The organism is Ehrlichia ruminantium str. Welgevonden (assembly GCF_000026005.1).
In the GTDB taxonomy this organism is placed as follows: domain Bacteria; phylum Pseudomonadota; class Alphaproteobacteria; order Rickettsiales; family Anaplasmataceae; genus Ehrlichia; species Ehrlichia ruminantium.
In genome coordinates, this window is record NC_005295.2 from 1 (window position 1) to 230,686 (window position 230,686).

Below are 230,686 nucleotides of genomic sequence, written 5' to 3' on the forward strand. Positions count from 1 at the left end.
GTATTTTAATATTTTTTTGATATATCTAAAAAATATAATACATTAATTAATTAAACGATACTTAATTTGCTATAATAATGGAAAAATTATGAAAATAGGAATAAATGGATTAGGACGTATAGGAAGGTGTTTAATAAGATGCATATATGAAAACAATTCTATATACAAAGATTCTTTAGAATTATCTGCATTAAATGGATCAACATCACCAGAAATACATGCACATCTTATTCAATATGATTCAGTTCATGGAAAATTTCCACATGATGTAACTTATGGAAAAGATTACATCGCTATAAATAATAAAGAAATTCCATTATCTATAGAAAAAGAGCCTAATAATATTCCATGGGAAAAACATAACGTTGATATAGTATTAGAATGTACAGGGAAGTTCAATAAGAAGCCTTTAGCAAAAGGACATATTAACTCAAAAGTAAAAAAAGTTGTGGTCTCAGCTCCTATGGAGGACCCTGACGTAACAATTGTATATGGTGTAAACAATGAAATACTCAAAAAGGAACATCAAGTAATTTCTGCTGGATCATGTACAACAAACTGTATAGCACCTATACTAAAAATTATGAATGATACCATAGGAATAAAAAATGGATTTATAACAACTATACACTCATACACAAACGATCAAAATCTAGTTGACAACAATCATAAAGACTTAAGAAGAGCAAGAGCATCTGCTATGTCTATGATACCAACAACAACAGGCGCTACAAAAACTATCAACTCAATAATACCAGAATTAAAAGGAAAACTCAATGGAACAGCAATACGCGTACCAACACCAAATGTTTCCATGATAGACTTAGTTTTTAACTCAATAAAATCAACTAATTCCACTGAGATAAACAACATAATAAAAGAATTATCACAAAACTCACAAGTAATTAACATAACAGATAAAAAACTAGTTTCTATAGACTTTTGTCATAGCATATATAGCGCAATAGTAGATGCTGAAGAAACATACGTCACAGATAATAATCTATGCAGAATAGCTGCATGGTACGATAATGAATGGGCATTTGCTATGAGAATGCTGGATATAGTGTGCTTATTATCACAGCATATTAATTAAAAAATAAATTATTCAAACACAAAGTTACTATAATACTAAACTTATATATTGGTATGTTAATTACTTTAGTTGAATTTACCTATACTTATAAAATGTATTTTATATTATAAAATGAATAGTATTAACAATTTTAACTATTTAATAAAAAATTATATAAAGAAATAAAACTTTACAACTATTGTTATTAATTCTTATCATTTACTAATAATGATTAAACATTTTTACAATGATTTATATATAACCCTATACAACAGTTTCAAAATACTAAATTAAGAACAATAAACCACTAATATATACTTTATTTATTTTTAATAATAATTGTTATTCATAAATATCTATTATACAACCTATAACTTACAATTTTCATATTAGATGTAACTTCTACATAACTAACATATAATCTAAACACAAAATAATATAAAACTTATTAAATAAAGATTTACAAAAAACAAATAATTAACAGAAAAGTAACACCTAATAACAATGCATAAAATATATAAAAAAATATACTACAATAATATTCAAAAATTTATCTATATCAAAATTAAAACAATAAAAAAATTATAAGAAAAACACTATTTATAGTATTGTAATAACTACTAATAAGACTTTATACATTATTGTTTATAGAAAATTTATCTTATTTATAATCATGTTCACATAAAACAAGTTTATAAACTACATTATAACAACTGACATAACATTAATATGTATACTAAAATAATCATCACAAGAGTAAAAATTACGAAATTTATATATAATGTAATTCCAATAAAAAACACAAATTATCAATAATTAACCATATTTATACGTAAAAATACTCATTTGTTTATTAGAAAAATTCACATTTCTACAGTAAAACTCAGTACAGATTTACTTTCATTCTTACCAATACTTAAATATTAATGCGCAATAACATATAATTAATTGTGAAATATTTCTTATACATAAAAGACAGAGAAAAATATATGTATTATATACATTTTTATGTAATACACTCATTATACCTAAGTAGGAAATATCAATTTATTACTTTTACAGAGTACTATGACCAAAATTAAGTTAATATCGAAAACATATATAAGGATATCATATCTTAAAAAATACCAAATAATAGAATTTTTAATGGTATAATTGTTATATATCCTTAAAAATAAATATATAGAAAATAAATTAATAACTAAATAAAGTACTAGTTTTTTTATAAAATTATTATAATTTATGATACTATGTGTTATATCCACCAAAAAACTAAGAATATAGTATTAACATCAAACTAATTATGAACCATATATATTATACATAAAATCTATCTATAAAAATATATTACATAACATTTGCTATATAATTAACTACAATACCCAACAAACATACTTATAATTTTATAGAATACCATAATACAACAGTGGTAAGTTATTATATTAAAAATCCACAAAGATATTATTTCTAATAACACAAACACCTATACTATAAAGTACCTACTAAAAGCCAATTATTTTTACTAGATAAATCATCACAAATTAATTTTTAAACATGATTATCAAAAACAATAGTACTTTCTTCACAAAACAGTATCACTGATAAATTAAGTTATAAAATGGATAAATATAAATAACCATACTAGTTCTTTAATGAATTTACCATAGATGATATCATATCTTGTATTCCTAAATATACATTATAAATACTATCATTTCTCATGTATGCAGAACAGGAGAATATTTTATTAGTCTCATCCCGTACAGATTTTATGGTTGGACAATCAATATGAATTCCTCCTAACTTATCTATTAAGTTATCAGAATCCTCACCTATAGTTACCTTGATTTTTGCAACATCTTTTAATGATGCAACTAATACTGCAGGTGATATACAAACTGCTCCTATAGGTTTATTAGAATTAAAAAATTTTAAAACAGCATTTTTAAATTTGGGTAATATAGAATCATTATATTCATCACCATCAAATAAATTAGAAAAGTTTTTTGCTACACCATAACCACCAGGAATCACTAACATATCAAATTCTTCATGATTTATTTCTTCTATATCATATATAGAACCTCTAGCTATTCTAGCAGATTCTACCAAAATATTCCTAATTTCCCCCGTAGTTTTTTTATTATAATGATCCATAACATACTTTTGATCATTATTTGGAGCAAAACATTTAAATTTTACATTATGTCTATCAAGTTCAAGCATAACTAACACAGCTTCTCTAATTTCTGAACCATCCATATGACCACATCCAGCCAAAATTATAGCAGAATTTAACACCATAAAATTCTCCAAATTTCAAAATTCAATTTGCAGTATTGTATACTAATTAATCTATGTTTCACAAACTTATTTAATCATTATATACTCATGTACACTTTATATAATGTTGTAGCATATAAAACAATGAACATACTGTTAATAGGATGTGGTAATTTAGGAAGTATACTGTTAAACAAGTGGTCACTAAATGATCAAATATCAGATATAGTAGTGGTACAACCAAGTTTATCAAAAAAAAATATTTTTAATACCATAAATAAAATTACATTTGTAAGAGATCATAAGGAAATAAATAAAAGCTTTATGCCTCAAATTGTAGTTATAGCTATAAAACCTCAACAGGTTGCCAATGCTATACCAGATTATAAAGCTTATAATAAGTCCGCATCTTTTATATCACTATGTGCCGGTATTGATATAGAATTTTTAAAAAAACATTTAGATTCTACAACTATAATTCGTGTAATGCCTAATATTGCTATGTCACTAGGTGAAAGCGTTAACCTTGCCTATATGGAAGAAGAAATAGACCAAGAAAAACAAAAAGTACATACAGTATTTAATGGCACAGGATTGCTTTACTGGTTACAAAAAGAAGATGTATTTGATAAACTATCTCCTATAACAGGTTCTGGACCAGCATATTTCTTTTCTTTAGCTGAAGAACTAGTAAAAAATACAATGAAAGCAGGTATAAGAGAAGAAGATGCAATAACACTCATTTCTCAAACATTTATAGGAAGTGCTAAACTTTTAGAAACAAGAAAAGATAGTATTAGTAATCTTATATCATCAATAACAAGTCGTGGTGGAATAACACAGGCAGCATTGGAAATTTTAAACTCACATTTACCAAATATAATGAGTTTATCATTAAAATCTGCCACGGAAAGGCTAGTACATCTTAAAAATTCAGATGATAACAAGAAAAATACATAATTAAAGTACATAAAAATAGCTAAATAACATCAACTATAGTATTTTTACAAAAGAAATAAAATGGCTATTTTATTAGCAATATGGAATAACACAGGAATCAAAGCAATATTGTATATTTTAAACCTATACCTATCAAACACGATAAATTCATCATTAAAAAGCTACTGAAAAATTTAACATATCTAAAAGACTAAGATAATAACAATGAAGAATACACAAATAAAAATAGCAAAACAACATTACTAATAACGTAGTTTTTTAAAAAGAAAGTTATTTTATAGGAGCAGTAATATAAAATAACACAAGCAGCATTGTAAATACTAAACTTACGTTTATCAAACACGATAAATTCATCATAAAAAGCTACTGAAAAAATTTAACATATCTAAAAGACTAAGATAATAATAATGAAGAATACACAAATAAAAATAGCAAAACAACATTACTAATAACGTAGTTTTTTAAAAAGAAAGTTATTTTATAGGAGCAGTAATATAAAATAACACAAGCAGCATTGCAAATACTAAACTTACGTTTATCAAATACAATAAACTTATCATAAAAAGCTACTGAAAAAATTTAGATAATAACAGGAAGAATAAACTAATATTATAGTATAAAATATGGTATTTTTCTAATTAAGAGAAAAATAAAAAAAAAAAAGATTATTCCATCAATTTTTATTTGATATTTCTTTAAGTTAAACTATAATAGCATGGGTAACATGAGCAAAGCACTTGTGAAGCCGGTCAGGTTAGAAATAAAGCAGCCGTAGCATTGTTTCTTTGGGTTATGTTGCCCATTTTTTGTTTTCTTATTGCAACATGAGTTTTGCATTAAAATATAGACCAAGCAGCTTTAATGACCTCATAGGACAAGATGTCTTGGTACGTATACTGCGTAATGCATTTCATTTAAATAAAGTACCACAGTCTATACTTTTAACTGGAAGTAGCGGGATAGGCAAGACTACTGCTGCAAGAATAATATCAATGTGTTTAAATTGTATTTCAGGACCAACATCTAATCCATGTAATACATGTAATAACTGTATTTCTATAAAAAATTTTAATCATCCAGATGTAATAGAAATAGATGCAGCAAGTAACACTAGTATAGAAGATGTAAAAATTATATTAGAAAATTCTCACTATGTACCTATTACTTCAAAATTTAAAGTATATATAATAGATGAAGTACATATGCTATCTAATAGTGCATTTAATGCACTATTAAAAGTGTTAGAAGAACCAGCACCTTATGTAAAATTTATCTTAGCAACTACAGAAGTAAAAAAAATACCTGTAACTATAATATCAAGATGTCAAAGATTTGATTTACAGAGAATACCTACAGAAAGTATAGTGAATCATTTAAGAATAATAGCAAAAGAAGAAAACATTTTATTTGATGAAGAAAGTATAAAATTAATAGCATACAATTCTGATGGTTCTATGCGTAATGCATTATCCTTATTAGAACAATCTGCAATATATAGTAATAAAAATCTTTCAGAAGAAAGTACAAAAAAAATGTTAGGTTATGTTAATAGGCATGTGTTGCTAAAAATAATAGAATCGATAACAAATGGTAATATTACAGAAGCTTTAAATAAATTTGAAGAAGTCTGTAATATGTATTCTCCTGTAATTGTACTAGACAATATTCTACAGATGATTTATGAGATATGTTACTTTTCTATTACGAAAAAAAATGACTTTTTACCTGACAGTGATATCATAACAAGTACACAAAATAATAAAATTCAATCTCCTATCTTCTTGTCAAGATTATGGCAAATTCTTTCAAAAGGAATACAAGAAGTTAAATCATCAGCATGTGTCAAGCAAGCTGCTAATATGTTAATTATAAGGTTATGTTATTTATCAGATTTACCATCACCAAAACAAATAATAGAAAAACTTCAAAATAATGTAAAAGCTAATGAGAATGGTTTAGAAATTAATCGTAAAATGCTACTCGCATTATTAAAAACTAATAATATGGAAGATTTATATAATCAACTATCTAAATCCCTTTTAGAAATTACATACAATAATGATTGTACATCAAATATAATATTAAATACAATGCTTCCTAATAATTCACAAAAAGAACTGTTAAATTTCTTAAGTAATTTAACTAGTAAAAAATGGAATATATGTATTAAAAAAAACAATGACCCATGTTATAATTCACAGCTTAATTCTACTATTTCTGATATACTACAAGAGTTTGATGGAGCAAAAGTTATAAACATAGAAACTATAAAAAAAGAACAACAATAAGGAGAACACCATGTATTCTAGTGATCAATTATCTAACTTACAAGATTTTATAAAAAAGAAGTTTTCTGATTTTCAAGAACATAATAAAACTCAAATTTTCGAAGGTTCATCACTTGGTGGAAAAGTATTAGTAAAGATAAGTATATCCAATATGGTAAATTATCAAGTTTTAGAAGTAAAATTAGATCCATCATTGTTACAAGAAAAGTCTATATTCATAGAAGATCTAATAAAAGCAGCATTTAATGATGCTTTAAAAAAGTCATCTGAGCATAACAAAAATTTTGTCAGTTCTCTACTATCTTTTGGTATGTAAAAAATTATGAGTTATAAAATAGCAGTAGTAGGTGCTACAGGAAATGTAGGGAGAGTTATTCTTAATGTTTTATCAGATAGTAAAGTATTCTCGAACAGTAATGTTGTAGCATTAGCGTCAAAAAAATCTGTAGGAAAGAAACTAAGCTATGGAGACACTATATTAGAAGCTCAAGACTTAGGAAGTTATGATTTTTATGGAACAGATATAGCAATTTTCTCAGCTGGATCTTCAATATCTCAACAATATGCAAAAATAGCTGCAAATAAAGGGTGTATAGTCATAGATAATACTTCTTTTTTTCGTATGGAAAAAGATATTCCATTAGTAATACCAGAAATTAATCCAGAAGATATAGCAAACTATAACAAACATAATATCATTGCTAATCCAAATTGTTCAACAATACAAATGCTCTTGGTTTTAAAACCATTACATAACATATCAAAAATAAAGAGAGTAGTTGTATCAACATATCAATCAGTTTCTGGTGCAGGAAAATCTGCTATGGATGAGCTTTTTTTACAAACTAAAGGTACATTCATAAACCAAAATATTACTCCTAAAAAATTCACAAAAAGGATTGCTTTTAATTGTATACCACATATAGATACGTTTATGGAAGATGGTTCAACAAAAGAAGAATGGAAAATGTCTGTAGAAACGAAAAAAATATTAGATAAAAATATAGAAGTAACTGCAACTTGTGTCAGAGTACCAGTTTTTGTATCTCACTCTGAATCACTAAATGTTGAATTTTTATCTGATATCTCTGAAGAACAAGCTTACGAAGCGTTAGAAAATGCACCAGGAGTACTAGTACTAGATAGAAGAGAAGATGCGGGATATGCAACACCTTTAGATTGTGTACATGAAAATGAAGTTTATGTCTCAAGACTAAGAAAAGATAATACAATTAAGTATGGATTAAATATGTGGTTAGTTAGTGATAATCTAAGGAAAGGCGCTGCATTAAATGCTGTACAAATAGCTGAATTATTAGTTAGAGATTATATTTAACTATGTATATATATTATTTTTAATAAATAAAAAATAAATAATAACATATCCAACTAATTTTTACTAATATAGCAGCACTTTGTATAATTAAGTTACACAAAAAGATAAATATATTATACACTGTTAAGTCATATTTATTATTAATTGAGTTATAAAGTATTATTATTTCTGCAAACAATATAATTATATAATAAAATGTTTTTATTTAAGTGTTTTAAGAAAAATGTTTCACATGAAACATAACATTCAATTCCCTATATTGTTAAATAATATTTTATTAATATAAAGTTATCGTATACTAGCAACAAAAATAAGTATTCTTATTTTTACAATTACTATATTCAATATACTAAAAACAAAATGTGTAGTGATAATACTATACTTTAAAAAATATATATTATATCAATGGCCAATAATTATAATTTAATTACAATTGTAGTAACAAATAACTTCCATATAAGTAAATTTTTATAAAAAAAATCTATCACATACATCATTAGTACTTTTATTCACTATAAGATCAAAATCAAAAAACCTAACTAATAAATAATTACATTTATATTATTATAAATATAATTCAAATCTCATAAAAATTGATAAAGTTACAGTAATGTAATATCTGTATAAATAAACTTAATGCAATATTATTTAAATAAAACTTTTTTTAAATAACACGGTTTATTTTAATAATTTTTTATTAATTAAAATTCATTCTACTATACATAAATAATTGTTCTCATTTCCTGTATCAGTATTAAATAACATAAGTTTAATAAAACTTTTTTTTTCGGTAACTATTTATCTTTTATTCAATATATTTTTCAGATCATTTATTATCTTTTACCTTACTTAAGTACCTAATTTAGCAATCTGTATTATGCTACTATAATATTTACCAGATTCACCTAGTATTATTTAACTAAAATTATTTTCTTTCAATATAATACAACCTTTATTATAAATATATTAGGTCAATACAATGTATATTAACAATTTAGTATCACTCCAACAAAAGTACGATAAAAACACTAATAAATACAAAACTTAAATTTTGATATTACCTTAAGGACAATAAAATTAAAAATAAATCCATAATTAAATATTTATAAATTTACAATCAACACAATATGCTGCATTACATAAAATTTGTAAACTTTATAAGTATGTTTATACCATATAATAAATACTATATTATCAAAATAATAATATAATGTATTATACATTTACAAATTTATCACTCATACAATACTTATATAGTATAAAAAAATTACAAATTATTTACATACATACAATAAAAGCATCAAAACAGCACATTGCAATTAATCTTTAAGATGTTGATATAAAGCTATTGACTACCTTAACTAATAACTACATATTTAATAGTTAATTAACAATCGTAATATCTATTATTATAAGATCCAATTTTGAAAACAACATTAATAAATATTATACAAATAACCCATACTGTTTTTTAATAAAAGAAAACCACAATTTTAAAATATTTAAAAACTATATTATTTGCTATTTACAGATAATTAATCTGATAAACTATTTCAAAAATTCTATATTAGAAAATAAGGTCAACACATATAATATCTATTACAAAACTACTTTAAATATAGTTTGTAAGACAACCAACATTTAAAATACAGCATTTTACCTTTTTCTATATAAAGAAAGCTAACTCTAAAATAATAACAATACCAATAATTATATACTTACAAAAAATAAGCTATATATAAGCATGAGATATATTTTTATTAAAATGAAATTTGCGATTTATTTGCAAAGCAAGATCTTCTTTTTCCCATGAAAAACTTCCATTTAAACTAGGAACTCTACCAAAATGCCCATAAGAAGATGTAATCTTATAAATAGGATTAAATAATAATAAATGCTTACATATTCCATAGGGAGATAAATCTATGTTATCCATTATAAATTTCTGAATCTCATTATCATCAATTACACCTGTACCAAAAGTATTCACATAAAAAGAAGTAGGAGATGAAATTCCAATAGCATATGATATTTGCACTAAACATTTAGTAGCTAACTTAGCAGAAACTATGTTTTTAGCTAAATAACGAGCCATATAAGCAGCAGATCTATCTACTTTACTTGGATCTTTTCCAGAAAATGCCCCTCCACCATGAGGTACATGTCCACCATAAGTATCTATCATAATCTTACGACCTGTTAAACCACAATCTCCTACTGGACCACCTATTACAAATCTCCCTGTTGTATTAACTAAAAAATTACTATCAGAACACATCCATCCCTTAGGTAAGGATTTACTGACATAAGGATATACAATTTCCCTAATTTGATTTTGAGTAATATATTCAGGATGCTGTATAGAAAGTATAACATTAGATACTTTAACTGGTATATTATTTTCATATACTAACGTAATTTGTGTTTTGGCATCTGGTCCAAGCTTTGGTATTTCACAACTTTTTACTGCATCCATAATATTTCTTAAAATCAGATGAGAATAAAAAATTGAAGCAGGCATAAGAGTTTCTGTCTCATTTATAGCATATCCATAAACTATACCTTGATCACCAGCACCTTGATTTTCACCAGAATTAACTCCAACAATTATGTCAGGAGATTGTTCATGTATTAATATTTCAATATCAACATTCTCCCAATGAAAACCATCTTGCTCATAACCTATTTCCTTTATAACACTCCTAGCTATAGATTGAATAATAGAATTATCAACATTAACTCCACAAATTTCACCAGCAATAAAAACCTTATTTTTTGTAACTAAAGTTTCAATAGCAGTATGTACAAACGGATTTAACGATATATAATAATCTAGTATTGCATCAGATATTTGATCAGCAATTTTATCAGGATGCCCACTAGAAACAGACTCACTAGTTATAATGTAACTAGATGGACAGTTTTTATAATAAAACATGTTAAAAACATAAACCTAAAGACTTTTATAGTACCAAATATGAAATTAATAAACAATATATAATCAATCACTTAATAATATCAAACTTACTATAAAAGATATAAATATTTCATTATATCAGTTATCCTACATAAATAAAAACATATAGTTATTATAAAATTAACATTAATACAATAAATACACTGACTTTTTTCATTATTATATTAAACTATATTTATCATAATTCTGTTAGATACGACATAATGATTATTCTTATAGTAATTTTACATATAAAAATATCACTAAATAATAAAAATATTATCAATATAATTAAATCAGCTAATTAAAGTACATAAATATATTTAACATGTAAATTATATTAAGAAAATATCAGGATTATCCATTATTAGTGTCTATATTCAACTTTATTGAGTTATGATTAGTAATTCTACATAATGTTGAAATATGCAATTATTGCTAACTAATAAATGTATTATCATTAATTATATATTTATCTCTAGATTATTTAATTAGAATATTAACTAGAATATTAACTAATCTATTTACACTAAGTATTTACATTACATAAATACATTAAAATCAATACCAACACAATAAACTTACAAACTTGACAAATATGTCAATTAAAGTACCATCATACTAACGTATTGTGTCCGTAGCTCAGCTGGATAGAGCATCAGCCTTCTAAGTTGTTGGTCAGGGGTTCGAATCCCTTCGGACACACCATAACCTAAGATAGGTACCTATTTTTTTAATATTTTTATACATTACAGTACCTCCATGAATCACAGTAAATATTATGATGTAGTTATTTTAGGTGCAGGAATTAATGGGATAATTACATCGATAGCGTTACATCAACTTTCTCTTTCCGTAGCATTAATAGATAAAAATGAAATTCTATTATCAATACCAAATGACAGAGTATTTGCTTTATCAAAAAAATCTCAGGAAATATTAGATAAATTCAATATATGGGATAATATAAAAAAATTTTGTCCTATATTAGATATTTTGATTAAAGATGGAAACAGTTCAACATTTGCTCATTTTGGACATAATCAGGTATCTGATAATCCAATGGGCTATACAGTAGAAACTGAATTTTTATGTAAAGCTTTAAAAAAACATCTAAAAAAAATAGATTTATATTCTCAATGTACATACAAATCATTAGATATCACTTATGACTTAGTAAATATAGAATTAATAAATAACACAAAATTATCAACTCCTCTTTTAATATGTGCCGAAGGTAAGCACTCAAATCTTAAAAAGATACTTAATATACCATACATTAGCTATGATTACTCTCAAAGTTGTATTGTTTGTAACGTAACACATACAAACAACCATAACAATATAGCTGTTGAACACTTTTTTCCTGGAGGACCATTTGCAATACTTCCTATGTATGGTCAATATAAATCTTCTATAGTTTGGACTAATAAAACATATATAAGTAATATGCTTATGAAATTAAGTAAAAATGATTTCATGTTAGAGTTAGAAAAAAAGTGTAAACCTTACTTAGGTAACATAAAACTAGATAGTAACATAATGTGCTTTCCTTTACATTTAGTTTTTACTAAGCATTTATATAAGAACAGAGTTGCATTAATAGGTGATGCTGCCCATGCTATACATCCTATAGCAGGTCAGGGATTAAATCTAGGTATAAGAGATATAGATAAATTAGTAAGCAACATAAAATCAGCAAAACAATACGGTATAGATATAGGAAGTAATTATGTTTTAAAAAACTTTTCTTATGATAGATATTTTGATAATTTTTCTATGGCATTATTTACAACATGTATTAATGGCATATTTTCAACAAAAAACTGTATAACAAAATCTATAAGATTTGCTGGATTATCACTAGTACAAAGTTCAAAAACTATAAAAAACATGATGATCAAACATGCTATGGGAATAGGAAAACTAAACTAATCACTATCTATCTTATATTAATTTTTTTAATGCATTACTTATAAGATTTTATACATAAAATTTCAAAAAGACTTGATGGATTATCACTAGTACAAAGTTCAAAAACTATAAAAAACATGATGATCAAACATGTTATAGGAATAGAAAAACTAAACTAATCACTATCTATCTTATATTAATTTTTTTAATACATTACTTATAAGATTTTATATATAAAATTTCAAAAAGACTTGATGGATTATCACTAACTCAAAATTCAAAAACTATAAAAAACATGATGATTAAACATGTTATAGGAATAGAAAAGCTAAACTAATCACTATCTATCTTATATTAATTTTTTAATACATTACTTATAAGATTTCAAAAACGTACCAATAATTATAAGTTTGATACTAACTTGATTATATAAGACAATAGATTTTTTTATAAATCTACTATCTTTTATTTTATATGATTTTTATATACTAATATGTTCCCTATAATAAGTTATTATAAAATTTCATTCATAACATCCTATGAAAAGTTTTTAACTATAATAAAACCCAACAATATAAGTTATATTTAAATATAATAATTGAAATTAGTAAGTTTAAATTATGTAAGATACATAATATTTTACTGAATATAATTATGGACTTCCTTAAAATAGGTTAATTAACTTATGTAACTTACTTACACATACTTTTGATATACCACATACAATATAAATATATATATACTTAACATCTATTTCATAAATAAAAAAAACATAATTACAAAACACAAACAGAAATACAAAATTTCTGCTTCCTTAAATTTATCTACTTTTATTTATAGTATAAACTAATATCTTCAAGTTCCAAAAATTATAAAAACATGTTATGGTAATAAAAAGATATAAGCTATCTACCATTAATTATATCATTTTTCTTATCAGATTCTTCTTCAGCTTTTTTATTTTTTAAGCATAAGATTTCAGAAATCATCCTATCAATAGATCCTTCAATATTGATCATTGCTTTCTTTTTTATATTATACATTTCATTACGATAGTTATTGCGTATAGATCTACCATCATTAACAAGATTATCGTTACCAAGTTTTACGCCAATATTAATATTACTTCCATTTCTTTTAAACAAAGAACATATGTACTCATATAGAGAGCGAAAGAATTTTTTCCAGTTTATTTTAGAAATTTTTAAATACAACAAAAAAGGAACAATCAATGACACACCCATTTTAAAAAATGTTGAATAAGTTAGTGAATTATAATTATAATAACACCACTTCAAATATGTGTATGCATAAACAACAATATCCTTAGGGTTTTTGTACGAAAAAGCTACAGAAATACCATCTTTCATGGTAATAAATATAAAAGAAACACAATAAGAAAATATTGCTAAATAAACTAACTTAGTAAAAATACTTTTTATATTCCTGAGAATAAAGGAAAATAACATGAATCTGTAAAAAAACATAAGGCTACTATATAAATATACAAAATGGCTGGGATGGAAGGATTCGAACCTTCGAATGACGGTATCAAAAACCGCTGCCTTACCACTTGGCTACATCCCATCTATTCTATTACAAAGAATACTACTATAGTAATTATTAAACCTTACTCTATGATTAATAAAGATTATACTGATAGAGTAAAAATGCAAGAAAATTTCAAAACATTTATATCAACAAATAAAAATCCATTTTCTAAATTAATTAATCAAAATTTTCATAAAGTATGATAAAAAATTAATAATACAAAAAAAATAAACCTTGTATAACTTTAATTTATTCCCCTATAATAGGACTATGCTAGAACTGGTTATATATTATTTGTGAATTTTCAGAGTATAATAAAAAACTTACAAAGTTATTGGGAAGATTATGGGTGTACAATATTTCAGCCGTATACTTCTGAATTAGGTGCAGCAACTTTACATCCAGCAACTTCAATGACAGCTATTTCAAAAAAACCATCAAAATTAGCATATGTTCAACCTGTAATAAGACCATGTGATGGGAGATATGGTGATAATCCTAACCGTTTATATCAGCATCACCAATATCAAGTACTAATTAAACCTTCTAATACAGATCTACAATCAGATTATCTAAAAAGTCTAGAAAAAATAGGAATATCTATAGAAACTCATGATATTAAGTTCATAGAGGATGATTGGGAAAATCCAAGCATTGGTGCTTGGGGATTAGGATGGGAAGTTACATGTAATGGAATGGAAATAACTCAATTCACATATATGCAACAAGTAGGAGGTATTGAATGTTCTTTAGTACCTGGAGAAATCGCTTATGGTTTAGAAAGAATAGCAATGATTGTTCAAAATATTGATAATGTCTATAAGATAACATGGGATGATTCTGGAACAACATACGGAGATATATTTAAACAACGTGAATATGAGTTTTCAAAATTATCTCTAGATTACTATGATGTAGATACCCTTTTTAAACAGTTTAATGAAACTGAACAAATATGCATTTCTTTAATAGAAAAAAAATTCCCACTGGCAGCATATGATTTTTGTACAAAAGCAAGTCATATTCTTAATCTACTTGAATCACGTGGAGTAATTGGAGTTAATGAGCGTGCAGCATACATATTACGTGTGCGTAAACTTGCAAATTTATGTTGTAGCTTATATACTCAGTGTCATTAAGTAAGTGGAACAACATGCCTTTAGAATTGTTATTTGAATGCCTATCAGAAGAAGTACCTGCTGAAATGCAAAGTAGTGCTTATTTTTATGTAGATAGCTACATAAAAAAGGAACTCAATAAGAATAATATTAGCTTCAGTTCAGTAAAGGTTTTTGTTACATCAAACAGAATATCAGTATGCGTAAGCGATATAATAAACAATTCTTTAAAAAATGCACAAAGAGTAAAAGGACCAAGAGTGTCATCAGATAAAAGTGCAGTAGATGGATTTTTAAAAAAAGTAGGTAAAAATTTCAATGATCTTATAATTTGTAAAGTTGGTAATGATGATTTTTATTACGCTGATATAAGTAATAAAAATGAAACTCTTATAGAGACTGTACTTTCATCAATAATAGAAAATATGTTACATAATTTCCCTTGGAACAAAAAAATGAGATGGGGAAATGGTAAAACATATTGGATACGTCCAATATTGAATTTATTGTGTATATTAGATGGGAAAGTATTACCGGTAAAATTTGCTGATATAGAAGCAAATAATAAATCACGTGGTAATAAATATACACATAAAGAGTTTTTTGAAGTTAAAAATTTTGACTCATATGTATCACAATTACAAAATAGTAATGTAATTTTATGTCAAGAAGAAAGATTAAATTTTATATTCAATCAGATACGTAACCTAACTGAAGCTAATAATTTAGTGTGTGAAAACAATATAAAATTAATCAATGAACTTAACGGAATTTTAGAATATCCATTAGTTATAATGGGACATGTTGATAAACAATTTTCTGAATTACCAAAAGAACTTATATTAAGTGTAATGCACAATTACCAAAAATATTTAGCAGTTTTTACAAGTGATAAAATAACAAACTTTATTACAATATCTAGTATATCAAATGACAGTATATTGCAAGGCCATAACAATGTTTTAAATGCTAGATTAGTAGATGCAAGTTTCTTAATAAAAAAGGATAAAGAATATAGCATAGATTACTATATTGAAAAATTAAAACATATAGTATTTCATGCAAAACTTGGATCTATTTTTGAAAAAGTAAATCGTATTGTTGCTTTATCAAAATATATTTCTATGTGGATACCACATTCATCACTAATAAAGGTTGAAAGAGCAGCAGAATTATCAAAATTTGATTTAGCAACATTAGCTGTAAAAGAATTTCCTGAGTTACAAGGAATTATGGGAGGTTATTATGCTTCTCATTTTGGTGAAATACCTGAAATATCAGAATCTATAGTAAGTTATTATGAACCAACTAATTCAAGTAAGAAAACTCCATCCTCTCCAATTGCAATAACTTTGTCTATATCAGATAAATTAGATACATTAGTTGGAATGGTAGTTGCAGGAGAACAAGTTACTGGTTCTCGAGATCCTTTTTCTATGAGAAGAATGGCAATATCAATAATTAGAGTAATTATAGAAAATAATATAAATATACCAATAAGGCTATTAATAGAGAAGTCTGTATCTTTATATTCTAATAGATTAGTAGAAGGAAAAACGATAAGAAAGATAAAAGATGTTATATCAAGAACAAATAAAAAAAAGAGTATTGTTTCCTATGTATTAGAGTTTTGTTCAAACAGATTTAAAATAATGCTCAAAGATTATGGTATAAGAGAAGATGTTATTAGAGCAGTACTTGATAACGATAAGAAATTTAATAATCTTTTAATGATAAAAAAAGAAGCTATAGTTCTTAATAGTTACATAGATACTGAAAATGGTAAGGAAATAATTAAAGCTTATAAAAGGTTACATAATATAATAAGTAAAGACAATGTTATTAATAGCATAATAAAATGCAATAAAAAGTTATTTTCAACAAATGAAGAAATTAATTTATGTAAAGAAACTATATACCAAAAGGGCAACATAAAAAAGCTATTAAAAAATAAAAAATTTAACGAGTCATTAGACAACCTGTATAATCTGAGTTGTTATGTTAACAATTTTATGGATAATATAAAAGTAAACGATGTAACAAATAAAGCGTTATATAAAAATAGGCTTTCTCTTATTAAAACTACATTTTATATTTTCAATTTAGTAACAGATTTTAATAAGATTAAAAATACACATAAGTAAGTCTTGAATTTTTATGAAATCATATATAAATACTTTACCTATACTCATTAATCAATGAATTAGCATGAGCAAAAGTGACTATTACGATCTATTAGGTTTAAGTAAAAATGCAACACCTGAAGAAATAAAAAAAGCATACAGAAAAATGGCACTTAAGTATCATCCTGATAAAAATCCAGGTGATAAAGCTGCAGAAGAAAAATTTAAAGAATTATCAGAAGCTTATGATGTACTGATAGATAAGGATAAAAGAGCAGCATATGATAGATATGGACACAGTGCATTTAGTGATGGAAGTGGAAGAGGAGGATTTGATTTTAATAGTGGATTTTCTACAGATTTTTCTGATATATTTAATGATCTTTTTGGAGGAGGATTTAGGGGAGGAAGAAGTTCATCTAAAAGACAAGATGGTGGTACTGTAGGATCAGATCTAAGACTTGATATAGAAATAACATTGGAGGATTCTTTTAACGGTACAAAAGTTCCTATAAATTACGTTACACATGTTAAGTGTTCTAGCTGCAGTGGATCAGGAAGTGAAGGATCTGTAAAATCTGTGCAATGTAATACATGTCATGGTGCTGGTAACATTAGGACACAACAGGGTTTCTTTACAATAGAAAGGACTTGTCATGTATGTAACGGAGAAGGAGAGATAATTAAGAATAAGTGTAAGAAATGTAGTGGAAGTGGTCGCGTAAGAGATGAAGTTAATTTATTAGTTACAGTTCCAAAGGGAATAGAGAGTGGCGACAAAATTAGATTAAATGGCAAGGGAGAAGCAGGATATAGAGGAGCACAAAGTGGTGACTTGTATGTATACCCTAACATAAAAAAACACAAGTTTTTCACACGTAATGGAGCAGATCTTTATTGTAATGTTCCAATAAAGATGATTCTTGCTACGTTAGGAGGACATATAGAAATGCCTTCTATAGATGGAACATGGACAAAAGTTAAGGTTCCTGAAGGATCACAAAATGGGGATAAATTGAGACTAAAAGAAAAAGGAATGCCAGTTATTAATTCCTCAAGAAGAGGAGATATGTATATCCAAATAACGGTAGAAACTCCTATAAACTTAACAAAACAACAAAAAGAACTTCTTAAAAAGTTTGATGAGGAACCCAATACTGTGGAATGTAACCCGCAATCTACAGGTTTTTTTCAAAAAGTAAAGAGTTTCTGGAATGATATTAGATCAAGCTAGAAGTTTTTATAATAATGAAAACTAAGTGTATTAAACATTATGCACAATATCTAGGCCTATGTCTTTGTTTTTAAATGAATGGGTTATGCATCCAATAGAAATGTAGTCCACACCTGTCATTGCAATACTCCTCACATTTCTTATATCTATACAACCAGAAGCTTCTAAGATTGATTTTCCATTCACTATAGATACTGCTTGTTCTATTTCTGTTATACTCATATTATCTAGTAGAATCATATTTACATTATTAAGTAACGACTCCTCAACTTGAGAAATATTATCACATTCAACAGCAATGTACTCATCTTTTAAATTTTCCTTAATCCGTTGTATAGCTAAAGTTATGCTACCACAACTAGCTATATGATTATCCTTTATAAGGATACCATCATATAGACTATTTCTATAATTTTCCCCACCCCCTATGTGTACTGAGTATTTGTCTAGTATTCTCAATCCCGGAGTAGTCTTTCTGGTACTACGAATTTTTGCTTTTGTTCCAGTTATCTCATCGACAAATTGCTTAGTAATAGATGCTATACCAGAAGCATGCTGAATGAGATTCAGCATTACTCTTTCAATTGGCAATAGGCACTTTGCTAGTCCTTTACCACTAACTAATATACTATTTTCTCCTATAAATTCCCCATCACTTCTGTGTATTTCATAACAAATAGAACCTTTATTCATACCAAATATCTCTTCCAATATTGGCATTCCACACACCACTAGATCTTCTCTTGCACTAATAGTGAAATCAACTTGTTCATTAGTTAGTGTATTATTGGTTGTTATATCACCAATTTTACCTAGATCTTCTTTTAAAGCATTGTGTATAATTTCTGAGAATAAACCATTCATATTTGATACTTTTTTACATACTGTAAAATATTATAACGGATGTTGAAGTAATATAAAAATCTTATATCATTTATTATTCAAGTGTAAATTTATTTAGATGAAATAATATGGATTTTCAGGTAGTAATTTTTATATTGTGTTATTTAATAGGATCAATACCATTTGGTTTTATATTATCTTATGTTATAGGCATAGGTGATATCAGAAAAACAGGTTCTGGTAACATAGGAGCAACAAACGTTTTTAGAAAAAATAAAAAGTTAGCTTTATTAACATTGTTGTTAGATGCATTAAAAAGTTTTATATGTGTTGCTATAGCACAGAAATATAATATTGATAACACAATTCTCTTCTTAGCTGCTTTGTTTGCCATTATAGGACATATGTTTCCAGTATATTTGTTTTTTAAAGGAGGAAAAGGTGTAGCACCTTTATTGGGATCTCTTATATTTATTGATTACAGAGTTGCTGTATGTTTCTTAACTTTTTGGATTATTTGTTTTTTACTATGTAAGTATGCATCTTTATCATCCATTGTATCAACTCTGATTGCATTATTATTTATTTGCACTTGTTATACAATAGTACAATCTGTCATCTTTACAATCACAGCATTACTAATAATAACACAGCATACTGATAACATTATACGAATGTTAAACAAAAGTGAAAATAAAATAAATTTAAAGCTATGATATTTTTTCAAAATGCTTTTATGGAATAGATGTGACATATAGCTACTGCTATAGCATCAGATATATCATAGGTACCATGGCATTTAATATTTAATATATTTTCGATCATAAAGCATACTTGTTCCTTTTTGGCATGTCCATTTCCTGTAATAGATTTCTTTACACGATTTGCTGAGTATTCAAATAATGGTATACAAGCAACATTTAAAGTTAGTAGTAGTACACCTCTGGCATAGCATAGCAATGTTGAAGATTTTGGATTTTTATTTATAAAGATTTCTTCCATAGATGCAGTATCTACTTTGTAAGAGTTAAGTATGTTCAATAATTCACTGTATATTTTGTTTAGCCTTTCACCAATGGTTTTCTTGTTGCTTGTTAATATAGAACCGTTATCAACCAAACGAATTTCATTATAGTTGTTATCATGTACAGACAGTATGGCCCATCCTGTGGAATTTAAGCTTGGATCAATACCTATTATGTTCATAGTATTTTCAATGCTAATTATTGCTTTTGCTATGGTATATTTTTCTAATTTATAGAATACTTGTGTGTAAAAACAAGAGTGGCTTTTTATTTTTTATAGCCATAATTACTATTATAGATAAATAGCAAATCAAAAAAATGCGAATCCTCATTAATAAATAATTGAGATAACATGTTATATATGTAAAATTATGAGCTTATCCAATATAGAAAGACAAATAACAATAGCCATATTACGTCAACAAAATGCCAATACCATACTGCACATTCAAATCCTATGTGATCTTCTGGGGATAATTGATTTTTCCTGGCTCTGAACCAACATATGATTAAAAATATAGTACCAATTATAACGTGTGCTCCGTGAAACCCTGTTATCATATAAAAGTTTGAAGCATATATAGCTTTTTCTCCAGTTTCATGAAAAGCAAAATCTGTATGTGTATACTCTATAGCTTGAAATATTGAAAATATTATACCTAATACTATGGTTGCTCCTAGCATTTTTAGTACTGAACCAATATCCTTATTAATTAAGGAGTAATGAGACCATGTTAGTGTACAGCCAGATAATAGTAGTATTATAGTATTTAAAAAAGGTAAAGACCATGGATCTAATGGTGTAATGTTACGTGGAGGCCAAGTAATCAGATCACCAGGAATAAAATTATCAAATGTATATACAGGAAAAAGCCAAGCTTTGAAAAATGACCAAAAGAATACGAAAAAGAACATAGATTCTGAAAGTATAAATGCAGCCATTGCCAATCTTAGTCCTTTTTTTACAATTTCTGTATGACATTTATCTCTTATTGCTTCCGTTATTACATCTTTCCACCACTTATAAAGTGTGATACTGACAGAAGTTAGTCCAACTAGCAGAAGTAGTTTACCCATGTAAAAATTTCTGATTGTTCCAACTGCACCTAAAGCTGTCACTATAATTGTTATTGAGAAAAGCAAGGGCCATGGACTAGGATTTACTAAATGATAATCATGTAGTTTTCCTTTCATTCCAAATCCCTAGCAAATTAGTGTTATAAAGTTTTTATAGTTAAGGCAGTGCGTTGTCAAGTTTATATTTTATCATTAAGATATTAATAGTATATTAAGTTATAGATTTGACGAATTCTACTAAAGCCTGTACATTTTCTACAGGAGTGCTTGGAATGATTCCATGTCCTAAGTTGAATATAAGTGGTTCTTCTTTCATTATGTTAATTATTTTTTTTGCTTGAGAAATAGCACCTTCTTTATCATATGCTAGTAAGTATGGATCTATATTTCCTTGTATTATTGAGGGTATGTTTTCTTTTGCCCAAAACATTGGAACACTGTAATCTATACTTGTAACTGATACATTTGTTTCTTGTGTAAACTTTTTATATAATACTCCTGCTCCTTTGGGAAAGCCTATAAACGGAAAATCTGGATATGTTTTTCGTACACTTGATATTATTTCCTTTGTAGGGTTTATTATCCATCTTTCAAACTCTTCGCATGATAAAACTCCTGCATTACTGTCAAAGATCTGTAGCACATTTACACCACTTTCTATTTGTTTTATTAGGTATGAAATTGTTACTTCTGTGATCTTATCTATAATTTTTTCTAAGTTTCTATTTTTAATGTAACACATTTCTTTTATTTTTGAGAAATTTTTATCTCTTCCTATCATATAGGTAGCTACAGTCCACGGTCCTCCTGCAAATCCTATTAGTGCTTTATCTTTATGTAGGCACTGTCTTACTTCTTTAATGCTTTGAAAAACATTGCTAAGATGTGAAAGTATTTCGCTGTTTGAAATGTTGTTTATCTCTTGATAGCTTGATATTTCTTTTAGTTCAGGTCCTTTGTCTTTTGTGAAGGTTACTTTGCATCCTAAAGCATCTGGTATTACAAGGATGTCTGAAAATATTATTGCAGCATCTAAGTTGAAACGTTTTATCGGTTGTAGGGTGATTTCTTTGACTATTTCTGGATTGTAGCACATTTCTAAAAAGCTGGGAGCGTTTTTTGCAATTTTTTGATATTCTGGTAGGTATCTTCCTGCTTGTCTCATAAACCATATTGGTATGTTTTTTTGCCTTGTCTTGCTTTCTATTGTTTTTAACATTATGTGCCTCCTGTAGAATTTATATTATAGTATCCTTATAGATAGTTGTTATAGTTGATCCCTGTGAATTATGTTGATAAAACTTGTTTTTGCAAGTACATATGTCAAAATTTTGTATGTGTAATTTTGTGAATAACTCTGTTAATAAAGTATGTATTATACTGATTTTCTAGCATAATGTGTGTTTATAAGTAATATGTTAATTATGTTGATAAGTATAGTTTTGGTGAACATGTTATGTGTCGATTACAGCAATCCTTTTTATCTTCTTAACTTTGTTAATAACTATATGATAGTATGTGAATAACTTTTACTTACATGTTTTGTCTTTGGTTATTAACAGATTTGCTAACATAAACTTTATGTAGAAAATAAAGTTTTGGATAGTATACTTAGGCAATGGTAAAAAATTATAAATGTATATGAGTGATAAACTTTCTGATAATAGTGAGGATGGTTTTTCTTTTTTTGAATCACTATGTGTTAAGTTAGTCTCATTAATATTAAAAAAAATGCCTAGACTAAAAAAAGAGGTAGAAAGTACTCTAATTGCTGATAGTCAGTGTTTTAGTAATTCTCGCATGTTTCATAATCTTGTGAAATTTAATGATTGTTTAGTAAGGGATATAATGATTCCTAGAACTGAAATTTATGCTGTAGATATTGCAGATATACCTGATAGTAAAAGTTTAACTGATAAATTAATTAAGGGACAATATACGAGAATTCCAGCATATGAAAATAATTTAGATAACATAATAGGGTTTATTCATATTAAAGATATAATTTCAAATTTTGATAAAATCTTTAATGTCAAAAATATAATTAGAACAATAATCTGTATTCCTCCATCAATGAAAGCAGTAAATTTATTTATAAAGATGCAATCTTCACATACACATGTCGCAATTGTTATTGATGAGTATGGTGGAACAGAAGGTTTAGTAACTATGGCGGACTTAATTGAAGAGATAGTAGGTAATATAGATGATGAGCATGACACTCCTACTGTTCCGAGTATTGTAAACATTTCTGATAATAAAATTGAAGTAAACGCTAGAGTTCTAGTAAAAACCTTAGAGGAAACTTTTAATATTGATTTCAGAGATTGTAAAGAAGATGATTATGTGACAATAGGTGGTTTGATTTTATCTATGATTGGTAGAGTGCCTATAATCAATGAAGTCTTTGAACATAAAAGTGGTGCTGTATTTTATATTAAAGAAGCAGATGATAGATGTATATATAAGATTGTTATTGATTTGAGTAATGTGGGAAAGATTGATTAAAAGTCGATCATTGATTTTAAGTTATCTAGTACAGATTTAGCTTTTATAAAATATGATGTAATTGGATTCTTCTGAATATTTTTAACGTCGATAACTTTTGATTGTGTATTAGCTGGAAATGTTACTAAACTAATTTCCCATAGGGAGATTTTTTTTAATGTTCTTATTCCTGTTTTAAAGTCTGTGTTATAATCTACTGCTTGATATCCTATAGATAATGCATTAATGATACCGTTTTTGAGCATTAGATATGCTTCTTTTCCTTTTTGTAAGTCTAGTAGTAAATTTGCTTTTACATAAAGTCCTATGTGATCCTCACTCATACTTATAATATTCCCTATAGGTTCTGTAGAATTATGTTGCCATAGCAATTTTATTCTATGGAAATCTTTTATAGTAGAGCTAAATGCTCCTGGTATTATTATATCTTTTTGTCTATCGACAACATTAAATACGCTTGCATAACCTGAAAAAATTCCACAATTTTTTATATTTTTATTAGATAAAAATAAGTTACATGTTTTTTGTTGCATAAAAAGTTTATATTAGTTGAAAAATTTGGAGTTTAAGTAATACATTACTTAATTTTGTAATTTAATTGAGATTTTAGTCAAAGCACTTAGATTTGTTGTTGTGTTATTGATATAGAGTACCAAGTTTTTACTGTTAAAATCTAGATGGAAAATTTAAAATAAAATTAAGTTATGAATATATAAAAGTATTGTGTTGTTTAACTTGTGTATTGAATAATATTAAACTATGTTGATTTGATATAAATTTGGTCTTTTATGTAATTGGGAGCAGGTCTGATTATGTTGTTTGTAAGCTCCTTTATTTTACAATTAAATAGCAAATTCAAAATGATTATTTGAGTAGTATTCTTTGATTTGCACATATTTAGTATGTATTATTTTTGCCTATTATTTATAGTATATTTCCATTATCTAGTGGTGGTAATCCAAAAGCAGCTCTTTTTTCATTTATAGTCATAAAAGTTGCATTCTCTACATATTGCCATAATTGTTTTCTTTTTTCTGTGAGTACAGAAATAGAATCTTTATCATACGATAGGAATATGTTATTTCCAAATTTAGGGGTTAACCAATTATTAAAGTGTGAAATAATGTTATCTAAATGTGGTAGTACTGTTTGTTCCCATAGTGATAGCCTTGCTTCTATAAGATTGCTGTAAGTATTATCTCCTGGTATGCCTAGTAATTGTGGTGGTACTCCAAATGCTAATGCAATATCACGTGCTGAACTATGTTTTGATTCTATGAAATCCATATCTTTGGGGGATAGACTCATCTCTTTCCATTCTAGTCCTCCTTCTAATAATATAGGTCTACCTGCATTTCTTGGTCCTGAATAAAAGTCGTCAACTTGAGCTTTTAAACGATTATATTGTTCTTGAGTTAAACTACCATTATTGGTATTTTTTGCATTCACAATTAAAGCTCCACTTGGTCTTGCTCCATTTTGTAACATTGCTTGATTCCAAGATCCAGCCTGATTATGTTGGTCTATACTATATGAAGCTGCTTCTATAGGAGATAATCCATACCAGTCATTTAATGGATGGAAATTTTTTATATGTAATATTTGTGAGTAATTTGTTAATTTATTAATCTTGTAGTCAAGAGTGTAGTCATTTATTGCATAGCGATAAGAATATGGTCTATTATCTCTTCCTGGAATAATTTCTACTCTATCTGGTCGTAATAAATGTAATTCTTTAGGAACCATGTTATTATTTTCTATCATCAAAATATAAGCATTACCGCTAATTAGTTTATAGGTAAGGATGCCTTCAATAAATTCCGCTTTTGAGATTGTATTATTGGGTTGTGATATTAATTTTAATAGTGGATGATTTTTTATTTGAAATGTATCATTTTTTATGTTCTTATTTAAAATAATAGGAACAGATGCTGCTGCAGAAGCAATCATATGAATTGATCTAAATGCAATTACATTTTTTATGTATCCATTTTCTGCAAAACTTCTATAATCTCTACTTTTCCATATTGCTTCAGCAGTTAATTGTATAGGAATTGAAAAGGTATAAGAATTGTCTAAGATGGATTTTTTCTTTGAAAAGAAGTTCATATTTAAACTCATAGTGTATAATTTTTATTGAGTTGTTTTCATTTCAGCATATACTGATAGTACAAGATTTATGAAGTAGTTAATGATTATCATGCAGGTACTTAGTTGTTAAGTATCCGTAGGTTAATGTTACCCATTAAATGATGTAATCTTTATTTTATATATTTATAATACATTTTACTTGTATAAGTGTGGAAGCTATTTTCTGAATTTCTTGTTAGTTATGTGTTTGCATTTTTTACAAAGTTAAGAATTTTTCATTTTAAGTAACCAGTATATTATGGGTTATATTACTAAAAGAATACAAACAGCATTTGATAGTGCTGCTAGTTCATATGATAAATTTTCTTGGATACAAAGTATAGTTGTGACTAAAATATGTAGTCTTGTGACGTTAGAAAATGAGAGAAGTAAAATATTAGATGTAGGATGTGGTACTGGTAGTGTTGGTAAGCTATTAAATATAGAGGGTCATGATTTTATTCAAATGGATTTATCTTATGAGATGTGTATTTTAGCCAATAACAAAAATAATAATTTATCAGTAAATTGCGATTTTGATCTAATGCCGTTTTGTCAAAATTATTTTGATGTTATTATTGCTTCTATGGTTTTACAATGGTCTTGTGATATTAATTTGTCTTTACTGGAATTAGTAAGGGTTATGAAATCAGATGGTACATTATATATTGCAATTCCAATAAATGGTACTTTGGTGGAGTTAAATAATGTACTTGAAAAAGTTGGAGGAGTTGTTAATAAGTTTTATACAGTGGACGAGTTGATAGGTATTGTTAGTTTAATTGGTCTGAAGATACAATATTTGTTTTGTTTGAGTTATAGACAGTATCATAGATCTTTTCGTGCTTTTCTATCGAATATGAAGCTAACAGGAGTCTATGTAAAAAAATATAGTAATAATGTATCATATAATATATTTAATCTAGGAAAAATGTATAGTGAAATGTATTCATTAGGAGACTGTGTTTTCAACTCATGGAATATTATGTATTTAATTATTAAAAAGTAGGTTTTTATAATAATGTGATGAAAGAACTTGATGTTACACAACTATCTAATGAGATACGTCGTTTAGCTGAGTACAGCAATGCAGTAATTCTTGCTCATTATTATCAAGATCCAGAAATACAAGACATAGCTGATTTTATTGGTGATTCTTTAGAGTTATCTAGAAAAGCTGAAAGTACAACAGCAGATGTTATTGTATTTTGTGGTGTATATTTTATGGCTGAGGTTGCTAAAATTATTAATCCTCTAAAAAAAGTTTTGTTACCAGATTTAAGAGCTGGGTGTTCTTTAGCTGATTCTTGTGATGCTAAAAGCTTCAAAAAATTTCGTGAGTTACATAAAGACTGTGTTTCAATTACATATATAAATTCTTCTGCAGAGGTAAAAGCATATTCTGATATAATTTGTACTTCCTCAAGTGCTGAAAAAATTATAAAGCAAATACCGGAAGATAAAAAAATCCTTTTTGCTCCAGATAAATTTTTAGGAAGTTTTCTTGAGAAGAAAACTAATAGGAAATTTATTTTATGGCCAGGTACATGTATTGTGCATGAGAGTTTTTCTGAGAAGGAATTGATAAATATAATGACTAGACATAGTAAAGCATATGTTTTAGCTCATCCTGAATGTCCAGATCATTTATTAAGACATGCTCATTTTATTGGATCTACAACTCAATTACTAAAATTTTCTGCTGAAAGACCTAATTCGGAATTTATCATATTAACTGAAGAAGGAATCATTCACCAGATGAAAAAGATGTCTTATGGGAGTACTTTCTATACAGTTGGTACTTCTTATGAAGTATGTAGTTCATGTAATAAGTGTCCACATATGAGATTGAATACTTTAGAAAAGTTGTATTTGTGTTTAAAAAATGGTTATCCTGAAGTTAATTTAGACACCAAAATTAGTGTTATGGCTAAGGAATCATTAGATGCTATGTTGAGAATGACTTGTTAGGTAATTATTGTATATAAAAAACGTGAGTGTGATTGTAAAAATATATAATTTTATCTTATCAGTTGTTAATATGCAACATACTTGAGCACACTATGTTACTTATCTTATTAACTGAAAAAAACATTAAGTGTCTTTTTATACATCACAATGTGAGCTTAACTATGTATTCAGATTTTCATTAAAATAAATAAACTTGTCTTTTTTGTACTTATAAGATTCTGCTTCTGGTAGAGGTGATTTACGGGAAGTTATATTTTCCCATTTTTTAGAAAACTCTCTATTTATTTCATAAAACTTTTTGAAACTTTTCTGTTCATCATTTAATACATTGTTGTCAGATTCTAAAATATCCTTTATGGAATCATCTGCTATGATTGCATCAATTGGACATTCAGGTATACATACACCACAGTCTATACACTGATCTGGATCTATAACCAACATATTGGGGCCTTCATAGAAACAATCCACGGGACAAACCTCAACACAATCAGTATATTTGCATTTTATGCACCTATCCGTGATAAAGTGTGTCATAACAGATTTGTTAATAATAAAGTAAGAGTTTACATTGTAATGTTTTTCCTTTCTAAGTTCAATTAATATTTTTATTGATCATAAATTATTGGTTGTGATATAGAATAAAAAATTTAGATCTGTTTTATATCTAACATACTATGTAAGTTTGGTCGTTTGTATAAAATCTGATTTAAATAGAATGTCATTTTAATATTTTAGGGGAATTTTATGGGTATTGATAATTATGATGGTGAAACTTCAAAAAAATTAACTATGCAAGAGTTATATAAAGCTCTTGGTACAATGTTCAAGGAGGCATATAGCCAATTTGCAGGTAAGGATGCTAAAAAAGATTCAACGGTGTTGGATGATCAGGGTGATCTATCTAAAACTACAGTTCCAGTAGCACATGAGCATGAACCAAGTGATGAAAAACCTTATGAAGAAAATCATCAAGTTCTAGGAGAAGGTGCGCATGGAGTACAACATGCAGTTCCAGTAGCATCTGAGCATGAATCAAGTGGTGAAACCTCTCATGAAGAAGACCATAGAGTTTTAGGAGAAGATGAAGCACATGATATAGAACATACAGTTCCAGTAGCATCTGAGCATGAATCAAGTAGTGAAACCTCTCATGAAGAAGAGCATAAAGTTCTAGGAGAAGAAGATGCGCATGAAGTACAACATACAGTTCCAGTAGCATCTGAGCATGAATCAAGTGGTGAAACCTCTCATGAAGAAGACCATAGAGTTTTAGGAGAAGATGAAGCACATGATATCGAACATGCAGTTCCAGTAACATCTGAGCATGAATCAAGTGGTGAAACCTCTCATGAAGAAGACCATAGAGTTTTAGGAGAAGATGAAGCACATGATATAGAACATGCAGTTCCAGTAGCACATGAACATGAATCAAGTGGTGAAACCTCTCATGAAGAAGAGCATAAAGTTCTAGGAGAAGAAGATGCGCATGAAGTACAACATGCAGTTCCAGTAGCACATGAACATGAATCAAGTGGTGAAGCCTCTCATGAAGAAGGACATAAAGTTCTAGGAGAAGAAGATGCGCATGAAGTACAACATACAGTTCCAGTAGCACATAAACATGAATCAAGTGGTGAAACCTCTCATGAAGAAGGACATAAAGTTCTAGGAGAAGAAGATGCGCATGAAGTACAACATACGGTTCCAGTAGCACATGAACATGAATCAAGTGGTGAAAAATTTGATGAGAAAGACCATAAAGTTTCAGAAGAACCTAAGCATATATCAAGTGGTGAATTATTGCAGAAAGAAGAACAACCTACTGTTCCAATAGAACCTGTGTTAGGGAAGACTCCAGTACTTAAAGTACAAGCTAGTCATACACATGAGCCTATTGTGATACAATATTACTTATGTAATGTAGAAAATGGGAAAGCTGTTTGTGGGGTTCAAGAGGTAACATTACTTGGTATAAGTGCTAATCACAATGATGTTATGAAATGTTATGATGTAAATACCTCTTCTTTAAACAACTGTTTGCATCATCATGGTGGACATAGTCATGATATGCACCACACTCATCATTGTCCTTGTAACCATGAAATTACATTTGCTTAAATATTAAAATTATATAACGTAGCTAAAAGTAGGTAATACTTTGAAAAGTATTACCTACTTATGTTGATAAGAATAATTAGGTGCAAGCTATAATGATGTGGTTTTTATTATAAGGTGAAATAAATTAGTTTATATTTTTATGTTTGTATAAAAAGAGTAGTTTGTAATACCTCTGTTGTAACCTTTATAGGTTTTGTATTGTGTTTATTTATTAAGTAGTTTAATGAGAATTTAGAATTAGTTTGAATTTATCTCTAAGACTATAAGGTTCTGTCTATATTTGATTTTCAGTGCTGTAAATAATTATGTTAAAACTAAAGTGATTATATAGAAGTTAAATAAAAAAATAGTAAGTTTGTATTAGATGTAATTGAAGAGTTTTTATAAAATATGTAATAATATCAGTGAGATTCTTTTTTTATGAATAATACAGTAATTATTACCAAATAAATTTTCTATTACATAATAGAACTGTAACAATATAATTTATGTATATAACAAAAAAAAAGGTTTAACATTTTATAATATAAGGAAGATTTTATTGCTTATGGTTAGTTTTTACTTCAGGATAATTGTTGAATAGAATTATAAAGTAAGTCTCTTATTTTCTGTTAGCAAGTTACTTACTTTATAATGTATTAGATATTTTATTTATTGTTTAGCATTTTTCTTCTTACTAGTATTTTTCTTTTTTGGTTTTTTGTTATCAGTTTGCTTTATATCTTCCTCAACGTCATTATTTTCATAAAGATAATCATTTTGACTTATGTGATTATTATTTTCTTCTTCATCCTCATTACTTTCCTTGTTGTCTTCGTCTTCATATTGATGATCTAGGTCATCATAATCATCTGTACCTTCATTTATGTGATCAGTATTTCTGTTGTATTGTTCATGATGTTGGTCTTCACTTTGATCTATATTGTGATCATATTCCATGTTAATTTCGTTTGTATCACTTTCAGTATTGTCTGTATTCTTATGATACTCATTTTGGTAATCATCATATACATCTTCTTCATTACTTTCATCATCTTCTTCGTATTCATTTTCATCTTCATCTTCATCTTCATCAATGTTTTCTTTGTATGTATCTAACTTATGGTCATATATATCATCATGTTGGTCATAATTTTCATCATCGAACTCTTGATTATAATCTTCATCTGTGTATTCATCTAAATCATCAAAATCAAAATCATCATCATAATTATCAGGTTCTTCTTCTATGCTCTCATACATACTATGTTCTTGGTTATCAGTTTTAGCAGGAATATTACCTTCAAGGCTTGGTATAGTATTTTCATTTTCTTTATATGTTGGTTTTATATTATTAGGATCGTAAGGTTCTTGAGTAGGAACAAAAGTACTTTTTAATAATTTTTTTGTAAAGTTTTTGTCTTCGAAATATTTTATCTTTTTCGACTTTATAGGATAAGTAGACTCTATTAACAGTATTTGTTCATCTCTAGGTAACATTATTACTTCTTGTGGTAATAACAGTGCTCTTTGTGTTTCTGATATATGTAATGAACGAGATGCTGGATTGAGATCTAAGAATTTTGGTCTGTTTAAAGATTCTTGATTAACAGTTTTATTTCCTATAAGTTGTGATATTAAGTTTGCAGTTTCAATATTATTTGCTGCAAAAGTAATTCTGTAAGTGGAGTTTGATAAGAATGAATTCATTCCTGCTTCTTCGTATATACCTTTGAGCTGTTCTGTATCTTGAATTATTAAAAATAATCTTACCCTATATCCACGGAAATATGCAATACCAGTTTGAAATTGCTCCATTTTTCCAAGTGTTGGAAACTCGTCCATTAAGAATAATACACCATACGGTTCGTCATCTGATGGTAAATTTCTACATAAAAATTCGGTAGCTTGTTGATAAAAAACTTGCATTAAAGGTCTGAGACGAGTTAGATTATCTGGTGTTAATCCAACATATACTGTAACTTTTTTTCTTTTAAAATCTTGAATATTGAAATCACTAGATGCTGTAGCTGTGTCTATTAATGGATTTGCCCATAGTTCTAGAGATGAGTTCATTGTTGATACTACGCCTGAACGTTCTTTATCAGCTTTTTGTAAGAATGCAGCTATGTTCATGTACGCAACTGGGTGAATTTTTTTTCCTATTGTGTCTAGTACTACTGCTAAGTTATATACAACATCGTCGCTACGCATTGTACGTACAACTTCTCCAAAAGATTTTACTTTTTCTGGTACTGCAAGTAGATATAAAACTACTCCAACAAATAAACTACGTGCTTCATTGTACCAAAAATCTTGTTCTGGCATTATTAAGTTAGCAATTTTTTGTACATCATCTACCATTTGTCCAGGTTTAGAACTTATCCAATCTAAAGGATTATAGCAATGACTTATTCCATCTGGTTGTGCTGGATTCCATACGAAAACTTCTTGTCCTCTTTTCTTTCTCCATCCGCTTGTTAACTCATAGTTCTCTAATTTTATGTCATGTACTACTACAGAATCTTCCCAAAACAATAAGTTGGGTATTACAAATCCTACACCTTTTCCAGAACCTGTTGGTGCAAACAATAATGCATGTTGAAAACCGTCAGCAATTAAGTATCCTCTCTTATCTTTTCCTAATAGTATACCTTTTCTACTACGTAAACCTATTTTACGTATATCTTTTTCTGTTGCCCATCTTGAGTCACCATGTAGAGATTCTTTTTTCTTAAATGGTCTCCAGTCGAATAATATATTCCGTAAGTTCCATAATATAGCACTGAAAATACCTATTGGTATTATTAAAGAAAATGCTAATTTTGATAACAATACTGCATCATATAGTGAAGGATTGTGCCACCAGTGTTCTATATATGTAAAAATTGTAGGCCAAATTCTATCTGGAAAATCATGAAAACTAGGATTTATTGTGTTAAAATCTAAATAATCTGGTCCCCATACCATTAGAATAAATAGTACACCTGATAAATAGAAACAAAATTCTAGTCCAAAGAATGCACCTAGAAATAGAAATAAAATATTGCGAATATGATTTGCGCTTGTACTATCCATAACACTAATAACTTACATATATAAAATTTGTTTATTTAATTTAATCATTTTTCTGTAAAGATTTAGTGAACAGTATTTCTGATACATATCTTACACCAGATGATCCACGTTTTAATTGTATTACAATATCAACTATATTGGTTATATAATTGATAATTTGATCAGGAGGAATACCAAGACCTGCTTGCATAACCATAAGTTTTAATTGTTCAAGAGCCATCATTGGTGTATCAGCATGTAGAGTAGATATTGATCCAGGGTGTCCTGTATTAATTGCTCTTAGGAAACTAAAAGCTTCTGCTCCACGTAGCTCTCCAACTATTATTCTATCTGGACGTAACCTTAAGCATGCTTCTATTAGATCTTGAATACTTACTTTAGCTCTACCTTGCCCTCCTTTGGATGTTATAAGATGTACTCGATTTGGATGATTATTTAAAACAATTTCTCTTGCATCCTCTACTGTAATTAACCTTTCATCCTTTGGTATGGTACGTAATGCCGCATTAGTAAAAGTTGTTTTTCCCGTTGATGTACCACCACTTATTATTATGTTTTTCTTATGTAATATTGCATACTCTAAAAAGTCTTTGATTTTTTTTTGTTTTAATAATTTATTGAGTTCAATATCTACGGTATTCTGTTGATTTTCTGTTATGGCTTGGTCAAATGCTCCCATTTTTTCATAGTCATCTAAGGAAAGCTGCATAGCTGATGGTTTCCTTATTGACATAGCAACTGCAGTTGCTTCACATGCTGGAGGAAAAACTATCTGTATACGATAGCCATTAGGTAATGTTGCTGATAATAGGGGATTTTCCTCACTTATTTTTTGTTCTGTAGCCTGGGCAATTAATCTTCCTAATGCTTTTAGGTGTGATAGATTGAGAACTGGTATAGATTCACAACGTATATTTCCTCGATTTTCTATCCACACCTCACACTCTTGGTTTATAGATATTTCATTTACTCCTTCTTCCTGAAAGATAGCCTGTAATGGTTCAAGATATGTATTTAAAGCTGCATAACTTGTTGTCATATAAACCTTCTAAAAAAACTATATTAATTTACTACATTTATTCCACGTACTGCTTCTTTGGGAAACACAATATCTTTATTAACAAACACTTTTAGTAGAGTACCTTGGTCCACATATACTGTTGGATTATTGTTTGTATACTTTTGTATAATGTCCTTTATAGACTGTGAAAAATCATCTACTGCTTTAGATAGAATTTTTACAGGTAATGTGGTTTTTGTTTTATCTTTATCCTTATCCTTATCTTTGTCTTTATCTTTATCTTTATCCTTATCGTCAGACTTTGACTCTATAATTGGATGATCATTTATTTCAGGAATTTTTGAAGTTACATATGATGTTGCTATCGATACACCTGCAAGTAGTATAGTGGAGGTTAATATGCTGCCAACTTTGGTATCAACAACCCCTGATGCTCCTTGTCTTCCTAGTTCATCTGTTCCAGTAGAATCAAGTGCTATATCTACGCCGTGAGGTAGAATTACTCTGTTCCAGGATATTTGAACTCTAGTTTTTCCTGGGCTGGCATTGAAAGAATAATTACCTATAAGTCTTGATCCTTTTGGTATCATAACTACGTTACCAGCTTCTGAATAAACATCACGTGCTACTATGCCTCTTAATGTACCTTGTAGGTCAGAATTAATTGCAGTTTCTAAAACTACATCAATTATCTTACCTTGTAAGATTGTTAATTCTAAATTGTTAATTTTTGTTGCTACTACATTAGGAGACGATGTGGGTTTGAATGACATTACTGAATCTACAAAATTACCAATTTTGTTATTAGGATCAGTACCTTCTTCATTGTTTTGTCCAGCTGTTAAATCCTGCCCTCCTGATATGGTAAGCATGGATGTTGTTCTTCTCTCTTTATCATATCCTGTTGTTGTTGGTGCAATAGGTGTAACTACTTCTACATTATTTTGAGTAGGTAGGGGTATCTTAACTTCTGGTTCTGATTTAGTTTCAACGGTTGGTAAAGGTGCTGGTATTTTTTTTTCTTTTTGTACAATTTTTGGTACTTCTAATACTTTAGGTTTTTCAATAGTTGGTAGTGATGGTAAAGATGGTGATACTAATGGAGGTAACTCTGGTAATTGAGGTGGAATATTTACCATTGGAGAAACCTCTTGAGCTGGTGGTACAGAATCTTTTAATAATTTTTCTATGTCTACTTCTTGTGATGATTTTGATGTAGTTGTTGAATCATCTGTTTTTTTGTTGTTGAAGAAAAAGTAATAGGTTAATCCTAATACAACTACAAGTGCTCCTACTATTATAGCTTTTTTTCCTTTATGTGTTCCTACAACATTGACACTTTCTTCAAGTTCTATGTTATTGTGGTTATTGTAATTTTCTTCTGACATAGTGTACCATATGAGTTTTATTATAAATGCTTGTTAGTAATGTTTATGAATTCATTCTTATATTGAATATATAAATTTTTATGTACACCCTTTATTATTACATAGTTTTGTAATAATAGCATTTTACAGGGTACCTTTTGACCAGAATTGTTATATGTAAATATTTGTGGAATAATCTTATTATTATTTGCAAACTTAAAGTATGTTAATTTTCCATCATCAAATAATTCTACTGGTGATATTTTATTATCTTCTATTTGATTATCTATAGTATAATTGTGTTTTGTAGAGTTAGGTTTTATAATTACATTATTAGATTTAGGTATAGAAATATCTGGTACCTTTATTTTATTTAATTCAAATTCCTCTTCAGTTTTTGGATAATAGAAACGTACTATATAAGCTAGATCTCTTAGCTCAGAGTATCCAGCGTCATTTTCCTTTTTATCGTTATTGGAATTATTTTCACTACGGCATATGAGATCAAAGGCGTAACTTCTTCCTTTACTAGTTTCTATTAGCATGTTTGTTTTTCCATTTTTTTCCAATGGCATGATGAATAATTTATTTCCTATTGGTCTGACTTTCCAGCTTGCAGTATCACCCATTGCTAGCATTTTTATAGTTTCTCCCTTTGAAAACTCTATATATGAATGATAGCCATAGTTAAATACTACATCGTAAACTTCGTTATTACTGTATATGAAAGTCTTAATCCTACTGTCTATTGCTATTGGATTATTATTTTCATTTACAGCGTATGCACTATTACTTACTGTAACTAGTGCTAATAATATTGTAAAAATCTTATAAAAATTCATCATCTGCCCTATAGTAAGTTATTTGAAATCCTAAAGGATTGACTTGACGTTCTTGCTCATTCATTTCGAGAGTTGCATATTGGAATGACAAAGTAGCTATCCTATCTTTTTTCACTACCCCATTTGGGGTATTGAACTCTAAAGAGAACCTTATTTGTACATTTCCTGGACGTAAGTGTTGTAATGATCTAATTTTTAAAATACCTGAAGTTACATTTGCATATAAGTTTAAAGGACTTGCAGGATTGCTTAATCTTGTCCATCTACGAAATTCTGCATATGTTGTTTGATCAGATAGCAAACGAACCTTTGTATAATAATTATATTGAAAATTATTAGGATCGAAAAGTTCTCTTGATCTTACATACTCTATTATAAAATAATTGTTTAAAACTTCATCTGCTGAGTATTGTTTTACTGAGATTGGATTAACTAATGTAGTAATACCAGATTTTTTTTCTATTTCTACTACAAATGGTTCTATAGTTCTACTTTTACTTATGTTAGAAATTACAAAAACGCTAACTCCTACTGTACACAATGCTAACATAGTAAGAAATAATAGTATATTTCTTTGTATAAGAATGGAACTGTAGCGACTTACATGCCAGCTATGTGCCAAGTTTTCACTCTGTGGTATACTACTACTCTTACTTACCTTATTCTTTTTTCCAAATTTAAACATATGTATAATTAACCTTATAGTTTAAACTGTATCCTGTGATAGAAATAGCAAAAGTTTACTACCCTATCATGGTAGGTCACTAAAGCGTATATATACCCTATTTATTTACATCAGATTAACATTGATATGTAAAAATAGCATAAAAAAGCATTTTCCTAACTTACGTGACCCAGTCTTTTAGCTTTGGTATTGATATAATTAATATTATGTTGGTTTATGTCAACAAAAATAGGTAATATTTTTGTAATATTTATTCCATATTTTTTAATTTCTTCAGCTTTATTGGGATTGTTAGTTAGTAACTGCAATTTTGAGATTCCTAGTTTTTCTAATATTTTTATCGCTGCAATGAATGCTCTTTCGTCATCTTCAAACCCAAAAAATCTATTAGCATCTACAGTATCAAAGTTGTACTTTATTTGTAATTGGTAAGTTCTTATTTTATTTGTTAGTCCAATACCACGGCCATCTTGTGCTAGGTATAGAATTATTCCACCCTTATTTTCTACCATTAGTTTTATAGAAAGATGTAATTGGGAACGGCAATCACAGGATAGACTATCTAATAGATCTCCTGTGTAACATGAGGAATGAATTCTAACAAGTGGGTTACTATAATCTGGTTCTCCTATAATAAGTGCATAATGTTCAGGTTCTCCTATATCTGATCGATAAATATTTATGCTTGAGTTTACATTGGCATTACAGCAATTTTTTAAAAATAAAGGAGAACTACATACTTCATGTAATTCATATTCTTGGTTGTGATTATCGATAATTTCTTGTTTTATAGGAGTAATATTATACTTATTACACCACTGTAATATATCAGGATGTTTTATTTCAGTAACAATTGCTGATGGTAATAATTTTGTTAACTTGATTAAAGAAATAGATGTTATATCTAAAGGATTTGTACTTGTAGTTATGTGATTTGTATCAATATGATCAAATGAACTGTGTGGTTTCTTACCTATTAGTAGATATGAGATATAGTCTATACTGTAAGATTCTTTTAAAGTAATTCTAGAAAGCTGATTTCCTGGAGATTGAAGTATAAAATTCAATCTATTTCCTGTGATCAATATGTAAGCATTATCCGAATATTTCTGGATTTTATGTAATATTTGATTATCTATCATTTCACTTGGAAAGACAAGCAGGTTACTTTTGTGATTGTATAATAGTACTGGTATGCCAGTCCTTAATTCTGCTATGGATTTTTTTATAATATGTTTATTGGAATTAAAGCTATTAAGTAAATTTTCCATATTGTGCTCAAATATTACATGGTGCGGTTGAGAAGACTCGAACTTCCAAGGTCTTTTTTAAACCACAGCGACCTCAACGCTGCGTGTCTACCAATTCCACCACAACCGCGCTACAAGTGCTATGGTTTTTAATTTTAAATAAATTTATCTTATGTGTCAACGCACCTTGTTAATTTAATAACTTTTACCTAAATTTAGAGTATAGCTTTTTATTATAAAAAATAGAAATGTGTAGTTGTCTTGAATCATTATTAAACTTTTTATATTTCTAAACATTTTATGAACTGTCTATTAAAGTAACTTATAGAAAAATAAATTTTTTAAGATTAAAATTGTTTAGTTATGATTATGTTGAATATGTATTTATACAATAAAAAGTTGATTTTATATAGTCATGTTTTTGTTTTAAGTTAGATAATTTTCAAGCATTGACAATTAAGAAATATGAGTTTTGTTGTAGAGATTTCTGATAATGTTATCTAGATAATCATTTGAATCTAGATATAATTTGTTTTTATTAAGTGGGAGCTTCATAATCACGTAATAAAATGTGATTGTTATTTGTTTTAATTTATATGTGTAACTCTTGGGTGAGATTGCAGTGAATATTTAAAGAAATGTAAGTTCTTTTTGGTAAAGATTGATTTATTAACAAATTTTTTTATAGATATATACATTGATGCAATAAATTTACAATTTACTGTAAGATTGAATATCTATAGTATGTAGTTAATTCTGTAAAATTTGAATAGTAGGTTTATGGAATTATATAAACAGAATAAAGACATATTGCTAACTTAAAGTTTTCAATGAATAAAATTCTAAGATTAATATCCTTTTGGAAATGTTGATTGTATTTTAAGTATTCTATAAGCTGATCTAAATATGATTTCCAAAATGGTTATGTTGTCAGAATTATATGTAATTATAATTGCATATAATTAAACAAAAAGTTTCATATAGCATTATTCAGTATTCTGTTGATATAAGGTTACTGTATTTATGAATGTGTTAAATGGCTTATATTGATTTTTAGTAATATGTTTGTCAAGATTGATATCAATATGATGTAATTTGATGGTTTAAATAATTTTTTTAGGATGTATTTATTAAGAAATATAAGTTTATTTTGTTATCAAAATTTTAATTAATTTATTAGTAATTATAGTAATAGCTTCAGCTGATACATTTGATGTTAAATTATGTAATGAGTATTTAATAAGTAAAACTTATAAATTATTTAATTAGTACAAAAGATTTGTGAATATTATAAATAAAATATGAAATGTGTTTCTGTATCAGATTTTTATATATGGTAGATAAAACTTATAAAGTTCAATATTTACATTATTGTGAGCTAATTTTAGGTAATTTCTTAGTAAAATGTAATTTTTTTAGGGTTATTTATTACTTACATTTTTTAAGATTTATCATATTTAATATTTTATTACATAATAGGCATATTTGGTGATGAACTTATATAAAGTAATTTTTTTTATTGAATATTATTCTAAATATATTGTTTATATATTTTAATTTTGAAAATATTTGATAGTTGAAATATATTAAAATTAGTATATAATAGTATATACTTATATACATATACTAAATTTATTAGATAGTTTATATACACATATTTATTTGGTATAGGTATGATTTATATTGGATGTTTTGTACATTATGGTTAGCATGTACATTTATTAATTTCTTTCTTCGATAAAGAAATATAGTACAGTAGTCTTATTTTAGTAGTAAATATATATATGGATGTATTAGTTTAGGTTAATTATGGTTTTTGAAGTTGGGCTACAAATAGTATTCCTTCGACTTGTGAACCGTATATTTTACAGTGGGTGGAATAACTACATTCTAACCCTAGTTCCTTAATAGATAACTTTATATATTCATCGGAGTGGCAAAAAAAGTCACCTTCATTAATAAATTGAAACCCTGACCCTTTTTTTCTGCGTGCAAGCCCAATTATTATCCCATCTGTTTCTAATGCTGTTTTTAGTAATTTAAAGATGTAATGTAAACTGCCAATGTATTGTAATACCTCTGTTAGGATAATGACATCGTATTTTTTTTGACCTTGATTTTTTTTAAGAAAGTTATAAATACTCATATGTATTAATTCATTGTATGCTTGTTTTCCATTGACAAAACATCCTCTTGCTATGTTTATCATTTTATTTGATAAATCTATGCCTGTTATATGATTTCCTATATTTTTCATTTTTAAAAATTGACCACATATACCTGTGCCACATCCAAGATCTAGAATATTTAAATGTGAAGATTTGTCTCCGAAGAAATTTATTATTAAAGATTTTACATATTCATAAGCTCTATACTGTTTAGCTATCAACCAGTATTCTACAAAATGTTCTCCTGTATAGTCAAAGTGTTGTGTTATGATATTTTCAGGGATGCGGATGATATTTTGAGGATTATTTAACTTGTTAAGGTAATATAATGCATCTGCGTAGTTATTATCTAGCTCTATGGCACGCATGAAATTTTGCCTTGCCTTTGTTATTTTTTGTAAAGCAAAGTAACATCTTCCTAGATTATAATATACTAGTGGTAGTCTAGGTTTAAAAAGCCTAATAAGAGAAAATCTGAGCTTTGCATCTGATATGTTACCTTTATAGAAATGATATAGCCCTAGATCAATATTAGTTTGTAATAAATTTTTTAGTTTGTTTTGTAATAAAACCGTTTCTTCTTTCATAAAGATAATTTTATTTTTTATTAAATTTGGAATGCAATGTAACTCTGGTATAACTTTCCTTATGCTGGATATTAAGGATAATATGTTACTTTTTGTGATAAAAAAATTGCTTCTCATGCATTACTCGCCAAATTTTAATTTAATATTAAAGATAGCATAAATATCCTATAATAGATAAACATAAAAATGCTATTAAATTGGTAGAATAAATTTTTCATATAACTTTCTATGATGTTCTATTGATTTAATAATTAAATTTGTCTTAGATGCAAAGTCTTTGTATATTCTAGATTCACTTTCTAGTTCGTTTTTGTGTAATATATTGTCTAAAGATTTTAAATGTATATGCAATGCTATATAATGCATCATGCGTATATCTATTAATCTGGATATTATGTCATTGAAGATATCAAAGTTTTTTCCTGTAACTTTTGATAGTAAAAACAACATCAGTTTAATATTAAAATGCATTAGTATCATAATATACATTATGCAGCATAATACTATACTTAAACATCCAATCATAATGGTACGTAAATAGCTGGATTTTTCAGATTCATCTAGTAAAAATACTTCATCTTGATCAAGTGATTTTATTTTATTATATAAAACCACTAAAGGTAAGCAGCAAAGAATAAAAATTGCGTTTATAATTGCTTCTTTCAATTTCATAAGAACTCATCTGTAATTATAAATTATTGTAACATAACTATACATTGCATAAAAGTGCATTGACTAGAAAAGTGTTAAAGTAAAATTACCTAAATAACACCACTAAATACATATGATACTACTCCTTCCATTAAAATAGTATTATCATCTTTATATAATATTAATAGATTACCGCCTTGTAAATAAATAGTAGCATGATGGTTAGTGTAATTACGTCTTACTGCTGCGACTAATGTTGCGCATGCAGCGCTACCACATGATGCTGTTTCTCCTGTACCACGTTCCCATACTCTAAGCTTGATTTCATTCCTGGAAATAACTTGTGCAATGCTGATATTTGCTTTGTTCGGAAATAAAGTGTGATTTTCTAGTTCTGGTCCTATTTTAGTCAATGGAATATCATCGATTGAATCAACAAAGAATACAGCATGAGGATTACCTATATTTACTCCTACAGGATAACTAAGAAGCTCTGTTTTTATGGGTAAGTATAGAGTATCGCATTCATGGAGTACAGGAATATCTTTCCAGTGAAATTTTGGATATCCCATATTAACCTGTATTTTATCATGTGATGTTCTAACGCATGATAGTATTCGATCTGATAGTTCAATTGTGATATTATCATTTTTTTTTTCATTACTTAATAGATAAGCAACACATCTTGCAGCATTTCCACACATTTCAACCTTGCTACCATCTGGATTGTATATATGTATAAAGCAGTCAGCTTTTTTTGATGATGTAATCACAATTACTTGATCACAACCAATACCTGTTTTTCTATGTGCAATTTTCTTGAAATTAATATTGTGATACATTTTCTCTCTACAATCGATGATGACAAAGTCATTTAGAGTTCCATGCATTTTTATGAAGTTTATCACGTGTGAAAATAAAAAATAGCCTATAATTATTGTGATACATTCTAACACATTTTCAAATATTTATTATTTAATGCATATTAAATATAAATTTTTTTTGTAAATTTTACAGATTAACTGTTTAAAAATGTCTCTATGGATCTATATAGAAGTTAATGATTAATTGAGTTCTTGTAATTATTTTTTAAGCTCAATAGGTAATTTGATAGGTCAATAAACATTGCTGTAATTGTTTATATATTGATAGAGCTTTTTAATAATTGAGCTGCCTCTTTGTGTTCAGCTATAAAACTTTCTTCTATATTTTTTGGTAATTTTACATTGAAGTTAGTACTGAAGAATTGTGATATATCTTGTAGTCTTGCTATGTTATTTTTTTTCTTGCTAATAAATTTATGTGATGAAATACCTTTTAATATTTCAATATTTAATAATTTATTGAGTAATACTGATTCCATGGTTGTGTTAATTCTTAATAATATATTTCCAATCGGATTGTCTAATGGTAAAGATATGTCATAATCTTTTGGATATACTGTTATTATGTATAAACATGATACTTGTAATAAGTATGTCTGTTTATATTTTTGATTTTTTACAATTTCCCATGTTATTTTAGTGCTTTTGACATCATTTTTATTATTGATAAATGGAATCTCTGGCATTTATTTACCTAATCAAATCAATTAGTGGATATTATAGATACTGATGGTTAAAAATATATATAATAGATTGGTTTGTATGTTGAAGTGATGTATAACTATTTGTTATTTGTAAACTTGATATTGTATATTAACTGTTATAACTGTGTTATATAGTTTATTATTGGGCTTATGTTAAATAAAATTGCCGATTTTGTTTTATTGATCTAAATAAAACGAAGATAAGCTGTCATATTATGTGTTTTTAATTCTTATGTTTGTTTCTCGCTTTATTAAGATAAGTATTTATTGTTCATAAAATATGATTATTTCAGTATTCATTGTTAGTTTGGTAACTGAATTTAAGAAGGTCTGAGTAAGTGTTATGTGAATGGTTACTTGTACTATTTTACTTATATGCTGATAGATTATTTACTTAGGTTTTTTAGTTATAAATACATATGAGTGTTATTAACATATTTTCTGTTATAGTGTCACATGATATATATTGTATGCATACTTATTGAATTTCTTTTTTTATATAAAGCAGGAAGATTGTGTTTTTTAATATCGAAAAATGATTATGTCTTTTATTGTTATGAGTGATGTAAATAACATAAGGTTTACTCCTTCCTTTCTTGTATATACAAATTGAAATCAATAGAAATTTAAATTAAATTTCTTAGTTTATCAGTATTGTCTTATATCATTAATCATAATATGCATTGTAGGCTTTAAATGTTTTTTGATTATTCAGTATTTTTTTTAATATTATTATAGCAATGCTTAAAAAAATAGACTTAAAAAGATAACCATAGTATTTTTTATCTGGTATACATAATTAGTATTAAGAGTACTAGTATTTACTTGTAGGGTTATTTAAAAATTAATAAATATAAAGATATTAATATATAGTTATCTACATGTGATTTAATTGTGTAATATGCTATTGTTTATCAAAAAAAGGATGGAAGTTTATATTTTTATGAGAATAAGTTTGATTTTGTAAGAAAAAACACTTAATAAGTTTTCTATAAATTTATGAAAATGTTTAAAATATTTTAGTAGTTTATTAAATTATTAAAAAAGGTAACTTAAATATGTTAGAATCTCATGATTTTACTTTTGCTAATATGAAAAAAATACAAGATTTTAGTTGTCGTGGAAAAACTATATTACTACGTGTAGATTTGAATGTACCAGTTGATGATAATAAGGTGGTTTTGGATGATACTCGTATTGTTAGATTGACAACAACTGTTAAATACTTGTTGAGTAATAATGCAAAAATTGTAATGATATCACATTATGGCAGTCCTAAATCTTATGATAGAGAGTTTTCTTTAAAATTTCTGGTTGAATATCTGAATAAAATTTTTGCAACTAATGTGCTATTTGTAGATGGTGTAATTGGTAGTTATGTAGAACAGGCAGTACAATCTGTCCCTTTAGGGTCTGTGTTATTATTAGAAAACTTAAGGTTTTATGTAGAAGAAGAAAAGAATGATTTAAATTTTGCTAAACAACTTGCACTATTAGCTGATGTATATGTAAATGATGCTTTCTCTTGTATGCACCGTAAACATGCATCTATAGATGCAGTTGCTAGATTGTTACCATCTTTTATTGGGTTTAATTTTCAGGAAGAACTGAAGTATTTAAGTTATGTAGTATCGAATAGTGATAAACCAGTAGGTGTGATAGTAGGAGGTGCAAAAATATCAACGAAAATTCATATGTTAAGAAACTTAACACAAAAGGTTAATTTTCTCATCTTAGGAGGGGCAATTGCTAATAATTTTTTATTGTCACAGGGATTAAAAATAGGAAATTCATTATGTGAAAAGTTAGATGAGGATCCTTTTGTTGATGTTATTAACTTTGCAAAAAAATATGGTTGTGAGATAATAGTTCCAGAAGATTATTTAGTTACTAAGGATTTAGTATCCAATGAAGCTGTAGTAAAAAATAATCAGGAACTGGCACCTGATGATATTATATTAGATATAGGACCACATACTATTAATATAATTACTTCTATAATAGGTAAATGTAGAACAGTACTTTGGAATGGGCCTATGGGTATGTTTGAGAAAGAACCTTTTTCTCATGGAACTTTTAGTATTGCGAGATTATTAGCAGAATTTACTAAAGCAGGAAAACTAAAAAGTATAGTGGGTGGAGGTGACAGTATATGTGCAATAAAATTATCTGGTCTTTTGAGTGAAGATTTTACTTATATTTCTACAGGGGGAGGTGCATTACTACATTTTTTAAGTCTTGCATAGTGTGTTTATATAGTGAGAATTCTAAAATTAGTAATGTGTAACTATTATATAAGTAAATTCGTTATAAACTGTGAGTTAACAAAATAATTATGTTGAATATTTGTTATACTTTGTAGGTATAATTTTATTATATTTTAGTTTAGTTTTTTATAATATATATTTTCTAATATAGATATATATACTGAAAATGTTCTACTGATATAGATTACGAAGAAATGTGTACTAGATATTGTGATACGATACTAAATTTTTACTTTTTGCACTACTGCATATAAGTTGTGCAATATATGAAATATAATGGAATTGTACCAATAGTATAGATATTTGAAACGTACTAGATAATATAGGTCAATGCTTTTTACATTTGTAAGTCATATTATAGTTTCTATGATGTAATGTATTAAAGTGGTTTTTATTTTATTATAAGTTTTAAAAATTAGTAACAGTTACAGTACTGGAAATATAGTGAATTTACTACGTAATCTATGTTTAAAATGTTGTTGTTAAATATCATATACATAAGTTAATGTACCTTTTGGTAACTTAAAGTTATTGAATGAGCTATTTGTATTTTACAGATTATGTAAAATTAGTGATGGCTAGGTATTTTAAATATAGTGAATTTACTATGTAATCTATATTTAAAATGTTGTTGTTAATATCATATACATAAGTTAATGTACCTTTTGGTAGCTTAAAGTTGCTAAATTAGCTATTTGTATTTTACAGATTATTAAAATTAGTGATGGCTAGGTATTTTAAATATAGTGAATTTACTATGTAATCTATATTTAAAATGTTGTTGTTAAATATCATATACATAAGTTAATGTACCTTTTGGTAGCTTAAAGTTGCTAAATTAGCTATTTGTATTTTACAGATCATGTAAAATTAGTGATGGCTAGGTATTTTAAATATAGTGAATTTACTATGTAATCTATGTTTAAAATGTTATTATTAAGTGTCATATACGTAAACAGTATATACTAATATTTTTTTACATTAATAAAATTATGTTAATGTAGTTTTTTTATAACTTAGGTGTTAAAATAGCTGTTTTTGTTTGATAAATGTTGTAAATCAATACGATACTAAGTATTCTATAATGCTGTCAATTTACTATAATACTTATCCTTCGAAATATAGTTTATTCAGATTCTTGTGTCTACATCATGTGTACTTATACTTGTTATAATACCTACAGGTCATCTTTATGTAATTTTGCGGGTAAATTATATTGTGTAATGAACTTATTGATAATAATAACACATGTATTTTAAAGCTTATACATTAGTAATGTTATCTTGTTTCCCTTTTGACATATATAAATAGTACTTACGTTACTTTTATAAGATTGAATTTTTAACTTATCATCTATTCAGTTAATGTTATTAATTACATTGTATTGGGAATTATATAGTGCTTAGAAATATTATGTGGTGTATCCTAAAATTTTATTTATATTAAACCAAGAATATTGAAAAATATAGGAATTTTCTTTTAGTATTCTATGTGTATCAAATCAATTAATATTCGGTAATTTGTTTTATTTGACTATTAATTAAGTATAATAGGATTTATTGCTACTGTACTATTGCCTTTATAAAGCCATCTTGTAATTCAATTGATATTATGTCATTTTTTTGTAGCTTTTTGACACTACTGATATGTTGATGATTTTTATCATATATCACAGCATAGCCTAATTCTAAATTCTTTTCTTTATTATATTTACTTATTTTATAATATAAATCATTTAGGTATTGCCTTTTGTTTAATAATATTACCTTTAATAAAATTTCTACTTTATTTTTGTGTTTGAACAGCTGTAATTTCAGTACTTTTATTTTATGTCTGGTTATTTCTAATTGATTATGAAAATATAATAACTTATTTCTTTTTGTATTCACAGTATAGTGCAATGCTGCTTTTATTTTATTGAACTTGCTGTTTATATATTCTGTTACTTGGATTTTTGTTGGTAAAATAATCTCTACTGCAGCTGTAGGAGTAGGAGCTCTTACATCTGCTGCATAATCGACTAGTGTAAAATCAGTTTCATGCCCAATTGCAGAGACTATGGGAATTCTAGATTTAGCTATTGCTCTTACTATCAGTTCATCATTAAAAATCCATAAATCTTCTACACTGCCTCCTCCTCTGGCAATAATGAGAACATCAGGACAGTCAGTTTCTGTGTTATTTGATTTATGTATTGCATTTACAATTTGTGTTACTGCATCATTACCTTGCACAAGTACTGGGAATATGACTATATGACTTGGAAAACGACTTTTTACTCTGTTTAATATGTCGTTGATAGCAGCACCAGTGGTAGATGTAATCACACCTATAGTTTTTGGTAATAAAGGTAATGTTTTTTTTCGAGACTGATCAAACAGACCTTCCTTTTCTAGTTTTGCTTTTCTTTGCTGAAGCATAATTTCTAAGTTTCCTATACCAGATAATAACATACTTTCTATTATTATTTGATATTTTGACTGGTAAGTTGTGAGAAAACCAATACATATCACCTCTAGTCCATTTTTAAGGTCTATCTCAATTTTGGTATTATTCCAACATACTGCATTAAGTACTGCTTGATGATCTTTTAATGTGAAATACGTATGTCCAGATTTTGGTTGTGATAGGTTACTGATTTCTCCTCTAACTTTTATATGATTAAACGTTTCATGTACTAAATTTTGAAAAATTTTTGTGATTTCACTAACGGTAAATTCTAATATCATAAGAAAACGACTTCAAATTTTATGTTATTCCAGCATACCGCATTAAATACTGCTTGATGATCTTTTAATGTGAAATACGTATGTCCAGATTTTGGTTGTGATAGGTTACTGATTTCTCCTCTAACTTTTATATGATTAAATGTTTCATGTACTAAATTTTGAAAAATTTTTGTGATTTCACTAACGGTAAATTCTAATATCATAAAACAACGACTTCAAATTTTATATTATTCCAGCATACTGCATTAAGTACTGCTTGATGATCTTTTAATGTAAAATATGTATGTCCAGATTTTGGTTGTGATAGGTTACTGATTTCTCCTCTAACTTTTATATGATTAAACGTTTCATGTACTAAATTTTGAAAAATTTTTGTGATTTCACTAACGGTAAATTTTAATTTCATAAGAAAGCAACTTCAAATATATTTCCTATTTTTATTTGAATACTATCTGTATTCTTTGGTGCATAGTATATGATGTGTTCAAACTTATATTGCTGGTTACTTAGAATTATTTCTCTAGATTCATTTAATCTCTCTGACGCAATGACTTTTTTATTTTTATTGTAGAGTACAAAATGTATTCCTGGTACAAATCTTTCTTGATCAGATTCATTTTTAATGATTCCTTCAACTTTTATTGCAATATTATCACCATTATTTTTAATAATTTGAATATGAGAGTCTATTAACTGCATCTGTGTTGTATCATACATTTCTATAATACGATATATCTTCCTTATGTTATATGGCATACTATTTTGAAATGTAGCAGATAAGAAAAATGTTAGTATTAACATCACCAATACGGATGATATTTTTTTTAATAAAGAATGCTGTTTTTTAGAAGATTTATTATTGCTTGCTTTAGCATTACTATTTTGTAAATTAGGGTTTGTAGTAGATCCTATTACTAATTGTTTTTCTTCTTCAGGTATTGCTTTATCTTGAGTTGGTATGTGCATCCATGTAGTATTACAGTTTGTGCATTTAACTTTTTTACCATTAATGGGAATTTTGCTATTGTCTATTCTATAAACTGCTTTGCAATTTTTGCATTCTATTCTCATTAAACACAAACTTATTGACTATACATCTTAACATTATATAGTGCATTATTACAGATATGTCTATAAATGTATGTATCTTAAGGACTTTAAGATTATACATATTAGCATTTAAAGATATGTCATTATGTCTTTAAATAATATAAACTTATGGTTTAGTATCATTATATCATACGTATATTAGATACCAAATTTATCTGATTCATAGTGTGTATCTTGTTATTTATTTAATAGTGTTTATAATAATAAATCTGTGTTGTTAAGTTGAGGTATGTGAATATGGTAAATACTTCTGATTTTAAAGAAATTATTGAAAATGCTTGGTGTGATATAGCTAATATTTCTACTAATACCTCAATTACAGGGGTTATTGATGAGATTATGGATCTTTTGGATCAAGGGAAAGTTCGTGTCTCTGAGAAAATAAATGGACAGTGGATAGTTAATGAATGGATAAAAAAAGCAATATTATTATCTTTTCGTATATATGATATGAAATTTGTATATACAAATTGTCATGATTCAATTATTGGGAATTTTTCCTGGTTTGATAAAATACCTTTGAAATTTGGTCAATGGAATGCTGATAATTTTAAACAAGCGAAAATTAGAGTTGTTCCTGGTGCAATTGTTCGTAAGTCTGCTTATATTGCACCTGGTGCAGTTTTGATGCCTAGTTTTGTTAATGTTGGTGCATATGTAGGTGAAGGTACAATGGTAGATACTTGGGCTTCTGTTGGAAGTTGTGCTCAAGTTGGGAAAAATTGTCATATTTCTGGAGGAGCTGGTATAGGAGGAGTATTAGAACCCTTAACTGCTAGTCCTGTAATAATAGAAGATAACTGTTTTATTGGTGCGCGTAGTGAAATTGTAGAAGGAGTAATAGTAGAAGAGGGGGCAGTAGTTTCTATGGGGGTATATATTGGTGCATCTACTAAAATTATTGATAGAACATCTGGTGAAGTATTCTTTGGAAGAGTTCCTGCCTATTCTGTAGTTGTACCAGGTTCTTATAGTAGTGGTAATGTATCTATTTACTGTGCTATAATTGTGAAAAAAGTTGATCAAAATACTAGAAATAAGGTATCTATAAATGAGCTTTTAAGAGATAATTATGCTGCTACAAGCATTTAATAACGTTTAAAATGTTATATTTGATTATGAATTTCAAAATTTGTAAGGATACTTATGTTGTAACGATTACAACATACCTATAAGGAAAATTTTTAGATAATTGTTATAGATTTATAAACCTTTTTTAATAACATTTTGAGTGTTATTTATAAGTTTATGTATTCTTGATCTGTATAGGTGCTTATTTTATATCAGTTATGATTCATCTATCAAGAGAACTTTTAGTAGTTGTTATGTATTTGCAGCTATAGCATTTAATATTTTGTTTTTATGGATTTAATATATTATCTTTTTTGTATGTAGGATAATGTTAAGTTGATATTAGTAATGTGTTTTTGTCATGGTATTATATAAATAATAACTCAAGAATTTACGTAGGTTTTTGTTGATAATGTAGTTATACTTTCATAATGTAATCTAGTTTTCTAGATAATTGTAAAAGTAAGTTTTTAGATGCTAAATTATGAGTACAATTTTTGCTTTATGTACTCCTTGGGGGAAGTCTGGGGTTGCTGTAATTAGAGTTTCTGGTCAAGATGCTGTAAAAACTTTTATGCATTTTAAAATTAGTAATGCTATTAAGCCAAGGGTTGCTACATTTACTCCATTATATAATGCTGCGCATGAAGTAATAGATGAAGTTATAGTAGTTTATTTTTCTGCTCCTAATAGTTTTACTGGAGAAGATGTTGTTGAATTACATACTCATGGTAGTATTGCTGTTATTAGAATGATTTTGTGTGAACTTGGGAAAATATTTATTCCTGCTGGACCAGGTGAATTTTCATTACGTGCATTTTTAAATAATAAAGTAGATTTAACTAGAGCTGAAGCAATAGTTGATCTTATTAATGCTGAAACAGAAATGCAAGCCAAGCAGGCTATTCGGCAAATGTCTGGGTCTTTGGAAAAATTGTATCAAAGTTGGCGACAACAGTTGATTGATGTATTGTCCAATATGGAGGCCTATATTGATTTTCCAGAAGAAGTGACAAGTTCTGCTGTAGAGAATATAAGTTTTTTATTGGATAAAATTAAAGAATCTTTAGAAAATCATCTTAATGATGGTCGTAAAGGTGAAATATTACGTCAGGGGATTTATGTTGCTATTTTAGGTGAACCTAATTCTGGTAAATCTACATTATTTAACCACTTAGCTAAAAGAGATATTGCAATTGTTTCTGAATATGCTGGTACTACACGAGATGTTTTAGAAACACACATAGATATAGCTGGTTATCCTATTGTGATTATTGATACAGCTGGTATTAGGGATAGTAATGATCCTGTAGAACAAGAAGGAATAAGACGTGCAAAATTAAAAGCTGAAAGTGCTGATTTTAAAATAATTATGTTACCTTATGAGAAAAAAGATGCTTTAAATAATGAAATTATAGATTTAATAGATGATAGATCAATATGTGTTTTGAGTAAGTCTGATAGCATTATTACACAGAATTTGATAAATATTAATAATATAAATTTTATTCCAGTTTCAGTATGTTGCAACTTAGGTATAGAACATCTTTTAAGTGCGATACAAAAAAAAGTAGAAGCAGATTTTAAGTTTTGTAGTACTAGCCCATTTATTACATCTGAAAGGCAAAGAGTGCATATTCAAAATGCTGTGAATATTCTAAAAAATATTAGTTTTGAATTGCCTATGGAATTGATATCGGAAGATTTAAGATTAAGTGTGCGAGAATTGGAAAAGGTAGTAGGAGTAATTAGTAATGAGGAAATATTGGATAATGTATTTGGGAAATTTTGTATAGGGAAATAGCATTTTTTATGAATTATACTGATAAAATTACTAATAATATTAAATACATATAGTTATTTTCAATAGTTGAAAAATAGATAAGTTATATGATATTTTTATTTTCTCTTATAAAAAAAAATGTGTTTATTTTATAATATTGACTTATATGAAATAAAGTATGGAAAACAGATATTCAAAAAACTATTTTGTTTATTAAAAAAGTATATGAATAGTTAGTTAAACTTTATCATATGGTTTTTATACTAGTACATAATCATACGCACTTTCTGTATTGATTAGCAATACAGAAGGCTATGTTGCTTCAAAGTATTAGTATCACAATAATTAAAATTGAATCATAGCAAAACAAATAACTTAAATTTTCCTACCAGAGAATATGTATTTGTGGTGTAAATTACAATAAGATTGAAGTGTACTGTTATGTGATTTCAATAAATTACTTTGGTTATGTAGTCTATGGAACGTTGTGAAAAAGAATAGAACAAATATTATATAGATAAGTTTTAGTGTTTTATAAATACTGCAAGATATTTTGGAATAATGTATTGAGTTATTGTGCATAAGTAATGCGGAATGTGTTGTCGAATGATTGAGATTATAATTTTCTGTTATGTAAAAATAATAAAGACTATTGTAGATGAATATTTGCAATATAGTTCTCAAATTCAATGGTGTTATCATAAGTGAATCTTTTTAAGTATTAATGATCCTGTAGAACAAGAAAGAATAAGATGTGCAAAATTAAAAGCTGAAAGTGCTGATTTTAAAATAATTATGTTACCTTATGAGAAAATTTATTAGTTTATAATAACAATGTTATTGTTGAAACAAGTTATGTGATTAAAATTACTTGTTTTTTTAATATCTAATTTGAGGTTAGTTATTTTAGATGTAGTAGTATAATAGTTAAAATACAAGTTAATTCTAAGTGTTACATTTTTTAGTCAGGCTCGTATATTTTATGAGTGATCTTCTTGAGAATTAAATCATGTAATAAAATTGCTAAGTAAAAAGTAAATCCTTATTGTTACGTTATGTATATGATATGAGAGAAGAAAATTATAATAAATGACTAAGTTCTCACTGATTATAATAGTGTAAAAAACATAAACTGTTTTTATCATGTGTTAAATTATTGGGCATTTAATGCTGACTGTATCAACAATATGATATAATTTTTTTTTTACTTAATTATGTAATAAATAAATCTCTATTGAATATTAAGCATGTCTTTAAAATCAAATTTATGAGTAATCTTAACTTTTTGTGATGTTATATAATAAAATATAAAAGAGTATTATTAATTGTATTTTTTAAAATAATGCCTTGTCATTTTTTGATTTATATACTGAAAATACAACTATTCTTTTCCCAACAAAATAAGATAATTTTACATATTTAACTTTTTTCTAAGAATGGGACATTGGAAGATAAATTAAGAAAAGTTATAAGTGATAATTATTTAATAAGGTTATTTGTGGATTATACGTGTAAGTGTGTATGATTAGTTTGATTATTGTTAATTTAGCGTTTTTGATCAGCAATGTTACATGGTATTTTCAATATTGAGTGTCAGGCAATATATTATCTTATCAAATAATAATTATGATATTTTGAATATGGAAATAAGTACAAAAAATTAAGTTAAATAAGGATAAAAATCACAAGGTAATTTAAAAAAAGCTATAAGTGATGAGTATTTGATAAGGTTATTTGTGGATTATCCGTGTAAGTGTATATGATTAGTTTGATTATTGTTAATTTAGCATTTTTAATCAGCAATGTTACATGGTATTTTCAATATTGGGTGTTAGGCAATATATTCTCTAAATATCAAATAATAATTATGATATTTTGAATATGGAAATAAGTACAAAAAATAAGTTAAATAAGGATAAAAATCACAAGGTAATTTAAAAAAAGCTATAAGTGATGAGTATTTGATAAGGTTATTTGTGGATTATCCGTGTAAGTGTATGTGATTAGTTTGATTATTGTTAATTTAGCGTTTTTAATCAGCAATGTTACATGGTATTTTCAATATTGGGTGTTAGGCAATATATTCTCTAAATATCAAATAGTAATTATGATATTTTGAATATGGAAATAAGTAGAATATAGTCTAGAATTAAATTTATATTTTCTAATTTTTAGTGTTAATTTTTTTAAAATTTTCTATAAATGAAACTATATTTTGAATTTCTGCCATTTTTCCATATCCATATTCATTGCATGCTGCAAACCCTTCTGTTGGTTCTATTATTGTAATATTATCTTCTTTTAGAAGGTTGATATTACGTTGATTTGATTTTGAATTCCACATAGTGGGATTCATAGCAGGTACCATAACTATAGGAATATTGGAAGCAATTAATATAGTTGTAGCTAATTCATCAGCAATTCCACAAGCTGTTTTTGCGATAATGTCTAATGTTGCTGGTGCTACTAGTACTATATCTGAATTTCTTGTGAGTGAGATGTGGTGCATACTATTGTGAATGTTAAAGAAATCTGCATTCGTATATGCATAATTTTGAGATAATGATGCTACTGATAATGGAGTTATAAATTTTTCTCCTGATTTACTGATTACTCCAATAACTGTGTGCTTATTTTCCTGTAATTTTCTAATTAGATCTAGAGATTTATATGCTGCTATGCTTCCTGAAATAACGAGTAGTATTTTCATAATCAAGTTAAGTAAATATTTGTTGTGATATATTTTTGCATATTTAAAGTTTAATGTTTATAGTAATGTTTAGATATTAATAAGTATAGAATTTAATGCAAAATTTGCACCTATTTTCTAGCATATATATGTTGCCAGGAATTAGTAGTGTAATAGGTGGTTTGTTAAAAAAATTGTGTGGTGGTGATAGGATTATAGATTTACTATTACATATTCCACAGAGTTATATAGATAGAAGAACTCAGTTATCTGAAGATTCAGTAGGTAAAATTGTTACGTTTGTTGGTATTGTGAAATGTCATGGTTTTGTTGGTGGACGAAATAAATCGCAATACAAAGTGATATTAGAGACGAATATAGGTGAAATATCTTTAATTTTTTTTAATTATTCACTTAAATATTTGAAGAGCATTTTAAATGTTGGATCAGCTTATGTTATAAGTGGAACTTTGATTAGGTTTTGTGGATGTTTACAAATTATGCATCCAGATTACATTGTAAGGGATATAAAGAAATTTCAAGATATTAGCATAATAGAGCCTGTATACCCATTAGTAAAAGGTTTAACTTCTCGGAAAATTTCAAAATTTGTAAAATTAGGAATAAACCTATTACCTGATTTTCCAGAGTGGATAGATGATGAACTATTGGTAAGTAATCAGTGGTACAGTTTTAAAGAAAGTTTAATAAAAATACATTATCCAGATACACTTGAAACATTATCATTATATAGAACTAGATTAGTATATGATGAATTATTTAGTCATCAAATTGCTATGAAGGTTATAAGACAATCTAGTTGTAAGGAAGGTATCTCTATTGTGAGTAAGCAGATATATTACAATCATGTTTTAAATAAGCTACCTTTTAAATTAACTGCTGGACAGGAAATGGTTATATCTGAAATTACACATAGTCAAAAATCAAAACAACGAATGGTGAAACTATTAATAGGAGATGTTGGTAGTGGGAAAACAGTGGTAGCATTGTTTGCTATTTTAAATGTGGTAGAAAACGGTGGACAAGCTGCTCTTATGGTACCTACTGAGATATTAGCTGAACAACATTATCGTTGGATACAGAGTATATTGTCTGATCTTAAAATTAGTGTTGAATTGTTGACTAGTAAAGTTAAGGGTAAAAAATCTATAAAGAAGAAATTACAACTTGGTGAGTGTCAAGTAGTTATTGGTACTCATGCGTTATTTCAAGATAGTGTTAATTTCTATAATCTTAATTTAATTGTAATTGATGAACAACATAGGTTTGGTGTATTGCAAAGAATGAAATTAATAAAGAAAGGAAATATTGCTGATGTTCTTTTTATGACAGCAACACCTATTCCTAGAACATTGGAACAGGTAGTATATGGTGATATGGATTGTTTGAGGCTTAAAGATAAGCCACATAACAGGTTGTCTATACAAACAAGTCTTGTAAATATTGAAAGGTTATCAGAAGTAGTATCAAAGCTACATATTGCTCTAGAAGAAGGTAATAAAGCGTATTGGATTTGTCCTTATATTGAGGAATCTGAATTGTTAAATATTGCAGCAGCTGAAAAACGGTTTTTTGCTCTAAAAGATATATTTAATGAAAAAGTTGGTTTGATACATAGTCGTTTATCCAAAATTGAAAAAGATGAAATAATGAATTCTTTTTATAATGGAGATATCAAGTTATTGATAGCTACGACTGTAATAGAGGTGGGAGTGGATGTTCCTGATGCTACTATTATAATTATAGAAAATGCTGAACAGTTTGGTTTATCACAACTTCATCAATTGCGTGGTAGAGTAGGTCGTAGCAATAAACCTTCATTTTGTATTTTATTGCATAGTAAAGTTTTAAGTAAGATTGCTTATAAGAAGTTATGTATATTACGCCAGTTTCAAGATGGATTTTATATAGCAGAACAAGATTTACTATTACGTGGTAGTGGAGATATATTAGGGATAAGGCAATCAGGTTTGTCTAACTTTAAATTTGCAGATATTTATAGGGATTATGAACTTATTTCTGTTGCAAATAAGTATGCAGATAAAATTTATTGTGAAGGGGAATTAAGTGAGCACTTAAGACAATTACTTACTATATTTGGTCATAATTCCTCTATGATAAATTACTAATAAATATAGTAATAAACATTAAATGCTATTATCTCTTAGTGAATTTCAGAATTTTCAATAATAAATTCAAAGTAATTGGATGGAAATTTATTACTATAACTCATTTTTGTTATAGATACTTGTTTCTAAAAATATCACAGTGAGAGTTTCTTTGATATGTAATGATAAAAGAAGAGTATAAATATACATTATATCGGATTCTTAAATTAATATAATATAGTTATGATGTACGTATAGTAAAGTTTCTTTATTACTTTTAAATGGTAAAAGATAAAAATTATATCTAAAAATTTTGTAGTAATTCTGTTACCATCTAATGTGAATTATGAGTTAAATATGAGCATAAATATAAATGTATTTAATATGTTATTTTCATCTTAGATAAATTATATGTTACTAGTTAATAAATTTGATCAGCATAAAATAATTTTGATATAAATACTTGCTTAGGTTTGTTTTGCGAATTAGGTCTTTATTACATCTGTAATGTAAGTATTAGTAACAACATCTCCTTTTATTTAAGCGATTAGTTAGTGAGTAGGTAGAGTAGTTTTAGCAAAAAAAACTAGTATTAATACGTGTATTTAGTTTGTTATCTGATGGATTGTTGTGAATATGTATAATGTGGTTATTTCACCCTTAAGTGATATTACTAGTAATAAGTCTTAATAAGATCAAGTAATTTTATATAAATTTTGCTATGGATTTGTTTCTTTAACTAGGTCTTTATTGCAGCTGTAATGTAAGTATTAGTAACAACATCTCCTTTTATTTAAGTGATTAGTTAGTGAATAGGTAGAGTAGTTTTAGCAAAAAAAAACTAGTATTAATACGTGTATTTAGTTTGTTATCTGATGGATTGTTGTGAATATGTATAATGTGGTTATTTCACCCTTAAGTGATATTACTAGTAATAAGTCTTAATAAGATCAAGTAGTTTCATATAAATGTGTGCTTGAATTTGTTTTTCTAGATAGGTCTTTATTATATTTGTAATGTAAAGTACTAATGATAACAATGACTTCTGCTTAAGTGATTAGTGAATAGATAAACTAATTTTAGTGAAAATTGAGCAAAAAATTTATATTGTTTTTTTTATTATCTAATAAGTTATTAGTGAATGTAAACATGTATCATATATTATTCTGATTTCGAATAAATGGTTACTTTTAATAAATTTTAGTAGAATAAAATTATTTTTATTCTAATCAAGTGGATTTTATTTTATACAGAAATAGTAGGTAAGTATTTAAGAGGTTAATATTATTGTAAAATAGAATTTGATTAAAATACTTTAATGAATAAAAATTCAGAATATTATTTAATATTAACTAGTTATATACTTTTGTGATAGATGAAAAAAATTTAAAATAATAGTTTATTAGTATTACAGTTATGATCTCATTGTTGAATGACTTATACTCTTTTTGAATATTAGAATTATCTTTAATAAACAATGCATATGATAGTTGTGACATGAGATATAGCTTATGCTTTAATATAAATAGTGTTTTAAATAGTTTATTTATAATAAATAGAAAAGTGGTCAAAATCATAATTTATTATTATAAAGCCCTTATTAGGTAATTTATATTTACTTTAAATGTTAAAATTTTATTAAATAAATAATTGTGAACAAGAATAGCAAATTGTTGTTGAGGTATTAAATATCTATATAGTAGAGTATTAGAATTAGGTAAAGATTTCATATTATACATGACTGTAGATTTTCTGTGTAAATTATTACTATATACTTGAAAAGGTACGTGCTATTTAATAAATAGTGTTTTGACTAAAATAAAGATGTTTTATATATGTACGTTATTAACTGTCTAATGATTGTATTAGAACTCTTCTATAGTGATTTTAATTGTAAGTATATGTTTGCATATAGTTATCACTCAAATTAGTCATTTAATATAGCTATTGAAATATTAAACTCTGTGATAAATTATTGTATGTATACTCAAATAGGTGTAACTTTATATTCTATTTTAGTATTCTTAAAAATAAAATTTTTTTAGGTATAGCTGATAACAAAAATATTATTACGTGTAAAAGTATCCTATTGATATTTAAAAATGTCTATTTTCAATACATTTATTACATGAGTTTTGGCTATGATGATAAATAATATGTATATTAATGCATAATTGCTAATATGACTAATTTATATATGAATATAAGGTTACTTAATAATACTGTATAGTTAAAGTTATTGATTGTATAATGTTTCTTATAGTGTAATTATCATATTAAAGAAATTTTGAATGGAAGTAAGCTTATTTCAGCCTTATATATGTAATTTTTTGAAGATGGTATGGTTGTTGTTGGTAACACAGCGTTAAAATTGAGGTATTCAAATGTCTATTAGGCGTATTATCATATTTGGAGGAAGTGGTTTTATAGGTAAGTATTTAGTTAGGTATTTTTCTAATGCTGGATATATAATTAAAGTCTTTACCCGATGTCCAGAGAAAGCAAAACAGTTGAGATTATGTGGACTTTTAGGACAAATAGAAATTGTCAGTGGTGATATTAATAATAATAAGGAGCTAGTAGAGCATATATCTGGTTGTTATGGTGTTATTAATTTAATTGGTACTTTATATAATACAAAGAAAACAACTTTTTATAATGTACATGCTCATGTTGCAGAAAATATAGCAAAAATAGCAAAACAGTTAAATGTGGAATTAATGGTGCATTTTTCTGCTATGGGAATTGATAATATATGTAACTCTGATTATGCTAAAAGTAAGTTAATAGGGGAAAGGCTTGTTAAAGAATCTTTTCCTGACGCAGTTATTGTTAGACCAAATCTAGTTTTTGGTCCTGAAGATAAGTTCTTCAATAAATTTGCTAGGTTATTAATGATTTTACCCTTCCTACCTGTTGTAGGTGGTGGGAAATTTGTTTTTCAGCCTGTGTATGTTGATGATGTAGCTAAGTTAGTATTTCATATTATTGATTATAAAATTAAAGATAAATTGTATAATGTGTGTGGTCCTAGTACTTATTCTTTTAAAGAATTATTAAATCTTATTTTAAGTATTACACATAGGAAGAGTAAGCTGTTTAATATTTCTTTTTGTTTAGCAAGTATTTTAGCATTTGTCTTTGAAATTAAAATAATTTCTATTTTTTCTAAACTTATTACTGGAAGTACAGATCCAATATTAACTCGAGATCAGGTGAAGTTTATGATGGGTATGACTCAATTACATGATATGTATCCTATTGATGATTTAAAAGAAATGGGGATAAATTTTGCAACTGTTGAAGATATTGTGCCTCAATATTTAGAAATCTATAAAAAATCTTAGTTTCCTCAACATAGTATATATTATCAATATGAGATAATAATGCAAATAGATTACATGTCCTGTTTCTTTAGAGTAGCATATGACCCATTCTCTATTTTTTGTAGAGCCTTATTTATCTACTATTGTTAATATTTCATTTCTTTGTCTGGTTTTCAAGATTAACTCAGTATTATCTTCTTTATATATTTCTAATAATAAATATGACCTATTAATCGTTGGAATGGGATGAAAATAAATTTTTTAGTTATAACTAGCCTCAATAATATAAAAAACTATAAAAATCTTAGTTTCCTCAACATAGTATATATTATCAATATGAGATAATAATGCGAATAGATTACATGTCCTGTTTCTTTAGAGTAGCATATGACCCATTCTCTATTCTTTGTAGAGCCTTATTTATCTCTATTGTTAATATTTCGTTTTGTCTGATTTTCAAAATTAATTCAGTATTATCTTCTTTATATATTTCTAATAATAAATATGACCTATTAATCGTTGGAATGGGATGAAAATAAATTTTTTAGTTATAACTAGCCTCAATAATATAAAAAACTATAAAAATCTTAGTTTCCTCAACATAGTATATTTATCAATATGAGATAATAATGCAAATAGATTACATGTCCTATTTCTTTGAGTAGCATATGACCCATTCTCTATTCTTTGTAGAGCCTTATTTATCTCTATTGTTAATATTTCGTTTTGTCTGGTTTTCAAGATTAACTCAGTATTATATTCTTTATATATTTCTAATAATAAATATGACCTATTAATCGTTGGAATGGGATGAAAATAAATTTTTTAGTTATAACTAGTCTCAAATATATAAAAAACTATAAAGATCTTAGTTTTCTTAAATATATACTTTATAAATAATTGTATTATCTACATTTGTACTTCAGTACTAATCTAGTTTGAATAGTGTACTTGTATTTTTAATGTGTATTTAAGTATGCCAGATTTTAACAATATCCTAAAAATTAAATATATATTTGATTATAGTATATCAAAAACTTATTAAATTATGATTAAGAATTTACGCAAAATATTATTTTTGATTAGATGATATTTATAGTCTTATTATACATAGTGACAAGATTATGTTAGTATATTGTTCACGATAGCTATTAACAAGAAGTGCTTGTGATTTTATTGTGACAGGCTTCATAGTTATTATTGTATAATAGTGTTATTCTTAGTAGGTATTAAATAGGATAGTCCTAGTGTGTATGTATCACATAATTTTTTCTTAGTTGTAGTAAAAAGTATGTGAAAAATAAGTATTATTATTTTGTTAGTGGTTATTAGTATTGTTTGTAAGATTCAAGATTATTGTGATTATATAACTAACAAATTTATATTATTATTACTATAAATTGCTGTTAATTAAATGTTATATATGTTTGTGTTATGAATTTCTTGTATGATGCAAGAATAATTAATCATACGGTGTAAAACAGACAATGTTATATTTTATTATAGAAAATATAAATAAATCCAGTATGTTGTAATTCTATTGATTTGTAAGTTCTTTATATTAGTTGTACAAAAAATACTATGGTCAGAGCAAATATAATAATGATGAATTTTATATTATTATCTAAATAGGTGTAAGTGTGAAATAGCTTTGTATAGTAGAATATAATTTTTTTATATGCTTATTGCTGTATATTTTTGAACTTATTAATTTTGTGATTTTTATGTATTAATTACAGTCTTGAGATAGGATGTTGACTATACAGTAATGTTGTTTTCTATACAAGTGTAGAATGACCTTATATACATGTTTTGCTTTATAAATAACTATAATAAACCTTATAAATTAGAAATTAACCTATCTAAGCTAATGTTATTGTTAGCTATTGTCTAGTCATGATAAATATTATCTATAATATACAATAGCTATACATCTTGGTTTATATGGTACAATACTCATCAATAATATGTTGTGTAGTTTAATTAATGAACATAGTACCATGGTATATTAATATGCTATATATGTTATCAGTAAATTGACACAATATATGATATTTTGTTTTAGTTGTTATTTAGTAACTTCCAATTATGTGCTATTTATATAGCACATAAAGTGTAAAGTTATTTTTTAATATATGTGTATGTTAGATAGGTTATAAAAAGGTTTTCTTAATTATCATTTAGGAAATTATGATTATCTTCAAGTTCTGTATCATTATAGAGCTGTTGTTGTTTTTCTCTTCTTTCTTGTTCCTCAATGCAGTATAACGTTATTGGGTTTGCTTTGAGTCGTGCTATACCAATTTCCTCTCCTGTTTCTTCACAGTAGCCATATGATCCATTCTCTATTCTTTGTAGAGCCTTATTTATCTCTATTGTTAATATTTCATTTCTTTGTCTGGTTTTCAAGATTAACTCAGTATTATATTCTTTTATTGCCATGTCTGTTAGGTCTGTATCAGCTTGTGGTTGTAAAACCTCAATAGTCTGTTCTTGAGATTCTTTTTGTAAAGCTTCATGCCATTTGATTAGTTTATCCCTAAAATATTCTAATTGTTTGTGGCTCATATAATGACTATCATTTTCTGGTTCATCAGATTTGATAGTATAGTTTTTTTGCAACATTATGTATTTCCTCGTTGTGATACAATCAACTAATAATTTAAATATAGTTAATTAACAATTTGTGTATTATATATGATATAATTGCAGTGTTTTTATCGTTGATGGAATAGAAATGAGCAATGGTAGGGTATTAGTTAATGAATTGAAATTATTACTAAGTGGCGTAGATAATTTATTAAATACACTTATTCTTTTTATTTTAATGATTAGTGTTGCATTATTTACTATAAAGGATACTGAAATGATTAAGATATTACCAACTATTTTATGGATTTGTGGTATATCTACTGTGCATATGTCTATGTGTCATTTATTGGGAAATGATTATGGAAATGGTTCTTTAGAACAGATACTAATACAGAATTGTATTCCAGAATTGGTTATATTTTTTAAAATACTATTGCACTGGGTTTATGTTGGAATACCTGTAAGCCTTATTTCTGTATTTATAGATTTTATAATTTTAGATAATGATCTATATTCTACTCTTGGTTTAGGTTTTTCTTTAGGAATTAGTCTATTAGTAATAAGTTTTATATCTGCTGTAGGTCATGCATTGGCTTTAGGGAAAAATGGTGGTGTAATAATAGCACAGGTTTTAACATTGCCTATAATGATACCAATTTTAATATATTTTAATCTGCTATTTGACCACTTTAAAGGTGGTGTATATGATGAATATATCATGTTATTAGGTATTCTTGTTATTAGTGTGATACCTGTAAGTTTAGTTTTTATATTATATGCTATTAGATTGGCTGTTGAGCATGATTGACTTTAATAAGATATTCCTTATTATGTTTACATAGAAATAGAGGGTGATTAGCTCATTTGGTTAGAGCGCTTGCTTGACGTGCAAGAGGTGACTGGTTCGAATCCAGTATTGCCCACTGTGTTTGGGTATAAAGTTTGGTTATGGTCATGTCGCTTATTCACAAAGATAAGCCTTCCTGTCATGAAAATAAATTAGTATATGCTATTTTTATTATCATAATTACTATGGTGATAGAAGTAATTGGGGGAATAGCGTCAAATTCTCTAGCATTACTTTCAGATGCTGGACATATGTTTACTGACTTTGTTTCCTTATTGTTAAGTTGGTTTGCATATAAAGTTGCTATGAAAAAGTCTGACTCTTGGCGTTCTTATGGTTACCATCGATTTCAAGTTGTTGCTGCTTTTACTAATGGTTTAACTTTATTAGGTATAGCTCTTCTGATTATTCTAGAATCTGTAAAACGTTTTTTTGCTCCAGAACAGGTACGTTGGGAGATTATGATTTCTGTTGCTATTTTGGGGTTAATAGCTAATATTGCATCTTTTTTTCTCTTATATAGAAAAAATGAGAGTAATTTAAATATAAAGAGTGCGGTATTGCATGTTATTGGTGATTTATTAGGGTCAGTTACAGCAATTGCAGCTTCAATTATAATTATGTTTACTTCATGGCAAGTAGTTGATCCTTTATTATCAGTATTAGTGAGTATTATAATACTTGGAAGTGCGTATAAGATTATTAAGAATTCTGGTCATATTTTGCTTGAAGGTACCCCAGATAATATAAATCCGTCTGAAATTAGAGATGTAATATATAAAAACATTCCTGAAATTTTAGATGTTCATCATATTCACATTTGGTCTTTAACTACTGATCATCCAATTATGACAATGCATGTCAAGCTAAGTGAAGTAACAGTTACTGATAGTTCTGAGTATAGTAGAATATTAATATCTGTAAAAAAATTAATAAGTCAGAGGTTTGGAATAATTCATGTTACAATTGAAGCTGAATATGATAGTTGTGCTGATGATAGTGTTATGATAGAAACCGCTCATAATTAAAATGGTTGTCATATTTAATTGTATGATATAGTTATATGTTGTAGGTATTAGAATAATTGGTAAATGTCAGGAATTATATATTTGTTAACGTAACGTAAAGGGTTTATTACAAGAATAGTTAATAAGATCATAGAATATTAATAAATTATTGGTAAGTATTTATCAATTCATTAGAGATAACAGTACTAATAATAAACTACATAATGTAAAATGTTTTATAAATTAATATTAATTAGTAGTAACAACATTATAAGTATGTGTTTTATGTTGTTAATATGTTTACATAGTAATCTTATTTGATATTAGGTATAATTTACTAATTTGTTTATCTATATTGTATATAATAACTTGTTTATTGTAATGATTGTTTATATAAAGTGCATTTAATATTAGTTATTGTTAATGGTTATCAATACTATGGTGATAGTTTTATAATGTAATTATATGTAAGAATTTGAGATAGTGATGATGAATTTTGTTTTGAGATTATTTTTTTTAATATGTACGTTTTTTGTTTTTAATAATGCTTTTGGATATAATAATGTTGAAGCTTGTAGAGAATATATAAAACCTTGCTATTTTTTGGTTACGTTAAAGGATCAAATTGAAATTACTGTAGAAGATGCACAGGATAGGGTAAATGCTTATTCTGGTATTCAGTCAATAGTAGAAAGAGTTCTTGATATCAGAGATATTGCAAAGTTTGTCATGGGATCCTATTGGAATACTATGTCTGATGATGAACATGCAAGATTTGTTGATGAGTATAATAAGTATATCAGGCGAATATATACTAAGCAGTTATATAAATATGCTGTATATGATATGAGTATCCTCTCTGTTAAAAATCCAAGAAAAGATATATATTTAATAAATACCAGGTTGTCTGATACGAGAAATGTTCATAATTTTGTAATAGTAGAATTTAAGTTATTGGTAGTTGATGATAGAGTATTATTATCTGATATAAAGGTCAATAATGCAATTAGCTTTTCTATAAATCAACGTACTGTTATAAGAAATATGGTTAGTAAAAATGGTATTGAAGGTACTATATCTTACTTTAAAGAGCAAAATAATATTGCTAAGTAATTAATTGTTTGTGAAATTTTTAGTTTCTAGAAGGCTTGATTATTATATTTGTCTGTGTATTATATAGCTTTTAAACTACGTAATAGTTGATTTAACGTATTACTATAGACCTACCTATTTGTATGTAAGACTTGTCAAAGTTTTATGTATTAATAAAATTTTAATTGTGATCTTATCAATATTATATAGTCTTTTTGATATGTTAAGTACCATAACAGCTTATGTATGTTTTATAGATAAAGCAGATACAGCTATGTTTTTTTAAATATTAAAGTTATTCTGTTTTAATATACGATAGTAAACCAGCACCACTAGTTTACATATTTGTGAAGCTATGACACTATATCTCTGTAGGAAAATTGTTGAATATTATTTTATATCTAAGATAAACTTTTTAATCTGACAAATGATAAAGTACTGTGACATACTAACAAACTACTATACCTTCCTACGACATGTAAGAATGATACTATCAAAAAATAAACATTATCATATAAATAAGGTATTAGTGTTATTATTCTCTCTAATTGAGTATTACTTATATACTTAAGATATTAACAACATAAACTAGAAAAAAACACTCAACCTTACATGAAATAGACATACTAACAAAACATACACACAGCCTCTTAATATGACTAAGAAGCTTTTTCTTGTTGCTGTAAGTCAAAAGTTTTCAATTTTAAAGCTAAACGACTAATTTTTCTTGCTGCTGTATTTCGATGTATGATTTTCTTATTAACACATCTGTGTAGATTTGATTCAGCTTTTTTAAAGTTCTCAAGCATTAGCTCCTTATTCCCTGCTGCTAAAGCGGCCATAAACTTTTTTATATAATTATGTGCTCTACTCTTTCGCATGCGATTAATCATAGTGCGTTTTTTTATTACTTTTATCATCTTTTTAGCACTTGGATGATTTGCCATATCTTAATAACCTATCTTATCATTCAGCATATAACTGTATAAGTAATTGCTAATCAATGCAAGAGGTTTTGTATGAAGTGTATTTATGTAAGGAATAGTAAGTTATATTTGATTAATGGATATGTGGGGACATATTGGTTATAAATTTTTTTGTGATCAAAAAATGGCAATGTTGTTGAGGGTGTTGTTATACATATGTTGTCTCCAATATTCGTTATAGGATATACTACAATTGCATTTAACACAGACCTTGAAAAACATTGTTTATAAAAAGATATGTAAGTTATTATTACAGGATAAATCTACTTTATATTGTTTTGTTATAGTGAGTTAGTTATTTGGGCTGTAAGTTAACTGTATTGGAAAAATATACTATAAATTCTCTTATACACTTTATTGTTATTTATGAAAATTTGAGGTAATTGATGTGTTATGTAATGATAGTGTATTAATATACTTTCCTTTTTTAACCAAGATTCCAATATATACAAATATTAAAAGAATTTTAGTGTTAGTAACGATAAATAAGAAAAAAAGTAAGAAGTATTTTTTTAATTGGTAATATGAAATATGTTGTGAGGGTAGTTATTTGACTTCTAAATATATGGAATAATAAAATCCTATAGACTTGAAATTTGTTATGTGAGATTGTGATATTTTAGTTATAAGTGCAGTCATAATAAATATATGATATTATTTATTTAGTAATGGTAATAGGGAGAGTAATTATTACTGAGAAATGAAAAAAGTAGTATATGTTTATAAAAAAGCAACGTCTTTATTTTATGTATTTGAATTTACTGTTAGCTTTCTTTAGGTAAACATGTACAGTATGTATATGCTGTTACCATGATAGTCTTGTTTATATTATGCGATTTAAGTGTCAGTTCAAATAATATATTTTTTGCAAATATTTGTTGGTTGGTATTTTTGTTAATTAGTAGATATGCATTTTTTTTATATCTAATGTGTTAGATCAAGATGGTTTAAGAGTATATTTTCACGCACTTAAAACACTATTGACTTCTGTATCCTAATTGATAGTGCATGTATATGTTTTACAATTAATAGTCTTGTATATATGATGTATTAAAAGGTAAATTCAAAAAATAAATATATTATTCACAAATGTTTAAGTTGGTAAGTGCTGTTGTGTTAAGTATAGGATATCTATTTTTCTTAGAATAATTTAATGTACAGATAAGTTATATATGTTTGATTAAAATATGTTACTTAATTTTATATTGTGTATTATATGTAATATTGAGTTAATAAGTGTAACGTGTGTCTTTTATTATTCGATATTCTAAATGTTGTTATATTGATTACTATAAAGTTCTTAAGTTATGTGTATTAATATGGCATTAAATTACCCCAGTTGTCACCTATAGTTATATCTACCTTGAGTAGTCTGATAATTTACAATACCTTCCATAACCTTTTTGATGAGTTTTACTGTATTATCAACGTGATCTTCTGGTACTTCAAATAATAGCTTGTCATGTACTTGTAATATCATATATCCAATGGAGTTCTTAAGTTATGTGTATTAATATGGCACTAAATTACTCCAGTTGTCACCTATAGTGATGTCTACCTTGAGTGGTACTGATAATTTTACAATACCTTCCATAACTTCTTTGATGAGTTTTACTGTATTGTCAACATGATCTTCTGGTACTTCAAATAATAGCTCGTCATGTACTTGTAATATCATATATCCAATGGAGTTCTTAGGTTATATGTATTAATATGGCACTAAATTACCCCAGTTGTCACCTATAGTGATGTCTACCTTGAGTGGTACTGATAATTTTACAATACCTTCCATAACTTCTTTGATGAGTTTTACTGTATTGTCAACATGATCTTCTGGTACTTCAAATAATAGCTCGTCATGTACTTGTAATATCATATATCCAGTTTTTAATCTATCGAATAGGTGTATCATTGACATTTTGATTATGTCAGCGGATGTTCCTTGGAGTGGAGCATTAACTGCTGCTCTTTCAGAAAAATTTCTTAATGCGTGGTTATTACTATTAATATCTTTTATAAAACACTTTCTACCAAATACAGTCCTTGTATACCCATGAGTTCTTGCGTAAACTTTTATGTCTTCTATATAGGATTTTATCTCTGGATAAGACTTAAAATAGTTTTCGATGTGTTTACTTGCTTCTGATCGTGTAATACCAAGTTGTTTAGCCAATCCAAATGGACTGATACCATAGATTATTCCAAAATTAATTGATTTTGCTTTTCTACGTAATTTCTTATCTATATTTTGTGTATTAAAGATCTGTTGTGCTGTAATTAAATGTATATCTTGGTCCAAAGAAAATGCATCTCTGAATGCTTGTACACTAGCAATATGTGCCATTATACGTAACTCTATTTGTGAATAATCAGCGGAAATTAATTTATATCCACTTTTTGCTATAAATGCATTTCTAATAGCATTTCCTTCTTCACTTCTAATAGGAATATTTTGCAGGTTAGGATTACTTGAACTTAACCTACCAGTTACAGTAGATGTCATCGAGTAAAACGTATGTACTCTGCTGGTATTATTATCTATTTGTTTTGCCAAGACATCAGTATAAGTATTTTTCAGTTTTGTAAAGTGACGCCATTTTAGTATCTCATCAGCTATTTCAACCCCATTAAATGCAAGTTCGTGTAACACTTCTGCATCTGTACTATAAGTACCTGAACTTAGCTTTTTACCTTTTTTTATACCCATTTTGTCAAACAATATGGTGCTTAGTTGTCTTGAAGAAGCTATGTTGAATTCTTCTCCTGACAATTTATATATTTTTTCTTCTAACACACTAATCTTATCTGAAAAAGTGGATGATAGCTTATCTAGAATACTACCATCAATCATTATTCCTATTTTTTCCATATTATGTAAAACATTAATTAGTGGTTTTTCTATCCTGTAATAAATAGTACACAACTGGTTTGTAAATAAATTTCTTCTTAATGCTGTGTGTAATGATAATAAAGTAGATGCTGTGATGTTTTCATTAGTAATATCATGTTTGTCAATGTTACGGATAATGATGTTTTTTAATGTATGGTCATGTAATCCTGCATCTAGGCTATATGACATTATTAATATATCATCAAAAGCTGTTATATTGGTGTCTTCTTGAATAATTTTGAATAGAGTTTTTACATCGTACATCACTTTTAGTATATGATCTAAACTGAAGAGTGGCTTAATTAAATCCAAAGCGTGAGTTATATGTTCCTTATTGATGTAGAGTATAGTACCTTCCTTATAGGATAAAGACATACTATTGATTGTGTTATCAGTTATATCAATATATAAGGCTATTGTTCCTTCGTTTTTACAATTCTCAATAAAAGTTTTGAGTTCCTCAGAGGAATATGGTATTACGTTAGTTTTTATACTATTCTCATTATTATATCCCGATTTTTGATATACAGTAAAAGCATCTGTTTTAAAAATCTTACCAATTTTATTAATTAAGGATTGAAGTTCGTACTTTTTTAAGAATTTCACTAACTTTTGCGTATCAGGAATACGAGATCTGTACTTTTCTATGTTATTATCTAAGTTTACTGTATCACATAATGTTAAAAGCTGACGAGATAATATTGCCTGATCTTGATATTTAATAATTGATTCGCGACACTTATTTTTTTCAATGGCATGTGGTTGTGATAGTAAATTATCTAGTGATCCGAAATTGTTCAATAATTTTGCAGCGGTTTTGATACCTATACCAGGTACACCTGGAATATTATCTGATGTGTCACCAGTCAGAGATAAGAAGTCTAGCAATTTACTTGATGATATACCAAACTTATCTTGTACGTCATCTTCTACGATGTATTTATTTTTGACAGGATCGAAAATATGAATATTATGTTCTAAAAGCTGTAGTAAGTCTTTATCTGATGTAACAACTGTGACTTTTATACCATCAAATTTACTATAGTTTTTACTCAAAGTTGCTATTACGTCATCAGCTTCATATCCAGCAACTTCTTCATATGATATATTAAGTGCATTAACAGCTTCTCTAAGTAGTGGAAATTGAGATATCAAATCTTCAGGGAGCTTAATACGATTGCTTTTATATTGTGGGTATATATCATGACGAAAATTTTTACCACCAGTGTCAAATGCGACAACTAGGTAATTTGCAGTATGAACTTCTATATATTTCAGTAACATATTAATAAAGCCATATACTCCACCAATAGGTACACCATTAGATGTACTAAGATGAGGTAAAGCGTAATATGCTCTAAAAAGTAGACCATAAGCATCTATAATTGTAAAAATACTCATTAATGTTAAATGCAATAAATAATCTTATCCTAGTAGATTGTACACTTTTACATATTATTAGTACACTGCATATATAAAAAACTATAGAATATATTCAATAACTTTTGTAGACTTGGGTTGAACGTAGTAATTAGGATAGTATATTACAACTGTTGTATGATTTCTTTTATGTACTCAGCACATATGAAAAATTTGTAGATGTTGGTAGACTTGCTTTGTTTATTCGATTACACGTAATATTATTAATTTTAATGTATGAAAAAAATATCACTGTGAATTATGTAATGTATCCATATGCTGCATAGTATGGAAGATCTTCAGATATTGTATTTGTGTATTTCTTGATTATCATGTTATGAGTTGCTTGATAATATGAAAAAATGTAACGCAGAATCATGTAGTTTATTCAGTACTGTTAGTAGTGCTGGAAACCTGTAATGGTTGAGAATAAGCTTAATTATTATGATATTATTTTTGTGATTCATCCGTCTGAAGGTAGTTTATAATAATTTATTAATTGTGAACATATATAAAAAGCTTGTAAGAGTTAGTAGAATCATTTTTATCTGATTAAATACAATATTATGAATTAGTGAATAACCTTTTAAGAAATATCACAATAAAATTACACTATCTATTAATATATTATGAATGTAATAAATCTTGTAGGTATTAAGAGAAGCTTTATAATATGTGATTAAACAATGTATTGTATGATTTGTTCATAATACATAATATGAAAACTCTGACAATGTTTACAGAATAATTTGTATAAGTTTGGTGAACGCAATTTTGTTGGTGTTAATATACAGAAAATATTACGTAAAATTCTCTGGTTTTTTCAGAATCTATGGAGCTGCACTTGTTATGCACAATCTTTGTTTTTGGTAGTATAAATTTATAATTTATGATGTATGTTTAAACAATAAACGTATTTATCAATTCTCATACATTTTAGTGAATTAAAAGCATATTGTCTCAAATACGTTGTATTTGTAGTAAGATTGCTAGTAGTTTTGTAGATCCTTAATTTTTGTAATGCTATATGATTGGATATTCTTAATTTTCATTCTAGTAAAGCTAGTTTAATATAACATATCAAAGCATGTGTATAGTTATTGATAAAGGGTATGCTTTTTTTGAGCGCTTAAGTTATCTTTTCGTTAATAAAATAACATTAATATTTTTAAATACACACTTATAGGTATACCAATATGGAAAGCATAAAAAAAACTTCGTCAAATGATGAAATATCAAAAAGTGATAAGACTAAGAAAAGTGTAACGAGGAAAAGGAATACCTATAATACATCTACCCAGCGTACAACAGCTAAGGCTAATAAATCTGTTGCAGATGATAAATCACAAGATATCAAAGAGAACATAGAATCAATAAATCTTAAGAGTATAGAATCTAATGATGAAGTAATATATGATACAAAACTCAATAATGAAACATCTGAAACAAAACAGCATGGTTTTCTAAAAGACTTATGGTACTCTCTTAGAGAATATTTTTCATAATCATACTCGGAATGTATAAACAATTGTTTATAAGTAGTTCTAATAAATTCTTATTTTGTATGTAGTATAAATATTGTTACAACTAATAAAGCTTACGTGAGATAAATTTGCATCTTATTAAGTAATAATGCTTGTTGACATTAGATGTATTTTATGGTGAAATACGTAACTGTAGTTATCTATTTTACATAAGTATTTATCAGTGAGCATATCAAAAGGCAAAAGAAATAAGAACTATATCTTATTAATTATGTTAGTAGCGTTAGTAGTTATCTTATTTTTTACGTCAATGATAAGGGTAAAGTTCTAGAGTAGGTTAGTAAGGGTTTCATGTATACGGGGTACAAGAGCATTAATTCTTTTATTGATCTAGATTTGCACACGTATGAAGAGTTGAGAAAAATTTTGGATTATGGGTCTCTAATAAAAAAACATCCTGATAAGTATAATAAGCATCTATCGAATAAAAATGTCGCATTAATATTTATGCAGCCTTCCACTCGTACCAGAATATCATTTGAAGTGGGAGTAAATCAATTGGGAGGAAGTGCTATCGTACTTGATTGGCAGAATTCTCAATTAACAAGAGGTGAATCTATTTACGATACAGCTAAAGTTCTTTCCCGATATGTCAACTTAGTTGTAATTAGAATACTTGATCATAGTTCTTTGCTTGAATTTAGAAAGCATAGTAGTGTTCCAATAATTAATAGTTTAACTCAGTACAGTCATCCATGTCAGGTATTAGCTGATATTATGACTTATGAAGAGAAAATAGGTTCTATAGAACATGCTACTGTTAGTTGGATTGGTGATTTTAATAACATGTTAGTATCATGGATACATGCTGCAACAATGTTAAATTTCAAGTTAAATGTATCAACTTTAGAACATTCAAAAGATCTTGAATTATTACTTGAATCGGCTAAGAAGCAAGGAGCAAATATAGTATACGATAGAAATCCAAATAATATTATTCAAGATGCTAATGTGATTACTACAGATTCTTGGGTTTCAATGGGTGATAAAAATAACATAAAATCTGAGTTTTTTAATTATCAGGTAAATGCTACTCTTCTTAAAAATGCAAGACCTGACTATATGTTTTTACATTGTTTACCTGCACATAGAGGAGAAGAAGTAACATCTGAAATAATAGATGGGCCAAATTCTTATATATTTGATGAAGCAGAAAACAGGTTGCATATTCAGAAATCAATTATGTTGTGGTGCTTGAATTTATTATAAACTATATAATTTTTGTAAGCTCTTTGAGCTTCTTATGAATGTATGTATTTCTTGATTGATTATAAAATATTTTTTAAGATAGCACTTATGAAGTGTTTTTTACAGATAATATGCTAATATAGCCCATATAATCTTTGCAAAAGCTATAATTATAAGGATTAGTTAATTCTCGTAAGAAATTTAAGTTCCTATGGTGTATTTGTTATTAGTTAAGTGGTAGTTTTAACTTACTATTCAAATGTTTCTGTGGCAAATTATGGATATTGTTATTTTTTGTAAATAAATAGGCTTATTATTTGATATGGTGTATTGTATACAACTTATTTATACGTATATCTAATGATTTACTAGTAATATTTATTATATTTCTTAATTAAAATCATGATTTAAACTTATCATGATAATATAACTGGTAAGAATAATTATAAGTCTTTAAAATATTTCTAAAAGAAAAGGTTATGGGTATTTTTGTTTTTTATAATTGTGTACTCTATGGTTTGTATAATATATATTAAATGATTATACAATGTATACAGTTGATAATTCTATCAGGCTATAGATCTAGTATTGATAGTGGGTTTAATCCTTTTAGATAAGTTTTTATGTCTTTAAGATCCAACATACATATTTTGATATTGTATAATAATGTGGTTAAGTTTGACTATTTACGTCTATAGTATTTTGATTTTATTGTTGAGTAAGTGATTGCATAAATGATATGTTAAAACACTATGTGTAAAAAGTTGTTATTTTTTTACATAGTATTGTATATTGTAAGGTTATTAGATTCAAATGTTTCAAATATAAAAGTTATATTTACTATAATGTTAACCTTGGAGAAGAGAGTACTTCTTGCAGAACAAAAGAATATAAGTATACAATCCAATATTATAATAGAAGGGAGCAGTTATTAAATGTTATGTACATATGGATCTTATATACAGAACTTACGTTTAATAAACTTCCGAAACTACTTAAATATTGAGCTAGATACTTCTGGTAAATCAGTTGTATTACTTGGAAAAAATGGAGCAGGGAAAACTAATATCTTAGAAGCTATTTCATTGTTGTCTAAAGGGACAGGCATTAGAGGAGTAAATATGGAAAGTATGCAGAATAGCTCATCAGACTTACCGTGGAGTATTTCATACCATATACATAACCAAAATAGTATTTATCCAATTGTTATTGCAAAAGGGAATAACAAACGTTCTATATTGATTAGCAATAAGAGCCATAATTATATTACTTTACACAAAATTATCAGTGTTGTATGGCTAATTCCACAGCTAGATCATATTTTTTTAAAATCACAAAGCGAACGACTTAAATTTTTTGATAGAGTGGTACATATTTTTGATACAAACTATACTTCATATATTATAAAATATAATAAAGCAAAACAAGACCGAAATAAGCTGTTACGTAGTAATTCTGTAGATAATTTTTGGTTATCCAGCCTAGAAAGTATTATGGCAGAGAATGGAATAAAGATTGCACAGATACGTTTGAATGTTGTTCAGATACTACAAAATGTCTTATCTAAAAATAATTTATCTAATTCTTTTTTTAAGGCGGTTATAGAAATAAAAAGCCAAGTGTTTCCTTTACTGGATAATGAAAATTCTATTGAGAATTATAAAGAAAACTTGCAAAAAAGCAGAGCTAGGGATTCATCAACTAATTTGGTTAATTTTGGTGTTCACAACGACAATGTACAAATATTTCATTTAGAGAAGAATCTAATAGCTAGTTGTTGTTCAACAGGAGAACAAAAAATTTTATTATTGTCATTAGTTTTATCATCCGTATTAGCCAAGCAAGATACTGGGGAATATCCAATACTGTTATTGGATGATATAATGTCTCATTTGGATGTATATCATCAAGAAAAATTATTAGAAACTATAGTAAGTATAAAATGTCAGGTGTGGATCACGGATATTGACCTAAAACAACAGAATTTTACAAAATATAAAGAGCATTTCAAGTTTTTTCATGTTGGAGATAACAACATTAATTCTATATATTAAGTTCTTAGATAAATCATTAGTATATACTGTTAATTAAATAAGTGATGTTTTGTAGTGACATTTATATATTTCTGATAAAGCTAATACTGATGTTATACACTGTTAATAAGTGTTTTCATTGATTAATAATATACTTAATTAGTAATACTCTTATCTATGATTAGGTGTTTATCAATATGTGATACTCAGGGTGATAGTATAATTGTTTGTAATTACTGGTTTTAGATAAATTTATTAACTGATTATTTTGAAGTGTAAGTGTGGTTATAACCTGTCAATACTAGTATAATTTATTATAGCATTCTTTCTTAATATTACTAATGATCAGCAGTGTTATATTGAATATAGGTCTAAAAAGTCATTGTTTAAAATCTACAAAGCTTTTTGTATTTTTCCTTATAAAGGGGGTATCTAATGATTAGTTACTGATAATATTATTATGTGCTACTGCAATATATATTTAAAATAACTGGTTCATAAATTAATTAAAAAGTGACTAACTATATATGAAGGCAATCTAATATGGTCAGCATATCGATGGGTAGAAAGATTGTTATTTATGTGGAGCCTACAAAGTATTAAAGCAATCCCTGATTTGTTTTAGATCTTCCCAGGCAATACGTTTTTGCATAGGTTGTCGTAATAAGTATGATGGATGAAATATAATACCTGTGGTAATGCTATGCTGTAAAAATCTATTATTGTACATATGAAACCTACCTCTGAGCTTAGATATAGGATTTTTAGAGTCAAGTATAGCATAACATGCAGTACTTCCAACTAATACCAGCATTTTAGGCATAACTAAGGCAATATGTTTTTCTACAAAAGGCCTACATACTGCTATTTCAAAATCAGTTGGTCTGCGATTTCCAGGAGGCCTCCAAAATACACTGTTACTAATATATACGGTATTTCTATTGAATCCTATTGCTTCTAACATTTTATTTAATAACATACCGCTAGTGCCACAAAATGGTATTCCGTGTATGTCTTCATTTGCTCCTGGTGCTTCTCCTATTAACATCATTTTTGCATTAGGATTACCATCAGAAAATACGGTATTGGTTGCTAAGTTTTTAATATCACATCCGTCAAAATATTCTATGGCGCTTCTCAGTTCTTCCAAAGTGCTGCACTGTTCAGCAGCACTTTGTGCTTTCAGTAGGTAATAAGCTTCAGCATCTTCTTTTAGACTGCTTCTTTCCATGTTGTATTCTTCCACATCATTATTTCCACCCTTTAAGTTTAAGTATGTATCTTGATTTGATATACTCACTTGATTTTCAGTTTCTAGTATACAATCTACCCCGTTTTCATAAAAAAACTTTAGTGCTTCAAGTAAATCTGAATCTGACACATTTTACCGCTGCTTTTAATTAATTAATTAATTAATAGGCTGTCTCTTTCTAATTTTCTCTACTATAAGATCACGCTTAAACTTAGATAGATATTTCAAAAAGACTATCCCGTTTAAATGGTCAAGCTCATGTTCGAGACATCTGGCAAGCCAGCCTTGAGCTTTTATTATACACTTATTCCCATTATAGTCTAGATACTGCATTGTAACATATTTAGGACGCATTACATATTCTAGACAATCTGGCACAGATAAGCATCCTTCTTGCATTTTTACTTTTTCTTGAGACATGTCCACAATTTTTGGATTAATCATGCAATATGGTCCACCATGTGATTTATAACCATCGGTTTTTATTGTTTCATGATCTTTGTAATCTACTGGTACATCAGCAACAAAAATTCGTTTGTGGATTCCAACTTGTACGGCAGCTAATCCTATTCCGTTATTGGTGTGCATAACTTCAAACATATCATCAACTAATTTCTTAATCTCTTGAGTTACTTCTGTAACTTCTTCAGAGCATAGTGATAATCTGTGATCAGGAATGGTAACAAGTGATAGAGTAGACATTCGATCCCCCGAAATTAAAAACTATTTGTTATTTTGTAATATTAACATATATATAAGGCATTAATATATAACGACTGTAGCAATGTTATTTTACATACTATCACTATTTTTCGCAATACTGTATACAATAACGGTTTTTCCGTTTTGCTTAATATTGCCAATGTCGTTAAAGATAAAATATTCAGTATATGGAATTAAAGTTATACTGTTTATTCAGGAAATTACCAATGGGATAAGTTACGAAATACGTGGTTATGAACATTTACCTAAGGACTCACCCTATATTGTTGCATCTGAACATCAGTCTCCTTTAGAGACTCTTATACTCTTTACTATATTTAAAGATCCTGCATATATTCTAAAAAGAGAATTAATGTATTTTCCAATTTTTGGTATTTATTTTATACTACTTAAGATGATATTTATTGATCGTAATAACGGAGTTCAGGCTCTAAAACATATACTAGCTTTAACAGCATCGCACGTTAAAGCAGGGAGAACAGTAATTATTTTTCCTCAAGGATCTAGAGTGGTACCTGGAACAAAGATTTCTATTAAACCTGGTATTACAGCTATATATAACAAGCTTTCAATACCTGTTGTTCCAATAGCAGTTAATACAGGCCTATTTTGGCCTGCTAATATTTTAGCTTTCAAGAAGACTCCTGGTAAAGCTATAATACAAATATTACCACCGATTTATCCTGGTTTGACAAAGCAAGAATTTACAAATGAGCTAGAAACAAGAATGTCAATAGCAAGTAAATCTCTAATGAAGGAAGCGTTAGAATGTAGTAGTTCTAAATAATGATGTATATGGTATATATAGTACTATCTTTATTAGTATTACTTAGTGTAAACTTATATTATACGAAACAACTACATAGTTTACTATTTAAGAGTATGTTTATTATGGTTATTTTCTTAAAATAATATATCTGGTCTTGTTTCACATAAGCTTATATGAAAAGTATTAGAAAATTTTATTTAATAAGCTAGTACCTTGCTAACATCTTGTGCTATTAGGTAAAACGTTATTTTTTTGAATTGATAATGTTTATATAGCATCATTATTATTTTGTTGTAATAGTATTTATGTATTTGTTTAATACGGACTTTAAATAAATATCAAACTTATATATTTATAATGTTCTGCTGTGACTGGTAAAAAACTACTATAGTTCGGTAATAACAAGCACCACTATTTATTGTTAAATCTATTTATTAGTGATATTTTTTGTATCATGTTGTGCTTGTATTAAGTATATAAAGTACAATAATCTTGTTTTATTTTTAAGGTAAAAATTTATGTGTTTAGTTAGGTAATGTTGTATTTGTTGATACTCATTTTATCGTAAATTCCTAACTATATAAAAAAATAGTGATATAAATATTATATCTTCTATAAAACTAAATAATTTTTTGTTTTAAGTAAATGTTATATTTGTTTATATTGGGGTAATAAATTGTCTGTTATATAGAAAGCCTAATTTGTCATTAGGTTAAGGTTGGTTCTTTTATTATTGTTATAGTATTTAGTTGTTCTATATTGAAAAATATGGGAAATTTAATAGAATTCAAAATATATATTTATTATTAATATACTAAGTTAAAAGATAATTCTAGGTAACAAAAATGGTAGAAATATCTGGTTCTATCTTATCAGCAGATTTTGCCAATTTAGGTAAATCAGTAGAAATGCTTACAGTAGCTGGTGTTGATTATATTCATGTAGATGTAATGGATGGTAGTTTTGTTTCTAATATAACTATAGGTCCAGTTGTTATATCTGCGATTAGACAATATACGAAAATACCATTTGATGTACATTTAATGATTAATGCTTCTAGTAATTATATTGAAAACTTTGTTGATGCTGGGGCAGATATTATTACTATTCATGCAGAATCTGAAGTGCATTTAGATGGTGTGATCAAAAAAATTAAAGCTTACGGTAAGAGTGCTGGGATATCTCTTGTGCCGACATCTCATCATAATATTTTGGAGTATATCATATGTGATCTTGATCTTGTATTAGTAATGACAGTAAACCCTGGTTTTGGAGGGCAGCGGTTTATTACCTCTCAATTGAATAAAATTTCGTCCATTCGTAATATTATACAAAAATATTCCTTAAATACTAAGATAGCGGTAGATGGTGGTGTTAATATTGAAAATGCTAAAGATATAATTGACGCAGGAGCTGATATTTTGGTAATTGGTTCTGCTCTTTTTAAATCAAATAATATGTCAGAATATATTAAGCAGCTAAAGTCTTTGTAGAGTTATAATAAATATCAAGTATATCCTATCAGTGTATCGTAATAATAGATTTTATTATGTATGGTATGAGATATTTAGTTTTATTATGCATATAAAGGAAATTTTTAATGTATATTTAGTAATATGTTGCCAATTGGTACACTAAGTTTTATTATAGTTTTTTCAAAAGTGTCAAATTTACTAAAGCATTGAATTATATTAAGTATATTACATTGTGATGTTGTTTTGTATAGTAAAAAATGATCTACTGTTCTTAATAAGATTTGTATTATTAAGTAAAGTCTAAAAAATAGCTATACAGGTAAATTTCAGGATAGATGATGAGTAGTTTAAATTTTGGACTATTACTTTTTGTGTATATAGTTAACTATAATTGTTATGGTATAGTATTTAATTGATAATTAAAAATACGAAGATTTATGTATTTTGTTGTATGAAATTTAAATAAATTCAAAAGGTAATTTAATAAAAGTTGTGATGTCGTATTAATTGAATATTGGTATGTTAAAGATAAGATGGTTATTGAGTAGTAAGGATATTAATGTAATAGCATAATAATATACTATAAGTTATTTTGTAAATTCAATACTAGTTTTATTATATGGAATTAATTTGAATTATTATTTTTCATTACATGATGTTGCTAAATTAATATACTGATGATTTGATAGTTATTATAATGTAATAACAATTACAGGTTTTTTTGGTAGTGTAATAGTTTTTAAAGAATGTGAAACTTATCTAAAATTGCTATTTTGCTACATAATATCATTAAATACTTATTGATAATCTCGTTATTAATAATGCATGAAAATTTTAAAAGCTTGATAAATCCTGAGAAATTTTAAATTTTGTACTTATATATAGAATAAGATGATAGTCCTATACTTGTATAAAATGTATTTGATTATTTTTATAAATGTATCTAAAAAAACAGGTTTGTTTAGTGTATTGATAATGTTACATGTTATAGTTTATATATTTCATGTTTAAAAATTTTACTTATTTAGATGGTAGTATTGAGTTAGTTTATTAATGTTGGAGATTTTATAAAATGTTAAATTTTTTATATTAACATGTGGTTATGATGTCTATCGTAAAATAATGAAATATTTTTTAAAGTTCTAATGAACTTGGAATTTTTGTTAAGAATTATATGGAATTAATGTGACTATAATTCTAGTATAAAGATATTATATTTGGTTTTAAGATTATAATTATTAAAAAATTGTTGAAAAAATACTATATGTTTATAGTATTTATTGAAGTTTTAAAATATAGTTTTGGCTTTTATCATATATTAATGAATTTTAATGTTTATTATAATAACAAATATTTTATACATAGATAATATGTTTTTAGGCTAGAAACTTTATTATTTAAATAGAATGAATATTTTAATACATTAACTCTATTAATTATTATAAATTGGTTGTAGGTCAAGTTATGTTTATTGTATTAATAGGTGTTTAAATTGGTTATGTTTAATTTAGTGTAAGGTTTATTTTGTATTAGTAATTAAAAGAATTTGGTATAGTATGTGGTTTCTACCTTTATATAATAAGTTATGTTGGTTATTTCAAAGTATTGGTAAATATGCAATTGTTTTGGTATTTAACATTGGAGATGCTTTTATCTTTTTTATAAGGTTTGTTTATCATTGTTTGTGTCCTCCTTATTACTATTGTGTTATATGGAAACAGTTTATAGAAATATTCTTTTTTTCCTTACCTATTGTAGGTGTAACAGCTATATTTACTGGTGCGGTTTTAATCTTGCAAAATGCGTTAATAATTAATACTAATGTGTCTAATGATTTTATTGCTGGTGTAGTGGTAGTTGCTATTGTTAGAGAATTAGGGCCAGTGTTAATTGGTCTTATTATTGCGGGAAGAGTAGGAGCATCTATAGCTGCTGAAATAGGAACGATGCGCATTACTGAACAAATTGACGCCTTATTTACTTTAAACACTAATCCATTTAAATATTTAGTAGTACCTCGTGTTATTGCTGCAATGATTAGCATGCCTATATTAATTTTATGTGCTGATTTAATTGGTTCTTATGGTGGTTATATAGTTGGTTCATTTCAGTTGGGATGTACTCCAGAAATATATATTAGGGGAGTAATGAAATTTTTACATACTAGAGATGTTGTATTAGGATTAATTAAAGCTACTGTATTTGGTTTTATTATATCTTTTATGGGTTGCTATAATGGTTATTATTGTAGTGGAGGAGCTAGAGGTGTAGGGATAGCTACAACTTACGTTGTTGTAATATCATCTATGCTTATTATCTTCTTGAACTATATTGTTACTGTATTTTATTCGTAGTATTAATTTATGTATTGTATTTCTTTATCTGATTTGCATATAGCATTTCATGATCATAAAATTTTAAATGGAATAAATCTTAATGTTGCATATGGGGAATCACTAGTTATTTTGGGTGAATCAGGTAGTGGAAAATCTGTATTGACAAAGACAATTTTAGGGCTGATCAGTCCTGTATCTGGTAAAGTTATTGTTGATGGAATTGATGTTAAACATAATAAGAGTTTAAGTAAGAATTTTGGAGTATTATTTCAAAATTGTGCGTTGTTTGACAGTTTAACAGTATGTGAAAATATTACCTTTAATTTTCATTATAGATTTAATTGTAATAAGAATTCAGCAAGAGAAATTGCTGCTTCTGGGTTAAACTTAGTTGGTTTAAGTAATGATGTGCTTGATAGATACCCCATTGAACTATCAGGTGGTATGAAAAAAAGAATAGCACTAGCTCGTGCTATTGTTAGCGAGCCTAAAATTATAATACTTGATGAACCGACTTCAGGATTGGATCCTATTATGTCAGATATTGTGAATGACATAATTGTTAAATGTCATAAGAAATTTAAATTGACAATAATTACTATTACACATGATATTAGTAGTGCATTTAAAATTGCTAGCAAAATAGCTGTGTTATATGCAGGAAAAATTATTGTTTGCGAATCTGTACAAGAAATTAAGAATACAGATAACCAGTATGTAAGGAATTTTATACATCGTAATTATTAAGGTTAATACCTAGTTTCTAGATTATAATGATCGAATTTAATTTAATAGATTTATATAGCTAGAACAGTATTGTAAGTTGTAGATAAAGCTGTAATCTTTAATCAAGAAATATATTAATCTTAATTAAGAAAATAATAATTGCATATGAAAAATACTTTGGATAAATTAATAAAGGTATTAACATATAAAACTAATAACACATGAGAAATTTAATATAATGCTTATATTCTAAAATTTCTTAATGACATAGTGGTTTATTACTTTTTAGTAGAATTTTTATCCAAAAATGTGATACCTTTGATAGTAAGTGAAGTGTTGTGAAAGAGGTATTATATTCGTATACTCAATTTCTAGTGGTGAAATAAATAGTATTATAATTGGAAAAATTGTATTTTATAAGTCTGTCTAGAAAAAGACAGGTATGTAATGTGTAGTTGCTAATATTACATAGATCAGTTGTTTCTCACATTTTTAGTTAGAGTAATACTACTTCTGTAATTAAATTCTATCTTAGGGTTATTAACATGTTGATAGTGCGTAAGTCTATTTTGGAGAGATATACAAGGCCTTTATTGTTTAGTAAGATAGTAATGTGTGACGTGTCATTTCTTGAGACGATACGATCTTTGGAATGTAATGACATATTGTTAATGAAAGATTCTCTAGGTACGGTATTTTATTACTTGATAATGTCACTATATGATATGTCTGGAGTACATAGTGCTAATTCTCAGCGTGCTATGAAACAACAGCTAAGAAAATTACTATCAGATGCGATTCAATCACCTGTTAAAGAACAACCCACAAGTTTAGTACCTAAACCTCCTGAGGCTAGAGAAACTTTCGGTACGTTAAAATCTAAGTGTAAATCTGTTTCTAATAGATTATTTCAGGCTTTATTAGATGTAATAACTACTGAAGATCCTGCTCAAGAAATAACGAGCAATGAAGAATTGCAACAAAATCAAAAAGAAGACAGATCTAAAATGTTTGTAGCTGTAATACAAGCTATAGAAATATTGTTTAGCAAAATTAATACTGCTGTTAAGCAAGGAGAAGTATCTATTGAAACAGTTTCTGCATTTTTAGCATATTCTGATGAGCCTTGTGATCCTTTAACTCCTGATGCTATTAGTGCTTTAAGTAACTTATATTTTCTAATAGATGATCCAGAGCTTTGTAATCTGTCATATTTATTAGTTAAAACATTTTTACTAAATAGTGCTCAATATACTCTTGATAGTCACGATCGTACTGCTTTACATTATGCTGTTAATATACCAAACCAACTGGATCAGAAAAAATTTTTCACTGATATTATACAGAAAATTATGCAGATGTATCCTCTGATAATTTATAAGCTGGATAAATTTGGCAATAATGTTATGCATTATGTAACTTCTGCTCCATATATGAATACTCAGATTGCAAAGTATTTTTCTGAAAAATTTCCTATTATGAATACACACAAAAATGTGCATGGGGATCTTCCATTGCATGTTATGGTTTCTGTTAATTTTGTTTTTTTTGCAAAAGTGTTTTCATTTTTTAGTTTGGCCCGTGTAAATAATATGAAGCAATTAAGACATTGTTTAGATGGTCAAACTCTTTCTCGTATGAGAATGGGTGTTACATCTTTAAGAGAGAAAAATACTGAATTATCTGTTCAAAGTGATTATTATGTAAGAGAGTGTATTAAATATTTTCAATATTTATTGACTAGTGTACCTTTGTACTATGTGTTTCAAGTAAGAAATAGTGAAGGTTTAACAGTATATGAAATATTAAAAAATAATATTTCATATGTAGATCAGGGTAGGACTGATTTACTATTAAGGGATTTTGCACAAGTAAGTAAGAAACTTCCTGTATATGATAACAGGATTGATTTGCAACATCAAAGATGTGTTAAGCTATTTTTTTCTGGTGGTCATGATAGAATTGTAAGTAAAAAAACATTTGAAAGATCATTATATCTGTATACAAAGTATACATATGAATTGATTACTAAAAAATTCAATAAGGTGTCTCATCATAAGAAAGAGCGTAAAAATTTTATAAATATGAGTAACAAACAAATTAATATATCACTTATAAGTTTTGTGGCTGTGACATTTTTTATATTGGCAGGTGTGAATGAATTTATTGCTTGTATGTATAATAATATTTATAAAAGCGTAATATGTGGAGTTATTTCAATTAATGTTTTTGCGATAGTATGTATATTTTATATTGTATATAACAATTCTATTAATAATGATAATGCTAGATTAGCACAACAAGAGGCACAAGAGATTGAAGATATATTATTATCATGCGTAGATATTAAAGCAATAGCTATTGATAACCAAAGTGTTCGTAGTTAAGAGATATTTGCTTGAATGTTTATATATTGCTAGTGATAGGTGTTAGTTTTTAATAATATTGTTAGATTTCTGTTTGTTGTGAAAGTTTTATTAAATGAACTTGATAATTTTCCTGTGCTTGCACTTTCCTTTTAGTTGATGTTTTATTCCTTAATTTAATAGCTATGTTAAGTTTATTAGTAAGTTAGTGATGTTTTTGGTCTTTTTTACATTTATTATGGTAAAAATTTTATATTAGTTGTATTGGTATTTATTAAAAAATAATAGTGATTTTTTAGCAATGGTATCTGTTATTTGTGTTGATTAAATAACATAAAATTAGTTTTTATAGTACTTCTTGTTGTAATATTCTGCACTTACTGAAACATTAAATTTAAATTAATTGTTTTAGATGTGTATTACATAGTAATTTGAGTTTCTATTTATTATTATGTATCTGTTTTATGTATTGATTTACATGTAATATACTGAAAAATTAGAGATAAGGAATTTTAAGATTTTTTTATCAACCTATTAGTACACTGACTTGTGATTATTTGTATAATGCATAACTAGACTCTATGGTTTATATTTAGGTTGTGTTAATTAGGATATTGTTTAGTTAAAAATTTCTATATAAGATGGAATTAAGTAATTTATCTAATATTTGTTTGTAATCTGAATTTGCAAAAATATTTAAACTGGATTTTGCTTTGTCTATATATGTTGATGCTATGTTGAGTGCTTGTTCAATTGCAGAATGGGATTTTATATAAAACATTGCTTTATTTATATCTGGATTAGTAGATAGTTGAGTCCAAAATTTTTTTTCTTGATGATTTGCATTTTGATATGCGATAATGATTGGTAAAGTAATTTTACCTGTTAATAGATCGTTGCCTAATTTTTTTCCAAACTGTGTTTCTGATGCTGTGTAATCTAAAATATCATCTAAAATTTGGAATGATATACCCAAATTATAGCCAAATTGTTTTAATGCATGTATTTTTTCGTTATTTACTTCAGCTAGATTTGCAGCAGATTCACATGTTGCTTCAAAAAGAGATGCTGTTTTGGCAGAAATGATGTCTATATATTTTTCTTGTGATATGTTTATGTTATAACTAGCGACCATTTGTTCGACTTCTCCTATTATAATTGTGTTGGATGTTTTAGATAATATGGAGAGTATAGTAAGATTTTTACATTGTATGAGCCATTGAAAAGATACAGCAAGTAAGAAATCTCCAACTAGGATGCTTGCTTTATTGCCCCAAAGGAAATTGGATGTCTTTTCTCCTCTTCTTAATTCACTCTCATCTATCACATCATCATGTAACAGTGTTGCATTATGTATGAACTCAATAGCTGCGGCAATGTATACTTTGTCATTTTTATTGTAATTTAACATTTTGCATATAATAAAGAAAATTATAGGACGTATTCTTTTCCCTCCAGATTTGATTAGATGCTGTATAATTTCTGTAATTAAAGTAATATTTTTGTTATCTTGATATAAAATTAAATGTTCCATTTCATCTAAATCTTGTTGTATAAGAGATTTTAGTTCTGTTAGTGTTGTATAAAAATCATTTGCCATATAAGAACCATGTTGTTATTAAATTACTTTAATACCTAGTATCAGTGTGATAATCCTTCTAATCAAGTTTTTCTCAATTTTTGTTACCTGTTGTATATAAATTGATGAATACAAAATCTTCTATAAGTTGGAGAATTTTTATCTTGTTAAAAAACATAAAAACCTTTCTAGAGTGCTAATAATCATCAACTTATTTTTAAAATGTTATTTCTATGATGTCTATGATAGAGTTGAAAGATTTTTTATAGTATGTAATCTCATTATTTGTAGTAATTTTAGTGAAATGTATGCATCATTTGACTATTAGTAAATACATTCCCTTCCACTAAAAACTCTATATTGTTGTCTATCATACCTAAAAATTCTTCTGTGAGAATTTTATCATTAAAATTTAAAATAAGTTTGTATCCAACATATTTTTTGTATATCGAAAGTCTAAGAACTATAATAATTTATGAATTCAATAGGATGTGGATGTAAATGTAAGTCTCTTACTTCTGATGATTTTAATTTAATATATGTGTCAATTTGATCATTTGTAAATACATCTCCTTCTAACAAGAACTCTCTATTATTGTCTAAGGCATCTAAAGATTCTTCTAGAGAATTTGCAACAGAAATAAAACTTTGAAGTTCTTTTTTATCTAATGTATATAAATTTTTATCTATTGAAGGTCCTGGGTGAATTTTGTTTTTTATTCCATATAAACCAGCCATTAATTGTGCGGAAAAGCATAGATATGGATTTGCAAGCGGGTCTGGAAAACGTACTTCTATTCTTTTTGCATTAAGATCAGTATTTGGTACATATGGGATACGAATTGCAGATGACCTATTCTCGTAAGAGTATGTTAGCCAAGTTGGTGCCTCAAAATTAGGAACTAAACGTTTATAGCTATTTGTTGATGGATTTGTGAAGGCATTAATAGCTTTTCCATATTTAATAATCCCACCTATGTAATATAAACATATTTCTGACATACTCCCATCTGAGTTGACAAAAATGTTAATGTTATCTTTCCATAGGGACTGATGACAATGCATTCCACTTCCATTATCTCCTATAACAGGTTTTGGCATAAAAGTTGCAGTTTTTCCATAAGATGATGCTACTCCGTGGATTATATATTTGCACTTTTGTACATTATCTGCACTGCGTATTAACTCATCATGCTGGAATCCAACTTCACATTGTGAAGCTGCAACTTCATGATGATGTATTAAAGGCGTAATACCCACTTCCTTAAGCATTGTTAGTATTTCTGATCTGAGATCATGTAATGAGTCAACAGGAGGTGTTGGCATATAACCACCTTTGATTTTTGGACAGTGACTATTATTAATATGTTCTCTTTTTTGAAATTGAGAAATATGTTCTGAAGATTCTATTTTAAAATAGGAATGATACATTCCATTATAAAATGTTGCATTATCAAACACAAAAAATTCTACTTCTGGTCCAAAGTAACATTTGTCAGCAATTCCAGTAGATAACATATATTGTGATGCTTTATGTGCTGTATAACGTGGATCTTTAGGATATTCAGATTTGTCATATGGGTTTATTACATTACAGATTATTACTAATGTTGGTTGTGCTGTAAATGGGTCAACAAAAGCAGTACTAACATCTGGTAGAAGTATCATATCCGATTTCTCTACTGATTGCCATCCTGGAATTGATGAACTGTCAAAATTAACTCCAGATGATAAAACATATGTATTTATTGTTTCTGCATTACGTGTTATATGATGCCACCTACTAGTAGAATCCGTAAACCTTAAATCAACAAAATTTATTGTATTTTTCTTTATGTAGTTTAGAGTATCCTCTGCTGAAAGGAACATGATTAAATTACCAACTTAAAAACCCTTAGAATATCAAGTTTCTTACTATTTTGCAACATGCAATGTAATAATGGTATCCTTAAAGAGAAGTTCATCTTTTTTACGGTTATTAATAAATGGTTTTGTCTAATTTAATGTGTTTATAAATATAAAAAAATTTTTGATTAATTACAAAAAATAGTGTTATTGTAGAACTGATGAGATGTTATCAGAAAAATCTTTACTTAATTTAGGTAAAATGATAAAAAAAATAGTTATGGTCTTTATTGAGATCCTGTAGCTCAGTCGGTAGAGCAACTGACTTTTAATCAGTAGGTCGCGCGTTCAACCCGCGCCAGGATCACTTTGTTCAACAATATGTTTTCAACATGAAGTTAAAATCTGATTTTTTAGGTTTATTGTATTCCCGTGGTTACTTTAATCAATGTACTGATTTAGCTGAACTAGATCAGTTAATGAGTAAAGAATGTGTTATTGCGTACATAGGATTTGATTGTACTGCTAGGAGTTTGCATATTGGTAGTTTAATGCAAATTATGATCCTAAGATATTTACAGAAGTGTGGTCATAAGCCAATAGTGTTATTGGGGAATGGTACGACAAAAATAGGTGATCCTTCAGGAAAGGATAAGTCTAGAACTCTGTTGTCTAGTAGTGATATTCAGGAAAATACATTAGGCATACGTAAAGTATTAGAAAAATTTATTGTTTGTGGTGGTGGGGTTAGTGATGCATTGCTGGTCTATAATGCAGAATGGTTAGATAAATTGAATTATATAGACTTTTTGAGAAACATAGGTAGACATTTTTCTGTAAATAATATGTTAACTTTTGATAGTGTAAAACTGCGCTTAGAAAGAGAACAAAATCTCAGCTTCCTAGAATTTAATTATATGTTACTACAAGCATATGATTTTATAGAGCTTAATCAACGTTATAATTGTTTATTGCAAATAGGAGGATCTGATCAGTGGGGAAATATTGTTAATGGTGTAGAATTAGGAAGAAAGTTAAAATTACCACAGCTTTTTGGATTGACTACTCATTTATTGCTTACAAGTACTGGTGAGAAGATGGGTAAAACTGCTGATGGAGCAATATGGCTTGATGGGGAAATGTATAGTCCTGCTGATTATTGGCAGTATTTTCGTAATGTGAAAGATGAAGATGTAGGGCGTTTTTTGAGATTATTTACGGAGTTACCTCTTACTGAAATAGAAAAATTAGAAAATTTGAAAGGTTATGAAATTAATGAGGCGAAGAAGATCCTAGCTACTGAAGCTACTAGAATATGTCATGGAGAAAAAATTGCACAGGATATTGCTTATGATGCACTTAAAGTGTTTGAGTGTAATGATCATTCTGGATTGCCGGTGTTTTATGTATGTAAGTCTGAAATAGAGTTAGGTTTGTCTGTGGTAAAATTACTGCAGGTTTCTGGTATGGAAAAAAGTAATAGTAGTGCTAAAAGATTGATTAATGATAAAGGGTGTAAAATAAATGATATAATAATATTGGATGTAAATTATAAATTATCGTTACAAGATTTTTGTGGCATGTCCTATATTAAGCTCAGTTGCGGAAAGAAGCGTCATTTAAAAGTAGTTTTAGAAAGTGATCTTTAATCAAATTATGTATTTATAAAAGTGTATGGTAGAAAAGTCATGATAGATTATGAAGAAATATTTTATGATAAAATTAAGCATATAAAAGAAGAAGGTAGGTATAGAGAGTTTACAGGATTCTCACGTGTTCCAGGCCAATTTCCCTATGCTATCGAATGTTCTATCAATGATAAGGTTACCTTATGGTGTAGTAATGATTATTTAGGTATGGGGCAAAATGAACAAGTGATTCTTGCAATTAAGAATTTTAGTAGCAATATAGGTGCTGGTGGAACTAGAAATATTTCTGGTACTACAAAGGAGATTCTTGAACTTGAAGAATCACTAGCGGATTTGCATAAAAAACCAGCTGCATTAACCTTTGTATGTGGTTATGTTGCTAATCAAACTACAATTAGTACATTACTTACTATTGTACCTAATATTGTTGTGTTTTCAGATGAGAAAAATCATTCTTCTATGATTGAAGGAATAAGAGGAAGTAAAAGAGAAAAATATATATTCAAGCATAATGATGTAAACCATCTTGAGGATTTATTAAAATCCGTTGATAAATCTTTACCTAAAATAATAATATTTGAATCTTTATATTCTATGGATGGTAATATTGCTCCAATTGCAGAGATTTGTTACTTAGCAAATAAGTATGGTGCTATGACTTATCTTGATGAAGTACATGCTGTTGGAATGTATGGAGAACGTGGTGGTGGTATATCAGAGCAAGAAAATTTGTCTGATAAAATTACAATAATTCAAGGTACTCTTTCTAAAGCTTATGGAGTAATGGGTGGGTATATTGCTGGGTCAAAAAGTCTAGTAGATGTTATTAGGAGCTTTGCTCCAGGTTTTATTTTTACTACTGCATTATCTCCTCTAATTGCTTCATCTGCTAGAATAAGCGTTGAGTATTTAAAAAAGAGTTCTTCTGAAAGAGAAAAACAGCGTGAGGTTGTAAATAAAGTAAAATCATCTTTCACCAAGGCTGGTATTAACTTTGTCAAGACAGACACTCATATTATCCCAATAATAATAGGTGATTCTGTAATATGTAAAGATATTTCACGTACATTATTGAGAGATTATAAGATATATATACAGTCTATTAACTATCCTACTGTACCAGTTGGTACTGAGAGACTGAGAATTACTCCTACTCCGTATCATACTGATGAAATGATAGAGATACTAACTCGAGCTTTAGTTGATATTTTGAGAAAATTTAAAATAATGAATTAATATACAGGGTATTGTGTGAAGATTTGTTATTGATGTTTTGTTATAGTTAGTAAATATTTACTCAATTGTATAGAAATATACATTCTGTAATTTTGTAGCTTGTTAAAATTGTTAGTTGGTAGTATGTGTTATATCAGTTTAAAAATATGTATTTTATAATTATGTTCCATGGTTAATATTTTAATATTAAACTTTAAAAAACCTACTTTTTGTAGTCATAGAAATAATTATATTTCTGCACTTGTGAGATTGATTTACCATATATTTGTTAACTCTACTGTACTTGGAGAACTACGTATATATAAATATGTGTCATTTAAATCTAAGATTACTATTTATATACTACTTAAGATTCTTGCCAAGCATTAGGAATATGTATCAGCCCTGTTGAGAGAGAGAAAAAGTATAAATCAAATCTGATGCTATAATTTGCGAATTTTCTATGAAAGGCAATAAAATATTTTGCAGATTTAAGGATAGATTTTTGTTGTTTATATGTTATTGGAATATTTTTATTGAATAGACTGGTTTTTACTTCTACAAAAACTAGTTGTTTATTTTTATGAGCAATTATATCTATTTCACCTAATGGACATCTATATCTGTGTTTTATAATGTGGTATAGCTTGCATTTTAGGAATAGTATTATTAATACTTCTCCTAGATATCCTAAAGTATTATAAGCTGAACGTTTGTAGTTTTTCTTATATGGCATTTGTATGTATATTATATAAAAAATTAATATAACTGTTTTATGGAGAAACTATGTAGACTTAAAAAATATAGTTTAAATGATTTATTCTTAATGAATATATATTTAATGCTTAGCATTTTACATGCATTATAGATATGTGCTTCATACAATATAGTATGTAAAGTTAATATTCTTCTAACATAGAACTTATGTTCATGATGAATACATGTAAACATTCAAGTACTTATTACTTAAGTCTTGGTGTATGTATTGTAAGAGAGATAGTTAAAAATGTATAGGTATCTTATATATAGGTAAGTGTATGTGTAAGGAATTTTTAACGATTTATATAGGTATGTACTTATGATTATTGTTTTAATAATATACTGTTTATTTAAATTTTTATTCTTTTGTAACTTATTAAAAGTAAAAATGAAATATGCAAAGCATGTAATAAACTATGATTAACGAATGCATTTTATATTATTGTATAATGTCAATTTATATGTATGTCTAGATTTATACCGTAATGAATTTTTTTAATTTTTACATAACTTAGTAAAATTAAGGCAGTTTGTTTAGTCTAATGATTCATTCAATATATAAATAGATAGTAAAAGTTCTATAAATTTAGTTATATTGTATGATATTGAAGATTTTTATCATGTGTGTAACTTTTGTATATATTTAATATACTCTTATGTTATAGTGATGATATATAAGTGATATGAAATGTCTATATTTTGTCAAATTAAGATGAAAAGATTTTTTCTTGAATAAGAATCAGAAATAACATAGGCTTAAGTAATTAATTGATCATTTCTTATAGTGACTTTTCTTCGTGGTATAAATGTAGATTTCTTTAGATATAGAGTATATGCTATATCTTGTAGTAGTCTTCTAGTTATTTTATCAGTTTTACTTGTTTTATTTAAGGGTATATGTTTTGGTACAGATTTTGCTGGTGGTATAATTATTGAACTGCGTGTAAATCAAGTAGATATTAAAGATATTAATTTAAAACTACAGGAGAGGGGATTTGTAGGATTTTCTGTGCAGAGTTTTAACAATAATAATAAGGAATTAATGATTCGTTTTAAAAATGAACAAAACTTAGGTAAAACTGATAGCATTGAAAAAATCAAGGAAATATTGAAAGAAATATTAGGTGATGTTACTTATTTAAAAATAGACTATGTTGGTCCACAAGTAGGGTATAAGCAAATATTTGAAGGTATATATGCAATACTTTTTTCTTTATTAGGAATGTTTTTATATTTATGGATAAGATTTCAATGGAGATTTGCTTTAGGAGGTATTATAGCTTTATTACATGATGTTGTGTTAACATTGGGCCTTATTAGCTTGCTTGGTATTGAATTTAATCTTTCTTCAACTGCTGCAATTCTTACAGTTATTGGGTATTCAGTAAATGATTCGGTAGTAATATATGATAGGATTAGGGAATTACTTAGAAAGATGCTCAAAGAGAAAATTACTGAAATTATTAACATTAGTATTAATGCAACGTTATCAAGAACTATATTGACATCTGGTACTACTATGATAGCAGCTATACCTTTAATGTTATTATGTAGTGGTACAGTTCGTGATTTAAGTATAATAATATTTTTTGGTATAGCTGTTGGTACATATTCTTCAATATTTATAGCTACAACATCTTTATCTAAGAATTAGTTTTTGCACCATACAGAATATTGGTAATGTAATAGAGTCTTATTATATTTAGTTTGTAATTATTAAATGGTATAATCGCATATTGTCCAGTTTTGTATTAATTTTAAAGATTTCTTTTTTTAAACATTTAAGAATATTCTTTATAATTGATTTTATAAAAATAATTTTCACTTCTGCTTTTTGCCTTGATTTAGTTTATGATTTCTGTAGTGTTAAGATTAGAAAATGATTGTGTCTAGTTATTAGATCATTTTCTATTTAAATACTATATACATAAGATCTACAATATTCTTAAATTGATATTTAAGAATATTATTTGATATTTGTTGAAGTTTAATAGTTAAATACAACGCATGTAATATCTGGCTGTTTCGTTTATAAAATCATATCTATTTTATTATAAATACAGTGGTTTTTTAATGTATAAGCTACGACACTATTATTCTAGTATGTTAAAAGAAGTATAAAAAGAATTTAACAGTATTTTATGTTGTATTAGAAATTTCTATTTGTTAGGATACAGTATTAGGATATATTATTTATATATTTGAGGCTTTATATGAAAGAACAGTTTGCATATCTATAGTTTTGTTTTGGAATATGGGGCTTATATATCTAGATATGCAAAGTCAAAATGAAATTGTTATATATTATGAGCTATTAAAAATTCTAATATCAGTCAATGTAAATATTGGCAGTATTGTTATATATTTGAAACATGACATAAAATATGCAAGCCTACAATATAAATCTGATGTTTTGGTTTTGATATATAACATTGGATATAAAATACTTTAATAGTCTTTTCTACTGCTAGCAAATTCTAGTTGAGGGTAAGATTAAATATTAAGGAGTTTTGTTATATAATGTAAGGGTTAAAAAAGTTATAATTCTATAATTATGGCTTTGTCATGAATACAGTTGTATATGTTATGTGAATATGAAAGCTAATTTGTATAGCACCTTATGTATGAATGACTAAGTTATATAGATTAAGGTAACACTTAAAAATAGTGTTGTTATATGTTAAGGAGTAATGTAAGAGATACAACATGTATAGGTTATCTCTTAAAGGTGGTTATAATACTCTAAATATAATATAGCAAAAATATCAAAATGGTTTAATAGTTATGTTGGATTATTAGAAGGTTCTAGTCTTGATAAGGTAAACGTTAAATAAACGTTGTGGTATATTTACAAGTTAAAATAGCAGGTATAATCTGTATAATTATAACTTTGTTTTGAACTAAGAATTATTGTTTAGTATGTAAAACTGATTAACATGAAAATAGTATTTTATTAAATCTTAGAAAGTTTTAGTTTGTTAAAATAGTTCTCTTACATGTTTAAACTTAGAATAAGCGACTCAAAATATATTTTAGCTAAAAAAAAGAGGCCGGGACCGGAATTGAACCGGTATAGGGGGATTTGCAGTCCCCTGCATAAAACCACTCTGCCACCCAGCCTTAATTAACTGTTATAAATTTGTGCAATTTTGTCTACCATTGATATAGCATCATTTTTAGATCTTTGGAAGGAATTACGTCCTATAATTGACCCATTTCCTTTACCTAACTTTATTGATTGTATTTCTTGGAATAATTCCTCATCGCTTTTTGATTCACCTCCTGAAAATACAACTATTCTTCTCCCAGCAAAACAAGATAACTTTACGTACTCAACTCTTTGTTCTAAAGATGAGACATCGCAAGGTACTGGATCTTTTTCTATATGACTTGTTGGAAGTTTTACCTTAATTATATGTGCTCCAAGTGATGCTGCAATATGAGCAGCATATGCTACTGTATCTATTGCTGTTTCTCCTTGTTTTGATAGGTCTTCCCCACGTGGGTAGGACCATATTACAACTGCTAAACCAGAAGATTTTGCTTCAGTTATTAAGGATCTAACTTCTCTTACCATAGAGAAGAAATTGTGAGATCCTGGGTATATAGTTAACCCTATGGCTACACATCCCAGCCTCAAAGCATCCTTTATACAAGATGTCACTACTTGATCAGGAAAACTGCTTCTTGGAGAAAGTGCTATAGAACTATTTATTTTGAGTATAAGTGGTATTGAACCAGCATAAGTAGACGCTCCTGCTTCAAGCATCCCAATTGGTGCTGCAAATGCACTAAAACCACCATCTATAGCTAATTGAAAATGATAATGTGGATCATACGAATCAGGATTTCTTGCAAAGCTTCTTGTTGGTCCATGTTCTAAACCTTGATCAACAGGTAGTACCAATAATCTACCAGTTCCGCCAACCTTACCATGTGACAATATTCGTATAAGATTTGTCTTAACGCCTGGATTTTCACTTTCGTAAAACCTTATAATGTCTTTAATATGGTTGCTGATAATCACAAAATTTCTTAATGCTCAAACAAAATTATTTCCTTATATTAGCAAATTTTTTTGTCACTACAAGTACAAAATATTGTATTTATTTTCTTTTGAAATTTAATATCTAGTAAGTGTTTTTCTTATATTTTTTAATATTGTAGAATACAAAATTTATTTTGGTTTGTGTAGGCAATATTGTTCTTTGTTATTAGCTTTTGTTATGAACAATCATTGTTCATTTTGGAATGTATTTTATTGACTTAAAAAATGATAAATCCATATTAATAAATATGAAATTATGGATTTTACTTGTAAAAAAGTTTAATTTTTCTTATCATAATATTAGAACATTAAAAAAGATAGTAAATAAATAATTAATATTAAAAATAATATTAATAAATTGAATATTCATTAATTTTTTGAGTAATACACATGCTAAATCAAAAACTTGATATGGCATACATAGAACGGTTAATTAACCAACAACCTCGATTAAAAGTTGTTAATGCTGAGACTGTTTCATTGTCATATTCTACTGTATGGGATTATATATTTAATATAGGACTTGTTCAATCCATAGGGTATAACGCGTATGTTAAGAATATTAGAGCATACCATCCAGATTACAATGTTTTTCATGGGGTGATACTTTGTAATCCTCAAGTATTTCTTGAAGAAATTAAAATACCTGGGTATGGTGGAATATTAAGTAAAATTCAAAAAGATTATCCTGATTGTGAATCGTTAGAATTGTATATATTAAATGGTTATGTTCTTTCTGTACTAGTTAATGATCCGCTATTTGAGCAATTCAAATCGAAAATTACTAGTATAAAAATGGGAGATATAGATTTATTTCAGCAAGTATATGATGATTTAAAACAGAATCCAAATGGTCATTCTGAAGAGGATATAGATTTTTTGGTAAGGGGTGTTATGACTGACACTCATATTAGAAAATATATAAGCTTATTTCCATCATTAAAAGAGCTTGATTGTGTTATTAGTGAGCCAAAATGTTGTGAAACTTTAGTAGATGTTTTAAATAATGTACCTATATTATCCCAATTAAGTTTAAGATGTGCTAGAACTTCAACATCTGTAGAACATGTTAGTAAAAAAGATATAAAAGTTAGACAACAAGTAGAAAAACTACTTTTAATAAATTGTCCTATGGAAACACTCCTATATTTTCATGGTATAAGGTTTTTATTTATTACTGCACCACAAAATGTGTCTGACAGTAAAGTTATTTTATTGGAAAAATATTGTGATAATCCGAGTTTATTGGAAGTTTTGCTAGTATCTACTAATACTTATCATCAAATGCAAGATGGTAGGATAGACTTTTTAAGTATAGATTATGATATATCAGTTTTCAATAATCTGAAACTATTAATTATAAATCCATGTCAAGATATTAGAGCAATTTTATCTGTAGATGGTTTATTTGATAGTAAAGCAGGTTTAGATTTTTGTAATGAATTAGTAACTCCTAGGAAATATAGTACGTTATTTAATAATGGGAAACCATATCCTAAGTCTATAGAGCAAGTGATGATACTGTCGTCTTCATTACATCAATTTTCATTACTGACAGATTCTGAAAAATTGTTAATTCCTGGATTAACTTCTTTGTTTGTTAGTACTACAGTAATAAGACCATGTTTAGATATTAACACATTAGTTCCTTACCTGATGTATGCTGTAGATTCTATACAAGATGGTATTATTAATCCGCATCTTAATGAGCAAGAGAATGTGCTACTAATTTCATTAATTAATCAGGTGAAAAGAAAAGTAGATGATTTGTTACTTACATTGCTGGAAGATAGCAGATTATGTGATGATCTAGCATCATATTTAAAACGTGTAGAATTTGACAACATGGTGTTGACTAATGCAAGTTCTGTATATTCATTATCCTATGAACCTTCGCTACTTTTTGCAATTAATATAGATATACCTAGGATAAGTATAGAGTTTTTAAAGAAAATTAGTAATATTAATCTTGCTATCTTATGTAAAATTAATTTGTCAGATGATGTTAACTCTTCTACATACCTAGCATTAACTACTTTTAGTGCTATAAGGTCTATTATTCGATACACTGTTGGCATGTCTAAATTTTATGTTGCAACAACAATGAGGGCATGGGATTATTTCATTAATAGCATGGCTATTGGTGATAGAGATTTAGATCTTGCTCGTGTAATATCTGCTATTTTTGTTCAGCCATATGATACAGATTCTGTAAGAAATCTGTGTCGGCAAACTGTTGTTGGTATAAAAGAACATTCTGAAATAACATATAAAAGGTTAGAAGCAGAAAATGTTGATATGTTTTCTCAAGAACAACAAGTTGTTGAATTTATAGCTAGTTCTGTTGTTTTTCATTCTATGTATTTAATAATCACTAATTCTGCAGAGGGACTTGAAACACAAAGCTGTGCCCCTAGTCTTTTTATAGAGACACTACGTGATAATATTGTTAATGTGCGCAATAATTCTTTATTTGATATTCTAGAATTTGATGATTGTCTGCTTCAAATTCATTACATTATTAAAAAGTCATTTAATCATAGGCCTGCTTTAACTAGTAATGAGGTGTACACTTTTGCAAGTCAGTGTATGATAAATGAAGAAATGTTGTTGCAAGATGTAAAGAATCAGGGTTTTAATAAAATAGATATACGAATACTTAAAAGTTCTTTGTTTCTTATTAAAGTACTTGATTATATTGGTCATTGTCCTGATGTTCTCTTCGATCAATTACAGTCTTATCAACTACAAACTCCAATGATGATTTTCAATGTGATATTTAAAGCTGTATGTGATCTTATTAAAATACGTTGTGAATATATGCAAGCGAATGAATATACAATTTTCACTTTGTGTTATATTATTAATAAGGCTATTAGTAATGGAAGTATCTCAGAAAGACAATTACATAAGCTGTTATTTTCTGTAATTGTTGATGCTGTTCCACAGATTGCTTCTGATGTAAGATACATTAAGACAGATATACATGTCTTGATTGGTAATATGATTAAATTATGTTATTTTGATCAAAACTGTATAGAAGATAAAATTTATCAAAAGGTGTTGCTCCATATCGCTTGTTTTATAGTTAATTTCTCTATTACAGCTGCTAGATATGAGGCACAATCTGATTGTTTTATTGATGAGACTTTGTTTCTGGGGTTTCCAGATGATGTAATTGATGAGATAAGATTATTAGGTGGTATACCTCATAGAAGTATACTTCAAGTATTGGCCCGGTTATTATTGAAAAATTACGTTTGGCGGGTTGTGGAAGGTGTGTCAGGACTGAACAATTCTGATTATAGCTGGGTGTGTTTACAAAATATGATGCGATATAAATCACCATATAATATTCAATATATCAGTTTCCTCCCTACTATAAGAGACTTTGAGTTCCTATATTCTGGAATAGTATGTAATACATATTTGCCTTCTAAGATTGAATTTGAATTTGCTATAAAATGTTTATATCCAGTAATTAGTTCTGGGACAAAATATATTTGTGAAAGTATGTCTGTTGTAATGGCAGACTTGTTGTTAAAGAGAATGATATGTTCTTATGCTAATGCGTATACTATAGAAGAGAAAAAATTGATGAGGAAATTGCTCTTGAGAGCTCTCTATAAGTTTCAAGAATATGAGGTCCCTAATTTTATAGAATACATGATAAAGGTCTCTAATGTTTTTGATTATGAAATTGAGCAATTTATTTATGAAGAGCCTCTGCTGCATGACTTAAATTTTGTATGGATATTAAAAAATATTAAACCTTCTGAAATCATTAATGTGATCGATGAAAACATAGCTGAATATAGGGAAACCAATGACCATATGAAGCTATATGATATGATTGAAGTATCTATAAGACAATCGTATAAAGTGCCTAACTTACCTTCTATGTTTACTGATACGCAATTTATTAAATGCTGTGGTAAAATATTGAATGTAATAAGCGAAGTACATTCTCAACAAGATCACTTATCTAATAATCATTTTATAGAAATTATGCAAGTAGTTATGACTACTTATAAAATTTCTATGCAAAAGCCAGGGTATCTTGGTAATTGTATATTGAATGTAAAATATTGCCGTGATAAAGTAGGAGGGGTGTTAGAAGAATGTCAAGATGGGCTTGATAAAGTTGTAAGTTGTTTATCAAATGATAATAAAGTTATTGATATAATTGCAATAAAAGATGATTTGTTAAGTAAATGTCAAGATGTTAAATTTATTAAAACACTAAATTATAGGACTGTTGCTCTTTATCTCAAACCTTATATGGTGCCTCCTGTACAATATTCTAGTGATATAGTAAGTCATATCATATTCTGTGTTGTTGGAGAGATTATAGAGCAACATAATAAACGTGAGATATTTTTTTCACAACTGACTAGTGCTTTGATGTTGAAAAAAAAGTTAAATACTATGCAGAGTGTTAGTGAGGTTGTTTTAGAAGTTTTCATAAAATCTTTAGAGAGTAACGAAGAAGTAACTCAAGGAAAAGAGGTTAGTTCTACAAAACAATCAAAACAGAAGAAAATAAGTTTTGATGCATATATTAATGATTTATTGAATAAATATTTCTGTAAATGGTGGTATACCATATTAGACAATATGTTAGCTGGTGAAAGTTTAAATCATAGTATAGATTTATATACACTAAAATTATTTATATCTGAAGAAAATTTGCCAGTAAAAGTTGAATTAGCATTGCAAAATAAAATAGAAAACGAGGAAACAAATCAGTATTTAGTGCTGATTAATAAATTCAAATCAATCTGTTTTTATCAGGGAAGTGCTACAAGTTATTTTAGTGATTGCTCCTTTCAAAAAAGAGTATTACATAATATTATTACTAAGATTAGATATCCGGCAACATCTTCTGATAAAATTAGTGTATTATCAAACCGTGTTATTGAGCAAGGTAGCATTTTACTTCCAGAAGAATTAGATCATGGAAAATTACAGTTAAGTGGAAAGTTGTATTGTGCTACTGGAACAAATGACTGTCATATCAAGTATATACATTTACTACAAGTACGGTTATTTAGTGAATTCTTTTATCATAATCATAGTACTCTTGATATTGATGTTCTAGATGAAAAAGCATATGAGGTACTTAGTATATCTAATGCTAGTCGTGAGTTTGATTGTAATGATGTGGTGGGTTTTTTTGTTAATATACCATCTTATCTACAAGACGGGCAACTTGATGGATTAGATCCTTGTTCTCCAAAGGTGATCAATGTTTTAGGACTGAGTTTAGTTTGGGAAACAGTGAGTATGTTATTACATGATTTAGTATTTGGAAACTATCTAAATGATATAAGTCGTATTTTGTGTTATGTAGAAGATCGTTTTAGAATTGAAAATCAGATTGATAGTAGTGTGGTATTACTCATAAAATTTCACTATAAAGCGATATTATTCAGATATGAAAAAGGAAATTACAAGGATAATCATCCTATTATTTTTCTTCATAAATTTTTGCAGTCTTTTAATTATGATTTATTAGAGCACTATGCTCCTGGATGTCGTGTTAGTCTCCAACCAGTAAAGAAACAATCAGAAGTAGTAACTACTGAAGCGAGTTCTGAATTGGTGAAAAAGGCAAATAAGAAAAAAAGTCATAGTAAAAAAGGTAAAGATAAAGAAGTGAAACAAGCTGTTCCAGAAACACAAGATGAAAAACTAGTTTCTGGTGAAGATGATAAAAAATCTCAGGCTGTAGTTGAAAAGCAGTTATGTGTTGTACATGAAACAGTTGGTGCTGATGGTGTACATCTTAACCCTAAAGATCAAGATGAATGTTATGAAGGTGTAGTAGGTGATAGTGTAAAGTTAGGTGATACTACAGCTAGATTATTAATAACTACTGTACCAAATAATGAATGTTTGGAACAACAAGATAAACCTAAAGTGAAAAAATCTGTATCACATAATAAGAAGAAGTCTAAGAAAAGTACTGCGGGGTGTAGCACTAAAACTATCACATCACAACAAGATAAGGTGAATAAAAGTGCTGTAGTAGAGGATGTAGCTAGTACTGTGTTATTAACGGGTGATGATATTAAGGTTTCTGAGCCAAGTCAAGAACAGTGTGTTGATGAAAAAGGCAAGGGTAAATTATGTGTTGTTGATACTAGTGGACTTGTGGTTTCTGGGCAGCAAGGTAAAGATGAAGAAAGTTCTATTATCAATAAAGCAGTAAAAGAAGTTGTTCCAGATACAAAAGATGAAAAGCTAGCTTCTAGTGGTAAGAAGTCTAAAGCTGTGTCTACTGAAGGGCAGCTATGTGTTGTACCTGAAACAGCTGATGTTGATCATGTACCTCTTAATCCTAAAGGTCAAGATGAATATTATGAAGGAGTAGTAACTGATAGTGTCAAGTTAGATGATTTTACTGCAGGTCAATTATTAATAACTACTGTATTAAATGATGAGTATTATGAAGCAGTAGAATGTGATGGTATAAAGGTAAATGATTCTACTGTGAGTCGATCATTAGTAGATCCTGTATCAGATGATCAATATGTAAAACAAGGAGCTAAGCCGAAAGTAAAAGGGTCTTTGTCACATAACAAGAGGAAAAAATCTAAGAAAAGTACTGAAATATGTGCTACAAGTACTGTAAAGTCACAAAAAGATGATCTAGACAAAAGTGCTGTAGTGACAACAGAGAAAGTAGATAATACTGCATTGTTGGCAAGTGTAGATGTTGGAGTTTCTGAATTAGAGCAAGAAAAATTTACCTGTGAGAAGGATGAGTATAAATTCCAAATTATGGAAGATACTAATGCACCAGCAGTTCTTGATAAACAGCAAGATAGTGAAGAAAAATATACTATAGATGATACAAGTAAAGTATTATTAGAGAGTAGTCATATTACAGAGCAAGATTATGGTCTTTTCATATCTGAAGAAAGTATCACTCAGTTGTGTACTAGTGATGATACTTTAAATCTAGTTGATGGGAGTAGTCAGTCTTTAGAGGCTTGTAAGGATGAACAGACTGTAGATGATGTTGCTGGTAATATTTTACAAGGGAAAGAGAAGAAACAAAGCCAGTTAACTAAGTCTCAACGTCAGAGGGCAAATAAAAAAGCAAGGAAGATTAAAGAACAAAAGGAGATGGTTGATGTACAGAAAGATAAACCAGAGCTAGTAGAATGTTCTGAATTAAAAACTGAAGAAGAGGATACAATTAACTTGTTATCTTGTTTTGATGCTAGAGTAGAACCTGTTATTGCCTATCATCCAATGAGTTTAGAGTATGTATTAAATAAGTATCGTGTTACTAATGATTCAATGTCTAAGACACGGTTTTCACATTTGTTATATTATTTGAGGCTTACTCGCAGTTTGTTTATGCCTGTTAAGGGACAGGAAACATCAGTTTTAGTGGTAACAGAATCTGCTGAAAAAGTATTACATGATTTTTTCCCTGAAAAAGGAGATTATGATTTTTTCCTTTCTATTATCAAATTATCCATACTAACTAATTTTCTCATGATTATAAGACCACATAGTAAGTTTGAAGCAATGACAGCGCTTTTTAAGCACTGCTATAAGATATTTACTATGGATTTAGACGCTTTTTTGTGTGATCTTATACAAGAAATGTATTGTATTAGTTTTCAAGATGTTTCTTTAGAAAAATTAAGAAATCATGTTTTAAAGGTTTTTGAAAAATATGAAAGCCAATTTTGTTGGAATAGGTCTTCTGCTGTTACAAAATACCCACTTTACTTTTTATCAAGAGTACTAAGTATTTGTCCACTAATTTTTCAAGCGCAACATACTAGCGTATCGGAATTACAACATGTTATTTGTAATGCTGGTATAATTTGTATTGTTACTCATATTGGACATATGGTGCAACAAATTGGACATATGGTAGAACAGTCTGATGGCATATTATATAATAACTTAAAGCTGCTTAGGAGAAGTGGTAGGTCATCTGGTACTGTATTTGATTTTATACAACAATGTTATTATTTTAGAAATGCATCGTGTCACTTATATGATGGTAAGGGTGCTAGTTCAAATTTAAATTTCTTTAGAACAACTTCAATTATTGTGGATCAATTTCAAGTGTTTATACAGAATAACAATGGTAGTTTTATTGATGTGATATATGATTTTTTTAGACAATATGATGATGTCATATCAAAGAAAAGTGAAATCTGTAGTAAGCAACAAAGTAGTATTAGTGTTATAGAAGTAGATGCAACAAAATTAGCGCCTAGAGTAATTAATCATGAGGAATCAACAGAGGGATTGTTTACTGAATTATCTAATAGTGGTTCTAGTTTGCAGATGCAAGAGTGCTTTCCTGAAATTAGCAAATCATTAAGTTTAGGTAGTAATGATGTTATTAGGGATACTAGTGAAGAAGATGTTAGTTCTAAGGGAACAGAACATCAAGGTGATGCTTTGGCGTTGATGGAAACAAGGGGAAGTACTAGTACTGATCAGGTTATTGATAGTGTTGCTGTTCAGGAACAAGAATATCAGTATAGTTATTTATTACAAAATTTAGCTTTACAGGAAAAGAGAGAAGCAAGTTCATCTTATTTAGCTCAGAGTGCTAGTGGTGTGGGTGATAGTTCTGCTGTGCAGTATGAGAGTGTTAGTGGTATGTTTTCACAGTTTTCAGAAGATGATTTGCAAAATATGCGTGTAGTAAATTCAACATCTCAATCAAAGATACCAGCTACTGTAGGTGCTTATTCATGTTGTGATGAAACAGTACCTATAAATCCATCAAGTGAGTTATATGATAACATGTGTATGGGGAGTCAACGCTACTCTAATGATAGTATGGATTCTACTGATCGGTGGTTGGCTGGTCAAGGTAATAACTATAGTATGGGGGCTAATAGTGATTATCGTATTAATCCTGAATCTCAAAAGAGTACTTCTAGTATTATGTCAGCAAGTACAAGTAGTAGTGGGTTCAGTTTGCAGCAAGGTAGTGCAAATGAGGAAAAGAGTGGTGTTGAAAGTTTTGGTCAAGATTTACAACTTCATCATATGGATTCTCAGGGTGAATGTGGGCTGCTTGATTCTGCGTGGTATGGCGGCGGTACTGACTATCTTGCTTCAACAAATAGTGGTGTATTTAATTTTCAAGAAAGTAGTGCTGATGAAGGAAGTAGTGAAATGCTTATGAAACATTATGATCAGAGTTTAGAGCATAGACAGCATAGTGAATATAGATTATTTGATTCTACACATCAAGATAGTGTTGATGATGGTAATATATTTAGTTTGCGACGAAATAATTTTGATGAAATAAGTAATCGAGTTGTAGGAGGTCGTTTTGAGAATTTGCCAGATACTCGTATGGATTTTTCTTATGAAGAGAGATTACGTAATCTCTCATTACATCAAGGAGATGGTTACAATGATGTTGCTTTAGCAAGTAATGATGTGCTAGGTTTACGACAAGAAGGGCCTTATAGAATGGATAGACCTGTTGCAGGAGCTTTTGCTCGAAACTTGTCAGGTACTCAATTAGATCAAAGTAGTGACCGCGATATTGCTTTAGCAAGTAGTAATGTGCGAAGTTTACAACAAGAGCTGCCTCATAGAATGGATAGGCTGGTTGCAGGAGATCGTTCTGAGAATTTACCACATACTCATATGGATTTTTCTTATGAAGAGAGATTACGTAATCTTTCGTTGCATCAAGGAGGTGGTTACAATGATGTTGCTTTAGCAAGTAATGATGTGCCAGGTTTACCACAAGAAGGGCCTTATAGAATGGATAGACCGGTTGCAGGAGCTTTTGCTCGAAACTTGTCAGGTACTCAATTAGATCAAAGTAGTGACCGCGATATTGCTTTAGCAAGTAGTAATGTGCGAAGTTTACAACAAGAGCTGCCTCATAGAATGGATAGGCTGGTTGCAGGAGGTTGTTCTGAGAATTTGCCACATACTCATATGGATTTTTCTTACGAGGAGAGATTACGTAATCTTTCGTTGCATCAAGGAGGTGGTTACAATGATGTTGCTTTAGCAAGTAGTAATGTGCCAGGTTTACGACAAGAAGGGCCTTATAGAATGGATAGACCGGTTGCAGGAGGTTGTTCTGAGAATTTGCCACATACTCATATGGATTTTTCTTACGAGGAGAGATTACGTAATCTTTCGTTGCATCAAGGAGGTGGTTACAATGATGTTGCTTTAGCAAGTAGTAATGTGCCAGGTCTACAACAAGAGCTGTCTCATAGGATGGATAGACCTGTTGCAGGAGCTTTTGCTCGAAACTTGTCAGGTACTCAATTAGATCAAAGTAGTGACCGCGATATTGCTTTAGCAAGTAGTAATGTGCGAAGTTTACAACAAGAGCTGCCTCATAGAATGGATAGGCTGGTTGCAGGAGGTCGTTCTGAGAATTTGCCACATACTCATATGGATTTTTCTTATGAAGAGAGATTACGTGATCTCTCATTACATCGAGGAGATGGTTACAATGATGTTGCTTTAGCAAGTAATGATGTGCGAAGTTTACAACAAGAGCTGCCTCATAGAATGGATAGGCTGGTTGCAGGAGATCGTTCTGAGAATTTGCCAGATACTCGTATGGATTTTTCTTATGAAGAGAGATTACGTAATCTTTCGTTGCATCAAGGAGGTGGTTACAATGATGTTGCTTTAGCAAGTAGTAATGTGCCAGGTTTACAACAAGAGCTGTCTCATAGGATGGATAGACCTGTTGCAGGAGCTTTTGCTCGAAACTTGTCAGGTACTCAATTAGATCAAAGTAGTGACCGTGATGTTGCTTTAGCAAGTAATGATGTGCTAAGTCCTAGTATGGTAAGTGATCTAATTACACAAGTTTTTGCTAGAAACTTGCAACGTAACCGCGTAGATCATTCTTCTCGTGAATACAGAGTACATAGTCCCTTGTTATACCAAAGTGATGATAGCAATGTTGCTTCTGTGAGTGATAATATGTCAAGTTTGCAACAAAATAGTCCTGATAGAGTAAATAATCCAGACTTGCCAAGTAGTTATATGCATTCTTCTCGTGAATACAGAGTACATAGTCCCTTGTTATACCAAAGTGATGATAGCAATGTTGCTTATGTGAGTGATAATATATCAAGTTTGCAACAAAATAGTTCTGATAGAGTAGATAGTTTATTTGTAGAAGGTTGTACTCCAAGTTTAGAGCATGGTCTAGTAGGTGATCATGATGAATTACATAATCCTTCGTTATGTGAAAAAAGAGTGGGTAATAGTTTTTCATCAAGTGTTGGAAGTAGAGGACCTAGATTTTATAAGGAAAGAAGTCATCAATTACCTAGAGGACCTAGATTTTGTAAAGCAAGAAGTCATCTTACAACACATCTTGCTTCTACCGAATTATCTGATGTTGATTATCAAAGTGGTCAGCATCCAGTAACAGGTAATCTAATACAAAATAATCCTAATAACCCTAGTAATAGACGATCTCGTATTCCATTGAGTTTACAAAATACACGTGTTTCTAAGACTTCTTCAAGACGCTATGTATCAAACTGAATGGATATTCTGGTAGTGATGCTAATATAAACAATGGATTGTAAATGCATATTTAGTTATGGATAAGAGGTGTGTATTTATTATAAAATTACTAGTTCAAAGTATTAGTACTTCTGGATTTATGAATATAGCTATATGTGGCATTAGCTAAGATATGAGTTAGCAAGTATAAGATATACTAATATAAGTTATGAGAATGAATTACAAAATAAAATGTTAATAATATTAGTATAGTTCTGTTATTGGCACAGTTAAAAAATGATATATAGTTATTAAGTTTTTGAAAGTTTGTTAGGTTATTAGTTAGGCATAATTAATATCCATAATCACTTAAATTACTTGATGGTTGTTAAAATTATGGTATCTCAAGATATGTATATTAGTGTGTGATATTGAGTTCAGAATTTTAGTTGTGTTTTTCTATCCATGTTATTGATAATATCTGTAGTTTATTGATAAGTTATTTAACCTGTTGTAGGGTAAAGTTGCCTATAATTGGATTGACAATGCATATCTAATACTGTAATGACTTGTGTAGATATTTTTTGTTTTTTTAATTATGTTTATAGAAGTATTGATGCCTGCACTTTCACCGACTATGACCAGTGGGATTATCAGGAAGTGGTATAAATCTGAAGGGGAGGAAATAAAATCAGGTGATATTATAGCTGATATAGAAACTGACAAAGCTGTTATGGAATTTGAGTACACTGATGAAGATGGTATCATGGGAAAGATTATTGTTGCAGAAGGCACAAAGAATGTTTTAGTGAATCAGCTGATAGCATTAATTGTTACTGATAAGCTGGATTTAAAGGAAGTTGATGCGTATGTATCAAGTAGTACTGCTTCTAAAACTGAAAAAGCATCAGTAGTATTGCAAGGTGAAGAAGAAATTAAAAATGATGTAGTTACAATATCTGAACCTAAGCGAATTAAGATAAGCCCGTTAGCAAAAAAAATAGCTTCAGATTTTGCTATTGATATAAATTCCATTCAAGGAACAGGTCCTTATGGAAGAATTGTTAAAGCAGATGTTTTAGATGCAGCAAGTAAGAAAGAGAATAATGTAGAAATTATTCCTACTTCTAATGGAGAGAATACTTTTATTGAAGTTAGTAGTATGAGAAAAGTAATAGCGGAACGTTTGGTATATTCAAAACAAATGATCCCGCATTTTTATGTTTCAGTTGACTGTAAAGTAGATGACTTACTGAAAGTTAGATTGGAAATTAATGCTGAAAATTTTGGTACTAAAATTACTATAAATGATTTTATTATCAAAGCTGTTTCTATGAGTATTAAGAAATTTCCTGAAATTAATGTTTCTTGGGATGATAATGATAAAATTATTGCATTTGCTAATGTTGATATTTCAGTTGCTGTGTCAATTGATGATGGTTTAATTACTCCAATTATTAGGAATGCAGATAAGAAGTCTTTGTTGGAAATCTCGAATGAAGTCAAGATGTTAGCTAGTAAAGCTAAAACTGGAAAGCTTAAGCCTGAAGAATTTCAAGGTGGTGGTTTTACTATTTCTAATCTTGGCATGTTTGGAATTAAAGAGTTTAATGCAATTATTAACCCACCACAGTCTTGTATAATGGCTGTTGGGTGTTCTGATAAAAGAGCCATAATTGTTGATGATCAAATTTGTATTTCAAATGTTATGACAGTTACATTATCTGTAGACCATAGGGTAATAGATGGTGTATTGGCTGCAAAGTTTTTGAATTGTTTTAAATCTTATATTGAAAAACCTTATTTAATGTTAATATAGTTGAAAAAAGTAGCAATTATTGGTTTAGTGTATTTTTTAAAGAGTATCATTAATCAAATCATGCTATTAGTTTTCTGTGCTTATGTTGTTGCAATATTGTAGAATATTTTTACAGTTGATAAATTTTGTTTCTATAAAACGTTATCATGTTATTGTGTAATGAATAAATAACTATATTGTATGGTTATTGTAATATGTAAAAAATATAAATATGTGAAGGTGGAATAGTTAAGTTTGTGTTGGTAGCTTGTTTGCTTGTAATATTAAATATATATATTGTTTAGGATAGATATATAGAAATAGTATTAAAATATAGTACTTATATTGATTTGTGAATTATCTTGATAATATGTTAAACATATAAACTAGTAATTAAGTTTATAAAATGTAGCTAGTTTATTTGTAATATCAAATAAATATATTATCTGAAGTTCAAGTCTATAAAACTTTGTAATGCTGTTTATATAGTGCTGATACTAACTAAGTTATCATGATTAATATGTTAAAAGTATGAAAATATAAATAATAACCTTTATAGGTTTTTCATCTTTTTTATTTGTATATTAAGTAGATATATTATGTGTAGTTTCTATAGGTTACAATAATGAATATACAAGCATTATTTGTAATTTTATTGTATTTATGTTAGTCAAATCAATTGTGTATAACTTATTAGTAGAAAGTAATATGTGATTTTAAAGATTATATAATAATATTATTATTGTTTATATTTATATCTTATTATAAACATATTAGAGATATGGTATCCTTGAATATAGTAAGTACTTATATTATAGCTTTTTATAATCTATGAAAGATAAGCTAAGTGATGGGTTATAATATTAAAATATTTTAGGTATATAAGTAAGTAGATTTTGTAAATGTATATTACTATAATTTATTTACAATAGTAATTTATGTTGTTTGTATTGCTTCTTCTTGCTAATAAATGTGATCTTAACTAATTCTAATGTGGTGATGTTACAATAAAGATTGAAATCTTTGTATTATTTTAGCAATCAATAGTTAATTTATGTATGTTGTTGATCATTTTGATTAAAATATTATATAAGTCTATTAATATACTATCCTTAAAAAACGTATTATATAAATATAGGTAAAAGCCATTATCTATATTGATTAGTTAAGGTAATTATTAAGAATAAATATATTTGATTTTATATTTAATACATAAAAGTAATTAATATTTAATAAGGTTTGTTCATAATTTTTATCATATTCTAAATCTGCTTAATAAGTAGAATAATAATGTGTAATATAAGTGTCAACTGAAGGAGACTTTATATGATTAATAGCAATGCGTTTTTTATTTAAATCTTAAATAGAAGTATTGTTGTACTAGGTTGTAGATCATTGAAATGAATATGTTGAATAAATTGATAAGTATATGTAAAAAGCGTGAATAGTGAAATAGTAGTTTTATGTTTTATTGTACTTTAAATTTGTTTAGTTAATAAAATTAATAATGTAATGTAAATACTAAAGTAGCAAGATCTTGGTTGGTATATAGATTTATATATTTAAAAGAATCTTTTAAATATATATAACGTTGTATCAAATTAGCAATCATTATAGTAAGCGTATTAGTAAGTATATGCAAAAAATGGATAGTTAGGAATCTATACGAATTTCATGTTTATTATATAATTATAAACTGCTGAATAAATAGAATAGTAGCTTACAATATGAATAATAAACTAAGAAAGTGTTTTGATTGATAAATTATGTGTTATTGAGTGCAAATAGTGTTGTATTAAATATTAAATTATCTTTTGCAATTTGTGAGATGGTTCAGCTTAGATCTGTTGTTGAAAAAGATATATATATGTGTAAATTCTATGTCTTTTAGAAGGTAGTATTCTGTAGTCTTGAGATTGTATAAGATATTACTTACAGTGGTTTTTTGCTAACAGTATCATGTTAATATTTTCTCTAGTACATTAATATGAGTCTATTATAACGAAATTATTTACTGTATAAATCCTGGGATTGTTAATTATATTGGTAAAATAATAAGTAAGTAATTTGTTTTTATATAAACTAAATGTATTAAAAAAAATAGTATTTAATGATTTTTTGTGTTATAATTCTTGAAAGTGTGTTAATAAGTTTTTCATATGTTACCTGGATTTGTGAATAGCTCTGATGAAGAAGAACAAAAGAAAAAATCATCTCATAATCGGAAAAAAAGTAAAAAATCGAGAAAAAAAAGAAAGTATTGTAATACAGAAGCTCAAGTATCTGATTTAACAGCACAGGTGTGCCAAGATAATATTTCAATGATGGTAGGTAATATAGGTGTTGTTGGTGATCAAGAAAATATTGTTAGTGATGAAAAGAAATTAAGTAGCCTACCTGAAGAAATGTATTTAGCACAAGGTGCTAAACCAAAAAAACTAGTAGATGTGCATAAAATTCCTACTGAGCAACAGCATGTTGGTGGTGCTGATAGTTCTGTATTAGGTAATACACTTAGCGAAATATGTTTAATACAAGGTGCTAAACCGAAAAAGTCATATGACAGTAGTTTTTTTCAGAAATATATTATGCAGAAATATAATACTGATATTGTAAGGAATATTCTTGTTAATTACGATGTAAGTGGTGGTACCGCTGTATTTCCAGAGCATAACAACAGAGTACCTGATAGTGAGGATAGTAATATCCCTTTGCAGGAGATGACTACTCAATTTCAAAAATTAAATTTTAGTAATATATTTGGTGAAAATACTAGGGGTGATGTTACTAATGTGAGTAATGATCCTTTAAAACGTGTACGAAATGCTCATATAGGACATATATGTAATCTTTGTCGCAAAATGTTTTATCACGCTGGTAATAATTGTTACCAAATGAAAGATGAGATTATACAAGAATTATCAAGTAGTATTACAAATGTTGATTATCTGATTGATTTAATAAAAATAGAGCTTGTAACACAGTTGGCGATTACATTAGGTTTTAACGAATTATCTTGTGCTATGATATGTTATCAAATTGACAGTTTGAATATGTATGCATTTAATATGATATTTGATGAATTAATGAATGTTGTATCTTGTGATTCACGATCTTCAATATTGATGGGTAGGTTATACAATGTATTTATGATTTATGCAGATACTGAGGTTGTTAATTCAGGGTATACACTTAGCAATGGAGCAGAGCAATATTCTGCATTAGTTGGAATGTTATCTGAATTAGTGACTGCAAAAAGGAGTACAAGATTTAGTTCCGATGTTGTTCATTATGTAAATTTTGCAGTAGTATCCTGTTATTATAGATTAGGTTGTATGTATTATGCAATGGAACAGTATTCTTCGTCTTTACAAAGTTTTTTTCTACAAAATCCGTTGGGGGGGGGGGGAGATATGAAACAGAGGTGTGTCGATACATGTTGTGGTATAGTATATATGTATTATATAGGTCCAGAGTATAATAATGCAGTTAAATATATCAAAGGTGTAAGATTCCCAAGCCTATTGTTAGATATATGTAATAATGATATTGAGCGTCATTTTGCGAAAAGTATTAAACAAGCTGGGAAGCTAAATTTTTCTTGTGTAACGACAGATATTGCGAATTATGTAATGGATAATCTGGGAGAAGATGTTTTATTGAGTATAGAAGATGATATAGTAAAGTATGCAAATATACTTAAAGTTATTGCTGGTACTACTGCTGATCAAGGGGAAGAAGAGTGTGTATTTCAAGTGAGTGAATTTGGGTATGGTAGATAATGAGTATATGGATGTTTTTGTTTTTTATATATTATGTACAAACTGAAATATATTAGAAGAGATTGTTTTCCTAATTTTGGGTACAGCTACTTTTGTAGTTTTGTTATGTATTATATATCACTTTGTGGTATTGGTAAGTTCTGATATTAGATGAGCTTGCAAGAAGTGAAGGTAACATATATTGATTTATTATATGAAACAGATAAGTCATAAGTGTAATATAATTTTAAGGTATCTTGCTATTGATGTATAAATTGATTAATGTAATGGTCTTATATTAATGTTCACTTAATGATAATCTGTGTAGTGTTCTGTATATTTATAATTACATGAGGTGTAATAATTTTTATCAAAATGTGGAGTAATCATTAATTTTAGTGCATGTAGTTTGGATCAGGCTTGTTTGAATATGAGAATTGATGTGTTTTAAAAATGGTCAGCATATTTTGTTATATTATGTAAGTAATGATTAGTAGTAAGTTATAGTTTTTATATTTGTATGTTAGGTGGTAAATAAGATTGTACATATAATTTAATTATCAATATTGGTTAGGTTGAAGTTAATTTATGCAAGAGATTGGCAAGTAACTTTGCTATGTTGATGGGAGTACGATTAGCTTATATATTAATTGGTTGAAGATTAGATTTTTTATATTGTGTAACAATTAATACGTGATGGTATAGTGTTTCTAATAGTGTAAACATAATCAACATTTAGGGTCTTTATCGTCTTAGTATTGTTAAAAATATTATCAGTTGCATAATAACTCAAACACTGTGTAACTCGTATAAAGTTGAATTATAAAGATTTTTTATCCTTAAAAAAATAAGGTTAGTGTTTTAATGTTTTTTTATTAGTAGTTACATTTAGTACCAAACAATCTTAAATGAATAGTATTGACCTTATGGTTATTGTATATTAGATAATGATTTTATTAAGTCTAATTTTTACTAAGAGAAGTATTAAGCTAAGATATTTTTTTAATATAAATATATAATTTTCATGAAATTACTTATCAGCTTTAATTAAAATTTTATTTATCAATTATAAGTTATTTTCTTTATAAGATTTATAAAATTATTAATATTAATGTCATATATTATGTTGTTTGGATTTGTAGGTGATTTTAATGGGGAAAGGAAAAATAAGCAGTTGTATATTAATCAAGCAGAATATAATGGCTAGAATATGAAAGCTAGAAAGGATAATCAGCAGTATACAGATGACATACAGCAGTTAAATTCGAGGACTGCTAGATTGAATATCGGTAGTGTCGGTACAAGTCATATGACTTCTACTAATGTTCCAAGAGATATTATGGCTACTATGGATGGAGTTGCAAGGGAATTGACAGGTGTTATGCAGTCGAACGTTCGACTTGAAAATGTGCATTTAATGCAAGGTGCTAGACCGAAAAATAGCCAATATAAAAATGTTTTTCAAACCCCAAGATTTAATCAAGATCTGGTACTTAATGTACAAAATAAGCAACTTGTTTTAAAGAGACCTTGTCGGGTTTCTTATAAAATGCCAATGACAGTACCTAATGAACATAAATTGTCATATGAAAAATATTATGATCCTCAGGAATATGCTGACAAGCAATTATCTGAAAGTGTTTCTGGAATAATATTTAGAGTACAGCAGCATACTCATTTAGCATACATCTGTTATATAACAAAGAATATATTTTGTATAGATACAGATCGGAATTATACTATAAATGAGAGGTTTCGAGATTTTTTTAATGTTACTTCGTATCATGAATTAATTCTATATCTTTCTAAGTTAAATGTATTATCACAACTTGCTTCAGTATTGGGTTTTTATGACTTTAGTAAGTTTCTTCTGTACAATTATGAGTTACAGTATTTAGATTATTATGTTATGGATAATATATTGATAAGTGTAATTGACATTATTAAGAATAGTGAAAGATTGGGACGTTGTCGTTATTGCTTAAGTTCTCAGTTGGAGTGTTATGCTGATTCTAAAGTTTTTAAATTACAAGAAAATTATTGTTCTAGAGATATCACATTTTATATTGCAGTATTACAATTATTACAAAATCTTATGTGTGTAAGAAAACAAATGAAGCGTAGGGGAAATGTTGAGCATAGATTAACTAGTAATATTTTAGATTTTCTTATAATAAGTTGTTGTATTCAAGTTGGTATTGGTCATAGAGATGTTATGCTGTTGAGTAATACAACATTTGATGTTAACAAAGACCAAAAATTTATAATGCTTCTACATGAAATATCTAGTACATTTTTAGATTTGTATAATTTATCTCTCCATTCTGGTAATAAACCAGAAACAATATGTGGAGTGAATTTTTCATCTGCATTGCTTAATATTTGTTCTCAGGATATTAGGGCAACTATAACATGTGCAATATTAACTGATGAACTCAGATTGAATATTATATATAGAAGTATTGTTGACAACATTTGTGCATCAAGTACATCAGAAGCTTTGCAAGATATTTATATGCAAATGATGCAATATAAAGAGATGCAGGAAAGTGCTAAATCTGAAAATATACAGCGAGATTATGGAGAAAACTATCATATGTCACAATGTGGATATAGTAAATGATCTATTGTTTTTTATAAAAAGAACCTAGCATTATAAGTTGTACATATTTATATGGTGCAATATCAATATTAATAAATATCTAATATTGTTAATATAACGAGTTATTGTCTTCTATGTACTTTGGTTACATAATAACTTCTCGGCTTTAGATTATAGTAATAGTGAGTAACAAGTTTATGGTAGTACTTGATAGTAAAAAATTTTCTATAACTAAAAAAGCTAATATACATGTTGTATTAAATAGTACAGATTAATTAGATATAGTATTACTCATGTCTCTGAGTTACTCGAATGACTTAAAAGAATGTGGTGATTCTAATTTAATACAGTGTGTTTTACCGATATATAAGATATTACATTAACAGTTTTTGTACTCTGTGAAAAAATTGGGTAATGTTATGGGTATTTTATAAGTATAATGGAGAGATTTTGGATAGTACACTTATAAGATTTAGATATATTTATTGTGTGAATCAAAACTATTATTATCTATTGTCGTATAATATGTTGTTGTATGTATTTTTTAATATTTTTTGCTGTGATAAGAGACTTATATGGATGTTTTTTATTACTTTATGGGAGAAGTGAGTTTTAGTAGGTGTAATAGCGAAACTTTTTAGTTATATATCAAATCAAGTAATCTATCTTTAAAAAATATTCTCAGAATTTTTGTTAGCTAATCCTGTATTAGAATTAATCATGTATAGTACATAGTGATATAATTGTAATATTTTTATGAGATCAATTTAGTGTATTATGTATAATCGTTCTATTAAATAATCTTATGTTACTAAGTAAGCATAATACTACCTTATACACATATGTGAGTATATGTTTTTAATCAAGTGTAAAATTTAATATATTATTAATACTTTATGTAACTGTTCTTTAACATATACATGATATGAATTAAATATGTTTAATATTGGTCCTATTTCTAATATATTGGTGTAGTATTTTCAGAAAAAATTACTAACAAAGATCAGAACTTAATAGTCTGTAGAGTTGTTATAATACATGCTAATTTAGCATGTTTGATTCTTAAATGATTATTACAAATTTAAATTATTGATATAGTAGTCTAAGTTAATAGTATCCTGATAAAATATCATGCTTAAGTATGGTTTTATTTCATGGTAATTACTATACTGATATAAGTCTGATTGAAAAAGATCCTTGATGTATTCTATAATTTTAGCTTAGATATTATTAAATATCTATTGCTTCTTAATAAGTGATTGTATTATCATACAGTTTTAGGTTGTGTTTTTTATACAACTTAAGATTTGATAGTACTGACTATTTGTTGATGATTTTTCTGGTATTACCTGTGTTGGGTATCTATGTTATTTTATTAAGATCTAATACTTTGTAAAAGTTGAGAACCTAATAAATATCGTTAAATATAACAAGTCTGTTGTTTAATAATAGTACTTATCATTTTGGATTTATGAGTGGAATCTAATGGTAGCAGTATCTTTTGTAGAAATTACATTTATTAGGGTTATTAGATATGATTGGAATAATAGCAGGTGTTGTTAGTGTTGTTGCTATATCAACAACATTATTAGGAGTAATTGATAATGCTCAAAAAAAGAAAAAAGATGAAGAGGATAAGAACCTTAGTAAAAGATCTGATAGGAACTCAAAACGTAAAGGTAGAAAGCATCGTGTATTAACTAAATCAGTAGATGATCAAAAAACTCAAAATATTACGGTAGGAGATTTGACTTCTGCATTAACTGAGTTAAATATTGAAAGTCCAGATGTCACATATGCAATGCCTATTGTAAGTGACGATCAATCTGTTTCTACTCAAAGTTATAAGGAATTAGGTGCAAGGCCCAAAGTACTATTGAAAGGGGATGCCGCAGTTACATGTAATAAAACACCTGATGTACAAAGTGGAAAAGCTAATTATTCTGATAAGTTACTGATGCAAGATACAGATCCTTATTTGATGTTAGGTGCAAGACCAAAAACTACGCGATCTAGAAAGGTAACCAAACATCCTATAGTTCGACAAGTAACACAACCTCAAGCTGGTGATGAAAGCTGTGTTCAAAGTGTGAGTTCAGATTTAAGATCGAAGGATAAAATGAGTCGTCGTTCTAAAAGATATGAATCTGATCATAAAGATAACATTGGTTATATAACTACTGATACTAATATGTTAGTACATGGGGAATTACAGTTAAAAGCTGCTAATTCTGATTTTGATGTATGTAAGTCATCAAAATCTGTGTTATTTCAAATAGATGTAGATTCTTGTAGTGTAAGCTCAACTTCTAGTTCTTATGGATCATGTGGGTTAAGTAGTGTATCGAATGTTTGTCAGACATCTTCTACAGTAGATTCAATGGTGTTTGAAAGTGTAGAATGTGCTCCAGTCTCTTATCAGATAAATAATCAAAATTATGCTCCTGTAGAAGTGCGTATGTCAACACTAAGAACTTTACATTTTATATTTTGTCGTACTATGTTATCTCAAATGTTCACAATGTCATATGGAAATAGAATTATTATTAATGCTCATACTGATTCTGTAATAACAGATATTACACCTGATGTAAAAGTAGCTAGGTTGTTATTGAAAGCTAATGTACTAATGCACTGTGGATTTGCTACATGTAAGCATTATATGCGTAGGCAACTTATGATATTTATGAAGATGATGTTTTATGGGAGCCAGGTTAATCCATTATTATTACGCATGACTAATCTTAATAATTATGAGCTAAATCCTATTCAGTGCTATCGAATAGCTTGTTACATATTCAATAAACGTTGTAAAAGTCAGGATGCTACCCTACCACATGTTCTATATAATCAATCAAGTGGTTATTTTTCGCACATGCTTGATTTATTATATCGTTGTATATATGCTAAATTAACAGTAGTGCATAATAAATATGAGATTACTGTACTTAATAACCTTATTTTTTCTTCTGTCTTAGCATTGGGGTCAATGTACTATACTATGATATCTAGTAGTTCGGATGGTGCATGTCAAGATACTAGTGTACCTTCAACAGGTCAATTAATATTTTATAGTGTAGTTAGGAGGAAGTGTAAAGTACCTCTTCTTGGATATGACTTAGGATATATATGTTATCGTATGTGGCTGGCCATGTTCTACATGTATAATGGTGTATAATGGTGAATTAGTGGGTGTTATAGCAGCTAGTTTGGCTGCATTGCTTTCTGAACATGGTATGAGTCAAATGCAGGAATCTTATAATCAAGGTTGTTTCGATTTTGGGGTGATCATTGATGATTTATGTTCCCAAGTAGCTAAATATGCTGACCGTAGAAATTTTGATCTTGTTTCTTGCGACATTCTTAAATATGGTGAGTGTGTTCAGGTGAATGATCAAAATAGTGATAAGGATGTTGATAAAAGAAGTAAGCAAATAATTTGTGAAATTGACCGTCTACTTGATGTTCAGGAGGAGGAAAATGTTGATTGGAAAAAGCAAGACTCTTCACAAAAGAATAATCAATCTAAATCTAGATGAAAGAAGGTAATATGTATTTTCATTATTAATAGAGTACTTAGAAAGTTAAATTTTTGTTGTTAAGTTATAGAATATTTTTATTAATATTAAAGACTAGACTTTATTACATATGTATTAGTTAAATAATTTGTTTGTATGTATTAAAATTCACAAAGGATGTAATATCTAGTCTTATTTCATATGTTTCAAATTTATTATGTTATATAGCTTTGATACAATAAATATTATTTTTATAAATTATGTTAAAAAAGATATATATATTTTTGTTTTTTTATTATTAACAATGAAAATTTTTACAATATAATTGTAACAATTAGTTGTATTATAGAGTTGTGTGTTATGGGTATATTAAAATTATTAATGGGTATTATTGGTACTGGTATGGTGTTAACGGGGTCTACAGGAGGCTCTGAACAACAGGAAGATAAAGAAAATACTGATAATCAGTCTGGCAAGGATCAAGATAATAGTAATTCAGATGTAGCAAATGCATCAGGTGATAATACATCTACTCAGTCAAGTCAGCATGTAGGTAACTCTGAAGGTAGTATTGCAGCTGGTGAGGTCAGCAATGCTCATTCTGCATCAAAAGGGTTAGTAGATAGTCGAAAAGTTAAAAACTTGGAATACCAAAATTTTAGGAAGAAGCATGCTATGTATTGTTATGATATGTTACAAGCTGCTTTTAATTGGCAAGGTGGTTATGCTTATGTTACACATGATTTTCACAATTTTTTAGATTGTATTGCTGGGAATGATCAAGAAATAAGAGGATTGTGCTTTTTAGTTTTGAAAGCATCTGTGTTATTTCAATATTGTATGTTACATTGCCGTCATGAAGTTGCTAGACTGCTTGTTTTTGACCAAAGATCTCTTAGAGATCCAATGCTGCTTAATAATTTATTGAGTAAGGCATTAAGTATTTTGAGTAATACAGATGATCCTGATAGGAGAATGTATTTTTCTTATCTGGCTTTATGTCACATATCTTATAGTCAACTAGATATGAAAGAGATGATATCACCTCAATTTTATAGAGATATACAAGGGTTATTATGTAGGATATTTGAATATAAGATAACTAATGGTTTTGATCCGTATATAAAGTTTACACATGAACTATTGATTGGATGTGCCTTATTTTTAGGAGGTATGTATAATCAAATTCATACAAGAGAAGCTACTACTGAAGTTACTGTTCCAGATACTGTAAATGTATTATGCCGAAATACTGATATTTTTAGAGAGAGGATAAATTCGAATAGGCGTTCTGTAATGGCATGGCAAGATTTAGGTTACCGGTGTTATAGACTATTCATATCTATGTTATATATGTATACAGATGATACACGATTGTTTAGACGTGGTGTACAAGCTATTCCACAAAAGTTAATACGTCAGTGTTCGGAAGATATTGTAACATTAATTGATAGTTACTATCTTCAAGATGAGATGCCATATAGTGTTATTGCTGGAAATATAGCAGGTAGTCTTAGTAGGTTAATTAATAGAAATAATATCAGCATAGTACAAGAAGATATTACTTTATATGAACAGCACTGTATTAGGCAATGTTCAATGAGTGTTAAAACTAGTACGGATTTAGAAAGTCAAGACATAGAACAACTCAATGTTAGCATGTCTATTGTGGATATAAATGAAGAACGAGAAGGAATACATGCTGCTCAACAACCACCTAGTAGTTCTTTAGGTGAAGGGGCTGTAGGGGAAGTAGCAGGTTCAAGTTATGATTATACAAGATTAGGTGCTAGACCGAAAGTACGTTCAAGAAAATCTTCTGATAAAACATTAAAACAAGGTGAATCACATACTAGTGTAAAGATATCACAAGTGAGTACTGGAATGTCTAGTACATTTGTAGATAAAAAATCAAAAGGATTAGTCGGTATTATAAAGTCACCTGACAGTTTTTCATCTCAGGAAACTAAACTGTCTCAGGTACATCATAAGCAAGCTCAAGTTGCTGATGGTGTGACTACAACAGATAAGCTATCTAATATTGATTTACAGGAAAATGTTATACAACCAGTTCATATAAGCGAAGTTGATGATAACTTACCTAAACAATCACCTATTTCTAGACAAGGTACTTGTGTAAGTATGCCACCCGACCACATACGCAAGTTTAGGCGTTTACATGTTATATATCTTTATGATATTTGTCGACGTTTAATATTTTCTACGCACGGAGAAATTAAAGCCACTGTTGAATGTGCTCATGTAATGTCGGATATCTTTAAAAGTAATAAAGCTGAGCAGAAATTCTTCTTATTGATGTTAAAAGTATCTATGTTATTACAATTTTGTGGTGCACATTTTTCTAGGGAACGAATTAGATACATAATATTTGATGCAAGACCTTGGGCTAAAGAAAGCAAAAATATCGATTATATATTGTGTGAGATTTTAGGGGTGATAAATACTTCATCATCATTATCTCATACTATAATGTCAATAAGTAGGTTATTACGACAAAAATACGATGTTGACGGGAAAATGTTGACTAAAATGCGTCATATGCCAGATTTTTATAGGAAAGTAATGAATTTATTGTGTAGAGTATATCAATATAAAAGAGAGTGTTCTAATTTTGGTCAGGATAATATACATACTATTGTAATTAGTCAGGTAATCATATGTTGTGCTATGCTAATGGGAAGTATGTATTGTAGTAAGGAAGGCATCGGAATTCGAGGTACTCGTAGAACATTGGATGTTGAATTTTATCACTTGGTGCTAGCATTTATGTATCTGTATGAGGTACAAGCTCAAGGTGCTGCAAAGGTTGATTACATAGATCATAGTCCTGTGGTTATACCACCAGGATTATCTAGGTTGTGTTCAAAAAATTTTGTTAAGTTTCTTAAGAAAAATTATCCTGGTGGTGAAGTGCCTTTTTCTATACATGTTGAACATTTAATTGAACGTTTAGATAGATTGATCACTGGTCAAAATGTAGCATGGATATTTTCTGATATAGAAATATATGAACACAGTTTTATGCAAAATAGAAGGAGAAGTGGGAGTGACTACTCACGAGGGGATGGTACTGGAGGTGAAAATGATAATTTTCCTGATCAACAACGTGCTAGTGGTGATGGACGTGGCTTATAATTTTTGGTTATGTTATAATGTTGAATTTTATGGAATATATTAACTAGTTTGTATATTTACGTAGTTAAGTATTACTTCTGTTACAACATAATCTTAGTTTAAATATTAAGTTAATAGCGTTATCATACTATAAGCATTATAAAATACATTAGCTTTTTTTATAATGCTTATAGAACCACATATTAATAAATTTAGATTTTTTTGTTTCTAAATATCTGTATATTTGCGTGCTAGATTATGTAGAATATTAACAATTATAATTCGGATGATTGCATAATTTTTTGCATATGTGGCATCATTATTTTCATAAAGCTTTTAATCAAGTCTTCCTGTTGATCTTTTGATAATGTGTTCTGTTTTGCATTAATAGCTGAGCTGATTAACGGTTCTAATGCTTTATTTAATTCTGGAATTGCTGATTTTATTTCACTTTTTATTGATGCTTTTGTTTTATCGTCTATTTTTGTTTTATATTCTTTTTCAACACATCTAATAACATCTTCTAAGCTTTGATCTACAGATAATTCTTCACTCATGTATTTGTCCCTAAATTGTTGTGATATTTGATTCTATTGTATATTTATTAATAAAATAATAATTTTTCTTGGAAAATCAACTTGTATGATGGGTATATTTAATTATATTCAAAATGAGTTTTGTAATCTTAATATGAATTATATTTACTATAAATGGAAATAAAGACTTATTTTATAATAAGTTTATTATTTATATATTGAGTTAAGTTAGATAAGTTTATGGTAGTACTTAGTTTGATATTAAATACCATAGCATTTTAACAAATAACAGAATTTTATTCAGTAAAAAATGTTCTGTACAAATTGAAAAATAATTATAGTCTTACTGACTACTGACTACTGACTACTGACTACTGACTACTGACTACTGACTACTGACTACTGACTACTGACTACTGACTACTGACTACTGACTACTGACTACTGACTACTGACTACTGACTACTGACTACTGACTACTGACTACTGACTACTGACTACTGACTACTGACTACTGACTACTGACTACTGACTACTGACTACTGACTACTGACTACTGACTACTGACTACTGACTACTGACTACTGTAATTGTGTTTAGCACATATCTCAAAATTTAAAAACTATTTATTATGTAATAACTGTTACACTAATTATTAATTGATTACTTTTAGCTGTTATTGAGTTTTATCTATGAAAGTAGATACCTATATTTTTAATGAATATATTTATTAGTAGTCTGCTAATATTATAGGTAATAATTCTAGTTGGAAAATATTTTGGATTAATTGTGAAAAAGTAGTTAACATAATATATCATAGATCTATCAAAAATAGAGTTTTATTGTTTGTTTAATTATACGAGGTATAAATGTCAAAGGTAGCTATTATTGATTTTGGGTCGCAATTTACACAATTGCTTGCTAGAAGAATAAGGGACTTAAATATTTATTCTGAGATATTTCTACCTAATGTGGCATTTGATCTTATTAAAGGTGTTGATGCATTTATTCTGTCTGGTGGGCCTAGGTCAGTACCTAATTCAGATGGAATTCCTAAAATTGTACATGATATTCTTCAGTTTAATGAAAAGACGTCTATTCCAGTATTAGGTATATGCTATGGATTACAGATTCTCAGTAACTATTTTGAATCTGATGTTGTATCTAATTGTAATAAGGAATTTGGAAAAACCATTCTCAATATAATAAAAAATTCAAAGATAATAGAAAATATTTGGGAATCAGGGGACCAAGCTTGTGTGTGGATGAGTCATGCAGATAGTGTTTATAATATACCACGTGGTTTTGAGGTTATTGCATATAGTGTATTGAATAATTCCATTGCTATGGTAGCGAATGAACAGCGTAGGATTTATGGTATGCAATTTCATCCTGAGGTCTATCATACTCCAGATGGTATAAATTTACTTGCGAACTTTCTGGATATTGCAGGTTGCCAAAAGGATTGGACTGTAACATCTTTTATAGACGATCAGCAAGATGCTATTAAGAAACAAATTGGAAATAAAAAAGTAATAGCAGCACTTAGTGGAGGTGTTGATTCAAGTGTGGCTGCAGCGTTGACGTATAAGGCGATAGGTGACCAACTTCATTGTGTATTTATTGACAATGGGTTATTGCGTTATAATGAAGTGGAAAAAGTAAAGCAGCTATTTATTAATGAGCTAAAAATTCCTGTAACAATTGTTGATAAATCAGCAGTGTTTCTAAATAGGTTGAAATCTATAACTGATCCAGAACGGAAGCGTAAAATAATTGGGGAGACTTTTATTGAAATATTTGAAGAAGAGGCTAATAAGCTTGAAGGAGTAGAGTTTTTAATGCAGGGGACTATATATCCTGATGTTGTGGAATCTGGAGGTAGTGGTTCTATTGCGAAAGAAAGTGTGGTTATTAAGTCTCATCACAATGTTGGTGGCTTACCTAAAACCATGAAATTTAAGCTTGTTGAGCCATTAAAGTACTTATTTAAAGATGAGGTAAGAATATTAGGTAGGAATCTTGGTATCTCAACTGAAATATTAATGCGTCATCCATTTCCTGGACCAGGTTTAGCAGTTAGGATAATAGGTGAAATTACTGAAGAGAAAGTAAAAATGTTACAAGCTGCTGATGATATATATATTAATCTAATCAAAAAATACGAGTTATATGATGTTATGTGGCAAGCATTTGTAGTATTGTTGCCAGTGAAAACAGTAGGTGTGATGGGTGACAGAAGGACATATGGTCATGCTTGTGTTTTAAGAGCAGTAAATTCACATGATGGTATGACAGCAGAAAGTTTCCCATTCTGTATGGATGAGGAAACTCAATGGAAATTTTTTAAATGTATACAGGAAGCTAGTAATGCTATCATTAATAGTGTTAATGGAATTAATAGAGTAGCGTATGATATTACATCTAAACCTCCTGCTACAATTGAATGGGAGTAATATTAAGTGACTAGTTTTGATTATGGAAGAATTACATTTTTGAGTTTTATAATTTAAAAAGTCAGTAAATGTATGTTAAATACAAAGTCTACCCTAATAGTGTTAATGGAATTAATAGAGTAGCGTATGATATTACATCTAAACCTCCTGCTGCAATTGAATGGGAGTAATATTAAGTGACTAGTTTTGATTATGGAAGAATTACATTTTTGAGTTTTATAATTTAAGAAATCAGTAAATGCATGTTAAATACAAAGTCTACCATAATAGTGTTAATGGAATTAATAGAGTAGCATGATATTACATCTAAACCTCCTGCTACAATTGAATGTGAGTAATGTTAAGTGACTAGTTTTGATTATGGAAGTAATAATTACATTTTTGAGTATATAATTTAAGAAATCAGTAAATGTATGTTAAATACAAAGTCTACCCTAATGGTGTTAATGGAATTAATAAAGTAGTGTATGATATTACATCTAAACCTCCTGCTGCAATTGAATGTGAGTAATATTAAGTGACTAGTTTTGATTATGGAAGTAATAATTACATTTTTGAGTGTTATAATTTAAGAAATCAGTAAATGCATGTTAAATACAAAGTCTACCCTGCGTGTTTCGCTATATATGTTTTTTAATAATTGAAATATAGTTATTTAATAAGGCTGTGTAAGTAGAAGTGTGCTTAATTTATCAAGCTTGAAGTATTACATTTTATTATACCTAAAGTAAAAAAATTGTTAATACAGTATTGTAAAAAATAGTATAACTGATGCGTTTTATTAAATAGTATGGTGAATTTTATTAGAAATTATAGTTGTACTATTCTTAGATTTATAGATTTAGCCTATTGTACTGTGTGATACTTGGAGTGTTTAAAAGATTATTAAGTTATATCATAAACAGTCATGATAATATTACTTGATTGTTGTTAAAATTTGTAAAATATCATTTCTATATATAGTAAACATTTTTTTTGTATCTCAATAGCATTATTTGTTGGGGTTGAAGCTTTTTATAAATTAGAAAATTAGGCAGTAAAATATATCAATAGGATACTAATTTGAGTGTGCTAAACTTATCATATTATTTAGTGATATTTAAATTTTTGTGGTGTATATGTTTAGGTAAGTATGGTGTTGATCAATAAGTAGAGTTGTATTATATTCTTGTGCGGAGAATATAAATTATGATTCTTTATAAATAATATGAGTTATTTATAATATGTATTATTTTGTAGAATAAGGGTAGTGCATTTTGTTGTTTTCAAAATTATATTCATGGTAAATATGTGGATTTCCCTATCTTTAAATGTTTTTTAGTATTATGAAGTATAGGATTGTACATAAAGAAATTTTATATTTTTTTTTGTAATTAAGAATATTTAGATAGTTTGAATTTGGCAATGTGTTTCCTTGTAAGTGTTTTTAATATGTACTATTCAAAAATTGCTTATTTATTGAATCTTGAAATTATTTTAGGAGCAATATTTTGAAATTGTATAAGAATAAAGAATACTTGAAAATAAAGATATGAGGTACAAAATTTAATATTTGGATTATTAACTGTAATAAATTCAGTATTATAGTACGCATTTTAAATTTTTAAATATTGATATGCTATTTATAGCATAAAATGTTTTATATGTGATAATGTATAAGTATTGAGTGTTAATTTTTAATTGTTTATGTTATATAAAAAATAATACGCTTTGTTGTTATTGTATTAGGTAGAATTATGATCAAAAAGGCAGCAGTAGAGTTAGATGATCAAAAAATAACTTTGCCAATTTTGTATGATACTGAAGGGAATGAAGTATTAGATATTACTTCTTTATATAAAAATACAGGGGTATTAACTTATGATCCAGGATTTATGTCTACTGCTGCTTGTGAGTCTAAAATTACGTTTATTGATGGAAATAAAGGTATATTGCGTTATAGAGGATATGATATAGCAGATTTGGTTTATAATAATAAAAGCTTCATTGAAGTAGTGTATTTATTATTTTATGGGGTTTTCCCTAATGCTGAGCAACTTCAGGAATTTATATTACATATTTCTCAAGAATATGTATTGCCACAGATGGTTAGAGATGTGATAACGTCGTTTCCACAAAATTCTCACCCTATGGCTATATTAATTGCTAGTTTTTCTTCGTTAGCTGCATATTATTGTGATCAGAAAACTGATGGTGAGTTAGAGTGTAAACTTGCTGTTGCTAAGGTGGCAAGTATAGTTGCTCTAATTTATAGGCATATTACTAATCAAGACTTCATTCAAGCTGATGTAGGCTTATCTTATAGTAAAAATTTTATCCATATGATGTTTGACATTTCTTCTTATAAATTTACTGAAATTGTAGATAAAGCTTTAGATGTTATTTTTGTATTACATGCTGATCATGAACAAAATGCTTCTACTGCAACTGTACGAATGACAGGTTCTTCTGGTCCTAATTTGTTTGCTTGTTTAGCAGCGGGTGCCGCGACTTTATGGGGACCAGCTCATGGTGGGGCCAATGAAGCAGTGATCAATATGCTGATGAATATTGGAAAACCAGAGAATGTAAAACAATTTATTCAGAAAGTAAAGGATAGTAATAAAAGCACAAAATTAATGGGTTTTGGTCATAGGGTATATAAGAACTATGATCCACGAGCGCGAATAATGTGTACAATTTGTAAAGAAATATTAAAGGATTTTGGTCTAAATGATCCACTACTTGAAGTAGCTGTGGAATTAGAAAATATTGCTTTACAGGATGACTATTTTATAGCACGTAATTTATATCCTAATGTTGATTTTTATTCTGGCATTGTGTTAAAGACTATAGGGATTCCAGTTAAAATGTTTACGACATTATTTGCGTTAGCAAGAACATCTGGGTGGTCTGCTCAGTGGTATGAGATGGTATCTAGTAAAAATTATAAGATATCACGTCCTCGTCAATTATATACTGGTAATCCAGTTCAAAAAGTTTAGTAGTGAAGGTATTTGCTTTTGTAGAATTTTTACATAGTAAGTAACAAGGTTTTTAACAAGTTAGTGTAGTTTGTTGATCACTTTTAGGTTATTAAAATATATTGATGTTTTGCTACATAATATGATTAAGAGTTAGTAGTAAGTATTATAAATTTGTCATTCTAATAGCTATATACTAATAATTCTATAAATACGGATAGTAGTACTTGTTGCATTATAAATATTTGCTGAATTTTAGTTCTGCAGTTATGATAAGCAAGGTGTTTGTAAAATATATTTTATATATGTTTAAGAAAGCTATAGGTGATAATTGAACATTAAAATACTTGCTGTGTTTTTAGTTATTGATAATGAAGTATTCGATAATATATATTGTACATAATTATTTTTATATATAGAAAGAGATAATAAGAGTCAAAAAGTTGCTCAAGAAAAATTAAAAAAGGCTATTATGGCGGTTTTAATATTATTTGCTATTAAAGTAGCTCTTAGTGGAATACAAAGTCCAGCTGAATTATATATTAAAGTGAAACTTTAAAAATTTTTATCTGTTTAAATTGTTAAGTTATTAATAATAGAATACTTTATACGTAAATATTTATCATATGTAACAATATGGTTTATAGGCTGTTCTTAAGAGTTAAATTTTGGTAGATATGTTGTAATTTTAGTTTTTAAGTACTGACGGCAAAGTGTTTATAAAAATATCTGCAGCATAGTTAATGGTAAAATGTTGTTTAAAGTTATGATGTGATAAATATCTATTTATTTGAGTTATTATGTAATGATAATAAGGTTTATGAGTAAGCTGTGACTGTAGTTTGCTATGCTACTTATAGAAATTTTGTGTAAGTAAGATGTTAACAAGTATTGTTGAATTTGTGTTTTTAGTTATTGATAACACAGTGTTTTATAATATATATAGAAAGAGATAATAAGAGTCAAAAAGTTGCTCAAGAAAAATTAAAAAAGGCTGTTATGGCGGTTTTAATATTATTTGCTATTAAAGCAGCTCTTAGTGGAATACAAGGTCCAGCTGAATTATATATTGAAGTGAAACTTTAAAAATTTTTGTCTATTTAAGTTATTAATAATAGAATACTTTGTACATAAGTATTTATCATATGTGACAATGTGATTTATAGACCATTCTTAAGAGTTGAATTTTGATAAATGTTTTGTAATTTTAGTTTTTAAGTACTGATTGCAAAGTATTTGTAGAAAGATATAGGAATACATAGTTCTATTTGTGATAAAGTGTTTTTAGGAGTAGAATTATATATCTATTTGTTTGAGTTGTTACCATCAGTATGGTATTTATGAAAGTAAGTTATGCATAATTGTATTAGCATGAAATAATGATTGATATGCTTAGTTTTCATTAGCTATATATTAAGGTTGTTAGAGAGTTTTGCTATTGTGTGTATAGTAGAGTTATGTGATTTATATAATAACTTTAAAGTACTTTTTGGTAGTATTTGTTGTATCTAATGATGATATAAACTATCGGACATTTGAGTATTTATTCAGGATATATTAATGTTATAGAATAAAACTAAAAATATAAGTGATATTTTTAAGTATTTTAAAAGATAGTTGTATTATTTAAAATGTGTTAAGTTGTCTATCAGTAGGTTGTTTTTTTTGAAATTGTTGTATAGCTTGTGAAATGTAGTTGCCATAGTTATAATACTCGTATTATTTGTAGCTCATTAAGGTAAGTATTAAGTTATCTAAAATGGATATTATTAAATATAGAAGTATATGCTACTTTATAAGAATTCGATAACAGGTAAATAGATGATCTTTTCTTACTTACAAATGTAAATTTATAATCATTAATATATTAAAAAATATGTATTACTGATGTATTTTATTCTTAATGTTAATGGTAAGAAATTATATTATTTGTCTAAATATTCTACATATTTAATTTTTCTATATTATATATAGCAATTAATCAAAATGGATCAATGTTACCTAACAATTACGAATCGTTATGCTTTTTGACATCGGTATATCTAACATTGGTAAGGCTGAATTGGTGTAATGTTTAATATTAATTAGTGGGAGAACATAATATGTTGTTGAAATATATTTTAAGTGATGTGAGAAAATGATTTATTAGATTAATATATAAAAACTTGAAATCTGTGTTAATATATTGGAATAGGGTTATCTGTTGTGTATTGGGATGGTCTAGAAAATTGGTAACACTATAGGTATGGGGTAGAATTTAATAGCAGTTCATAGTGTGAGTATTCAAGATACAAAATTGAGTTTAGCATTTTTATAATAAGAAGAAATGAAGTATAAACTACTTCAATAAGAGTTTTTATCCTATACAATTTGCTTACATTGTTTTATTAATACAAATGACAAAAATTATTAATACATTAGGTAATATATTAAAAAAACATAGACTGGATATAGAAAATTGGTTTCTTAATAAATTTAATCAATACCATGGAATTTTAAATGTTTCTGTAGATCTAAGAGTATCTAAATATAAAATTGCTCCTGTAGATACTAATGTTTTTCCTGCAGGTTATAATAATTTTTCAGAACAATCACGAATTTATACAGCAGAACTGTTAAAGCGATATATAACGCGTCATTTAAATTGTGATAAGATACTGATAGTAGGAGAGAGTCATACCAGAAATATCAAATATATTGATAGTTTAGTTACTTTAAAAAATATAGTAAGTGCAGCAGGGTTTATTGCTGAAATAGGAGTTTGTGACACTGATCAAAATGTTCAACTTATTTCTTCTAATGGTGTTGTAGTTAATAGTTTATGTTTGACTAATTGTGATGGTGTATTGCGGTCTGGATGTGGATTTATTCCTGATCTAATTTTAGTTAACAATGATCTAACATCTGGTATACCTAAGGTGTTACAGAGTCTAAAATATCAAAGTGTTATGCCAGCTTTAAGTTTAGGTTGGTATAATAGAAGTAAGTTTAATCATTTTTCAATTTATCAGAAATTATCTGTAGAATTTTGTAACACTTTTAATATTGATCCTTGGTTGATTTCTACATTATTTTCTAGTTGTGATAACATCTGTTTTTTAAGTAATTATGGAGTAGAACACATTGCTGATAAAGTTGATGTTATGATTCAAGAAATACGTAATAAATTTCAATTATACAGTATTACAGAACAACCGTATGTGTTTGTAAAAGCAGATAATGGAACATATGGAATGGGAATTATTGTAGCATATTGTGGTGATGACATATTGAAGTTAAATAAAAAAAATCGCAATAAGATGAAAAGAATTAAGGATAGGAAAATAGTTGAGCGTGTAATAATACAAGAAGGTATAATGACTGAAGAGTTGTTTAATGGTTATACTGCAGAACCATTAGTATATTTCATAGGGGATACTCCTTCGTGTTATTTATATAGGTATAATACTGTTAAAGATAAATTCTCTAACCTAAATTCTGTAGGTTGTGATTTTGTAGATGTAAGTTTTAGAGAGCAAGAAGGTAAAATATTCTGTTGGAGTATGGTTGCTAAGATGGCCGCATTGGCTGCTGCAGTTGAAGTTTTTGATCGGTAGTAGCTTATTATTAAAATTTATTGATATTATTTTACCTTATTTTCTCTTTGAAGTTATGTATAAACTATGTTTCCGTAGAGATTAGTTTTTAACTGTAGTTGAGTTTTTATCAGTATGGTAGGCAGATATTATATAATGAATCAAGATTAAACTTTGGTAGCTAATGTTAATGAATAACTCAGTTATGTAGCTTTTGGTTTGTTATTAGTATTTTGTCTATATAGGTTTTATGGTTTTATTTGTGGGAGGGAGTTTTTAGTTGTAGTTAAATTTTTATTTATTAGATGAGCTTTGAGTTGTAGGTATGAATTGCATAATTGAATCTAATTTTGTGTGATAAGTATTAATGAGTAATTTGATCTTTAATTGATGATTTACACTTTCCTTAATCTAGATTTATAATTTTATATATAGATATAGTGTTTATCAGTAGTTAGGCTTTTGTTGGTATAGTTGGCAGAATTATATAATCTTAGCGAATAATTGGTTGTATAACTTTTGATTTATTGTGGTATTTTTCTCTCTAGTTTATAATTTTATATGTGTGTAGTATTACTCTAAATACAATTAGTATACGATAGAATTAGCATTAAACTTCAGTTGTTGATATTAACAGTAATTCAAATATTTTGGTGTTATAAATTGTAAGTGAAAGGTGATAAGTTTATTATTTAAAATCTGCCTTTTTATAATTAATTAAGACTAGTAACATTATCATAATCATGTAAGTAGTATATAACAAAATACAGCTTAGCATTATTTAATATGAGTTAAATGAGGATAACACGAACTTTTTATGAAATTTTTGTGTTGTAATTTAGCTTACATATTTTAAATTGCTGATGTTGTAGTGCGTATTGGTATAAAGTTATGTTCTAAGAGAAAAATAATAAAAGCTTAGAAGGTTTGAAATAAAAAAACAGTATATATTAATCTCTTGCTAGATGATGATCATTTAAGTCGATTAATAATAAGATTTTAAATCATAGATAATGATTGAGTAATGAGTTCAGAGGAATATGTAATATAGTACAAATGTATGTTTCAAGCTATCTAATGATGTAAAAAGATAACTAAATAATTAAATATTATCATTTACAAGGTAAAAAGAGTAGTCTGATAAGAAAGGAAACAATGACATGGGAGTTAGAATAAAGAAACAAGTCATATATTTGTAGTAATGAACTTAATTTGATAAGGTCTCAAGTTAAAATAATAGCTGAATAATGTGCTAAGGAAAAAATTGCATAATATAAGACAAATATATATTTTAAACTGTGGAATATTTTAATAATGGACAAGATGCTTAAAACTAAGATTATCCTTGTAAAAGATATAAGGTAATTCTACAATGTATCTAGTATTAGTGCATAGTTTAAGTGATAATTAAGAAGAAAGCGTTTTGTTTGTCATAGTACAATTGTAAGATTTTTATTGTTTTTAAGTGTTGTCTTTATATTTTAATTATAAATATAGTTCTGCTGTGAAACAGTTAATAAGTGTAATATTATGAATCTAGAGTATTTTTGAGTTATGACTATACTAAAAAAGTTGTTTATTAATTTTAAATAATGTAATTTGTAGAGTTTTTGTTCTTATAAGATGTTACTGATATATCTTCTAATTCTAGTAGATGCATATCATATATGCTGATGTGAAACAATTAAATAGTAGTGTTATGTTATTTAGTATAAGTATTATGAACTAAACAAGCTGGTGTAGGGTTTTTGTTCTTATAAGATGTTACTGATATATCTTCTAATTCTAGTAGATGCATATCATATATGCTGATGTGAAACAATTGAATAGTAGTGTTATGTTTTTAGTATAAGTATTATGAACTAAACAAGCTTGTGTAGAGTTTTTGTTCTTATAAGATGTTACTGATATATCTTCTAATTCTAGTAGATGCATATCATATATGCTGATGTGAAACAATTGAATAGTAGTGTTATGTTATTTAGTATAAGTATTATGAACTAAACAAGCTTTGCATGAGTTATACATGATACAACTTATAAAGGTTTTGTTATTGTGTAATATGATTTTATATCCCTAATTATAGGTTTTTTTATTTAATATAACGAATGTTATAGTGAGTTTTTATATAAGACCATTAAAGAATTGTATATTGATATTACTTAGCAAAAATGTTTCATATGTGAAATATAAAATGACATATTATGACTTATGTTATAAATATAACTAATAGAACTTTTATTATCTCAAGTTTCTTTCTATAAGTATTATTAATATCGTAGTTAAATATGGATAATGATACAATAGTAAACTGGTTCTATACTACTGAAAATACATTGTATATCACTATGGATAATATGATGTTATTCTTAATGTAATACAATTTGTAAAATTATCATTGTTTCAATTATAGCAATTTTCTATACTTAAAGAAGAAAGCAAATAAATCATTGATAATGCAGTCTCTTTTTAGTAATAAATACAAGTTCAAAGATACAGAAGAAAAACTTAATGCCTATTGGGATAAAATAAAATTATATAAATGGAAGAATTTACAAGGTAAACAGTTTATTATTGATACTCCTCCTCCGACAATATCAGGGCAACTACATATAGGACATGTTTTTAGCTACTGTCATACGGATTTTATTGCAAGATATCAACGTATGTTAGGAAAAGATGTATTATATCCAATAGGATTTGATGACAATGGATTGCCAACAGAACGTTTAGTTGAAAAGATAAAAAAAGTACGTGCGGCAGATATTGATCGTAAAGAATTTAAGGCGTTATGTAATGAAGTATCTGCAAAATTCAGAATGGAATTTAAAATATTGTTTCAATCTCTTGGTATTAGTTATGATTGGGATCTGGAATATCATACTATAAGTGAAGAGATTCAAAAGTTATCTCAAATGTCATTTATAGCACTATATAATATGGGTAAAATATATAGGAAGTTACAGCCTATATTTTGGGATTGTGCTGATAGAACGGCGATAGCGAGAGTTGAGGTTGAGGAAAAGGAAATGTCATCGTTTATGAGTACGATAGCCTTTTCTACTGAGGCTGGAGAGCTAATAAATATTGCAACGACGCGTCCAGAATTAATGCCAGCTTGTGTTGCTTTATTTTTTAATCCATTGGATATAAGATATCAGCATCTTCAAGGTCAGTATGCTATAGTACCTATATTTGGGAATAAAGTACCGATTTTATCAGATGAACAAGTAAAAATAGATAAGGGTACTGGTCTTGTAATGTGTTGTACATTTGGTGATGAATTAGATGTATATTGGTGGAATAAACATAATTTAAATACGCAGATTATAATAAGTAAATCAGGTACTCTTGATCTTAAACATAACATTGCAGAGACAGATACTTTATCTGGTAAATTACATGGAGTATCAATAGTAGAAGCAAGAAAGCTGGTACTTGAAACCTTAAGTAAATGTAATTTACTAATAAAAAAAGAGGAAATATTACACAATGTGAAATGTGCTGAGCGATCAGGAATGCCTATTGAAATATTGTTAAGTAACCAATGGTTTATTAAGGTTGTAGAGATAAAACATGAGCTATTAGAACAGGTCCGTAAGATTAATTGGTATCCACAGTCTATGCGTAAGCAAATAGAAATGTGGATAGATGGGTTAAACTGGGACTGGTGCATATCGCGACAAAGGTATTTTGGAATCCCGTTTCCGGTATGGTATTCGAAAAGAGATAATGAAGAGATTATTATTCCAGATGTGAATGAACTACCAATAGATCCAACAGAAACCTTACCTCAAGGATACTCAAAAGAAGAAGTTGAAGCAGATGTTGATGTTATGGATACGTGGGCTACTAGTTCATTATCTCCACAGTTCAACAGTATACATACTGGAATTAATAGTATACCACTAATACCAGCAAGTCTTAGAGCTCAAAGTCATGAAATTATAAGATCATGGGCATTCTATACAATTCTGCAAGCATATTATCATCATAATAGTATTCCATGGGAAAATATTATGGTCAGTGGATGGTGTTTGGCTGCAGATAAAAGTAAGATGAGTAAGTCCAAAGGAAATGCATTGATACCAAATCAACTGTTACAAGAATATGGAGCTGATGTAATACGTTATTGGGCTGCAAATTCTAGGTTGGGTTCTGATACTGTATTTTCTGATGAGGTTTTACAGCTTGGCAAAAGATTGGTTACTAAACTATGGAATGCAAGTAAGTTTGTATCTATGTTTGTTAGTCAATGTCAAATACCAGATCTAAATTGTGTTACGGAAACAATGGATAAGTGGGTATTAACAAAACTCTATAAGGTAATTGTTAAAGCTACAGAAAGTTTTAACGTTTTTGAATATTGTGTTGCACTTGATTACATAGAGTCTTTCTTTTGGAAGGACTTTTGTGATAACTATCTAGAGTTGGTTAAAAAAAGAGCATATGGAGAATCTGTAACGAATAAAGAAAATCTAAGTGCTGTAAATACACTATCCTTTGTATTAATGGCACTGCTAAAAATGTTAGCACCTTTTATGCCATATATTACGGAGGAAATATACAGTACACTTTATAATAATGGTTCAATTCATGATCATGATAACTGGCCAGTTGTAAATACAAGTTTATGTAATGAAATGGATGAACAATTGGGTGAAGACTTTATAGAAATACTTAACCAAGTGAGGAAAATAAAAGCTAATGCGCAGTTATCAGTAAAATGTAAAATTTATAAGTTGATTATCAATAGTGAAAATTACGATTTTCCTACTTCATGGGAAAATGATTTAAAAGCTGTATGCAATGCTGAACATATTGTGCAAGACAAAAGAACAAGTTATTACAATGATAAGTTTCTTATTTCTGTGCAATTTGCAAATTAATGGATTTTTATCAATTCAAAACAATATAAATTTGATGTTATAGAAATATTGTATTACTGTACCTTTGTGAATACAAGTTTATGTAATGAAATGGATGAACAATTGGGTGAAGACTTTATAGAAATACTTAACCAAGTGAGGAAAATAAAAGCTAATGCGCAGTTATCAGTAAAATGTAAAATTTATAAGTTGATTATCAATAGTGAAAATTATGATTTTCCTACTTTGTGGGAAAATGATTTAAAAGCTGTATGCAATGCTGAACATATTGTGCGAGACAAAAGAACAAGTTATTACGATGATAAATTTCTTGTTTCTGTGCAATTTGCAAATTAATGGATTTTTATCAATTCAAAACAATATAAATTTGATGTTATAGAAATATTGTATTACTGTACCTTTGTGAATACAAGTTTATGTAATGAAATGGATGAACAATTGGGTGAAGACTTTATAGAAATACTTAACCAAGTGAGGAAAATAAAAGCTAATGCGCAGTTATCAGTAAAATGTAAAATTTATAAGTTGATTATCAATAGTGAAAATTATGATTTTCCTACTTTGTGGGAAAATGATTTAAAAGCTGTATGCAATGCTGAACATATTGTGCGAGACAAAAGAACAAGTTATTACAATGATAAGTTTCTTGTTTCTGTACAATTTGCAAATTGATGTATTTTTACCAATTCAAAAATATAAATTTTATGTTGCCAAATATTGTATTGATAATTCACTGTGCCTTTAAATAATAACTCAGTAAATTATTATGAGCATTTTTATATTTATACATTATGCTAAACTTGGAATGTGAATAAATTGTTTAGTATTGATGGTAGTATAAATTTACTCATCATTTAATAATGGAATTATCTAACTTTTAATATAAGACCTTATTAAAGGGTCTGAGTTTTCTATGTAAATTTTTTGCTATATATAATATGTATTTCTTATTCATGGCATAATATATTTGATGTTATGCCTGTAGTATTCAGAGTCTAGGTTATGTTTTTTATCATGGTAATTATAAAAGGTATTAAATATAGGATGCAGTATATTTTTAATATATAGAATACATTGGTACTGGTATGTAAATTACCATTTTGAGAGATTACTATAGCTATATATTATGAATTAGATATTTATTGGTAGTGTGAAATGTTTTATCATATTTATAGTTTTATAGTTGTAATTGCAAAAGTTATATAAATAAGTAATATATAGTTTTATATATGGAACTGATTGTTAGTATTTTGTTAGACAAGTTACCATATTGAAAAACTTGAATTTCTAAATAATGTGTAGTTATGTATTTTTCACACATGTACTGATTCATTGTATTATATATTGTGGCTATATTATATCTATCTGATTAATCTCAATAAACTTTTTTTAATTCTATATACAAAAACAAGATAAACGTAAAAATGCGTATTTAGTATTGAAACATTTTACGGGATAAATAAGTTAAATACTTTCTGAAAAAGATATAGTTTATTAGTGGTGGTTTTTTTGTTTAAATTATATATTTTTACAAAAAATGTTAAACTATATTCTGTATTATTGATTTCTGTTAAAATTTTATGTAAATCTCCTTCTAAGTATTGTGACATAGGGTATTCTATCAAAATATAAATTTGGTATTGTCAGTTTTGTTATATTTTGTAATGATTTTGATGTAGAATAAATGTAAACTATAGTAATGCTACACTTAATTATAGGAAGGTTTTCAGTATATTAACATTACTCAAATGATGTAGAGAGTAAAAAATGCAATATTATTTGTGAAAAGTGATGTAGCAGCATGGTTACTAATGGATGTTTTCTATTTAATAGTATTAGTATTAGTCTTGTTATAATATGAGCGTTCTATTAGGTTTATTATTTGGTTTTTAATTGTAAGAAGTGTGATTAAATCAAATTAGCTATCACATAATAAATATATAACTTTTTTCTCTATTCAACTCTATGTTTATTGTTTCTCTCTTGTCGTGTAATTTTTTACTTTTTACAATAATAATCTTAGCTATTCTTTTTCATTATTGAAGTGTTTTATAGTTTTAAATAGTTACATATGAGTAGAGTTTTTTGGACTTTACTGTTAGTGCTATCTCGCACTATATAGCAAACCTACATTATCATACAATAAGACTTTATTAGTAGAAATATAAAATACTCTATTTATTTCATAATTAAGTATTTACTTTTTTTGAAGTTGATTAGATAAAACTATCCACCACGTAATATACGGTTTTTCTCTCTTATTGTGCAATTTTTTACTTTTTACAATAATAGTCTTAGCTATTCTTTTTCATTATTGAAGTGTTTTATAGTTTTAAATAGTTACATATAAGTAGAGTTTTTTTATGGACTTTACTGTTAGTGCTATCTCGCACTATATAGCAAACCTACATTATCATACAATAAGACTTTATTAGTAGAAATATAAAATACTCTATTTATTTCATAATTAAGTATTTGCTTTCTTGGAAGTTGATTAGATAAAACTATCCACCACGTAATATACGGCTTTTCTCTCTATTCCAATCTCGGGCCTTTATTGTTTCTCTCTTGTCGTGCAATTTTTTACCTTTTACAATAACAATCTTAGCTTTGGCTATTCCTTTGTCATTAAAATATAGGAATAACGGTACAACAGTGAATCCGTCATTCTTCATATTACCTGAAATCTTATATATTTGCTTTTTCTTTAATAGTAGTTTCCTTGGTCTGGTAGGATTGTGATTTTTAGTGTTTGCTTGAGTATATTCTGAAATATGTAAGTTACATAGCCATAACTCCATATTCCGTTCAGTAACATATGATTCTGCTATACTTACTTTTCTTTGACGTAAAGATTTGACCTCACTACCAATTAAAACAATTCCTGCATCAAATTCCTGTATAATAAAGTAATTAAATCTTACTTTACGATTTTCTATTATGATATCCACAGCAAGTTTAACCCCTGTACAGTTTAGTGTGTATTTATATATTCAACCAGTTTAGCAATAGTAGTAACTTTAATATCATAACGTTGGGAAAATTCTATAATGTCAGATAATCTTGACATTGTACCATCTGGATTCATTAATTCACATACTACAGCTGCAGGTGTTAATCCAGCAATCTTTGCAATATCAACACTTGCTTCTGTATGTCCCAGTCTTTCTAAAACACCACCTTTTTTAGATACGATAGGAAAAATATGACCTGGTGTTACAAGATCATCCATAGTAACATTTTTACTAACAGCAGTTAGTATAGTACGAACTCTATCATGCACAGAGACACCTGTTGTAATACCATAACGTGCATCTATAGAAGTAGCAAAAGATGCACTATTATTGTTAATATTTCTTCTTGGTATCAGTTCTAAGCCTAATTTATACATTAAGTCTTCTGTAATAGATAAACATACAATACCACTTCCATGTGTGACCATAAGATTAATTGCATCAGTAGTGACTTTTTCTGCTAAAACTACTAAATCACCTTCATTTTCCCTTTGCTCATCATCAATTAAAACAAATACTTTACCTGCTTTAGCATCTTCAATTATATCTTCTATAGAAGATATAAAACTTGGATTTTCTGATACAATGATACCCATTCATTCCTCTACTTTTCTCTTATATAAACTCAATCTTGATAATTTTGTATATTCTGTAATCACCTTTTGGAGTTTTTACCTCTACAACATCGCCTTCTTTTTTACCAAGTAGCGATATAACTAAAGGAGACTTGATTGAAATCATACGCTTAGAAATGTCAGATTCATATTCACCAACAATCTGATATATAACTTCATCGGTACTACCAGTCTGCTCATCATATATAGACATTGTTACAGTTGCACCGAACATTACGGTATCACCAGATAGGTTAGCAACATCTATAACTTCTGCTCTGGATTTTTTTGATTCCAGTTCCATTATTTTACTTTCTACTAACCCTTGTCTTTCACGAGCAGCATGATACTCTGCGTTTTCAGATAAATCCCCTAATTCCCGTGCTTCAGAAATAGACTTAATAATTTGAGGTCTTTCATATTTCAATGACTCCAGCTCTAGTTCAAGCTTTTCAAATCCAGCCTTTGTAATAGGGAATCTTTCATTCATATAGTCATTCATAATCCATACCTAAATTCTAAAATTATAAAGAATTACTTTAAGCTAGAAGCAATCTTACTTATAACTTTTGACAATAAAGACCTGATGTCATCAGTAAAATTATTATTAGATATACTACTTAAAATATCTGGATAATTGCTATTTAATTCACTTAAAAGTCTCTCTTCAAACTTACTAATATCATTAACACTAATGTCATCTAAATAGCCACTTGTCCCGGCAAATATAACGGCTACTTGTTCTCCTACAGATAATGGAGAGTATTGTTTTTGTTTTAATAGCTCCATCATTCTTCTACCACGATCAAGAATTTTTTGAGAATGCACATCAACATCAGAACCAAATTTTGCAAAATCTTCTAATTCTCTGTACTGTGCTAAACTTAGTTTTATAGAACCTGCAACTTTTTTTACAGATTTAATTTGAGCAGAAGAACCTACACGAGAAACAGATAAACCAACATTTACAGCAGGACGTAGACCTTTATAAAAAATTTCAGATTCAAGAAAAATTTGCCCATCAGTAATTGAAATTACATTGGTTGGTACATATGCTGAAACATCACCTGCTTGAGTTTCAATAATTGGCAAAGCAGTTAATGAGCCACCCCCTTTCTTATCTGACATTTTTGCTGCTCTTTCTAATAGTCGAGAGTGTAGAAAGAACACATCACCTGGATATGCTTCACGACCTGGAGGACGTCTTAATAATAAGGACATTTGCCTGTATGCAGCGGCATGCTTTGATAAATCATCATATACAATTAAACAATGCATACCATTATCTCGAAAAAATTCTCCCATAGCACATGCAGTATATGGAGCTAAATATTGTAGTGATGCAGAATCTGATGCTCCTGCAACAACAACAATTGTGTACTCTAGTGCACCACTTTCACGTAATTTGTTGATTATCCTTGCTACAGAAGAATTCTTCTGTCCAATTGCAACATAAATACAATAAACCTTTTCTTTATCTATTACTTCGTTGTTATGGGATTTCTGATTGATAATAGTATCAATAGCTATAGCAGTTTTTCCAGTTTTTCTATCTCCGATAATCAACTCACGCTGCCCACGTCCTATTGGTATTAACATATCTATTACTTTAATACCAGTTTGTAATGGTTCAGTTACAGATTGCCTATCTATGATACCTGGTGCTTTAATTTCTACAGGTAATCTAGTTTTAGTGTCAAAATTCTCAAGCCCATCAATAGGATTACCTAATGCGTCAACTACCCGTCCTAAAAGCTCTAACCCAACAGGAACATCCATTAATTGATTAGTACATTTTACAATGTCACCTTCTCCAACACTATTTTCACTTCCAAAAATTACTATACTTACAGTATCGCAGTCTAAATTTAATACTACTCCTATTGTACCATTAGCAAAAGCTACTACTTCTCCAAACTTGGCTTTTTCCAGGCCATATACTAATGCTATACCATCTTTGACAGATATAACTTCGCCAACACTTTCACATTTTACCTGACCATCAAAATTCTCGATACGTTCCTTAATAACCTTTAACACTTCACCCGCAGATATCATTATTACACCTTGCTATTCACCATACTACGTACCGCTATTTTACTGAGTTCCTGTAAACTTTGTAAATAACTATTTAATGATACGTCAATTATGTCAAAACCTACTCTGATAATAAAACCACCTAAAATGCTTGGATCTACAGTATTTGTTATACTAACTACCTTACCATATTTTTCAAGTAATGCATTGCAGATACCTTGTTTTTCTTGAGTAGTGAGTTTACTACATGAAGTAACAGATATACTAACTTCTTTGTTGTGTTTTCTTACATATTCAAGAAAAGTATTGAAGATTTGCAATAACATATTTCCCCTATTGTTTGTAACCACAACTAGTATAAACCTACTTAATGTTGTATCAATATGGTTTGTGATGAGTTCTATCACACTTATTTTATCCTTAAGGTTTGCAGTAGGGTTAGCAAGGAATGAAAGAAACTGGTTATTGCCATTTTCAGAAAGATTAAAAATAAACTTTATCCCTTTACAAATGTCATTCAACTTACTAACTGATGCGTTGAATAATGCTTGAGCATAACAAGACGTTACATAGCCACCTCTATACTGAGTCATACAACTTGAAAGGAAACATAAAACAGCAAAATGTTATACATTATACTAAACCCAGTCAAGTATTTTGTGCTGTGATGTATAAGCTAAAACAGCAAATTTGTTAAATAAGAGTATCAAGAAATACATATTTGGCATAGCTATAAAAATTAGATCTATAACTTTACAATGCAATTATTGTAGTGTTTAAACATGGTCAATAATGCTATAAAATTAGCTTATTATTCCGATAGATTTTGAAAATATAAGTAAGTGAACAACATTACTTTTAATATTGATTAATTAATGATTGTATAAAATTTATGGAGATACTAAGGTCATTTGTGAGAAGATTGCTGTGATGTTACTTACTATGAGCTTATTAAGGAAAATTGGATTAGTATTTTAAGTATGTGTTAATTTTTTATAGAGTAAAAAGATCTTTATATATACCTTAACAATATTTTTGTATGATGAGAGTACTGTAGTAATTTTATTAGAGTATTGACTATTCTATGAATGATATGCATGCATATTTATAATTGTAGTGTTATACAGAATTGCAAAGGTATTTTTTTGCAGTAGATTTTTTATATGGTTAATACATTGATATAATATTGTGAGGATGCAATTGTTATATTATATAGCCTAATTTATGGAAGTTAAATTTATACACAGGCTGTGTAGGAGAGTAATTTATAAATTAAGTAAGTATTATAATAAAAAAATATGAATATAGTCAGAATATCCTATTAGAGGAAAATCACTGTTACCTAATTTAATGATCTTAATAAATACACCATTACTAATATAATTACTCCATATTAAGTAAACAAACTTCACAGATAAAATGTACTGATTCATATATTAAGAATAGGGATTACATTTTTTATAATGAGGTATATTTTTTTTATTTAATGAGAACTAAATTGTTATAAAATTACTTATATAAAATCTATTAGATCATATATACGTTCAAAATCTATATAGCCTTTTGCTTTTAAATAAATATATAATACTGTCAATAATATAGATGTTACAGTTGCAATAATTGTTTTAATCAATAAGTAGGATTTAATTGGAGCACTGCTTGCAATGCCAATTTCTGGGTTATCAGGCACTTCAACTTTTATAGGTAATATTAAAAATAATATAATCCACCATGATACAATAAAAAATATTACATCTCCAATACCCATGATCTTTAAACCCAAACTATAGTGTTAAACCCTTTACAATTATCGCACTCATAATTCCAATGTATAGGTATACACTTACACTTTTTACATTGCCAATGTTGATCTGTTATAGCATCTTTGCTGGCTTTGTCTGTCCAATATAAAAGTTCAGTATAATCTTGTACCAATACTTTTAATTTTAGCATCAGAAAGTATAAAGAAAGATAAGTCCTGCTCTTGAAAACATTATTTAAATGTTTCATAGCTACATCGTATTCTCCAAGATTTAGTGCATCCTGCACTATAAGATATATGCTGAAGTAATAATCACTATTAATATTGTATAACTTATGTATTGCTTGACTGTCATGGTGCATGATTTCTAAATAGAGGTGAGCAATGTCAGGATGTGGACTGATACGATATTCAGATTCAAGTAGCTGAATAGCTTTACGCTTCTTATTAGTATTTATATAAAGTTGGGCTCTTAGTAGTGTAATAACAGTTCTATGTTTAGAGTAATGTTTCATATTATCAAATACGTATAGCCCATCATCATATTTTTGGTAGGTATAATATTGTTTTGCTAACGCATAATACAAAATACAAAGTGTTTCTTGAGTGTCGTATGGAACATTGATCTTTAATTTTATTATCTTATGCATTTCTTCAATTGCGCTATTCCAGTCTCTGGATATACAACATATCTCTAACTTAAAAATAGGTGACCACGCTTGTTTATAAAAAATTTCAAGCATTTTTCTAAATAAGCTTAGCTGTTTAGACTGATCTTCTATTTGTTTTATGTGATTTAATATATGTATGCCTAATGTAGCATCTATTATTGGAACAACTTTGCTAAATTGTATAAAATATTTTTCTGCCAAAGTATATTTATTACTGTCAAAATAGAATCTTCCTTTTAATAGAAATAAGGATGGATGATCAAAATCATGTAATTTTGTAATACATTTATCAGCTTTTTCTATATTACCACAATTCAAATGCATATACCCTTGATCTAGGAGTATGATTCTTTTATCTTGTCTACGTTTTTTACAACCATAAAAACACTGACAAACATAGAAGACTAATCTAATCAGGAGAATAACAAAAAGAAAAATAACAGCAATAATACACAGTGCAAACAGAATATTTATTTCAATATTATAATTCAGCCATTCTATCCTTACAATACCGTCACAATCTATTGCCCATAACCCTACGGTTAATGCTATGACTAAAAATATTAAAACACTTGTAATCATGAAACACCAGGTGATTTAATTATATATTTTGATAACTGATCGTATATTACTGATATATTTCTCTCCATAGAAACTATATCTTCAAGTTGTTGGATCCATAATTGTAACTCTATGACAGATGATAACTCTTTGTGAGCAATATCTAATGCATCACTCCAAAGATTATTGTCAAGATAATTTTCTACTTCTTTTAAACTGTGTAGTAAAATATCTTGTTGGTTTTTTACTACAATCCATTTGAAGAAGACTTTTTGTATCATATTAGAACGAGAGTAATGTAAATCACGAGCAATTTTCTTAAATGATAATTTTATCCTGTTAAATGTGCTTAATTTCCTACTATCCAGTTTTTCTATTTCATTGATTGCTTCATTTATTTTGTAATCATCTAGCTTGAGTAACGTAGGTTTTATTGAATAAATCAAATGTTTTACTGATATATCTGCGAGGAATGCCTCTTTTAAATTTATAATAGATAACAGAAGCTTTGCAAAACATTCTTCCTGAGTACAGCTTATATTTTCGTTATTTTCTGACATAACAATGCGCTGTGCTGGACAATTTTCTTTCTGTTTACTAATATATGAGTTAAGTAGACTCTTATTAACTTCTACTATAGTGGACCGAATATTATTTTCTATAACCTGTTTATATCCGTCATGCAATGAAATAAGATCTTTCTTAATATCAAGGTAGGAGAAAATTGCAATCACGGAACAGGAAGCAGTTATTAACATCATAAAGAACCACCCCCATACTTCTCTTGCCACCATATAATTACCTATTCATGTCGTAGAATATCTGCTGGATCTTGACAGGCAGCTTTCCTAGCAGGAAGAATAGCTGCAACTAATGATAAAAACAATGATAATAATGATATCTTTACTATGTCCTTTACCAGTAAGATGGAGGGTAAGGTATCAAAAAAATAAACTATAGGATCAAAAATATTATTGTGACTGATACTCTCTAGTATGTTTTTAATTCCATTAATATTTAAGGAAAATACTACACCTAGTATGCAACCTACTAATGTACCAATCAATCCTATAAAAAACCCACACATACAAAATATTCTCAGTATACTACCGCGTGTGACACCTAATGTACGCATTATAGCAATTGCTCCTTTTTTATCTTGTACCAATATAGACAAACTTGAAATAATATTAAATGTTGCAACTATTATAATTAAAGTCAATATAAAAAACATAACATTACTTTCAACTTTTAGGGCATTGAAATAACTACCTTGTTGCATTTTCCAGTCTTCTCCCTTCATGGATGTTTTATCTTCTATTAATTTTAATATTTCTGATGATCTATTTATATCGTCAATTGAGACTTCAATATTATGAACTCTATTGCCATAATGAAAAAGTAGTTGCGAAGAATGTAAAGGCATATACACGAGAGTACTATCATATTCGTACATTCCTAAATCGAATACTGCAATAACTTTGTAGCTCTTCATGCGTGGGATACTACCTATTACTGTAGGAATACTATCTGATGAGAGAATGGTTATTTTATCTCCATAATTCACATTCAGAATTTCTGCCAATTTTATACCTATTACTATACCATTGTCTAGGTCAGATATATTACCTCTTACGATGTTGTCAGCGATTATGTTTTTTCTTAGTAGATCTTGTTTACTGATTCCTCTTACTATGATTCCGGAAACACTTTGTTCGGATTTTGCCATAGCTTGGTTTTCAGTTATGGGAATTGCATCTATTACACCAGGAATATCTTTAATTAATTTTGCAACGTCATGATAATTAGTATCTTTCTCATTATTGTTGAAGTAAATTGCTACTTGACCATTAACTCCTACAATACAATTTAACAACTTTTCGCCAAATCCGTTCATTACGGACATCACTATAATTAGTGTGGCGACTCCTAATGTAATCCCAATAAATGATAACATAGTAATCATAGAACATAAAAATTGACTTCTGTTAGATTGTAAGTAACGCAATGCTAGCATCAACTCAAACTTAAATAACATGCAAATACATCCGATTAAATTATAGAAAAGAATAATATTATTTACTCATTGTTACTAGTAATGATATTCAAGAATTTTATTACTGAAATGTTAATATCTGTTTATTATTTTTTATAATTTCTGCTAAACAACATGCTATACACTTTAATAATATAAATAGCTAATAGAAATTAATAGGTCAAAGCTGTTTGTGAAGATGAATTTTGTAAGTACTTTAACTATTACATAGAATGTAATTCACGATTACATCATTCATATTTTTGAATTCAGTAGATCTAATAAAGTCATAATAGTATGTGGTTTTATTGTTATTATATGAAATGTATTTCTTATTTTATCTCTGTTGTAATATTCAATGTATTGTTTCTATTGTGGTGAATTTTGTGTCGATTATCTTTGTTAGTAGCCTACATTTTTTGAATGATGTTACTAGTATGTAAATTAGTGGCAAATTTAAAACGTGTTGTCAATTCATTAAATAATATTCACGTTTATAGTATCAAATGTATGTTGCTTTTTTTTTTACTTTGTAGTGATGTTCAATAATTATTACTTGTAATAAAGTAATTTTGTATACATTGCCTTTATTTAGTACATATATTTTAGATAGTATTATTATTCTCAAGTTAGTGATAGTTAAAATATATTGTCATCTGTAGTATATGCACTTTAGTGTTATGAGGTACATATTACTTTTTGTATTTTGTTAAATTGTCTATTATCAAATACATCTGTTTTAAATGTTATCTTCAAGTCAGTGGTAGTTAAGAATATGTTATTACCTGTATTGTATGCACTTTAGCGCTGTGAGGTACATATTAATTTTGTATTTTGTGTAGATTATCTATTATCAAATACATCTGTTTTAAATAGTATTGTTATCTTTAAGTTCATGATACATTAAGAATATATTGTCAGTTAGTGTATCTATTATAGTATATGTACCTTAGTGCTATGAGGTACATATTATTTTTGTATTTTGTGTAGGTTATCTATTATCAAATACATCTGTTTTCAATAGTATTGTTATCTTTAAGTTCATGATACATTAAAAATATATTGTCAGTTAGTATATCTATTATAGTATATATACCTTAGTGCTATGAAGTACATATTATTTTTGTATTTTGTGTGGGTTATCTATTATCAATACATCTGTTTTAAATGTTATCTTCAAGTCAGTGGTAGTTAAGAATATGTTATTACCTTAGTGCTATGAGGTACATATTACTTTTTGTATTTTGTGTATGTTATCTATTATCAATACATCTGTTTTAAATAGTATTGTTATCTTTAAGTTAGTGATACATTAAGAATATAGTTATCAAGTGCTATGTCTTTAATGTGTGTATTTTAGTATTATCAAGTACGTATTATTCTTTTTTTATTTTGTGATTATGTTCAATATGATTGTTTATAGTAGAACAAATTTTTGGAGACTACTTTGTCAATAGCATATAATTTGTGATACAGGTATGTAAATTAGTAGTACATTAACACATTGTCAAATTGCTTGTCTTCTAATATCCTAAACTGTTCTCTTATCTAAATAAGTATTATGAAGATTACATCATCAAAATTACGTACATTCTTGAGTGATCCACAGTCTGTCAGTAACATTTTAATTTATGGTAATGATTATGGGAAAATTAGTATGTACAGGGATAAGATCATTAGTAGTATAAGATCTAATGTGGACTTTACCATTACCAATATTGATTTTCCTAGCATAAATAAAAATCCAGGTACATTATTTGTAGAACTTAGCACTGTACCTATGTTTTGTACACGTAAACTGCTGATATTAACAAATGGAGAGAAAGTTTTGTCTAATGAACTAAGAGATATCTTAGAACATAATATAGGTAATAACTATGTTATTATTATTGCAGGAGAATTACCAAATGATTCTACATTAAGGCAGTACTATGATTCTTCATCAAGTGCTGTATCTATAGGATGTTATAAAGATGATAATAATAATCTAGCATTTATAGTATCAGATTTTCTTACGGAGAATAACGTACAGTTTAACAATGAAATATTGCAATATTTATGTCATTCTCTCTCTAAAAATCCTCATGCTCTACAATCAGAACTTGAAAAACTTATCTTATACATAGGGAATAGTAAAAACTTGACAATCCAAAGCATTCAAGAGGGATTACTTACAGAATTAGATCCAGTATCAGATGACTTATATATATCTATTGTAGAGCGAGATATAGAAAATTTTACAAAATTTTCTAATATTTTATTGAAAAATAAGTTTACACCGATATTGCTAATACGTGTACTGTTAAAATACTTTCTAAGATTAGAATATATAATAAGAACAATAACAAGTGGAATACCAATAGATCAGGTGTTAAAACTTATTCAACCTCCTGTATTTTTTAAATTGGTGCCTATTATAAAAAAACATGTTGTAAATGTTTCTTATGATGAAGTTAATTATATAATAAGAAAACTGCTGGAAATAGAAATACAGTGTAAAAAATCAGATTCAAATCACGAGATAATATTCAAGCATTATGTTACTGCAATGATGAAAAGTAGACAGAACGTAAGAAAATAAGTTTCTCTTAATATATAAATTAATATTGATACTAATATGGAATATTAATAATTAAAAGTATAAAAATCTATAATAATCAATTCTTAAAGGAAATAAAATATGTAATATACTACTTGTTTGATAGAATTTTATTGCTATTTGAAAATGTATATATAGTTTTGTGAAGGAGATATATAAAAATTTATACATAATTGCGTTGTAAGTTTTTGTTCAGTATAACTAAGGGTATTCTACATTATAAGTTTATGAGATGAAAGATATATACAGTTTGTAAAGTATTGTATAGCTAAATAATTTGTAGGTTTTCAATATCTATGTATCTGTCCTAATAAACAATAATTATCACTATTTAGCGACTCATCATGTATTTATTTGATAGATCTTATCAAGCAAATTACTAACTTATATATTTTATAAGTTTATTGTCTATTTTTAATAAATATTATCCTAAATTATGCTATCTCAAAACTTAAGTTTAGTAGTATGACAAATAGTTTATAATTCTACTAAAATATTATAACAGAGAAAGTTATGAGTGTGATTGTATATGGAGTTGTTAGAATTACTTTCTATTGAGTTTAATGAAAATTATTCTTAATAATAATGAGGACATAATTTAAAAAGGTTGATAAAAGTTCAGATTTATCACTTAAATATTTTTCTATACTAAATAAGTTGTGAACATTTTTTCAATAAAGTAACATTAGTATACAGTACAACTATTTGTTAGCCATCTAATGGTTTGATAAAAATTATTTTCTACCATTTAAATATTACTAATTAAGTAGGTTATCAATATTCTTTTGGTGATATAATAACTATTTTTAATATCATTGTAGTTGTTTTATTGTTATATTGTTGTTAGTAAGAGTAGTATTTATTATTTGAAATCATTATTAGTTAAAAAAATTGTATATATTTTACTATTATTATTGTGATCATTAATATCTGTGGTAGTTGTTTGTTAACCATGGTATTTACACTTAAGTATTTTACCAAACTAAATAAATTGTTAATAGTACTTGTAGTGAAATAGTAGTTGTTATTAACACATACAACTATTTGTCAAATAACTATAGTTTGATAAAAATTTATAATTCAGTATTACATGTTATAGCTTTTATTTTGTAATACTTCTCTTAATGTTAGAATATGTAGGTTAAAACGTAATTATTCAAATTTTCAATAATGTAATTATGATTTATTTAATATAAGTAAAGCTATACTTTGCAAGTCTTTATTAAAGTCTTATAATAAATAATTCTTATTTTTAAGTATTTTTAAGAATTTCTAATGATTCATTTAATAGATCTTCCTATTTTAATTGCTTGTATATTGTCTATAAGTTATCCATTTGTAAGTCTTGTATCTTATCGTTATTTGAAAATACTGACAATATTGATTTTTGCATCTACAAGTTATGCAATGGGATTGTTGTTATATATACACATTACTAATGATTTTTCATTTTATAATGTGTATTATAATTCGCATACAACTAAGCCGTTACTATATAAAATATCTGGTATTTGGGGTAATCATGAAGGGTCGATTTTATTGTGGGTATGGATAATAAGTTTCTATAATTTTTTATTGGAAATAATCCTTGATAAAGGAGATTTGAAGAAAGTAACTATATCGATACAACATATAATTAATTTTGGGTTTTTATTGTTTACTATATTAGTATCCAATCCTTTTGTTAAGATGCCTACTGTAGAGCACGAGGGATTAGGCTTTAACCCTATGTTGCAGGATGTGGGGTTAATGGTTCATCCACCTATTTTATATTTAGGTTATGTGGGATTTAGTGTTGTATTCTCTCTTGCGATTGCTGGGATTGTTGTACAAAGTGACAACGTAAAATGGGCAGTAATTATAAATAAATGGGCTCTACTTGCTTGGTCTTTTTTGACATTAGGGATAGGATTAGGTAGCTGGTGGGCTTATAGAGAACTAGGCTGGGGTGGATTTTGGTTTTGGGATCCAGTTGAGAATGCTTCACTTATGCCTTGGTTACTGGGTACTGCTCTGATTCATCTATTGCCTGTGGTAAAAAGATTTAATATCTGTTATAACTTTGCTACTTTGTTGTCAATCTCAACATTTACTATGAGCCTTATTGGAACTTTTTTAGTAAGGTCTGGTGTATTAATTTCAGTACATGCTTTTGCAAATGATCCAGAGCGTGGTATGTATTTGTTGATGTTAGTTAGCATAATAATTAGTAGCGGGATTCTTAGTTTTATTCTATTTGAAAATAAGGTTCAAATAAAACAGTATAACTTTGTTCTTATGTCGAGAGTGACAATGTTATTGTTCAATAATGTTTTATTATTGACGGCTTTTACTATAGTGCTTATTGGAACTATTTATCCTATTGTACTGGAATTTATAACTGGAGATATTATTGCTGTAGGTGCTCCATATTATAATTCTTTGTTTAACTATCTAATATTCTGTACTTTATTACTTATGGTTATTGTTTTGGGACTAAGTTGGAATGGAAATAAATTTATTATAGAAAATTTAAAATTTTCTGGTCTTATTACTTTGCTTATGTTGCCTTTTATTATAAATAATAATTTCTTTGTCATTGTGATAATACTGTTATCTATTCTCTTGTGTTTGTCAGTATTGGAGGGATATTGTTACAAAATAAAGCTATTTTTAGTACCATTATATAGTACCATTGAGTTAGTAAAATCATGTTCTGCAAAGTATTATTCTATGATGTTTGCTCATATAGGTGTTGCAGTTTTTATATTGGGTATTGTTTTTTCTAGCATATGGGGTGAGACATATGAGCTTTATATGAAAGAGAATAGCTCTGTTAATGTTAACAGTTTTCGAGTAGTTTTGTCGAAATTAGATTTAGTGTATAAGGAAAACTATAATGCTATTCGTGGAAAATTCTCAATATTAAAGTCTAACATTGTTGTAAGTGAAATATTTCCTGAAAATAGATTTTATCTGGTTGAAGGTGTAAGAAATGCAGAAAGTGCAATATTTAGAAATTGGTTATCTGATATTTATGTTGTAATTGGTGATATAGATAAAGTAAGAGGTATTGCTGTTAAGATATATTATAAGCCATTTTTAAATTTAATATGGATAGGATTTCTATTGATAACATGCGGTGGTATTGTGGGTTTGTTTTCTAGTAAGGATAAAAATAACAAACAATTTTTATTTCAAGAAAGTTATTAACTCTATTTATATGTAAATTTGTGTATTTTATTGTAAATAATAATATATCTTAGTTAAATTATAAACTGTAATATAGTGTACTAAATTTGCTTATGGATAATAATTAAATTTTGTAGTGTGTTATAAATTAGTTATTGTGTAATGTATGAACTGAAATTTTAAGTATATAAAAATATGAATCAATTTGTTATTCTACCTAATAGAAGCGTTATTATGTTTCATGGTTTAGATTGTAAGCAATTATTAAATCGTACTACAACAAATAATATATTAAATTTAGCTAATAATAAAGCTATCTACTCTTTGTTGTTAACACCTAATGGTAGGTATCTTTATGACTTCTTTGTTATTCAGGGTTCAAAATATATATTACTAGATTGTCATAGTTCAGATAGGGAAGGTATTATTGAAAAATTTTTATTATATAAATTACAAGCAAAGGTAGTTATTAAAAAGAAGACACAATATAAGGTTGGAGTGTTTGTTGGAGAGCAATATAATAAATATAAGGCCGGATATACTTATTATGAAAATGATACTGTGTTTTTTCAGGATCCTCGGTTATCAAAATTAGGATTGCGCGTAATATTTCATGAATCTAATGAATTATTCAGTTTAGAAGAAGAAGCTTTAGGTAACTATGAGAATTATGAGATGTTAAGAATTAGTAATACTGTTCCGGATTGTAACAAAGATATGATAAGGGGTACGTCATTCCCTTTACATTTTAGAATGCAACAATTAAATGGTATTGATTTTAATAAAGGTTGTTATATAGGACAAGAAGTTGTTGCACGTATGTATCGTGCTGGGATAAAAAAAAATATATATACTATAATCTCAGAACAAGAACTTTTCGAAAATGCTAAGGTTATGAGTAACCAGCAAGAAGTAGGAACTGTGTTATCCTATATTGGAAACATAGGATTATGTTTATTAAATACCAGTTCAATTAATAATTTATCTGATTTAAGAGTTGAAGGTTCTCAAGTAAAAATACTATCAGATGATCTATAATAGCTTTAAAAATTATTTGTTTTGTGTGTACTGTTATAAATATGTAGTTTTCAAAATGAATGTGTTGTAAATATATACATCAGGTTTGAAGCTCTTTGCTAGTTTATAGAATAAATGCTGAGTTTTATTTAGGTACTTTAATAAATACACACTATGTATAACCGATCAACATAAGTATATCAGCTACAGTACCATATCTAAGCATAGTATTTTTAATGTATTGTTATCTGATTTTACTCAGGATAAAATGGTTATTACAGAAGTATCTCTAGAATAATAATATCAGTGATTTTCATATCTATAAAAAACTTATTAAATTTGTAAAATTGCTTTTGATTAATATTTGTGCATATCTCTATTGATAACTAGGGTGTGTATTACATAATAAATGATTATTGATCTAAGAGTCTTAACTTATATAAAAATTGGTAATCTTATGTTATGTAAAATATTACTAGATTAATTATTTAAATACATAATATATAGTGTAGTTTCATATAGACTTACATGTAATGAATAATGAGATATTAGTTTTACATTTTTAATCTTATCTATTGCTTGGTATCTTAACGTGCTATTTAGCATTATTTTATAGTGATTAATTGATCTTATTGTAGCGTTGTATATCCAAAAGTAGTAATGCTTTTAATGTATAAGTGATTATTTGTTAATTAATAATATTGTGTGGTATTCTGAGTAAATATTACTAAGATAAGTGTATTGCAATGTAATGTTTTACTATGTTTATAAACTAAAATGTATTTGTAAAGTAGGTCAACTTTAGCTAGTAATATTAATAGAATGATAAGTATCTGTTTTGTCAATTAGTACTTATAAATTACTGAAGTAGTAAAAGATATCTATATGAGCTTACAGAAGGCAGGAGCATTTTGGGGTTTATAATACCGATTTATACTGAAATAGATAGTTTTATTTTGTCAATTAGTACTTATAAAGTACTGAAATAGTAAAATGATATCTATATGAGTTTACAGAAAGCAGGAGCATCTTTGAGTTTATAATATCCATTTATGCTGAAATAGATAGTTTTATTTTGTCAATTAATACTTATAAAGTACTGAAATAGTAAAATGATATCTATGTGAGTTTACAGAAAGCAGGAGCATTTTTGAGTTTATAATATCCATTTATACTGAAATAGATAGTTTTATTTTGTCAATTAGTACTGATAAATTACTGAAGTAGTAAAAGATATCTATATGGGCTTACAGAAGGCAGGAGCATTTTGGGGTTTATAATACCGATTTATACTGAAATAGATAGTTCTTAGCACTTTTTCTGGGAAGCAGTTTTCCTGGTCAATAAGGAAAAATAAGACAATGGATGATAATTTGCAAGAAAACTATAGTTTACAATAGATATAATATTTTAACATAGTATATTATGCTTATACATAGCTTGTATTTATAAAGTGTCTCAGGAGATTCAATATGTATTATAAACTAGGAATTATATGTATTTTATTTACAACATACTCATTTTGAAGACTATGTATTCATCAATTACAGTATATAAAAAACCAGAAGATCAGAAATTAAGTTGTAAAAAAATTGGTTAAAGTGTTAGGTGAAGCTTGTATTTGATATTATTATTCTAATTACAGTGAAATAAAAAATTACTATAGTAGATATGATAAATTATGAATTTAATTTTGAGGAAATAATAGAATAATTTCTTATGTAAAAGTACATGGTATTTTAATCGATAGATAGGTTGATAATTTTGATTTAATAAAAATATTATCAGACTTGTAGCAATCTCTTTTAGCAAAAATATTAATTTTACCTTGTATTAATACAGCTTTTATAGAGTAGATATAAAATCATAATGAGATTTTTATCATAGTAAGAGTAAATTATTAATTCCATAACTTTTATTACATAATGACTTTTGTCAAGTATTGTATGATTAAGATTATCCTATAGAAGTATGTCTAAAGATATGTTTGTATACATAAAGATTATGGTGTAGATAGCAAGTATGAGAATATTTTTGTACTAATATGTTACTCAAAATAGTCTTAAATATGTTTATAAATATAAATAAGTAATAGTCATGTTTTGTTATGTAGAAATTGGATGTATTTTACTGTTCTTATGTTAGTACAAATTTACATATGACTTTGTAGTTTAACGCGTAATGCTAATGAAATGTCATTACTTTCTAATTAATAGAAGCTGTAGAAGAAGTACTACTGTAGGGAGGTAATTTAGTAAACATTATTTGTATCTATTTTACCAATTGGGTAATCTCCAGTGAAGCATGCATCACAATATTGTGGGACATTATTGCGTTTTGTATTGCATATTGCCTTGTAAAGCCCATTTATGCTTAAGAAATGTAAGCTATCACATCCTAATAATTTTATAATGTCTGCTTTTGATAAATTGTTGGCTATCAATTTTGATTCTTCTGGTGTGTCTATTCCGTAGAAGCAAGAATGTATAGTAGGAGGACTTGAGATTCTTAAGTGTATCTGTTTGACACCTGCTTTATGGAGTAATGCTATTATATTTTTTAAAGTTGTTCCTCGTACAATACTATCATCTATTAAAACTATATTTTTACCTTTTAATATTGAAGAATTGGGATTATGCTTAAGCTTTACTCCTATATTACGAATATGGTCGTGAGGTTGTATAAAAGTTCTTCCTATATAATGATTCCTAATAATGCCGAACTCAAAAGGTATATTAGTATATTCTGCAAACCCTAATGCAGCTGGTACTCCAGAATCAGGTATAGGTATTACCATATTTGTATCTTTTGGTACAGGATTCTCTATTGCTAGTTCTCTTCCTATGTTTTTACGTATTTCATATACAGACTTATTTTCCATTATACTGTCTGGTCGTGCAAAATATACGTATTCAAAAATACAAAAACTTGATTTTTGTTTTTCAAATGGGAAATAACTTGTTAAGGTATTACTTTGATTAATTGTTATTAATTCTCCTGGTAAAATATCTCTGACAAATTGTGCTCCAACTATATCTAAAGCACATGTTTCTGAAGCTATTACATATACATTGTCTAACATGCCTAGTACTAATGGTCTAATACCATATGGATCTCGACAACATACTAAAGTATTGTTTATCAAAATTACTAAAGAATAAGCACCCTTAATATTTTGTAGGGCGTATATTATATTGTCCAATATAGTATCTTGTGTATTCATAGCAATAAGATGTGCTATTACTTCTGTATCAATGTCTGATGAAAATATACGTCCTTTTTTAATGAGTGATTCTCTAATTTGTAATGCATTAATAAGGTTACCATTATGTGCTATTGCTAATTTTCCAAATTGGCAATCTAAAATTATAGGTTGCATACCAGTTTTGCTTCCGCTTGTAGAGTAACGTACGTGTCCAATAGCAATATTTCCTAATAGGTGGTCTATTTTTGATTGTTGAGTGAAGATAGTATTCACTTGTTCATTAGAGTAATAGGAGTAAAAATTAGTATTATCAGATGTTACTATACCAAATGATTCTTGTCCTCTATGTTGAATAGCGTGTAATCCTAAAATACAATTGATAGCTGCATAATTGTTATTATATATGGCAAATACTCCACATTCCTCATATATTTCATTAAATTGCATGGTTAATTTAATGGTTAGAATTTTATTGTCAATATTCTAGCATAGAAAGGCACAAAGTTTAATAAGTTATATTGAAATATATAGATTATCTATATTGTTATAATTAGTATAAATAGGAAAAATTTATTCTTACTGTGATTTTATGTTTGCTAGATAGAAGTTGTATTAATAGAAGATAAATTAATATTTTTGCCAAAAAAGTTTGCTATGAGATTGATAATGTTTTTATGTAGATCAAAATTATCAATCCTAATTATTGATAAAAAGCTATTTTGTGTATATGTTTATTGTGGAAGTATATATGTGCTTAAACACATATATGTGAGACAATTATTTTATAAATTGATAAATTTTACTTACGGTAACAATAGTATTTATTAGTGGTAAAAGAAGTAATAATTATATCATATGTATTATGTACATTGAACTACTTAGTTAGTTATTAATACTTCAATAAGTATGTGATAATGATCTTTTCGTATTGTTTGTAGTGATTATAATATGTTGTTATAGAATTCTGTATTTTAATAACGATAGTTTAATCTCAAAAAGGTATATTTCTTTCTGGTGATAATGTATATTAACTAGAGATATCTGTATATTTTATTAGGTCTTTGACTTTATTTTTAAATATAGATTTGTCATTTTCGAATAGTAATGAAATATGTTCTATAATGTTTGATATAGTGTTATTTACAGCATTAAGATTATTAAATTGTGATAAAACATGGTACGATAAGTCATAACCGTTACTTGGATGTCCTATACCAAATCTAATTCTCCAATAGTCTCTTCCAAGTAGTGTATCTATTGATTTTAATCCATTATGTCCAGCATTACCTCCACCTTTTTTTATTCTTATGGTACAAAAGTCTATATCAGTTTCATCGTGAAATACAATAATGTTATCTAATGGAATTTTATACAGTTTTACTATACTTGAAATAGGTGTGCCTGAATTATTCATAAATGTATAAGGTTTAGCAAGAATAACCTTGTGAGACCGTATACTACCACTTGATATTAATGCATTATGTTTTTTTTTGAAATCAGGAAAAAGAAAATGATGCATTATTGCATCTATAATCATAAACCCAACATTATGACGCGTTAACTCATACTCTTTGCCAGGATTTCCTAAACCTACTAATAAATGCAGCATGGAAAAACTGATAATAAAAAAACTATTAATCTTCTGATGTTGTGGTACCTGAAGATTCTCCTCCACTAGTATCTTGGTCAGAACTTGTACCAGAGATAGTTACTAATGTTGGATTATGTTCTTTCATTACAACAGTCACCTCAGAAGGAAGGTTTAAATCACTTACGTGTATAGAATGTCCTATAGTTAGATTGGCTAAATCTACTTCTATACTTTGCAATATAGCATTAGGTAAACATTTGATGTGTAATGTACGATGCAGAATATTTAATACTCCTCCTTTCTTAACACCTACGCATCTTTGTTCGTTAACAAATACTAATGGTACCTCTATTTTTATTTCTGTTCCGTGATCGATAAACTGAAAATCAACATGTTGTATTCTATCAGTTACTGGATGTTTTTGTATATCACGCATCAGAACGTATTCTTTCTTTTCACCTATTTCTAACTCAATTAAATGGGTTGACAGTGCAGCAGACCTATATTTGCTTAAGAATTCCCTGTCAGACAAATATATACTTAGTGGACTGCGATGTTTTCCGTAGACTACTGCTGGTATTGCACCATTACGCCTTAAAGTACGAGAAGGACCAGTTCCTACACTATTCCTTAGTTCTGCATTCATTTTTACTATAGTTTGATCTGTCATTAAACGCCCTTTGAAAATTTTCCCTGATTGCATCTCCTGAATCTTATATTCTTACCATATTAAGATTAGATTGCAATATAAAATTTTAGGTATCAACTTCTTCACGTGTCATAGATAAGATCATGTTTTATTTACAATGATGTGATAGAAAATTTAGATAGTTAATATACCTATTTGTGAAATAATAAGTGAAAATTATATATATTTGGTTTACATTAAAAAATATTGCTTAGATTATAATAAATGTAAGAGTCTGTTTTCTATTATAGATAAATATGTTTTTTTTTGCAAATGGCGTAGTAGAAAGTTTAAATAGTTAATATACCTAATTTACGAAAGTAATAAGTGAAAATTATATATATTTGGTTTACGTTAAAAAATATTGCTTAGATTGTAATAAATGTAATGATCTGTTTCCTATTATAGATAAGATATGTTTTTTTGCAAATGGCATAGTAGAAAGTTTAAATAGTTAATATACCTAATTTACGAAAGTAATAAGTGAAAATTATATATATTTGGTTTACATTAAAAAATATTACTTAGATTGTAAAAAATGTAAGAGTCTGTTTCCTATTATAGATAAGATATGTTTTTTTGCAAATGGCGTAGTAGAAAGTTTAAATAGTTAATATACCTAATTTACGAAAGTAATAAGTGAAAATTATATATATTTGGTTTACATTAAAAAATATTACTTAGATTGTAAAAAATGTAAGAGTCTGTTTCTTGTTATAGATAAATATGTTTTTTTTTGCAAATGGCGTAGTAAAAAGTTTAAATAGTTAATATACCTAATTTACGAAAGTAATAAGTGAAAATTATATATATTTGGTTTACATTAAAAAATATTGCTGAGATTGTAATAAATGTAAGAGTGTGTTTCCTGTTATAGATAAATATGTTTTTTTCTGCAAATGGCGTAGTAAAAAGTTTAAATGACTAATATACCTATTTATAAACTAAAAATAGTCACCACAAATTTATTTATACTATCAGGACTATTAAGGAAAATTATAGATGATTTATATTTATTGTATTTGACAAGCTTAATTAAATAATATGATACCTGATATAAGTAAGATAGTTTATATTATTACCTGTAATAATGGTAGTAGTAGTTAGTCTATATCTATTGATGATTTTATTCCATAAATAGTGTTTTCAGTATTTAAGTTAGGAAATCTATGTATCATACATTAAAAATATCTTTCTATAGATGTAGTATTTATTATGCTTTCATTTATATGTTATATGAAGAACAATCTAGTATTATTATTGACAGTAAGAAATATTTTTAATCTATAATTTCATTATTAATAGAGATGTTTAATAGTGATTTTTAGATTGAATCATGTAAATTATCAAAACATAGTATGTTGTTACTTTATAGATACCTCACTACTACTTATTCTGTACACTTTTGTGACTATATACTATAGGCAAATATATTACTCATGTTATTAATTTATCCAGATACTGAAAATGAAGTAGTAATTGTTTATAACATTATATTGTGAAAAATATTGCTTATAATAACTATGAGATGCATATATACAATTAAAACTTACATAAAAGTCAAAATGTTTTTTTCTGCTTATATACATGATGTACCAGAAGTTTAGGAGAAGAGCTTATCAACTAGTTTATTGGAAGTGTTATTGATAGTTACAATTTTGTTTATATCTTGGTAATTTTTAGTAGGAAGACTATTTAATAGTAACGCAATTTTGTTGAGTTTGCTTGACTTATTGTATCCATCTTTGATAGATATTAAAATTTGAATCTTATCGTGCATTTTGTATTTTAAGAATTTGTTGTATGTAGGATTATAGATTTTTTTGAATTTTGTGCTGCTTAATTGTGACTATGTTGAATTGTATTTTTTTGTATAGCTTCTGATTCTGATATCAAGTGTAATTTAAATTATCAAAGGATAAGGTATCTGATTAGAGAGTTGTATTAATAAATAGCTTGCTTATTTAATGTTACATTTGATAATTTATTTGTTGTTATACTATTTTCTGGAATCTGTAAGGTGATAATTGTAGTGTAAAGTTTTAGGGTAGGTTATTTATTGTAATATCATTTTTTTTAATGATGAAATTTATTTATAGAAAATTTTTGTAAATTTGATGAGTATTTTTAGATAGATATGTATAGTGCTATTTTATAATGTTCTGCCTAATGTAATAACTCGTATTTCTTTTGCTCCTGATTCGATAAGTTTTTGAGAGCATGTTCTAACTGTAATGCCGGTTGTAACCACATCATCTACAAGTAATATTGTTTTATTATAAATCCTGTGTTGGTTTTTTATTATAAAAGATTGCATTATGTTTTCCTTTCTCATTTTACTAGATAGACTGTATTGTGGTATTGTATTTATAATTCTTACTAGTACGGAAATTTCTAAAGGTATGTTGCAATATTTACTTAAAGCTCTGGCAAGTAATGTAGCTTGATTATATTTTCTTTGGCGTAACCTTTTTTTATGTATTGGTACTGGTATAATAGTAGTTACATTGTTAAATAAAGATGGGTTTTTATTATACATCCACTTTGCATAAGTTTTAATGTGTAATGTGTTATCAAAAAACTTAAAGTTTAAAATTATATTTTTACTATACTTATCGTATGAAAATATAGATTCTAATTTTGTGAACATTGGTTTATTAGCTATACATTTTCCACATATTGATATCCCTTCTGAAAGCTTGAAACCACAAGAGATACAATAGTTTCCATGTAGAAAGTCTATGTTATTACTGCATATGCTACATAAATCACAACATTCAGGGATAATACACTCACAGCCTGCACATGTTTTAGGGAAAATATGATTTATAATTTTACTAAACACTTATGTTGTTGATAAATTAAAGAATTGCTTAATGAATTCTGTATATATATCAGCTAACTGATAAATTTCTTTTACAGGCACATGCTCGTCAATTTTATGTGCTGTTTCATTCTTTAAGCCAAATTCAATTACAGGACAAACATTTTTTATAAATCTTGAATCTGAAACACCACCAGATGTACTTGCTATTGCATCTTGTCCTGTTACTTTTTTTATAGCTGAAGATAACATATCAGAATATTGATTAGGCTGATTAAAAAATGGTTCACCACTTACTGACTGTAGTAATTGATATTTTGGTGTTACTTGAGCACAAATATTATTAATAATGTCAAATAGTGATTCAGCGGTATGTATATTATTATACCTGATATTAATGTGTGCAACTATTGTATCTGGAATTACATTTTTTGATGTATTTCCAGTGTCAACTGATACAATTTCACAATTTGATGGTTGAAAATACTCATTTCCAGTATCAAATGTTGTATTACATATTTTATAAAGAATGCTCACCATATTATCTATTGGATTTTCTGCAAAATGTGGATATGCAACATGTCCCTGTATGCCATTGCATATTATTTTAAAGTGTACAGAACCTCTACGGCCTACTTTTATTGTGTCTCCAAGGAACGACTTGCTAGTTGGTTCTCCAATTATACAGTAATCTATTTTATGATTATTTTCATTTAACCATTTTAATACTGATGGTGTACCATATTGAAAATGGTCTCCTTCTTCATCTCCAGAAATCAGGAAACTAATGGAACCTGGAACTTCATTGAAATTTATCCTAGATACTGCTGCTATAAATGCACATATTGCTGATTTCATATCAACAGCACCACGGCCATATAAGATATCATCTTCTATATGACCAGAAAAAGGATCAAATTTCCATTTTGTTAAATCCCCAGTTTTTACTACATCTGTATGTCCAGCAAAACATAGGTTTGGACCTTCTTCTGTTCCTCGGTATGCGTACAAGTTACGTACTGTAACCGTATCATCACCAAAATCTAGAATATGACATGTAAAACCATATTGTGATAATATATCTGATAGAAAACTTATTGCACCATTATCTGTTGGTGTAATACTAGGGAATGATATTAATTCTTGTGATAATGTAACTGGATCAATAACCATAGGTAATAATAAAATATAATATTAATAATTTACTATGGTATAATTTCTAATGGTTGTCAAGATTGGTAATGTAGTACAATTATAATGAATTTAGATGAAATAAAAATTGTTATATTACTAAATTTTATATTTTATTGGTGATAACATGATGTATTTATTTCTTGAATATGTAGTCACGTTTTGCTAAGAGAATTAGTTTAATAATATTTAGTTATTAAGTAAATTGGGTAGTTTGCTAAATCCAGTATTTCAACATAACCAATGGATTGTTATTAATAACCATGTAATGTTTTGTTTGAAATAGATGTTCTAGTAATTCTGGACTATGTAATATCATTATGGCCTTTATATAACTTAATATGCAGGTTTCTTATATAAAAAAACTACATTATCTCAATGTATTCATATAATGTTTCTAAAAAGTACAAAGTGTTTATGACAATTGAATAAAAAGGTAATACTCAATAATGTATAAGTTATTTGTTAATTTTTATACAGCATATTTTGTACATGTATATTATTCAAAATCAAGTGATTATAATTGTCGAGGTTGATACTTACTGTTTTTGTAGTGAGTTAGAATTATAAAAAGTTGTATGACTTAATAATGACAGAATTTTATTGATGTGTGTAGTAAAAGAATTTCTATCTTAATATAATCAGTCTAGTAATATTCAATGGTAATAATAATTTTCTAAGTGTTGTTGAGTTTATCATGTTATTATTTAAACAACCAATATTCTGATAGTAAATTTAGGTTTTGTGTACACCATTATTACATTTTAAGAATCTAGTAGTAATTAAATTTTAAGACTTAATAGTGAATGAATCAATAAATATAACTATGGTCAGTAGATTATTATCAGATTTTTTTATATTTTATAAGACATGATTACTTTATTAAACTTCTTGTATTACTGTCATAATTGATCTCAGAATAATGTATTTAATAAATCATATGGGTTTTATACTGTTGAATTGAGTTTATTATTAGACAAGAATTTATGCATAATAAATGTTGAAAATAAAGAATTTCTATTACTTCATTTAACAATAACAACTTACTGAATTTATGGTGCTAAAGTGTCATTTTATCACGATCAGATTATTATTGAAAATCAATATTCTGATGATGGATTTGGAGCTTATGTAAATTGCTGTTACCTTTAATAGAACTTATTTAGTAATTAATGTTAGAAACACATATTGGCTTTGAGTTATAGAATGATATAAATAACTATCTTAAATAAATTATTTTTGTTTTTATTACAGCATACTTTATGTTATTGGAATTATTATATCAGTATTGTTAAAATAAATTTTCTTACATACTCTTAAACCATATTGATTTGATCAGTACACTCTATAGTAAAATTACACTGTTATATTTGTTTTATTGGTAAATTTTATTTATCATCAATATTTAAATGTGTTATAGAAATTATGATATCAGTATTGTTAAAATAAGTCTTCTTATACCCTGTTAAACTATGCTAATTTTATTAGCACATTCTGTAGTAAAATTACACGGTTATGTTTGTTTTATTGGTGGATTTTATTTATTATCATCAATATTTAAATGTGTTATAGAAATTATTATATCAGTATTGTTAAAATAAATTTTCTTACATACTCTTAAACCATATTAATTTGATTAGTACATTCTCTAGTAAAATTACACGGTTATGTTTGTTTTATTGGTGGATTTTATTTATTATCATCAATATTTAAATGTGTTATAGAAATTATGATATCAATATTGTTAAAGTAAATCTTCTTACAACACCTTGTAACTATGCTAATTAGCACATTCTGTAATAAAATTATAGGTTACATTTGTTTTATTAGAGGATTTTATTGTTATCAATATTCAAAACAGCAATACTTTTCTTTAATGTTAAATCAACTTATAACAATTATAAAAAATAGTTTACTCATTTGCTTCTTTGTTTTTTACTGCAGCGTAATTTACTGTTCTAAACCTGTCTTTTAGTAAAGAAATGGCATGATTGCTGAACCCAGTGTTGCTTAACGCTATTGCACCTAATTGTAATCCAACTTCATATGTTTCAGGAATTAAATAATGTGCACCAAGTTCTTTATATACTTCTGCATTATTTAAATCAGGTAACCTGACAATGATTATGATATTTGGGAAGCGTTGAGCAACTAAAGATATAATCTTTTTGATAGTGACCTCATTATTGATTGCTATGATTATCATTTTAGCTCGTGATATTGCCATAGACTCTAAAGTTGCTAATTTTGTTAAATCGCCAAGGTATACTGGAAAACCTGCATCTCTTCCATCTTTTACTGTTTTTGGTTGTATGTCAGATGCAATGTAATTTACATGTTCTGCTACTAGCACTTTAGCAACCATACGTCCTACTCTTCCAAATCCTACAACTATCACGTGTTGATCAAGGTCTTTTGTGTCTAAAGTAAGTTCTTGAGAATTGAGAGATATTTTCTTTTTTGTGATTAATTTTGCTATCCAATCACCAAGTGCTGCTAATGGTGGAGTAAAAGCCATTGTTACAGTTGTGATCATCATTAGAGTTTGTGCTAAATCACTTGGTAATACATTCTTTTCTGCTGCAAGGCCAAATAAGATAAAAGCAAATTCGCCGCCTTGTGAAAGTAATAATCCTGCTTGTATGGCTGCAGCTACGTGAAATTTGAAAAACCTACATAATATAAAAATGATGAGTGATTTTAATGTTATTAAAGAGAAAGAAATCAAACCTATTATTGGTAATTTATTTACTACAAACTTAATGTCAATTGACATTCCTACTGTCATAAAAAATAGGCCTAATAACAGCTTTTTAAATGGAAGTACTACTTGTTCTACGTCATGCCTGTATTCAGTTTCTGCAACAAGGAGTCCTGAAACAAATGCACCAAGTGCCATTGATAAGTTAAAATTTTCTGTAATAAATGCTGATCCTAAAACAATTAACAATGTGGTTGCTATAAAAATCTCACTACTTTTTATTGCTGCAATGGTGTTAAAAAGTGGCCTTAATAATAACCTACCTGTAATAAAAATTAAAGTCAACGCAACAGCTGCTTTTATAAAAGAGTATAATAATGATATAGGAATACTGTGATGGGATTCTCCACTTAGTAGCGGAAGAAGTACAATTAATGGGACTACTGCAAGGTCTTGTAATAGCAGGATAGCAATTGAAAGCCTTCCTACTTGTGTTGATTGGCAGCCTTTTTCTTGTAATACTTGTAGTACAATAGCTGTTGAGGATAATGCTAATGCTCCTCCGATTATTATAGATCCTTTGGAATCTATGCCAAACTTGTTTGCAATATACCATATGGCTAGTGTTGTAACTATAACTTGTAGTGTACCGAAACCAAATACATGCAGTCGCATTGCAATCAATCTTTCAAATGTCAACTCAATTCCTATTAAGAACAAGAGGAAAACCACTCCAAATTCACCTAAGTTCTGTATTATTACAGATGATTCTACTAAATTTAAGCCATGAGCACCGATAAGAGTTCCAGCAACGAAGTACCCTAATACAGGACTGATATTTAGTTTCCAGAATAGAACAACTATTAGTATAGCAGCTGAAAGAAGTGTAATTATATCCAATAAATACTTAGAATCATGCATAATAGATCTATAATTAAGAAGAAAAACTGTAATTTTTTGATTTCCATTTTATGGAGCACCCAATACTTGGTTTTTGATTTTCAGGTACCATACCTGTATCTGAAATAAACTTCATAGCATTAAATAAATCTCTATCTTCCTGCTTACTATTTACTTGATTCATTCCTGAGGCATCGAACCTTCCTCTGTAACATAGTTCTAATTTGTTATTGAATCCAAAAAAATCAGGTGTACATACAGCACCATAGCTTGAAGCTACTGTTTGGTCTTCGTCTATTAGATATGGAAAATTTATATTATGTTCCTGTGCAAACTTTATCATATTGTTATATGAATCTTCTGGATAAGATATAGTATCATTTGGCATGATTGCTACAGCGTACATATTATAAACACTTTTTAATGTATTTATATCATATACTAAATTTTTTATTATTGCTTTAACATATGGACAATGGTTACATATAAACATAATTAATAAACTAACACCTTTATGACAATTGCTAAGATTATACAACTTGCCATCTACAGATTTTAGTGAAAAATCTATTGCAGTGAACCCTTTTTTTATTGGAGGAGTATTAAGCGCTACCATTCTGTACCTCTTCAATCTTATCAAGTAACAAACTACTACCACAGTACTCTAATTCTAGAGCACAATGCATTAAAGTCAAATAATAAGTAACTACAAGAAAGGTTTCACTACTACCATAATTACTATAATTGTTATTAATAATGTTATTAATTCATTAATGAATTTAAAATATAGTACAGATTGTGTATTATTCTTTATTAAAAAATCTTTTCTATGTTTATATAGTATTGTGTAAATAATACACATTAATATGACACATGTAAGTTTTATTTTAAACCATATAAAATGATGGGCTCCTGTCATTATAGATAGAATTGCTCCAAATATTATACTGGACACCATTGCTGGAGTGGTTATATATAGGAGTAATTTTTTCTCCATAGTGTTAAAAATTATATAGCTATCAGAATCGTGTCCTACTTGCGCATGATATACATATAACCTAGGTAAATAAAGCATCCCTGCCATCCACATAATTACTGATATTATGTGAAATGCTTCTACCCAATGTTCATAATCTATCATTGTATAACCCACCTTATCTAACAAATATTTCATGAAATTATATAATAAAAACACCCATAAGTATAATTTTTTATTATCTAAATAATTAGTCTTTTGTAGAATTAACAGTTTTACTTTCAAGAATATACTGGTATTTAACTGTTTACAACTTATAAGAGAATGTGTTCTGATAAAACTTATAGGTTAAGTTATTATGAATATATACTAGATGTATATTTGCTATTGTTCGATAATTAATTTTTTATAAAAAATGTATTTTATTTATGGGAATGTGTACTAGAACACACGTTAATGTTAAACTGTTATAGTTAATAGGAATGTAGCTTTTAAATAAAACTGGTACTAGGTTTATTGGCTATGGATACTAAAAATATTGATAGAACAAAGTGTTACAACTAAGGTCTAGATTAGAGATTTTATCATGAGTGTTTGTAGTACCTGTAATGTAATTTACAGAGAAAGATTGATGTATAATACGTATAATCAATCCTAAAAAAGTTAAGCTAATGTTTCATTCACTAATCTGATATTTATGATAGTTGAATCAGTAAAATATTAATTATGTGATTACTGTAAATTAAGTATGTATCTAGTAATTTTTATAACAATTTGTATATAATTGTCTATATTGATTGTGAAGAACATACTGTAAGTTTATCCTGATCATTTATTAAATAGGATCAAGCATAATAGTTATTATAGAAAGTCATCTTGTAATAGTAATTGTGATATAAAATTTGTATTACAATGAAGTGTATATATGAAATCATGAGTATTGATTGTATAGTAATGTAATTGCAATGTGAGAATATTTATAGTGTAAATTATAAAAGCACTTTATTTGTGTTAATTGAGTATTGTTAAAAAATGTTTTTCAATTGTACATACTACAACAATAACCTGGTTATTAGATGTGATAAGATTTTTGTAATGATATTCAAATATGGGATTAATCTAGGAAGAATATGCATCGAGGGTTTTCTTCTGTAATTGTATGTTTATGTGCAGGATATTTACGGCAATATAGTGGGATATGTTTCCGTATTTCTATTGTGAAAGTAATAATGAATTGTACTTCATAATACTTGTTTTTATGTAATAAGAATATGGGCTTGGTAATTTTGTACTTAGTTTATCATCATACATCAATTAATGCTATATTAAGGTATTTGTCATTATATAGGAATAGTACTTTATTAATTTAATTTTCTTATTCAGTTTATAGTGATATATCAAAAATACTAGCATTCAGCTGATTAAATTTAAGGTTCCTATTTGTATATATAATAATCTCTTGATTGTACATTTATATATAAATCTTGATTAGTAGTAATGTGTATTTAGTTATCTGTATTACTGAATGTATAGAATCATGATCAATAATAATTATATGAGATTTTTTGTGGAAGGTTTTATATAATAAAAAAATTGGTAAAAGCTATGTTATTGTAGTATAAGAAAATGTCAAAAATCTGAAAAAGATATACATTTTCAATTTTCAAGAGATATCTTGACTAATGGTGAATGTACTAGTAGTTCTAGATCTTCTGGTACAGGTCATATTAGTGCTGGTGATGTACATTATGATGCAAATCCTTTATTAGTGTAAAGATGAAATTTATAGTAAAGGTATGTGTTTAGCATCTTATGTTAAAAGAAATATGTGTTATTTATAGGTGTCGTAATAATTAATTTTTTGTTTAGGTGATGAAATATTAACTGAAGTGATACTGATATTTATTTTATGTGCAGTATGACTTCTCAAGTAATAGTGTTACAACTTGATGAAAAATTACCCATATGAAATGTCTTTAGCTATGGGTAAGAAAGGCTGATAAATTTACATATGTTACAAGTGTATTGTAGCATTACTTATAATTACGAATACATAAAGTACGTGCTGCTTCTAATATATCTTGAATTTGTGGTAAGGCTAGTTTTTCAAGATTTGCTGCATAAGGTAGAGGAATATCTTTTGCTGTGATTCTGATCATTGGAGCATCTAAGTAATCAAAGGCATGCTCCATGGTTAATGCAGCAATCTCAGATCCTATACCAGAATATGGCCATCCTTCTTCTATACTGATGATTCTATTTGTCTTCTTTATGGAGTTTAATATTTGCTCTACGTCAAGGGGGCGTAAAGTTCTTAAATCTATAACTTCTGCATTTATACCTTCCTTTTCAAGAAGTTCAGCTGCTTCTAATGCAGACTTTACTTGTAGAGAAAATGCTGTGATTGTAATATCCGTACCTTCTTTAACAATAGCTGCTTTACCTATTTCTGATATATAATCTTTAGTTAATACTGCATCTGGTACTTCATGTGTATGTCCATATGTAATTTCATTTTCAAGAAATATAATGGGGTTTGGATCTCTGATTGCTGCTTTTAATAACCCCTTACAATCTGCTGCGAAATATGGTGCAATTACTTTCAATCCAGGGATGTGTGCATACCATGATGCATAGCATTGGGAATGTTGTGCACCCACTCTTGCTGCTGCTCCGTTTGGGCCTCTAAATACAATAGGACAGCTAAGTTGTCCACCAGACATATAGCTAGTTTTTGCTGCAGAGTTAATAATCTGATCAATTGCTTGCATAGCAAAGTTGAATGTCATAAACTCAACTATAGGTCTTAAACCAGAAAATGCAGCTCCTATTCCAATCCCTGCAAATCCATGTTCAGTTATAGGTGTATCTATAACTCTATCAGGACCAAATTGTTCAAGTAACCCCTGAGTTACCTTATATGCTCCTTGATATTCGCCTACTTCTTCTCCCATTATTAATACTGTATGGTCACGTTCCATTTCTTCACGTATTGCTGCACATAATGCTTCTCGTACGGTTAGATTTTTCATATTTAAGTACCTTACGGTTAATTTTGCTAATTATATGTAAGAAATATAAATACATGCAAATAGATTTGCATCATGTTTAATATTACTAAGGTATTGTTAATAATAGAATATTTAACTTAATTATTTATGGAATAATATTTTTTAGAACTTGAGTATTAAAATCTGTATAAGTCAAGAATATAGAATAGTCTAGTCGAATTTATCTTAATTACTTTAATTTACTAAAATGTGATAAATAAAGAAATGGAGTTGTAATAAAGAAACAGTGTTGTGCAGTTTCTATTGTGGGTATATATTTTAATTAATAAAATTTATGAAAATTTGTATTAATTATTCAAGCTGTAGTACAAGTAGTTTAGTTATATGGTGTGCTTAAGTATGATAATATAGTTAAAAATTACTACTAATATTTACATTATTTAATGTGTAATCAACAGAAGGTATAAGTTTTCTATCTGGATGAATGTGATTTATTTTTATGTATGCTTAACAATTGAAAAGACTTTATATAGAAATAATTTTACTGTAATTAATAAGGATAGATAAAGTATCTGCTTTTAGTGTCTGTAGTGTGAGAAGTTATATATTTAAAAGTGTGATACATATGTTAAAAATTCATATTCTTAATTGAGTGTATAAATTATGTAACATTTATGTGTGATGTTTATTTTTAGTAGTATGGGTTAGGTGGTACATTAAAAATGTAGGGTACATATAATTAGATATTTATATTTTAAATTTGAGAGTGAATAAATGTTAAGTAATGTATTAGCAACTTTATGAATAGTATAACTCTTAAGTCTGTATAGGTTATCAGTGGCATGCTTGAGAATGTGCATTACATTTGAAAATTCTTATTTTTTAATGTATGGAAACTAATACTAATGTAAGGTATTTTATTGTTTGTATATGTAAAATATTAGAATTGATATTCCTGTAATTTACTAAATAGGTATTTGTTTTTGTAATGTGTAAAAATCTGTATGTATAAATGATATTAAAACTTAAAAGTATATAAATAATAGTTGGAAAAGTTAGGAAATGTGACCATGTGATTGGCAACTAAAGTACTATCTGATATTAGTCTTTTATGACTAACTTATTATTTAATTTTTATTTTTAAATTTATTGCTTGATGAGAATTGTAGTATTGTTTACTGAGGGAAAAAATATAATCAAAGTGCCTTATAATTGGGAATTAATAAGATGTTTGTTTTGCTAATATAGCATTAGGTTAGTGTTTTTAATATTACAAGTAATATAAGTACATAAGCTTGTGATTATATTTTCTATATCTAAATCATAGTTTAATTAATGTATGGAGTAGAAATACTAATTGATAAATTTGCATTTTCAGTATTGGTAGATGGGCGAACTATACCAATATGGTTATATAATGTACTTCCTATTATTGCTATGGTAGTGAAACTAAATATACCACCAATAACAACTAAGTTAATTTTTGTAATATCTGGAATATGATTAAGTAATGTTTCTGCTATTGAGTAATATACGACAATGCTTATTATAGCTATTGTTACTATACAAGAAACAAAAACTTTATTTTTTTGTGTTTTACTACTTATTATATTGTGAATATGTTTTTGATAGTAACCTACTTTAGATCGTTTTCTACGATATGATGGTTGTGGTATATGTGTAATAGGTTCTGTAAATGTTGTACGTGAAGTTTTTGTATGTTGTATAGATAATTCGTCTTGAAGTGATTTGCTATCATGGATAACATGTTCTTCTGTTGACAATGGTATGCTAGAGTTAGATGCTGATGTGTGCTTTTCTATTATTATGGGATCTGTAGTATGTGTTTCAAGTAATGCTGCGCTGTCACTTAATAATGTTGTAATTTCTTGTGATATGTTATTTATTACTTGTGCTTGGATGCTTATATTGTATTTTTGCAAAACTTCCTGAGCTATGTTTTCAGGTGGTAATATGTTTTGTTCTAAAAATTTTCTAAATTGTGTTAATTTCTTATTCTGAAAGTATATACTTGATATTATTACTTTTATACTAGTATTAATGTCAACATCATATGAATAATGTGTTGTGTAATTATCTGCATCTTCTATAAATTCATCCTTTAATGAGAACTCAAGCGATAGTTTTATATTGTCTGAGTTGTGTAATATTATACAAAAATATATGTAATTATATAGTTGATTACAGGTAGTGATGTTGTCTAAGTCACCACAGAGTAATTGGTAAGTTACTGTGTACTGCGCAGCATTATAGTAATGTTGATACTGGAAAGCATTTTCTGTAAGGTTAGGGAGTTGTGATAATATTTGAGGATTAATCTTATATATTTCTATCCCTACTGCTTCAGATAATAAGCATGTTTCAGATATAGCTCTAAAAAAATGTTTCTTAATAGGTGTAGGTGTGTTAGTAGGTTGGCTTGGAAGTGATTTTATTATACCAAGTGCAACCTGGGGAGTTAGTGTTTGGTAAGTGGTATTAATATTGAATATGTTAAGATCAAAATGTCCTGTTCGATCTGCCAAATTGGTTATAAATAATTCTTTGTAAATCTTTAAAATATGATAAAAGCTTACTGCTGTTTTGGTTAATGGTTCGTTAGTTTCTAGGACTTTTTTTAGTTGTGTTGTGTAAATTTGATTTTTAAGTAGTACTTTACAGGATATATTTAAGGGAATATCACCTGCTATTGAACGTGTATTTAACAAAGATGATATAAATGTTTTTAATGTGTGTGTAAGTGGTGAGATAATGGTGACTAAAGGTAAAGACAATATCTGTAAGACTTTACTTGGATCAATGGTGATACTGTCTATGTCATTAAGACTTATTTTTAATTGTGTAATCCTATTTGATAATGCAAGTTCACTAGTGTATGGTGTATCATAATCAGAGAAAATAAAGTTCTGACAAATATGAAATTTTAAAAAAGTACATATGGCTTCAGTTATAGAGTCTATAGATATATCATTAGTATTATTGTAAGTTAATGTATAACATATAGTTGGCTCTGCTGCTTCAGTATCATGTGTTACAATATGTGTACATGTTGGTAAGATAGCTTTGCAGAAGTTGATAATAGCTGTGCTATCATCTAGGAGAGTGATGTGTTTGTTGTTACTGTCTAACATAGTGTATAGAATGGTTTAATTGCAATAAGTGCCCGAAAGAAGACTTGAACTTCCACAATATCTTATTTATTACTAACACCTGAAGCTAGCGCGTCTACCAAATTCCGCCATTCGGGCATATAATTGGTTGATCTACTGTCAATTGTACTGTAAAATGAGAACCTTGTCAAATTACCTATTATAACTTATGAATTCATCTGATATAGCAAGTATGTTTTTTACATGTAATCAAATAGACGAAAATCGCTTAAATAAAATTGTTACTGATTGTTTGCATATAGCTGATGGTGGGGAATTGTTTTTAGAGATGTGTGTTTCAGAAGCTTTGGGTTTTGAGGATACTATTCTTAAGTATGCAGATTTTAATTCATATCAAGGATTTGGATTAAGGTCTTTTTGTAATGAATTAACAGCTTTTGTATCTTCTTCTGAGATTACAGAACAAGCAATTGCTAAAGCTGCAGCATTAGTAAGGTCAATTAATAGTAATGGGAATAGCAGTACTGTTAGTTTAACTCCACCGAAACGACTTTTATATCCAAATATTAATCCTCTGCAAGATATGACATTTGATATTAAAGTTCAAATTTTACAGAAGGTTGATGCTTATTTACGTAGTAAAAGTCCATATATTAAACAAATTAAAACTTCTCTTAATGGCCAATGGCAAGTAGTACAACTTATATTACCTGATGGAAGTAAGGTAAATGATGTTAGACCTCTTGTTAAGTTTAATGTATGTGTTATTCTAGAAAAAAATGGAAGAAAAGAAAGTGGTGTTTCTGGTTATGGTGGTAGAGCGTCATATGAAGAATTTATTGGAGATAATAAATGGCAGGTAGTAGCTGATGAGGCATTGCGTCAAGCGTTAGTCAATTTAGAGTCTATTGATGCTCCTGCTGGTGAAATGACGGTTGTCTTAGGTCCTGGATGGCCTGGAGTTCTGTTACATGAAGCTGTAGGTCATGGATTAGAAGGAGATTTTAACAGGAAGAAAGTATCTGCTTTTTCCGATTCTATAGGAAAGAAAGTAGCAGCTAATGGAGTAACTGTTGTTGATGATGGAACTATGTTAGGATGTCGTGGATCTCTTAATATAGATGACGAAGGTGTACCTTCAGGTTATAATGTGTTGATAGAAAATGGGATTCTAGTTGGTTATATGCAGGATAAAATGAATGCTCATCTTATGGGTACTTCTTCTACTGGTAATGCTCGTAGACAAAGTTATCAAGATGTAGTTATGCCACGTATGACAAATACCTATATGTTGCCAGGAGAGTATGATCCAAATGAAATCATTGCTAGTGTGAAGAAAGGAATTTATGCTGTGAATTTTGCTGGTGGTCAGGTAGATATTACATCTGGTAAATTTGTTTTTTCAGCTTCTGAAAGCTACTTAATAGAAGATGGGAAAGTTACATCTCCTATTAAAGGTGCTACTATTATAGGTAATGGTCCTGATGTTCTTACTAAGGTATCAATGATTGGAAATGATTTAAAGCTTGATCCTGGAGTTGGCACTTGTTCTAAGAATGGGCAAGACGTACCTGTTGGTGTAGGTCAACCAACTCTTAAAATAGATAGTATTGTTGTTGGTGGAACTAAAATTTGACTTCAATGAAATATTGCAAGTAAATTGTACTTATAGTACGAGCATTTAAGCTGGAAAGAGTGTGTTAGTAGGTTTATGTTTTTGAGTTATAAAGACTGCTTAACATAGGAAGGGTGTATATGTATTTTTGGCTTATGTTGTTGATACTTCAGTAAAATATCATAGTTAGAAATTGCGTAAAACTTAATCCTCAAATTATCGCCTCTTCTAAGAAAGGAGCAACATATGCATATTGATTTTAATTAGCCAATTTTAAAATAGGATAATGTTGTTGGTATGATATTTAAATTAAAAAAAAATTATAAATTAGATTATATAAAAATATCAACTACAGTACATTGTTCTAATCAAGTTAAATTTTCAGTATTTGCAAGCTAATTAACATTAAATTGTTGAAATAGGTACTGTATTAATTAAATGATCAACCATTAAAAGTAATTAAAGTGGAATTCATTTCATTTAATAAAATATTGTTGTTGGGTAATAGATCAGAGATATTTAAGTGGTGTATGATAAATAATTTTATAGATAACCAATTGGTAACTTAATTACTATGTCTGAAGTGTATTATGTCACCATCTTGTACTATATAATCTCTGCCTTCAAATCTGACTTTTCCAGCTTCTTTACATTTTGCCTCTCCGTTATATTTAATATAATCATCAAAGCTAATTAACTCTGCTTTTATAAAGCCTTTTTCAAAGTCGGTATGAATTACTCCAGCTGCAGTACTTGCTGTGGATAACCTTTTTATAGGCCAAGCACGTGCTTCTTGTGGTCCTAGTGTAAAGAAAGTAATCATGTCAAGTAATTCATACATAGTCTTTACTACTGATGTTGTACCTGCCTCTTTTAGGTTAAACTCAGCTAAAAAGGATAGTTTTTCTTCTTCTGTATCTAAGCTTGCAACGTCTGCTTCTAATTTAGCTGATATGCAACAGAATTTGTTATTGTTATTTTTTGCCATTATCTTTACTTTTTCTGATAGAGTGTTTCCACTTATAACATTTGATTCTTCTACATTGCACACATACATCATAGGTTTTGTAGTGATGAGATTCAATTGTTTTAATTCATTATTATCTATATGTTGTGCATTTTTTGCTAAATTTCCAGCTTCTAGAATACTAAGTACTTCTAACATATTATCTAGCTTTTTTTTGGGTTCTTTATTCGCTTTTACTGCTTTTTCCATAGTAATTAGACGACGTTTTAAACTCTCAATATCTGCTAAAATGAGTTCCATTTCTACAATTTCTGCATCACCTATTGGATCTATAGATTGATTTACATGACTAATATTTTGATCACTAAAACAACGTAGTACATGAATAATGGCATCTACTTCTCTTATGTGACTTAAAAATTTGTTACCTAACCCTTCACCATTGCTTGCTCCGCTGACTAATCCTGCAATATCAACGCATTCAACCTGATTATATATGATTTTTTTGGATGATGCCATTTGTGCTAAGGTCTTCAATCTATCATCTTTTACTAGTGCTTTACCTATATTAGGTTCTATTGTACAAAATGGATAATTTGCAACTTCTGCTACTGTAGTACATGTTAATGCATTAAATAAAGTTGATTTTCCTACATTAGGCAGACCAACAATTCCGCAATTTAATCCCATAGTGATAGTTAAATGAATTATAAAATGAAGATTGTATCATTAATCATTTAGCAATGGTACTGATAAATTACAAGGTATGAAAATTACTTATAACAGGTAAAATGTCGAATACTATTCGGCTATTTTTTAATATAAATTGCAATTTATATTGGATCACAATTGTTTTAATGGTGTAATATATGTTGGTGTTAAGTAGAAATTATTCATTTTATGTTCTGAATAGAATAAAAAAGGTCTATTGTTCAAGTCTTCAGTCAGTTAATTATTAATATAGTTTTTTAGTACCTTATATTAGGTTCATTAGTGAGTAAATTATTTGAAGAATGTAACATTAATATTGTTGACTGCAAAAATTATTCATTTTATGTTCTGAACAGAATAAAAAAGGTCTATTATTCAAGTCTTCAGTCAGTTAATTATTAATATAGTTTTTTAGTACCTTGTGTTAGGTTCATTAGTAAGTAAATTATTTGAAGGATGTAACATTAATATTGTTGACTGCAGAAATTATTCATTTTATGTTCTGGATAGAGTAAAAAAGGTCTATTGTTCAAGTCTTTAGTCAGTTAATTATTAATATAGTTTTTTAGTACCTTATATTAGGTTCATTAGTGAGTAAATTATTTGAAGAATGTAACATTAATATTGTTGACTGCAGAAATTATTCATTTTATGTTCTGAATAGAATAAAAAAGGTCTATTATTCAAGTCTTCAGTCAGTTAATTATTAATATAGTTTTTTAGTACCTTATATTAGGTTCATTAGTGAGTAAATTATTTGAAGAATGTAACATTAATATTGTTGACTGCAAAAATTATTCATTTTATGTCCTGAATAGAATAAAAAAGGTCTATTGTTTAAGTCTTCAGTCAGTTAATTATTAGTATAGTTTTTTAGTACCTTGTGTTAGGTTCATTAGTAAGTAAATTATTTAAGGATGTAACATTAATATTGTTGACTGCATAAAACTATTGCTTGTGCAGCTATTCCTTCATTTCTACCAATGGCTCCTAGTTTTTCTGTGGTTGTAGCTTTAATGTTAATAAATGATGGATCTATACTTGTAAATTGAGCAATATAATGTTGCATTTCTAGTGCATAAGGCATTATTTTTGGTTGTTCACATATAATTATAATATCTGCATTTGAGATGATATATCCTCTTTCTTGTGCTTTCTTTTGTGCCTCTATTACAAAATGACTAGATTCTGCATTTTTCCACTTTTTATCTGTATTAGGAAAGTGTTGTCCTATGCTTCCACATCCTACTGCTCCTAGTATTGCATCTGCTAGAGCATGTAATCCTACATCTCCATCTGAATGCGCTATAATTTTTTTGTGATAATTAATTTTTATCCCACATATTGTGATAGATGTATTACTATCGTCATTATTTATATTATCAAATCTATGTACATCATACCCTATTCCAATTCTAAACATTGGTATGTTTGTGTGTTTACTCATAAAGCATTTATATATTGGTGACATTGGCAACACTTATATAAGTTTTTATCATATGATATTTTAAATAAATAGAAAACATTTTGTTTATATACCTTAAAGTTATCTGTCTCTATACATTTTAATTAAATAATGTTGTTGATGTACTTATATTGATTTTATGATATTTGATTGGTAGTTCTATTATGTGAAAACTAACTGTACAAAAATAGCAAAATTATCCCTTATAATTTTTAATATATGATGTTATTTAATTATAGAAAGTTATCTAGTATTCGATATTACCCTAGTTTGGGATACTCTGTTAACATATGGGTTTTTGTAAATATGATGAAGATTGCATTTTAAATTTTTTGTAGTGTAAAAAGTGTTATCTAAAATAACATGAATGTAATGAACTAAACAATATTAAGATATATTGAATATACATTGTTTTGTAAGCTTATATTTATTATCTTAATTACGACATATAGATCTTAAAAAAGATAAATAACTCAGCCAAAATTTTATTTGTATACCAAGCTATAGAAATTGTGGTAATGGATAAAATATTTGTTATCAATTATTAAAATTTCAACACGGTGAGAACAGAAAAAAGAATTATTTCTTTAAAAATTACAGACCATCATGATAGAAAGTTTCAACTAAGATGCTTTAGTGACTGTTCATGCTACTTACAGTGGAAAACAACAGCAACTGAATGTAATGATGGTGATTGTTGAATAATTATGTTTGAGTGAAAGTGTAAGCATGTGAATTCTTTTTTTTTTTTTTTTTTGAGATTAAGTTGTGGGGGATATCTTCATTAGATAAAAATATTATGTACCTGGTTTAATATACTGTTAATATTTTTAGGTTTTGTATATTTTATTTAGTATAATTTGTTAATATAAATCTATGTGAAAAACAATTACAGTTTATGCAATATTATTTTGCACATTTCTATAATTTGTGGTGAATGATTGTAGGATTTATTATAAAGGTGCTAAACTTACTAAGAAATATTATTATATATATTTAATCTTTTGCTGTTAAAAGTTGAAAGTTAATGATTTTAATAGCGATTCTTGGGTGATTATGATGTCAAATGAAAATATTAGAAATAGCATTGTGAATTTTAGAAAATATTATGGATTATTTGATGATGGTGGTATTACCCTCAGTTAAGGGTATGATTAGGAACTTTAGTATTCATAGATTTATATAATAAGGTTGCTATATGTAAATCGTCATTTGTTGTAATTTTCAAATTATAGTTACTACCTTCAATTGTTGCTATTGGAAAATTGTAGTGTATCATTAGAGATGATTCATCTGGAAATTCTTTAGTGGGGTCGGTGGTATAGGAAAGCATATGAGACGATAGTATATCAGTGTACCTATATATTTGAGGAGTCTGTACTAATTTTAATGTGTTTCGATTTATATTTTTAATAATAGTATGGTTTTCGTTTATCATATGGATAGTTTCAGTAATCGATAATACTGGAATTACTCCTACATAGTTGGTTAATTGCGGTAACATTTTATCTAATAGCGTGGTACTAATAAAAGGACGGCATGCGTCATGTATTATTACAAAATCCGGATTAAGGTATTTTATACTTTCTAATCCAATGCGAACGGAATCCTGCCTTCTTGTTCCTCCATATGAGAATGGTAAAAGCTTACTACTATGTATTTTTTTTATACAGCTATTATATAAGTATTCATGTTCTTGTCTGATAACTACTTTCACATAGCCAATATAAGGGGTAGTAATTACGTTGTTGATTGTGTGATATAGTATAGGATAATGACCTAATTCCATATATTGTTTAGGTTTTTCACTGCCTTTGAGTCTCTTACTATTGCCAGCTGCAACAATTAGTAATACAAACTGATACATAGTTTTTTTTATTTTGTGGATTTTTTCTATTCATTTACTAGTCTGTAAATTTTAAAGTATTGACTATAATTATGCAATAGTTATTAAGTTGTATAAGTTTAATGTGATGAGTACTCTTAAATAAAGTTAAGATATGGTGAATGTAATATTAATGATATATCATAAATCTTTACAAATCTTAATATTTGCTGTATAATGTAAAGAATTTAATAAACATATTCTAAAAATACATTTAATAATTTTATAATTTTAAGTAGTGTATCTCCATTATGACAGATCAACCTGATCAATCTATACAAGATCAAATTGTGAATACTATAAATAGGTATCGGATTGCCTATGATCATAAAATCATATATGGGAAATATCGTACCGTATTAACACTGAGTTTTTATTCTACTATTATAGTAAATCTTGTATCGATAGCTATATTTGTTAACACTATGTGTTCAAAACATGTAAGTGATAAACATTATGGTATTACTATTGCTCCTACAGCAATTGTAGTTGTACTGTCTTCTATTCTATTATTGTACTTATCTTATAAAACTTATATGCAATATAAAGTAGATGCTGAGATCGCTGGTAATTTTAGTAACATAGCAAATACCATAGGATCTTACCTTCAAGATACTACAAAACAATACAATGATAGTCTTATTAGTCTTATGAAGTTAAGTCAAGCAATAAGTGAACATGCGAAACGTCATATGCAGTTCGAAAAATTTGCCCGAGAAGATTTTAGTCAAGCTGCACGTATTTACTCAAATGATAAGAGATTAGTAGATATGTATGAAGAATTTGACAGGGTTTTTCCCTTTTATGAGACTAAAATGTCTAAAATATCTGCAATATTACGAGAAATACATGATAATATAAGTACTCTTGTACATGAGGATTATTTTACTAAAGGACTTGCGAATTTAGCTTCTAGTAAGTTAGCAGAATTGACTCAGCAAAATTTTTGTATGACGAGTTTTGATGATAATATTGCATTAGAAAGTAAGTTACATCTAGATTTTATAGACTTATTATACAAGACTATCTTGATAGTAAAATCCTATAATTGGCCTACTAAAGGGAATTTTATTAGTAAATCAGCAAAAGAAAGAGCGGATAAATTATGTGATGTTTTGGAGCGTGTTAAAAGATCATTCAGGTATTCGTCAGCTGAAAGATTTCAACATTATTCTTCGGTTGATATGCTATATGATATGATAGGAGAAATTGATGAGTTTATATCTAGTGTGGTGAAACAGGATGTTCCTACAGTAACCAAAGCAAATAAAGTTACTGTGAGTGAGGAATTGCCTTTGTTTTTAGAAGGTGGCTCTGATACTGAATGTCTTACTGCTGATGGTAAAAAGACAGTTGTTTCGAGTACAGAGGAGCCTGAAGGATTTCATGAAGATGGAAATGAGTTACAAAAAAGTAGTGTAGCAGATATTAAGGATCAAGATGTAGTTTCTAGTACTGAAAATGATGATTCTAAAGTGAATATTGAAAGTCATGTACAGGATAGTACTACTGGTAGTAGAGGTAATTTTTTTACTCAAATGAAAGGGAAAATAAATGGTTTATTGAAGAATGAGGCTAAATTTCCCGATGATAGTTCTGATACTAAATGTCTTACTGCTGATGGTAAAAAGACAGTTGTTTCGAGTACAGAGGAGCCTGAAGGATTTCATGAAGATGGAAATGAGTTACAAAAAAGTAGTGTAGCAGATATTAAGGATCAAGATGTAGTTTCTAGTACTGAAAATGATGATTCTAAAGTGAATATTGAAAGTCATGTACAGGATAGTACTACTGGTAGTAGAGGTAATTTTTTTACTCAAATGAAAGGGAAAATAAATGGAAAAATAAATGGTTTATTGAAGAATGAGGCTAAATTTCCTGATAATAGTTCTGATACTAAATGTCTTACTGCTGATGATAAAAAAACAGTTGCTTCGAGTACAGAGGAGCCTGAAGGGTTTCATGAGGATGGAAATGGGTTACAAGAAAGTAGTGTAGCAGATATTAAGGATCAAGATGTAGTTTCTAATACTGAAAATGATGATTCTAAAGGGAATGTTGAAAGTCATATACAGGATAGTACTACTGGTAATGAAGGTAAATTTTTTACTCGAGTAATAGGGTCGGCAAATGGGTTGATTAATAAGTTTAGTGATTTTAAAAAAGCAAAGATTGTTTCACATAATTCTCTAGCTGTTGATCAACAAATTGCACATGAACAAGAAGTGAAAATTCCAGTTGTAGTTCATGCATGTGATAAATTGAAAACTAATTGTCAAATATCAAGTAGCGATATTCAATTATCTCAAGGTGGGTTAGTTAACGTTGATAGTCCTGTGAGTAGTACAGATAGCTCTTCTAAATTTGCTGATGATGAGCATAGATCTGAAAATGATAATTTATCATTTGGAGATGATGTAACTAATGGTGTGTTTGTTGAGTTTTGTGAAGAGGCTGTTGATTATGTAATACCGGATAGTGAAAGTCCACCTTCTATGGTTACTGAATTTGATTTAAATGTTATTGATACTACAAATGGTATGAGCAATGCCTCTCAGCCTACTGATAATGTTTTGCCTTCTGTTGTATGTGGAGATATGCCTGAAGTGAAAGATGTATCAGAATCAGATTCATATGAAGGAAATTCTTGTAATGGCATAAGTAGCGATGAAGATAATCCTTCTCAGGAGGTTAAAGGTTTAATAGATGATCATCAAGTGAGTACTGATCATCATTCTTCTGATAGTGTTAGTCAAGATTTATATGGTTTACCTGTTCTGCATGAAGTATCTATAGAAAATGATGATGCAGAAAATTCTTGTGTAGATAAGAAAGATTTAACACATGATCCTAATAATGATTCAACAAGTAAGTTATTAGATTTGAAATCTGGTGATATATCTGAAGTAAGTACGGATAGTTTGGATAGAGTTTCTCAAAATGAGCCAAGTAATGATACAGTTAATTCAGGTGATGTAGTACTGCATCAGGATGTACATGATTTGTTAGAAAACGAGAGTACTATGGAACATACAACTGTTGATCCAGATGATACTGTTAAACACAAGGATAATGAAAGTATATTAAGCATGTTCAAAAGAAAATTACTTGGGCATACTGAAAAAAGCTCTAGTGGTGAAGTAAAAAAGTGTGAAGGTGATTTGAGTAAAGATACTACTCCAAACATTATTGATGAGCCTGAAATATCTAATGATACAGTGACATTATCTATTCGTAAGAAGGAGATCGAAGAAACATCTCCTTGTGTAGATGATAGTTCTGGTGGGATAGTATCAGAAAGTGTATGTGCTACTCATAGTGAAACAGATTTTGAAGTGGATACAACTGATGTCTCTCAATGTCAAGAGAAAAAATCTTATTTTTCTGGTGTTGGTGATGTATTTCAGAAAGCTGTATATAATATTAAAGATACTTTTTCCAGTAGTAAAAAAGATGATTCTTCTGAAGTAGCTAAAAAAACTGAAGAAGCAGATTCTACCACTACAGAAGGTATTCCTCAAGTAAATAATGATCAAGAGAGAATTAATGGTATTTTATTATCATTAGTATCATTAGAAATGATCGTATTAGAATTTTTATGTGTTACGCATGTTAATCATATTGCAAATAGTCATTCAAAGTTTCAAAAAAGTGTAGACGGCTCTGTATCTGACTGTGGTGATCAACATGTGATTAGTAATGTGCATCATGTGAAAAGTTTGCAAAATTCTCATGATATGGTAAAATAATGTTATATATCCAAGGTAGTGTAGTGGTGAGTCCTATATTAAATTTTAAGTGTTGTTTTTGTATTAATTACTTAATTATATGCTAGATGGTGACAAATCTCGATTAATAGAGCGTACAGTTAATGAGTATGATGAATTATATAAACGTAATAAAGGAAGTTTTAGTGTCAAAGACAATATGCTTCTTGACGTTTTTTTATATATGTTTCTTATAATGAATATATGTTGTATTGTCATATTAAGCAATCATTCTTCATTTTTTGTTCCTGTATTTAGTGGGAAGTTAGGTTTATTTAATAAAAATATTCCATTATGTTTTTCAATAGCACTAGTAGCTATTGTTCCAATTACCATCTTATTTTTAGTATTGCTTTGTCGAAAGTATAAGGTTCAAAGTGTAAAACATAGTTTAGTGGATAAGGGAGTTATCTTTACAAAACATCTTGCAGATTATGTTAGAGATTTAGAGATTAATTCGAGGAGGATTGATTCAGTTATAGCTAGTCTTCGTAGGGAATTAGATACCCTAATTATTAAGCAAAATGAATTGAGCGAGATGTGTGAAAGTCGTGTTAATGGATTTGATCTACAATTGCAGAAGCTTACAGAAGATACGAAGTGTGCAGTAGCAGGTGTGGCAGCACGTTTTGCAAACAGTGATAGTCAAATACAGGAGTTATCTTCTAGACTACAGAGGTTATGTGCTGATAGTAAGAATAGCTCTGAGTCTATAGAGAGATATGTTTCTGCTGTAGGTAATCTTGTTCAACAACAAGTTGACCGTTTTACTGAGAAGGCTGAATTTCTTAAACAGCTTTACCGTCACTTAACAGTTGAAGTATCTAGCCTTAATGAATTGAAAGATGTAATGAGGAAATGCGTTGAGTATGTTGAAAACAAACCTCATTTAAAGAAATCAGCTAGGAGATTTTTATCTAATTCTAAAATATGGAATATATGTAGCAACTTAAAAGAGCTCTTATCTAGAGCTGAACAAGGGCTTACCTCTGAAGATTTGATTATTAATTGGGCTCAGGATATTGTAAAGATATTAGATAAATATAAGTTAAATGAATTTAATGAAGAAGACTTAAGCTCTTGTAAGGATGATGAAGAAAGATCTTTCGTGAAGAACTTACTATTTGTTGAGTTCCCTATATTACAAATAAATACTTTACGCTTAGTGGTTAACATGAGACAAGAGATACTTAAAAGATCTTGTGCTGCTGCACAAGGGTTTGCTGAAAGTATTATTAGTAGTTGTACTACAGATGATAGTGTTGTAGGGAGTGGTAGGTTAATGCCTGCATTAAGTGTACATACTGCTGGTATTGATGATCATTCTGTTACAGAAGGGGACGATGATTATTCATCACGTGAGGTTATGGTGGAACATATGACATCAAAAACACATAAATCATCTCGTCCTACATCTTCTTTATAGGATATGCTTTAATATATTTCAAAATGTCATAACAATTTGTTGTAATATTATTTTATAATTTACTCTGTATCAAGTTAATAACTAAGTAATAAAAAGTACTAAATAATAAAAGGTATATATTTGGTTATGCACTTTATGTAATAACTTCTATTTTTGGAGTGATGTAGAACTTATATTTATAAATGGTATTCAGTTATCAAATATTACTTATTTAGTGTTTTTACTTGCGAAAGGGGGGGGGGGGAATGTAAGTTGTTATTGTGTAATTGATGCTTACGTTAAATAAGCATTTTGTTAAAGTGATGAGCGTGTTTAGTACTTATTATTTATTTAGTAATTAGACAAAAAGGTTTTTGTGAGTTTGGACTAGAATTTGTAGTTAATTGTGTAATTACTTAGTAAAATTTATAATGTTTGTTATGTAATAATATATTGAAATAATTTGCAGAACTTGCATGATAATTGTATTGTAGACACAGGTAATTACTCTCCATTACTTTTTTAGATACAACTAAAGTGTGTATATATCATACTCATAATAAACAAACACAGTATATATAACTGTAGTAAATTTCCTATATGTTTTTTATTATCTTTTATGTGACTTTATTAGTAAATATACTAACCATTAACTTATGAAGTCTGCAAAGATGTATCTGGTAATAGTTTTACAGAAGCAGATAAGTTATCTCTCCATATTTGTAAGTTTGTTTTTATTATGTTATTCGATAAAGCTAGAATAGAAGCTGCCATTATTGCTGCATTATATCCTCCTGAAGATCCTATTGACATTGTTGCTACAGGTATTCCTTTTGGCATCTGTACTATTGATAGTAAACTATCTATTCCATTAAGATTGCTGCTTTTTATTGGAACTCCTATTACGGGAAGATATGTTAAAGACGCTACTAATCCTGGTAGATGAGCTGCGCCTCCTGCTCCAGCGATAATTATTTTGAATCCATTTGTTTCTGCTGATTTTGCAAATGTATAGAGTCTTTCTGGTGTTCTATGAGCAGATATGATCATTGTTTTATAGCTGATGTTTAATTCTTCCAGTATTGATATTGAATTATTCATTGTTGGAAAATCTGATTGGCTTCCCATAATTACTGCAACATCGGCAATATCTTCGTTAATCGACATTGTATTTCTCTCTGATTTCTTGAATAATTGATTTTAATTGGTTTATATTTTTGATGTTCATTATGCGTACATCTTTGTATAAAACTGCTATATAAGGGATATTGTTGTTAAAATTTATTCCTTGTTTAGATAATTGTAATATTAACTTTGCCATGTGACGTGGATGTATATTATATGGAGTAAAGTGAATAGTACCTTGCCTAGCTAAAAAAGAAAGTAACTTATTTTTATTTTCATCTAGTGATATAATAATTGGATTGATGTCTTTATTATTAGCAATAATTTTATTAATTTCTGGGATTTTTTTTACACAACTGCTACACCAAGATGTATAAATTGCTACTATGCTTATTTTTGATTCTGTTGTGTTAAATATATCAGATAAAATATTATCTGAACTAATTTCATGAATTTTGAGTTGTATATCAGAAGTACTGTAGTCTTCTTGATTATAGGAAGATATTTTGTTTACAAAGAACATGATAGATATACAAATGATGCAAATAAAAAATATAAAGTGCTTATTATTCATTCAAATTAATATCTCATAAAGTATGTTCGTATTATGGGTTGTCTATCAATATTTCTCAAGCATTTTAATAATTATCTATCTTGTGTTATTATGTTTTTTAAGAGTAATTTTAGTTAAATTTTTGAGAAGTGTTTATAATATGTTGTTGCTGTATAAGGAAATATATAGTACTAGAGAATTATAGTGCTGGTATTTTTTTTGTAAGTGACATATATAGTAACACATTTAATGGGATATTATGGTTATAATACTATAATTTAGTCATGAGTTATTAATTAAATATGGTGTTGTAGCTATTATTTATTGTAATTGTAAGAGTTGGATTGATAATCTCAGTTGTCTATTTTAGAATATAAGCTTGAACTTTTTATATGATAATATAGAATAACAAAAGTATTAAGTTTGAAGCTATGAAATATGACTGAGACGCTTACAAAATCCAAGATAGCAGAGGTTATCAATAGAGATATAGGTTTATCTCGAGAGGATGCTGCTTCTATTGTTGGTGAGATTTTAGACGAAATGATCAATGCGTTAGCAAAAGATCGTATATTAAAGATATCTTCTTTTGGTACATTTAAGTCTTATAAAAAGAAAGCTCGTATTGGTCGCAACCCAAAAACTGCTGAAGAGTTTATTATTAAAGAACATAATACTGTATCATTTTATCCATCAATACTTGTAAAGCATTCTATAAATGATGATTCAGGGGAATAAAGGTGTAAATTGATGACTAAAAAAGTAGTGTGTCAAAACAGTAATGTTAGGCTTCAAACAATAAGTGAAGTCGCGAAAAGTTTAAATGTTGAACAATATGTCTTACGATTTTGGGAGGAGAAATTTCCTCAAATTAACCCAATAAAGCGCCGTGGTAGGAGATTATATAGTCAAGTAGATATAGATACTTTAAAATATATTAAATATTTGTTATATGATAGAGGGTATAAAATTAAAGGTGTGCAACAAGAATTAAGTAAGACTAATTCTGCTAATAGTAATAGTGATCAACAGGAAGTGAATGTACAAGTGTTAACTAAGTTATTGAGTGATATGTTAGATTTAAGAGATAGTTTACTAAAAAAGATAAACGGAGTGTAGCGCAGCCTGGTTTAGCGTGTCAGTCTGGGGGACTGGAGGTCATGGGTTCAAATCCCATCATTCCGACCATTTTATGTAAATAGTAGGGTTTAATACTATGTTTTGTTACTTGATTATCAGTAATGTTTTCGGTGTGTAAAATATTTTAAATTTGTAATGTATTAAATAAGACTTCAGTTTTTTTGTGCGAAAATGATTAACTGGGGTATATATACTGTATTCATCTTGACGTTTTTAATTTCTATGGACTAAAGAGTAGATATGGTAATAATTTTAAGGATGGGGTAAAGTAATTTTTACTAGTAAGATATAATGTGTATTTTTGTTGGGTTTAAATACCTTTTTATTAACATATTAGTGATATGATACGGTTTTTGTATTTCGTTTTACAAAATGTTTTTTGATTAATTAGCAGAATTTCTTCCATTAATTTTTTAATTAGTATTTTTTGTATGCTAGATCAATAAATACGGCAATATTTATCAGAAATAAAACAAAATTATCTAGATTTGATGGTTAGGTTAACATAAATATTATAACATTTTTCAGTTTATAATTTATGTAGATTTTTTTGTCACCTATAATAACTTACGAGATGTGCTTTATAGTTAGTAGGTTTTTAATGGTTGAGTTTAATCTAATTATAACTAAAGACTTGTTACATTAAAATATTTCTAAACAAGGCCTATGTTATTTTTATATTTCTAGTTTGAAGAATATATTTAAATGATACTAGGATGTAACATCAGTTGATTAACTATGTTAGTGCGGATGGAGTGGGATTCGAACCCACGGTACGCTATTAACGTACGTCAGTTTTCAAGACTGGTGCCTTAAACCGCTCGGCCATCCATCCACTTAACTTTTAACATAATATTTTGTATAGTGCAATAGCTGTTTATTTTTATAAGTTATGCGTAGATATTAATAACTTATAATTTATAAATACAATTATTTAATATCAAGAGGACTAAAATTACAATTTTAAGATTGTAGAAATTATAGATGTAACTTATTTGTTATACAAGGTTGTTCTTAAAACAAAATTAACACACTAAAATATATAATAAATATATGCATTGTACTAATAGGTAATTGTATGGTTCATTCAACAACAGAAGATTGTATGCTTCATTTAACAACAAGAATTGACAATATTGATTTTGGTCATGATTTAAGTGTTTATGGTAATGATCAATTTTCCGTTTCAAGTGGTGGTTTGACAATGAAGGTTGGGTATCATGCTCATGAGCATGGAGAAAATCATGATGAAGATCATGACGAAGATCATGGGGAATATCATGTTATGTTTATAAATAATGGTCATGTACTTTCAGATTTTCATGGTGTTACTGGTAAACATATTGCACTTGATGTATTAAATCACAGCTTACAAGCTTCTTTTGTAGTAAATTTAATGGAACCTTTTTCAGAGTTTTTACAACAAGGTTCTAATTTTTCTCTTAATCTTCATCCATTAACAGAAGATTGCCGCAATCATAATGTTGATTGTGTAAGTGCTAATTTAGTATCTGTTACTGATACGGCTTCTCAAAATAGCGAATCTACATCTGTATCTTCGTAATTGTAGAGATTGAAAAGTAGTGTGACTTATTTACTACACAAAGTTGTACTTAAAACAAAATTAACACACTAAAATATATAATATAAATATGCATTGTACTAATAGGTTACTGTATGGTTCATTCAACAGCAGAAGATTGTATGCTTCATTTAACAACAAGAATTGACAATATTGATTTTGGAAATGATTTAAATATCTATAGTAATAATCAATTCTCTGTTTCAAATGGTGATATTACAATGGAGATTGGCTATCATCCTCATGAGCATGAAGAAGGTCATGAAGAGGGTCATGAAAATCATCATGGCGAATATCATGTTATGTTTACGAGTAATGGTCACGTACTTTCAGATTTTCATGGTGTTACTGGTAAACATATTGCACTCGATGTATTAAATCACAGCTTACAAGCTTCTTTTGTAGTAAATTTAATGGAACCTTTCTCAGAGTTTTTACAACAAGGTTCTAATTTTTCTCTTAATCTTCATCCATTAAATGTGTGCTATGATAAGGTGATCTCAGGTGTTGATACAACTGTAACAAGTAGCCCAGAAGGATCAGTTGTAACAAGTAGCCCAGAAGGAGCAGCTGTAACAAGTAGCCCAGAAGGAGCAGCTGTAACAAGTAGCCCAGAAGGATCAGTTGTAACAAGTAGCCCAGAAGGAGCAGCTATAACAAGTAGCCCAGAAGGAGCAGCTATAACAAGTAGCCCAGAAGGATCAGTTGTAACAAGTAGCCCAGAAGGATCAGTTGTAACAAGTAGCCCAGAAGGAGCAGCTGTAACAAGTAGCCCAGAAGGATCAGTTGTAACAAGTAGCCCAGAAGGATCAGTTGTAACAAGTAGCCCAGAAGGAGCAGCTGTAACAAGTAGCCCAGAAGGAGCAGCTGTAACAAGTAGCCCAGAAGGAGCAGCTGTAACAAGTAGCCCAGAAGGATCAGTTGTAACAAGTAGCCCAGAAGGAGCAGCTGTAACAAGTAGCCCAGAAGGATCAGTTGTAACAAGTAGCCCAGAAGGAGCAGCTGTAACAAGTAGCCCAGAAGGAGCAGCTGTAACAAGTAGCCCAGAAGGATCAGTTGTAACAAGTAGCCCAGAAGGAGCAGCTATAACAAGTAGCCCAGAAGGAGCAGCTATAACAAGTAGCCCAGAAGGATCAGTTGTAACAAGTAGCCCAGAAGGATCAGTTGTAACAAGTAGCCCAGAAGGAGCAGCTGTAACAAGTAGCCCAGAAGGATCAGTTGTAACAAGTAGCCCAGAAGGATCAGTTGTAACAAGTAGCCCAGAAGGAGCAGCTGTAACAAGTAGCCCAGAAGGAGCAGCTGTAACAAGTAGCCCAGAAGGAGCAGCTGTAACAAGTAGCCCAGAAGGATCAGTTGTAACAAGTAGCCCAGAAGGAGCAGCTGTAACAAGTAGCCCAGAAGGATCAGTTGTAACAAGTAGCCCAGAAGGAGCAGCTGTAACAAGTAGCCCAGAAGGATCAGCTGTAACAAGTAGCCCAGAAGGAGCAGCTGTAACAAGTAGCCCAGAAGGATCAGTTGTAACAAGTAGCCCAGAAGGAGCAGCTGTAACAAGTAGCCCAGAAGGATCAGTTGTAACAAGTAGCCCAGAAGGAGCAGCTGTAACAAGTAGCCCAGAAGGAGCAGCTGTAACAAGTAGCCCAGAAGGAGCAGCTGTAACAAGTAGCCCAGAAGGAGCAGCTGTAACAAGTAGCCCAGAAGGAGCAGCTGTAACAAGTAGCCCAGAAGGATCAGTTGTAACAAGTAGCCCAGAAGGATCAGTTGTAACAAGTAGCCCAGAAGGATCAGTTGTAACAAGTAGCCCAGAAGGAGCAGCTGTAACAAGTAGCCCAGAAGGATCAGTTGTAACAAGTAGCCCAGAAGGAGCAGCTGTAACAAGTAGCCCAGAAGGATCAGTTGTAACAAGTAGCCCAGAAGGATCAGTTGTAACAAGTAGCCCAGAAGGATCAGTTGTAACAAGTAGCCCAGAAGGAGCAGCTGTAACAAGTAGCCCAGAAGGAGCAGCTGTAACAAGTAGCCCAGAAGTAGCAAAAGGATTTACATTTGGTGGTCGTAGTGGTGAAAGAGTATTTACTGGCATCTAATGAAAACCATATAAATAATATTAAGATGAATTAGTTGTTTTATTTAATTGTGGTATCTGTACAAGGATTTATCTCCTATAAATACAGGAGGTAAATCCTTTCGTGTGTTAATTACAGCATATTATTACTATATTTTTCTCACAAAATATAGTATTTTTTATTATTAAAATAGCATAATCAGAAAGAATTTACTCATGTATGTAAAGTTGATTATTTGTTAGCCTTTTATAATAGTAAATTTTTTTATTATATATAATTTTTATTGTTGTTTTGTGTAAAGTAAAATTAAGCAAGTATAAACCTTTGGATGGCTATAGTTCGATCTTTATAGTAATCAGATTTATAATGGTATAGTATAGATAAATTATGTTCAGATAAACTTAGATGGTAATAATTGCTTATAGTTTATTTTTGAAAAATAAATATAATGAGATATTGTTACTTAAGTTTATGAAGAGTATGCATAGGTTATGTGGTGATATTTATTGTTTTTATTGATAAGTAAGAAAAATATTATTTAGATTTTACACTAGGGTATAAATAGGATTATAGAGCATTAATAATCACTTTAAATTCTATACTATTTTTCATTTTCTATAATTGAAGTTAAAGTAATACAACAGTGTCTACTGTTTATTATAAAAATGATTAATAGCATCTAATGTTATATTGTCCTATAGATTTTCGTTAATATTCAATAGTATTGAAATAAATAACTTATTTTATTATGAGTATTGGATTTGATGAGTGTGTAAAAAGGATATTAAAATGAGATTTGTGATATACTATGTATATAGATAATGCTGAAGTGAATAGAATCACTATATGGAATAGTAAATTCTGAATTATATTTAGCAAAAAAATTGTGTAATTTTTTTAATGAAACTGAATGGTATATTGGTAAGTGAACTCTTCAAGTGCTAACTTTTTTCTCTTTACTGTGTACTAACTCTTGTGAGAATGTGTATTTTATGGGCTTGAGTAAATATATATTGAGCTATATGTTTATAACAGTTAGTAGCTGATATAAAATATAACTATTCCTCTATGTCTCTTTTTGTTTATTATTATTGTACTTTTATTTAGTGGATATCTTTGGTAGTACTATAATTGGGTATTTAATTTTCTAGTAATATTGTTAATTTTATAGGCATTAACACTACATGTTTTGTTATACAGTGTTAATTTATAGTATTATAGATACGGACTAGATATGGATAGTGAATTTAGTATAGATATTTTGATGCTATGGATTCTTTATTTTGCTATAGATGTATTGTGGTAGTTATTTTGTAGTAGCTCTTTTAATATTTAGATATTAATGAGTAGGATTTCTTTTCTTTTTTTTGTATATAGAATGGCCTAATATATGAAGATGATAGTCAAGAAGGTTATAGTTTAATTAAATAAATATGAATCTCTCAACATACTGAGACTATCGATATTAATATATTGTAATAATTTCCTTGATCTTTACATATTGGTAATAAAAACTATTTTATGTTTTTAAACACCATGACACATACAATAATAACCAAAGGATATGACTTTGAGTATTAATGAATTTTGTATAATTATTACCAATATCCTGCAATCTTTTTAATTTCTATTATGTGCTTATGTGCAATAGATGCAGCCTTGTTATTTCCTGTCATTAATATGCTTCGTAAATATTCTATGTCTTCTAATAACTCTCTTAATTTTTGTCGTATTGGTGCAATGTTATTAATAATTAATTCTGTTAGTTCTTCTTTAAATTGTTTAGTAGTGAAGCTTGCAATGTTAGTACATGTTTGTTCTATACTAATATTTGAAAGTGTAGCATAAATATTAACAAGATTCTTTACTGCAGGCCTATTGTTTAAACTTGTAAAGTCAAAACCTACAATAGAGTCAGTGGTTGCTTTGTTAATTTTTTGAGCAATTAAGTCGTTACTATCTTCTAAATTAATTCGTGAATAATCTGATACATCAGATTTACTCATTTTCTTTTTACCGTCTCTTAAACTCATAATTTTTGCTGATTCCTGTACAATTAATGGTTCTGGCAGTTGAAAGTATTGCGTATTGTATTTTGTATTAAAAGCTTGAGCAATGTCTCGTGCTAATTCTAGGTGTTGTTTTTGATCAATGCCTACAGGCACTATATTTGCTTGGTAAAGTAATATATCAGCTGCCATTAATACAGGATAACTGTACAATCCTAAAGAAGCTGTAGAAACTTTATTGCGGCTTTTTTCTTTAAATTGAGTCATTCTATTTAGTTGACCTGTTGAAGTAATGCAGCTGAATATCCATAGTAACTCTGTATGTGCTGGAATAAAAGACTGTGAAAATAGCACTGAATTTTCTGGATCTATTCCGCATGCTAGGTATGTTGCTAGCGTGTTTATCGAATTTTTCTTAAGTTCATCTGGATTGTAAGTTTCAGATGTTAGAGTATGTAAATCAGCAAGAAAAAAGAAACATTTATATGAATTTTGTAAAGACACACCATTACGTATGAAGCCTAGATAATTCCCTAAATGTATACTACCAGTGGGTTGTATACCAGATAAAACAACAGGTATGGACATAACTTTACCCATTATAAACAAGCAACTAAGTTTACAGTATATTTATAAAATATACAACAAATAATGTAATCAACTTATTAAATATGTGTAATAAATAGCTACTTAATCAAACGTGTAGATAGACAAAACGTGTGTTTTAATACACACATATAAAAATATTATATGGGAATTATTGTATTGTAGACACAGATAATTACTCTCCATTACTTTTTTTAGATACAACTACTGATGCTGGGCGTAATAATTTATCTTTTATTATATAACCTGGTTGTACTACATGTAAAATCGTTCCATCTTCTTTTTCAGTATCCATCATTTGTGATACAGCTTTGTGAAATTGTGGATTAAACTGTTCCCCAATTGGATCTATTCTACTAATATTATGGCGCTCCAGGGTATTTAATAATTCTTTATAAGTCATTAGTACTCCAGCGTGAATACTGTCATCTTTGTTTAAATTTTCTAATGATGTTTCTAAATTATCGCAAGAAGTTAATATATCTCGAGCAAAGTTGGAAATTGCATAAATAGATGCCTCATCTATATTTTTTTGCATGATGCGCTTAACGTTTTCTTTATCAGCAACTGCTAAGCGGAACTGATGTTGAAAATGTGCTAATTGTTGTCTTAATTTTTCTAGTTCCGATAGATCTTCATTAAGCTTTTCTTTCTTTTTATTTAATTCTGAAGCAAATTTTCTTTGTGGATTTGCTTTGGGAGGTATTTGTTGTTCAGTAGGTTTAGGAGTATCATTTTCTGGGCTTTGTGTATTGTTATTAGTATTATCAGTCATACTTATCAAACATTATTTATAGAATCTAAGCAATATATAGTAGTATTATAGGAAAATATCAAGGGTGATGAGCTTGTTATGTATAGTTTTTCTGTAGTTATTAGTTGATTAATAATTTTATGACGTATTGTGATAAAAAATTTATGTCCTTAGCACTAAGACTTGCAAGACGTGGATTAGGAAATGTATTTCCTAATCCTGCAGTGGGCTGTATAATAGTAAATGATGGGGTGGTAGTAGGTCGTGGATGGACACAAGTAGGTGGTAGACCTCATGCAGAGATTGTAGCATTAGATAATGTAAAACATCTTGCAAAGGGTGCTACTGCATATGTTACTCTTGAACCATGTTCTCATTATGGAAAGACTGGACCATGTGTGTTAAATTTGATTAATGCTGGTATAAAACGAGTAGTTATTGCTACTAATGATCCTGATATGCGAGTGTCAGGTAATGGGATAAAATTATTACGTGATGCAAATGTAGAAGTAAGATGTGGTGTTATGGATAATGAAGCACGGGCATTAAACATTGGTTTTTTTTATAGTAAGATTAAAAACAGACCTTTTATTACAGTTAAGATAGCATCTACTTTAGATGGGAAAATAGCTTTAAATAGTGGTGAAAGTAAGTGGATTACAAGTGAATTGACTCGTACCTGGGTTCATAAGCAACGATCAATGTATGATGCGGTTATGGTTGGTAGTAATACTATTATGCAGGATAATCCTATGCTAAATACTAGAATTCCTGGTTTAGAATGTTATTCTCCAGTGAGAATTGTTATAGATCGTTATGGTAAGGTGTCTAATTATCATAATATAATCAAAACTGCTGATGTTATTCCGACATATATTCTGACAAATAGTATTGAAGAAACGAAATTAGGAGCTGCAAATTACTTGTGTATTGATTCTGAGGATAATTTTTTATCAGAATCAATGAAAGTCCTTGTTAAAAAAGTTGGGATTACAAGATTGTTTGTTGAAGGTGGTAGTATTTTAATTACAGAATTATTGAAAAATAATTTAGTTGATCAGATTATATGGTGTAGATCTAATAAAATTTTTGGTAATGATTCAATACCAGCAATTGGTGGGTTAAATATTCGTGAGTTACAATCTAGTTATAATTTTAAAAGAGTGGATACATTGTATTTTGACGGAGATGTAGTAGATATTTTAAACTATAGTGAAAATCAGTTAATTGATAATTAAAGATATTTAATATTGATATTTCAGTATTTAGTTATAACAAGCAACTTATTAAGTTAGGTAGTGGTATAATCATGATTTTAAGAAGATAAGTTAAATTGTGTTTTGTAATATAGTAATAATCAACTTAATTGAATATACTTTACTGATACATACCTTAATGGTAAAACTCTAAAAATATTATTCAAAAATAATTATTGGTACTAATCATGATTTTAAGAAGGTAAGTTAAATTGTGTTTTGTAATGTAGTAACAATCAACTTAATTGAATATACTTTACTGATACATACCTTAATGGTAAAACTCTAAAAAAGTATTATTCAAAAATAATTATTGGTACTAATCATGATTTTAAGAAGGTAAGTTAAATTGTGTTTTGTAATATAGTAACAATCAACTTAATTGAATATACTTTACTGATACATACCTTAATAGTAAAACTCTAAAAAATATTATTCAAAAATAATTATTGGTACTAATCATGATTTTAAGAAGGTAAGTTAAATTGTGTTTTGTAATGTAGTAACAATCAACTTAACTGAATATACTTTACTGATACATACCTTAATGGTAAAACTCTAAAAAAATATTATTCAAAAATAATTATTAGTACTAATCATATCGATTCTACCCATGTGATTGCTTTAGTTGTTATTTTGTATGGCATTGATATAAAAATATAATTGATTGTGTGACATAGAGTCTTGTATTGAGGGAATACTAAATTATGCAAGGTATTGACATTCAATTCGGAAATATGGGAAATCTAAATATATTATCAAATATTATAGTAATGTGCTTTAATATTAAACTTTGAGATATTGATTTTGCTTAGTTAATAAATAAATTGTGTATCTATATACTTGTTAATGAGATATTTAAAGCACATTAGGAAATATGGAAAATCTATAAGGTAATATTATTGATAAAACTATAGTTATATTTTTAAGATTTTAATAAAATAATTAGTTTATGATAATAAGAAATGATGTGTAGGTATTTATAGTAGTATGTTTTAAATATGTAGTGGTATTAGTGTTTAATTTAGAGAATATAAAAATCTCAAAGGCATTGTAGTTATATGTTTTAGGATTTTATGAGAAAGTTAATTTGTGTTTGGTAAGTGTAGGAGAGGTTGTAAGTATTTATTATACAATTGGAACATATATTCTTTAATACAATGGTACTAGTACTCAATTTAGGAACCATAAAAAATTTGAAAAGTAGTATTATTAGTAAATTAAGATTTAGTGTAAAGGTGTTATTAAGATATATAGGTGATATATTTTTTAAAGTATATATAGGAAGATTAAGAACCTTTTAAATATTTATTTAATACTAATTGTGAAAGAGTGATAATTTGGAAATATTTAAGTTATATGAGTAAATATGCTATAAATATGTTGTGCGTATTTATTTATATAAAGTCAAGTTATGTACTAGCTTATATCTTATAAGAGTAGGTGTTTCAATTCTACTAACATAGTTAAAAGACTTACAGTTTTGTAACAATGTATTTTAGTAGTTATGCTATAATACAATGTTGTTTTTTATTAATTAGTGTATTAATACTAACTATTTTATAGTAGATTTTTTTGCTAAATTTGTTGGGATAAAAAAAGCAATAGTTTTATTTATCTAGTAATTGCATTGTTTTAGTACCATTATTACATAGTAACACTAAATGTCTGAACTAATGCATTAGTTTATATCTCATACTTTTTAAATTTCAGTGTAGTTTTTACAAACTTGAAAACTTAATATATATGTTTATGTATATTTAGAATTGAAATATCCAATGTATATATTATTAATTTATCATGTAAATTTAAAATAAGAAATTTTTATATTTGTATCATTTGAGAATAGTTTGTTAGATGTATGTATTGTTTTTGAAAATTATTAAATACTTATTTTAATGCTATAAAAAAAATTGTGTGTGTGAGTTTTCTTTTTTTTAAAGACTTTAGAGCAGGAAAGATATCTTACTTTTGTTGTTATAATGTAATTTGATAATAAGGTTTATCAAGTGTGTATATTATAACTATTTGTGTATAGTCATAGTATGTATAACAAGTCAAATTTTGCTCTTTAAATTTAGATATCTGATGTTGTGTTTTGATATGATTGGAGTTTATCAAATATATGTATATATAGTGTATTCCTAAGTGTAACTTTAAATAAAAGTTCTTTACTCCTAGTATGGTATTAAATATACTAAAAGTGGTTATGTTGATTTTGATAGTATATTTATAGATATTGCTATCTTTAAATATGGTGAGGTGTAAAGTGTATGTTAAGTGTTGAAGTACCTATTTCTTTATCTGAGGAATTTGAAGGCGAAACACCTGTGGGTGTTGGCTTATATGATTATGATGTTGATACTTTAGACAACTATGATCAAGTAGAAGTAATTGCTAATGAGGTGGATGTATCAGAATCTGTAGAGAGTACACAACAGGATAGTGTTGACGCATCAGTAAATGATGGTCCAGTAAAAATGGATAGTATGTTTATAGATCTTTCTCATGGTACAGAGGATCTTGCTGAATTTCTCAAAAGTATTAGTAGTGATTCTGTTGATGTACCACTAGATGTTTCTAATGATGGTGATCAACTTGCTGATATTTTAAATGTGTCTGATAGCGATATGGATCAGCCTTTTCAAAAAGAAGAAATGAGTGATACTCATGATAATAATAATGGTATCAATGATGAAGATTTAGGTGGTATGTATGGCCTTTTATTGTTAGGTGGTTTCTTTAGTGTTATGGGTTCTTCCATGCATGGTCATTATTATCCATGTTGCTGTGAATCTGGTTTTTTTAGTTAGTCTTCTATATTGTGGACTAAATAGTACTTAGTTGTTATCTATATGTATTTAAATATAATGTATATGTTGTAGGTAGCTGCTATTTTAAATGTAAAGGGTGTTACTCAGTAGGTTACTTATTGGTTTTATCTTATACTTAGCATATTTTTAGTGTGCTATTTGGTATTGTTTAATCTTTATAGTAACCTATGTACATTGTGCTGCTTTATGTTATATGAAGAATTGGTAGGAGTATGGGTATTAATAGAATAATGGGGTTATAAGTATTTCTCATGTTTGTTATGATTAATGAGAGGTTTTATATATTTCATTTACGTTTATAACAAAAAAGCAAGTTTGTTTTTATCTGTGCTCAGTTGTTTTATTAATAGTATTGCCGCCTAACTGTTGTATAATGTTTTAGATGATATTTATATACAGTTTTCTTTTATGTTTGTAATATGTAAGTTATGTTGTATGGATTATCATCTTAAAATTTAGTTAATATACAATAATTATTAGGTTTTTTATACTGTTTCTTCGTGCCTATTATGGTATTCATATCTTTATTTGCATTTTAGATTTCTAATAAATTTATATGCTTTGTAAGTGAGGTTGCAAATAGTTTTCAGTTCACTTATATCATGAGCACGTTTTAGTAAGTTGTATGTAATTTAAATGTGATATTGTGATAAGATTGACTTATATCTTATAGTAGTCTTACTTTTTAAGTTCTTGTATGTTATTTTATTTCTTCTTAGTAGTTGTAATAGTAAACTCTTTACAGGGAAGCTATATTTTTTGATAGTCTAGTTGGCTTATAAGTGATATGAATTGAATAATAGGTAGTTCTGTCCTGAATTTTAAATTTTTGTATCAGAATTTTAATGGTCTAATAACTGGTATATGATTTTTTATGTAATAATCTACGATAAGTTATCATGATTATTTAATTTCCAATATTATGGATATTATTTTGAATAAACCGTAAAGTTATATAGTAACATATTTCATCTGAAGGTGAGAAAAGTATACATGATAATTTTATACTTTTTTATTTTTGTAGTTTTGTGAAAATTATGTTAAATGGTGCAGATAATCTTCTGTAATATTAAAAAATCTCAATTAAACCTTGTGGTAAGATTATACTCTCAGTAATCTAGGTGACTTTTTAATTCTTAATATATATTGAGTTATCATTATAATATGGTTCTCAATTAATTATCACGTATTTTCAATAAAGTGTTGTGTCAAAAATAAGATAATATGCCATATTTTTATAGGAAAAAGGATATATTTATGAAATTTTATGCTTTTTTTGTTTCTTGATAATTTAGAGAAGCTTGTACAAATGACATAAATAATGGGTGAGATTGAAAAGGATCTGATTTAAACTCTGGGTGAAATTGCACTCCAATAAACCATGGATGATTTTTTAGCTCTATTACCTCTGCTAAGCTATCATTGTTGTTATGGTGTGAGTGTCCAGTAAAAATTAAACCATGACTTTCTAATAAATCTTTGTATTGTAAGTTGACAGTATATCTATGTCTTCTCCTTTCATTAATTACTTGTTCTTTATATATAGAAAAAATTTTTGAATCTACTTTTAAATAACACGGGTGAGACCCTAATTTCATGCTTCCGCCAAGATTTTGTTGTAATTCTGGTAATTGATGTATAACAGGATTTTTACAATAAAAGTTAAATTCTGTAGAATTAGCATCCTCAAGATGTATAACATTGCGTACAAATTCAATTATAGCAAGCTGCATACCCATACAAATTCCTAGAAATGGTATGTTGTTGATACGTGCATACTTAATAGCAATTATTTTCCCTTCCACTCCATCGTCACCAAAACCTCCTGGTATTAAAATAGCATGGACATTATCAAATGTATTAGTAATTTCATTATTTAATGAGCGTGAATCTATCCAGTGTATAGATAGTTTAGTTTTATTATGAATTGCTGCGTGTTCTAACGCTTCAATTAGTGATTTATATGCATCTAATAATTTGATATATTTTCCTATGATTGCAATAGTAATTGTTTTTGTTGATATATGAGAGATATTTAATATATTTTCCCATTTATCTAAATTTGGTTCAGGAGAAGTAATATTAAAATGTTTTAATATTTGTGTATCTAGATTATATTGATGATAAGAGATAGGTAGCTCATATATATTTTTAACATCCAATGCAGGGATAATATTTGTTGGAGAAACATTGCATAGGTTAGCTATTTTATCTCGTTGTTCTTGTGATAAAGGTATTTTACTACGATAAAGTATTATATCTGGTTGTATTCCTACAGAACTTAATTCTTTTACCGAATGTTGTGTAGGTTTAGTTTTTAATTCCATAGTTGCACTAATATATGGAACTAAAGTTAGATGTACAAATACTGTATTATTTTTACTAAGCTTATAACCAATTTGTCTAATAGACTCAAGAAATGGCTGGCTTTCAATGTCACCTACAGTTCCACCTATCTCACAGATTACAAAATCTAGTGCATCAGTATTATATAATATAAATGAGTTAATCAGGTCTGTGACATGAGGAATAATTTGTACTGTTTGTCCTAAATAATCTCCTTTTCTTTCTTTGCTTAATAAATTGTGATATACTTTTCCAGTGGTTATATTATCATTTTTTGTCGTTTTAACGCCAGTAAAACGCTCATAGTGACCTAAGTCTAAATCAGTTTCTGCTCCATCATCAGTTACGAATACTTCACCATGCTGAATTGGGCTCATTGTACCTGGATCTATGTTCAAGTAAGGATCTAATTTTCTTAAGCAAATCTTAAATCCTCTTGCCTGTAATAATGCTCCTATACTAGCTGCTGCTAGTCCTTTCCCCAGAGATGACACTACACCCCCAGTCACAAAAATAAACTTAGTTGAAGTTAGATTGTTCATACAACCTTATTGATTAAATGGTATGTTATCTTCATTATGGTCTACAGCGGGATGATCAGTAGGTACCTTGCTCATTTCAGCAATCTTTTTCACAACAGACTCTTTATGTATACTTTTAGCATTAACCCCTACAAGGAGTACTGTGTTTATAATAAAAGCAGTTGCAATGATTACGGTAAGTTTTGTAATAAAGTTTGAAGGTGAACCACTTGTAAACATTGCATCTAAATTGTTTTGTGTATTGCCAAAACCGCTTAAGTTATCAGATTCTGGGGGTTGTAATAACACTAAAATTACTAATAAGAATACTAACACTAATTGTATCACTGTTAAAAACATATAAGTACAATAACACTATTACTAAATATATATGTTAGCTTATACATTGTTTATTATGTTAAGTCAATGATTGTAGAATCTGTACAAAGTACATTGTATAAATGATAATGTACTATATATACTTTTTAATTCATTTATTTTTTATTTTTAATAATACGCTTTTTTACCACTTTGCTATTCTGAAATATATTATACATTATATGATATAATATACCATGCTTAATTTGTACAGATGTTAATTCAGTATCTGTATATCTTTCCTTTATACAGATTTATATTATATTACCATTAGTTTTAATATTGGAATAAATATGATTCACTAATACCTACATTGTGGTATTTTTATATATGTATGTGAAAGTTTTCAATGAAGATTATTTTTTGAATGAAATTTGCTGTATTTTTACGAGTGGTAGTGTTTTTTATATTCTGGTAAATTTGTCATATTCTTCTTGCTATTATCAAGTTTCTATAGTGTATTGTGGTTTATTTATATGAATAGAAATTTTAAATTGATACATAATAACTGAGTAATTTAAGTAAAAATGTATTGCATAGTTACAGTTAATACTATTTTTTGTACTAAAAAGTTTGACTATATAATTATAATTTTATCTTAAGGTATATAATGTGCTACTTTATTTATGTGACTCAAGTTAAAATACCTGAAGACTATATTACACTGTATTATTGTATATTAATTGAGAGTAACATTTGAGTATATTAAATGTTAAAAGTAGGACTGCTGTATTTGGTTATATTAAGATTGTTATTCATTATATGATACAAATATATCTTAAGTAACATTTTTTAACATATATTAAAAATATTTAAGAAAATTTATTATTTATGTATAGTTCAGTATAATTATTCGTAACCATATTCTAATTTAATGTTAGGAAGTATAATTATAAATTTCTATTAATATATTATTATTTTATTACTATGGTAAAATTTAGGAGTATCTGTATTGATAGATTATCTTCTGTAGGACTTAATATGATTGTTTATAATTGATATTCTATATATTGATATAGAATGTAAATTATAATCTTAACATATATAGTTTAGTAGTTGTCTTATATAAGTATCCTACAATGATGTTTTTGATGTATATGTGAGATCTTAATATGTAAAGTGACACATATTATTGATAATATCTATCCTCTACATATTGAAACTGTGAAGGTAGAATAATTATGTGTCGTAGTGTATTTAATATGGCGTTTATTAACAGCTATCTATATGATGTTTTTTACTGTTATCTTTTTTATTGTATATGTTAAAGAGAGTGTTAATTATGTGTATGGTAAAAGATATTAATTAAGTAATGTCTTGAGACATAATGATGATTTTTTTATAAAATACGAAAATGTATAAATATGATGAGTAATGAAAAATATGTTAATGAGTTTCTTACAGCAATAGCAGCAGAAAAACATATATCTTATAATACTTATCAAAGTTATATGAGTGACTTGTTAGACTTGTGCAAATTTTTTGATTGTAAAAACCTTGCATTGATAGAAGTATCTCGTGATGATTTAAAAGATTATGTACGATTGATGCATAAAAGAGAGTATAAGTCTAGTACTATATCAAGAAAGATATCAGCTATTAAAAATTTATATAAGTTTTTTTGTAAAGATAACATAATAGCATATGATCCAGCATTATCTATTGATTTTCCTAGGTTATCACGTACTCTCCCCAAAGCTTTGAATATTGAAGAAGTTAGTAGGTTACTTGATACAGCAGCATTAGATTCATCTCCAGATGGGCTAAGAACTAATGCAATTATTAACATTCTGTATTCTTCTGGTATACGAGTTTCTGAATTGATTTATTTGAAATTGAACTCAATAAAAGAGGCTCTTAATAATGACAATATTGAGATATCCTATATAACAATCCGAGGGAAAGCAAATAGAGAAAGAATAGTTTTATTGAATTCATCTGCAATAGTAAGTATACAAAAATATCTTGAGGTATATATGCATTTTGTTCCTAATGGATATGAAATATCTCAGTGGTTATTTCCTGGTACAAAATTTGATAATCCAATCACTAGGCAAAGAATTGGTCAATTGTTAAAAGATCTCAGTATAAGTGCTGGGGTTGATATGACTAGAATTTCTCCACATAAACTTCGACATTCTTTTGCAACTCATTTGTTAAATAATGGGTCAGATATTATTTTTATTCAAAAAATGTTAGGACATACTAGCTTATCTACTACACAAATATATACTTATGTTGCTAATGAAAAATTAAAGAATGTATTATTTAAATATCATCCTTTGAGGGATAGAAGTATATAACGCTAATCGCCTATAGTTTTAGAAAGTATGTAATAAATTATAGGAAAATTTAATAATAAAATTGGTAATTTGGGTATTTATGTGTTGTTCTGCCAGAAGATATAATCTAAGTGTATAATTGTAATAAAAAAATAGTGATATATAGTATATTTATAGTAATAGAAAAATTGTGTAGTAAAGTTGATCTGTGTGTATTTAGTACAATATTCAAAGCTTGTGATATAAGATCCAGTAATTAAGTATGTTTTATAGTAGTTGAGTTGTGGATAAGAGTTATGTTTGCAATGTGTAGTGATTATAAATTGTGAAAAAATATTAGCAGGTTGTTGTAGATGAAATTGAATATTGAGGCTGATGTGAACGAATATTTGAAAATGAACTTAAAGAGTAAAATTGATATTTGGCATTTTGGTACTTATTAGAATATAGTTAGACTTGTTTTTTCTATATATTAAAGATACTTGTAGTTGTAATGGATGTTTAGCAGTATCATAGAAGCTGCATAAAATTGGTATCTTAAGAGTTTAAAATATTTAAATTGTATGTCTTGCTGGACCAAGTAATTGAGTATAGATAAAGATCATATTTATAAATATGTAGTTATTATAAATTATAAAGAAAAATTAACAGATTATGTTGCAGAAATTGAATAATAAGATGAATATAGGAGAGTATTTTAAAATAAATTTGAACAGTATAATTAAATATGGTTCAATATTATTATTTTTATAAAGTGATTGAGCTTGTTTTTTTTACAATGTGTAATAATGGAATAAATAGTTTGAATATTCAATTAATAGAACAGTAAAAATAGATAGTTTGCTAGTTTTATGATGCAAAGAATTATAATTGCTTAGTAGGAAGAATTGTATTTTTGGAAACATTTGTAATGGTGTTAACATTATTAATAGAAATTTTTATAGTAATGTTTTTCTATTTTAGAAATAGATAAAATTACCTTTATAACTTAAAAAGTATTAAAACATCGTTAGTTTTTAATACAAATGTGTTGAAAGAAAACTTATATACCATACCAATATTTTAAATAAATCATGTATATTAACAAGCCTGTTATAGATATTGTTATAATTTAATAGTCTGTATAGTTTTGTAGGGTTCCTGAATTTATCTGTACTATTTTGTCTGCTTTTTTTGCTAAAATATGATTATGTGTTGCTAAAAATACAGATATATTTTTTTCTTTTGCATATTTATGTAGTAGTGAAAATACTTCAAGAGCTGTGTCATTATCTAAACTACCAGTTGGCTCATCTGCCAAGATTATAGAGGGATAATTAATTAAACTTCTTGCTATTGCGACCCGTTGTCTTTCTCCTCCAGAAAGTTGTGATATTGACATTAAAAGCTTATCTTGTAATTTTACCAATGATAAGAGTTCTATAGCATTTTTTCTTGCTACTTCATTGCTTTTACCTATGATGATTTGTGGTAACATTACATTTTCTAATACAGAAAATTCTTGTAATAAATGATGAAATTGGTAAACAAATCCTAAAAAATTACGTCGTAAATAGGTTTTTTCTCGATCTGAAGTTGTAGCTGAACATTCTATATTGTTAATAAAGACACTACCTGAAGATGGGGTATCTAATAAACCTGCAATATGTAATAATGTGCTTTTACCGGATCCTGAGGGGCCTATCAATGCAACGATTTCTCCTTTTTTTATTTGTAAATTTGCATTAATTATAATGTTTACTTGATTATTTTTGCCAAAACTTTTGCTAATGGCAGATAAAGCAAAAACAATAGACATTCTTTTAAAGATTGCATTACAAATTATCCCAGATTTTACTATTAAGTGTAGGGTGATTGTCAAGGTTATTATGTTGATGTAGGATTTTGTTATGGCTTTTGTATACTGATGATTTATGTTGTACTGTGTATTAATCTAATTATTTAATGAACAACTGCCTGTAAATAGGGGTTTCTAAATTTATATCACATATTTTGTATAATAATACTGATGATATAAAGATATTATATAAATTTTGAACTAAATATTAGTTTAGTAACTTTAGATTATTCTATATTCACGTAATCATTTTGTTGATTTTTGATATGATGTTTATAAATTAGGTATTCTAGTATATAAAATTGCTAGTTATATAGGTAAAATGTTGTAAATTAATAATAGGTTTATATTGTAACTGATAATTATAGCATTTATGTGTGTTATTTAGTAGCATATGATATTGGGTTATCAATTAATTATAATGTAGACATTTTTAATACTGGATATATACATTATTTAAATTATGATATAGAAAGTACTAGTAATTTAATTATATAAGCTATTTACCATTAGTATTGTTTTTCCTACATTATCTAATAAAAATTATCGTGTATTGTATTAGAGTAATAAACATGAGATTTCAAGGTAGAAAGATTGTTTAATGATATTATAGCGAATGTACTATATTATATATAAGATCTAATCGCACTGAACTATGAAGTGAATATTACTGAACTTGTAGAATACAAAGCATTTAATAAGTTCAAATAATGTGTATGATTTGTCTACCATAAGTTTTGTGTAAAATAGATATTAGATGGTTAGTTATAATGAATGATGTGTTTGATATATTAATAGATTAATTCTTAAAGAATCTGTTAATGTTTAAGTAACATTTTGTTAAAACTTGACATGTTATGCTGTATAGCAGTATACAAATTAGGCTTTAGAATAAGTGTTAACGAGTATGTTCTATGGGTGATCTTGAAAATAATGGGTTTGATGCAAAGAAAAGGGAAGCGCTGGAATTTCATTGTAAGGGTTTAAAGCCTGGTAAAGTGTCTCTTATGCCTACTAAACCTTTGTTAACTCAAAGGGATCTATCCTTGGCCTATTCTCCTGGGGTTGCAGTGCCTTGTTTAGAAATAGCTGAAAATCCTGATTTGGTATATAAATATACTGCACGGGGAAATTATGTTGCTGTAATTTCAAATGGTACTGCTGTACTTGGTTTAGGAAATATAGGGCCTTTAGCTTCTAAGCCTGTTATGGAAGGTAAAGCTGTTTTATTTAAACGTTTTGCGGATATTGATGCGATAGATTTGGAAGTTGATACTTCAGATGTTGATGAGTTTGTTAATGCAATAAAATACTTAGGTTTAAGTTGGGGTGGAATAAATCTAGAAGATATAAGAGCTCCAGAGTGTTTTATTATTGAAGAAAAATTAAGTAAAATAATGGATATCCCTGTATTCCATGATGATCAACATGGAACTGCTATTATTGTGTCAGCTGGTCTTATTAATGCACTTGATATTACAGGCAAGAATATTAAAGATATTAAAATTGTTGTTAATGGTGCTGGGGCTGCAGGTATTGCATGTCTTGAAATGATAAAATTAATTGGTGTACCTGCTGAAAATATTACATTGTGTGATCAAAATGGGGTTATATATAAGGATAGACAGCTTGGAATGAATGAATGGAAAGCTAAGCATGCTATTGATACGAAGAATAGATCTTTAAAAGATGCTTTGGTAATGGCTGATGTATTTCTTGGTTTATCAGTGAAGGATGTACTAAGTGAAAATATGCTTTTGTCTATGAATAAAGATCCTATAATCTTTGCTTTGGCAAATCCTGATCCTGAAATTAATCCTGATATTGCACGTAAAATACGACCTGATGCTATAATAGCTACTGGTAGGTCAGATTATAATAATCAGATTAATAATGTGATGGGATTTCCATATATATTTCGTGGTGCACTAGATGTTCAAGCAAGGTGTGTTAATAGTGCAATGAAAGTTGCAGCTGCTAATGCTATTGCTATGTTAGCTCGTGAGTATGTTAGTGATGAGGTATCAGATGCTTATGGTGGTAGGAAAATGAATTATGGAAAAGATTATATTATTCCTACTCCATTTGATCCACGCTTAATTACTGTAGTTGCTCCTGCAGTTGCAAAGTCTGCCATTGAATCTGGTGTTGCGAGAAGAAATATAGAAAATTGGGATGAATATGTAAAACAATTAGAATCAAGATTATCTTCTACTTCTAATGTACTTAATATGATGTATAGCTCTGTTAAACGTGATCCTAAAAAGGTAATTTTTTCAGAAGGTGAAGAAGAAAAGATTATTCAGGCTGCTGTACAATGGCGTAATCAAGGATATGGAGTACCTATACTTGTTGGACGTATTGATAAGGTACATGAGGGCTTTGAACGACTAGGTATTAAAGATATGAAAGGAATAGAAATTGCTAATGCAGCAATTTCTGAGAATAATAATAAATATACGGATTATTTGTATAAACAATTACAGCGTGAAGGGTATTTATATAGAAGTTGTGTACGTGATGTAAAAACAGATCGTAATGTTTTTGCTGCATGTATGCTTGCGTGTGGTGATGGAGATATTTTAATTACTGGCTTAACAAGAGGATATACTGTTTCTATACATGATGTACAAAAAGTAATAAAGCCTAAAGGGGTTATGTTTGGTTTGTCAATTATTGTAATGAAAGAGCGTACCATATTTATTGCTGATACTGCAATACATGAATCTCCTACTCCAGAACAAGTTGCTGAAATAGCAATTCAAGCGTCTATGCAAGCTAGAAAAATGGGTCATGAACCTCGTGTAGCATTTATTTCTTCTTCAAATTTTGGTAGTCACTCTCAAAAGGATGCTAGAAGGATGAGAAAGGCTATAGAAATTTTGGACAATTGTAACGTCAATTTTGAATATGATGGGGAAATGTCTATTGATGTTGCACTGAATCCAGAATTGTTAACATTATATCCTTTTTGTCGACTTACCAGCTCAGCTAATGTTTTAATCATGCCAACTTTGCACAGTGCTAGTATATCTTCTAAGTTATTGAGAGAGGCAACTGGTGTTCCAGTTATAGGTCCTATTTTAGTAGGGATGGAAAAGCCTGTACAAATTGTACAAATGTCTTCTTCTGTTTCTGAAATTCTTAATTTAACTGTTCTTGCTCCTTCAATTAATAACTAATTCTTAGTTTATGTGTTTTATGATCTAGTATAATGGAATCTGTAACTCGTAATTTTTAAGATATTAATTTATAAAGTGTAAAATACATATATATTTTCATTAATTTATAAGAAGTATATGCTACTTCTTATATATATTATGCTTTCCATAGTATTTTTATATATTATTAATATTATTTGTGATAAATAAAATGTGAATGTTTTATTGGTACATTGATGAAATTCTTAGTGTATTTTGGTTCAGCCATTTTAATATTTTTGCTATTTTTAGTAGTTTCTCCATTTTTTATTAACTGGAATTCTTATTATGCATCTCATGTGCTTAAGCAGATAGAAAATATATCTAGTGATATAAGTGTTAAGGGTGTGAACAACGTTACCGGTAGTTTAGTTCTGCCTAAAATTGTAGTAAATAATTTACATGTAGAAAGTGGCAGTGATTCATCAGATTATAAATCGACAATATTGATTGAACGTCTTGAGTTAAAAATATCTTTATTATCATTACTTTTATTTTCTCCTAAGGTCTATGCTGTTACTGTAGATGGATTGAGTATGCCTTTAGGTAGTCTTGTGGATATATTATCTTCCTTTAAAAAAGGTAGTTTTCAGATTGGTACTTTTAATATTCGTAATAGTGTTATTAATACTCATTATGATAGAACATCTTTTAGTAGTAAACCTATATATATTAAGGAAGGTAATATTAAAACAATAAATGATACAAAAGTTATAAGTGGTTTGTTAGATATTGGTAAGAATAGTTATACTATGACTGCTGATGTATCTTTGGATAAAACACAATATAGAATAGCTGGAAGTGTTTCTTCTGAATTAACAAAAGTTACTTTATCTGGTGTATCTTATGAAAATAAATTTGATGGTGTAATAGTTGCTAAAGGAAGTAATTTTGCACAATTTATTAATGATCTTTCTGAAACAAATAAGACTTCTGTTTTCTCTTTTATTAATTCACAAGAAGAGTTTTCATTATCTAGTAACATTAAGTTAACGGATAAAAGATTTGAATTAACTGATTTTAAGGTTGCTACTGGGAGTCTAAATGGACTAGGAAATATTACCTGTTTAAGTTATAGCTCATGTAATATTGATATTGATTTTTCAAATATTGATTTAGATTATTTGTCTAATAATAATGACAATAATTATAGCAATAAGGAATCTCGTACTCTTGATTATTTTAGTACATTGATATCTAAGGATTTAGACTATGATGTTAAGGTGAATGTTAAAGAAATAAAGTATAGTGGCCAAGTATCAAATAACTTGGCGGTGGATTTAAGTGTATCGGGTGGGAAAATCAATGTTAATAAAATGATAATGATGTTACCTGGAAATAATAATGTACTACAAGTTGAAGGTAATGTTAGTAGTAATGATTTAGTGTCTAGTTTCAGTGGTAGGATAAAGATTAATGGTAATGATTTTGAATCTTTTGCTGGATGGTTATTTCCTGTGGAATTTGAGTCAAAATCAAACAATAGTGAGTTTTCTTTACAAAGTGATGTATATATAGCTCCTAGGATATTTTCTTTATCTAATGTTAGAGTGTTAACTAGTGGCCTAGGAGATGCTAAAGGGCAATTGAAGATAAAATATGATAAGAAGAATAGTTTTATATCCGGTAATGTTGATTTATATCATGTTGATTTTGATAGATATAATATCAATACAAAATTAAGCATAGAAAATTTCATGAGGATGAAATGGTTAAAGGATATTAATTATAAAGTAAAATTTGGTACTAATATTAATGATTCTGTAATTAATAAACAACATGTTAATGATTTAAGTTTTTCAATTGATATTGTACAAGGTAAATTTAATCTTGATAAGATACGATTTAATGCAACTGATGGGTCTAATTTGGAAGGGTTTGTTAAAGTATCTATTAAACCCCAGGATATAAGACCTAAAATGTCAGTTCAACTAAAAAGTAGTAAGTATAATTCTGATTTTATAGTTTTTCCTTCTTTATTGCGTAGTATAGTTGATGATTCACAAAAAGTGGTGAATATCAAATGGTCAGATAAGGATTTAAATTTTTATGGATTAGAACATGTAGATGGTGATATTAGTATTGATATTCAAGATTTTTTCTCTCAAGATAATAATTTAATAGATTTTGTATTTTTAGCTAGTTTGAAAGATAGTTTGATGTCTATCAATAAACTCATGTTTAAAATGGATGAGGGGTTTGTTTCAATTAGTGGTAAGATTGGTATGGGACCTAGTTCTTCACTATCTGCTGTGATGTCTATAGCAAATATTGGACTAGATAAATTACTTAAGAATATAAATATTAGTGGTATTACAGGTAATGTTAGTATAAGTGGTAGTGTTCAAACTCAAGGAAAAACTATAACTGATTGGGTCAGCTTTTTAGATGGGAAAATAGAATTTGTTGCCAAAGGAGTTAATGTTGTAGGGATAGATTTTAATAAATTTATTGTGGATTTATTAGAAACTAAAAGTAAATCTGATATTGCAGCACTAACTCAGATATCATTGTATGATAATAATACTGTTTTTAACTTTGTTAATGCTGGAGCTAATATTAAAAGGGGTACTGTTGCATCTTCAATGCAGTTTGCAATTGATAATGCAGGTGGGGTTGCGTCAGCAAATATTTCATTATTACAATTTGCTTTAGTTTCTATGTTAAGGCTTTCTTTCATACCTCCAGGTATGTCTTCTCCAGCTCATATAGATATGTCTTTGCAAGGTCAGTTATGGCAACCTAAAATTACTTTTGATATTAATAATCTATATGATATGGTCAAGCAAAGTGTTGTTAATGTAGTTGAGACAGAAGATCATGCAGAATAAATTAAATTGGAAATGTTATAACAACATTAAGTATGTATGATGTTGTACTAAATTATGTAAGCTGATGTTCTCTGTGTAATATTATGAATCTTAATTATTAAAGAATTTTGTATTGTCAATTATTAGTAAATATAATTTAAATAATCCAAGTAATGTATTATCAAAGCTTTTAGTCTTACATTGTGATCTGGTAGATTTAGTATAATTATTGTTATTTGTATAGCTAATGTTTATGAAAGTAAAATTTAGAATCTTATAATATAAAAACTTTAGGATTATTTGTTTATTAATCAATATACTAAGATAGAATAAGCCTGCATGTTATGGTTGGGAAAGATGTATAATTAGGGTTAGTGTTCTATAGCTTAGTTATTATGTGGTAGAATGTTGTGTGGTGTTGTTATTTGTATAGCTAATGCTGATAAAAGTAAAATTTAGAATCTTATATATATAAAAACTTTAGGATTATTTGTTTATTAATCAATATACTAAGATAGAATAAGCTTGCATGTTATGGTTGGGAAAGATGTATAATTATGATTAGTGTTCTATAGCTTAGTTATTATGTGGTAGAATGTTGTGTGGTGTTGTTATTTGTATAGCTAGTGCTTATTAAGAATCTTGTAAACACATAATTATTGTGAATGTATAAACTAGTATTGTTGTGTGTTTTTTTTGAACATAGAAAATATAGCAATGAGTCATCTAAAATATTAGGATAGTATTAGTGTTATAGTGTAGTAAGAATTTGACAGTTATTTGTATATTGAAAGATATAAATCATTACTGTTTTTACAAAAGATAAGCGTATTTTTATGTATTAGTTGATTATATGAATAGTAGTATTTAACTCTAATTTATAGATGGAGTATGTAATGAATGATATATAGTGTAATGAGGGTGTATTTCTATCATTATTTATATATTAGGAACAAAGTAATACTTATTTGCAAAAAGTAAACATGTTTTAGTATGTTAGTATAAATACTTATATAGTAAGTGAAATATTGTATAATAAGAGGGTATTTGGTAATTGTTTAGTGTACTGAAATAAATAGATAATTACTATTTTTTTTTAATGAATATGTTGTTATAGATTACCATTAATTAGGGTATACAGTTATAGTGTAAAATCTGTAGAATATTTAGCAATATTGCAAATATAGTAGAATTATATTGGTTTCGAAAATTGACGTACTAAAAAATGTGCTAATAATTATTGTCTCTATAGAAGATCAATGTATTTCTATACATTAGTAGGTATATTATGGGATAATTATAATGGGTTGATATTTTTAAAGTAACAATGTGCTTTTTGTACTTTAACAATGAATATGAACCTATTCTTTTGATAATGGAAAATAAGAGATAATACTAAGTGTTAATTATAGTTCTGTATCTGTGGAATATAATCTTCCATAATAATATAGCTATTATTATTAACCCAAATAATGGAATAATAAACTTGCTAATATACCTAGAATAGAGAGTGCCATTATTGATATGGTAAGGTAAATATGAGTCAATAATACCTTCTGTTATTATAGGTAAAGAGTGGATTATTCTTCCATAGCTATCTATTACAGCTGATATACCAGTATTAGCTGCGCGGATAGTGGGCAACCCATTTTCTATGCTTCTCATGCGACTCATTTCAAAATGTTGGTAAGGTTGTGAACTTATTCCAAACCATCCATCATTTGTTAAATTAATTATCCATTTTCCATTAATACATTTATTTGCCATTTCGTTACTGAAAATGGATTCATAGCATATTGAAGGTACAAAAGGCATTCTATTGTTATTTAATGATATTAATTTTTTTTGTTCTGTCCCTGAATTATAGCTAAAACCAGCTGTTATAGATCGTGGTACAATACTTCGTAATATTGATGGTATGAATTCGCCAAATGGTACTAAATGGTATTTATCGTAGTAATCAATTATCTTGCCATTATCATTGATTGCAAACAGCGTATTATGGAATTTTTGACTTTCCTTATCATATCTTGTACCACTAGCAATTAAAAACTTTGGAATTGTAAATTTAATACTGTTTGTGATTAAATTATTGTTTTTATCTGTTAACAACGGGAAAGAACCTTCACCCCAGATTATATGTGTTCTTGAATTCAAACCGTACTTACTAGTCAGTCCTAGATATGTTTGAAAGGTATTATACTCTTGTTCTTCGTTTTCGTCCCATTGGTGATCTATATTACCTTGAACTATACGTAAAGCTATGTCATTGTGGTATTTATATTCTTGATTTAATAATCTATTGCTCCCATAGATATACATACTAACCAATGTTATTAGTGTAATAATACATGATAGAATACACTTGTCTTGTATAGATACTCCAACTGCTGCACTGCATAGCACAGCAAGAAATGTCATCCCATGTGGTCCTATTAGTGAAGCAGTTTGTAACATTTCTGTTGAGAAAGACCAGGAATATGCTAACAAATTCCATGGTAATATGATTTCAATACATATTCCAGCTATAGTAAACGACAAGGATAGAATTATTAACCCGTACAGTTTTTTACAGTTTATAAAATGTACAATAGAAGATGCCATACCAAAAAACAATGATAAAATTGCTGGAATTATAGTTATGGCGAATGGTACTAAAGGCCAAAAGATACGACTTTGAGCTATTAATGGTACGGCAAGCCAGTATAAACTAGTTGTAAAATACCCAAAACCAAACCACCATCCAGAGTAAAATGCCTGCTTTATATTTTGTGCATGTGATAAGGTAATGTAAAACCCAGAAAATCCTATCAATAGTGCAATAAACATATAAAATGGTGGCATTGATATAGTAGACATTGCACCTAATATCACTGCGAACGTATAATTATGTTTCTTATACGGAGATAATTCCATTAATTTTTTACCTTATTAATATCTAATGCTAAGAATACTAGCGTGATAGCTATTGTAAGCATTTTTTATATTATGTAAAGCATAAGGCTTTAGTATTTTGTGTATATATTCAAAATGTTTACCTCAAAATATCTTATTTATAGTATTGGTAAGTTATAGTTGTGTTGTATATTAATATAAGTGAGAACTATGAGTTATCTTGATGTAGTACTTAATACTTAGTTTGTTACAATTGTTGTGTACCTTTATAACAAGGTATTGTAATTTTGTAAGTTATCTTTTCTATAAATTTTTTCTAATAAGAATTAGTAATGTTAAATAATATAATTATTCAATCATATTAGTATATCTTTAATTTAAATTTCAATATTTATATAAATATTGAAAGTATATTGTGGTATGCTACCTAAATAGTATGTAAAGAGTACTATTGTATATTTTAAGATATTGTTGTGAATTATCATGCTATTTATGGCTTCTATGATAGGTTAGTAGTGTTGGATATGGATATCTTATGTAGTAAATGGTTTAGAATCTCTCATTATTTTGATATTGAGAGTAATCTTATTTTAAATATAGTTAGTTAGATGGTATACTATATTTTTGATGTTTTGCTCTCTAGAGTGTTATGTAAAAAAGTATTGATTATTAAAAAGTGCGTTTTTAGATAGGTTAATCAAATATTGGTGTATCTATATATTTAATCAAGATCAATTATTCCTTGTTTTTTATATATAATAATTTTTTAAGTCTTTAATTTTTAGAAAAATATGTATAGGTACTTGATATATGGAATAGTAAGTTGATGATTCCCTATAAAGACAATAATTTTTTAGTTTTTTGGATATTGTGATTTGTTATCTTTGAAATGTGTTATATATATCAATATATTATCAGTTAATGTACTTATGGATTAAAGATTATTGGGTCATATAAGCAATGTTTGGTTTTTTATGCAATATGGTATCTGCTTAAATTAAAAGTAAGTGTTAATATTATTACATTTAAGGAAATAATTAGTATCTTAGAAATTAACAACTATGGCATGCTGTATCTTTTGATATAAGAGTGTGTTTTTAATGTAGAATTAGTGATTAAATAGTAAAGAATTTATGATCTAGTAAGAGTTTTAATTCGTTGTTAGATCATTGGTGATATACTTAATTATTACTCGAAACTTTGTTTATGCAGGTATTAATATCTTTAATTCTTTGAAATTGTGGTAAATCTGTAAAAATATTGTACAAAATAATTTTCTCTATTTTATAAGTTTATTATTAACTGGATATAAAATATGAACATATGCAGATGAAACGTATATAGTTAACTTTACAATAATAGATTGGTAAAAGTAAATTTGACAAATTGATCAATATCTTAAAATGAGTTGAGTGGAAAAGTATAAGAGTAATACTGGTATTTCTTATTTTATAAGGATTAGAGCACTTAATATATACATAACTATTGAGATTGTTTAGTAGATGAAAGAGTAAAAATATATTTTCTAGGTCTCTATAACTACCTATAAGGCATGATGATCTACAAATGAAAAGTGTATGGTTAACTTTACAATAATGGATTGGTGAAAGTAATTTTGACAAATTGATTAATATCTTAAAATGAGTTGAGTGGAAAAGTATAAGAGTAATACTGGTATTTCTTATTTTATAAGGATTAGAGCACTTAATATATACATAACTATTAAGATTGTTTAGTAGATGAGAGAGTAAAAATATATTTTGTAGGTCTCTATAACTACCTATAAGGCATGATGATCTGCAAATGAAAAGTGTATGGTTAACTTTACAATAATGGATTGGTGAAAGTAAATTTGACAAATTGATTAATATCTTAAAATGAGTTGAGTGGAAAAGTATAAAAATAATGTAGGTGTTTTTTTTTGTTTATAATTGAATTAAAGTGCTTAAAGATATTTATATAGTTATTACTCAGATTAAAGATTTATTGTTAAATAACGCATCTTTTAAAGATTATGGTCATATTAATACTATAAAGTTTGACCCTCAAGATACAGTAATTAGAAATTTAATTAAATTAAGCTAGTGAACAAAGAATTTGTATTATATTATTTTAGGTATCTATTATCTTTACAGTTTAAATAAGAAAGCAAGGGTTTATTAATTATATAGTGAATGAAATATATTATTACTGAGTATATCATGTTTATTATATACATTATTCACTATTCACAAATTCAGTGTATGTGATAAACCTAAATAATTATCAGATATTAGGGGGTATATTTTTTCGTAAGAGCTTACATTAATGTAATTATTAATAGTATTTTTTGTTTTTAAAAGATATAAATTCTACTGTTGTTTGTTACTGCATAACAATATTCAGTGATAAACAAGGATTTACAATAAATACACTTGCCTTTTTAAGAATATTTTAGTAGTTTTGAGAATCATATGATACTTTATGATGAGTATACCTAATGAGTAGTTCGTTACCTGTTTTACAGGTTATTATACCTTTACTTTCTGCAGTAATATGTGCTTTATTAAAAAATAGTACATTGGTGAAAATTATATCATCTATTGTTGTAGTAGTATCTTTTTCCATTGCGTTGGTATTGTTCTCTCAGGTTTGTTCTGCTGATGTAATCAAATACAGCCTAGGGGGGTGGATCGTTCCTTATGGCATAGAACTTAAAGTGAACATATTTAGTGCTACTATGCTTGTTTTAGTAAATTTTATTGCTGTAATGAGTATATTGTATGGCATATATCCTAGCATCAGAGAAATAGGTGTTAACAAGATACCAAGTTTCTATTCTGTATTTTTGCTATGTTTAGGTGGTTTTTTGGGGATATTAGTATCAAATGATGTTTTTAATATCTATGTTTTTCTTGAGATTTCGTCTATTTCTTCTTATATTTTGGTTGCAATGGGAAAAGATAAAGCTGCTTTAATAGCAGCATTTGATTATTTAGTAATTGGTACAATTGGGGCAACTTTTTATTTAATAGGTATAGGCTTTTTGTATGCTATTACTGGTACATTGAATATTGGAGATTTGTTTCTAATAATTCATGATAATTTGCTGGTAACAAATAGAGTTACACAGATTGCAATGTTATTTATTATGGTAGGTTTGTTTATAAAGACAGCGCTATTCCCATTTCATAAATGGTTAATACAGGCTTATAGTTTTGCTCCTTCTTTTATTTCTGTGTTTTTTTCCGGTACTTCTACTAAAGTTATGATATATCTCATTATAAAGATGATATATGACGTTTTTAAAGCTGATTTTGTTTTTGTGACTTTACCTTTTAATATTGTTTTTATGTGTTTTGCTGTCTTGTCAATAGTTTGTGGATCTTTACTTGCAATTTTTACTAGCAATATTAAAAAGATATTTGCTTATTCAAGTATTGCACATTTAGGATATATTGTATTTGCAGTTAGTTTAAATACTAATTATGGTTTGGTTGCAGCTATAGCTTATATTATTAGTCATAGCTTGGTTAAGTCAGCATTATTTATGATTGTAGGTAGCATTGATTATGGTTGTGGTAACACACATCTGAAAGATTGTGCAAACATGTGGGAAACCATGCCAAAAATTACATTGCCATTTATTATATTATGTTTAAGTTTAATTGGTATGCCAGTTACTTCAGGGTTTATTGCTAAATGGTATATTGTTGATGCAGTTATAAAGTCTAATTTTTGGGCTGGTATTTTTGTGTTGCTTATAGGTTCTGGGTTATCTATAGTGTATGTTTGGAAAATAGTTGAAGCAGTGTGTCTTCGTTCACCTGATAATAAGGTAGTTATATCGTCGTTTAAAACGCCAAATGTTATGGTATTATGTATTTGGATAATGGTAATTGCTTCTATTATTGTGGGAATATATCCAATTCCTTTAACATTGATTTCTAATAAAATAGCGACATTGCTATTATATTGAGATATCTATTTGAATTTTATTATTACTAAATGACTTATTTGGATGGTGAGTTACACTCAAGTAATGATAAAAAATGTAAATTAACTACCCATTTCTAGTTAATTTATACCTAACTGTTAACTAAATCATTCTTATGAGGAAAATGTAGTAAATCTTACTACCTTATATAATAACTATGTAAAAATCTAAAGAAATACCAAGATAGTACCTCCTCTTAATATAAAGAAGTTATCTACTTCTACTTTGTTCTTTACTTTCAAATACTTGAGATACTGAGTCAATAGTAAAAGTTGTGCTGTGTGCAACATGATGTTCTGGAGTATAATTCTTATCAAATGGTTTATCCATACTACCTATATTTTCTTGAGTACTTACAGATGATTGATCTTTAGGTTGAAGTTTTTTCTTGAGTTTTTTATTGTACTTAAAGAAATAAGTACTACCTATCACTAATAGAAGTATTAGTAACGCTATCGACTTTGGGTTACTAACTATATGTAATAATAAGTTATAAAAATCATTTAGCATAACATTATCTTAAATAACCATCACACAACTATCATTATATTCCAAAAATGCATATAAGCATAGTAAATAATTAATGCTATAGCATGTTTTTTGTTTTGCCTATAAAGTTAAGTTGTAATCATTAAATAAGTTTATTTTCACTTTGTAATATATTACTGTATTTGTTTAGTTTTCGTATAATTCTACCACTTACTTCAATCAGCCTTATATTTACTGGTAATAATGCAATTCTTCCTTAGTATTAATAGTTAATATAAATAAATTAATACTTAATTATAACATAAGTTTAAGAATATTACTAGTAATGTATTGCTGTTGTTTGATTTTTATGTCTGTTATTAGTTTAGCATATTATGCTGTTAAAAATATATGTTAATAACACTATTGAGTAAATGAAACTATTATCTATGTAATAAAATTATGTTGATGCTTAAATCTAATGTGTATCTTATAATTGAGCTTTTATTGATGGTAATTCCTTAAATTTTATTTAAACTCAATAATGTCAAATATTTATATTATCTTTATTTAGTTGTTCATCCTATTGGTTAGTTATAATATGCTTGTTGTCAAATTTGTATTTAACAATTGATATTGACTACTTAATAAGTGAATCTATTATTTTAGCAATAATTGCATTGAAACTTAAATCTGAATGTGTATGTTCTATTAAACCTTCACTTACGATGACTTCTTGATCTGATCCAAGTTCGATATCAATGTGCTTTTTTCCTAACATATTGCTGTTTAATATAGATGCTGAACTATCTGAAGGTAGTAAGATATTTTTCTGTATGCACATTGTGACTATAGGAGTATAGCTTTCATTCAATGATATTGAAGTTACTGTACCTATTTTTACTCCTGATATTGTTACTTCATCTCCTATGTCTAACCCATCTACATTTGAGAAAAATGCTTTAACTGTGTAACAATTACGTAAGGTATTTTTATATGGTAATTTGTTAAATGCTATTATCCCAATAGATATTGCTCCTGCTAACACTAGGAATCCTATAAAAATTTCAATAATATTTGATCTATGCATAAAATACCGATGTTAATATGTTTTGTGTTATTTAAAAGACTTTTGAGGATGGTAGGCGTACTTAGTTCCGGTTAAATTTGGTACATGTAGATTTTTTTCTGCAAGTTTTGGTAATTGATTATCTGTATAATGTAACCATATATGCCATAATGCAGGAACTTTTGTTGGATCAACTTTACCGTTGTATATTACCCATCTTTTTTCACCAGTTTTTGTTAAAGAGTTGTAATAACGATTACCTAATATATCTTTGCCAACTAATTGTTTGTTTTTTCTTAGCATAAGCCGTAAATTACTAAAAAGCTGCATATTTAATGATAAATTGTAACTATAATTCTATACTAATATAATACTGATGATGATATAATACAATTATTAACTATGTATGTCGTTAATTATTTTATATACTAAATTAACTTGATAAAGTTGTGTATTTAGAAATTACTTATGAAATGTCCTTTCTGTAATAATATCAGTACTAATGTTAAAGACTCAAGGTCAATAGAAGATGATATGTTAATCAGAAGGCGTAGGGTTTGTCCTGTATGTAATTCTAGATTTACTACTACTGAAAAGCTTCTACTTAGGTCATTGATGGTAATTAAAAAAAATGGAGGATTAGAGCAATTTGATAAAAAGAAACTACTTTCTTCGATTCTTATAGCTACAAAGAAACGTCCAGTAAGTCATGATAAAATAAATATGATGGTAAATAATATTTTTTATGAGCTTGAAGGCAAAAAAGATAATGCTATTCCAACTGATGTTATTGGTAAAATGGTTATGGATAATCTTTTTAAATTAGATAAAGTTGCATATGTTAGATTTGCTTCTGTATATATGAACTTTAAGAATATTAATGATTTTAGTAATATAATAGCAAAAATAATTAATGAAAATAACCTATGATATAAGTTAGTGGAAATTTGTTATTGCTGATACATTAATTCTTGAATTGTTTGTAAGGTTGTGTTATTTAATTGGCAATAGCCTAGGGCATTGCTATCAATTGTAATCTTATGGGGGTATAGCTCACTTGGTAGAGCGTCTGCTTTGCACGCAGAAGGTCAGCGGTTCGATTCCGCTTACCTCCACATTTTTTATATAATAACACTTTATCTTACTGTACCTTATAACTACAAAGAAATACCAGAGTTGTGACAGAATAAATATGGTTATGGGTAATATTTTTTATTCACTAGAGGGCAGAAATAGTACTATTTTGACTGGTATTATATGGTATTTATAAAATGCTTATGGATAATCTTTTTGATGGATTTAAACTTATAATAGATAAGAACAGTTTTTATGTGTTATTTTATATCTTGTGTTTGATGTGTATCTGCATATGTGTAAGTTATTATAAAAATGTTAAAGTAATTACTGTCTTATATTAGAAAAGTATGTAGTAGTTATGTGGCCATTATTATGAGTTAATATATCTAAGTCTATAACTTATTGATTATATAAATTAGCCTTTTGTGATTATTATTAATTTATCAATATATAGTTTTCAATATCATATACTAGAATCATATAAATAATGTGTAATGAGAATTTATTCTGTGAATTAGTTGTTTGTGATAAGTAATTTTATATATGTAAAACTTATGGTGAGTAATTTATTTACTATTGATTCATGTCTTCTAATTTTTCATAGTCATATATAAAGTACTGTAAGATTTTGTAGTAGGTTGTGATTGATAAGAGCATGTAGTATTAGCTTAGTTATTATTGAATTATAAGCAAAATGCTATGTGTTTCTATAGCTGGGATTTATTGTAATAAGTATTTGCTATAATTAGTTACTTAACATCAAGAAGTAGTGATTAGTAGGGCTATATAATTGCTACTAATTTGAAATCTTGTGATTTTTCAGATCACATACTAATGATTATAGGATTGTATAATTAGTATATGTAATAGGAACCTGTTATGTATAATTAAATACTTGTAAATGCATGGTTACTTATATTAAAAAATAACAATTACTTGATTAATTAGAGTGATAATTTTTTTTTCAATAATGTATAAGTTGCAAAGTTCTTTAGTTATCCTGTACAGCAATTTACATATATTGTGCATATTGTATAGTTTATTTTGTACTGTTATATACTTATCAGTATTGTTGGTTTTATAGAGTTATGTTATATCTATGTGCGGTTTATGGTAAAATGTGTATCTTACTATTCTATTATTTACTTGTCTTATTATTTTGATTTATTTTGTAAGTTGTGAATATTCATACACAGTACTGTTAAATACTTAAAATGTATAATGAAATTAAATCAATAATTGCTATTGTAATAGCCCAAAGTCAAGATTATCAATAAATATATGACCATGCTTATTGATATATACATTGTTTTCGTGAGGTGTTTGTAGTCCATAGTATTTAATTACATTATTGAACGCACTTAATGTGTAATCATAATTGTAAGTTTTTTGTATAGTTTTATAGAAATCTAGCATTTCGTCATATGCCAGGTTAAACGATATCTTATATCTACCGTCTCCAATATCATCTCCTATAATAACTTTTTCTTTTTTGAGTGGAAAGTATGTAATATTAGGGAGTGTATCTCCAATTGAATGGATTATACTGTCTTGATTTGTTATTGATAAGTTGTTATCTTCTTGGTTTTTTTGTGGTATTAACTGTTTTTCATCCTGTAATTCATTATGTGGTTTAAAGTTATCTATTGTGGTATTAGCTAAGGATTTTGTGTAATTAATTTGTATATTGTTTTGAGTGTTATCCATATGGAAAAGAGATGATATGTGTTTTGTCAGTGCAGTGTTTGATAAATCAAAAATTGGATTACCTGCTTGATCAGAAAAAAATGTTTTTGTCTGATAGTTTTTATTCTCTTCGATGGAGAGATATGTATTGTGTGAATCTAGTATTTCATGTACTGTGTTGAAAAAATGTTTAGTAAATCCTGATATTGGAGCATCTTCTCTATTAACTTCTCTTACATTATTACAATACTGAAAAGAGTTATCTCCATCAAAAAAGAGGTGAGTATTATTATCTTTAGGAATTAGTGATATTTGTTTATCTTTTAATTCTACATTAACTATGTTCTTATTGGTATTTGGGTCTAAATTGCCTTTTACGATTTTAAAAATAAATTGTTTGTTCATATCTATATCGTTTGAGCAGTCTGGATGTGGATTTATGTAAAAATTAGTATGCCGTAAGATTTTTACTGCTGTATTGTAATCATCTATTAATTCTCCATCATATTTTTTATCTGTGAAAAAAAAGTTACCATTGTGTACAATGAGAAATATAGGATTATCTTCTATTATTTTTTGTGTAATATCATTTTTAATATTGTGAAGTTTTATACTTCCATCTTTGTTAATTTTGTGTTTTGTTATGTCAGAATAACTGAAAATGAACTTGTCATTTGTTGTAGAATGATAATGTTTATATTGTAGTGATTCAGGACTTAATTTTGCAAATTGTTTATTAGTATTATGTAATTCTGTGATTACAGCACAATTTATTGGTATGTTATGATTATGTGATTCTGGAGTGATTTTAAATAGTGGAATATTGTTGTATTCTTGTTGGATTTTATAGTACTTTTCAAGATTTATTTCTTTTGATTTTTCAATAATGTTTTCTGGTTGGATGTAAAATGGATGATAATTATATGAGTATTCTTTGCCGTATTCATTACAGATAACTAGTAAGTAAGATTCTTCTGTTTGACTATTAGTGTTCTGTATTCGATCTATTTTTATGTATCGGTATTCATCTGGAATTTCCATATATTCGTCATTGACATAGTTATTGTATGGTATGTAAAACTTATTACCTACAAAAAAATAGTTTTTTGATGGCATGATTATTTCAGTGTTATTATCATTTCTGACTATTGTTTGATATATGTTATGATTACAAAAAGAATTTAGTTTTTTTCCTACTTCTAGTTTTAACAAGAAATTTTTTTGTATAGGAAGTTCTATATTTTCTTTCATATTTTTTATCGTAAATTTATTGTTATTTGTTTTATGTATATGTTTTATATTATGAAGAAAATATTAATTTATTAATATATAGGGTTTTTTTTATTAAAAAAACAAAGTATTAATTTAAGATAATAAATCAAATAATTAATTTATTAATTTTTTAAGTTGACATTTTAAGCATTATATATATGATGCTATTCCAAATTATATTTAGAAGGATGAGGCTTATGACAGGTTCTTTTGGTGATAATACTGCCATTAAAACACATACTAATGACTATTTAGGTCTGAAACATGATGTGTTAAACAAGGCGTATTATATAAAAATACAAGATTTGAATTTGGATATAGGAGTACATACTAAAGATGTTCTTTCTACTATAGAAGCTGGAAAGATTGAAAATGATATACGTAATGCAGTTAGTAATTTTAAAGAACATTTTTATAACATTGACGTTGATCATGGGCCAAGTAAAGTTGAGATATATCTTGTTGATGATATAAATCAGTACAAACAGTATTCTGCTCAATATGGCTTGTCGAACGGTAATGACTCAAAGGGTATTACATATATTGAAGATAAGCATGCGCCTTATCGTGTATATTTGTATAAGGAAAAAGTGTCTGAGAATGGTATAGAAAAGGATAATATTGTTGGGTTGAGGCATGAATTAAGTTATGTATTACAAGATCATGTGTCGGGACATAAGTTAGCTGACTATACTGAGCGGAGTTTTATTGCGAATTTCTTTAAAGAAGGTATAGCTGACTTTTGTGAACATCATGACTCTATATTACATAATATGTCTATGGATAAAGAAGTACTTGATGAATTTTTTAAGGATAATAATTTAAGTTCGTCTAAGATTAGTGAGATATTAAGGGAACGAGTTCATGAATATGATATGTCTGGTAAAACTATAAATGCTGCTCTTAGAAATTTAGGGTTTGTAGCTGTAAAGGTAGTTTCAAGTTTTTCACCACGTATATTTGAGCAATATTTTGATGATATTAAGGATGAACAGAGCAGGTTTATAAGAATAGATCTAGATAAGATGGATGAACAGTTAGATCATGTTGTTAAGAATTGGATACAGTCAGATCTAAAATCCTTAGAAATGCAGTATAGGGTGCAACATAATATACCGGAAGATGTAAAGTTGCAGTATGTTCCGGATGATTATCATATATATCAAGACATGCAGAATCCTAAGGTACATTTTATAAAGTATGCTCATCTTGGTAATAAGGCAGAAGAACTTTCATCGAATACTATGGATTATGAAAGGCAACAGCTTTCTGAGAAAGAAGTTAATACTTATAATCATGGTACACATTTAGAACATGCTAGAATGAATTATGATCTTCCACCTAGTGTTATAGCTGATGCACCTACTTCTTCTGGAGGTGGTGATAGTACCATGGTTATTGGTAGTAGCCAGGATTTTAAAAATAATGTCTTTAATAGTGTGCGTGATATAAAAGATAATGATTTAATGTTAACTTTGAAGGTACATACTCTACAACGACTATCTGATGATAGGATAAATGAGATAAGACAAGGATTTTATGATACCGTAGAAAAATTCAAAAGTAATTTTGGGTTAGAAAGTAATGGTAAGGAAACTACCTTTGAACTATATTTATTTGATACTAAAGATCAATATGAACACTATGGTAAGCTTTATAATCTAGGAATAAGTGGAGCTGGTGGTGTAACTTTCTATGGGAATGACCGTGTTCCATCGAGAATTTATGTACATAAGTTTGGAGACATTTTAAATTTAAAGCATGAATTAACTCATGCTCTAGAAAATTATGCATCTGGGTATGCTTTACTTGGATCTAAGATAAATCATGATATCTTTTCAGAAGGATTAGCAGAATATATAGAGAATGATGATAGTTTTATTATTAAAGGTTTAAAAAATAAAGCAAGGACATTAGATGTTTTAAAAATGAATCCTGATGATAATCAGGATATATCAAATAGTAAGGTAATGACAGAAGATGTACGCTTAAAATATAATGTAGGGCATGCATTTGTAACCTTCCTACAAGAAAAACATGCTGATATTATTCCAGAATATTTCAAAGCATTGAAGGAACACAATTTTAGTCATGCTCAAGAGCTAGTTCAAATAAGTAGTTATGCGGATTTTAAGGATTGGTTAGAAAATAAGGATATTTCCTTATATTTACACAATATGAATGTGTTAAAATTAGATATGTCAGAGAAAATGTTTTCTCAAAATAATGCTAATGTATTTGAAAGGCCAGGATTAAATCACGAATATTACTATGAAAGTATCTATGATATGGCAGGAAAAGAAGTAGGTAGTATATCTCCAATTGTACATTATGCAGCAAAAAACACTATTCGTACTTGGAATATTGCAAGCTCTGATATAATAGAAATAAATCCAGAATATCATTTTTTAAAGTTAGTAGATTCTCCACTAGGAAAACCTGCCTATGTTTATGCTGATAAAGATGGTAATGAGTATGTTAACAGTAAACATTATGTTGAGTATGTATTTAATATACTTAAAAAATATAATCCAAATCTTAGTCTTAGAGAAAGTGAACTTGATTTAAAGGGAAATTATACTAGTGAAAATGTTAGTAGTGCCTTTGCTAAGATTCCTAATGCTGATCAATTAATGGATAAGTACTTAGATAATATGGGCTCTCATTATAAGGAATTTGTAGCTAATAATCCAAGTCAGCTTAATATTGCAAAAATATATTTTATACAAGATTTTCTTCAAACTTTCAAAGAAGAGCAAGTTAAACAAGTATTGTATGGTGGCCCTAATGTTGATGGTGAGATAAGAAAATTAATTGCAGAGTTGACATATATTGATTTGAAAGATGTAATATCGACAAATAATGTTGATATAAATAGCATTGTATCTAATCCAGATGTAATGTTACATGTAGGTGTATTAGGTCAAGGTGATATAAGTGGGATATCAGTCTACTTGAATGATCAAAAGATCGGTGAGTTATCAACTGAAGGTGGTTATTGTATTAAAGATGTTAAAACTGGTGATATAGATTTCGTATTCCGTGATGCTACTAAGATGATATCAAGCAGTTATCAGGATAAAGCGTATATGGTAGTATCGGAAAATGATGGTGAGTTCTATACTGCACTTATTAATGATATACAAACAACAAAAGATGGTAATATTATCTGGGATAATCAGTTTCATCATCCTAGTATTAGCCATTTTTATCCAGGATATAAAGATTTATTGTTAAATAACGCATCTTTTAAAGATTATGGTCATATTAATACTATAAAGTTTGACCCTCAAGATACAGTAATTAGAAAAGGTGAGTTGTTAGATAATAAAGGTACTGTTAGAACAGATGATGATATTTATCGAGCAGATATTACGCATAATAATCAAATATTGCATCAATTTAAAAGTATGTCCTTTTATATTAATGAACCATCAACTGATAGTTTAGGGAATTATGGTAGTAATTTCTTTATTACTGATGAAGGGAAGAATGTTAGGTTTCAACTTCCTAAGCAAATTACTCATTTAA

141 protein-coding genes, 10 tRNA genes, 1 other RNA gene and 1 pseudogene (1 of these 153 cut by a window edge) are annotated in these 230,686 nt (G+C 27.8%); 75 read left to right on the forward strand and 78 right to left on the reverse strand.

Features of this window, described 5'->3' with window-relative positions:
- The first annotated feature begins 88 nt into the window (after window positions 1-88).
- On the forward strand, window positions 89-1,096 hold the full coding sequence (gene gap / locus ERUM_RS00005) for a type I glyceraldehyde-3-phosphate dehydrogenase (RefSeq protein ID WP_011154685.1): 1,008 nt from the start codon (window positions 89-91) through the stop codon (window positions 1,094-1,096).
- Between the two features lie 1,620 nt (window positions 1,097-2,716).
- Here gap and elbB read toward each other — a convergent pair.
- Window positions 2,717-3,379, reverse strand: coding sequence for an isoprenoid biosynthesis glyoxalase ElbB (elbB, locus tag ERUM_RS00010; protein WP_011154686.1), 663 nt, complete (start codon window positions 3,377-3,379; stop codon window positions 2,717-2,719).
- 123 nt (window positions 3,380-3,502) lie between these two features.
- Between elbB and ERUM_RS00015 the strand changes: the two genes are divergently transcribed.
- The 5 genes from ERUM_RS00015 (at window position 3,503) to ERUM_RS00030 (ending at window position 7,942) form a co-directional block, all read left to right on the forward strand.
- The gene (locus ERUM_RS00015; RefSeq protein ID WP_011154687.1) at window positions 3,503-4,318 is read left to right on the forward strand and encodes a pyrroline-5-carboxylate reductase family protein; all 816 of its coding nucleotides are present in this window, start codon (window positions 3,503-3,505) and stop codon (window positions 4,316-4,318) included.
- 713 nt (window positions 4,319-5,031) lie between these two features.
- Window positions 5,032-5,126, forward strand: an RNA gene (gene ffs, locus ERUM_RS04825) — signal recognition particle sRNA small type.
- Between the two features lie 16 nt (window positions 5,127-5,142).
- Window positions 5,143-6,606 (forward strand): DNA polymerase III subunit gamma/tau, encoded by a 1,464-nt coding sequence (dnaX, locus tag ERUM_RS00020; protein ID WP_011154688.1) that lies wholly within the window; start codon window positions 5,143-5,145, stop codon window positions 6,604-6,606.
- A 10-nt stretch (window positions 6,607-6,616) separates the two neighbouring features.
- Complete coding sequence (locus ERUM_RS00025) at window positions 6,617-6,922, forward strand: YbaB/EbfC family nucleoid-associated protein (protein ID WP_011154689.1); 306 nt, start codon at window positions 6,617-6,619, stop codon at window positions 6,920-6,922.
- A 6-nt stretch (window positions 6,923-6,928) separates the two neighbouring features.
- Window positions 6,929-7,942 (forward strand): aspartate-semialdehyde dehydrogenase, encoded by a 1,014-nt coding sequence (locus ERUM_RS00030; protein ID WP_011154690.1) that lies wholly within the window; start codon window positions 6,929-6,931, stop codon window positions 7,940-7,942.
- 1,732 nt (window positions 7,943-9,674) lie between these two features.
- Here ERUM_RS00030 and metK read toward each other — a convergent pair.
- On the reverse strand, window positions 9,675-10,880 hold the full coding sequence (metK, locus tag ERUM_RS00035) for a methionine adenosyltransferase (RefSeq protein ID WP_011154691.1): 1,206 nt from the start codon (window positions 10,878-10,880) through the stop codon (window positions 9,675-9,677).
- 649 nt (window positions 10,881-11,529) lie between these two features.
- On the opposite strand from metK, the gene ERUM_RS00040 reads away from it, so the two are divergent.
- Both ERUM_RS00040 and ERUM_RS00045 read left to right on the forward strand, forming a co-directional pair.
- A tRNA-Arg gene (locus ERUM_RS00040) sits at window positions 11,530-11,606 on the forward strand.
- A 54-nt stretch (window positions 11,607-11,660) separates the two neighbouring features.
- Entirely contained in the window at window positions 11,661-12,833 is a 1,173-nt protein-coding gene (locus tag ERUM_RS00045; RefSeq protein WP_011154692.1) for an FAD-dependent monooxygenase, read from the forward strand.
- A gap of 884 nt (window positions 12,834-13,717) precedes the next feature.
- On the opposite strand, the gene ERUM_RS00050 is transcribed toward ERUM_RS00045, so the two are convergent.
- Both ERUM_RS00050 and ERUM_RS00055 read right to left on the reverse strand, forming a co-directional pair.
- Window positions 13,718-14,182 carry a hypothetical protein gene (locus ERUM_RS00050; RefSeq protein WP_231837221.1) on the reverse strand — a complete coding sequence of 155 codons (465 nt, stop codon included), beginning with the start codon at window positions 14,180-14,182 and terminating at the stop codon, window positions 13,718-13,720.
- Between the two features lie 142 nt (window positions 14,183-14,324).
- Window positions 14,325-14,399 (reverse strand) — tRNA-Gln (locus ERUM_RS00055).
- A gap of 260 nt (window positions 14,400-14,659) precedes the next feature.
- Here ERUM_RS00055 and ERUM_RS00060 point away from each other — a divergent pair.
- From ERUM_RS00060 to dnaJ, 3 genes are all read left to right on the forward strand, one after another.
- Window positions 14,660-15,502 carry a glycine--tRNA ligase subunit alpha gene (locus tag ERUM_RS00060; protein WP_011154694.1) on the forward strand — a complete coding sequence of 281 codons (843 nt, stop codon included), beginning with the start codon at window positions 14,660-14,662 and terminating at the stop codon, window positions 15,500-15,502.
- Between the two features lie 14 nt (window positions 15,503-15,516).
- Window positions 15,517-17,625, forward strand: coding sequence for a glycine--tRNA ligase subunit beta (gene glyS, locus ERUM_RS00065; RefSeq protein WP_011154695.1), 2,109 nt, complete (start codon window positions 15,517-15,519; stop codon window positions 17,623-17,625).
- Between the two features lie 64 nt (window positions 17,626-17,689).
- The gene (dnaJ, locus tag ERUM_RS00070; RefSeq protein WP_011154696.1) at window positions 17,690-18,838 is read left to right on the forward strand and encodes a molecular chaperone DnaJ; all 1,149 of its coding nucleotides are present in this window, start codon (window positions 17,690-17,692) and stop codon (window positions 18,836-18,838) included.
- 30 nt (window positions 18,839-18,868) lie between these two features.
- Here the strand turns inward: dnaJ and nadC are convergent, their stop codons facing one another.
- The gene (gene nadC, locus ERUM_RS00075; protein WP_011154697.1) at window positions 18,869-19,702 is read right to left on the reverse strand and encodes a carboxylating nicotinate-nucleotide diphosphorylase; all 834 of its coding nucleotides are present in this window, start codon (window positions 19,700-19,702) and stop codon (window positions 18,869-18,871) included.
- Between the two features lie 107 nt (window positions 19,703-19,809).
- Here nadC and plsY point away from each other — a divergent pair, with 107 nt between their 5' ends.
- Window positions 19,810-20,397 (forward strand): glycerol-3-phosphate 1-O-acyltransferase PlsY, encoded by a 588-nt coding sequence (gene plsY, locus ERUM_RS00080; RefSeq protein WP_011154698.1) that lies wholly within the window; start codon window positions 19,810-19,812, stop codon window positions 20,395-20,397.
- Window positions 20,398-20,404: 7 nt separating this feature from the next.
- Here plsY and ruvC read toward each other — a convergent pair whose 3' ends face one another.
- The 3 genes from ruvC to hemE all read right to left on the reverse strand — a co-directional run bounded on the left by ruvC (window position 20,405) and on the right by hemE (window position 23,002).
- Complete coding sequence (gene ruvC / locus ERUM_RS00085; RefSeq protein WP_011154699.1) at window positions 20,405-20,887, reverse strand: crossover junction endodeoxyribonuclease RuvC; 483 nt, start codon at window positions 20,885-20,887, stop codon at window positions 20,405-20,407.
- Window positions 20,888-21,075: 188 nt separating this feature from the next.
- Entirely contained in the window at window positions 21,076-21,900 is an 825-nt protein-coding gene (locus ERUM_RS00090; RefSeq protein WP_011154700.1) for a cytochrome c oxidase subunit 3, read from the reverse strand.
- Between the two features lie 94 nt (window positions 21,901-21,994).
- Window positions 21,995-23,002 (reverse strand): uroporphyrinogen decarboxylase, encoded by a 1,008-nt coding sequence (hemE, locus tag ERUM_RS00095; RefSeq protein WP_011154701.1) that lies wholly within the window; start codon window positions 23,000-23,002, stop codon window positions 21,995-21,997.
- A 422-nt stretch (window positions 23,003-23,424) separates the two neighbouring features.
- Between hemE and ERUM_RS00100 the strand changes: the two genes are divergently transcribed.
- Complete coding sequence (locus tag ERUM_RS00100) at window positions 23,425-24,291, forward strand: hemolysin family protein (protein ID WP_011154702.1); 867 nt, start codon at window positions 23,425-23,427, stop codon at window positions 24,289-24,291.
- On the opposite strand, the gene ERUM_RS00105 is transcribed toward ERUM_RS00100, so the two are convergent.
- A complete protein-coding gene (locus ERUM_RS00105) occupies window positions 24,288-24,824 on the reverse strand; it encodes an HK97 family phage prohead protease (protein WP_011154703.1) in 537 nt (178 codons plus the stop codon). The two genes, ERUM_RS00100 and ERUM_RS00105, sit on opposite strands and share 4 nt — an antisense overlap.
- Before the next feature lie 391 nt (window positions 24,825-25,215).
- Window positions 25,216-26,400: a phage portal protein gene (locus ERUM_RS00110; protein ID WP_011154704.1), complete on the reverse strand. Its 1,185-nt coding sequence runs from the start codon at window positions 26,398-26,400 to the stop codon at window positions 25,216-25,218.
- Between the two features lie 280 nt (window positions 26,401-26,680).
- On the opposite strand from ERUM_RS00110, the gene ERUM_RS00115 reads away from it, so the two are divergent.
- Together ERUM_RS00115 and nadA are read left to right on the forward strand one after the other, a co-directional pair.
- Entirely contained in the window at window positions 26,681-27,430 is a 750-nt protein-coding gene (locus ERUM_RS00115) for a methyltransferase domain-containing protein (RefSeq protein WP_011154705.1), read from the forward strand.
- Between the two features lie 17 nt (window positions 27,431-27,447).
- Entirely contained in the window at window positions 27,448-28,392 is a 945-nt protein-coding gene (gene nadA, locus ERUM_RS00120) for a quinolinate synthase NadA (RefSeq protein WP_011154706.1), read from the forward strand.
- 159 nt (window positions 28,393-28,551) lie between these two features.
- On the opposite strand, the gene ERUM_RS00125 is transcribed toward nadA, so the two are convergent.
- Window positions 28,552-28,929 (reverse strand): ferredoxin family protein, encoded by a 378-nt coding sequence (locus ERUM_RS00125; protein ID WP_011154707.1) that lies wholly within the window; start codon window positions 28,927-28,929, stop codon window positions 28,552-28,554.
- Between the two features lie 210 nt (window positions 28,930-29,139).
- Here ERUM_RS00125 and ERUM_RS00130 point away from each other — a divergent pair, with 210 nt between their 5' ends.
- Entirely contained in the window at window positions 29,140-30,513 is a 1,374-nt protein-coding gene (locus tag ERUM_RS00130) for a hypothetical protein (RefSeq protein WP_011154708.1), read from the forward strand.
- A gap of 651 nt (window positions 30,514-31,164) precedes the next feature.
- Here the strand turns inward: ERUM_RS00130 and ERUM_RS00135 are convergent.
- The 11 genes from ERUM_RS00135 to ERUM_RS00185 form a co-directional block, all read right to left on the reverse strand.
- Entirely contained in the window at window positions 31,165-33,570 is a 2,406-nt protein-coding gene (locus tag ERUM_RS00135; RefSeq protein WP_011154709.1) for a type IV secretory system conjugative DNA transfer family protein, read from the reverse strand.
- Between the two features lie 40 nt (window positions 33,571-33,610).
- On the reverse strand, window positions 33,611-34,609 hold the full coding sequence (gene virB11, locus ERUM_RS00140; RefSeq protein ID WP_011154710.1) for a P-type DNA transfer ATPase VirB11: 999 nt from the start codon (window positions 34,607-34,609) through the stop codon (window positions 33,611-33,613).
- A gap of 23 nt (window positions 34,610-34,632) precedes the next feature.
- Window positions 34,633-35,979, reverse strand: coding sequence for a type IV secretion system protein VirB10 (gene virB10 / locus ERUM_RS00145; RefSeq protein WP_011154711.1), 1,347 nt, complete (start codon window positions 35,977-35,979; stop codon window positions 34,633-34,635).
- Between the two features lie 20 nt (window positions 35,980-35,999).
- Complete coding sequence (gene virB9 / locus ERUM_RS00150) at window positions 36,000-36,803, reverse strand: P-type conjugative transfer protein VirB9 (protein ID WP_011154712.1); 804 nt, start codon at window positions 36,801-36,803, stop codon at window positions 36,000-36,002.
- Window positions 36,787-37,485: a VirB8 family type IV secretion system protein gene (locus ERUM_RS00155; protein ID WP_011154713.1), complete on the reverse strand. Its 699-nt coding sequence runs from the start codon at window positions 37,483-37,485 to the stop codon at window positions 36,787-36,789. Before ERUM_RS00155 ends, virB9 begins: the two co-directional genes overlap by 17 nt.
- Before the next feature lie 155 nt (window positions 37,486-37,640).
- A complete protein-coding gene (locus tag ERUM_RS00160) occupies window positions 37,641-38,756 on the reverse strand; it encodes a GTP cyclohydrolase II (RefSeq protein ID WP_011154714.1) in 1,116 nt (371 codons plus the stop codon).
- Between the two features lie 19 nt (window positions 38,757-38,775).
- Window positions 38,776-38,865: transfer RNA gene (locus ERUM_RS00165), tRNA-Leu, on the reverse strand.
- A gap of 1,677 nt (window positions 38,866-40,542) precedes the next feature.
- The gene (locus tag ERUM_RS00170; protein WP_011154715.1) at window positions 40,543-41,607 is read right to left on the reverse strand and encodes a methyltransferase domain-containing protein; all 1,065 of its coding nucleotides are present in this window, start codon (window positions 41,605-41,607) and stop codon (window positions 40,543-40,545) included.
- Window positions 41,608-41,682: 75 nt separating this feature from the next.
- Window positions 41,683-42,162, reverse strand: coding sequence for a hypothetical protein (locus ERUM_RS00175; protein ID WP_011154716.1), 480 nt, complete (start codon window positions 42,160-42,162; stop codon window positions 41,683-41,685).
- 89 nt (window positions 42,163-42,251) lie between these two features.
- Entirely contained in the window at window positions 42,252-43,049 is a 798-nt protein-coding gene (gene dapF / locus ERUM_RS00180) for a diaminopimelate epimerase (protein ID WP_011154717.1), read from the reverse strand.
- 230 nt (window positions 43,050-43,279) lie between these two features.
- Window positions 43,280-43,711 carry a hypothetical protein gene (locus ERUM_RS00185; RefSeq protein WP_011154718.1) on the reverse strand — a complete coding sequence of 144 codons (432 nt, stop codon included), beginning with the start codon at window positions 43,709-43,711 and terminating at the stop codon, window positions 43,280-43,282.
- A gap of 1,076 nt (window positions 43,712-44,787) precedes the next feature.
- Between ERUM_RS00185 and ERUM_RS00190 the strand changes: the two genes are divergently transcribed.
- Window positions 44,788-45,975 (forward strand): phosphoglycerate kinase, encoded by a 1,188-nt coding sequence (locus ERUM_RS00190; RefSeq protein ID WP_011154719.1) that lies wholly within the window; start codon window positions 44,788-44,790, stop codon window positions 45,973-45,975.
- 1,583 nt (window positions 45,976-47,558) lie between these two features.
- On the opposite strand, the gene xseA is transcribed toward ERUM_RS00190, so the two are convergent.
- Genes xseA through ERUM_RS00210 form a run of 4 tightly spaced genes read right to left on the reverse strand, consistent with a single transcriptional unit; the run spans window position 47,559 to window position 49,796 of the window.
- Window positions 47,559-48,725, reverse strand: coding sequence for an exodeoxyribonuclease VII large subunit (xseA, locus tag ERUM_RS00195; protein ID WP_011154720.1), 1,167 nt, complete (start codon window positions 48,723-48,725; stop codon window positions 47,559-47,561).
- Window positions 48,722-48,928 (reverse strand): exodeoxyribonuclease VII large subunit, encoded by a 207-nt coding sequence (locus ERUM_RS00200; RefSeq protein ID WP_011255994.1) that lies wholly within the window; start codon window positions 48,926-48,928, stop codon window positions 48,722-48,724. The genes xseA and ERUM_RS00200 overlap by 4 nt, the downstream gene beginning before the upstream one ends.
- On the reverse strand, window positions 48,925-49,131 hold the full coding sequence (locus ERUM_RS00205; RefSeq protein WP_011255236.1) for an exodeoxyribonuclease VII large subunit: 207 nt from the start codon (window positions 49,129-49,131) through the stop codon (window positions 48,925-48,927). Before ERUM_RS00205 ends, ERUM_RS00200 begins: the two co-directional genes overlap by 4 nt.
- Window positions 49,128-49,796: an MJ0042-type zinc finger domain-containing protein gene (locus ERUM_RS00210; RefSeq protein ID WP_011154721.1), complete on the reverse strand. Its 669-nt coding sequence runs from the start codon at window positions 49,794-49,796 to the stop codon at window positions 49,128-49,130. The genes ERUM_RS00205 and ERUM_RS00210 overlap by 4 nt, the downstream gene beginning before the upstream one ends.
- Window positions 49,797-50,072: 276 nt before the next feature.
- On the opposite strand from ERUM_RS00210, the gene dapD reads away from it, so the two are divergent.
- Together dapD and mnmE are read left to right on the forward strand one after the other, a co-directional pair.
- Complete coding sequence (dapD, locus tag ERUM_RS00215) at window positions 50,073-50,927, forward strand: 2,3,4,5-tetrahydropyridine-2,6-dicarboxylate N-succinyltransferase (protein WP_011154722.1); 855 nt, start codon at window positions 50,073-50,075, stop codon at window positions 50,925-50,927.
- Window positions 50,928-51,390: 463 nt separating this feature from the next.
- Window positions 51,391-52,710: a tRNA uridine-5-carboxymethylaminomethyl(34) synthesis GTPase MnmE gene (mnmE, locus tag ERUM_RS00220; RefSeq protein WP_011154723.1), complete on the forward strand. Its 1,320-nt coding sequence runs from the start codon at window positions 51,391-51,393 to the stop codon at window positions 52,708-52,710.
- A gap of 2,143 nt (window positions 52,711-54,853) precedes the next feature.
- Here the strand turns inward: mnmE and ERUM_RS00225 are convergent.
- A complete protein-coding gene (locus ERUM_RS00225; RefSeq protein ID WP_011154724.1) occupies window positions 54,854-55,399 on the reverse strand; it encodes a phosphopantothenoylcysteine decarboxylase in 546 nt (181 codons plus the stop codon).
- A gap of 95 nt (window positions 55,400-55,494) precedes the next feature.
- On the opposite strand from ERUM_RS00225, the gene ERUM_RS00230 reads away from it, so the two are divergent.
- The 3 genes from ERUM_RS00230 to ERUM_RS05025 all read left to right on the forward strand — a co-directional run bounded on the left by ERUM_RS00230 (window position 55,495) and on the right by ERUM_RS05025 (window position 61,366).
- Window positions 55,495-57,528: an ATP-dependent DNA helicase RecG gene (locus tag ERUM_RS00230; protein ID WP_011154725.1), complete on the forward strand. Its 2,034-nt coding sequence runs from the start codon at window positions 55,495-55,497 to the stop codon at window positions 57,526-57,528.
- 2,363 nt (window positions 57,529-59,891) lie between these two features.
- Window positions 59,892-60,854 (forward strand): complex I NDUFA9 subunit family protein, encoded by a 963-nt coding sequence (locus tag ERUM_RS00235; RefSeq protein WP_011154726.1) that lies wholly within the window; start codon window positions 59,892-59,894, stop codon window positions 60,852-60,854.
- A gap of 326 nt (window positions 60,855-61,180) precedes the next feature.
- Window positions 61,181-61,366, forward strand: a complete 186-nt coding sequence (locus ERUM_RS05025) for a hypothetical protein (protein ID WP_157858262.1) — start codon at window positions 61,181-61,183, stop codon at window positions 61,364-61,366.
- A gap of 1,636 nt (window positions 61,367-63,002) precedes the next feature.
- Here the strand turns inward: ERUM_RS05025 and ERUM_RS00240 are convergent.
- Complete coding sequence (locus ERUM_RS00240; protein WP_011154727.1) at window positions 63,003-63,458, reverse strand: TraR/DksA family transcriptional regulator; 456 nt, start codon at window positions 63,456-63,458, stop codon at window positions 63,003-63,005.
- 112 nt (window positions 63,459-63,570) lie between these two features.
- Between ERUM_RS00240 and ERUM_RS00245 the strand changes: the two genes are divergently transcribed.
- The 4 genes from ERUM_RS00245 to ERUM_RS00260 all read left to right on the forward strand — a co-directional run bounded on the left by ERUM_RS00245 (window position 63,571) and on the right by ERUM_RS00260 (window position 66,392).
- On the forward strand, window positions 63,571-64,233 hold the full coding sequence (locus ERUM_RS00245) for a heme exporter protein CcmB (RefSeq protein WP_011154728.1): 663 nt from the start codon (window positions 63,571-63,573) through the stop codon (window positions 64,231-64,233).
- 41 nt (window positions 64,234-64,274) lie between these two features.
- Window positions 64,275-64,348: transfer RNA gene (locus ERUM_RS00250), tRNA-Val, on the forward strand.
- Window positions 64,349-64,379: 31 nt separating this feature from the next.
- Window positions 64,380-65,300 (forward strand): cation diffusion facilitator family transporter, encoded by a 921-nt coding sequence (locus ERUM_RS00255; RefSeq protein ID WP_011154729.1) that lies wholly within the window; start codon window positions 64,380-64,382, stop codon window positions 65,298-65,300.
- Between the two features lie 468 nt (window positions 65,301-65,768).
- Window positions 65,769-66,392, forward strand: a complete 624-nt coding sequence (locus tag ERUM_RS00260; protein ID WP_231837223.1) for an MlaC/ttg2D family ABC transporter substrate-binding protein — start codon at window positions 65,769-65,771, stop codon at window positions 66,390-66,392.
- Window positions 66,393-67,030: 638 nt separating this feature from the next.
- On the opposite strand, the gene rpsT is transcribed toward ERUM_RS00260, so the two are convergent.
- The 4 genes from rpsT to polA form a co-directional block, all read right to left on the reverse strand.
- Window positions 67,031-67,318 carry a 30S ribosomal protein S20 gene (rpsT, locus tag ERUM_RS00265; RefSeq protein WP_011154731.1) on the reverse strand — a complete coding sequence of 96 codons (288 nt, stop codon included), beginning with the start codon at window positions 67,316-67,318 and terminating at the stop codon, window positions 67,031-67,033.
- Between the two features lie 1,381 nt (window positions 67,319-68,699).
- On the reverse strand, window positions 68,700-68,837 hold the full coding sequence (locus tag ERUM_RS05030) for a hypothetical protein (protein WP_157858263.1): 138 nt from the start codon (window positions 68,835-68,837) through the stop codon (window positions 68,700-68,702).
- Window positions 68,838-68,867: 30 nt separating this feature from the next.
- Window positions 68,868-69,035 (reverse strand): DNA polymerase, encoded by a 168-nt coding sequence (locus ERUM_RS04830; RefSeq protein WP_080512699.1) that lies wholly within the window; start codon window positions 69,033-69,035, stop codon window positions 68,868-68,870.
- 30 nt (window positions 69,036-69,065) lie between these two features.
- Window positions 69,066-71,648, reverse strand: a complete 2,583-nt coding sequence (polA, locus tag ERUM_RS00270; protein WP_044148594.1) for a DNA polymerase I — start codon at window positions 71,646-71,648, stop codon at window positions 69,066-69,068.
- Between the two features lie 1,214 nt (window positions 71,649-72,862).
- Between polA and ERUM_RS00275 the strand changes: the two genes are divergently transcribed.
- From ERUM_RS00275 to recF, 3 genes are all read left to right on the forward strand, one after another.
- Window positions 72,863-73,171 carry a hypothetical protein gene (locus tag ERUM_RS00275; protein WP_011154733.1) on the forward strand — a complete coding sequence of 103 codons (309 nt, stop codon included), beginning with the start codon at window positions 72,863-72,865 and terminating at the stop codon, window positions 73,169-73,171.
- A 330-nt stretch (window positions 73,172-73,501) separates the two neighbouring features.
- A complete protein-coding gene (gene argF / locus ERUM_RS00280) occupies window positions 73,502-74,419 on the forward strand; it encodes an ornithine carbamoyltransferase (RefSeq protein ID WP_011154734.1) in 918 nt (305 codons plus the stop codon).
- Window positions 74,420-75,333: 914 nt separating this feature from the next.
- A complete protein-coding gene (gene recF, locus ERUM_RS00290) occupies window positions 75,334-76,452 on the forward strand; it encodes a DNA replication/repair protein RecF (protein ID WP_011154735.1) in 1,119 nt (372 codons plus the stop codon).
- A 568-nt stretch (window positions 76,453-77,020) separates the two neighbouring features.
- Here recF and ERUM_RS00295 read toward each other — a convergent pair.
- Both ERUM_RS00295 and def read right to left on the reverse strand, forming a co-directional pair.
- Entirely contained in the window at window positions 77,021-77,812 is a 792-nt protein-coding gene (locus ERUM_RS00295) for a uracil-DNA glycosylase (protein WP_011154736.1), read from the reverse strand.
- A gap of 27 nt (window positions 77,813-77,839) precedes the next feature.
- Entirely contained in the window at window positions 77,840-78,385 is a 546-nt protein-coding gene (def, locus tag ERUM_RS00300) for a peptide deformylase (RefSeq protein ID WP_011154737.1), read from the reverse strand.
- Window positions 78,386-78,545: 160 nt separating this feature from the next.
- On the opposite strand from def, the gene ERUM_RS00305 reads away from it, so the two are divergent.
- The 5 genes from ERUM_RS00305 (at window position 78,546) to ERUM_RS00325 (ending at window position 86,099) form a co-directional block, all read left to right on the forward strand.
- On the forward strand, window positions 78,546-79,193 hold the full coding sequence (locus ERUM_RS00305; RefSeq protein ID WP_231837224.1) for a lysophospholipid acyltransferase family protein: 648 nt from the start codon (window positions 78,546-78,548) through the stop codon (window positions 79,191-79,193).
- A gap of 827 nt (window positions 79,194-80,020) precedes the next feature.
- Window positions 80,021-80,668, forward strand: a complete 648-nt coding sequence (gene rpe, locus ERUM_RS00310; protein WP_011154739.1) for a ribulose-phosphate 3-epimerase — start codon at window positions 80,021-80,023, stop codon at window positions 80,666-80,668.
- Between the two features lie 1,538 nt (window positions 80,669-82,206).
- Entirely contained in the window at window positions 82,207-83,004 is a 798-nt protein-coding gene (locus ERUM_RS00315; RefSeq protein WP_011154740.1) for an MlaE family ABC transporter permease, read from the forward strand.
- Window positions 83,005-83,013: 9 nt separating this feature from the next.
- Window positions 83,014-83,733 (forward strand): ATP-binding cassette domain-containing protein, encoded by a 720-nt coding sequence (locus ERUM_RS00320; RefSeq protein WP_011154741.1) that lies wholly within the window; start codon window positions 83,014-83,016, stop codon window positions 83,731-83,733.
- Between the two features lie 524 nt (window positions 83,734-84,257).
- Window positions 84,258-86,099, forward strand: a complete 1,842-nt coding sequence (locus tag ERUM_RS00325; RefSeq protein WP_011154742.1) for a hypothetical protein — start codon at window positions 84,258-84,260, stop codon at window positions 86,097-86,099.
- 601 nt (window positions 86,100-86,700) lie between these two features.
- Here the strand turns inward: ERUM_RS00325 and ERUM_RS00330 are convergent.
- Together ERUM_RS00330 and glnA are read right to left on the reverse strand one after the other, a co-directional pair.
- Window positions 86,701-87,678, reverse strand: coding sequence for a polyprenyl synthetase family protein (locus tag ERUM_RS00330; protein WP_011154743.1), 978 nt, complete (start codon window positions 87,676-87,678; stop codon window positions 86,701-86,703).
- A 435-nt stretch (window positions 87,679-88,113) separates the two neighbouring features.
- On the reverse strand, window positions 88,114-89,526 hold the full coding sequence (gene glnA, locus ERUM_RS00335; RefSeq protein ID WP_011154744.1) for a type I glutamate--ammonia ligase: 1,413 nt from the start codon (window positions 89,524-89,526) through the stop codon (window positions 88,114-88,116).
- Window positions 89,527-89,796: 270 nt separating this feature from the next.
- Between glnA and ERUM_RS00340 the strand changes: the two genes are divergently transcribed.
- The 3 genes from ERUM_RS00340 (at window position 89,797) to hemA (ending at window position 92,387) form a co-directional block, all read left to right on the forward strand.
- Window positions 89,797-89,869 (forward strand) — tRNA-Lys (locus tag ERUM_RS00340).
- 25 nt (window positions 89,870-89,894) lie between these two features.
- A complete protein-coding gene (gene tyrS / locus ERUM_RS00345; RefSeq protein WP_011154745.1) occupies window positions 89,895-91,151 on the forward strand; it encodes a tyrosine--tRNA ligase in 1,257 nt (418 codons plus the stop codon).
- Window positions 91,152-91,190: 39 nt separating this feature from the next.
- A complete protein-coding gene (gene hemA, locus ERUM_RS00350) occupies window positions 91,191-92,387 on the forward strand; it encodes a 5-aminolevulinate synthase (protein WP_011154746.1) in 1,197 nt (398 codons plus the stop codon).
- 346 nt (window positions 92,388-92,733) lie between these two features.
- Here hemA and ERUM_RS00355 read toward each other — a convergent pair whose 3' ends face one another.
- Window positions 92,734-93,102, reverse strand: coding sequence for a YraN family protein (locus tag ERUM_RS00355; RefSeq protein WP_011154747.1), 369 nt, complete (start codon window positions 93,100-93,102; stop codon window positions 92,734-92,736).
- An 807-nt stretch (window positions 93,103-93,909) separates the two neighbouring features.
- On the opposite strand from ERUM_RS00355, the gene secF reads away from it, so the two are divergent.
- On the forward strand, window positions 93,910-94,779 hold the full coding sequence (gene secF, locus ERUM_RS00360) for a protein translocase subunit SecF (protein ID WP_011154748.1): 870 nt from the start codon (window positions 93,910-93,912) through the stop codon (window positions 94,777-94,779).
- Between the two features lie 1,393 nt (window positions 94,780-96,172).
- Here the strand turns inward: secF and ERUM_RS00370 are convergent.
- A tRNA-Cys gene (locus ERUM_RS00370) sits at window positions 96,173-96,245 on the reverse strand.
- A gap of 4 nt (window positions 96,246-96,249) precedes the next feature.
- Window positions 96,250-97,152 (reverse strand): class I fructose-bisphosphate aldolase, encoded by a 903-nt coding sequence (locus tag ERUM_RS00375; protein ID WP_011154749.1) that lies wholly within the window; start codon window positions 97,150-97,152, stop codon window positions 96,250-96,252.
- Between the two features lie 411 nt (window positions 97,153-97,563).
- Here ERUM_RS00375 and ERUM_RS00380 point away from each other — a divergent pair, with 411 nt between their 5' ends.
- The 7 genes from ERUM_RS00380 to ERUM_RS00410 all read left to right on the forward strand — a co-directional run bounded on the left by ERUM_RS00380 (window position 97,564) and on the right by ERUM_RS00410 (window position 123,507).
- The gene (locus ERUM_RS00380) at window positions 97,564-108,711 is read left to right on the forward strand and encodes a hypothetical protein (protein ID WP_011154750.1); all 11,148 of its coding nucleotides are present in this window, start codon (window positions 97,564-97,566) and stop codon (window positions 108,709-108,711) included.
- A 559-nt stretch (window positions 108,712-109,270) separates the two neighbouring features.
- Window positions 109,271-110,491 (forward strand): pyruvate dehydrogenase complex dihydrolipoamide acetyltransferase, encoded by a 1,221-nt coding sequence (locus ERUM_RS00385; RefSeq protein ID WP_011154751.1) that lies wholly within the window; start codon window positions 109,271-109,273, stop codon window positions 110,489-110,491.
- Window positions 110,492-112,629: 2,138 nt separating this feature from the next.
- Window positions 112,630-114,252 carry a hypothetical protein gene (locus tag ERUM_RS00390; RefSeq protein WP_011154752.1) on the forward strand — a complete coding sequence of 541 codons (1,623 nt, stop codon included), beginning with the start codon at window positions 112,630-112,632 and terminating at the stop codon, window positions 114,250-114,252.
- A 1,189-nt stretch (window positions 114,253-115,441) separates the two neighbouring features.
- Window positions 115,442-116,854 (forward strand): DUF3514 domain-containing protein, encoded by a 1,413-nt coding sequence (locus tag ERUM_RS00395; RefSeq protein WP_011154753.1) that lies wholly within the window; start codon window positions 115,442-115,444, stop codon window positions 116,852-116,854.
- Between the two features lie 1,513 nt (window positions 116,855-118,367).
- Complete coding sequence (locus ERUM_RS00400) at window positions 118,368-120,011, forward strand: hypothetical protein (protein ID WP_011154754.1); 1,644 nt, start codon at window positions 118,368-118,370, stop codon at window positions 120,009-120,011.
- Window positions 120,001-120,372 (forward strand): hypothetical protein, encoded by a 372-nt coding sequence (locus ERUM_RS00405; RefSeq protein ID WP_011154755.1) that lies wholly within the window; start codon window positions 120,001-120,003, stop codon window positions 120,370-120,372. The genes ERUM_RS00400 and ERUM_RS00405 overlap by 11 nt, the downstream gene beginning before the upstream one ends.
- A gap of 339 nt (window positions 120,373-120,711) precedes the next feature.
- Window positions 120,712-123,507 (forward strand): DUF3514 domain-containing protein, encoded by a 2,796-nt coding sequence (locus tag ERUM_RS00410; RefSeq protein ID WP_011154756.1) that lies wholly within the window; start codon window positions 120,712-120,714, stop codon window positions 123,505-123,507.
- Between the two features lie 254 nt (window positions 123,508-123,761).
- Here the strand turns inward: ERUM_RS00410 and ERUM_RS00415 are convergent, their stop codons facing one another.
- The gene (locus ERUM_RS00415; RefSeq protein ID WP_011154757.1) at window positions 123,762-124,043 is read right to left on the reverse strand and encodes a hypothetical protein; all 282 of its coding nucleotides are present in this window, start codon (window positions 124,041-124,043) and stop codon (window positions 123,762-123,764) included.
- An 848-nt stretch (window positions 124,044-124,891) separates the two neighbouring features.
- Between ERUM_RS00415 and guaA the strand changes: the two genes are divergently transcribed.
- The 9 genes from guaA (at window position 124,892) to ERUM_RS00445 (ending at window position 138,577) form a co-directional block, all read left to right on the forward strand.
- The gene (gene guaA / locus ERUM_RS00420) at window positions 124,892-126,478 is read left to right on the forward strand and encodes a glutamine-hydrolyzing GMP synthase (protein ID WP_011154758.1); all 1,587 of its coding nucleotides are present in this window, start codon (window positions 124,892-124,894) and stop codon (window positions 126,476-126,478) included.
- 68 nt (window positions 126,479-126,546) lie between these two features.
- Window positions 126,547-126,648 (forward strand): GMP synthase (glutamine-hydrolyzing), encoded by a 102-nt coding sequence (locus tag ERUM_RS04835; RefSeq protein WP_080512700.1) that lies wholly within the window; start codon window positions 126,547-126,549, stop codon window positions 126,646-126,648.
- Between the two features lie 239 nt (window positions 126,649-126,887).
- Window positions 126,888-126,989: a GMP synthase (glutamine-hydrolyzing) gene (locus ERUM_RS04840; protein ID WP_080512701.1), complete on the forward strand. Its 102-nt coding sequence runs from the start codon at window positions 126,888-126,890 to the stop codon at window positions 126,987-126,989.
- A 1,225-nt stretch (window positions 126,990-128,214) separates the two neighbouring features.
- Complete coding sequence (locus ERUM_RS00425) at window positions 128,215-129,462, forward strand: citrate synthase (RefSeq protein ID WP_011154759.1); 1,248 nt, start codon at window positions 128,215-128,217, stop codon at window positions 129,460-129,462.
- 894 nt (window positions 129,463-130,356) lie between these two features.
- Window positions 130,357-130,527 carry a hypothetical protein gene (locus ERUM_RS05035; protein WP_155720556.1) on the forward strand — a complete coding sequence of 57 codons (171 nt, stop codon included), beginning with the start codon at window positions 130,357-130,359 and terminating at the stop codon, window positions 130,525-130,527.
- Between the two features lie 1,310 nt (window positions 130,528-131,837).
- Complete coding sequence (gene gshA / locus ERUM_RS00430) at window positions 131,838-133,037, forward strand: glutamate--cysteine ligase (protein WP_011154760.1); 1,200 nt, start codon at window positions 131,838-131,840, stop codon at window positions 133,035-133,037.
- A 2,435-nt stretch (window positions 133,038-135,472) separates the two neighbouring features.
- Window positions 135,473-137,905, forward strand: a complete 2,433-nt coding sequence (locus ERUM_RS00435) for a valine--tRNA ligase (RefSeq protein WP_011154761.1) — start codon at window positions 135,473-135,475, stop codon at window positions 137,903-137,905.
- 66 nt (window positions 137,906-137,971) lie between these two features.
- A complete protein-coding gene (locus ERUM_RS00440) occupies window positions 137,972-138,241 on the forward strand; it encodes a hypothetical protein (protein ID WP_044148597.1) in 270 nt (89 codons plus the stop codon).
- Window positions 138,242-138,307: 66 nt separating this feature from the next.
- Window positions 138,308-138,577 carry a hypothetical protein gene (locus ERUM_RS00445; protein WP_044148600.1) on the forward strand — a complete coding sequence of 90 codons (270 nt, stop codon included), beginning with the start codon at window positions 138,308-138,310 and terminating at the stop codon, window positions 138,575-138,577.
- A gap of 1,253 nt (window positions 138,578-139,830) precedes the next feature.
- On the opposite strand, the pseudogene ERUM_RS05040 reads toward ERUM_RS00445, so the two are convergent.
- From ERUM_RS05040 to ERUM_RS00490, 10 genes and pseudogenes are all read right to left on the reverse strand, one after another.
- Window positions 139,831-139,929 (reverse strand): annotated as a pseudogene (locus ERUM_RS05040) (SsrA-binding protein SmpB); the annotation flags it as partial.
- A gap of 480 nt (window positions 139,930-140,409) precedes the next feature.
- On the reverse strand, window positions 140,410-140,856 hold the full coding sequence (gene smpB, locus ERUM_RS00450) for an SsrA-binding protein SmpB (protein WP_011154762.1): 447 nt from the start codon (window positions 140,854-140,856) through the stop codon (window positions 140,410-140,412).
- Window positions 140,857-140,879: 23 nt separating this feature from the next.
- Complete coding sequence (gene ribB, locus ERUM_RS00455) at window positions 140,880-141,515, reverse strand: 3,4-dihydroxy-2-butanone-4-phosphate synthase (protein WP_011154763.1); 636 nt, start codon at window positions 141,513-141,515, stop codon at window positions 140,880-140,882.
- A 19-nt stretch (window positions 141,516-141,534) separates the two neighbouring features.
- A complete protein-coding gene (greA, locus tag ERUM_RS00460; protein ID WP_011255273.1) occupies window positions 141,535-142,035 on the reverse strand; it encodes a transcription elongation factor GreA in 501 nt (166 codons plus the stop codon).
- A gap of 32 nt (window positions 142,036-142,067) precedes the next feature.
- Window positions 142,068-143,591 carry a F0F1 ATP synthase subunit alpha gene (atpA, locus tag ERUM_RS00465; protein WP_011154765.1) on the reverse strand — a complete coding sequence of 508 codons (1,524 nt, stop codon included), beginning with the start codon at window positions 143,589-143,591 and terminating at the stop codon, window positions 142,068-142,070.
- 2 nt (window positions 143,592-143,593) lie between these two features.
- On the reverse strand, window positions 143,594-144,163 hold the full coding sequence (atpH, locus tag ERUM_RS00470) for an ATP synthase F1 subunit delta (RefSeq protein ID WP_011154766.1): 570 nt from the start codon (window positions 144,161-144,163) through the stop codon (window positions 143,594-143,596).
- A gap of 920 nt (window positions 144,164-145,083) precedes the next feature.
- Window positions 145,084-145,338: a DUF1467 family protein gene (locus tag ERUM_RS00475; RefSeq protein ID WP_011154767.1), complete on the reverse strand. Its 255-nt coding sequence runs from the start codon at window positions 145,336-145,338 to the stop codon at window positions 145,084-145,086.
- A 5-nt stretch (window positions 145,339-145,343) separates the two neighbouring features.
- The gene (locus tag ERUM_RS00480) at window positions 145,344-146,585 is read right to left on the reverse strand and encodes a heme biosynthesis HemY N-terminal domain-containing protein (RefSeq protein ID WP_011154768.1); all 1,242 of its coding nucleotides are present in this window, start codon (window positions 146,583-146,585) and stop codon (window positions 145,344-145,346) included.
- Window positions 146,582-147,358, reverse strand: coding sequence for a hypothetical protein (locus ERUM_RS00485; RefSeq protein ID WP_011154769.1), 777 nt, complete (start codon window positions 147,356-147,358; stop codon window positions 146,582-146,584). Before ERUM_RS00485 ends, ERUM_RS00480 begins: the two co-directional genes overlap by 4 nt.
- Before the next feature lie 8 nt (window positions 147,359-147,366).
- Complete coding sequence (locus tag ERUM_RS00490) at window positions 147,367-148,602, reverse strand: lipoprotein-releasing ABC transporter permease subunit (protein WP_011154770.1); 1,236 nt, start codon at window positions 148,600-148,602, stop codon at window positions 147,367-147,369.
- Window positions 148,603-150,160: 1,558 nt separating this feature from the next.
- Between ERUM_RS00490 and holA the strand changes: the two genes are divergently transcribed.
- From holA to ygfZ, 3 genes are all read left to right on the forward strand, one after another.
- A complete protein-coding gene (gene holA / locus ERUM_RS00495; protein WP_011154771.1) occupies window positions 150,161-151,180 on the forward strand; it encodes a DNA polymerase III subunit delta in 1,020 nt (339 codons plus the stop codon).
- Between the two features lie 1,293 nt (window positions 151,181-152,473).
- The gene (locus ERUM_RS00500) at window positions 152,474-154,390 is read left to right on the forward strand and encodes a heme lyase CcmF/NrfE family subunit (RefSeq protein ID WP_011154772.1); all 1,917 of its coding nucleotides are present in this window, start codon (window positions 152,474-152,476) and stop codon (window positions 154,388-154,390) included.
- A gap of 174 nt (window positions 154,391-154,564) precedes the next feature.
- Entirely contained in the window at window positions 154,565-155,407 is an 843-nt protein-coding gene (ygfZ, locus tag ERUM_RS00505; protein ID WP_011154773.1) for a CAF17-like 4Fe-4S cluster assembly/insertion protein YgfZ, read from the forward strand.
- 2,230 nt (window positions 155,408-157,637) lie between these two features.
- Here ygfZ and purF read toward each other — a convergent pair.
- From purF to ERUM_RS00560, 12 genes are all read right to left on the reverse strand, one after another.
- Window positions 157,638-159,038, reverse strand: a complete 1,401-nt coding sequence (purF, locus tag ERUM_RS00510) for an amidophosphoribosyltransferase (protein ID WP_011154774.1) — start codon at window positions 159,036-159,038, stop codon at window positions 157,638-157,640.
- Window positions 159,039-159,618: 580 nt separating this feature from the next.
- A complete protein-coding gene (gene pth / locus ERUM_RS00515; protein ID WP_011154775.1) occupies window positions 159,619-160,200 on the reverse strand; it encodes an aminoacyl-tRNA hydrolase in 582 nt (193 codons plus the stop codon).
- 25 nt (window positions 160,201-160,225) lie between these two features.
- Complete coding sequence (locus ERUM_RS00520; RefSeq protein WP_011154776.1) at window positions 160,226-160,852, reverse strand: 50S ribosomal protein L25/general stress protein Ctc; 627 nt, start codon at window positions 160,850-160,852, stop codon at window positions 160,226-160,228.
- Between the two features lie 1,621 nt (window positions 160,853-162,473).
- Window positions 162,474-162,650 (reverse strand): hypothetical protein, encoded by a 177-nt coding sequence (locus tag ERUM_RS05140; protein ID WP_162009506.1) that lies wholly within the window; start codon window positions 162,648-162,650, stop codon window positions 162,474-162,476.
- A gap of 372 nt (window positions 162,651-163,022) precedes the next feature.
- Window positions 163,023-163,715, reverse strand: a complete 693-nt coding sequence (locus ERUM_RS00525) for a ComF family protein (protein ID WP_011154777.1) — start codon at window positions 163,713-163,715, stop codon at window positions 163,023-163,025.
- A complete protein-coding gene (gene dapE / locus ERUM_RS00530) occupies window positions 163,716-164,867 on the reverse strand; it encodes a succinyl-diaminopimelate desuccinylase (protein WP_011154778.1) in 1,152 nt (383 codons plus the stop codon). It abuts the gene before it with no gap.
- A gap of 1,930 nt (window positions 164,868-166,797) precedes the next feature.
- Window positions 166,798-168,507 carry a monovalent cation:proton antiporter-2 (CPA2) family protein gene (locus ERUM_RS00535; RefSeq protein WP_011154779.1) on the reverse strand — a complete coding sequence of 570 codons (1,710 nt, stop codon included), beginning with the start codon at window positions 168,505-168,507 and terminating at the stop codon, window positions 166,798-166,800.
- A gap of 13 nt (window positions 168,508-168,520) precedes the next feature.
- Window positions 168,521-169,102, reverse strand: a complete 582-nt coding sequence (locus ERUM_RS00540; RefSeq protein WP_011154780.1) for a thioredoxin family protein — start codon at window positions 169,100-169,102, stop codon at window positions 168,521-168,523.
- Between the two features lie 90 nt (window positions 169,103-169,192).
- Window positions 169,193-169,627, reverse strand: coding sequence for a CopD family protein (locus ERUM_RS00545; RefSeq protein WP_044148706.1), 435 nt, complete (start codon window positions 169,625-169,627; stop codon window positions 169,193-169,195).
- Window positions 169,628-171,495: 1,868 nt separating this feature from the next.
- The gene (locus ERUM_RS00550; RefSeq protein ID WP_011154782.1) at window positions 171,496-172,494 is read right to left on the reverse strand and encodes a pyruvate dehydrogenase complex E1 component subunit beta; all 999 of its coding nucleotides are present in this window, start codon (window positions 172,492-172,494) and stop codon (window positions 171,496-171,498) included.
- A gap of 1,307 nt (window positions 172,495-173,801) precedes the next feature.
- Window positions 173,802-175,625 carry a hypothetical protein gene (locus ERUM_RS00555; RefSeq protein WP_011154783.1) on the reverse strand — a complete coding sequence of 608 codons (1,824 nt, stop codon included), beginning with the start codon at window positions 175,623-175,625 and terminating at the stop codon, window positions 173,802-173,804.
- 29 nt (window positions 175,626-175,654) lie between these two features.
- Window positions 175,655-175,742, reverse strand: a tRNA-Leu gene (locus ERUM_RS00560).
- A gap of 70 nt (window positions 175,743-175,812) precedes the next feature.
- On the opposite strand from ERUM_RS00560, the gene tldD reads away from it, so the two are divergent.
- The gene (tldD, locus tag ERUM_RS00565; RefSeq protein ID WP_011154784.1) at window positions 175,813-177,240 is read left to right on the forward strand and encodes a metalloprotease TldD; all 1,428 of its coding nucleotides are present in this window, start codon (window positions 175,813-175,815) and stop codon (window positions 177,238-177,240) included.
- A 544-nt stretch (window positions 177,241-177,784) separates the two neighbouring features.
- Here tldD and ychF read toward each other — a convergent pair.
- Entirely contained in the window at window positions 177,785-178,876 is a 1,092-nt protein-coding gene (gene ychF / locus ERUM_RS00570; RefSeq protein WP_011154785.1) for a redox-regulated ATPase YchF, read from the reverse strand.
- A 946-nt stretch (window positions 178,877-179,822) separates the two neighbouring features.
- Window positions 179,823-180,344: a 2-C-methyl-D-erythritol 2,4-cyclodiphosphate synthase gene (ispF, locus tag ERUM_RS00575; protein WP_011154786.1), complete on the reverse strand. Its 522-nt coding sequence runs from the start codon at window positions 180,342-180,344 to the stop codon at window positions 179,823-179,825.
- Window positions 180,345-180,922: 578 nt separating this feature from the next.
- Between ispF and ERUM_RS05045 the strand changes: the two genes are divergently transcribed.
- A complete protein-coding gene (locus ERUM_RS05045) occupies window positions 180,923-181,063 on the forward strand; it encodes a hypothetical protein (RefSeq protein ID WP_157858264.1) in 141 nt (46 codons plus the stop codon).
- 437 nt (window positions 181,064-181,500) lie between these two features.
- Here ERUM_RS05045 and ERUM_RS00580 read toward each other — a convergent pair whose 3' ends face one another.
- Entirely contained in the window at window positions 181,501-182,229 is a 729-nt protein-coding gene (locus ERUM_RS00580; RefSeq protein WP_011154787.1) for an IspD/TarI family cytidylyltransferase, read from the reverse strand.
- Between the two features lie 269 nt (window positions 182,230-182,498).
- Between ERUM_RS00580 and ERUM_RS00585 the strand changes: the two genes are divergently transcribed.
- Together ERUM_RS00585 and ERUM_RS00590 are read left to right on the forward strand one after the other, a co-directional pair.
- Complete coding sequence (locus ERUM_RS00585) at window positions 182,499-185,996, forward strand: hypothetical protein (RefSeq protein ID WP_011154788.1); 3,498 nt, start codon at window positions 182,499-182,501, stop codon at window positions 185,994-185,996.
- Window positions 185,997-186,075: 79 nt separating this feature from the next.
- Window positions 186,076-187,440 carry a hypothetical protein gene (locus tag ERUM_RS00590; RefSeq protein ID WP_011154789.1) on the forward strand — a complete coding sequence of 455 codons (1,365 nt, stop codon included), beginning with the start codon at window positions 186,076-186,078 and terminating at the stop codon, window positions 187,438-187,440.
- A 633-nt stretch (window positions 187,441-188,073) separates the two neighbouring features.
- On the opposite strand, the gene purE is transcribed toward ERUM_RS00590, so the two are convergent.
- On the reverse strand, window positions 188,074-188,586 hold the full coding sequence (gene purE / locus ERUM_RS00595; protein WP_011154790.1) for a 5-(carboxyamino)imidazole ribonucleotide mutase: 513 nt from the start codon (window positions 188,584-188,586) through the stop codon (window positions 188,074-188,076).
- A complete protein-coding gene (locus tag ERUM_RS00600) occupies window positions 188,576-189,067 on the reverse strand; it encodes a TlpA family protein disulfide reductase (protein ID WP_231837225.1) in 492 nt (163 codons plus the stop codon). Before ERUM_RS00600 ends, purE begins: the two co-directional genes overlap by 11 nt.
- A 468-nt stretch (window positions 189,068-189,535) precedes the next feature.
- Here ERUM_RS00600 and ERUM_RS00605 point away from each other — a divergent pair, with 468 nt between their 5' ends.
- The 3 genes from ERUM_RS00605 to ERUM_RS00610 all read left to right on the forward strand — a co-directional run bounded on the left by ERUM_RS00605 (window position 189,536) and on the right by ERUM_RS00610 (window position 190,285).
- Window positions 189,536-189,835 (forward strand): integration host factor subunit alpha, encoded by a 300-nt coding sequence (locus tag ERUM_RS00605; RefSeq protein ID WP_011154792.1) that lies wholly within the window; start codon window positions 189,536-189,538, stop codon window positions 189,833-189,835.
- A 12-nt stretch (window positions 189,836-189,847) separates the two neighbouring features.
- A complete protein-coding gene (locus ERUM_RS04845; RefSeq protein WP_011154793.1) occupies window positions 189,848-190,216 on the forward strand; it encodes a MerR family transcriptional regulator in 369 nt (122 codons plus the stop codon).
- Window positions 190,207-190,285, forward strand: a tRNA-Pro gene (locus ERUM_RS00610). Before ERUM_RS04845 ends, ERUM_RS00610 begins: the two co-directional genes overlap by 10 nt.
- 699 nt (window positions 190,286-190,984) lie before the next feature.
- Here ERUM_RS00610 and ERUM_RS00615 read toward each other — a convergent pair.
- Window positions 190,985-191,072 (reverse strand) — tRNA-Ser (locus ERUM_RS00615).
- A gap of 243 nt (window positions 191,073-191,315) precedes the next feature.
- Here ERUM_RS00615 and ERUM_RS00620 point away from each other — a divergent pair.
- The gene (locus ERUM_RS00620; RefSeq protein WP_011154794.1) at window positions 191,316-191,801 is read left to right on the forward strand and encodes a TRP47 family tandem repeat effector; all 486 of its coding nucleotides are present in this window, start codon (window positions 191,316-191,318) and stop codon (window positions 191,799-191,801) included.
- 113 nt (window positions 191,802-191,914) lie between these two features.
- A complete protein-coding gene (locus ERUM_RS00625) occupies window positions 191,915-193,900 on the forward strand; it encodes a TRP47 family tandem repeat effector (protein WP_011154795.1) in 1,986 nt (661 codons plus the stop codon).
- Window positions 193,901-195,477: 1,577 nt separating this feature from the next.
- Here ERUM_RS00625 and trpS read toward each other — a convergent pair.
- Complete coding sequence (gene trpS, locus ERUM_RS00630) at window positions 195,478-196,476, reverse strand: tryptophan--tRNA ligase (protein ID WP_011154796.1); 999 nt, start codon at window positions 196,474-196,476, stop codon at window positions 195,478-195,480.
- 193 nt (window positions 196,477-196,669) lie between these two features.
- A complete protein-coding gene (locus ERUM_RS00635) occupies window positions 196,670-197,269 on the reverse strand; it encodes a nucleotide exchange factor GrpE (RefSeq protein WP_011154797.1) in 600 nt (199 codons plus the stop codon).
- A gap of 119 nt (window positions 197,270-197,388) precedes the next feature.
- Here ERUM_RS00635 and ribD point away from each other — a divergent pair, with 119 nt between their 5' ends.
- Together ribD and ERUM_RS00645 are read left to right on the forward strand one after the other, a co-directional pair.
- Complete coding sequence (gene ribD / locus ERUM_RS00640; RefSeq protein ID WP_011154798.1) at window positions 197,389-198,486, forward strand: bifunctional diaminohydroxyphosphoribosylaminopyrimidine deaminase/5-amino-6-(5-phosphoribosylamino)uracil reductase RibD; 1,098 nt, start codon at window positions 197,389-197,391, stop codon at window positions 198,484-198,486.
- A gap of 2,291 nt (window positions 198,487-200,777) precedes the next feature.
- The gene (locus tag ERUM_RS00645; protein ID WP_011154799.1) at window positions 200,778-201,317 is read left to right on the forward strand and encodes a hypothetical protein; all 540 of its coding nucleotides are present in this window, start codon (window positions 200,778-200,780) and stop codon (window positions 201,315-201,317) included.
- Between the two features lie 1,286 nt (window positions 201,318-202,603).
- On the opposite strand, the gene ERUM_RS00650 is transcribed toward ERUM_RS00645, so the two are convergent.
- On the reverse strand, window positions 202,604-204,226 hold the full coding sequence (locus ERUM_RS00650) for a CTP synthase (RefSeq protein ID WP_011154800.1): 1,623 nt from the start codon (window positions 204,224-204,226) through the stop codon (window positions 202,604-202,606).
- A 6-nt stretch (window positions 204,227-204,232) separates the two neighbouring features.
- Complete coding sequence (secG, locus tag ERUM_RS00655) at window positions 204,233-204,565, reverse strand: preprotein translocase subunit SecG (protein ID WP_011154801.1); 333 nt, start codon at window positions 204,563-204,565, stop codon at window positions 204,233-204,235.
- A gap of 1,382 nt (window positions 204,566-205,947) precedes the next feature.
- Between secG and ERUM_RS00660 the strand changes: the two genes are divergently transcribed.
- A complete protein-coding gene (locus tag ERUM_RS00660) occupies window positions 205,948-206,886 on the forward strand; it encodes a tyrosine recombinase (RefSeq protein ID WP_011154802.1) in 939 nt (312 codons plus the stop codon).
- A gap of 1,090 nt (window positions 206,887-207,976) precedes the next feature.
- Here the strand turns inward: ERUM_RS00660 and ERUM_RS00665 are convergent.
- The gene (locus ERUM_RS00665) at window positions 207,977-208,663 is read right to left on the reverse strand and encodes an ABC transporter ATP-binding protein (protein WP_011154803.1); all 687 of its coding nucleotides are present in this window, start codon (window positions 208,661-208,663) and stop codon (window positions 207,977-207,979) included.
- 953 nt (window positions 208,664-209,616) lie between these two features.
- Between ERUM_RS00665 and ERUM_RS00670 the strand changes: the two genes are divergently transcribed.
- Together ERUM_RS00670 and ERUM_RS00675 are read left to right on the forward strand one after the other, a co-directional pair.
- On the forward strand, window positions 209,617-211,884 hold the full coding sequence (locus tag ERUM_RS00670) for an NADP-dependent malic enzyme (RefSeq protein WP_011154804.1): 2,268 nt from the start codon (window positions 209,617-209,619) through the stop codon (window positions 211,882-211,884).
- Window positions 211,885-212,099: 215 nt separating this feature from the next.
- The gene (locus tag ERUM_RS00675) at window positions 212,100-214,733 is read left to right on the forward strand and encodes an AsmA family protein (protein ID WP_011154805.1); all 2,634 of its coding nucleotides are present in this window, start codon (window positions 212,100-212,102) and stop codon (window positions 214,731-214,733) included.
- 1,374 nt (window positions 214,734-216,107) lie between these two features.
- On the opposite strand, the gene lnt is transcribed toward ERUM_RS00675, so the two are convergent.
- Window positions 216,108-217,628 carry an apolipoprotein N-acyltransferase gene (gene lnt / locus ERUM_RS00680; RefSeq protein WP_011154806.1) on the reverse strand — a complete coding sequence of 507 codons (1,521 nt, stop codon included), beginning with the start codon at window positions 217,626-217,628 and terminating at the stop codon, window positions 216,108-216,110.
- A 2,458-nt stretch (window positions 217,629-220,086) separates the two neighbouring features.
- Here lnt and ERUM_RS00685 point away from each other — a divergent pair.
- Window positions 220,087-221,565 carry a proton-conducting transporter transmembrane domain-containing protein gene (locus ERUM_RS00685; RefSeq protein WP_011154808.1) on the forward strand — a complete coding sequence of 493 codons (1,479 nt, stop codon included), beginning with the start codon at window positions 220,087-220,089 and terminating at the stop codon, window positions 221,563-221,565.
- A 228-nt stretch (window positions 221,566-221,793) separates the two neighbouring features.
- Here ERUM_RS00685 and ERUM_RS00690 read toward each other — a convergent pair whose 3' ends face one another.
- The 3 genes from ERUM_RS00690 to ERUM_RS00700 all read right to left on the reverse strand — a co-directional run bounded on the left by ERUM_RS00690 (window position 221,794) and on the right by ERUM_RS00700 (window position 223,450).
- Complete coding sequence (locus ERUM_RS00690) at window positions 221,794-222,093, reverse strand: hypothetical protein (RefSeq protein ID WP_011154809.1); 300 nt, start codon at window positions 222,091-222,093, stop codon at window positions 221,794-221,796.
- 598 nt (window positions 222,094-222,691) lie between these two features.
- Window positions 222,692-223,141 carry an outer membrane lipid asymmetry maintenance protein MlaD gene (gene mlaD / locus ERUM_RS00695; RefSeq protein ID WP_011154810.1) on the reverse strand — a complete coding sequence of 150 codons (450 nt, stop codon included), beginning with the start codon at window positions 223,139-223,141 and terminating at the stop codon, window positions 222,692-222,694.
- A 27-nt stretch (window positions 223,142-223,168) separates the two neighbouring features.
- Window positions 223,169-223,450 (reverse strand): NADH-ubiquinone oxidoreductase subunit NDUFA12 family protein, encoded by a 282-nt coding sequence (locus ERUM_RS00700; RefSeq protein ID WP_011154811.1) that lies wholly within the window; start codon window positions 223,448-223,450, stop codon window positions 223,169-223,171.
- Between the two features lie 138 nt (window positions 223,451-223,588).
- Between ERUM_RS00700 and nrdR the strand changes: the two genes are divergently transcribed.
- Window positions 223,589-224,050, forward strand: a complete 462-nt coding sequence (nrdR, locus tag ERUM_RS00705; protein WP_011154812.1) for a transcriptional regulator NrdR — start codon at window positions 223,589-223,591, stop codon at window positions 224,048-224,050.
- Between the two features lie 112 nt (window positions 224,051-224,162).
- Window positions 224,163-224,235 (forward strand) — tRNA-Ala (locus tag ERUM_RS00710).
- Window positions 224,236-225,439: 1,204 nt separating this feature from the next.
- On the opposite strand, the gene ERUM_RS00715 is transcribed toward ERUM_RS00710, so the two are convergent.
- Window positions 225,440-227,134: a hypothetical protein gene (locus tag ERUM_RS00715; protein ID WP_011154813.1), complete on the reverse strand. Its 1,695-nt coding sequence runs from the start codon at window positions 227,132-227,134 to the stop codon at window positions 225,440-225,442.
- A 218-nt stretch (window positions 227,135-227,352) separates the two neighbouring features.
- Between ERUM_RS00715 and ERUM_RS00720 the strand changes: the two genes are divergently transcribed.
- Window positions 227,353-230,686, forward strand: the 5' portion of a protein-coding gene (locus ERUM_RS00720; RefSeq protein WP_231837227.1) for a hypothetical protein. 632 nt of this gene lie beyond the right edge of the window; only the first 3,334 of its 3,966 coding nucleotides appear in the window; its start codon is at window positions 227,353-227,355; its stop codon lies beyond the right edge, outside the window.

Excerpts from the sequence above, each read along its gene's own strand:
- gap (WP_011154685.1), top strand. The coding sequence starts at position 89 with ATGAAAATAGGAATAAATGGATTAGGACGTATAGGAAGGTGTTTAATA.
- elbB (WP_011154686.1), bottom strand. The coding sequence starts at position 3,379 with ATGGTGTTAAATTCTGCTATAATTTTGGCTGGATGTGGTCATATGGAT.
- ERUM_RS00015 (WP_011154687.1), top strand. The coding sequence starts at position 3,503 with ATGAACATACTGTTAATAGGATGTGGTAATTTAGGAAGTATACTGTTA.
- dnaX (WP_011154688.1), top strand. The coding sequence starts at position 5,143 with ATGAGTTTTGCATTAAAATATAGACCAAGCAGCTTTAATGACCTCATA.
- ERUM_RS00025 (WP_011154689.1), top strand. The coding sequence starts at position 6,617 with ATGTATTCTAGTGATCAATTATCTAACTTACAAGATTTTATAAAAAAG.
- ERUM_RS00030 (WP_011154690.1), top strand. The coding sequence starts at position 6,929 with ATGAGTTATAAAATAGCAGTAGTAGGTGCTACAGGAAATGTAGGGAGA.
- metK (WP_011154691.1), bottom strand. The coding sequence starts at position 10,880 with ATGTTTTATTATAAAAACTGTCCATCTAGTTACATTATAACTAGTGAG.
- ERUM_RS00045 (WP_011154692.1), top strand. The coding sequence starts at position 11,661 with ATGAATCACAGTAAATATTATGATGTAGTTATTTTAGGTGCAGGAATT.
- ERUM_RS00050 (WP_231837221.1), bottom strand. The coding sequence starts at position 14,182 with ATGAAAGATGGTATTTCTGTAGCTTTTTCGTACAAAAACCCTAAGGAT.
- glyS (WP_011154695.1), top strand. The coding sequence starts at position 15,517 with ATGCCTTTAGAATTGTTATTTGAATGCCTATCAGAAGAAGTACCTGCT.
- dnaJ (WP_011154696.1), top strand. The coding sequence starts at position 17,690 with ATGAGCAAAAGTGACTATTACGATCTATTAGGTTTAAGTAAAAATGCA.
- nadC (WP_011154697.1), bottom strand. The coding sequence starts at position 19,702 with ATGAATGGTTTATTCTCAGAAATTATACACAATGCTTTAAAAGAAGAT.
- plsY (WP_011154698.1), top strand. The coding sequence starts at position 19,810 with ATGGATTTTCAGGTAGTAATTTTTATATTGTGTTATTTAATAGGATCA.
- ruvC (WP_011154699.1), bottom strand. The coding sequence starts at position 20,887 with ATGAACATAATAGGTATTGATCCAAGCTTAAATTCCACAGGATGGGCC.
- ERUM_RS00090 (WP_011154700.1), bottom strand. The coding sequence starts at position 21,900 with ATGAAAGGAAAACTACATGATTATCATTTAGTAAATCCTAGTCCATGG.
- hemE (WP_011154701.1), bottom strand. The coding sequence starts at position 23,002 with ATGTTAAAAACAATAGAAAGCAAGACAAGGCAAAAAAACATACCAATA.
- ERUM_RS00100 (WP_011154702.1), top strand. The coding sequence starts at position 23,425 with ATGAGTGATAAACTTTCTGATAATAGTGAGGATGGTTTTTCTTTTTTT.
- ERUM_RS00105 (WP_011154703.1), bottom strand. The coding sequence starts at position 24,824 with ATGCAACAAAAAACATGTAACTTATTTTTATCTAATAAAAATATAAAA.
- ERUM_RS00110 (WP_011154704.1), bottom strand. The coding sequence starts at position 26,400 with ATGAACTTCTTTTCAAAGAAAAAATCCATCTTAGACAATTCTTATACC.
- ERUM_RS00115 (WP_011154705.1), top strand. The coding sequence starts at position 26,681 with ATGGGTTATATTACTAAAAGAATACAAACAGCATTTGATAGTGCTGCT.
- nadA (WP_011154706.1), top strand. The coding sequence starts at position 27,448 with ATGAAAGAACTTGATGTTACACAACTATCTAATGAGATACGTCGTTTA.
- ERUM_RS00125 (WP_011154707.1), bottom strand. The coding sequence starts at position 28,929 with ATGACACACTTTATCACGGATAGGTGCATAAAATGCAAATATACTGAT.
- ERUM_RS00130 (WP_011154708.1), top strand. The coding sequence starts at position 29,140 with ATGGGTATTGATAATTATGATGGTGAAACTTCAAAAAAATTAACTATG.
- ERUM_RS00135 (WP_011154709.1), bottom strand. The coding sequence starts at position 33,570 with ATGGATAGTACAAGCGCAAATCATATTCGCAATATTTTATTTCTATTT.
- virB11 (WP_011154710.1), bottom strand. The coding sequence starts at position 34,609 with ATGACAACAAGTTATGCAGCTTTAAATACATATCTTGAACCATTACAG.
- virB10 (WP_011154711.1), bottom strand. The coding sequence starts at position 35,979 with ATGTCAGAAGAAAATTACAATAACCACAATAACATAGAACTTGAAGAA.
- virB9 (WP_011154712.1), bottom strand. The coding sequence starts at position 36,803 with ATGATGAATTTTTATAAGATTTTTACAATATTATTAGCACTAGTTACA.
- ERUM_RS00155 (WP_011154713.1), bottom strand. The coding sequence starts at position 37,485 with ATGTTTAAATTTGGAAAAAAGAATAAGGTAAGTAAGAGTAGTAGTATA.
- ERUM_RS00160 (WP_011154714.1), bottom strand. The coding sequence starts at position 38,756 with ATGGAAAATTTACTTAATAGCTTTAATTCCAATAAACATATTATAAAA.
- ERUM_RS00170 (WP_011154715.1), bottom strand. The coding sequence starts at position 41,607 with ATGAGAAGCAATTTTTTTATCACAAAAAGTAACATATTATCCTTAATA.
- ERUM_RS00175 (WP_011154716.1), bottom strand. The coding sequence starts at position 42,162 with ATGAAATTGAAAGAAGCAATTATAAACGCAATTTTTATTCTTTGCTGC.
- ERUM_RS00185 (WP_011154718.1), bottom strand. The coding sequence starts at position 43,711 with ATGCCAGAGATTCCATTTATCAATAATAAAAATGATGTCAAAAGCACT.
- ERUM_RS00190 (WP_011154719.1), top strand. The coding sequence starts at position 44,788 with ATGTTAGAATCTCATGATTTTACTTTTGCTAATATGAAAAAAATACAA.
- xseA (WP_011154720.1), bottom strand. The coding sequence starts at position 48,725 with ATGATATTAGAATTTACCGTTAGTGAAATCACAAAAATTTTTCAAAAT.
- ERUM_RS00200 (WP_011255994.1), bottom strand. The coding sequence starts at position 48,928 with ATGATATTAGAATTTACCGTTAGTGAAATCACAAAAATTTTTCAAAAT.
- ERUM_RS00205 (WP_011255236.1), bottom strand. The coding sequence starts at position 49,131 with ATGAAATTAAAATTTACCGTTAGTGAAATCACAAAAATTTTTCAAAAT.
- ERUM_RS00210 (WP_011154721.1), bottom strand. The coding sequence starts at position 49,796 with ATGAGAATAGAATGCAAAAATTGCAAAGCAGTTTATAGAATAGACAAT.
- dapD (WP_011154722.1), top strand. The coding sequence starts at position 50,073 with ATGGTAAATACTTCTGATTTTAAAGAAATTATTGAAAATGCTTGGTGT.
- mnmE (WP_011154723.1), top strand. The coding sequence starts at position 51,391 with ATGAGTACAATTTTTGCTTTATGTACTCCTTGGGGGAAGTCTGGGGTT.
- ERUM_RS00225 (WP_011154724.1), bottom strand. The coding sequence starts at position 55,399 with ATGAAAATACTACTCGTTATTTCAGGAAGCATAGCAGCATATAAATCT.
- ERUM_RS00230 (WP_011154725.1), top strand. The coding sequence starts at position 55,495 with ATGCAAAATTTGCACCTATTTTCTAGCATATATATGTTGCCAGGAATT.
- ERUM_RS00235 (WP_011154726.1), top strand. The coding sequence starts at position 59,892 with ATGTCTATTAGGCGTATTATCATATTTGGAGGAAGTGGTTTTATAGGT.
- ERUM_RS05025 (WP_157858262.1), top strand. The coding sequence starts at position 61,181 with ATGCGAATAGATTACATGTCCTGTTTCTTTAGAGTAGCATATGACCCA.
- ERUM_RS00240 (WP_011154727.1), bottom strand. The coding sequence starts at position 63,458 with ATGTTGCAAAAAAACTATACTATCAAATCTGATGAACCAGAAAATGAT.
- ERUM_RS00245 (WP_011154728.1), top strand. The coding sequence starts at position 63,571 with ATGAGCAATGGTAGGGTATTAGTTAATGAATTGAAATTATTACTAAGT.
- ERUM_RS00255 (WP_011154729.1), top strand. The coding sequence starts at position 64,380 with ATGTCGCTTATTCACAAAGATAAGCCTTCCTGTCATGAAAATAAATTA.
- ERUM_RS00260 (WP_231837223.1), top strand. The coding sequence starts at position 65,769 with ATGAATTTTGTTTTGAGATTATTTTTTTTAATATGTACGTTTTTTGTT.
- rpsT (WP_011154731.1), bottom strand. The coding sequence starts at position 67,318 with ATGGCAAATCATCCAAGTGCTAAAAAGATGATAAAAGTAATAAAAAAA.
- ERUM_RS05030 (WP_157858263.1), bottom strand. The coding sequence starts at position 68,837 with ATGATATTACAAGTACATGACAAGCTATTATTTGAAGTACCAGAAGAT.
- ERUM_RS04830 (WP_080512699.1), bottom strand. The coding sequence starts at position 69,035 with ATGATATTACAAGTACATGACGAGCTATTATTTGAAGTACCAGAAGAT.
- polA (WP_044148594.1), bottom strand. The coding sequence starts at position 71,648 with ATGAGTATTTTTACAATTATAGATGCTTATGGTCTACTTTTTAGAGCA.
- ERUM_RS00275 (WP_011154733.1), top strand. The coding sequence starts at position 72,863 with ATGGAAAGCATAAAAAAAACTTCGTCAAATGATGAAATATCAAAAAGT.
- argF (WP_011154734.1), top strand. The coding sequence starts at position 73,502 with ATGTATACGGGGTACAAGAGCATTAATTCTTTTATTGATCTAGATTTG.
- recF (WP_011154735.1), top strand. The coding sequence starts at position 75,334 with ATGTTATGTACATATGGATCTTATATACAGAACTTACGTTTAATAAAC.
- def (WP_011154737.1), bottom strand. The coding sequence starts at position 78,385 with ATGTCTACTCTATCACTTGTTACCATTCCTGATCACAGATTATCACTA.
- ERUM_RS00305 (WP_231837224.1), top strand. The coding sequence starts at position 78,546 with ATGTCGTTAAAGATAAAATATTCAGTATATGGAATTAAAGTTATACTG.
- rpe (WP_011154739.1), top strand. The coding sequence starts at position 80,021 with ATGGTAGAAATATCTGGTTCTATCTTATCAGCAGATTTTGCCAATTTA.
- ERUM_RS00315 (WP_011154740.1), top strand. The coding sequence starts at position 82,207 with ATGTGGTTTCTACCTTTATATAATAAGTTATGTTGGTTATTTCAAAGT.
- ERUM_RS00320 (WP_011154741.1), top strand. The coding sequence starts at position 83,014 with ATGTATTGTATTTCTTTATCTGATTTGCATATAGCATTTCATGATCAT.
- ERUM_RS00325 (WP_011154742.1), top strand. The coding sequence starts at position 84,258 with ATGTTGATAGTGCGTAAGTCTATTTTGGAGAGATATACAAGGCCTTTA.
- ERUM_RS00330 (WP_011154743.1), bottom strand. The coding sequence starts at position 87,678 with ATGGCAAATGATTTTTATACAACACTAACAGAACTAAAATCTCTTATA.
- glnA (WP_011154744.1), bottom strand. The coding sequence starts at position 89,526 with ATGTTCCTTTCAGCAGAGGATACTCTAAACTACATAAAGAAAAATACA.
- tyrS (WP_011154745.1), top strand. The coding sequence starts at position 89,895 with ATGAAGTTAAAATCTGATTTTTTAGGTTTATTGTATTCCCGTGGTTAC.
- hemA (WP_011154746.1), top strand. The coding sequence starts at position 91,191 with ATGATAGATTATGAAGAAATATTTTATGATAAAATTAAGCATATAAAA.
- ERUM_RS00355 (WP_011154747.1), bottom strand. The coding sequence starts at position 93,102 with ATGCCATATAAGAAAAACTACAAACGTTCAGCTTATAATACTTTAGGA.
- ERUM_RS00380 (WP_011154750.1), top strand. The coding sequence starts at position 97,564 with ATGCTAAATCAAAAACTTGATATGGCATACATAGAACGGTTAATTAAC.
- ERUM_RS00385 (WP_011154751.1), top strand. The coding sequence starts at position 109,271 with ATGTTTATAGAAGTATTGATGCCTGCACTTTCACCGACTATGACCAGT.
- ERUM_RS00390 (WP_011154752.1), top strand. The coding sequence starts at position 112,630 with ATGTTACCTGGATTTGTGAATAGCTCTGATGAAGAAGAACAAAAGAAA.
- ERUM_RS00395 (WP_011154753.1), top strand. The coding sequence starts at position 115,442 with ATGAAAGCTAGAAAGGATAATCAGCAGTATACAGATGACATACAGCAG.
- ERUM_RS00400 (WP_011154754.1), top strand. The coding sequence starts at position 118,368 with ATGATTGGAATAATAGCAGGTGTTGTTAGTGTTGTTGCTATATCAACA.
- ERUM_RS00405 (WP_011154755.1), top strand. The coding sequence starts at position 120,001 with ATGGTGTATAATGGTGAATTAGTGGGTGTTATAGCAGCTAGTTTGGCT.
- ERUM_RS00410 (WP_011154756.1), top strand. The coding sequence starts at position 120,712 with ATGGGTATATTAAAATTATTAATGGGTATTATTGGTACTGGTATGGTG.
- ERUM_RS00415 (WP_011154757.1), bottom strand. The coding sequence starts at position 124,043 with ATGAGTGAAGAATTATCTGTAGATCAAAGCTTAGAAGATGTTATTAGA.
- guaA (WP_011154758.1), top strand. The coding sequence starts at position 124,892 with ATGTCAAAGGTAGCTATTATTGATTTTGGGTCGCAATTTACACAATTG.
- ERUM_RS04835 (WP_080512700.1), top strand. The coding sequence starts at position 126,547 with ATGTATGTTAAATACAAAGTCTACCCTAATAGTGTTAATGGAATTAAT.
- ERUM_RS04840 (WP_080512701.1), top strand. The coding sequence starts at position 126,888 with ATGTATGTTAAATACAAAGTCTACCCTAATGGTGTTAATGGAATTAAT.
- ERUM_RS00425 (WP_011154759.1), top strand. The coding sequence starts at position 128,215 with ATGATCAAAAAGGCAGCAGTAGAGTTAGATGATCAAAAAATAACTTTG.
- gshA (WP_011154760.1), top strand. The coding sequence starts at position 131,838 with ATGACAAAAATTATTAATACATTAGGTAATATATTAAAAAAACATAGA.
- ERUM_RS00435 (WP_011154761.1), top strand. The coding sequence starts at position 135,473 with ATGCAGTCTCTTTTTAGTAATAAATACAAGTTCAAAGATACAGAAGAA.
- ribB (WP_011154763.1), bottom strand. The coding sequence starts at position 141,515 with ATGGGTATCATTGTATCAGAAAATCCAAGTTTTATATCTTCTATAGAA.
- greA (WP_011255273.1), bottom strand. The coding sequence starts at position 142,035 with ATGAATGACTATATGAATGAAAGATTCCCTATTACAAAGGCTGGATTT.
- atpA (WP_011154765.1), bottom strand. The coding sequence starts at position 143,591 with ATGATATCTGCGGGTGAAGTGTTAAAGGTTATTAAGGAACGTATCGAG.
- atpH (WP_011154766.1), bottom strand. The coding sequence starts at position 144,163 with ATGACTCAGTATAGAGGTGGCTATGTAACGTCTTGTTATGCTCAAGCA.
- ERUM_RS00475 (WP_011154767.1), bottom strand. The coding sequence starts at position 145,338 with ATGGGTATTGGAGATGTAATATTTTTTATTGTATCATGGTGGATTATA.
- ERUM_RS00480 (WP_011154768.1), bottom strand. The coding sequence starts at position 146,585 with ATGATTACAAGTGTTTTAATATTTTTAGTCATAGCATTAACCGTAGGG.
- ERUM_RS00485 (WP_011154769.1), bottom strand. The coding sequence starts at position 147,358 with ATGGTGGCAAGAGAAGTATGGGGGTGGTTCTTTATGATGTTAATAACT.
- ERUM_RS00490 (WP_011154770.1), bottom strand. The coding sequence starts at position 148,602 with ATGTTATTTAAGTTTGAGTTGATGCTAGCATTGCGTTACTTACAATCT.
- holA (WP_011154771.1), top strand. The coding sequence starts at position 150,161 with ATGAAGATTACATCATCAAAATTACGTACATTCTTGAGTGATCCACAG.
- ERUM_RS00500 (WP_011154772.1), top strand. The coding sequence starts at position 152,474 with ATGATTCATTTAATAGATCTTCCTATTTTAATTGCTTGTATATTGTCT.
- ygfZ (WP_011154773.1), top strand. The coding sequence starts at position 154,565 with ATGAATCAATTTGTTATTCTACCTAATAGAAGCGTTATTATGTTTCAT.
- purF (WP_011154774.1), bottom strand. The coding sequence starts at position 159,038 with ATGCAATTTAATGAAATATATGAGGAATGTGGAGTATTTGCCATATAT.
- pth (WP_011154775.1), bottom strand. The coding sequence starts at position 160,200 with ATGCTGCATTTATTAGTAGGTTTAGGAAATCCTGGCAAAGAGTATGAG.
- ERUM_RS00520 (WP_011154776.1), bottom strand. The coding sequence starts at position 160,852 with ATGACAGATCAAACTATAGTAAAAATGAATGCAGAACTAAGGAATAGT.
- ERUM_RS05140 (WP_162009506.1), bottom strand. The coding sequence starts at position 162,650 with ATGCACGATAAGATTCAAATTTTAATATCTATCAAAGATGGATACAAT.
- dapE (WP_011154778.1), bottom strand. The coding sequence starts at position 164,867 with ATGGTTATTGATCCAGTTACATTATCACAAGAATTAATATCATTCCCT.
- ERUM_RS00535 (WP_011154779.1), bottom strand. The coding sequence starts at position 168,507 with ATGCATGATTCTAAGTATTTATTGGATATAATTACACTTCTTTCAGCT.
- ERUM_RS00540 (WP_011154780.1), bottom strand. The coding sequence starts at position 169,102 with ATGGTAGCGCTTAATACTCCTCCAATAAAAAAAGGGTTCACTGCAATA.
- ERUM_RS00545 (WP_044148706.1), bottom strand. The coding sequence starts at position 169,627 with ATGATAGATTATGAACATTGGGTAGAAGCATTTCACATAATATCAGTA.
- ERUM_RS00550 (WP_011154782.1), bottom strand. The coding sequence starts at position 172,494 with ATGAAAAATCTAACCGTACGAGAAGCATTATGTGCAGCAATACGTGAA.
- ERUM_RS00555 (WP_011154783.1), bottom strand. The coding sequence starts at position 175,625 with ATGTTAGACAGTAACAACAAACACATCACTCTCCTAGATGATAGCACA.
- tldD (WP_011154784.1), top strand. The coding sequence starts at position 175,813 with ATGAATTCATCTGATATAGCAAGTATGTTTTTTACATGTAATCAAATA.
- ychF (WP_011154785.1), bottom strand. The coding sequence starts at position 178,876 with ATGGGATTAAATTGCGGAATTGTTGGTCTGCCTAATGTAGGAAAATCA.
- ispF (WP_011154786.1), bottom strand. The coding sequence starts at position 180,344 with ATGAGTAAACACACAAACATACCAATGTTTAGAATTGGAATAGGGTAT.
- ERUM_RS00580 (WP_011154787.1), bottom strand. The coding sequence starts at position 182,229 with ATGTATCAGTTTGTATTACTAATTGTTGCAGCTGGCAATAGTAAGAGA.
- ERUM_RS00585 (WP_011154788.1), top strand. The coding sequence starts at position 182,499 with ATGACAGATCAACCTGATCAATCTATACAAGATCAAATTGTGAATACT.
- ERUM_RS00590 (WP_011154789.1), top strand. The coding sequence starts at position 186,076 with ATGCTAGATGGTGACAAATCTCGATTAATAGAGCGTACAGTTAATGAG.
- purE (WP_011154790.1), bottom strand. The coding sequence starts at position 188,586 with ATGTCGATTAACGAAGATATTGCCGATGTTGCAGTAATTATGGGAAGC.
- ERUM_RS00600 (WP_231837225.1), bottom strand. The coding sequence starts at position 189,067 with ATGTTCTTTGTAAACAAAATATCTTCCTATAATCAAGAAGACTACAGT.
- ERUM_RS00605 (WP_011154792.1), top strand. The coding sequence starts at position 189,536 with ATGACTGAGACGCTTACAAAATCCAAGATAGCAGAGGTTATCAATAGA.
- ERUM_RS04845 (WP_011154793.1), top strand. The coding sequence starts at position 189,848 with ATGACTAAAAAAGTAGTGTGTCAAAACAGTAATGTTAGGCTTCAAACA.
- ERUM_RS00620 (WP_011154794.1), top strand. The coding sequence starts at position 191,316 with ATGGTTCATTCAACAACAGAAGATTGTATGCTTCATTTAACAACAAGA.
- ERUM_RS00625 (WP_011154795.1), top strand. The coding sequence starts at position 191,915 with ATGGTTCATTCAACAGCAGAAGATTGTATGCTTCATTTAACAACAAGA.
- trpS (WP_011154796.1), bottom strand. The coding sequence starts at position 196,476 with ATGTCCATACCTGTTGTTTTATCTGGTATACAACCCACTGGTAGTATA.
- ERUM_RS00635 (WP_011154797.1), bottom strand. The coding sequence starts at position 197,269 with ATGACTGATAATACTAATAACAATACACAAAGCCCAGAAAATGATACT.
- ribD (WP_011154798.1), top strand. The coding sequence starts at position 197,389 with ATGACGTATTGTGATAAAAAATTTATGTCCTTAGCACTAAGACTTGCA.
- ERUM_RS00645 (WP_011154799.1), top strand. The coding sequence starts at position 200,778 with ATGTTAAGTGTTGAAGTACCTATTTCTTTATCTGAGGAATTTGAAGGC.
- ERUM_RS00650 (WP_011154800.1), bottom strand. The coding sequence starts at position 204,226 with ATGAACAATCTAACTTCAACTAAGTTTATTTTTGTGACTGGGGGTGTA.
- secG (WP_011154801.1), bottom strand. The coding sequence starts at position 204,565 with ATGTTTTTAACAGTGATACAATTAGTGTTAGTATTCTTATTAGTAATT.
- ERUM_RS00660 (WP_011154802.1), top strand. The coding sequence starts at position 205,948 with ATGATGAGTAATGAAAAATATGTTAATGAGTTTCTTACAGCAATAGCA.
- ERUM_RS00665 (WP_011154803.1), bottom strand. The coding sequence starts at position 208,663 with ATGTCTATTGTTTTTGCTTTATCTGCCATTAGCAAAAGTTTTGGCAAA.
- ERUM_RS00670 (WP_011154804.1), top strand. The coding sequence starts at position 209,617 with ATGGGTGATCTTGAAAATAATGGGTTTGATGCAAAGAAAAGGGAAGCG.
- ERUM_RS00675 (WP_011154805.1), top strand. The coding sequence starts at position 212,100 with ATGAAATTCTTAGTGTATTTTGGTTCAGCCATTTTAATATTTTTGCTA.
- lnt (WP_011154806.1), bottom strand. The coding sequence starts at position 217,628 with ATGGAATTATCTCCGTATAAGAAACATAATTATACGTTCGCAGTGATA.
- ERUM_RS00685 (WP_011154808.1), top strand. The coding sequence starts at position 220,087 with ATGAGTAGTTCGTTACCTGTTTTACAGGTTATTATACCTTTACTTTCT.
- ERUM_RS00690 (WP_011154809.1), bottom strand. The coding sequence starts at position 222,093 with ATGCTAAATGATTTTTATAACTTATTATTACATATAGTTAGTAACCCA.
- mlaD (WP_011154810.1), bottom strand. The coding sequence starts at position 223,141 with ATGCATAGATCAAATATTATTGAAATTTTTATAGGATTCCTAGTGTTA.
- ERUM_RS00700 (WP_011154811.1), bottom strand. The coding sequence starts at position 223,450 with ATGCAGCTTTTTAGTAATTTACGGCTTATGCTAAGAAAAAACAAACAA.
- nrdR (WP_011154812.1), top strand. The coding sequence starts at position 223,589 with ATGAAATGTCCTTTCTGTAATAATATCAGTACTAATGTTAAAGACTCA.
- ERUM_RS00715 (WP_011154813.1), bottom strand. The coding sequence starts at position 227,134 with ATGAAAGAAAATATAGAACTTCCTATACAAAAAAATTTCTTGTTAAAA.